Raw genomic sequence first — 230,686 nt, forward strand, 5'->3', positions numbered from 1 at the left:
ACTGGAATCAAAGTTTTATCAACTCAAAATACACAGAGTTTTTGAGAAATAAAATCTTTTGATGTCGAATTTAATGGTGATAATACCGATCAGTATTTATATACATCATTAAAAAATTCTAATAATATTACAACTTCTGAATATAATGGAACATTTAGATTATTTTCTTTAGATACTCAAAGTCAAAATCATAATTATCAACTTAATAAGGGCGATTATATCGGAATTGACTTAAAGAAAAATTATCAAATAGCAAATATTGACTTATATTGATCTGAAAATAATGATATTAGTTTGCTTACATCTGTTAATGGTATTGATTGAACTGAATACAAACCAAATACTGCTACTAGATACATAATTTTATTTAACAATAGCGATAAAATTGCAACTGCAGCATTTAATCATATGGTTATTTACACACAAAACCAAGAACCTTTTGGTAGATTAATTGACACAAACATCAGCAATAATTCAACTGATACTTTCAAAATTAATGCTGCCTTTGATTCTGATTTTAATTCTGTTGTTAAAATTAGCAAAAACTTACGCAGACGTGACTTTTTAACCTATGATTTAGGTTCAAACATTAATTTACATTCAATAAAAATCTTTTCAGATTTGAATAATATCAACTGATTAAGAAATGCAGATATCCAAGTGTCAAATGATAATATAAATTGAACTACAATCTATTCAACACCAACTTATGATACTAAATTTACCTTTAATAAGTTATCTGATACAGATTATGGGTTCTATGATGCTAAATATCCAAATTATCGTTATTGAGGTGTAGATAAATTAAATATAAATGCCCGATATATCAAAATCTTTATTAATGATAACTATCCAGAAAATCGCGGATTAAACTTTAACGAAATAGTTATTAATGATGGTGAAAATATTTTAAATAATAATATCCAAGGTTTTTCTGGGACAAATATAGATTCACATAAGGATTATGATGTTTTAAATCTACTTGACCAAAACTTAGATACTTTTTATAAACCAATTTCTGAAAATGGCAGCTTAACATACGATTTTAGTTATGATACATACACAAACAAAAATCTTGAAATTTTTGCTTTAACCCCTGAAAATGCACAAGTATCAGCAACCATTTATGATGAGCAAAATAAAACCAAAAATACCGTTATTTTAGGCAATTTACTTGCTTATAGCACCGGATTTATTTTACCTATTGATGAACATCATAAAATAATTTCACTCAAGATAAATTGAAGCAATTTAATACCACAAATTGCTCAAATTGTCTTTGTTGATAAACCTGATACACCAATCAATGTTGATAAATCAAAATTACAAAAATTAGTTACAGCAAAAGATGTTAATTATCCAAATTGAACTAATGTAGATATGCAAGCATATGATGAAACATTTGCTAAGGCACAATTAGCAAATGCTTCAGAATATCTAAATCAAGATACTATAAATTATATAATTTTGAAGCTTAATAATATTATTTCAAATGCTCATACAAAAGTGGATTTAACCCAATTATCAACTTTAATTTCTAATAAAGTTGATAATAACCAGCATCAATATACAAACTTATCATATGAGCAATATTTAACTATCTATAATAAAATTTTGGATATTATTAATAATAAAACTGATATATCAATAAATGCAGCGGGACCTTAAAAAAAGTTGTGTATTCATAACTGAGTTATCTTCACAAAAAAAGATTTTTAAAAAATATTAAAAAAAGAGTGAAACTCCTTTAAAATTGTATGTGAAATAAAACAAAGGAGAACACATGACAGATATTATATCAAAAAATTTGTTAATTTCAGAAAAGATTAATGAAATAAAAGAAAATGGGTTTAAATTCGTAGCAGAATTTTCAAGAGATATCATTACTAATATAATGAATGCAATCTTAAAAGAAGAGTTTGATGAGAACTTAAAATTTGAATTTGAAAATTCTAAATATGAAAAGAAAAATACACGAAATGGTTATTATACAAGAGCGACTAGATACACCTATTGGAAAAGCATTGCTAAATGTTCCAAGAGATAGAGCAGGAAGAATTAAAAGTAAATTATTTACCAGATATAGTCGAAGAAGTGATGATCTTACTCAGATGATAATGTCCTTTTGCAAACTAGGTGGTTCTTATAAAGAAATCACTGATTTCATTGAGAATTCTACAGACATAAAAATGTCAAGACAAACAATTTCTAATATCTTTACTACTACAAAGGAAAAGGTAGATGAATTCCAAAATAGAAAGCTACCAAAGAAATTTCAAGCAATTTTTCTTGATTCTACTTACTTTTCCATCAAACGAGGAAGTTATGCAAAGGAAGTCTATAAATATCGTTATGGGAATTGACGAAAATGGTTATAAGCAAGTGCTAAACTTTGAAATTTGTCCAAATGAAAACAAAGGAATTTTTAGAGAATTATTACTAAAAATCAAGGAACAAGGTGTAGAAGAAGTTGAAATTTTTGTCTTTGACGGTTTACCTGGTTTAGAAAATGTTGTAAATGAAATTTTTCCAAAATCTAAGACTCAAAGATGTCTTGTATACATTCAAAGAAATATTGTGTCTAAAGTAAGGGTTTCTGATCGTAAAGAAATTTCTAATGATTTTATGTTGATTGCAAAACGAAGTAATATAATTGAAGCACAAAAAGAACTAGAAAACTTTGTATCAAAATGAACTATAAAAGGTTACAAAAAAGAAGTCTCATATCTTTTGCAAATGCAAAATTTATTAACATTTTTTGATTTTCCACCTGAAAAGCGTAAATCTATTTATACAACAAATCCAATCGAATCCTTAAACTCGAATATGAAATTGATTTTAAAAAGAAAAGTTTCATTTCCTAGTACGGAAAGTTTATCACTGCTTTTAGCACATATTTTTGATAACTGAAATATTGACAGAAGTTTTAGAGCAACAAACGGATTTAGAAATATTGGTTAAACTTCGATTTGGTATTGAAAAACCTGCAAAATATAAAGCAAAAGAACAAAAGATTACTTTTGTTCGCTTTATTTTGCGGGTTTTTCAAAAAAATTTTTAAATTTTTCTGATAAGATGCTATTATATATACTACTTACCTTTTTATAGGATATAACTTAGATTTTATTAAAATACACAAGAATTTTTATAATGTCAATGCAGCAAATGATTTGATCAATCTATATAATCAAGCAAAAAATAATTTAAAAAACTCCATTTATAATCAAGAAAATGTTCGTTTAGATTTAAGGGAATTTAAAAATTTAAATACCAATATTTATACAAAAGAAAGTTTAAATGAACTTAAGGATGTTGTTGATAATATTAATCAACAATTAAGTTTAAATACAAGTGAACAAGAGTATAAAGAGTTAAATAATACATTTATCGATAAATATCAACAACTTAAATATAACCAAAATGGTAATAGTATTCAAAAATATCAAAACAGCATTAAAAATAAATTTATTGATATTTTAAAAAATCAGTGACCAAATTGAATGCAGTTATCAAAAAAATTAAATAATGAATTTATAATTAAAGATGCAATAATAACTGATCCGAATACATCACAAACTGCAAGAGATATTAATATCAATTATCTAAATAACTTGTTTAACAAATTTACACTAGATAAAAGTAATCAAATTCATTCATTGCAGCAAAAGTTATTTATCAATCCGAACTATAAATATATTTTTTCAAATGATGTAATAAAACAAATGGATGCTTTATCAAAAGATACTGATAATAAAATTAAAAATAATACCTTAAAATATGATGATATCGAAAAGATACTAAAACAATTAGATGTTTATAAAAGCAAAATAGACAAAGATGGTATAAATAAATTAGTGAAAGAAATTACTTTTTCGGATGAGAAAAAACTTTATTATGACATTGTAAAAACTAGAAATTCATCAGAACAATTACTCGGGATAATAGATGCTATTAAAAGGGTAATAAATACCGACAATAAAATGATGAATGATTTAGTTACTCTAATCAATAAAGTAAATGATTCAAATAAAAAATCAGAATTTTTAAACAAAAAAGCTAATATACATACTGAATTACAATGAAATAATCTTTTAGATGATGTAAATAGCCAAATTATCAGAGAAAAACCTAATAATTTCTTGAATATTGGTTTACCGATTATTCTTGCTCTGTTAATCACTCCAACTATTTTATTTACCTACTACTTTGCTTATAGATATTTTTCAAAGAAAAATAATTCAAAATCTAGAAAATCAACATCCTAGGATGTTGATTTTGTGTAATTGTCTTATGCATTAGCAAAGGCTTTGATAAATGTAGTTGATTACCTTGTCTATATTGCTTGTATCAAAGAAATTAATTGCAAATTCTTTTAAATTTTCAGCATTTTTAAGAATACTTTCGATTATATTTTTTTGTTCTAACTCAGTTCCGACATTTTTCTTTAAGCAACTGTGATAAACAGGACATAATTTCACCAGATTATCTATGTTATCTAGCATCTGATTATTAGAAAGCGAAATATTATGATGAATTTCAAAATAATTTCTGCCTGTTTTCTTATGCATAAAAGTTCTATGTTCAAGTGGATATCGATTGATGCACCCATAACAAACATCAGGAGTATTTAACAAAATGTAAGATACTAATTGTCTGTTACGGTTTACTTTTATATCTAGTGATTCTGTTTTAAATAATTGATTTCTTAGTTTTTTGACATCATATGATGAAAGATCTTTATCTAAAACTAGTGAAATAAAGAAATCAATTACAGAATTTAATTTATTAGGTTTATTCTGATATGACAACTGACATTCAATGAAATTTAATTCATCTATTTTTATAGCTTTACCAAACGAATAATTACTTAAAATGATTTTAAATTTATAGTTATTTATAATCCCGATTTGATTTATATATCACTTTAAATTAATTCTTAATTGTGTGTTTCGTCGATTAATATTTTCAACAAACTGCTTTTGTAGTTGTCTAAAATTTATGTTTAAAACTGATATCGGAATATTAAATACATCAGTTAATAATTTGATCTTATTGAGTTGAAATTTACTGTTATAAAATAAATCAATACTTAAAAAATTCAGCGATGTATCTATGCTACCTCTACTTTCAAAAAATCCTCTAATAAATCATTTTTTAGGTTCTGTTATACTTTCACCTTCATTAAAATCTGATGTTTGAAAAATCTTAGCATATAAGCGATTAAAAAAATTATTTTCAGTTAAATCTAAATCGTTTTGTATTAACAAAATAGCTTTTTCTTTTCCATTGAAAGAAAAATTAGTATATTTATAGTTTTGTGTATATTCATGATAATCAATTCAGTTGTATCTAGCATCTAGGTTTTTAATAAATTGTAAATATTGATTAGAATACATTAAAAATTCTTGCTTTGACGAATTAACTTTCTTAGATTCTTGATAAGAACTAACAGCAGCAAAGTATTTATTATCTTTTGAAATTAAAATTCTACTCATTAACATCCCATATAAAAAAGGATGAATATTTTGATCCAATAACTTGCTAACTTTTATCATCAAATAATCTCTTTTCTGCTATCTTATAATATTTTTCATCAATTTCTATACCAATAAATTTTCTATTATTTTTTATCGCTGCAACTCCAGTACTACCACTCCCCATAAATGGATCTAAAATAACATCATCTATATTTGTATGAATATTTATAATTTGCTTCATCAATGCTAAACTTTTTTGAGTCGGGTGTTTACTTCTTTCTTTCCCTGATACAATTGGGAAAGAAAACAAGGATCTTAAATACACTTTATCATTAGGTTTATTAAAAACCCATTTTGCACCTTTTTTGACGGCTCAGATGGCAAATTCCATATCTTGAACATAGCGACGTTTAATATTTCTGGGCATCGGGTTATTCTTTTGTCAAATTAAAACATCATTAGTTATAAATCCTACCTCTTCTAATTCTTTAATAATGAAACTTATATATTTATACGAACAAAAAACAATAAAACATCCATTTTTATCAATTAGCTTTGAATAAGGTTTAATCCAAGAAAACAAATCAAAATCGATATCTCATGATCCAAAATATACCCCTTGTCGTGGGTTATTCAAGGTATTAAGATTATGTTTTGTTGAAATATTATAAGGTGGATCACAGATAATGTGATTAACTTTAATATTATCTTTTTTAAGTTGATTTATCATCTCATATGCATCAGCATGATAGATTCTAATTTTTTCTTGCATTAATTTCTTCCATTTCTAAATCAATATGATCTGCTATCGCTTTAGCAAGTATCGGTGGAACTGCATTACCTATTTGTCTACAGATACTTGTTTTAGGGCCATAAAAAATAAAAGTATCAGGAAAACTTTGGATTCTAGCTGCTTCCCTTGGGGTAATAGCGCGATTTAATACCGGATGTGAATTTCTTCCATTTGATGGAGTATCAAAACGTGTATCAATTGTGGGGGATACATCATCTCATTTCAATCTTGCTCATGTAGTGTTGAATTGTTGTTTACCTCATAGGTGTTTAGGTAAAAAACTTTTATCTCCTTGCTCTGGTATCATAGCAAGTTTTTCTAAAGCGATTTTTGAATGTTTGGTTGCAACATGATTATACAACTTATCTCCTCTTAGATTTTTTTGGTAACTACTTAGTGGATTATATAGATACTCGCTTTGAAAACTACCTTCACCAGAACACAGAAAATTTAAATCAGAAATAGCATCATAAACACCTGCATTTCCCACTTAAGTGGGATTTTTTATTTGATTATTTAACTCTCTTATATATAAATATATAAGAGAAACTTGAAAATTATTTTATTTTTTTCTTATGTTTTCTTACTGTTATGTTATAATTTTATTATGAAAAATGAATTAAAAGTTTAAACAAGGACATAAAAATTAACAGAAAATTAACATTGTATCATCTCAAGATATTGTTGAGGTGATTTTCAATCTAAAACAGATTGAATTCGTTTTGTATTATATCAAATTATGTATTGGTGTATTAGTTTTTTTAATTCATCGAAAGTAATTTTTTGAATAATCAACCTTTTTAGTCATTCTGATTTTAAGCAAGAAAATCAATACTCGATTTCTCTATTATCCAAAGAATTACCAACTCTTGAAAATGATACTTTTCCATTCTTTCTTTCTATCATATCAATATAGTATTTTGAAGTATATTGATATCCATGATCCGAATGGATTATAAAAGAATCACGATTAAAATCTTTAATGTTTTTAAAGTTATCGATAACAAGTTTTAAATCATTTTTGGTGGATATTGAATATCCTAAAAATTCTTTTAGTTTTATGTTCAATAATTGCAGATAAGAATATATGGTTTTTGGAAAGGTTTTAGAGTCAGCAGGAGCAGGGATATATGTTACATCAGTAGCGATGATTCCTCCAGAATCTTTATCATTAAAATCTCTTTTAACTAGATCTTCTTTTTTGAAAATTTGTATTCTTCTTTTCACGAACTTTTTCTTATTACGAACAAAAGATTTTATATTTAAATATTTCATTATTCTTCCTAAAGTCCTGTAATTTATGTATATTCCGTATTTTTCTCTTAATACTATAGACATTTTTACACGACCATAAACTTGCTTGTTTTCGTAAAAAACTTTCAGGATTATTTCTCTGTATTGCTCGTATTTTTCTTCCTTTTTGCTTATTGAATTTGTTTTTCATTTTGAGATAGTTTGTCTAGTTGCATCTAATATTTCTGCTGTCTTAGTTTGTGATAAGTCTTCTAATTCATGAGACTCATTTTTCTTTTGATTCTTATCCATTTTTTCTGCGATTTCATAGTATCGAGTCGCGATAATTATTGGATCTTGTCTGGTAAATTTTTCAAAATTTGGAACCTTAGATTTCTTGTCTTTCTTCGGTCTTCCAGAACCTGGTTTTCTTTAGGAACCACTTTTTGGTTAATAATTGATTTTCCATATTTAAATTATAATATGAAACAATTTTTTTCAATCTATTTCTTAAACTTGTTGATTTAATAAAGATTAATTTTGACTGATTTCTTTCATAAAAATATAAAGCTTTTTCGGTTCCTTCACTTGAATAAATTTCAAAAATTTTATCAAATTCTTCCTTCTTAAAACGCCTTGACATTGCTTTCCTTTCTTTAATATTTTTGAATGCGGACACCCCTAGGGGTGTTGGTTAATCCTATTAATAAAACAAAAAAATTAACAGAATTAATTGTTAATCTTTTTGTCCTACTTTAGTTTTTAATGTATCAGGAAATAAAAAAGGTATCACCTATAAGTATGTAGGTTGATACAAAGGGGAAGGTGATAGAAATTATGTGCGATGATTTAGTCTGGGAATGATAAGCGAGCTTGAAAAAATTAACAAGGATGCAATGAATATACTAAAAGAAGAGTAAAGCAATTTTCAAAAAATGATAATCCTGATTTTGTAAAGACTGCATTGCTAAGTTCGCTTAGAGAAAACCAAATTAAAGGTGTGAATATCAAAATGGGAAATAAATTAATATACGAATTGATAGATGAATACAATATATTTAACTGTATGTCACAGCAAGAAAAGCATAAAAACTTAAATATGTTTTCTATTATTTGATTTCTCGTAGAATTACCGAACCATCAAGTATTTTACGAAGTTTTATTTCTCAAAAAGAATATATAGAAAGTCAGGAAGTTTCAAAAAATACATTCTATAGAACCTTAGATTTTGTTGCAGAAAACCAAAATACACTCTTACAAAAATTAAACGAAATGGTTTTAAAAAAACAAATAGAAGCGAGAGTGAAATTTATTTTGATTCAACAACTGTTTATTTTGAAACCTTTAAAAGAAAAGGTTACAAGAAAAATGGTTATTCTAAGGATGGTAAATTTTAAAGAAGATCAAATAGTTATAGGTTTTAGCTTATGATCGAAATGGAATACCATATCACATCAAAAATATATCGTGGAAATACAAATGATCCTAGAACATTTATCCCTTTTATTTTTAGAAGTTCAAAAAACTTATAATGTTAATGATTTAACTGTTGTCATTGATCGTGGAATGAGTATTAATTCTAACATTAGATTTTTGGAACAAAAAGGATTTAAGTTTGTTATCTCGTATCGAGCAAGAAAAGGGGTAAAAAAATTCAAAGAATTATTATTAGAAAAAAGTGGATATATACAACTAAATAATGATGTTGTTTATAAAGAAGAAATAGCAATTTCAACTTTTCATAAAAAACGACCTAATGGACATCTTCGTCGAAAAATCATTACATATAGTATAAAAAGATTTAAAAAAGATAAAGTCGACCGAGACAAGATGATAGAAGATTTTCAAAAGAAACTTGATAAAAATGGGTATATGGACTCAAGTAAAATGATTTCAAGTTATAAATGTCAGTTTTTCAGACAAGTATCAAATCTAAAGTTTGAACTTGATGTAGATAAAGTAAACAGACATAAAGAATTTGATGGAATTTATGTTTATGAAACTAACTTAATGGATGAAAAAGTAGATAAAATAATGAATATTTATAAAAATCAATGAAAAATTGAAGAAAATTTTAGAAGTTTAAAGACTTATTTAGAAATAAGACACTGTTTATGTTTGAGTTGAAGAACATATCATCGGACATATGTTAATATGTTTTGCATCATTAGTAATATTGAAATTTCTTGTTTATCTTTTCAAAGAATTTCATATGAAAACAGGTATTTCATATGAAATAACAGAAGAAAAAAATTAATAAATCTTATTTCTAATGTTCTCGATTTCAAACAAAGTTGATATATACACAAATGAAGTTATAGAAAGTATAAGAAACGAAAATTACAGGATTTAATTTCGAAGAAGGTTGAACACTTTTTTAATGATTACTGTGAAACAGTAAGAAAAATTATTAAAAAATTCGTTTTCGCCTATGTTTAAGGCTTAAACGATTTTTTAATACATTAAAGTGGGAAATTCAGGTATAACTTATCTCCTCTTAGATTTTTTTGGTAACTACTTAGTGGATTATATAGATACTCGCTTTGAAAACTACCTTCACCAGAACACAGAAAATTTAAATCAGAAATAGCATCATAAACACTTATATGTTTATCAATATTAGATTTAGGAAGCAAAATCTCTTTATCTTTGCATCCGATAATAATAGCACGTTCACGATTTTGTGGAATCCCAAAGTTCTTTGCATTTAAAACTCCATAAGAAACTTTATAACCTAAATCTGTAAACATTTGATAAATTTGCTTAATAAAATATCCTTTTTGTGCATTCAGTAGATTTTTTACATTTTCAATGATGAAAATCTGAGGACTTATATTTTTTACAATATCAAAATATTCTAAAAATAAGAAATTTCTTTGATCATCAAATCCTATTTTTTTTCCTTTGAGACTATATCCTTGACATGGAGGGCCACCAATAATCATATTAATATTAACATCTTTTGATTTTTTGATTATCTGTTTTTTGATATCTATATTAGATATATCACCACAAATAACTTCTGAATCAGGAAAATTATTTTTAAAAGTATTAGTAGCATTTTGATCAAAATCTACTGCTATTAATGTTTTAAAATTAGTATTTTGTTCAAATCCCGATGAAAATCCACCTGCTCCACAAAATAAATCTAAGATTCTATACTTCATTTTTTTCCTTTATTTTTAATTATATCTTATTTTAATCATTGATTCTTATAAATAAGATAAATTGCATAAAATTTATCATTTTTTATGATAAATATTTTGCTACTAAATATAGATATTTTTTCGAAATTGGTATAATTACACCGTATATATATATATATATAAGTTGAATAATTTTACTTATATATAGTTTCAATATATTTATATACCTTTAATATTTATTCGAGGTAATATGAATTTAAAAAAGAAAGTTAAAACTTTACTTGCAGCAGCCGGTAGTGTCGGTTTGATAGCAAGTATCTCAGTTGGTGTGTCAGCTGGTTCACCAGTAACATCAAATAATACTACATATGAAATTTACCCTGAAGTGCAAAGCATTACATATCAAAATTCAGATTTTTTAATCTCTAATGATGTAAATATCGTTTTTGAAGACGGTGTTGATAATGCAACCATAAATCGCTTCAAGGAAGTTTTAAAACTTAAAAATCTTACTTATAGCCAAACTCGTAGGGTTATCCCTGGTAAGACAAATATTTTAGTAGGAATCAGAAATGATTCTGATACCTTAGTTGATAACCAAGTTAAATCACTTGGAATCACCTTTGATAGTGTATTAGATTCAAAAATTGAATCATATCAATTAGATACCAAATCAGTAAAAGATAGCAACTATACCACTAATTACATTACATTAGTTGCTAAAAATACCGAAGCAGCCTTTGATGGTGCTACCACCTTGTGACATATCTTTAAACAACTTGATGGAAGCAAAATCAGAGACTTTGAAATTAAGGACTGAGCTGATGTAGCAACCCGTGGAGTTATCCAAGGATACTATGGTGATGGATGATCATTAGATGCTTCTAAAGATTATATGAAGTGAGGAAGTTACTATAAACTTAATGCATACTTTTATGCACCCAAGGATGATTTAAAAATAAATACTCAATGATCTACATTAAACACAGAAGATGAATTAACCAAAATTAAGGATTTAGCATCTACATCAGTTGCAACAAAGGTAAGTTTTATTTATACATTAAATCCTTTTGTAGGAACTGATGCATTTACCAAAGCAAACTATGCAGAGAAATTTGAAAAACTTAAAGCTAAATTTAAACAAGTTATCGATGCTGGTGTACGTCAAGTTGGATTAGTTGCCGATGGACCTAATAAACCGTTTGAAAGCACCCAAAGTACTAATACTCTTAGTCCTGCTCCTGCTGCACAAGCAACAGACAATGCTTCTGAAAACAGTTCAGGGCAAGCTGCATCTGGTGCTGTAGCAACACCAGAAAACAACGATAGTCAAACACAGCAAAAGAAATTGCTAAGTGATTTAGTTGCTTGATTGAAATTAGAAAAACAAGTTTATTCAGATTTAAAAGTTACTCTTCCGTATTTAGTTAATGAATATTCTGGAACTGGAGAAGAATATTTTAAAGACTTCCCAACAGAAGTTCAAGTAATTATGGGTGGTGGAAGTGAAAGAACTGTAGATGATACATTTACTAATTCATATGTTAATCATACCAATTCTTCTGATTCATCTAAGTCATATACACTTAACAGTCCAATTCTTTGAGTTAATTGACCGTATACAGAAACTACACAATCTAAATTAATATTAGGTGGTTATAAAGCATTTTTAAAACCAAATCCAGATACTACTAAATTTACAGGTTTATTTTTAAATGCATCTCCATATGAACAAGCTTCAAAAATTGCAATGTTTGGTGGAGCAAACTATGGATGAAAAAAATGAAAAACTGATGATGAAATTAATAAGGTATTATCTGCTGCATATAAACACTCAATCAATAACTCAGAGCAAGATTCACCAGTTTCATTAGCATATAAAGAAGTAGCTAAACACCTTATTAACAAAGGACAAGTATTTAGTCCAGAACCAGATTTAGATGAATCAGCAAATATTCAATCACCTATAAATACATTAGTTCAAAAACTAAATAATGATACTGTTAGTGCAACAGATGTAAATCCACTGATTCAACCTTTTCAAACTATTTCAGATTCTTTAAATACTTTATTAACATCAAAAGATATACCGCACCTGCTAACTGAAATTAAACCGTGATTACAATCATTCCAACAACTTACTAAAGGGGTTTCTTCATTATTACAAGCCGTTATTGAATTTAAAAATAATAACAAGGATGAATTTGTACAACTAGTGCAAACTGCTAAGGATGTAATCTATTATGCTCGTAATCATTACAAAGTAGTGTTATCTGGACAATTAATCCAGGTAGAACCTGCTGTTCAATACATCCAACCACTTGCTGATGTATTGATGAACTGAGCAGACAGTAAAATTAATGGATATACTTTGCAACCAACTACACATACCACTACATTTATTACTAATATGCAATATCCATCAGGTTCTACAAACCTACAAGATGCTTTTAAACCATTTAATACTAACCAAATTATTTATCAAAATTCACATGATGGAACACAATCTACTCTAAAAACTGGAGATTACATCGGTGCTAAGTTTAGTGAACCAACTACATTATGAGGGGTTCATCTAAGATTCTGAGCAAATAATCAAGATTATTTTCTAACTTCAAAATTACAATATCAATTAGCAGGTTCTAGTGATTGAAATGATATAACATCATATATTTCACCTAATAATCATACTACTACTAATATTTCTTATACAGATAATGATGTATATGGAAAAGATTTTACTTTTATTCCTATTGATAATGTAATTGCAGTGCGTTTGGTAGATCAAGAAACTGGTAATGGTCGTTCAAAATCGATGCGTTTATTAGAATTTCGTCCAAACCCACAAAACCCACAAAAATATTCTAATGTAAATTATAATTCTAACAATACCACTTTAATTAATAAAAATCCTAATACTACTAATTTATCAGATGGAAAGAAAAATACTGAATTACAATTTTCAAACCCGCAAACTACTTTTGGTCAAAATGATGATAGAATTTCTGAAGGTAAAACCTTAGGTTTCTCTTTAAATACACAACAAGTTGTAACTGAAATCCAACTACAACAAGGATGAACTACTAATACCGATGTCGTATCATCAATCACTGTTGAGTATAAAGATCCATCTGATACTAGTACTTCTACTCAATGAAAACAATTTGGTTCAACTACATTAAATACTAATAATAATAACTCTAATATCCTAGCAATCAGTGGTTATGCAAATGCACAAGATTTTAGATTTAAAGTAAATTCAACTACAAATCATTCATGAAGAATTAATGATATCGCTGTTTATGGACCAAATTATAAAGCTAAACCACAATTATCAATTTCTTCAACCTTAACACCAGATAGTTCAAGTAGTTTTAATAATGCTCTTGATTCAAATCCAGAAACTGTTGCAATTATCGATCATACTGCTAGTGATAAAAATATCCAAGCAAATGATTATTTTGACATCGAATTCACCCGTCCGGTGCAACTATCTACATTGAATATCAAACAAGATCCAAATGGTTTAGTTCCAAATCTTATTATTCTTCCTAAGATAAATAATCAAACACCAGAGACTAATAAAGTTGAATTAACATCCATATCTGAAAACCAACAAGTATCAATCCCTTCTGCTTGAGGACTTGTTACAGGTGTGCGTATTAAGGCAAATAAAACAATTGATGCTCCTTGAAGAATCCGTGACATCAGTTATACTGAAATCGAACAACCTACTGATAAATATCTTGGATCACATCCAGCATCAAATGATAACTTCTTAACCAAAAGAAATGGTGATACCTTTGAATTATTTAATAAAACAACACCACAAACCGCAACTGCTGTTAATTTAAATAAAGATGAAAGTGTGGGATTAGATCTAGGAAATGTTTATACTGTTGATACTATTAAAAAAGACATCGAAACATCTCCAGATTCAGCCTTAAAAACTCAATACTCAACTGATGGATACATCTGAACCGATATGACATCCGACACTTTAGCATCCCCAACACAAATGCGTTATGTTCGTATTAAGAATACCAAAACCGAAACATCAAGTAGTGCTATATCAATGCAATTTAAAGATTTAAAAGCATATATTGTGGAATATAAACCATATGGAAGTTTTGTTTCAGGAACCTTAAATGCTGATTTTGGAACCTTAAAAAATGCTTTTGATGGAGATTATAATAGCAAAGTTATTTTTGCTAAACCACCTGTTAAAGATGATAATCTAATCTTTGATTTGGGTCGCGAAGTAACTTTAAAATCATTAAAACTTTTTGCTGATAAATACACCAAAGACTATCCGAGAGATTTGGTTGTTAGTGTAGCTACTACTAATTCTTCTTCTTCTTCATGAACCGATGTGTTAACCATCGGTGATTCTACTGCTGATACTGATTCAAATTCGAGATTAGGTGAAACTAATAATGCAACAGATGATCAAAACCATCCAGATGTAAAATATTGAGCTTCATCTAATATAACTGCAAATACTAAAGCTAGATACATTAAATTTACTATTAAAGCAAATTATCCAGCAGATCGTAAATTAACCTTTAATCAAATTTTAGTCAATGATGGTGAATATGTAGCAGCAGATAATGATCCAAGATTTACTGGAACATCATATTCAGAAACTTCACAAAATACCACACCTGATAAGATGTTAGATGCAGACATCCATAGTTATTATGAACCTAAATCGGATAACGGAAATATTAAATGATATGTGGAAAAAGATTATTTCAACCGTCGTGATCTAAGAATAGTAAGCGAAGGCGTTCCTTCAAATGCTGAAGTATATGCAAATATCATTGATACTTCTAACACACCTGCTGATGCGACACAAACTAAATTAGGAACTTTATTTAATAATGTAGTTGAATTTAAAGTACCAAGAGAAAATAATAAAGCAATCACATCAATTGAAATTAAATGAACTACTAATAAACCTAAGATAGCTGAAATTATTGGATTCTTCAAAAATCAAACTACCGATACATCTAAAACTGATTTAGATACTATCAAAACCAATCCAGCTGAATATGATAGTTGAACCGATGCAACCAAAGCAAGTTATGATAAAGTTAAAGCATTAGCTACAACTGCTGCTGCAACTGATGAATTATTAACCCAACAAACTGTTAATGAAATTAAAGCAATGGCAGATAGTATTAAAAATTCAGCTGTCACAAAAGCAACTAATACATCTGATTTGGAAACCAAAATAAAAGAGCCTGTAACAAATACTGATAATATTTTATATACTCCAGATTCATTTGCTCAATATGATGTAGCATTATCAAATATCCAAAATGCTCTTAAAAATAAAGGTAATATTTCTGCTACTGATGTAACTAATCTTTCAAGTGCATACGATACTGCTAAAAATGCATTAGCAAAATCTGATCTTCCATATCAACAAGCATTGCTTAATGTTAATAATTTTGGAACCTTAAATAAAATTAACTATACTAATGAATCTTATCAAGCTTTAAAAGCAATTGTGGATCAAATTAATACTAAGTTAGCAACTGATGATCTTGATCCACTTGGATACCGCGATTTAAATAACGAATATAAAACTAAATTCACAGAACTAGTTGCTTCGAATCGTTCTAAGATGCTAAAAGCATACAATGATTATTTAGAAAATAACACCTATGCATTTACCGATCGCTACCAACATCGCTTTAGTTCACTTGCTTCTGTATTAAATGACTTAGTTGATTCGCAACATTATACTATTGCAAATCCTAATGTAACAGCAGATCAAGTAAATAATGCTTTAACTAATTTAAAAGCATTAACTCAAAAATCAATTGCAGAACGTAATCGTTTGATCTACTACTATGAACAACTTACTCAAAAGCAAATTGAAAATACTAATAATCTTTATACCCCTGATTCATATGATAACTATCTAAGAGTCTTTAATCAAATTAAAAACTCTCAACAAGATATTAACCGTGTTAGCGAACAAGATATTAAAGATGCCCAAGTTCGTATGGAATTAGCACAAGAAAGTTTGGTAATTTCAGATAATCAATTAGATGCTGCTAAAACCCTTGCTAATTCATTGCTTGCTAATTTAGATGATAAAGCTGATTTTGCAAGCAAAATATCATCTGCAACCAAAGATGATATTAGCAACATTATCAAACAAATCCGTAGTAATTTAGCTAAACAACTAGCTGATAAACGAGCAAAAGCTTATGCAGATGCTACTGAAGCCGTAGCTAAAATTAAAGATGTTAATACACGTAATAATCTAATTCAGCAACTAGAAACTGCTAAGGAAGTTTCAGAGTTTAATACTGTTACAGCCGATGCAAATAATGCTTATGATCTTGAAGTTCAAAACCAAAAAGCATTCGATGCTGCTAAGGCAGAAGTAGTTGATTTAAATAAACAAGTAACTGACACAAAAAAACAAGAAGCCTTTAATTTCAAAATTAATTCAATCACTGATATTAATGATTTTAAAGCAGTTAAAGATGCAATTAATAAACAATTAGCCCAAGAAAAACAAGATCGTGATGCACAAGCTGAAAAAGAGCAAAAAGAACTCGATACTCTTGATAAACAAGTGCAAGATATGCTTGCAAAACTTCCTGCAAATAATGCACAAGCTCAAGATTTGAAAACTAAATATCAAAATCTTACCAAAACCTTACAATCACTTAGCGACTTTAAAGCAGAACTTACAAAGTTTGAAAATGATCTAAAAACAAAAAATGAGCAAGAACAAGCGCAAAAAGATAAAGCAAAAGAAGAAGAAAATAAAAAACCTGTTGGTAAATCAAGTAATAGCGGTGCTATTATAGGTGCTGTTGTTGCTTCATTAGTTGTTTTAAGTATTGTTGGAATCTTTGTATGGTGATTTATGAAAAAGCGTAAGAAATAATCTCTAAGTAGCCGTATAGGCTGCTTTTTGTTTATAAAAACACCACATCAGTTGTGGTGTTTTTTTAGAATAAATCAGCAGGTTGCTCAGAGAAGTTTTTTGCTCCATAACGTTCAGGAAATAAGTAAGAAAGTAAACGTATTTTTTCGTAAAATGAATATGGGTTTTGTGGATGATGTCCGTTTCCGATATATCCAATTCTTTGACCATCAAGTAGCATAATTGATGCAGTTCCTTCGTTAGCAGTAGCACCATATTGATCTTGGGTAACTAAACCAGCTAAATTACCTTGACTATCAAAAACATTTGATCCAGATGAACCAGCAGCTAAATCAACACTGTTTCATCCATACACAATGGTATCATTTTGATGGTTTAAAGAACCGACACTGTTAATTTTTCCTTGGTATCTAAAATTACCTAATAAATACTCACGAAAGCGTGCTTGACCAGTTCCTGTTGGTGAATCAGGGTTTTTAGAATTTTGTCCCGGCATCGAACCGACGATTCAGTTTAAATTATTATAAGCATTTTGATGTAATAATTCATTCGAGATTTTAATTGGTTTAGCATTCTTTCAATCTAAAAAGAATTTGATAATTCGCTTTTGATCATCGGTAAGTTTTTGTCCTTGGAAAGTAAAATTAGTATCATCAATATTTTTACCTACAAAGTTATTTTCAAATCATGAAATATCAATAATAGCTACATCAACATCGGAATATTTTTCTCCAGTTTTAAGTTCATTACCATAATTATCTCGAAAATCTTTAAAATATGGATCTTTGTATGAATCTTGAATATCTTTACCATTAGCAAAAAAGTGTGAAACAATTTCTATACTTAAATTGCTGATCATATTTTGTCCTAAACCATGACCTTCCAAAATTGGTTGTTTTTTTTGCATTGTATCTGTTGTATCAGTCGGTTTTTTTATAAAGATTGGTGATAATATATTATTTCTAGTTCTACGTTCAATATCTAATCCATCTAAACTCTGTCCATTTCGCACTCATGATGCATTAGCATCATCTAATAAATCGATATTATGCGAATTAGAAACAATATAATAGCGATGATCACTTGCATCATCAGGTTTTACCTTGTTAAATAATCCTCAAGTTCCACGGCCATGATAATCAAAAGCAAAAGTTCTTCGACGTACATCGGTTAATACATTAAAGGTATCATCAGAATATAAACGTTTAACTATGCCATCTTCACTTTTAAGTTTAGCTGTTTGTTGGAATTTATCGTATGAAGCAACAGTATTTGCCTCTTCTTGTGCTTGTGGACGTGATTGAATGGTTTCAGTTAATGACACCGATATTGAATCTTTAAGTGGTTTTCCTTGGTAAGTTGGGTTTTTAGTTGGATTATTTTTATCATCAACATAATTCATTGTTAAAAAGACATTTCCAACAAAAGCAGATGACTTATTAGCCAAAATATGTTCAGATAAAATATCTGTAAAATAAATATCTGAATGTTTCGGTATCACTTCTAATTTTAACTTCTTACTTGATTCATCATAAGTTACTTTAAATGAATAACGATCTTTCATCATTGCAAATAAAGTTTGATTAAACAAAGCATCTTCGTTTCTTGGAGTAATTGTAAAAGAAGCATCATTAATAGTATGTTTTGCTAAAAGTTCTTTAAAAGAAACTGAAACATTAACAAATGAAAGTAGTCCTCTCGGAACTGGAACAGATGAATTGCGATTAGTTTTACTCATAATGATTTTGGTATTTTCTAATTCAAATCTAAAGGTAAAATATACATCATCTTTAAAACTTTCTCAGTTTTTATATTCATCTAAATCTTTTTCAATTGATATAGAATGATGGTTATTACCAAAATTAAAAATAGTATGAGCAAGGATTTCACGTGGAGTAAAGAAGAAATAGTCAAGTTGTTTACCACTATCATCAACTAAAATAAAGTTCTTTTTTGTTTTTGTACTATCATCTTCTAATTTACGATATTTTCACATTCGCTCATATTCAACCAAAGCAAAATGATTTTGCAATGAATAAGGGATTTTGTTTTTTGTTTCATCTTTCATTCAATAACCAATTAAGTCATCAACGGTTAAGTTTTTATTTTGAGTGATTAAATCGTTATCTGAATATGTTGTTGTCATAGTATTTTCAGAATTATCAGTTAATAAATAAGGACTGCTTCCGTTTGATGAATAATTAAAATGATATCTAAATGATTTTTCGACATTAGCAGGAATACTAAATTTATCATAATACATATCCATTCTTTGTTTCTCGGTTGCATAAATTTTTGAAATAGTATATTTAGCATTCTCAAAGTATCCAGAAATTTGGAATTTTCATAATTTTTCAAATGGAACAATCAATTTTAATGTCGGCGGTAAAACATACCCGTATGCTTCAGTACTTCCTGTTTTAATCTCGGGATTTAGTTCAAAAACAATTCATTTGTTTTTGAACAACTTTAGATCCTCATCAGCAAAATCAAATTTTGCTGATCCGTATAATTTTTTATTACTTTCATCTAAATATGTTGTAAATTTAGATAAATTAAAGGTTTTAGTTGAAACACTGGTGCTAAATTTATATTTATCTAAAAATGAAAATCCTGTTTGTTCATCTCCTACTTGTGCAGCAGTAATGATATATTTAGAGATGTTTTTAGGTAAGACTGATGTATCAAATGATGCAGTTTTGTTATTTTTATCTACTGTTGCTTCGATAAGTTTTGAATATGGATCAAAGGGGTTCAAGTTTTTTACCAAGAACTTAATTGAACTTATAGTATCATTTAAAGTTTGTGAATATGTAACAACAACTTTATTATTTTCTACCTTAGAAGATATAATATCTAAAACAGGGTTTTTATAATTATTTGTAAGAGTTCCTGATGAATTATTAAATCCAGGAAAACCTTGGACGTCGTAGTATTTGCTATCTCCAACAGTGTTTTTTTGTAAAACTAAGTCAACATAATTATCAAAAATATGTGCATCATTTAGTGGTAAATATACATTGTATTTTTTAACATTTGGTAAACCAACGATCGCAGATCTTCCGAATTGTTTGTAGTTAAATGTATTATTATCTTTATATTTAATAAAATATTGCGGAAAATCTACATTAGAACTATCAGATTTTTTTGTTGCAGTAAATTCGAGAAAAACACCACCATTAGAATCTCTTTTTGCTTGAAAATTATTCTCACTACTAAAACTAAAAGCACTTGATTCGCTTGTATAGTTTTTATTTTCATAAATAGTATTTAATCCACTAAAATGGTTAATAGCAGTTGAACCATTGCTTAAACCTGTGATTTTTACAAAATCATTTGTAGATAGATTTGATATTGTAAAAGTAACTAAATTATTATTAACAGTCTCACTAACAGTTGATTCGCTTGCTGAATCAAGAGAATCCTTGCTTGCTTTTTTATATTTTAAAGTAAGTGATGTATTATTTGCTAAATTAACAGTCTTGATTTCTAATTTAATGGTATTATCAGCAATAGTAGACTTAATTATTTGAGTTGTTTGTGGTGGAGTTAAAACATCTTTATCGACATGTTTGTAATCACTACCATCGATGAATGAAAAATATTTAGTTAATGAACTATCTGCTTTAATTTCTGAATCAGTTGTGTTTGTATATGTATTTACATTTATTAAATCTTTGCTATACATCCCAAAGACATGTGAATCGTTAAAAACTTTTTTAAAGTTATCACTTACGAATGCTTTAGCATTAATATCTAATGTTTTAAATGTTGGATTGATGTTTGGTAAATTTAAAGCAACATTATTTAATTTTAAGGATATAAGTTGATAAGTTGTATTGGATGATAAATTTGAAAAATTCAAATACAAATTATTACCTTCGGTATAATTTGTAACTTGTAAACTTTTAGAATTAGATAATGATGCATCAAAGGTATGCACATTCGCATCATGTAATCTACTATTTGATGCGAATGAGATTCGCAACGATGCTGATGTTTTTGAAATATCAGTTACATCAATAGAATTAATGGTAAATTCATCTTTAATTGGCCTTGGTTTTTCGACAGGTTTACTGTTTTCATCAGGGTTAGTAGTTGATGGATTTTGATTACCTGGAGCATTTTCATCAGATGGGTTTTGTTCACTAGGATTACTTGGATTTTGTGGTTCACTATTCGAACCACCTTGACTTGTTTGTGAATTACCTTGTCCGCCTTGATTTTCACCACCTGGTTGATTATCTGGTGGTGTTATAGGATTTGATGGTTTGGTTTCTTGATTATTCGAGGTATTAAATGTAACGGTTAAATTACTGTGATATTGAGTTGATGCAATTTCTAAATATGAAATACCTAATTTATTATTATCAGGTTTTGTAATGCTTGAAATATCAAAAGTAAGTAAATGTGTATTTGCATCATATAGTTTCGATGTAAGAGTGCGAGCAATATTTTTAAATTTAATTTTTGCTTCATTTGCAAACATTGATGCATCAACATTAGCAAGTTTTACATATAATTTGCTATTATCATCAGAAAGAGATAATTGAGTAATCTGTGGATCGGTACTTATTGATGCTGTATGAAAGAACAATTTATTTTGGTCATTGTTTGATAATTTTAAAACTGTATCATCAATATTAAGTTGGGATAAATTATAATCAGTATTAGGAGTAAGGTTGGTATATTTAATAGTAATTACATCATCTTTTGATGTAATCGATGCAGGTGCAGTAGGGTTTAAGGTAGCAGATAATTTACTTGCATCTAAATTTTTGTTTGTTAGCTTTAATGTGATTGTTGCAGTTGTAGAATCTGAATCAACACTTATGATGTTTGCATCGGTTTTTACATCATATGGATTTTTAGGTGTTTTAAATTGTAATTTAGCTTTATCAGAATCTGAAAATTTTAATTCATTTCCATTAGCAAAAATTTGGTCAATTTGATATTGTGTATCTGCTTTTATGTTTTCAAAAGTTACAGTTAAAATATTAGATAAGATGCTGATATTAGGCATATCATATTGGGTTGGTTTACTTAAATGTAATGAAATATCAGTAGCTTTATAAGTTTTAAATAACTTTATTTTTATTACTGCTGAGTTGTTATTCACATTGACTGTTTCAACATTTCCATCAAAACTTTGCTGATTTTTGGTTTCAGGATTTCCACAAGCAATTGTTGTAGCAGATACACCTGCACTAACAAATACACTGGAAATAAGTAGTTTTTTTATCTTTTTCATCATTACTCCTATTTTTTAATTGGATTTTCAAATTCATTGAAGATATCAAGCATTTTATGCTTCTTAGGATACAAACGATTCAAACGTTGTACTTTATAAGCAAATGAACCATTATTATAATCATTTAATTCACCAAAGAAATTAATTCTTTGTGAAGATAGTAAATATGAAGATGCTTCACCATTTTCTTCATTAGCATGAATTCCTAAAAAGTTTCCTTCATGATCATATAACCCTGTCCCTGATGAACCACCTGTTAGTTGATAATTAGCATTAACATTAATAATCTCACCACTAGAATTTTTAAAACGTTTAATAAATCCAACTTTTTCTGTTTTAGCATTTGGAACTTTATCACCTGGATAAAACAAGATGTCACCAATAAAATTTTGACGAACTTGGATATTCTTTTTAGTATTATTTGTAGTAGAACCTGGGAAAGAAGACATATACATTGTATAATACATATATGGGTGGATATAACGGCCCATTTTAGATACTTTATTATGTTTTAGACTCTTTCATTTGTAGATATGTTCAGCTGTTTTAAATTTCGGATCATTTTCTTTATTTGCATCACTTTTATGTTGATTATAATAATTTATCAATTCAGTAATATCAATGATGTGAATTTTAAAATCAGTTCTGTTTTTAGCAGGGACATTTGATAAACTACCATCCATACTCTTATTGTTGTTATTTTCAGATGTCCAAAAAATTGAATTACCAGTATTAGATCAATAACCACCTAAAAATAAACTAACATCTTCTTTAGAAGTATGTGGTTTTGGAGCAGATATATATCCAGGATTTAATACAGGTACATGGATATTTGTTCCAAAATAATATCGATTATCATTTTCATTATCTGGATCTACTTTACCAATCATCCAAGCTGTCCCCCATCAAGTTCCAAAAGAACGTGTTATAACATCATCTTGAACTGTATTTCGAGGTGAAGAATTTGTATATCATGTTGTAACTTCGATATTAATAGGTCCAGAAGAATCATCATTATAACCAATACTTTTAAATTTTGTCTCTTTATCAAATTCAAATCCATCTATTTTTAATTGATTTTTTGCCTTTGTGTGTTCATTTGTAAATGAAAGTGGTTGTCCATTTTTTAAATACATAATCGACAAATAATTTCAAGTTTTATCAACAAATGTTGAATAACTTGAAGAAAGATTATGTATATACATATCTTTATTAATATGTCCTTGGCGAGCTATTAACGAGATTTTTAGTTTATCACCACTTAATGATACTTGTGCTTTAAGATGTTTATTCATCAAATCTTCAAGTTGTTGGTCAGTCAATGTTAAATGATAACTGTCATTTGAATCAATTTTTCTACCAATCTTCTTCAATAAATCTTCGGTTTTTCCTAAGAATTTTATTTTAATATCAGAAATAGTTTTGTTAGCTGCTGCATTAAGTTTATTTCAACTAAAAGATACTGCTCAATCAAAACTACCAAAAGAAAATTGTCTAAAATTAACTTGTTTTGGACTTGCCACAAAAGAAAAATTAATAATTGCTTCTTTATTGCTATCTAAATTTTTGAAATTTCGGATGTCTTTTTCAACATAAACTTCAGTTCTATTAGAATTTTCATTCATTTCTTTATCTAGAACATTTTCTTTCATTGCAGCAAAATTATATTCTTTATGATTATCAAATTCTATAACAGGTAATGGATTGTTGTATTGTGTATAAGCATTTGCTACATAATTATTAATATCACTACTATAATGTGTTAAAAACAAAGTATTCTTTAAATAAGCATTATTTAATGTTATATAGTTGTGTCAATTAAATGGGATAGATTTTGGTACACTTCCACTAGTATTATCAGTTAACTGTGATTCTTGATATTGTGAATTATTAGTTATATTTAAATTAGTTTGACTAAAAGATGTGCCCAAAGCATCTGAATAAGTATTTTTAGAAACATCTAAATTCGGTTTTAACTCAGTTGTTCCACTTTGTTGAATTGAAGATAATCTACGATGTTTGCTATCTCCCTCTTTTCCTTCATCATCATCATAATCTATAACAGATGATAAATCATATTTATTTACAATTTGTACTTGATTTAGTTTTCAAGTAATTCCTTCGGTTAGTCCAGTGAAAGAAAACTTTTTAAGTTCATCAAAGTTTAAAAACACTGATTTAGTGTTTTCTTGGCGAAATTGACGTTCAAATCAATCTCCTCCATCTGATGAATACCCATAACTGCGTTTTTGATCGTCTGTATCAGCCGGAGTATTCTTTTGCACTAAGTCTACAAAAGTAAGTTTAACATATTTGTTTTTAAATTGCTCAACTTCTGAATCGGTAGCATTAAGGTTGATTGCTCCTACATATGTATTAGTAGAAGCATCTGAAAGAGCAAATTGTATTTTTGTAATAGTTGGATTAAAGGTTTGATTTGAACTTCAAGCAACTTCTTCAGGAACATTAAATGAATAATTGTTATTTAATGCTGTGACATCAGTAATAATGTATTTATTATATCCTTGATTAAATTTAATAATATCTTCAGATTCAATATGTCCGTTTTTATAAGTTCCAACAACTGCTATATCTGCATCATAAACATTTACATCAGGTTTGATGGTAATAAGATATTTATCATTGCTTTGATTAGGTAAATAACTTACATTAACATTAACTTTGTTATTATTAATACTAAATGAACTTACATTATATGTAGCAGTTGTTCCTGTTTTATTTATAACTTTAACACTACCACTAAACTCTACTGCTTGATTTGCATACGTTATGTTAGAAATACTATTAGTTGAATTACCACTACTTACATCAACTAAAATGTTTTGTGATGTTCCGTTATATTTAGTTGTGTAATTTTGTCCGTTGAAGGTAAATTTGAAATCATTGTTTTTAGAAGTTGGTAAATGGTCAAAAGCAAACCACAACATTTTATTATTAATCAATGATATTTCTTTAATATGTAAGTTATCCTTAGCATTAAATTTACTTACCAGTTCATCGTATTTAGTAAATGAATCTAAAAGACTATAGTTCAATGCATTAAATTGCACACTGTTATCACTAGTAGTAAAAGTTTGATTATTCAAAGATATATTTTGACTTCCAATTTGGATGTTATTAAGATAATATGTTGTATGAGATGCAAGATTGTAAACATCAAAAATTAGATTATTATTATTTACAGCAGGATTGCTAAAATCTAAACGATGTCCACTTGCATCTTGTAGTGATAATGTGACATTATCTGATGCATCAAGTGATGTATCTAATGAAACATTGATGCGTGCTTTATCGCTTTGGATATTAGAAATACTAGAATTTTGCACATGATATATTTTTTGTTCTTTTGTTGGTGTACTTGGTTCAATTTGTTGTTGCGATGTTGTAAATGATAAATCACTACTTGGTAGAGCTAAAGGATTCCCATTTAATGATACGGATGTTAAGGTATAATTTGTATTTGGTTTAAGAGAATAAAAAGTCGTAGATAAAGTGCTAGATTCAGTTATTAAAAGATTTTGAGTATGATTTTGTCCATCTGAAATGGTTATTAAAAGATTGTTTTTTTTTGCATCAGCAAGTGTATGATTAGAAAAATTCAAATTTAATGTAGCATCGGTTGCATTAACATTACTTCACGATACATTTGAGATACTAAAATTATCTTTTTTAGGATTTGGATTATTTTCTTTTTCTGATGAATTATTTGGTTTTCGATTACCTTCTAAATTTGAGTTACCTGGTGGTGTGGTCTGTTCGACATCTCCTGGATTAGGATTTGTTTCCTGTGAATCACCAGGATTTTCTGGATTATGTTTTTCAGGATCTGATGGATTAGGTGTTGATGGTTGGTTCCCTGGTGTTGTTTCATCACCTGAAGTTGGGGGGGGAGTTTGTTCATTATCTTTAGGTGTCTGTGGTTGTTCTACATTATTTTGTGGTTTAGTTTTAAATAAAAATTGGTTTTGTAACTTTGCTGTTTTCAATGATTTACCATTGTATTTAATATCAAAGGTATATATTTTATTAGAAAATAAACCGTTTATGATAAAGGTAACAGATTTTTTATCGACTGATAAGGTTCCGTTAACATTTTGATTATTATAAGTTAACGAAAAATAGCCATTTAAAGAAACTGGATGATCTAAAAATGCTTTAATTGATGCTGAATCTGATGTACTTTGAGTCTGTACACTTTTAAGATGTACCTGTTTTTTTTCATATACTTCTGAGTTTGCATTAGTGCAAGCTACAGCAGAAACTGTGGTAAAACCTAAAAAAGCAGGAACTATATATTTTCTAAATTTCTTTTTTCGCATAATGATTCCTTAATAATTTAATGATATCAAAATCCTTATAATTTTTTTTGTTTTTATAGCATATATAGATATTTTAATAACAATTATGTGCAATTTTTCATTAAAATATCATTTTTGTTATTTTAGTTCTATTTTAGATATATAAGTAAATAACTATATATCTAAAAACTAATATTAAAATTTTTGTATAGTATAATACTTTTTTATAAAAATGTTTAAATTTTTATTTGATTGCATATAAAAAATCGGATGTTAACCGACTATTTATATGCTAATTTTTCTGTATGTGTTTTTGATGAATAAGATTTTAAAAATTCTGTCATTAAATCAATTGTTGCTTGGATATCTACTAATGATGCAACACCAATAGGACTATGTAAATATCTTTGTGGAATTGAAATAGTCATTACAGCAGATCCACCTAGTGCAAATTGTAATTCTGCTGCATCGGTTCCACCACCACCTGCTACATATTTATATGCAGGTATTTGTTTATTTTTTGCTACTTCAAAGAGATATTCAATTAATTTAGCATCTGGTAAGGTTCCAGAATCTTTTACTAAAATTGATACTCCGTTTCCACAAACTGGTGTACCAGATTTAGCACCAGTTGTATCGTGTGCAGCACCTGTATCGACTGCAAATGCTACATCTGGATTAATAATTGATACGGATGTTCTAGCTCCACGAGTTCCAACCTCTTCTTGAACTGTTCCGACTAAATAGACATCACATTCTAATTGTAAATCAGCGATATTTTTAGCTATAAATTCTAATGCTGTAACTCCAGCACGATTATCCATTGCTTTACCACCAACTAAATCATTTGCAAGTTCTACATATTCACCACTAATGAAAATTTTATCTCCAATATCGATTTTTGCATCCAAAACTTCTTGCTTACTTTTAAAACCTAAATCTACATATAGATCATCAGTCTTAACTGCATTTTTAAGTGATTCGTTTGTTTGGATATGGATGCTGGTGTGTCCAAAAACACCTGTAAATCTTTGATTTTGCGAATTCACCACAATTGCTTTAGTTCCAATTACAACAGAAGGTCATAGTCCACCAATTGCTGTTACCATTAAATTACCATTATCAGCAATTAAGCGAACCATATATCCTACTTCATCCATATGTGCAGCAATCATTACTTTTGGAGCATTTTCTACTTTTGATTTTTTGTAAAAAATCACTGAACCTAATTTATCTCTAGAAACTTCAAAACCCTTAATATTTCTTTTAAGTTCATCTACTACTGGCTCTTCAAAACGCGACATTGCTTCAATTGACATATATTTTTTTAGTCTGGTAGATAATTCTTGATATTTTGCTTGCATTTATTCTCCTAATAAAAAAATCAGCAATGCTGATTATATGGTGCCTTAGACAGGACTTGAACCTGCATGGATTTCTCCGGCGGATTTTGAGTCCGCAGTGTCTGCCATTCCACCACTAAGGCAACTAACTAAATAATACACTTTTTTAGCAAATTTTAAAACAAAAGTGATGATTTTTCATTTTTATCATTTAGTAAATATAATATTTAGAATATTAAATAAATATATTTATATCAATCTTAGAAATATTTACATACTTTTTTTAAAACTACAAATTAATTTAATATAATCTTTTTTTTAAAAGTATAAAATATCAACATCATATATCAAGCAAAAAGGAGATAATATGAAACTTACAGGAATCGGAGCATCTCGTGGAGTTGCTATCGCGAAGGTATTCAAAATCGAAGAATTACCTGTTGAAATTACTAAAAATACAAATAATATAGATTCAGAATTAAAAGCATATGCTGATGCAACTGATAAAGTAATTGCAAAACTTGAGCATACTAAAAGTTTAGCAAGCGATCCAGAACATGCGGCAATTTTTGATGCACATATTGGATTTGTAATGGATCCGGTTGCTAAAGAAAGTATTGAAAATAAAATCAAAAACGAATCATTAACTGCTGAATATGTTGTAAATGAAGTATATACAGAGTTTGCGAATATGTTTGCAGGTATCGATGATGAATATATGCGTGAGCGTGTTGCAGATATCAAGGATGTGCTTAAAAAGTTATTATTTGCTTTAAACAATATCGAAGAACCAGATTTAACATCAATTAATTCTGAAGTTGTAATTGTTGCCGAAGATTTAAGCCCATCACAAACTGTACAATTAAACAAAAAATTCGTTAAGGGATTTGTTACAAATATTGGTGGACCTACATCGCATACAGCAATTATGGCTCGTAGTTTAGCGATTCCTTCAGTTGTCGGAACAAATTCAGTAATGGAATATACTAAAAACGGTGATGTAATTGCTTTAGATGGATCAAAAGGAACTGTTATTATTAACCCTACTGAACAAGAACAAAAGGTATATTTAAAAGCACAAGCAGAATATCAAGAATATTTAAACAAACTTAAAAACTTAAAAGGAAAAACTTCACAAACAACCGATTTTCACCATGTTGAACTTGCTGCAAACATTGGTTCTCCAAAAGATTTACAAGATGTTTTAGATAACGATGCTGAAGCAATTGGATTGTTTAGATCAGAATTTTTATATATGGATAATGATCACTGACCAACTGAAGAAGAACAATTTTTAGCTTATAAAGAAGCAGTACAAAAAATGAATGGTAAAAGAGTGGTGATTAGAACACTAGATATTGGTGGGGATAAAACTCTAAAATACTTTGCTTTCCCTAAGGAAATGAATCCTTTCTTAGGATATCGTGCAATTCGTTTTTGTCTACAAAATCCAGATATTTTCAAAACTCAACTTCGTGCATTAGTTCGTGCAAGTGAGTTTGGTAAAGTTGCAATAATGTTTCCGATGATAACTAATGTTGATGAGTTTTTAGCAGCAAAAGAACTTTATAACCAAGCATATGATGAAGTTTATGTAACTAATAAAAACATTGCTGCAAAGGATAAAATTGAAGTAGGTATGATGATGGAAACACCTGCTGCAGCAGTACTTTCTGATATGTTTTCAAAATATGCTGACTTTTTATCAATTGGAACAAATGATTTAATTCAATACTCAATGGCTGCAGATCGGATGAATGAAAATATTTCTTATTTATATCAACCACTTAATCCATCGATTTTGAGATTAATTAAACATATCATCGACGGTGGACATAAGCACGGAAAATGAGTTGGTATGTGTGGAGAAATGGCTGGTGATCGTAATGCTTTACCTATTTTATTAGGTTTAGGCTTAGATGAATTCTCAATGTCAGCAAGTAACATCTTAGCAAGTAGAGAATTAGTAAATCAACTTTCTTATAAACAAATGCAACAACTTGCTCAAAAAGCAATTGAATGTGAAAACCAAGAACAAGTTCAGAAATTATTAGCAGAATCTTTATCATAATTTAAAAGTTAAAATCAAGCACATAAGGTGCTTGTTTTTATCCTTTTATACCAAAAATCAAGTAAATTATGATATAATAGCAAAATAAATTCATCCGAGGTAAAGATGGCGGTAAAAAATATTTCTAGGCATGCATTAAGAATAAAAAACATCGAAATTATTTATAAACATGAATTACTTGATATTCCTTATAACCTTGATGCTATTATTAATGAATTTCAAATAAATTTTGAACAAAAACTTTTCTTTATCAAGGTCAAAAATTCAGTTGTTTTTGTTAAAAAAATACTGCAGAAGTTATTAAACGAGGATTGACCGTGACAACGACTTAGTCCACTTATTCGTGCAATATTAATAAATGCATGTGTAGAACTTTATTCTATACAACCAAAAATTGTAATAAATGAAGCCGTGATTATTACTAAGGAATATTTTGGACAGCCATCTAAGTCATACAAAACCTCTAATGACGAACTTTTATATCAATTTGTCAATGCTATTTTAGAGAATTTTTATAAAGCGGTCATTGTACTCGATTCTGAAAGCAAAAATGCAAACTAATGAAACTTTTTTAAAATATATTTTTTTAAAGCATCAAAGTTTATTTAACTTTATATTCAAAACCTTTATTGATTTAGATGTTATTGAAAAATATGATTTATCGAAAATACAATGAATTGAAATTAAAAATAATTTTAATAGTTTTAATACAGCTGTAAATAACTTTTTACAAGGTTTGATAGTTAAAAACACAAATAAATTAATGCTTAAAAACTTTTTTATCTATATGTTTTTACAACTTATTTATAAAAACAAAAATCATAAATTTATTAAAACATGTCCGTTTTTTGATGAAATTCAAAATGAGATAACTTTTAATAATAAAAAACGCAGTTATTACTATGATTTTTTAGATGAATTTAAAAAAATACCTAACTATAATATATTTTTGATTAAGATATTAAGGAGGTTGTTATAATGAATGACTGGATTCGTAAGCAATTCCCAATCCTTAATAAAATTACTTATTTTGACAGTGCTGCATTGGTTTTAAAACCGATTTCTGCAACAAATGCAATTTATAACTATTATAAAAATATCTCAATTTCTTCAAGAACAGCTGACACACCACTTGGAAATTTAGTGAATTCAAAAATTGCATCTGTTAGAAATAAAGTGGCGAAACTAATTGATAGTAAGGATCATGAAATAATCTTTACCAGTGGAACAACTGAATCTATTAATTTATTTGTGAATATGTTTTCGCATATATTAAAACCAAATGATGTAATTTTATTAAATGCTTTTAATCATTCTTCAAACCTTATTCCGTGAATTGAAATGTCAAAAAAAATAGGATGCAAAATCCATATTAGTAATAATTTACTTGAAGATTTGCAAACCTTTAAAAATGTTAAAATTATAGCATTCGCTCAAGAAAATAACACATTTAATCAAAATTTTGACATCAAAAAAATATCACAAATAGCACATTCAAAGAATATTTATGTCTTTAACGATGCTGCACAATCAATTAGTCATCAAAAAGTTTCATTAAACGATTCAGATATTATTGTTTTTAGCACAAATAAGTTTTACGGCCCTACTGGTATGGGGGTTTTAGCGATTAAGGAAACACTTTTAAAAAAGTTAAAACCAGTAAAATTTGGTGGTGGTAGTGTTTCAGAAGTTCATAAAGATGCATCATGGGTTTTAAAAGATACCATCAACGCATTTGAACCAGGAACCCCTGATATTGCAGGTTTTTTTATGTTTGATAAAGCACTTGAGTTTTTTGAAAAAGTAGGTTATCAAAAAACACAAGAAATTTTAAAAGACCTATCTTTTTATTTACATAGAAAACTGATGAATTTACCTAATATAACTGTTTCAAGTAAACCAGGTGATTTTATCGCATTAATTAATGTTAAAGGAATTAATGCACAAGATGTTGCAGGATATTTGGGAAGCAAAAATATTTATACAATTGCTGGAATCTTTTGTGCTCCTTATATAAGAAATATCATCAAAGAACACTCGTTTTTAAGAATTTCTTTAGGTATTTATAATAATTATTCAGATATTGATAAATTAATTGATGCTTTAGCAAATGGAGGTGATTTTTATGCATTTTAATCCGAATATAGCACGCGAAACTATAATGAATCACTATCTTAAACCAAAGAATAAAACAAAACTTGATACATCAAATGTTTTTTATAGCACTAGTTGTTCGGATAAGTTATTAGTTGATTTAAAATGGGATCAAAACATCCTAATAGATGCAAGTTTTGATGGGCTCGGATGCGCACCTTTTTTAGCAGGTACTGATATGTTTTTAGATGCTGTTAAAGGTAAAACAAAAGAACAAATCAACTTACTAGTAGATATTTTCACCAAATTTGTTAATGGTGAAAATATCAGTGATGAACATATGGATTTATTAGGTGATTTATGAGTTTTTTATAACATCAAAAGTCAACCAAATCGCATTCATTGCACCTTAATGATAACTAAAGCATTTAAAGATGTCTAGACCTTATATTTTTCACATTGATTTTGATTCATATTTTGTTTCTGCTATTAGAACTTTAAAACCTAATTTGCTTAATAAACCAGTAGCGATTGCAAATAAAGGAATCCATTCGGTTGCTGTTTCAGTGAGTTATGAACTTAGACAACTTGGTATCAAAGCGGGGGCAAAAATATCAGAAATATTAAAAAAAGAACCAAAAACAATCATTGAACAACCTCGTTTTGATTTATATATTGCAACTTCAAATGCGATTTTTAGATATATTAAAAAGTTCTATGCTGCTAAATTTGAAATCGGGTCAATTGACGAATGTTACATCCAAGTTCATAGCAGCATTGATAGCGATGAAAAAGCTTTACAACTTGCTAAAAGATTGCAAGATGATATCGAAAACAACTTTAAAATCCCTATTAGTATTGGAATTTCTAAAACTAAGTTTTATGCAAAAATGACAACTAATTTATTTAAACCAAAAGGAATTGCTTTAACTAATAGCAAAAACTATCAAGAACGTTTCTTTAGTCTACCGATTACTAAATTTCACGGTATCGGAGAAAAACTTGGTGATCACTTTAAAAACCTTGAAATAAATACCATTGGGGATTTAGCAACATTAACTTATAATGATATAAGACTGACATCAATTTTTAAAACATCTGGATATAAATTCATAGATGCTTTAAATTATTTTGCTGATTCAGATGTTAGTGATGAAATTCCTGAAGTCAAAGGGATTAGTCACGATATCACCTTTAACAAAAAAGACATAAACACTGAAGATATTTTGCAAAATATAGCAATACAAGCACAAAAAGTATCAAGAAGGTTGCAAAAATTATATAAACTAGGTAATCAAATTAGCTTTGGTGTACGAACATTTAGTAATGGTTGAATCGCAAAACATATGGTAGTTGAAAAATTTATCAATGAAGCAGATGAAATTATTAAATATTGTAAGCAACTTTTTTATGATAATTTTTTAGATACCAAAATCATCGGAATCAGCATCCGTGTATCAAACTTAATCAATTCCTTTGAAAACTACCGTAGTTTAAGTATTTTAGAAACACCAAAAGCATGTAAATCTAACTACATTGTAGATCAAATTATTAATAAAGTGAATACAAAAATGAAAATGAAGAGTTTAAAAACTTTGGCGGACTATAACATCGAACGAATTAAAAAAAGAAGGGGACAATCTGATTCAATTGAAGTAGGTGTCTTCAAGAGGTAAATTATGAAAATAGGTATATATGGTGGTTCATTTGATCCAATTCACATTGGTCATATAAAACTTGCAAAATATGCAATTAAAGAACTCAATTTAGATAAACTGCTATTTGTTCCGACTTTTACATCACCATTTAAGTCTAAAACAAAATTGATTAAACCATATCAAAAAGCAGAAATGATTCAGTTGGTTTTAGAAGAGAAAATGCAATTATGTGACTTTGAAATTAAGCGAAATAATGTCTCATATACCATTGATACAGTAAAATATCTAAGACAAAAATATCCTAATGATCAACTTTTTTTATTAATTGGTAGTGATAATTTACCAAAATTAAATAAATGAAAAGACATTGATATTATCTCTCAACTCACACAAATAACCGTATTTCGTCGTGATAAAAACATTAATAAAATTAACTTAAAAAAATATAATGGAATTTTGTTAAATAACCCTCTTTATGATTTTGCATCAAGTGATTTTAAAAACGGAATGCTCTCGCATGTAGATAAAAAAGTTTTAAACTACATTCAAAAAGATGGTTTATATTTAGAACAAATTATTCATAATAGTCTTTCTGCTTTGCGTGCCAAGCATTCTGTAGCAACAGCTGATTTTGCTGTCAAACTTGCTAAAGCTCATAATTATCCTGCTAAGGATGCTTATATTGCAGGATTAACACATGATATTGCAAAAGAATGGGATGTTAAAAGATCGCTGCAAGCAATTAAAGAGTTTGAACCAGGTATTAAAGAAGAAAATCCAGCATTTTTACACCAAATCTGTTCATACATATGATTAAAGCATGGATATATGCTACAAAATCAAGCCATTTTACAAGCTGTTCGTTATCATACCCAATTACATCCGAATATGAGCAAGTTAGATAAAATTATTTTTATCGCCGATAAAATTTGTCAAGGACGACGTTTTGCTGGAATTCAAAAAATACGCGATCTTGCGTTAACTAATTTAGATGCTGGATTTAAAGAAGTTGTAAAACAAACCTATGATTTTAATATTTCAAAAGGTGTAAAATTCTCTAATGAATCACTAAATTTATACAACTTATATATGAAAGATTAAAATGGAAAAAATTAGATTACAAAAACTACTTTCACAAGCTGGAATCGCATCAAGACGTGAAGCAGAAACATTAATTAAAAAAGGTTATGTAACAGTAAATGGTATGGTAGCTAAATTAGGTGATAAAGCAGATTTTAGAGATAATGTGTTTGTGAAAAATAAACCTATATTTCAGCAAAAAAAAGTTTATTATGTTTTAAACAAACCAACAAAAACTATTACAACTTTAAAAGATAATTTCAATAGACCTTCTGTGATAGATTTAATGAATGTTCCTTATAAAGTGTTCCCAGTAGGGCGTCTTGATTATGATACTACTGGAGCACTAATAATGACAAATGATGGGGATTTAGCAAATAAATTAATGCATCCAAAATATCAAATCCCCAGAGTGTATCGAGCGAGAATAAACGAAAAACTTAGTATAAAAGAGTTAAAAAAACTTAATTCAATAGTTAAAGTTAATGGAGTTAAAAGTGTGCAGGATGTTATCCCTTGCGGAAGCGATTCACCGAAAAGTTATTTTGTTGTTTTAACACAAGGAACATATCATCATGTTAAAGAATTATTTAAATTGGTAGATAAGTTAGTTATCAATCTAAAAAGACTTGAATATGCAGGAATCACAGTAGAAAAAATGCCAATTGGAACCTATCGACCACTTAGCTTAAAAGAAGTTAAGGATTTGAAAAATTTAGTAAGATTACAAGAAGAAAAATTGCAAAAAAGAGAAAATAATTCGTAATTTTCTCTTTTTTGCTTGTTCATAGGGACAAAAAAATGCTTAATTTTACCTGTTTATAATAACTTTAAACAAAAAATTGTGTATAATTTAATAAATTTATAATTTATTAAATTGGAGAGGATATGGCAGAAGATCAAGAGAAAAAAACAAAAATTAAAGAATATGACTATGAAGAAGATAACCACATCGTCTTCAAGAAAAAAGAACCAATAATAGAAGAAGACGAAGAAGAAATTCCGCAAAATAATGCAGAATATCAAGTTTCATCACAAATCATTAGCGAATCAAAAGACGGGTTGCATCCAATCCTAGTCGATGATGAGATGAAAACATCCTTTTTAGAATATGCTATGAGTGTTATTGTTTCTAGAGCACTCCCAGATGTTCGCGATGGACTAAAACCAGTACACCGTAGAATTTTATATGATATGTCTGAGTTAGGTATTACTCCTGGTTCACAACACCGTAAATCTGCCCGTATCGTAGGGGATGTGCTTGGAAAATATCACCCTCATGGTGATTCATCGGTTTATGAAGCAATGGTTCGTATGGCACAGGATTTTTCAATGCGTTATCCGTTAGTTGATGGACACGGAAACTTTGGATCAATCGATGGTGACCAAGCTGCTGCGATGCGTTATACCGAAGCTCGTATGTCTAAGTTATCTGCTGAAATGCTAGAAGGAATAAAAAAAGAAACAGTTGATTTTGTGGATAACTATGATGCAAGCGAAAAAGAGCCTGCTGTACTTCCTTCTCGCTTTCCAAACCTACTTGTATCTGGTTCATCTGGTATTGCTGTTGGTATGGCAACCGAAATCCCTCCACATAATTTAGGTGAAACTATTGATGCTACAGTTGCTTTAGCCAAAAATCCTAATATTAGCACCAAAGAGTTAATGCAACATATAAAAGGTCCTGATTTTCCTACGGGAGCAATAATTTTAGGCACTCGTGGGATTATTGATACTTATGAAACAGGACGTGGCAGCATTATAGTTCGTTCTAAAACTAATATTATAGAAAAAGCAAATGGTAAATATCAAATTATAGTTTCGCAAATACCATATGCGATTAAAAAAACCACTTTAATTCAAAAAATTGTCGAACAACATAAGAATAAAGAAATTGATGGAATTGCAGATTTACGCGATGAATCAAATCGTGATGGAATTCGCATTGTGATTGATATTAAGCGTGGATTCAACCCACATATTATTTTAAATAAGTTATATCAAAAAACTTATTTACAGACTGCATACAGTGCTAATTTAGTCGCATTAGTCAATGGTGAACCGAAACTACTTACATTAAAAACTGCTCTTAACGAATATTTAAAACATCAAAAAGATGTTGTTACCCGTAGATTAAAATTTGATTTAACCCGTGCCGAAGAACGTGCACATATCTTAGAAGGTTTAAAAATTGCTATTTTTAATATTGATGAAGTTATTGCAATCATTAAAGCATCCAAAACTGATTTAATTGCACAAGAAAAGCTTAGTATGCGTTTTGAGTTAAGCGAAAAACAAACTAAAGCTATTTTAGATATGAATTTGCGTCGTTTAACAGGATTAAGTATCGAAAAAATGCAAGAAGAATTAAAAAATTTATTAACTGAAATTGCTCATTATAAAGATATATTAGCACACGAAGATAAATTAATTGATTTAATTATTAGTGAATTACAAGAAATTAAAGCGAAATTTAATGATGCTCGTCGCACACTAATTGATATTTCTGGTGCTGGAAAAATAACTGAAGAAGATTTAATACCTGAAAATGATATTGTAATCACAACGTCAGTAAATGGTTATGTGAAACGTATTAACTTAGATGAATATAACACACAAAAACGTGGTGGAGTTGGTTCGGTTGGTATGAAAACATATAAAGACGATGATATCGCGATGATTATTCAAGCAAAAACCCATACTGATTTATTGTTGTTTTCAAATTTTGGTAGAGCATACAAACTTCGTGGACACCAAATTCCTGAAGGAACCAAACAAAGTAAAGGTGTTCCCTTCATTAATGTTTTAGAAACCTTAGATGTTAATAATGGTGAGAAGATTATTTCTATTATTAGTGTTGATGATTATGAGCAAAATCAATATTTAACTACTGTAACAAAGTTTGGTATCTTTAAGAAAACCGATATAGCTTCTTTTAAAGTTGTTCGTCGCAATGGACTTATTGCCTTCAAACTAGCTGATGCAGATGAATTAGTATGTGCATTTTTATCATCTGATGAAGATCATATTTTAGTTGCAAATAACTATCGTAATATTGCAATCTTTAAAAATGATGATATTCGAGCATTAGGTCGTAATAGCATCGGTGTAAGAGCAATAAAACTTGAAGAAAATCAATATGTTGTATCTGCTTCATCGAATCGTGATGGCAATTTAGTGCTTTCTCTTGGTTCAAAAGGTTACGGAAAACTTACTGATGAAGGTGAATATAATCTAACTAAACGTAATGTTAAAGGACTTGTAGGAATTGATAATATAAAAGCTGGAAATCTTATTTATGCAGGATTTGTAAGTTTAGAAGATGAATTATTGATAATTACTTCACAAGGGATAACTATTAGAACACAAATTACACAAATACCTAAATCATCACGTCAAACTAAAGGTTCTCGTATTATTAATTTAAAAGACAATGATGAAATAGTTGCAGTTGATGTAATTAAATTAAGATAGGAAGCAATGAATAAAAAAGATAAAAAGAGGTCTTTACTTTATGAATCATTTACCGAAGCATCGAAATTCTTTAAAAAAGGTAACTTAATTATACTTGCTGTCGGTTTTTTGGCAGGAACGGTATTTAATGCAGTTGTTTCTTCATTAGCAAACGATGTTATTATGTCTGCAATTGCACATAATATCCTTGGTGATAAATTTAAAGACTTAGAAAGTTTAGTATGAAAAGGTATTAAATACGGGAAATTTCTAGGTGCAATAATTAATTTTGTAATCATTTCATTCACCTTATTTATTATGTTAATGTCTTATTTTATAATAAAAACTGGTATCAAAAGGTATAGATTAAAGAAAAATCCCCCTGTTGCAGTAGAACCTGATGTAGTTAAACCTACCACAGATGAATTAATTTTAGAGCAACTGAAATTAATTAATCAAAACTTAAATAAAGAACCACAAAATCAACAATCAGATGTCGACTATCAATCAGAATAAAAATGTTTTTACCTATATCATAGGTAAAAACATATTTTTATAACAATTCAATACCTTTGTCTTTCATTTCTTCGATGTGTTCTTTTGGTCAATAACTTGACTGAACTTCACCGATATGTGCTTTTTCGAGTAAGAACATACTTAAACGACTTTGACCGATTCCACCACCAATAGTTAATGGTAATTGATCATTAAGGATTTTATAATGAAACGGTGACAGGTTTAACAAATTTTCTTTATCCATATTCGATTGTCTTAACATCGATTCAGCATCCACACGTATTCCCATCGATGATAACTCTATTGCTTTATCTAAAACATAAGAATACACCAACAAATCACCATTTAATTTTCAATCATCATAGTCAAATGCACGTTTTGAATGAACTATACCTGATTTAAGATTTTCACCTATGCTATAAACGAAAACAGCTCCCTTTTCCTTTACAATTACATCTTCACGTTGTTCAGGTGATAAATTTGGATATAAATCTTCTAAATCTTGAGCACTAATAAAAAATAAGTTTTCAGCAAGTTTATCAGTAAGTTTCGGAAATTCTTCTTGCAATGCATACTTAGTAACTTTAACAGCATCATAAATTTTACTTACAATCATTTTTAGAAAATTTAAATTACGATCACTACGGGAAATAATTCTTTCTCAGTCTCATTGATCTACATAATATGAATGAGTCGAATCGAGCTCTTCTTCACGACGGATTGCATTCATATCAGTATAAATACCTTCACCATCTAAATATTGATATTGTTTTAATGCATGACGCTTTCATTTTGCTAACGAATGCACAACTTCTAAGCGAACATTAGAATCTTTTGGATTAAATCAGACTGCCTTTTCACCTGATAAACCATCATTTAGTCCTGTTTTTGCATCTAAAAATAACGGTGCAGTTGCTCTAGTCAAGTTTAATGCTACCTTAATATTTGCTTGAAAAATTTGTTTAAGATCTTGAATAGCTATTTGTGTTTCTTTAATGTCTAATTTTGATTTATACATAGCAATTTAATTTTAAACTAATTTATTTTTGTTGATAATTTTTTTCTTTATTTATGAACAATTTTACATCCATCGTTTTTTTAAAAAAACTAAAAATATACATAGTATGGCAATAATAAGTTCTATTTATACATTCGTTTTATTAAATTATCCACAAGTTTATACACAAAAAAAATAATTTTGTTCTTTAACACCTATAAAAATCAAAAAATCGCGTGAATTATTAAACAAAATTTTACTAATTACTATAGTATATAATTTTGTAAGGATTTAATAATGAACAATAACTTTGAATTATCTAATTTCGAAAAAACAAGACTGATAAATTTACAAACAGTAATGCAATTTAGTGATTTAACAATACAGAGTTTAGCAAAAAAATCGGAAAATCTCTCGTAACTGTTATTAAATATAAGAAAATTATATAAAAGGGAGAAAAGTTTATTAAAAAATTTGTTCTTCATAAGAATAGAGATAACATTCATCTTGAAAATACTCAAATGAAGAGATAAAGAAATTAGCAGAAGATTATAATAATAAAAAACTCCTCACTTAGCGACAGGAAGAGTTCAACAGATTCATATTTGAGTTTGTTTTTATATAATGAAAAAATAAACTCGAATATATCTTACTCTCAATTTCATAAAAGACTAATAAAATTAGGTGTTACATCTGCTTTTGCTTATAAAAGTAGCGAAAATTCTGCAAAAAATATGTAAAGTATGCAAAATTAACGAATAAGGAATATCTTTTTGATAATATGGTTTTTAAAAAACCTAAGAAAAAGAAGTAATTAGAACCGAACAAAGACGAAATTTCTCATTTGGTCAAAGGGTAGAAATAGATGGATGCTCACACAAATTCTTAAATAATAAAGAAATAACATTAATTGGTTCCATTGATGTAGCAACAGGTTTAATTTTGTCATTACATTTTGAGAAAAAAGCAGAATCATTAAATGGACATCAATCAAATATTGAAAAAATGATAAATAATTATGGAATTCCACAAATGATTATTACAGATAACAGAAAGAATTTTTATAATTCTGCTGAATCAAATGCTTCTACATATAATGCTAGTAAGAGATTTAGGAATAGAATTTATAACCACTTCTGAATCAAACGGAAAACCACATATTGAGCGTTTTTTGAGATTTTGCACAAAGAGAATTCCAAGTTGAATAAAAGACACGCAATTATAAAACAATTGAAGAATTGAACCAAAAATATAGGTGAATTAATGAATTATTTAAATATTACAAGAAAAAGTGTTATACAAAATCCACAAAGTAATTTCTTTAGACAACCACATAAAGAATACCTAGAAAATTACTTTGATTTAGAGATAAAAAGAAAAATTAATGCTGCTGCAATGACTTATAATAATGTAAATTATGCACCCTATGAAAATGACAAAAGAATTAAAATTAATAGCAGCACAGATATAAAATTTGTCATAGGAACAGACGAAAAATTATATTTTAGAACCAAAAATAAAAGATATGAAGCAAAACCGATATCTACAAAAGATATGACTCATTATGAGAAAATAGCATTCGAAAAACGCTTATAGTAGGGGTAAAAGAAGTACAAATCATATCAAGACTTCTTTCGAGTGGTTTCTCCTTTAATAAATTACTTGATTTAAAAATTAGAAAAATTGCTTCATCTGATAAATATACAGGCTGATGAAATAAAAATATTGCAACAAATACTAGATGAACTCGAAGATGCTCGTAAAAAACTCGATAACATCACAAATTTATAAAATCAAACAAACAAAATTTATGAATATTTTACCAAAGCAGCCTTGGGATTTTCCTTTACAGGAAAATCGTTTAAAACATACACATACAAATGTTTTTAAGGGTTTCTCACTTTTACCACCTCTAACCCCATGCCTAATGGCAAAATAGGTGGGGAATTTTCTTTTTTGAAAAAAAGAAACAAAAAAACTTTATATCTGTGGCAGTTACGCAAATATTTTATTTGCTACAAGTCACTTTTTCAGATTTTGTTTTTATATTTTTATATAAAGGTGTTTTATTATAAAAAGTAAAACAGAAAAATCTTAAATTAAACTTTTTTATGGTATTAAAAAAACTGGTAAAAAAGTGATTAATCCTGCTTTATGCTATATAATTTTTATACATTGTAACTATGTAAAGTTTTGAATAATATTTCAGATTAACACCTATAAAAATCAAAAAATCGTTATAATTATAAAATAATATATGAACAAAAATTTAGCAAATTTATTGAGACCACGGAAATTAGATGATATTGTCGGTCAAAATCATATTAAAAAATTGCTTAAGGAAGTAATTGAAAACAAAATTACTTCTAGTTTTTTGTTTTTCGGTGAAAGTGGAACAGGTAAAACGACAACTGCTTTTGTTTTAGCAAATGAGTTAAATTTAAAAGCGGGGTATTTTAATGCATCGATTGATAATAAAGCAGATTTAATAAAAATTTTAGATGATTGCGATGTTATAATAATCGATGAAATCCATCGTTTGAATCGTGATAAGCAAGATATATTACTATCTTATTTAGAGTTTGATAAAATAATTGTTTATGCTACAACAACAGAAAATCCTTATTTTAAAGTTGTTCCTGCTGTTCGTAGCAGAATGCAGATTTTGCAGTTTAATAAAATAGATGTTCAAGATATCGCTTTAACGCTAGAGAAAATTATAAAAGAAAATTATCCTTATTTAAAAATAAGCAAGGAAAATTTAGTCAATTTAGCAGCTTTTTCAAGTGGTGATTTAAGAGCAAGTATAAATAACTTACAATTACTTGCACTATTAAAAAAAGATGGAAAAGAAGTTAGTAAAAATGACTTAAAAACTATAATACCAAATATCAATTTTTATAGCGATAATAAGCAAAGTGCTCACTATAATAACCTTTCAGCATTTCACAAATCACTTCGTGGTAGTGATATTGATGCTGCATTATATTATGGTTTTTTAATTTTACAAAGTGGTGATAATGATGGTTTGTTTCGAAGGATGCTTGCTGTTGCATACGAAGATATTGGATTAGCAAATCCAATGGTAGGTGCAAAAACTGAAGCAGCCATAAGAGTTTTTGAAAGACTAGGTATCCCTGAGGGGGAACTTGCTATTACATCAGCAATAATCGAACTTGCTTCATCTCCTAAAAGTAATTCCGTTGTTTTAGCACGTGATAAAGTTAAGCAAACCATTTTAAATGGTAACATTTACCAAATACCATCTTATTTAAAAGACTCACATTATAAATCTGCAGTAAAATTAGGTGATGGAATTGGTTATCAATACCCACATGACTATTTTAAACATTGAAATAATCAACAATATTTACCAAAACAACTACAAAATACTAAATTTTACATTCCAAGCAGCAACAAAAATGAACAAAACATTTTAGAATATTGAAACAATTTAAAAGCAGAATGAAAAAAACACTATAAAAAGGAGTAATAATGTTAAAACTTGAAGATATAAATACACTCGAAGATCTTAAACAAGCAAAAGCTAAAATTTATTCATCAGATGGACAAATATATCAACTACAACAAAGTCTAAAAACTGCACCAGTTGAACAAAAAAAACAAATCGGTAAACAAATTAATGAATTAAAGAAAACATATGAAGAGTTTTTTAAAAATGCTGAAGAAAGATTGGAAAAAATAGAAATAGATCGTAAAATAAACTCAGAATTTATTGATATTAGCAAACCTGTATACAAACCTGGTAGCTTGCATCTGATAACATTAATCGAAGAACGCATTATGACTTGGTTTATTCAGCATGGTTATTATCAGCAAGAAAGTGGTGAAATAGTTTCTGATTTATATAATTTTGAGAAACTTAATATCCCCATCGATCATCCGGCTCGAGCAATGCATGATTCACTTTATTTAAATGCTACAACATTATTAAGAACTCATAATACTGGAATTACTGCAAAAGTTCTACACGAAAATAAAAATATCGAAATTTCAACATTTGCATTAGGTAAGGTGTATCGAAATGATGAAGATGATGCTACTCATTCACATCAGTTTACTCAACTCGACTTTGTTTGTGTTGGTAATGTTAGTTTTCCAAATCTCATATGAACTTTAAAATCCTTTCTATCCTATGTTTTGGAAGAAGAAATTGATATAAGGTTGCGTCCTAGTTATTTTCCATTTACCGAGCCTAGTGTGGAGGTAGATATGTTTTATAAAAATCATTGAATAGAAGTTTTAGGTGCTGGAATGCTGCATCCGAAAGTGCTACAAATGGCAGGATTTGATGCTAAATTTAATGCTTTTGCTGCTGGTGTAGGAATCGAAAGACTTGCGATGATTAAATATGGATTTAATGATATTAGGGATTTATATCGTAATGATTTAAGAATTTTGGAGCAATTTAGCAATGAAAGATAGTTTTTTACAAATCTTACAAAAAGAAGGTAAAGAAAGTTATTTTGATAATATTTTTCATTCTTTAAAAGAAGCAGAATTAAATAACCAAACCATCTACCCACACCAAATCGACATATTTAAGCCTTTTGAATTTTTTCAAGTTAATGAAACTAAAGTTGTTATTCTAGGTCAAGATCCTTATTATAATGATGATAGCGCAGACGGATTGGCTTTTTCTAGTTGAAAAGACGAAACACCAAAGAGTTTAGTAAACATTTTTAAAGTCCTTAAACAAGATTATCCAGATATTGTCATAAAAACTAATTCACTAGTTAATTGAGCTAAGCAAGGTGTATTATTGATGAATACAGTTTTAACAGTTATAAAAGGTAAACCTAATTCACATAAATATATCGGATGACAAAAATTTACATCAGTAATCTTAGATAAAATCATCGAAGCAAATAGTAACGTAATTTTTGTTATACTAGGCAAACAAGCAAAAGAAACTGTATATAATTTATCTAACTTCGATAAAATTAAACAACAAAATATCATCGAATCCTCACATCCTTCACCGTTGTCATTTAATAAAGGATTTAATAATTCACAAATATTTTTAAAAGTTAATCATCTTTTAAAAACACAAAATAAAACAGAAATTGATTGAAATTTACCACATGAGGAGGTTTTTAATGCTCGTTTCACTAAAACATCTAAATAGTTATTTACCAGATATCAAACTTACTGCAGAAGAAACTACAAATGCATTAAATGAAATAGGTTTTGAAGTTGAGGATGTGAGAAAATTTGCTAATATAGAAGGTATTTTATTTGCAAAAGTTATTAATGTCTTCAAAAATCCAAATTCTGATCGTTTAGATGTTGTTGAATTAAAAACCAAAAAAGGACAAATTACAATCCAAACAACTAATCGAATCTTAAAGGTAGGTGATTTAGTTGTTTGTTTTCCTGTTGGTGCAAAAAGAGGTGAAATTATCTTTGGTGAAAAAACACTTAAAGGTTATCCATCACAAGGGATGTTAGCATCTTGATCAGAATTAGGTTATAAATGAGACTTACTGTCAAAAAAAGATGAGTTGTTAGTCTTACCAAATGATTTTGCAAGCATAAACGATGATCCAATGCAACTTTTAAGTATCGATGATTATCTAATCGAAATAGCAATCAATGCAAACCGCAATGATGCAAATTCATATTTTATTCTTGCTAAAGAACTTGCTGCATATTTTAACACTAAATTTGTTTTTGAATCAAAAGAACAAGAACCAAATTTTATAAGTGATTTTAAAGCAGCCAATGGAATGGCAAAAAATCTTAGTTTTAGTGAAATAAAAGGAAAATTAAAAACAAGTATTTACGAAAAAACTTTATTAGCAAAACACGATATTTCTTCTTTATTTGATTGAAGTGTTAACCTGACAAATTTAACATTAATAAATATCGGTGTTCCAGTACACGTTTATAATGCTGCAAAACTACAAAAAAATATTACTGCAAAATTGTATTCTGGTGAGATTGAGATATTAGGTGGTAAAAAAGTTGCTGTTGATAATGTTTTAGCTATTTCAGATGACAGCAATATTATTTCACTTGCTTCTGTTATCGGTCTAGAAACCACAAAAACTGATTTAGATACAGAAAACTATTTATTTGAAGTAGGTGTTTTTGATCCTAAATACATTCGTCACGGCATAAAAGAAATAAGGATAAGCACAACTGCATCAAGTCAAGGTTCAAGGGTTATAACTGCTTATCTTGCTTCAGTTGCGATGGAATTTATTCGTTTTTATTGCAAAAATTTACAGATTTCACAAATAATTAACCCTATTATTTATCATAAGCAACCAAGCATTATATATAATGCAGAACTTTTAAAGAAATATGCAGGTATAAATGAAATAAATGTTTTTGATAATGCTTTAAAAAAACTAACTTTGCTTGGATTTAGATTTGAAAATGATAAAATAACTACCCCCGAATATCGTTATGATATAGAAGTTTTTGAAGATATAATCGAAGAAATTTTTAGATTTTATTCATATGCAAAATTCAAACCACAACCAATTAAAACTGTTCCTGCTCATATACAAAAAATTAATAATTCTAAATCATATTTTCAGCACCAAGGATATAATGAAGTACGAACCTTTACTCTTGTTTCAAAAGAAAAAAATAAATTAAATCCTTTTTCATTTGAAAAACAAATCAATTTAATGACTTTTGTTTCAAAAGAACGCGAATGTATTCGTAATTCGATTATTACATCACTTTCAGAAGTTGTAGCATACAATCAAAAGCGTAAAATGAGCAATATTAACATTTTTGAATATGGAATGATTTCAGAAAATATAATGGTTTGAGGACTTGCGAGTACAACAAAGACTTTCGAACAACTAAAACAAGATGTTATTAATTTCTTAGGTTTTGATGTTAAATTTACTGCACTAAAGGATAATGATTATATTCATCCAAATGTTTCTGCTTATATAAAATACAATAATACGATTATCGGATGAATTGGAAAAATCCATCCTAAATATGATCAAACAAATGCTTTTTATGCAGAATTTATGGATATAAAAGCAAATAATAAGATTAAATATATCCCAGTAGATTTAAGCCCATTAAAAACTCTTGATTTAACTTTTACACTTAAAAATACCGATTATATAGGTAATATTGTTTCAAATCTAGGATGTCATGGTCAAATTTATGACATCCAACAGATTGATAATTATCAACAAACAAATACTCGCAATGTTACATTAAGAATTAGTGCAAATGATGAAGTTATACAAAGATTAAATGAAAAATTTAATAAGTAGGTAAAAAAATGTATTCAAAAATTAAACTACATGATAAAGTTGTTTCCGATGCGATCAATAACGAACTACAAAGACAAGAGGACCACATCGAATTAATTGCAAGCGAAAACTATGTTTCTGAAGATGTCTTAAAGGCACAAGGAAGTGTGTTAACAAACAAATACGGAGAAGGATATCCTAACAAACGCTATTATGGTGGATGTGAAAATGTAGATGTGATCGAACAAGCTGCTATTGATCGTTTAAAACTATTGTATGGTGTTAAATATGCAAATGTGCAACCATATTCTGGTTCAGTTGCTAATGCTGCAGCTATTGCTGCTTGTGTACCATCAGGTGGGAAAATTATGGGATTATCCTTAAATAGTGGTGGACACTTAACTCACGGATATAAAATTTCTTTTAGTGGGATTTTTTATCAATCAGTTTCATATGATTTATCCAAAGATGAATTATTAGATTATGATGCAATCGAAGAATTAGCTATTAAAGAAAAACCGGATTTGATTATTTGTGGATATTCATCATATTCAAGATTAATAGACTTTAAACGTTTTCGGCAAATTGCTGATAAAGTCGGTGCCAAGTTGCTTGCAGATATTGCGCATTTAGCAGGATTGATAGCTGGTGGAGTATTTCCATCTCCGGTTAATTATGCACATATTATTACATCTACAACTCATAAAACTTTACGAGGTGGTCGTGGGGGAATAATTATGACTAATGATGCTGAATTGGCTAAAAAAATTGATCGTTGAGTGTTTCCTGGTTATCAAGGTGGTCCATTGTTTCATGCTATTGCTGGTAAAGCAGTTGCTTTCTATGAAGCATTGCAACCACAATTTAAGCAATATGCTAATGATATCATTAATAACTCGAAGCGTTTTTGCGATGCATTCAAGCGTCGTGGAGCAGTAATTATCAGTGGAGGAACTGATAATCATTTATTTATGATTAATGTATTAAAAACCTATCAAATAAACGGTTTAGAAGCCGAAAAAGTATTACATAAAATAAATATTACAGCAAATAAGAATACTATTCCATTTGATACTCTATCACCTTTTTTAGCAAGCGGAATCCGCCTTGGTACTGCCGCTATGACTAGTCGTGGTTTTAAACAATGGGCATTATTAGCAGATATTATTGATACAGCTTTAAAAAATATACACCTTATTAATTCAGATACCAAAGCAGGACAAAGACTACTTAGTTCATTAAAAAACAAGGTTGTCAAAATTACTAGTGAGCATCCGATTAAAAAATCGTATTTATAAAATCACATCTATTTTTGGATGTGATTTTCTGTAAGATAATCATATATAATATCAGCAAATACTTTTAACTTATGATTGATACCAGGTTCATTGATGGAATGTGCCGCACCATTAATAAAAGTTAATTTAACATTATTTAGTTCTTTAGCTAATAAATATGCACCTATTGGTCTGGTATCTACATCTTGACGACCATGCACAATATATGTTCTAATATCTTTTATTTTATGTGCATTTTCAAGAATATAATTATCCGAAGGTAAAAGTGATTTATTTAAAAAGAAATGTAATTGATTGTAAAATAAATCTTTGTGTTCTTCTTGAAGAACAGGTACTTGGCGAATTTGTTTTCGGGTTAAATACCTTTCTTGTGGTTCAATTGTAACAATCGATTCTTCTCACTCGCAAAAGTTTTGAATCAATTTAATCTCTTTTTCTTTTGCATTCTTATATTTTAAGATTTTAGTTCAAGCATTATAGTATTTTTCCAAAACTTTTGCACCATCATATTTAGCAACTGCATTATAAAATTTCTTATATGCTTCTGGATAAAAGGTTGCCGCTCCATTAGGTTCATATAGAAAATCAATGTCCTCTTGACGTGCTAAGAAAATTCCGCGCAACAACATAGAAGCAACATTTTCTGGGTATCTAATAGCATAAAGTAATGCTAATGTAGTCCCCCAACTTCCTGCAAATAATGTAACTTTATTTAACTTAAAATGTTTTCTAATTCGCTCAATATCTTCAATTTGATCATCTATCGTATTTGAATCAGGAATTCATTTTGGTTCACTAGAACCACATCCTCTTTGATCAAAAGAAATTAAATAAAACTTACTTTTATCAAAAATTCTTAAATATGGATTTGCATTAAAAGCACCTGGTCCACCATGTAAAATAATTACAGGATATCCACTAAAACGGTTTCCACTAACGCGATAATACAATTTATATCCATCTCCAACATCAAGGTAATCACTCAAAGTTAAGATATTTTTATCATTTCATTGGTTCATTATTTATTTTCATTAGGTCTAGAAAAGACATAATAACCGTTTTCTGTAACTAGAACATCATCCTCGATTCTAGCACCTCCTAAACCTTCGATATATATTCCAGGTTCAACTGTTATTATCATACCAGGTTCTAAAACATAATCAGAAAATTTTGAAACGTTAGGAAACTCATGAACATCAATACCTAACCCATGTCCAGTAGAATGCACAAAGTATTGTCCATAACCTTTTGCTTCAATATAATCACGGCATACTTTATCAATTTGTGATGCTTTGATACCAGGACGAACCGCTTTTCTCCCTGCTGCTGCTGCTTCTTTAACAATTTCTAAGATTTCAAGTTGCTTTGGATTTGCTAGTTTTTCATCACCTAAAATAAAGGTACGTGTAATATCTGCTGTATATCCTTTGTATTGAGCTCCAAAATCTATTTTTAGTAAATTGTTATTAACAAGTTTTTTATCAGTTGGATGATGATGAGGTTCCGCAGAAGCTTCAGCAGTTGCGACAATTTCCTCGAATCCTTCTTTTTCTGCACCTTTTAACTTTAATAAATAATTCAGTTTAAAAGCAACTTCTTTTTCACTCATACCAGGTTTGATTCACTCTTTAAGTTCTTTGAGCGCTTGCATAGAAATATCAACAGCTCTTTGTATTAACTCAATTTCTCCATCATCTTTTAATATTCTAAGATGTTGCGCTGAAACTCACTCAATATGATCCGGATTTACTCAAGATAAAATTTGATCTTGAACTTGTTTTACTAAATATTCTTTTTCAAGTGCTATTTTCTTAAAGTTCTTTGCTGCAAATCAATTTTTAACTGCATCACCTTTAATTAAAACAATTTCTACATTCTTTGCATTTTTTTGTGCATACTCAATATATCTTCCATCAACAAATAAGGTTGCTTTATCTTTTTCAATAGCGATGAAACCATCAGTTGTTTGAACTCCGGCATATCAAAGTCTTGTTTGTGGTGCTTCAGAAATTAAAACTTCTACACCAGTTTTAGCGAACATTTCATCTAATTTTTTACGATTCATAAAACTCCTAAATTAAAAAACGCAGTTATTGCTGCATTATTTCTTTTCTTTATGTGCTGTATGCGCATTACATTTATGACAGTGTTTTGTTAACTCTACTTTTTCAGGATGAGTTTTTTTATTTTTCTTTGAAATATAATTTTCCATTTTGCACTTTGTACATGCTAATGTATAACCTTCTCTTGGCATATAACTCCTTTATTTATTTAGTATTACTATTTTACCAAAATATTTTTTTTCTTACTTAAATTTACAAATATTTTACTAAGTATCTATTTCAAACATAGTTTGTGAATAAATTTGTTAATAATTTAAAATTATGAGATGTTTTAAAATCAATAAGAAAAAAATGGTAAAATTAAAATACAAAATATTATAGAGGTTTTATGGCACGCAGCGAGTTTAAAATTGTAGAAGCATTTACAAATATATTAGGACTAAAAAATAATACTGATGGTACCATTCCTCTTTATAAAAAAACATCTGATGCTAAATATGAAGCAACAAAACCAGATGGATATTATTTTTATGATGGTGTTATTTTTATCTTAGATGCTAAAGCAGAAGGGATAAAGTTTGAAAAGCAAATTTATGACTATATGAAGTTTGAAAAACATAAGAATACCATCGGTTTTCAATATAACGGTATAAATTTGAATGTTTTTATTAAGAATGATAAAGGTGAAATAAAATTATTATATAATGAAACTGAAGTAAAAAATCATAAATACTACAAAGACACCTACTTTAAAGATATCAAAGAAAATAATGAAGTTTTAATTAGTAATTATGCAATGCAACTTGCAAATTCTTTTCGTAATGCTAAAATAAACAAGCAAATGACTGTCCCGTTCATTGGCGCTGTGATGCTTTGTTATAAATTTCAAGGAGATGATAAGTTAAATCGTGAATCAACAAGCTTGCTGCTTTCTAGTATTTTGGATGCTCTAAAAGACACTCCACTTACTGAAGATATATCAAAACAAGAAAAGAAGAATAATATCTATAAATACCTTGATGATAAGACATTGAAAATGGCTAAAATTTCTGACTTAATTGAAATAGTTGATTCGATTCGTAATATTTATAACCTTATTAATATCAGTCACAAAGATTATAAAGGCCACGATATAATGAATGCTTTTTTAAAAGTTTTTCGTAAATGAAATTCAGCTAATTCGAATGAAAAAGGAGAAGTTTTTACACCTGATCACATCGCTCAAATAATGTATGAATTAATTGATGTTGATCCATTTAACGATGTTATAATGGACCCAACATGTGGGAGTGGTACCTTTTTAGTAAATGCAATGTTTAATATGTTTTCTAGCATAAATGATTTTTATTTAAAGCGAACAAATATAAATGCAAAAGAAAAAGAATATCAAATTGATAAAGCTTGCATCGAAGTAAAGGAAAAAAGAATCATTGGAATCGAATATGACGAATTTAATTCGACATTAGCAGGAATTAATATGCTATTACACGGTGATGGAAGTTCGCGAATTTATCAAGATGACTGCTTTAAAAGACTTGAAAGATTAAAATATGAGTATTCTAAGGTTTTAATGAATCCGCCCTTTAGTCAAAGTGATAATGAATTAAAGTTTTTATATACAACTTTAAAATATTTAAAACCTGATGGGTTAATTGCATGTATTATACCTAAAACAAACCTAAACGGTAGAGATACAAAAAATGTTGCATATCTCAAAAAAATATTTGAAATGTCTAAAATTACACAAATTATTTCACTTCCTAGGGATTTATTTCAACCTAATGCAGGTGTCAATACATCAGTAATAGTTTTAAAAAAATATGATTCACAAACACTCAAGAAAATTGATGCACTAAGGCAAAATGCAGATGCGTTATTAGCACACTGACATAATCAAGATATTTTATTAGTAGATTTTACTAATGACGGATTTATCTATACTAATGAAAAACGATTGAAAACTAAATTATATGAAGAAAAAGTAGCAAGACTTAAAGAAGTTCTTGAGGGTAAATACACTGAATTTCAAGCTGTAATGCAAAATTTAAAATATGATGAAGAACTTGCATTTGAAAAATTTACAACAAATCGCCCTTTTGAAGTAAATAAAAACACTTTTATAAAATATATAAGAGAAAATTTATCAGCCAAAATTTTATGCGGCATTAGTAATAAATTAATTTTTTCACCTGTAGATATGCAAAGATATCAAAATATTAAATTTAAATATTTTAAAATATCTGATGTAATTGAATTTATTTCAAAAGGAATGCAAAAGAAATCAATTGATCGTAAATTAGAAAATAAATATGAGAACGGAATCCCAATAATAGTAGCAAAAAAAGACAATAACGGTATTGGTGGTTTACTTATAAAAGAAAAAGTATCTCAGACATTCAGTGATAAAATTTGCATCATTAACGGAGGAGATGGTGGTGGTGGGAAAACCTATTATTGTGATTTCGAATTTGGTGCCACTTCTTTTGTGAATATTTGTGATATTGTTCCAAAATACAAATCTCAATTTGATAATAAACCATTAGCAAAGTTTTATCTTGCTACCGTTATCAGCGAAAGGCTTTTTAAATCAATCGGTCATGGTCGAACCTTGCGTAGTGAAATTCCGAATGTAGAAATTAAGCTACCTGTTAATTCATATAATCAATTGGATATCAATTATATGAATGATTACATTTCATCTTTAAAAATCTTTAAGTAAAGAGCAAGTAGTAGTTATTCTACCTACTTGCTTTATTTACTTACTAAGATAAGCTACTATTTCAAAATGCGGGGTGTTCGGAAACATATCATAACCTTTGATGTAATTAATTTTAAAACCTTGTTGCTGTAAGTTTTGCAAATCACGTGTAAAACTTCTTAGTTCACAAGACATATAAATAAATGAATTTATATTATTCAATCATTTAGTCAATTTTACATCCAAACCTGCTCTGGGTGGGTCTAAAACCACAATAGTATTATTAATATCTAGATTATATAAATCTATAACTTGATAAACATCACCATTTATATATTTAGCCGATCTAAATCCATTTACATATGCATTATCTTTTGCTGCAGCAATTGCTTCTTTTGAAATATCTACACCTAGGATTTTATGTCTTTTATAAGCAACTAATTGTGAGATAATTCCAACACCACAATATAAATCGATGAAATTTTGTTTAAAGTTTTCTGCTACTTTTTTATGCATATCATTAAAAATTTTGGTAGCCATCTCAATATTTATTTGAAAAAACGAATTTATATGCACATCAAAGGATTTTTTATTTATCAAAATCGAAAAAGGTTTTTTTTCAAAAATTAATTTCAATTTTTGATTTTGATAAAAATATAATTGAACTATATTATCAATAGATTTTAAAATATTAATTATTTCACTATAAACATTTTGATCATCAGAAAGATTGAATAACACTTGCACTTCGTTTATATGATTTATTCTTAAAGTTATTTCTCGAAATGCTTCTAAAACTTTATAACGATGACTTTTTTGTGAATATTGATTCAATGCATTAATTATTTTATCTAATGTTCCATTTAAAGAAATATTATTTTGGATTTTTATATCATCAGTTACTATAATATTATTTGAATTACTATCATATTCTCCATAATGCAAAATATTATCAATCAACTTTAATGCAACCTTAATTTTGTTACGGTAATGAGTTTCTTGGATTGCCGGTTGAAATGCATCAATTACTGATTCGTTAATATTTAAATTACGAATCAGATGTGATTTAAGATAATTCTCTTTAAAAGCAAGTTGTTGGTTATATGCTAAATTAATCAGAGGAGCACTGTTGATGCAAGAATATGATTTATCACGATGTTCAGATTTAGTGATTAATTCGACTACTTTTGCAAAAGCAAATTTAGTAGTTTCTTTATAAATTTGCACTTTTGCCTTTTCACCGACAAAAAGATCATGCACAAAAATAGGTTTAGCATGCTCGCGACATACACCTAATCCTTGATAACTTAACTCTGTACAAGTAACTTTGATGATTTTATTGAGCATAAGCAAGATATAAAATATCTACCTTTCCATATCTTTTGCTTTTATAAACTATAAAGTCATCAGGAATGACTACTTCAGAAACTTTATTTGTCTCAATTATTATTTCTCCATCAATATTTAATGTTTTTGCTTGTGAAATTAATTGCAAAGTATCATTAAGTAATTTGTAATCTAAATATGGAGCATCAAGATAGATGAAGTCAAATTTCATTGTATTGACTTGCAAAAAATTCAAAGCATCCGATGCTACAGCATTAATTGTATCTATTTTTAGACTCTGCAAATTTTCTTGTAGCACTCTAAAGACCTTTATATTTTTTTCCACTGCATATACTTTCAAAGCACCCCTACTTAATGCTTCTATCGCAATCGCACCCGAACCAGAAAAAAGATCTAAAAAACTTTTATTTTCTATTTTAAACTGCAATGAAGCAAAAACAGCCTCACGAACTTTATCTGTTGTAGGCCTTGTATCTTTTAAATCAGGCTGACTAATCTTTCTACTACGATATAAACCACTTATTATCCGTAACATTACCCCTCCAAAAATAACTACATTATAGTTATTTTATCATAATTTAAAACTTGAAAAATGTTGAATATTAATTTTTAGGTATCACTTCTCCGTATAAATTTATGCTTTCACGAAATGAAGCACTATTTTGATTTGTTTTAGTAAAATTTGCGGGCTGTAATACATTCGCATTATATATAATAGCAATTTGCTCAGTTGCTCCACCTTGAAAAAAAGCATATTTTGTGTTTTGTCACAATGTTTGTTCACGGGGTTGTAAAATTAATTTATAATTACCTCCATTTTTATTTAACTCATCTAAGATGTAGTTAACCGAATTTCCTTGTTTATCGTTTATTTCAGTTAAACCTATAACATCAAAACCAACTTTTTTAATCAAGGTGGCAATAGCATCTATTTTAAAGTCAGCAGTACTTTTGTAATCAGTAGTTTTTTTACCATAATTTTCGATATTTCAGTGTGCTATTCTTATAGTATTTGCTGGTTTTGGATAATTTGAATCAGTTGATTTTGCTGTATTTACTGTAATATTTTTTACTTTTACATCTGTAAAAACAGGTGCATGATCAGAAATTCTATATCTTATATTTCAATTAAAATTTTTGTCTTTATCATAACCTGCGTATTGATTAGTATTCTTTATATATTCTTTAAATGCTTTATAAGTGTCAACTTTAAATTTTAAATTAGCATCATCAGATGTTGTAATAGTATCATAATATGAATCTTCGCCGTTTAAATAATACATTTTATCATACGGATTTGCATAACCACTTTTTGTGTTTAAAGATGTGTATCAATCCGGGTTTTTTGGTGAATCTGAAACAAGTACTCGATGAACATCAGATGAGAAATATTTATCTACTTTAAAGTTGGATGAATCAATATTTGTATCTCCTCCAAAAATTACAAGTGATTCATTGTTGCTATCTAAGTTTTTATAATAATTCAATAACTGCGGGATAGCAACAAATTCAGAAAATTCTTGAGCTCCGTTCTTTTTAACTACCAAATTGTTAAAACGACTTTTATATAATTCTGATGTTGTTTTAACAAAAGATTCGCTATATTTGCTAGAGTTTTTAAGTTTTGCTCCAGGTGAATCAAGGTGATCAAAAACAGTTATTATCGGTGGCATTTGGGTGTTATTTTTTATTTCAAACTTTACTCCAAACGGTGGTCTTACAAAAACAGTTTGATTTTTATCTAATTTAGTGCTACTAGTATTTAAGTTTCTTTGTGAGTTATCAGAATAATCATCTTTTGAATCTGTTGTTAATGTAAATGTTTGACTTTCTTCTTGATTTGTTCTTTTGTTAAAGTAAGTTACTGTAAAGGTTTTTTTATCTTTATCTAATGATGTTGCAAAATATTTTGAATCATTTTGATCACCAGCAATGTTTCTTTGATCAAAACCTTTATTAAAATTCAATATTTGGTTGCTTGATTCGTTTGATTGTCCAAAAAAACCTAAGAAATTACCTTTATACAAATAAAGTTTATGTTTATATTTTGAACCTTGTGATTTATCATATTTTTCTGCTATTTTGTTAAATTCTTTGACATTTAAAACAAACACTCCACTTGTTTGTTCTGGATTCTTATTATCTTTTTGCTTATTAGGAGTTTGTTGTTTTGAATTATCGACTGGATTATTTTCATCATCACTATCAAGGTTAATAACTTGAGTCTCTATTTTATCTGGATTATTTTTATTTTTATATGTTATGGTAATTTTTTCGGTATCTGTATCTCAATTCATCTTAAAATGAGTTGGTTTTGATGCATCTGAACCAATTATATATTTAGCATAATCATCTTTATTAAAAGTAATATAATCTCCTAAGTCTTCGTTGTGCTTATCAAAGCTAAAACTACCATCTGAATATACTAAATCCGGAAGTTGTTTATTATCAGAAGTTAAATCATCTAACATATTCATAAATTCATCAGCATTATCAGAATAAACTTTAAAAGGTTCACTGATTGTTTGTAATTGCTCTGATTTATTTATTTGCTCTTGTTTCAACGAATCAGGTGTATCAACTTGTTGACCATTTTCAATATTAAAACTTGATCAATAAATATCATTTGAAATAATTGGTTCTTGTTTAGGTATATATTGTGCAATTTTATAAGAAAATGCAATAACATTACCTTTTATCACATAATATATTTGTCCATTGATAAATGTTTTAGTTCCATTATTTGTTGTTGGTTCATTTGCATTTGCAGGCTGATATTCTGAATCGGTTTTTAAACTAAAAACATCAAAAATTGAATCACTACCTAGTTCTTTCACTTTCAAATATTTTGTTTCAACTGGTTGTTTAACTAATTTTCTTGTTTCGTAGTTATAAAAAAGTTTTTCATTCTTTGAAATTAATTCTTTAAGATTATCAACTGAGACGAGTTTAAAAAGATTGTTTGCATTATCTTTTGCCCATTTATCAATAGGTTTTGTATCTCCTTGTTTTTGTTGATTATTCTCTCCAAATTGGTCTGTTTTTTCAGATGACTTATCCTTTTTTTCATCTTCTGATAGTTTACCATCTTCTGGATTGTTAGTAGGTTTAGTTGGATTAGATTGTTGTGGTGTAGTTTTAATCGGATTAGTTATACTTGGATTTGTTGAAGTAGGGGGTTTTGATTGCTCTTTTGGATTTATAACAGGTGATGTACTACCTTTATTAGGATTTTTATCTTTATTTGGTGTGGACTTATCAGATTCTTCGCTTTTTTGAGTGCTATTTTCTCCATTGCAAGCGACAGCAACTACAACCGATGTAGAAGCTAAAATAACAGCAGAAAATCATCATTTTTTATACTTTGACATTACAACTCCTTTATCATAATAATTATAAATTTTTATAACTAAAACTTTAACAAATCACATCACTTTTTGCAAAAATTGTATTTTTGATAACATAGTTTTCATTTATATGGAATAAAATTCCCATTTATAAAATTTTTAATGACAAATCACTGCTTTTTTGTTTTATCTATTACATTTATAAAACAAAAATTGCAAAAATTTCAATAAAGTAACTAATAAATTTATAAATACAATTTATTATAGTAATATTTAAATATAGGAGAAAAATGTCTAAATTAATATGTCCAATCCGAGGTCAATTAAATATCAATGAAAAAGCAAAAGATGGTAAAACATCAACTGAAGAAAAATTAAGAATTGATTTAATAAACATATTGCTTTCAAAAAATTATAACAAAGATGCTATATACTTAGAAGAAAAAATGCAAGTAGGTAGCAAAGGTTCACATCCAAAACTAATTGATTTAGCGATTAAGGATGGTGATTCATATTTATTAGTAGCAGAAGTTAAAAGAGATGATATCAGTGAAAAAGAAATAAAAGAAGCAATCTTATATCAGTTGCAAACTGCAATAGATCTAAAGAAAGCCAAATACGGTATTTTTTATAATGGTAGTCATCAAAAACTTTTTTATAAAGGCAATGAATACAATTTATCAATGCTACCTAATTATGGCGAAGACTTTAAAACTGCTTTATTTAAATTTGATGAATTAGTCCCAATACAAAATGCAAAAGTGTTATTTGATGCGTTAGATTTGATTATTCATTCACTTGGTTATGGAAAAAATGAACGATATAAAGGTCTTTTTCAGGTGATATTAGCGAAATATTATGATGAACAATTTCATAAACATGATTTAAAATTTACTGCATTAACTACAAATATTGCAGTATTTGAAAAATTATGAGCAGATGCATATGATTATTATCAAAGAAATTTTGTGCAAGGACAGCAAGTACAAAAAGAACTTATTTTTAAATATGATGACTTGCAAAAAGTAATAAAACTTTTACAACCATATTCATTTATTAAAAGTAAATCCAGCGTACCACAAGATTTCTTTATGAAGTTTAGTTCAAAAATTTTAGATAAAATTAATATGGCACAATATTATACACCTGTTGCTATAATTGATTTTATAGTTAATATTTTAGATATTAAACCCTATCAAGCTGTCATTGATCCAGCTGGTGGTAGTGCAGATTTTTTAACTGGGGTTATCCAAAAATACAAAAATAATCCAGATTATAAAGATATGAAAGACAATTTATATTATTGAGATATTTCAAAAGATGCTTGTTCTGTTGCATTCTTTAATATGGTATTAAACGGTGATGGTAGAACTAAAATTCATCAAATCGATAGCATTGCAAATTGAAATAAAAATAACAGCTTTTTTGATTTTGTCATTACAAATCCACCTTTTGGTAGCAAAGTTAAATTTATGGGGAATCAAAGTATTCTAAAACATTACAAACTTAATGAACATTGTAACGGACAATTAGGGGTTTTATTTATCGAAAGAGCAATGAATCTGCTTAAGGAGAATGGAATTTTAGCAATTGTGCTGCCTAGTGGTTATTTAAATAATCAACAACAAAGATATATCAGAAAATACTTAATTGATAATTTTCATATTTTAGCAGATATCTCTTTTCCAGAAGGGGTATTTAAGGGTGCTGAAACAGGAGTAAAAACTGATGTATTATTTGTAAAGAAAACTAAACGAATACACAATTATAAAATTTTTACAGATGTAGTCAAAAACATCGGTTTTGACTTTAATACAAAAAATTTACCTCCTATTTATAAAATAAATGAAGAAAATGGTGAAATTCTAAAAGATGCGAATAATGAAGCAATTTTAAACACTGATTTACCTGAAATTCTAAAAAGAATGCAGCAGTTTGCTTATGATGAAAAAATCATTGGATTGTCACAGGTTAATCACTCGATAAATTACGGATATACCTATATGCAAGACTTAGACAGTTCATTAAAGTTAAAACCAGAATTATCAAACACAAAAATTTCATTAATTTTAAATGATAAAAGTTTATATTCTCTGCGAGAATATAAACAAAATAATCAAAACGGATTAATTATTGAAAAAAAGACAAAAAACTTTGAAAAATCAATTATAAAAAGCAAAATTTATTCATACATCCCGATTGCTCAAACACATAGCAAAGGTTTATATACACTTTCAAACAAGCTACGTGGATGACAAATTCAAAATATTTCAAGAGCGAAGCAAATAGGTCACAAAGACAGCATTTATTTACCTTATTTATATGGTTCATATGATAAATTCTTTTATTTTAATTTGGATAATTCAGATGTCATTATCTCAAATGGTTTTTATCGAATTTATATCAATGACGAAAAGATAAGGTATTCATTTTTTAAATTTTTATTTGATCAAAGTTATCAAATCCAATTTCAAGCTTTTGCTACTGGTCACATTCAAACCAATATTATCGAAGAACGGATATTAGACTTTCGTTTTAAATTACTTGATAAAGAAGAAATCAACCAAGTAAAACAAATGATAAAAGTATTTGATGAATGCATTAAAGTGCGTGGATAACACTGCATCATAGGAATAAAAATAAACTAGCATTAGCTAGTTTGTTTTCTTCTTCTGTGTCTTAAAACAACAAGGATGATAATTCAAATAAGTCCTAAGGTCAAAATACTTGCAAGAGGGATATATGGTTTTAGTTTTGTTGAAACAATTGATTGAGAATCAATCAATGAATCTAGTTTGCTATTAATTAACTCATAACCATTTAAATTATCATTGGAATTAAATTGTTCTTTTAATGCTGCTACTTCATTTGTTGGTTTAATTCTATCAAACTTGCTTTCTATTAAAGTTTGTAAGTATGATTTACGTTGTGTTTCTGTTTGATATGCATTATTTGCATATGAGAGTTTTTCTCTTAATGTATTTAAATCATTTGCATCGTATTTTACTGAATTTAATTCAGAAATATGAGTAACTGCTTGTAATCTTGCAGCAACATCTTCTAATGCTTTATTTAAAACTGATTTTTCACTTGCTTCTTGTTTTAAGGTTTCTAAGACATCATCATATAACTTTTGGTATGAATCTAAATAAGATGTTGAATCCAGTTTGTCTGTATATGTATCAATGTTTTTTTGATCACTTAACTTACTAATACTTTCTTCGATTTTAGAACGATATTCATTTTTTAATTTATCTTCTGATGCTTTTGCTTGAACTACTTCATTTTTATATTTTCTTAAATCGATGACATTTTTAATTTCTACATATTCATTATTATCATATTTAACAATATTTTGCGGTTGCTCAAGTTGTTTAACAGTTGATTTTATTTGATTTGTTAATGAAATTATTTCATCGGATTCGATGCTTAGAGCGATGTTAAGCAAACGATATAAAGCTTCATAGTCATTTAAATTCTCGATTTTATTATATAAACTTGTATATGTTTTAATATATGCAGGTGTAGTAAGTTTTTTTAGCATATTTGGGATTAATTCTTTTAACGATTCTTTACGTTCTGATTCGGATGTATATGCATCTGTAACATCTGCTAAGAATACTCTTAATTTTGGTATGCTGTTTGCTTTCAAAAGACTTACTTCATTATATAAACTGATGTGATCAAGGTTTTCTAAAAGTGGCATATAGTTATGAATCTGAGTTTGTAATTTTGTCTTTTCAACCGATTCTTTGCTTAATATTTCATCTAATTTATCATTTAAAGCGATTAAAGAATTTAAATTTGTTGTTTTATGAAACTTATCAGAATATATTTTGATGTTTTCTGGTTCTTCTAATAAAGCAACCTTAGCAACAATTTGTTTTCTTAGATTTTCCTTTTGCACATCTTCACTATGTTTTGCTGTGGCAACTTTTGCTTTATAAACTCTTAGATCTTCTAGGTTATCGATGTTAGCAAAATTCTTGGTATTATAGGTAAAAATATGCTCAAAGTCTTCTAATGAATTTAATAAATCACTGATTTGTTCTTTTAACAAACGAACTTCACTGTGTTCAGAATCATATACTTCAGAAATTTTTGCATACAATGCTTCATAGTAGTTAAGTTGATTGATTTGATTGCTGTGATGGTATTTTTTGTTATATAAAATAATGTTATAGTTATCTTCTAAACCTCTTAGTTTATTTTCAATTAAGGTTTTTAATTCTGTTTTTCGTTGTTTTTCACTTTGTAAAGCATTAAAGGTATCTGTATAATACTTTCTTAAATCATTTAAATTAGTTAACTTCAATAAATTGTTTTCATTATAAACAACTATATGATTAAAGTCTTCTAATTGTGGATATAATGATGTAATTTTAGTTCGTAATTGCTCTCTTTCTTGTTCTTCTTGTTTTAAAACATCAGAAAGTTTAGCACTAAGTGGAGTGTAATTTATGAGTAAATCGCTGTTTTGCGAATTAGCATATTTTTCTGTATATGTTTGTATATTTTGCGAATCTTCTAGTTTTGCTAATCGTGATTCAATCTGTGCTTTAATTCTTACTTTTTCTGCTGCTTCTTGTGCAAGTCCTATATTTAATTCATCTAAGAAATTTTGTAAATCTCTCTTACTGGTAGTTGTAAACAATCGTTTAGCATTTAATTTAATAATATGCTGCGCTTCTTCTAAGTGTGGTAATTTTTCTTTAATTTCTTCGCGGATGTTAAACTTAATTGTATCTTCATTGATAACATCAACTAAAGCATCATTAAGAGCATGCAACGAATCAATATGTGTATTTTGATTTAATTTATGAGTTCATTTGACAAAGGTATCAAAATCGTGTAATTTAGCAATTTTGTCTGATGTTTGTCCAAATAACTTGCTAAATTCACTTTCTTCAACTGCTGATTCAGCATCAATTTTGGTTTTAAAAGATCTTAAATCATTTAATTCCTTAGAGTTTTTAATGTCACGATATTCAGTGTTTAATGTAGCAATTTGATCAAATAATCTTAACTTACTTAATACAGTTTCAATGTGATCTTGAAGTTTTTGTTTTTCATGTGTTTCTTCAGCATACATATTATCTGTTTCTTTTAATAATTCACGAAGTTGGGTTAAAGTGGTAGCAGTTTGCAATTTATCTTTAACTTTCTTGATATTACCTTGATCTTGCAATTTTGCTAAAATATCGTTAATTTTTGCTTTTAACTGTATTCTTTCAGTCTCTTCAGTTTTTAATGCTTGATCTATTTTATAATCTAAACCAAAATAACTATTTAAATTAGGATTTTTTTCAACTTTTGTATTTAAATCATTGAAGCTCTTGATATTATCAGGATCTTCTAATTTTGTTAAATTAGTCTTTATGTTATTTTTATATTTTTCTTTTTCTGAATTCTCCTTAGTTTGAGCTGCTGTTACTTTATTTAATAATTGTTGTAAGTTGCTTTGTCCGTTTGTTCGCGATAAAACATCCATATTATATTTACTAATATGATCAAAGTCTTCTAGTGATTCAACAATCTTTTTGATTTTTTCTCTTAAATCATACTCTTTTTGATCTTCTGCTTTAGCATTATCTACCTGGGTTTTCAATGCTCTTAAAGCATTTAACTCAGTTGTATTCTTACGTTTTAATGCTAAATTAATCGCATTATTAAAATCATGGAATTTTAACAACTCATCTATTATTTCCTTGTGTAACTTATCCTTTTCTTCATCTTCTTTTTTAATTAAATCTTGTGCTTCGTTATTTAATTCACGCAATTTATTTAAATCAGATGTAACATTAGGTTTTTTAGTTGTTATAGTCGTTTTATGAGTTGCATCTTCGAGTTGATTAGCAAGTGTATCAATATTATTTGATAACTGCTGACGCATTTGTTCTTCTTGATGCAATGCTTGATCAAGGTCAGTTTTTAATGCTCTAAAATCGTTTAAATTATTGGTTTTCTTAGCATAATCAAATTGGTGTTTATAAGTATCTAAATTGTTTTTATCTTGTAATTTCTTTATTTTTTCTTCTATTTCTTTTTTAAGAGTTTCTTTTTGTGCTGCTTCTTCTTTTATTTCCTGCTTAACTTGATCTAAGAGTATTTTTAAACTAGTTGAATTTTTATATTCGTTTAATTGATCATAAATGCTATTTATAGTATTTTGATCATCAAGTTTTGGAACTTCAATTGTTTTAATTTCAGAAATTAAGTGCTGTTGTAACGTTTCTTCAGCAAATTGTGCATAAACTTCTTTATCTAAATTACGCAATTCAACAAGTTTTTTAGCCGAATCCATTTTAGCTTTCAACTTTTGCTTTTCTGTTGCATTTGTTAATTTATCATAATCTTCTTTTATCTTTGCTTTTAGCCGTTCTTTTTCTTGTTCTTCTTTTGCAACTTGTGATTTAACATTAACAAATAACTCATCAAGATCCTTTGGCTGTGTAGTTTTAATAAAATCATCACTTAACAATGAACGATTAATCGGGTCCTCAAGTTTTTTTACCTCTTCTAGTGCTTTTGCACGCACCGATTCAAGTCGTTCTTCTTCTGCATTAACTGCATCAATATGTTTGCTTAGTTTTTCTAATTCAGCAATGGTGTTTGAATTTGCTAATGATGCACGATTTGATAATTGATTATCAGGATACATTAAATGATCAATTTTATCTTTTATTTCTTGCTTTAATTGTTCTTTTTTAGCGTGTTCTTGATCTAAAAGTTCTTGTGCTCTTTCTCTTAAAACACGCATGTGTGGAAGTTTTGTATCAGTTGTTTTTTTGTTTTCTATTTCTTGACGGTTATTATCTAATTCTAACTTGTTATATAACTGATCAATTTGGTTTGTTAATGAATTCTTTTCGAATGTCTCATCTTTTATTCTTTGTTCAGTAGCACTTTTGGTTTCTCTTAATTTAATTAAATTATTAGATGTGTTTGCTAAATCAGTATCAACTTGATTTTGATTTTCGGGATCTTCAAGTTGATTTTTAAGTTTACCAATCTCTGCTCTCAATTCAGATTTTTCTTGTGTTTCTTTGTTTATTAGAAGTTGTGCTTGATTTTTAGCATTCTTAAGTTGTTCAATTGTGCTATTTTGATTATACATATTATTAACTTGTAATTGATGCTCTGATAAATCAAGTTGCGATACACTTTGCTCTATTTCGCTACGAAGTTGTGCTTTTTCGGCATTTTCAGCATCTAAGCGAGCTTGTACCTGAGGTAAAAAATCGCGATAATCATTTAAGTTTTTGCTTGATAAATTATTTAAAAACTCATTAACAAAGCTTTGATTTTCAGATTTCTCCAATTTTGAAAGAATGCTTCTTATTTTGTTTTCAGTGTCTTGTTTTTCGTGATTTTCTGCTGCTATTTGTTCATTCATCTCTGATTCTAATGCATAAACAGAGTTAACATTTAAATTCTTGGTATTATATAAATTCTTAAGTTTTTGCAACTTAGCATCCAAATAAGAATGCTGATTTACATCTTGAATTTGTGCTAGTAAGTTAGGAAGTTTTGTAGAAGTGTATGTGGTACGAGCATTTTCTTCGCTATCCACTGCATCTCTAACTTGTGTTTTAATTTGATCAAGTCCGTCTTTTTGAGTTGCTGCTAATAACTTGTCATTATATTTGACAACATTATTATAATCTTGAAGCGAATTAAGTAGTTGTGTAATATCATAACGTTTTTGATCTTCATCTGCGATTTCAACTAATTGATTATCAAATTCTTCGAGTTTTAATAAATCAGTTATCGGATGATATTTTGCTTCTTGCTCATCAGCAATCTTTCGATTATGCATATTAGCAAGCAGTTTTTTAATATTATTATTTGCTTGATCGCGACGATGTATTTCGGAAACTTTTGCTTCTTGTGCTTGCTGTAAAATACTTTCAATTGTTGATCTGTCGCGTAAATCATCAATTGCTTTATTTTGATATTTGCTTTGATTTTTGTTTGCCGGATCTTCTAAAGTCGCTACAACTTGCTTAATTTGTGCTTTTAAAGCGAGTTCTTCAGCTTCAGTTGCAACAGCAGAATTTACATCATTTAATAAAGTTTGTAAATTAGCAATGCTGCTAGTGGTATTAAGTTTATTTTGAAAATTACTTTGATTTTCTGGGTAAGTTAATTTAGTGATTGCATTAAGAATTTGTTTCTTTAAATCGGATTTTAGATTATCTTCTTCTTGTTTAAAGTTATTTATCTTAGTTTTAAGTGTTTCTAAAGAATTAATAGTATGTGATGAATTTAAATCATTATCAACTTCTTGGATATGGTTTGTTTGCTCTAATTTAGATTTAATTGCTTGAATTTGATTAGTTAAAAGTGCTTTTTGTAGATTTTCATCATTTAAAAATCCTTGTGCTTTGTTTTTTAATGAAGTTAACTGAGCAACAGATAAATTAGCATTATTCAATTCATTTTGAACTTCTGATTTATGATTTTGTAATTCTAATAATGCAAGTGTTGAATTAATTTGGTTTCTTAATTCAGTTTTTTCTGTATTAACTAAATTTTCTGCTTGTGTTTTCAAGTTTTCAAGAGCATTAATTTGAGAAGTAGATGATAAATTATTTCTAATTAATTCCTTGTTTGAATCTTTTCCTAATTGATCAATTAAAACATTAATATCATTTTTTAATTGTTGAGTTTGTTGCTCTTCGTCACGAAGATATTGTTCAGCAGTTTGTTTTAGTGTTTCTAATGTAGGAATAGTTGCATTTTGTCTTTGATTAGTAATAGGATTGATATGATTATCAAGTTGTAATCTTGAAACTAAATTATCTAATTCAGTATTTAATGCTGCTTTTTTAGCATCTTCTTGTGCTTTTAGATTATCAGCTTGTATTTTTAAACTTTGCAATTGTGCAATTGTTTGTGAAGTAGATAAAGAATTATTAATGGTATCTTGGTTATTTTGAATTTCCAATAAACCTGCTGTATGAGTTATATCTGAACGAAGTTGAGCTTTTTGATTATCTTCACTAGTTTTAAATTCATTAGCTTTTTGTAATAATTGCTCTAGTGCTGCAACAGTATCTGAACTAGTTAAGCCTGTATTAATTTCATTTTTATGAGTTTCTAGTTCTAAAGTTGTTAAAACAGCATTAATTTGTGCTTTTAGCTTTTCTTTTTGTTCTTGTTCAATAGTTTCTTGAATTTTCTTTTCTAATCCGATAAAGAAGTTAAGGTTATCAGTGGTTTTTAACTTATTAAATTTATCAGTATATAAAGTAATGTTTTCTTGTTTGGTAAGTTGTCTAATTTTTTCATCTATTTGAACTTTTAACTCTTGTTTTAAATGACTTTCATTATTTACAGCAGCAGATGAATTAGTATACATTTTTTCAAGTGCCGACACACCACGAGTTTTCTTTAAGGTTTTTTCATTATATAAAATTAAATTTGAAAAATCCTCTAGGTTAGTAATATTTTGTCTGATTAAAGTTCTTAAATTATTTTCTTGTTCATCAATTTGTTTTTGCTGCTCTACTTTGGTTTTTAAAGAGCGAAGTTGCACTAAATTAGTTGTTGTTTTTAATTCTTCTGATAATGGTTTTGAGTTTTCGCTATCATAAAAATTACTTAAAAGGCCCTTTATTTGTGTTTGTAAATCAGTTTTTTCTCTTTGTTCTTGAGCTAACATCTCATCAGATTGAGTTTTAAGATGCTGTAGACTATATAATAATGTTGTTTTAGGTAATTTTTCAGTTAATGTATTAATATGTTCAGGGTCTTCAGATAATGTTTTATTATGTTCAATTTGTTGTTTTAGTTGTGTCTTTTGATTATTTTCACTTATATATTGAGCATTAATTTCATTATATAAAGATTGTAAGACATTTGTATCTGCAAATTCATCAAATTTATTATGTAACTTAACTGACTCAGGGATATCTTCTAATTTTGTCAATTCTTCTTTTATCTTCTTTATCAATTCATTTTGTTTATTTAAATCAGTTAATCAAGTTTGTTTTATTAATGCTGCTTTTTTATTTAAAATATCACGATAAAATGCATCAACTTGGTGTTGACTTAGATTTTCTGGGTGTGTAATTTGACTTTGCACACTTGATATTTTATTTTCATATTCTTGATATGATTCAGATGTATATACAATCGGGTTATTTAATGCTTTATTGGTAATTTCGTGTTGCACTAAAGTAAGATCAACCTTTTTATTATAGTGATCTCTTGCATAAATTAATGCATCTTTAATAGCATCTAAACTTGCTTGTGTATATGATTGATCTTTACTTTGATTTCCTTCTGTAATTTGTTTTAAAGCATTAGTAGCAGTAGTTTTTCAATGTAAAAATTCATTTCTAGATGCTTGTGTTCATAAATTATAATCACTCGGATCAGTTTTATTAACTTCATTTTGTAAAGCTGTTTTATCGGTAGATACCGATGCAACTTGCACTGGATCAAAGTCATAAACTTCTAGTATCTTAGGTCTTTTAGTTTCTCAAGCAATTTTAATTTGCACAACTTTTTGATTTTGAGGCAGGATAAATTCATTAAGGTTGTTAGTTAATGTTCCTAAGAGATGGAAGGTGTTTGTTTCATTTTCTTTACGATAATATACCTTTGCAAGCGAATTACTTTCAATGGTTAAAATACGTAAATGTTTATTAATAAGTGACTTATCATCGATGGTATAAATTAATTCACCGTTTTCTTGTTTTGGTTGATAATAAGTACTTAAATCCTTATCATGAAGAAAATCTAATTTACTATCATCGGTTGGTTCATATTTAGTTCCTGAAAAATAGTTACTAGTGTAGTTAGGTTGTTGGATTTTATTATGATTTACGACTATTTCATTGATTTTAAGTTTTTTATTGCTTGGATAATTAGCTTTTATTAAAATCTTGATATATCTAGCTTTTTGATTTGAAATCGAATCGTTTCCTCAATATTTAAACCCTGGATAACGATGGTCATTGATAAGTTTAGGATTCACAGCATATTTAGAATCGTAAGAACCAGTAGCGACATTTTTTAATATTGTTGTTGAATCAGCATCGGTAGTAGTATCTCCGATACTAAAAACAGTGTGTCAAGAACTTTTATCAGATGAAACTTGTACATCCATATCCCTTGGATAATCAGATGTATCATCTTGAGTATATAAACGTAGAGATTTTATATCTGTTTGACGACCTAAATCGTAAATAATATAATTATTTGCATTAATATTTGGACCAAATTGATCGTATGTAAAAACCGAACCATCTAGTTCATTATTTCGTTCTGTTTGTGGATTTTGTGTGATATCTGTTGAATCAAATTTTGGATTTAAAGCAAGGTTTTCTACTGTAACAGTTATCTTTTTAAAACTTAAAGTTAAATCCGAACTTCCTGAGTTAAATAAAGCAATATAGCGGGCTTTAGTGTTTGCTGCAATAGTATCCGATGCAGCATCAACTCATTCATAACCATTATCAGAATATTGTAATTTTAATGCATTAGAATTAGCAGTAGGATTGTCATATTCCTTAGTAAATGTCTGAATATTTTGAATTTTACTTAAATCTAAACCGATTCTCTCATTTGCTTTTAAGGTAATATCTTGCTTTTCTTCAGGACTTTTTTGATGGTATAACTCAAATGTATTGTATCCATCGTATTTAGCAAGCAAATCATTAACTGCTGCATTTTCACTATAAACATAATGAGTACTGTCTTGTTTATTTTCGGTAAATGCAATGGTATTAATATTAAATCCAAAATTTTCTGCTTTTAAGGTTCTTAAACGAAGTCCTGTAACGGTTCCAAAATTATCTGCATTTGAAATATTAATTGTAATATCATCACCAGATAAATCATATGTTCTTCAAGGAATATAAACATTATTGATTTTCTTTTCTATACTTATTTGGCTGGTGCGATCTCCTGCTCCTGGATTTTGATCATTGACATATTTATATAACAAACGAATTGATTTAAGATTTTTTGGATTTGAAAAATTAATATCAAAACCATCATTTTGACTTAATGAACCACCTGTTGATGTCGCTTTTAATCAAGCGAATGTATGATCATCCCCATCAAACATTAAATTAGGACCTTTATTATCGTGTATTAACAAACGATTAATATCAGCAGTAGTATAGTTGTATCTATCGTTATTAGTTAAAAATACTCTTATTTCATCTATACGTCATCAATGCTGAACCTCTGATGTGTTTTTAATTCTAAAATCTTTTGCATGTGCATATCCTGTTACAACTGTTGAATTTTCACCTCATTTTAAATGAGCTGAACCAAATTGCTTTCATTGTCTACTGGTATCTTTTTCATCTTCATCTTTATATTCGATGATTGCATCTTGTGGTAAATCAGTTGCAGAATCAAATGATTGGTTAATATAAATATGTGAAACTCATTGCTTTTTATCTAAACTAAAACCTACTGTAGCATCCCTTGGAATGTTTGCACCAACATTAACATCACTGCTTCCTTGTTTACCTTGAACCACCTTAGTAAATGCAGCACCTGTTGAATCTAAATCATCAAACATTTTATCAGTGCTTTTGTTTTGATAAACAAGATACATTAAATTAGTAGTATTATCAGCATTATAACTAACATGTGAATATCTTTCTCATGTTTTATTTGATGTTAGTTCACCTGAATTAATAACAAATTCTTGTAAACGAACTCATTTTTGTCTAGGAGTAGTATCATTGTTTATTAATCTTACTTTTGTTACATTTGCTATATTTTGATTATTTAAAACAATCGGATTATATTGATTTGCAGATGTAACATTAACATTTCAACCATTTACATCAGTTCAAGTACTATTTGTAGATGTTTGATATTGAACTTTTGCATTTATAAAGTAATCTTCATGCAGTCCTAAATATTTCACTTGTAATGATTTAAGGGTGATTGGTTGATTAAATTCAACACCAAAATAATCATTTTGATGTAATTGTCCACTACTATTTTTTAAAATAACTTGATACGGGTTTCCTTTATAAAAGACTGTATCGGTTCCACCTTTACCCAGACTATCTTGACGTTGCAAATTAGTTATAAATGTTTGAGTCAATTTCACAGGCGGGATAAAAAGTGATGATTCAATTCTTGGTTTCAATCAAGAAACTAATCAATCTAAAAACGGCATCAAATGTGAACTACCAACAATAGCATCATATGATTGTCCGTTGTAGGTGATTTTATGAGTTGTTTTTAACTCATTAAGTAATTCTATTCCACGATTATAATAACTGATAAAGTCATTGCTGCTATTTTCCTGCTTTTTAATTACTGATAAAAGCAGCTCTTTTGCTGTTTGTGAAAGATTTATAAATGTATCAAGATAAACCGACGTTTCCTTGTTAAATTCAGCATTTTGTGATGTTTTAAGAATACTTGCTGCTTTTTCAAGATCATGAAAATCTGTAATCAATGCTTCTGCTTTTGTTTTATCAAAATGATTCGATGCTAAATTTGTTTTAAAAGCATCAATTTGACTTTGGATTTCTTCAGATTCATTGATACTTGGATAATTACTAATATCTGGTTTTTTAATATGTTTAGCAAGTTTTAAGTATGATTGAGTTTCAATATCAAAAATATTGCTTTTATTAAGTGCATTAGAAAATGCTGCTTGATAAATATTATTTATTTCAGTATCATTTCTTCAAATCTTTCATCCAAAATTCGCAGCAGCAAATGCAGCAATTTTTGATGCTTGTGCTTGTTGCATCGGATTAATTAATACACCTTGCAAGTTGTCTGCTGTTACATCAGTTCCAAAAAATTCTTTATAACCACCTAATATCAGTTGTGCAGGTGCATCTGAATTATTTGGTCAATTAACTCATGCAACAGGGGTTTTGTTGGTTGTAGTTTTAAATGTTGTTAAAGATGTATTATGTACCCCTGCATAAGCGCCAGTTGCTGAATTAATTATTTCAACTTCAGAAGGAAAATTAGCATAAGAGTTATATGTTATAGTTGTATTTCTATTAGCAGGTGCATAAATTAAATTAGTACTTAAGTCACTCGTAATTTGTTGTTTTTCTTTTAATCAAGTAATTAAATCATTTAGTATTTTTGTTTCATATGTTACTTGTTGCGAAGTATTTTCAGAAAAGGGTTGGTTTTCTGCAAATAAACCAAATTTTCTTATCCCAGCTGTAATAAGTTGTTCAAATTTAGTTTTAATCTTTGATAAATTTTCATCGTAATTAGCAACTGTTATTTTATCATTTGAATCAAAAGGATCAAGCATATAAACTAAATTTATTTTAGTTTTCTTGGATTCTTGGATTAACTTTGAAAATTTATTTGTAAGTTCATCAGATGTATATTCTGTTTTTCATTGATCTCTTGTTTTTTGATCATCTTTATCAAAATATAGATATGAGTTAAGTTTATAATAACTACCTCATTTCATAAAATCTATTTTTGCATTCAAATCTCAAGGGGTTCCGTTATTATAGCTAAACACTCCACGAAGTTTTACATCTGAATAATCTTGAATATTAAATGTCTCGATTTGATCACCATCAAGTTGATTAAGAATATGTCAAAAAGTTGTAGCACCGTAAAATGCTGCTGTGTTGTTTTTTGCTAACAAAGTAATGTAATTACGTTTTGAAGATAAAATATATGAATCATTATGTGATTTCAAAGATGCGTTAAAATCAAGCCCTAATAAACTTGCTTTTTTATCAATATATGTATCAGTATTGTTGGTTGTTCCAACTAAAATGTTTGTTTTACCATCACTATCTTTAAATGAACGACTTTCTGTAACAGTTAATTTTTTTAATTGTAATGCTTCTTTAATTCTTGATTTAACTGCTTCATCAATTCCTTTTTCAAAAACTAAATTAACTTCATTAGATAATAAATATTTTTTATTATCTGCATATGTTATAGATTTAACAGTCGGATAAATTTGATATATTTTATGATTGCTTGAATTATTTGGTTGTTGATTTGTTGCACTAGTAGCAGATATAGTTAATCCTACTGCCGCAGCAGCTGTTGCTGTTAAAACAAGTTTAGATTTCTTTAATCGCATTAATTACCACTTTCTTAGATAATTAAAAACCAAAATTATTTTCTGGTTAAATTAAGGTGTTTAATTATTATCAAAATTTTCATTGTATATAATATGTAATATTATATAATAATTTAAATTCATAAGATACAATTTTTAATTTATTTATATAATAAGAACAAAAAAATTAATTTTTTATGAAAAAATTATCAACTTTTATCATAAAAACTAGTTAAATATTTTTGTATTTTTATACTTTTTTATAGATAAATAATTATTAAATTTCTTCATTTAAAAATAAGATTTTAAGCTAAGAAAATTTACAATATAATCAACTTTTTATTTAAAACATATAAAATATAATATTATTTTGGGAGAACGATGAAGCGATTTTTAAGTGGGATTAAACCAACAGGTAATTTAACATTAGGAAACTATATCGGTGCAATAAAAAATTTTATTAATCTACAAAATGAATTTCAATCACTGGTTTTTGTAGCAGATTTACATGCTTTAACAACTGGTGCAGTTGATCCAAAAGAACTACATCAAGCACGAAAAAGTATTATTTCAATGTATTTAGCATGTGGATTAAATGCTGATAAAACTATTATATTTTATCAATCGGATGTCTATGAACATACCTTATTGCAATGACTTTGTACTTCTGAAACCACAATTGGTGAACTATCTCGTATGACTCAATTTAAGGATAAATCACAAAAACTTAAACAAGGTAATGGTACTGAAAAAATTCCATCAGGACTTTTGATGTACCCTACATTAATGGCTGCTGATATTTTGCTTTATAACCCTGATTTAGTCCCTATTGGTGAAGATCAAACACAACATCTTGAATTAACACGCAAAATCGCTGATAGACTTAATAAAAACTATAAAATGGATTTTAAAATCCCTGATGCATATATCGCAAAAGTTGGTGCAAGGATTAAATCTTTAAGCAATCCAAATGTAAAAATGTCTAAATCTGAAAGTCAAAGTGACAAAGGTGTTATTTACTTGCTTGAAGATCCACAAAGCGCTTATAATAAAGTTCTAAAAGCTGTAACTGACTCAGAAAACAAAGTATATATTTCTGAAGACAAACCTGGAATATTAAACTTATTAAACATCCATGCAGCATTAAATAATATTACTTTGCAAGAAAGTGCAAAAATGTTTGAAAATGCAAATTACAAAGAATTTAAATCTGCTGTGGCTTTAGATGTGAAAAATCTATTAATTAAAATTCAAGCAAATTATCACGATGCTTTGATGAAAGTTGATTTAGTAGCAGAGCAAGGAGCAATTCAAGCTAAAGCAATAGCAAAACCAATCATAAACAAACTAATGCAAAATATGGGATTTAACGGAGAAAACGATGAAAGCAGATAAACATTTAAACCACACTACATCGCATCTATTAGCAGCAGCAATTTTAAAATTATATCCAAATACTAAATTAGGTTTTGGTCCTGCAACTGATGAAGGTTTTTATTATGATTTTGAATTTTTTGAACCTTTTTCAGATACACAATTAGCTAAAGTTGAAAAAATGATGAAAAAGCTTGCAGCAAGAAATTTAATTATGCAGCAAGTATCTATTGATGAATATGATTTTATCGATAAACCATATAAAAAAGAATTATATAATGAATTAAAAACAGCAGGAAAAGATATTACTTTTTATGCATTAAAGGACCCACAAAATAATGAAACTATTTTTGTGGATCTTTGTGCTGGTGGACATATTGAAAATACTAAAAATATCAAACATTTTAAACTTTTAAACCTTGCTGGTGCATATTGAAGAGGTAATTCCGATAACATCCAGCTCACTAGAATTTATGGTACATCGTGAGAAAATGCTGAACAACTTAGTGATTATTTAGCCCTTTTACAAGATCGCAAGGAAAGAGATCACCGTAAAATAGGTAAAGAATTAAAGTTATTTATGTTTAATAAACTCGGTGGACAAGGATTGCCATTTTGATTAGAAGATGGAATGTATATTCATAATGAAATAAGAAATTTAGTATTACAAAATGATCGAAAATATGGATTTACCGAAGTTTTAACACCACATTTTGGAGAAAAACAACTTTACCAAATTTCTGGTCACTTAGAACACTACCAAGATGATATGTTTAAACCTATTTATATGGATGAAAATGAACAACTTATTGCACGTCCGATGACTTGTCCGCATCATATCATATGCTATAGCAGTGAAAAACGCTCATATCGCGATTTACCAATTCGTTATAGTGAACAATCACAACTTTATCGTTATGAAAAATCAGGTGCTTTAACAGGATTAGAAAGAGTTCGTGGAATGCTACTTACTGAAGGACATCTTTTTGTAAGAAAAGATCAAATAGCATCGGAATTTAAATCCATGTATTCACTGATTAAGGAAACATTACAAGCATTTAAAATCCAAATTAGTTATGTTTCTTTATCACTTCGTGATAAAACAGATACTCAAAAATATTATAATGATGATCAGATGTGAGACGAAGCAGAAGCACAATTACGCGACGTGCTTAATGATTTAGGTGTAAATTATGTCGAAAAAGTTGGTGAGGCTGCTTTTTATGGACCAAAAATGGATATTCAAATTTTTACAGCACTAGGACACGAAATAACAGTTTCTACCTTACAATTAGACTTTTTACTACCACAACGTTTTGATATCACATTTACTAATTCAAACAATCAAGAAGAAAGACCTGTTTTAATTCACCGTGGTTTAATCGGAACCTATGAAAGATTTGTTGCTATTTTAATCGAGCAAACAAAAGGAGTTTTACCTTTTTGACTGGCACCTAAGCAAGTTACTGTTATCCCTGCAACAAACCATAATGGTGACATTGAATATGCAAAAGATATAAATGATAAACTTTTTGCTAACTTCATCAGATCAAAAGTAGATTTAAGAGATGAAAGATTAGCTAAAAAAGTACGCGAAGCACAAATGTCTAAATCGAAATTCCAAGTAATAGTAGGTGAAAAAGAAAGAATCACCAACCAAATTTCTTATCGTGCTTATGCAAGCGAACAAACTATTACAATAGGTTTAAAAGAATTTATGCAAATGCTTTTTAAACTAAAGGAAAACCGTGAATAAAAAGACTCGTAATTGATGAGTATTAGGTTTTAACATTTATTTTGTTGCAATAATTATTTTTATAGTTATTTTTAGTGGTAAAGTGGTTCCTTGAAGGATAATAACTAATTTTGTCGTTCCAGGATGAGTATTAATTGTGCTTTCTACATTGGTAACTATTTTTACCTTAATTCCTGTATTTTTACTTATTTTTTATAAAAAATATAAAGCATATCATTTTCAGTATTTAGTTATGGTTTTAGGTCTTTCTCTAACAATAGCATGAGTTCCAAGTGCTTATAATGAAAATAAGGATTTACAGTGATCGTTATACCAATATGATACTATTCCTGTATTCTTTATTTATGTTTTATTTTACTTTTTAGGTTCTTATTATATAAATCCTAAAAACATTGAAAAACTTCGTAATAAATACTTGAATAAACAAAAGAAAACATCGTAATATTACGATGTTTTTAATCTGGGATATCACACCCATTAAATGGTTCAAAATCAAAATAAATCTTCTTTAATGCTTGTTTTTTATCAGTATCCTTTAATATATCAAATTCTTCTACTAGTACTAACAAATCTTTTGTTGAACCATCAACATAAGCAAGTCTAAAAATCTGTTTTGCTTGCTCTAGAATGTTTTCTGCCTGTGAATTTGCTTGATACTCAAAGGTAGCATCGAGTTCAAACAACTCTTTTATCTTTACGAATGCTTGTTCTCTTGCGAGATTTTTACCAACATAATTAAAGTCTTTCAAATAATAAAACATATAAAAAATGAAACGATATAACGGTTTTGAAAAACCTGCATTTGAACGGTAATTATTTCAAGTTACTTCGTGATAAACTGGATTATTTTTATCAACTTCAATAGCAAACACTTTTAAAAAAGCATTGTATACTGAAACAACATCCACAGAGCGAATTTGGATGACATCAATGTCATCTAAAATATCTTGATATTTATACATTATTCTCCTTTTTGCAGCTCAAACATCATATCTCGCAACTGAATAGCACGCTCATAATCTTGTTGCTTTGCTGCTGCTTCCATTTGTTTTCTTAATTCTTTAATCACATCATCTTTTTTAGCAAATTGATTTTCTTTGGTTTGTTTTTTCTTTCTTAAAATTAAATCTATTGCTCCTTGCATCCCGTCAGCATAAATAGAAGGTGGTATTGCTTTTGTAATTGTTTTAGGAGTTATATTATGAATTTTATTATATTCAAGTTGTTTTTGTCTTTTTAATTTGTTGTCATCCAAAGTAATTTGGATTGCTTCAGTAATATTATCCGTATATAAAACAGCCTGTCCATTTGCATTCCGTGATGCGCGTCCGATAATTTGGATTAATGATGAGGCAGTTCGCATAAAACCTTGTGCACCAGCATCTAAAATTAAAACTTTTGATACTTCTGGAATATCAATTCCTTCACGTAGTAAGTTAATTCCGATTAAAACCTCGATTTGTCCGATACGTAATTTACGAATCAGTTCGTTTCGTTCAAAGGTATTGAATTCCGAATGAATATATGCCGCCTTTATACCAAGTGAAATAAGATATTCAGTAATCTTTTCTGAACTTTCTTTAGTAATAGTAATTACAACAGTTTTGCCACCACTTTGTCGTTGCTGAATAATAGTATCATGAATGTCCTGAATTTGGTTTTCAGTGGGTTTAATCACCACCGCTGGGTCAGTTAAACCTGTTGGTCTAATAAACATCTTAGTTACATTATTTTGTGCCTTATTTAACTCGTATTCAGCAGGAGTTGCTGAAATATAGATTTTAAAAAAATCAAAATTATTTTCAGTTTCTTCAAACTTCAAAGGGCGATTTTCTAATGCAGAAGGAAGTCTAAATCCGTAATCTACTAAGGTTTGCTTTCGCGAATGATCCCCTTTATACATTGCATTAAGTTGCGGAATAGACATATGCGATTCATCGATAAAAAACAATGATTCAGGGGGGAAATAATCTAAAAGCGTGTATGGTCGCTCACCAAAAGTTCTACCATCTAAATACATTGAATAATTTTCTATCCCTTTGCACATCTTAAATTCAGATAACTCATCTAAATCATTGCTAATTCTTTGATTCAGTCTTTGCGCTTCCAGCAGTTTGTTTTCTTTATAAAAGTCAGCAAGGCGTTGATGTAATTCAGAACGGATTTTAGGGATAATTTGATCATATATGCTATCATCGGTTGCATAAGCATCTCCGGGAACTAGCACAAAGATTTTCTTTTTTTCAATTACATGTTTATTTAAAGCATGAATAATAGCTATTTCTTCAATAATGTCATCAAAAAAACTAACTCGCACAGCAACTTCTTCATTATCTGATGGTCTGATGATAACTTCATCACCTTTAACAGAAAATTCACCAGGCTTTGCTTCAACATCGTTTCGGTTGTATAAAATTTTAATAAGTTTATAAATAAAATCTTTTTTGCTTATTTGCAATCCTACATAGAAACGATAAAAAGATTCACGGTATACATCTGGATTTAATGCACCATAAATCGCACTAACTGATGCTACTACAATCACATCTTTGCGAGTAATCAATGAGTTTATTGCACTCAATCGCATTACTTCAATTTGCTCATTTGTACGCGAATCTTTTTCTATATAAGTATCTGTATTAGGTTTGTAAGCTTCAGGTCTAAAGTAATCAAAATATGATATATAGTATTCAACAGCATTATCAGGAAAGAAGTTTTTTAATTCAGAATAAAGTTGACTAGCTAAGGTTTTATTGTGCGATAAAACTAAAACAGGTTTATCAAACTCTTTAATCACATTTGCTATTGTAAAGGTTTTTCCAGAACCAGTGACACCATGAAGCACTTGATGTTTATGGTGCTTGTTTATGCCGTTCACAAGAAATGATATAGCCTGTGGTTGATCACCAGATGGTTGATACTGCGCATTTAATTTGAAGATACTCATATGATTTTATTATATCACATTTGCTAAAAACTATAATTAGCATAGAAAAAATGCATAAAAATGCACTTTTTGCTATTCTTGCTCACTTGTATATCTTTCAACTTCATAAGCACAATCATCAATCACTGATTCAACTTGATCAAAACTATCAATAATGCAACCAGCGGCGCGTTCATGACCACCACCGCCTCATTTTAAGGCTACATTACGAACTATTGGACCATTTGAACGAAATTCAACACGCACCCTACCATCTTCTTCTTCTAAAAATTGCACTCAAATCGGAAACCCTTTGATATTCGCAATCGAATTTACACGCAATGAACCTTGAGAAGTTTTTCCATATTTTTTTGTGGTAAGCAAGTCATTTTGAATGTATGCTACCCCTTCGCGAGTTTTTAAAGTAGACATCAATCAGGCATTAAATTTTAAGTCTTCCAAGGTTGTTTGAGATAAATTCTTATGAATAAAATCTGCATCTAATCCTGCTTGATATAAATGTGCAACTAAATTAAAAGTCCTTGCACAAGTGTTATTATATAAAAAGCGTCCTGAATCGGTATAAATCCCTAAATATAAATAATTAGCAGCCTTTGGTGTTATTTTTCAATTGCTTTCAACTGCTAATTCAGTTACCATTTCATCAGCGGCTACATATGTTGAATCAACCCATCTAATAGCATTTTCCGCTAAATCATCTTCATTAGGATGGTGATCTATCCTAATAACTTGAGCAAACAAGTTTTTATCTAAAACATCACTAAATTCAATTCTCTCTTTGAAATTAGCATCCACAACAATCCCAAGTGATTTTGCCAAGATTTCATCATTAGGGATCAAATCGTGTTCAAAATTCATAAACTTAAAAGCATCTTGATGGTCACCAATTGCATAAACCATCTTATGTGGGAAGTTATCTTGAATTAACTCTTTTAGTGCAAATTGTGAACCTAGACAATCTCCATCGGGACGAATGTGATGAAAAATAACTATATTATCATATTTTTCAATTGCATTTTTAATATCTGTTAAATTACCTACTCGCATTTTTCCTCTCAATCACTTATGCTTTGATTCAAGTCCTTTAAAACATCATTAACTTGGTTTCAGTTTTCTAATGTAATTCCTGCTGCATTATCGTGTCCACCACCATTATATTTGTTTGCAACAACATTTACTAACGGTCCACTTGAACGTAATCTACCACGTATTCTACCATCTTCAAGTTGGATAAATAAAGCTCAACATAAATTATTTTCAATATTTGCTAACTCATTGACATATAATGCTGCCTGTAAGGAATTGATTTCAAATTCATTTAAAAAATCTTGTTTGATTTCATAATATAAAACTCTGTTTGATTGTTTGAATTCTGAAAGAATTTTACCAATTATTTTTATATCTTTTAAACTTCTCTTACTTAGTTGTCTCAAAATGTTTTGTGGATGGAACCCATTTTGCATTAAAAATGCTACAAGTTGATATGTTCGCTGCGATGTGTCAGGAAATAAAAAGCGTCCTGAATCTGTATTAATACCTAAATAAATATGTTCTGATGCACGCTTTGATACTTTTCAACCTGCATCATAAGCTAATTGTGCAATCATCTCTGCGGCCGCTACATAATGCTCATCAATTCAATTATATTCATAATCAATATCTGCTTCATTTGGATGATGATCAATTCTTAATCTTGCAGTAGTTAATTTTTGATATAAAAGTTCAGCACACCGAATCCGATCTCCACTTGATGCATCAACAACTATTGCTAATGAATTGTTAAAATCGATGTCTTCAATTTTATCAAAATCATAGTTCATAAAATCAAAAACGCCTACATTATCACCTACCGTATAAACTTTTTTATTTGGAAAGTTTGTTTTAATAAGTTCTTTTAAACCAAATTGAGAACCTAAACAGTCACCATCAGGACGAATATGGTGAAAAATAATTATATTTTCATATTTATTAATTGCATCAATTGCTACTTTTGAATTACCTATTTTCATATTGCTCCTTACTGTGCTTATCTATGTAATTATTTATTTTCTGCATCATCTGTTTTTTAAACTCATTAGTATTATATCCATCGTTAAATATATTTAATAATTTCTTATAAATTTGTTCATTCGATAGATTATTTAAGTTGTTTTTAAATTTATTTAGTTCGGTGTTATTAAAAACATCTGAATTTTGCATATTTAAAATCAAGTTATTAATTTTATCATTTATATCCTGTTTTGAAAGCATTAAATCACTCATAGTTATATAATACACATCTGAAAATGTAGTTAAAAAGTTAAAATAATTTTTTATTTTTAGAAAATCTGATTCACCCAAAATCGGTTCAAATGATAATGTTTTAAAAAACGATGTATCAATTGCCTGGAATATTTGTCTCATATCATCAAAAAATGGTCCAAAATATGCTATAAGTTCTTTTTGAACTTTTAACAGTTTTTCTCAATTTGACTGTATATTAGTCAAATTAGATTTTTCTTTAACATTTTGACTAATCAATTGCTGATATTTCTTCAATCTTTTATCAAGGTGATTATTAGAATTTACATTCTTTGCTAAATTATAAAATAAATTCTTTTTTCCTTGGTCTGCAAGTGTGATAAAACCTTGGAATTGATTATAAAAAATATATATATCTGAATTAATATCTCTTGGAAAATATTGTGAATTTATATCTATAAAATGATTATACAACAATCCTTGTGATAATAAATTAAAATCCCCAAGATATAAAAAATCATTGGTTGTGTCTTTTAAAGAACGAAAACGATTCTCGTTTTCTCCGTGTATAAACTTATATTTTTCTAAAAAAGTTAATGAAGCAATACCTTGGTTTGGATCATTTATTTTCTCTAGTGGGATTATAGATAATTCGTTCTTTAAAAGATTAAATAATTTATGTTTTGCCTGTATCGATGCTGCAAATTTTGTTAAATCTTTTGCTGCAATTTCTCCGCTTCCATGTCTTAATTGCTCAAAAGTTTGCTTAAAAGAATTATCAAAATAGGTAACTAAGGCAAGTAAATATTTATATCTCGGATTATTTTCTTTTCTTGTATTAAGATAAAAATTATGAAAATCCTTTAGTTCAGATTCAACGCTAATCGAACTACATGAAACAGTAGTTAAAAAAATTGATGGGAGTGAAAATCATAAAAGCAGTTTAAATTTCTTTTTAAACATATATATTAATTCTATCATTTTTTGGTTTTTTTAATTAAGAATTTGTCTAAATTAACAAACTAGAATATGAATACTTCTAGTACTTATATCTTATTAACTGTGAAATTTATATAACTTCTGCTAAATTTTCCTTTTTGTTATTTCATTATTAATTATACTTTGATAAGTTTTGATATATATTTATATATGTCATTCCAACATAATACATAACAAGTTATTATCTAAAGCGACTATTTTAACTTATTTTTTAATAACAAAAGAAAGAAAAAAATATATAATTATAAAACTATATAATTATAAAAATTAGGGGGATTTATGGAAAAAAAAGATAAATTTGTGCAATTTAGGCAAGAAGAAATTGCATATGCAATAGCAAAAGCAAAACAGAAACAACAAAAACAAATCTATAAAGAACAACAAAAACAACTCCCTTGAATTAAACGTGATTTAACAAAAAACTTATTTATCTCATTTTTAGTTTTAATTTTGATTATTGGTTTATTATTAATAGCATTCTTTATCGGTAAAACCTTATAGGAAGTTATCTTGGATGATGCAATTTTAGTATTATTAATAATTATTTTAATTTTATTAACTGTAATTATAATAATAATTTTATGACCTACCATACACACATTTTTTAGTTCAAAATTAAAAAAGAATAAATATGATAAACTCGGTAAAAGTAGTCAAATCCGTTTAATCAATCAGTTGCGAGAAACAGTTGAATATTTATCAAAACATAAAATAGGTGCATTAATTACCATTGAGAACACAGAAAATATTGATAATTTGAGAACTGATGGTGTTGTTTTAGATGCAAATATTTCTAGTTCTCTGCTTATTTCAATTTTTAACAAAGAATCTCCTTTACATGATGGGGCAGTAGTAATACGTGAAAGTCGGATATATTATGCTGCTACATTTTATAAAATTACAAGTAAATCAGTAAATGCAGATTACGGTTCACGTCATCGTGCTGCAATTGGTATTTCTGAACAATCTGATGCAGTTACAATTGTTGTTTCTGAAGAAAATGGTTCGATAAGATTTATGAAACGTAGTAGCATTGAAATAATTAAAATGAATGAATTTCAAGAACAATTGATTAAGTATCTTAAGGAGTAATTATGGAAAACAACACAGTTGAAATTACCCTTGCTACTCTTATTGGTAAACTTCGAATTTTAACAAAAGAGAAAAGTGTTAAGAAAATTCGGGATCTTGAAGAAGATACACCACATGCTGACTTCGCTAAGGCGGTTGAATCACTTCCTGACGAACATCAAATTTATATTTTGCGTATTTTAAAAACTGAAGAAGCTGCTGAAGTTTTTTCATACTTAGATGATGATGTAAAAATTAAACTTGTTAATTTATTTACTGATGACTTAGGACAGAAAGTTTTGCAAGAAATCGAGACTGATGAATTAGCAGACATTTTAGAAGAATTACCAGCAAATTTAACTCGCAAAATTCTTTCACAGACACCTAAGGAAAAAAGGGAAAAAATTAATCAAATTCTTTCATTTAATGATGATCAAGTCGGAAGTTACATGAGTGTGGATATTTCAATCCTTAAATCCAATTGAACTTGTAAAAAAGCGATTGCTAAAATTAAAAGAGATTATAATCAAAATATTTTAATGGGTTATAATTTTTACATAACTGATCCACATGGTTTTTTATTAGGTGATGTAACATTAGAAGAACTTGTTTTTTCCGATGAAGATGTCTTACTTGAAGATATATATAATGCTGTTGCAAGTGTTAAACCTACTGATGATAAAGAATTTGCAGCACAGGTTTTTTCAAACCATGATAAAGCAACTTTACCAGTTGTAACGAGTGATAACCGACTTATCGGGATGATCACTTCCGATGATGTTATCGATATTATTCAAGATGAAGCAACTGAGGATATTTATAAAATGGCTGGTATTAATGCTGATGCAGCAGAAGAAAGTTATTTAAAAACATCAATTTTGAAAATTATCAAATCCCGTGTTTTATGACTTATTATCCTTATGCTATCTGCAACTGCATCACAATTTATTATTCAAGAATTTACAAATCTTTCTGAAAATGTCATAAAAGGACTTGGTATTACTGTATCAACAGCGATTATAGTTTCACTTATTCCTATTATCTCAGGTGCCGCCGGAAATGCCGGTTCACAATCGTCAACAACAATTACCAGAGCTGCTGCATTAGGTGACTTTACTAAAAAAGAATATCGAAAGGTAATTTTCAAAGAACTTAATGTCGGTTTGATAATTGGTGCAATAATGTTTACGGTAAATGTTATGCGTCTATATGTTTATTATGGTATTTACAGTGCTTCACCAAAATTTAAAGATGAAATTGGTGACTGAGTAACATTATCATTTATCATTATTGCTAGTTCTTTATCTTTATGATTTGTAGTAATTTTTGCTAAGTTTTTAGGAACTACTATTCCACTTTTAGCGATACGCTTCAAAAAAGATCCTGCTGTTATGTCAGCACCTATTTTAACCACTCTTTCTGATGCTTTATCAACCTTGGTTTTCTTTGGACTGAATTTATTTGTTTTATGATTTGCCTGAAAAGTTGGTATCATATCATCAAAATCACACAACGAACATCATAGCAAAGAATTATTAGACATCGGCATCCCGATAATTCAAAATATGAATATTTATACACCTATTAATTTACCAAATCTAGGAGTTTAATTATGGATAATACAGTAGATATTGAAAAATTAAAGTTATTAGCAGAACGCTATAACGAAATTAATGATGAATTAAAAGAAATAAAAAAGGAGATGAATCAACTTGTATCTGGTACTCAAGTTGCTATTCACGAAAGACTTTCTGATGGTGGATTCGTAATATATGAAAAACCTGAAAACAAAGAAGTGATTAGTAAAAACTTAATAAATGCAATGCTTATCGATATAATTATGCGCTTAAGTAAAGGTGAGCTAGAGAAAGCTCCAAACATTGAAGAATTGAAAACTCAAATCGCTTTAGGTTGTCGACTTGAAAAAACATTTAAATGAAGATTACAAATTAAAAGAAAATAAGGAGATATATGAATATTATTAGGTTTGAAGAAACCCCGACTGCAAACCAAGGCTCAGTTACAACTAATACCACTGCTTCTCCGTTTGGTGGTAGTGGGATTATTATATGAGTTATTTTTGGTGTAGTTATTCTTGCACTAATAGGTTATTTTGTTTATCAATCAATTAAAACTAAGGTTGAAAACAAAAGAACAAAGGCTGCTGCTGCTGAATATGAACGAAATTCGAAGTTATATTGGTATGAGACTACTGTTAAGTTAAATAAATTGATTGATTTAAATCACCAAACACATGAAAATTTTGTTGTAAGTATTGGTGAATACAAAATGTCACATATCAATATGGCTACAAAAAGCCTTCTTAATGATATCTTAGATGAATATGAATTTAAAAATTTTATTATTCAAAATCCTAAATTTCAAAAAGAAGTGCAAGAAATACAGATGCTAAGAGATTTAAATTCTAATCTTTGAGAAAAGAAATTTAGTATTCTGCTTGCTGACTTTAAAAAATATGTACCAGAAGCACAAAAAATAGCAACGGAAGCTGCACGAACAAATGTAGATGATTTAAAAACGCCTGAACAAATCGAATCTGCTTTTGAAGAAAAATATAAAGAAAGATTATTAGAAAAACGTAATGCAATGAATTAAATCATTTAATGTTCCTAATAAACTTACTTTAATAAGAATTATTTTAGTTATACCAATTATTATCCTTATCAGTATTAATGCAACGATTTTCTTTGCAAATAAAGATGTATTAAATCAAACTAATTCGCTTTTAGCTATTATGTATTTAATTTTTAACATCCTTATTTTTATTATCTTTATCACTGCGATGATTACTGATTATTATGATGGTAAAATAGCACGTAAAAACCGTATTATTACTGCTTTTGGTAAGTTATGAGATCCTCTGGCTGATAAAATAATGACAACTTCTGTTTTAATTTATCTTTCTGTTATTTCTTATACGCCAATTTGGTCAACAGTATTATTCATATTACGTGACATAATTGTTGATGGATGTCGTGGGTTATTGATAAAAAATAATCAGGAAATTTCAGCAAACTTTTGAGGTAAACTAAAGACTTTATTAATGAGTTTTGCTATACCTATATTACTTTTATTTGTAATTATTATGCAATTTATACCTAATATTTCATATTATCATAGTTATTTATATTACTGAATTTATATAATAAACATTCCTTTATTTATAGCACAATTATTCTCGTTATTTTCTGGATATATTTATATAAAATTAGCAACAAAATTTTTCTTTTAAGACAAAAAGTTGGTGTTACCAACTTTTTATGTAAATAAATCTAAATCATAATAAATTGCATATAATATTTTGCTTCAATATAACAAACCAATTAGTTCTCCAAATGCTTCTTCATCGTTATTAGCTATTTCTATCTCAACAGATTTAGAATCATCAATATATGAAATAAAATAGTTATTAAAAGAATTAAGACTGGTATTTTTAAAGGCATGTAAGGTAAAATTAGAAAGATTTGATAATAAATCATCAAAATCAATATTTGAAGATAATTGATAATCAAAATATTTACGTTTAAATACAAAATAAAATAAGGTTTTTGGTAAACCGTTTGATAAAATAGATTGACCTATGCTAGAAATATCCCGAGAAAAAACACAACTATCATTAAAAACTTTTTTTCTTACTGTAAGCATATTAAAATGGTAAGCAAACACCTTTGATAAATTTTCTAAAAAATCATCATAACCAACAAAGATATTTAATGAAATATCTTTTTTTGTGTTGTTTGCTTTATAAAAATTAACTAAATGTAAAAACAAACCTAGTGCTTTGTTAAAATATGAATCGTTTGCATAAATACTTTCAGAAATGTTTTTATACCCGTGAATTAATTTATTTAAATTTACTCCTTGTGTAGCTAATAATACTAAATATAACTCTGAGAAAAAAGAAAATTGGTTATGAACTGATGATGAGACAAACAATATATTAGAATCAGGGATATTATATTTTGCTAAATTAGCAAACCATTCTTTTTTACCAATAAAATAAATAAGTTTTTGCACAAAAAATTCACTTGCATGCTGGTTAAATTTTGATAGAACTAATTCAACCAGCCATTTACTTTTTAATTTATTGATGTTATCAAATACATCTAAAAATATTATTCCTGTATGTTTTATATCACAGTGATGAAAATATGCATAAATCTTAGATTCAATGTTAACTTTTGTATCTTCGTTATTAATAAAAATTAATTTTATCTTTACATCAGAATAAAAATCATATTTACCAAAAATAAATTCAAGTGCTGATTGAAGCATCAATTGTGTCTGTTTTGATGCTATTACTAGCAAATATTTAATATTATTTTTATATAATAAATTACAAAAATTAATAATATTATTAAATCCTTTAACACTATAATTTATTGCTATATCATCAAATCCTAGGTGTTGTGAACCTTTAAAATTTAAACTTTTAAGTTTACTGATAATGCTAGTGTTAAAAATGTCTAATTCTTTTTGTAGATATTTTGCTTTATATAAAGTATTTATTTTAACCTTTGACATCTTTATTTACATCCTGGTTATTTTCTCGTTTTGCAAATTCCTTGATGCGTATGTTCATATAATTAATTAAGTTTTTAAAACCTTTTGAAGTTTCTTTTAATCAATAATTTCCATATGTTCTTAATTCATTAGGATGATTTTTTTTATAACTTCCATATCCATAGTTTTTGTTTATATTAAAATATAAACAGACAAAATTTACGATATCTCCTATTTTGAATATATCGTAAATTTTGCAAGGTTTATAATCGCTAATATCTTCGCGATAAATAAAAAACTTAGTAGAATCCTTGGTTTGCAATGAAACATATTGTGGACCTACTTTAAACACTTTTGCTATAACAATATCACCGACCTTGTATTTCATTATATAATTATATCTTATTATTTTAAAATTACCCGTCTTTTAGATTCGAATTGATAATCACTAGCATATAATGAACCGTCACTAAAATCTAACTTTATTGCATTCTTAATTGGCTCAAAATAAGCATAATATACTTTCAAGCGTTTATTTTGATAAATTATATATGCACCCGGATTGCTTGAAAAACAACGTATGATATTAAATGCTTGTTGTTTACTCATATAACTAGTTAAAAGTGCATCATCTTTACTTAACTTAGGAGACAAAACTACTTTGGATACGTCTTGTTTTATAGGATTTATTTTATTCAACTCTATATCTTTTAGTCATTTTACTATATTTTCAGAAGCTAAATTTGAAAGTTTTTCAAACATTGTTTGTGATGTATCTCTTGGTAAGATAGCAATTTTTGATGTAAACAGAATGTCTCCTGCATCAAATTCTTTGGTCATATATATTAGTGAAATTCCTGTTTCTGAATCGTTATTTAACAAACTATATTGAATCGGTGCTGCTCCACGATATTTAGGAAGTAAAGAACCATGAATATTTATAGATGCTATTTTTGGTAAATCAAGAATTTTGGTCGGGATATATTGACCGAAAGCACAAGTTAAAAATATATCAACTTGATATGATGCTAACTGCTCATAGATTTGCGATATTTTCTGGGGTTGATATAAAGGAATATTATATTTTTTTGCAAGTAATTTCACTGGTGTAGGATTTACTTTATATCCACGTGATGCTGGACGATCTGGCTGACTGACAATGGCAACTACATCAAAGTTATTTATCACTTGTTCAAAGGGTTTAACAGCAAATTCAGGTGTTCCTGCTAAGATAATTTTCATTATTTATCCTTTTTATTACCAATTCATAAGGAACGATAGTTTGATAGTTTATTTATAAGCATTAGTATTTTTTTAGCCATCGGTGTTAATCCGTTTCGATCATCTTTATACCCGTCTTTGAAAAACTGTTTATCCAGTAATTCAGGGGTATAATAAGAACCGAAAATAACTATTTTTTTATTCGCTACACATTCTGTTAATAAAGGTTCTAAAAAAGTTTCTAAAAATCAATTTGAAAACTTTTTTAGTCCAAGTTCGTCAAAAATAATTACATCTAAGTACAAAATACTGGTTAAAAAATCATTAATTTCACTTACTATATCTTCGCTATTGCGTCTTATGAAAGTTTTTGAATATGAATCTAAATTATTAATATTTAAATAGGCAACTTTTTTATTCATTAAAGCAAATTCGTTAGTCAAAGCTGATAACATTAGATTTCGTGAACTTTCTGCATCACCGTATAAGAAAAACCCACGAAATTTATTTTCATTAATTAATCATGGTGAATTTATTTCCATCATATGTTTAAATCCACTTTCTGATTCTGAGGTAATTTGTAAATGTGACAAACTTTCAGATGTCATCGGTGAAGAAATGTATTTAAATTTTATGTTATTCAATAATTTATAGTCAGTTATATAAGGTGATTTGTGATTAAGTGTCTTGGTAAAATTTATTTGACCATTATACCCACGTTTAATATTTGTAATAAATAAACGATTCGGGTCATTTTGTTCTTGAACATAGTCAATTAAATTGGCATATGAATTAATAATATCATTCTCTGTAAATGCTAATGTTTTAAAAATAGGTGATAATATTGGATTTTGTTTAATTTCATTAATAACTTGTTGTTTTGATGGTAAATTTGTTAAAGAAAGATGTGGGTTTTGAAAATTAGATCTGGGTTTTGAAAAATCAAACATTAACTAGTCTTTCTAGTAAGAAAATCTTGTTTTAATACAGTTTTTTGCTCAAAAATATGGGTGTATCTCTTATCAATTTTTAATTTACCATCTAAATATTTTTCAATATCTTCAAATTTAAACAAGTTTTGTGAGCTTATTTCTAAAATCATTGTTCAGATGTGTTTATGTCACTTATCGCTTTTATATTTTAAACGTGCTATATACATAATTAAGTTTAAACATTTGCTTTCTGGAATTCTATCTGTTCATGTTTTTAATGAAATTTCATCAGCTGATGAAATTTCTTCATTACTTAGTTGTTTAAAAAAAGCCTGTGGTGTAAGTTTTAAAATTGCTTCATATGCATTAGAATATTGTACATTTCCTATTTCTAATGGAATAGGAAGGTTATGTTTTTTAGTATAAACCTTAATTTCTTGATCACTTATTAAAGTAGCACCTTGATTCATAATTAATTTTCTTTCAATTTGCTCTGATTCTGTTTGATTTACAGTTGAAAAAACACTAAAAAAATCTGATGTAATATCTTCATAATTAAATTCATATGAAGACACAATTTTTTGCCTTCTGGATTTTATGAACTTATCAAAATTTATCTTCCCTATTTTACTTACAATTAAATTAGTCAAAAAGGTATTTCGCTGGATATTTTCAGGTGTAAGTGGTTTTTGAATTTCAAAAATTGTTAAGGCTTTTTTATTATCTTTATATGTATTAATCAAACCAGCTCCTTCTAAACGGACACGAGCCGATTGAAGTTGTGATTCGTGTATATTTATAAAAATTGCTAATGTTGAAAAATCATATTCAACCACACTATAATCTTGCCCACCTGCTAAATCCAGTAAATACTCGTATAAACATACTCCTTCAGGGCCTAAAAAACTTCCATAAAATTGTCTTAGGTTATGTAAATCATCTGTAGAGATATTAAAATTTTTAGAAATAACAAAATTATTATATTCCAAATGTTGCATCAAACTCATCTGGTACTCCTTTTTAGATAATCAGGTAAGAATAATTTTAAATACTTATTTATATTTTTGCAGAATTTTCATAATTTTTTGCTTAGTATCACGACTTCTCATAGGGATATTCACAACCCTTTTGTTTCTAAAAAATTCGTTTTTAGTTCATTTATAGTTATTTTTTTTATCTAAATACTCAAAAAATGACTTTTCCACAAAGCACTTATTAACAAATTCCTTGCGCTTTTTCGGACATATAGACATATTTCAAATTTCATCAAAAAGGTCACTAAAATCTGTTATTTGAGTAAATAAAATTGGTATTTCAACAAAATCAAATGTTTCTTGTAGTAATTTTGTTTTTAAATATGGATATAAAAGTCTTTCAAGAGTTTCAAAATTGTTATAATCAAGTGCTAATCAATCTTTTAAAACTTGTTTTGATATTCTACCATCCTTTATTAAAAACTCTCCGATGCTGCATTGTATTAGTTTGATAAAGGCTAAATCATTTTGATATATATTTAATACATATTCATCCATATTTATGGTTTTATAGCCCAAGGAAGCTAATGTGTTAAGAAAATAACTTTTTCCTGAGGCGATTCTACCTACAATTGCTATTTTTTTAGTTTTATTAGTCATGATTTTACCGTATTAAGTTGTAGTTGATCAAGAACATCATTTGCAGCTTCTAAATCGATGTTGAGCAGATATTTTTGGATATTCAGATCAAAATCACTTACATCTGTGTTTAATTTTGCCAGTTCATAGCACATTTTTCCATCACTATAACCTGCTAAAAGTTTTTCTTTAATTGATTTGGTAAAGAGATTGCTGTTTACGATATTTTTATAGATATTATCAAAGTCATTGAAAGCCTTAATTAACTTAATTGCTGTTATATCACCAATCCCACATACTCCAGGTAGATTATCCGATGGATCACCTTTTAAACCTTTATATGTAGCTATTTGATTAGGTTTTATATGATAAAATTCAACAAAATTTTGCTCATTAATATGAAGATATTCATTTTTTTTATTCAATATAACTTCAACATCTGAACTAACTAATTGTAATAAATCTTTATCGGCTGAAAAAATAAACTTTTTACCTGGTATTTTTGTGACATAAGTTGCAACAAGGTCGTCTGCTTCATCGCCAAATTGCTGAAATCATGGTAATTTTAACACACTTAAAATCTCTTTGATTTTATCAATTTGCAAATATAGCTCATTCGGAGATGAAGCACGACCTGATTTATACTTACTATATTGCAAGTGTCTTTTCGTTTTTCCTGGTGCATCAAAAGCGATGAAAAGGTATTTTGGTTTTATGTGTTTAATTAACTTAATAATTTGCATTAAAAATAGTTGTAATGCATTAGTTGGAAAACCTTCATCGTTTCTTAAAATATTAGTTAAATCGCCTCGATATGATGCATAAAAAGATTGAAAAATTAAATAATTTCCATCTATTACTAATGAAATTTCTTGCTTAGTCATTGATTAGCTCCTTGTATTCGATAAGATTATAAAATCCGTTGCGCTTTTTTACAAATGCTCGAATTCGTGTTTTTGGTTTTCGATTTAATAAATTTTTTATATTTTGACTTCAACCTTGCAGTTCTACAACCGCTGAAATATCTTTAACTTTTACCTTTGTGTGTCTAGGATTGTTTCCGTTTTTAACTGATAAAATCTCAACATCGATTCATAAACCTACTTCATTAACATTAATCAGACACGGAATATGATCATCTTTTAATTTTTTTAAATATTCTTTATTATCCGTTGTATATTTGGCCCCTAAATATTTAATTTCATATGCTTCTTGCTCGGTTAAATCTTCGGTAACTGGTGGAAATATCATTTGTGATACCTGTGCATTTGATATATATGTTAATAAAAAATCAAAATCATCTAAATTTTCCGAACTTCTTTTTACTTGCATCTGATAGGCGGCAAAAAGTTCATTAATAGTTGGAATCATAGTAAGTAAATATTTAACTCCGCCAAAACTTCTGAAAACTCCTGCTTTAATTAAAATATCTATAACTGCTTCACCAATACCTATCCTTTTTAATCTTAAAATAGCAGTTATAAAATCAGGATAATATCCGTAATTACTGCGTTCACTGATAATCTTAGTTACAGCAACCGAACCAATACCTTTGATAATCTGCAAGGAAAGATAAATACGATCCTTTCAAAACACTGCTGAGGTACTAGAGATATTAATATCAGGAGCTACAACTAAAATACCTTGCATATAAGCCTCTTCTGAATATCTTTTGATATTTGATGAATCCATCCCTGCATCTGATAATAATGCTTGATAAAAAATTTGTGGATAGCGTGTTTTATAATAGGCTAATTTATATGCTATCAATGCATATGCGACAGCATGAGCTTTGTTAAATCCGTAATTTGCAAAACTTTCTATTTTACTATAAATTTCTTCAAGCTTTTCTTCTGGAATATTATTTTTTAGTCCACCTTCAAAGAATAAACCTTTTAATTTATGTAACTCTTGCTCATCTTTTTTAGAAATTGCACGACGTAAAAGGTCTGCTTGTGAAAAAGTCATCCCTGTCAATTTTTGAGCTATTTGCATAATTTGTTCTTGATATACTATAATCCCATATGTTTGCTTCACAATAGCATCATAAATCGGATGTACTTTTTCGATTAAGTGAATATTCTGTTTATTTTTAGCGTATATCGGTATATATTTTGCAGGTCCTGGTCTAAATAGTGAAATAATTGCATAAATATCATCAAAACTATCAACATGCACTTGTTTTATAGTTTGTCTCATTTTAGGAGATTCAAGTTGAAAAATTCCATCAGTATATTGTTTGTTTAATAAATCAAATGTTATTTTATCATTAAAAAGTGAATAAGATTGATTCATTATATTATCAAAATGGTTTTCTTCAGGTAGTTGGTTTTCAATTTCTTGTATAAAAGTAAGGTTTTTTAGTCCTAAAAAGTCTATCTTAATTAAACCGAAACGTTCTAAATAATTCATTGTCATTTCTATTTGTTGAAAACTATTATCATTATAATGAGTTGCTACTAATTGATTAATTGGTTGATTTGCAACCACTACACCAGCAGCATGTAAACCAACCTGTCGTGGTAGTCCTTCAATTTTTGATGCTAGTTGATGTAATAAAGGAAATTTAGAAATATGTAATCTATATTTTGAATTATTTTCGTAAGCATCTAAAAGGTTTTTATCATTTAAACTTAGTGTTGATGCAATGTTATCTATTTCAGTTTTGCTGATATTGATTAAATTTTTTGAAATTAAATAACGAGCAACATCGCGAATTGAATTTTTACTAGCCAATGTCTGAAAAGTCGATATTAATGCAAAATTTTCGCATCCATATTTTTGTTTTAAATAACTTAATACTTCATCGCGACGGTTATCTTGAATATCAATATCAATATCAGGTAATGACACACGATCGACATTCAAAAATCTTTCAAAAAGTAAGTCAAATTCAAGTGGATTAATCGATGTAATTTCTAATAAATATGCTACCAAGGAACCTGATGAACTACCCCGACCTGGTCCGATATTTATCTTATGCTCGCGGGCATAAGAGAGTGCATCATGAATAATTAAAAAATAATCAATAAATCCAAGCGAATCAATCACTTTTACTTCATGTTTAATTCTTTGAATAACTTGTTCTTTATCATAATGTTTAATTAGTTGCTGGTAGCGTTTACCTAATACCTTTGACTGAAATATTTCTTTGGAATTTTCGGAAAACTTTGCTAATTTGATTTTTGAATCAGGTTTACTAATTGATATTGATTCAACTATTTTTAGCATATTTAGATAAACTATCTCATCAATATCTTCAAATTCATTATCATCAAAATAATCATTATATACTCTTATTGTTTCGTTTTTGCCTGCTATAAAAGTTAAGATAGGTAATAGTTCATTGTCTTCAAAATGTAGAATCCTTTTGGTTGGAGCATAAACACTTTGATGATGTAATACTTTTTTTGAGTTAAGATAGAAATTATCTAAATAATAATCTAAATTAATTTCTTTTGCTATATGTCCATATTCATCATGATCAATTAAGTAAATATCATTATTATCAAGGTAATAATAATCAGGGATTTGACTTTGTGAAATATTTGTAACGATTTTATATAAGTAATTTAATCCATTATTATTTTTTGCTATAGCAATAACTCTAAAACCTTGGATAAGTTCTAATTCAACTCCTATGATAGGTTTAAAATCATATTCATCCATAAATTCTCAATAATACTGCAAAGCATAAAAATTTTGAAAGTCAGTTAAGGTGATATATTCTTGATTCATTAGTTTGCTTAAATGCAGCAAATCAGCAACCCTAATTGTAGAATTTAAAAATGAATATTCAGTATTTGTATGTAGATAGATTTTTTTTCTCATATTTAAATTCTATTATATTTATTTTTTAAATAAATATAATAATATTATTAACATACTTATTCACAAGTTATATATATAAAAAATACCTTTTCCCACCTTGACAAAGGAGAAAAAGGTAGATTACAATTAGTTATTCAGATGTATAAAAATATTCTACTTCTGCTTTTTGCATTATATATGTATCAATATTTTTAATAACATCTTCATATATTATAAGAATGTTGCGATTCTTTGCTAATGTAACTAATGAAAACACTTCTAAGAAGATGTTATTGTTTAAATGAATTTTTTTTGATATATCCTTTCCTATTACAATAGCTTTTAATTTAACATCGTTTATTATATTAAATAAATTTTTGTCAATTGTATTAACATATAATGTTGTTGCAATACGCTTTTTTAAATTTTCCGATATTTTCTGTTTAAGTTTTGGAACATCAAATATATTTTTTTCGCTATATACTAGTGGGATTGGTGATTCTTGTGTTATAAAAAAATTATCTTGCAAAAAAACTTCCTGAGAAATTTTAAATAACTTATTTTTTGATTTTTTTGTCAATTTTTGCGATAAAAAATCATTTCATTTTGGTTGGAAAATAAAGTTTAAGTAAGGATTATTTTTAAATATTATAAAATTTTTATTGTTTTCAAAGTTATTTTTGCATTTTAATTCTGCTACTGATAATCTTGTAACATCATTGGAATTATATTTTAATATTTTGTGTTTGCTAATATCAAAATTTTCATCTAAATTATTATTAATAAATAAATATTGCGATAAATCTGTTTTAAATTTCAAAAACTCTTTATCTTTTTCTATTAGTTTTTTATTAAGAAATTCATTGTATGAATCTGGTTTTGCAACAATGTTATATAATGAAAATTTTAAAATTTCTTCTACTGCTGATATTTGATTTAGCGAATCAATTTTACGTTCAAATACCGTTGCTGCAAGTAATATTTGTGTATATAATGATAATTCATTGATGTTTTTTACTTTATTAATATAATGCTCTATTTTAGTTAAAAAATTCTTTTTTATAAGAAAATAAATCATTCCATCTTTATTAAAAAAGTATGATTTCTTTATATTAAAATTAAATAAATAACCAATATTACTTAAATCTGTATCATTTATATGATTTGAAATTAAGGTATGTGGTTTTAAAGCAAAACCCAAAACTATATATGAACCGAGTCTTATATTTGTTTTTTCTTCATATGAATTATTTATGATATTTAATGGTTTGTTTTCTCTAAAATTTGTTCATTTAATCTGACAAAAAAATTCACCTTTTTGGTTGTTTGTAACTTGCATATGATAAGGTTTTTTGTGAGTAAAATTTCTATCAAATCTAAAAATAAGTTTGTCAATAAAACTAAAGTCATTACGAATTTTATTATTTATAAAAACCTGTAAATCTTGCAACGAAAAATTATTATTTTGATTTTCTAAAACAACTTCTATCTTACTTGCACTCTCTAAATCGAAATATTCTAAAAAGTTTTTTAACGGAATATACTTATACATTTTAAAATCACTTTTTTTAGAATCAAAAATTGTTGCAAGAAAATAAAACCTTGGATTTAATCGTATTACTCGCTTATTGTTATAATCAATTTTAAACAAAATAACACCAGATGCACTTCGGTGATATAGATAAAAAATAGCCAAAGCAAAAACAACTATGATAATTAAAATTAAAATTGCACAAATAATAGCTAAAATAATTCAAAGCAGCATCTTATCTCTCTTTTAAAATCCGAATAGAATGATGGGTTTTATTTAACGTTCGTGTTTCTCCATCTTTAAATTTAATCACAGCGTCATTGTTATCACCTAAATCAACTACTTCACCTTCACCGAACATTGTATGCGAAATTTTATCCCCTATAATCATTTTTGAATTAATTGATTTGATTTCATCTTCGTTTGTAATGCTTAAATCTAATCCGTAGTTTGAGCCGGCAATCAACGAATCTTGCACATTAATTCCTATTTCATTTACAAACCGAGATGGTTCCTTATCTAAATTTGTTCCGATTATTTTGCCTCGTGATGAACTTATAAATAATTTCTTTTTTGCCCTTGTTACAGCAACATATGCTAATCTGCGTTCTTCTTCAAGCATCTCTTCATCAAGGATTTTGTTATCTTTATCATACAATCTTTGAGTCGGAAAAACTCCTTTAGTAAGCCCGACTAAAAAGATGTTATCATATTCTAATCCTTTAGCTGAATGGATAGTCATCAAAGTAACAAAATTGGTATTGCCATCTGAATCATCATTTACAGATAAGAAATTAATATAATTTAAATAATCTTCAATTGTTTTATCTGGATTTTTCTTTTCCCAAATCGCAATTGAGTTAATTAATTCATTAACATTTTCTTCGGCAGTTCCGCGTAGGTTTTTGTTTTTTTCAATAAATTTAAAATATTGTATTTCTTTTAAGAAAAACTCAATGACTTGTGCAATTTTTGCTTTTGGTTTAATCAAGGCTTTATGATATCTGGCAATTAAACCGATAAAACCTTTAATTTTTTCCGAAACAGAACGATGTTCCTTAATAAATCTACTTCAGTTTTTCATCAATGCTGTTAAGGTACTGTTTTCATTAGTTGAATCAACAAAATGTTTAATGATTTGAAGATTTTTTTCACCTAAACCACGATTTGGAACATTAATAATCCGCTGCATTGATAACTCATGACCGTTAAAGATTACTCTTAAAAATGCAACTGTGTCTTTGACCTCACTACGTTGATAAAACTTAGTCCCATTCATAATTCGATGTGGAATTCCTTCTTCAATAAGGATTTGCTCAAAAGCACGTGAATAAAAGTTAGAACGATACAAAATAGCAATCGATTTAAGTTGATTTTTCTCTTTTTTAAGTAAGTTTATCTCATTTACAACTCATCTAGCTTCTGCTTCTTCGTTGAAACTATGCATATATTTAATATTTACTCCTGATTCATTATCAGTAACTAAATCTTTATTAAAACGAATTTTGTTATGCTTAATTAACTTATTAGCAGCATCTAAAATCTTCTTTGTAGAACGATAATTAACATCCAAAACAACTGTTTTAGCATTTGGAAAATCTTTGTTAAAATTTAAAATTAAATTAACATCCGCACCTCGTCAATTATATATAGTTTGATCTGGATCACCTACAATTGTTAAATGTGTATGTGGTGTAATAATACTCTTAATAATTTGATATTGCAGCACTGATGTATCCTGAAACTCATCGATTAAAATATAATCATATTTATTCTTATATTTTGTTAAAACATCGGGACGTAATGTAAATAAATTATTAGTTTGTAAAATTAAATCATCAAAATCTAATGCTCCATTTTGTGCTAAATAATTAGTATATTGTACATAAATTTTGTTTAAAATACTTTTTTCACCTTCTTCTTTATATAAATCAGAAATGTTTTTATTAAAGTTTTTTATGTGAGAAATATGTTGCAATGCACTTTTATAACTTACCTCATTAGTTGTAATATCAAATTCTTTGTATATTTTTGCAAGAACTTGTTCTTTATCAGCTTCATCGATAATAATAAAATTATTTTTGTATCCTAATAAATGAATTTCTTTTTTCAAAATACCAGCACAAAAGGAGTGAAATGTCATAATGTTAAGTTTATCTTTGCTTTCATTACAGTATTTTTGAATTCTACCCGACATCTCTTGTGCAGCCTTGTTAGTAAAGGTTACAGCTAGGATTTTACTTGGAGAAATTCCATATGCATTGATTAAATAGGATACCTTTCGAGTAAGTACCTTAGTTTTCCCTGTTCCGGCTCCTGCTATAATACGTAAAGGGGTATCGAAATATTTAACTGCCTGTGCTTGATGTTCATTAAGATCAGCAAGCAAATTAATCTTCTTATTTATATTCATATGCTTCCTTTATGGTAAATTAAATTGATCACTACGATATATTTGTCTTCATTGATAGCGAAATGGTTCTAATATATATTGATTATTTGAAGTTGCTTCAATTTGTTTATTAAAGACCATTCTTGAGTTAGTTAAAAAATCAGTTAATGAAAGTCTTTTTTTTCAAAAAACTAATAAAAAATAATTAGCAAATTTTGTAAAACCAAGCATAGAAAATAAGGTAGTGCTAACTTTAATAGCAATATTATTCTTGATACTTTCATTGAGTTCTGGGATTTTTTTATCTGTAACTTTTATATCAGATGGATAAATAGTCGCAAGAAAAAATAAAAAAATAAATGATATAAAAAATGCAGCAATAATATTTCTCTTTAAGAGCATTTTTATCTTAAATACTTTACTGTGGGTATCAATTACTTTACATTTAAAAATATATTCACCGAACATTTTCCCTTTTGTTAGTCAAGGGAAAAAGAAATAATATAAATTTGATCAAAGAATTGCAACTACAAATGCTAAATAGTAATTTAAAGCATTTATTTTTTCTTTTATAACTGAATTATGTGAAAATCCTCAAAAGATTAAATAAATAACTATTGCATAAATAATAAAATTTATTAAATCGATTGTAAATCTTCTTAAAAAATTAACATTTTGATACATTATTCTAATGCTGACAAAATAGGTATTTTACGAAGTTTCTTGCTATCAGATAAAATCAGCGAAGTTTCAGTTGATGTTTTTCTTATATATGGATTTGATGAATAGTAATTATTTGCACAAAATTGGTTTTCTAACTTCGTTAATAACTCAAAGTGTTTATCAAGTAAAAATTTACTTCTTTTTTCTTTAATTATTCTCCTTTCATTAAAGAAAATTGTTCGATACATCAATGAAGTACCAATTAAAAATCCAGTTAAAAGCAACTTAATAAAATAGGATTTAGCATATATAAATTCTTCATCACATCTATCTTCAATTGGTTTATTTAACATTCGTTTTTCTATTCCATTAAAACTTCCAAGTAAATGTTTGGTATTAAATCAAATATCAGAATCAAAATATTCACGATATATTCTGTAATCTAAATACATATAAGTTTTTGCTTCTAATAATAAAATATAATTTATTTCAATACACATTTTAGTATCATAATTGTTTGCAGGAATATAATTTATTACCTTTTTTAATAGTTGTTTTTTGAAAATTTTATTAAAAATAAAAGGGAAGGCATATGCTATTACTGATTTATTTTTGCTAATTAAAACAGGCTTATCAGTTTGTTGTCGAAGTTTGGGTTTTCAACTAATAGAACCAATTATTCTTGGTTTAAGTTCTAATATATCAACATCATAAAATTTTGCTTGATTAACTATTTCAGAAACATAATTTTTTTTTAGATGACTTGTGCTATTTATTACAGCGATAAAATCACCTTTAGCAAGTTTAAAAGCACTAAGTAAGTTATACTGATATGAATTAATTTTACTGTTATATATAACAATTAAGCGTTCTTTAAAGAAGTCGTAATATTCACTAATTACCCTCATAACTTGTGTTTCTTCATTGCTATGATTAAGGCATAAAATAACCTCAAAATCCTGATTATCTTGTTCAACTAAATCTTTTAAATATTTTTTAACATCTTTTTTATATTTATTATCAAGCGAAATCAATGAAAGCTTCATTTGAACTCCTTATTTACTATAACATTAATTTTATCATATTTATGCATAAATTCATTAAAAATGACCTTTCAAACTGTGAAAAGTCATTTTTATTTATAATCGTTAATCCCGTTGAAAACTTGCTCTTCTGTTTTATTAACTTCTCAATAACCACTTGCATCACGATTGATTTTAATTCTTTGATGTATTTGTTCAAAGAATACAAAAAATCTTGTTGTAACAAATAAACTTGATATAAGTAATATTAATAATCCAAACAACATAAAGACACCAAATCATAGATTTGTTGTTATATTAAGAACTAGTAAAATGATTAAAGTAATCATTATTATTATAAGCAAATAAATAAACTTAGTGATTGATTTGCTAATCACATCGTTTATAACTAATTTAACATCCGTTTTTGACAAACTGTGTTGATGATATCTATGACGTATTACTGCTTTGATGTTAGCAAATAAATTAGTTGTAATATAAATATATATTGATTCTAAGATTAAGAATGCTACTAGAACATAATTATTCAATGGTATTCTAGTAATGAATAAAATTGCATATAGACTTAAAAACAATAAGATAAATCCTAATAAACCTGCTACAGCATATGTAATACCTATTCGGATAATATAGTAAATTACAATTAATGCAGAGAAAATAGCAAATAAAATAATTGAAATAACTAATGATTTGCTGAGTTCTTTGTTAGAAAGTTTGATAAAATCAATTTTTAAACTTACATCAGTTGCACCTTTTATTATTTTTTGAATCTGGATAACTTCTTGATCCGATAAATTTTGCTTAGATGTTGCAATGATGCTATAGTAATCAGAATTTGAATTTCTTGCTATGTTATATACTATGTTATAAGATTTCAGTTCTGAATTTTCATTTAGTTTATTTACTAATTCTTTTGCAATTGAGTTGGATAAACCTAAATGCGAATCATTATAATTATCAGTAATAAAAAACATTGTTCCACCACCTGCATTTGTATCAATGCTAAATGATGCTAATGTATTTTTATAAACTGTAGATAAAGTAATAAAAACAATTAATCCAACTACTATTATAATGAAAATAAAAATAATTAAGTAATTAGATGTTTTTATTCAATTAACTTTTGAAAAGTTTGATTTAGGTAATGTGTCTGTTTTTTGATAAATTCCATAAATTCAATTCTTTTTTTCAAGACCATTATTTATTATAAATTCAAGAGTGTATTTATTAAATACTAAAACAATAAAAACTAAAAAAACTGAAGCAATTACATATATTACCGAAGCAATATTAAATGTGTTTTGTCCAAGGAAATAAGTAAATATACCAAGTATTAAGATTAAAATATTCGTATCAACAATCGACCAAACTGAATCGCGGTATGAATTTTTGATTGCTTTTTTCTGAGTATCTCCTTTTTTTATCCGATGCTTCATTCGATCAAAAAGTAAAATACTAGTATCCAAAAAGAATCAATAACTAGAAATAACAAAAATAAAGGTGTATGGTGAATATTCCCCTCGCAACGCTGTAAAGATTAATAATGTTAGAAAAATATATAACGCTGCAGAAATAGTGTTTAATGCTCCTAAAATACCATAATTAACTATCATAAAGATAGAAAGAACTACAAAAATAGTAATAGCAGCAATCATTGTATAAAACACTGTAGAATTATCAACTTCTTGATGAGCATATACACTTGAAACAAGATCTAATTTATAATCATCAAGTGCAAAATTAATCTCATTTGCCAAATCTGTAGCTTGATTATTTGTATAATTATTTGATAGACGAATTGGTTGCCCATTTTGGTTAATTAATAAACTACCGATAAAATATTTTTTAAGGTTTTCTTTAATCAAGTTATCTTTTTGTGCATTTGGTTCCCTAACACGTTCATTAACATGCACATAATTTCAAAGATTCTTGTTTGCTTTTTGTCAACCTGATGCATCATTTTTTGCAATTAATTCTAAATCCTTATAATTAAGTCAAAAAAGCATATGTTTATCTTTCAATCTTAATACACCCTCAGTTGCTTGTGCCCATTCTGAATTTTCTGAAACAGCAATAGATATAAAGTTTGAATTATCAAAATTTGAAGGTGTATAACTAGCACCATCTTTTTTAAATGGTGGGAATAATTTATCATAATCAGCAGTATCTAAACTAAGATTAGAATTATATTTACCTTCTAAGAATAATGGTTTTAAATCAGAATCCGTAATTAATAAACTTGGTTTATCTACCAATTGATGTTCAAATTTTGATTTTTCATCATCGTTAAAGTTTCCACTTTTATTTACCAACAAATAACCATCGGATAATGTTGTAACATTGCTACCACTAATTCTCTTTGCGATATCTACATTAACTTTCTCTGTTTCAGAAGCATTTGCTAAATTACCATTATATTTCACCGATATAACAGTTTTAATCCCATTAGTGTAATCTATGGATGTGTTCGATGATTTACCAATATAAAAAATGCTACCAAACACAATCGCAATGATTGCAGAAATGAGCATAAAAATACTTATTATGGATCTAAAAAATTTGTTCGAAAATAATAATTTTTTCATATTATTCATAAATATAAATATACCACAATTTATGGTTTTTTTTAGTAAGATTTAGTATTTGTTATAATATTTTTTGTGAAATTAAGTAATCAATCCCTTTAGATGTAATTCTCCTTCCTCGTGAACTTTTTTCAATTAAATTAAGATAAAGCAAAATCGGTTCAATTTCAGTTAGGATATCGCCTTTTTCACGAATAGTTAGACCTGAAATAGTGTTTAATGACACACTATTTTGATTAAAACCATCCTTTAGAATTTCTAAATACTGAATATGTTCGTTTGTTAATCCGTATTTATAAATTTCCAAACTTCTTAAAGTTTTCTTAGTAATCTTTTTATCAATAATACCATTATTATGAGAGATAGCAAAATCGTGTACACGCTGAATGATGTGATTTGCAATTCTAGGTGTCAATCTTGAATATTCACATAAAATTTCTAAAATTTCAGTTGCAACTTTTATATTCAATTTGGTACATGTATTCTCAAGAATTCTTATAATATCATCTTTTGTGTAATTAATAATTCTACCAATATAGCCAAAACGATCCTTAAGTGGTTGGATTATTTCGTTAATTTTAGTAGTTGCTCCAATCAATGTGAATGGTTTTATCTTCATACGCATCGAACGAGAATTACCATCTACACCTATGATTAAGTCAAAAACAAAATCTTCCATTGCATTATATAAAAATTCAATCACTGCTTTATTAATACTATGGATTTCATCAATAAATAATATATCTCCTTCGTTAATTACAGAAAGCATACTGATTAAATCAGATTTCTTCTCAATATTTGCTCCCTGAACATAATGAATGCTTTTACCATATTCATTTGCTATAATTGTAGCTAATGTTGTTTTACCCATACCAGGAGAACCATAAAAAAGTATATGTGGAAGTACTTTGTTTTGGACTTTTGAACTTTCTATAATTGTTTTTAGTGTATTTTTTAAATGATTTTGTCCTATAAAATCATCAAAATTTTGAGGCCTAAGCTCTAATTTCTCCATCTTTATTTCCAGTAATTAAACCAATGCTTTCTTCTAGCATCTTATCAAAGTCTTTTTTCTCTGTAATATTTAAAAGCGCGTAATCAATTTGTTTTTTCTTGAAACCTAATGTTGATAATGTGTTTGATAATTCATTAATCATTGCAGTTGATTCGGAATTAGTTTGAATGCTTTTATCAACCATTTTTCTTCATTTATCACCTAATTCTAAGCATATAAGTCGTGCTGTTTTTTCGCTTACAAATTGACATTTTGCAATTTCTTCTCAATTATTTTGTGCAATTGCATTTGCTATTAGTTCTCAACCTTTATCCAAGATGATAATCGCTACTTTTGGTCCTACTTTATCTACATTTAGTAAATCCATAAATAGGATTCTTTCTTTAAATTCCTTAAACCCATAGAAATTATGTAGATAATCTGTTGAATGTTCATAAATGTATATTTTCAATTTTTGTCCTAATTCAAAGCGATTTATGCTTGGAACAGTTACAATGTAACCATCACCTTTATTTTCAAATATCAAGTTATTTTTATTTTTGTGAACTATTTCACCGATTTTATAAAGTATCATTTTTTCCTCCACTGTATATATAAAAAAAGAACTAATTACAAACTAAAAAAGGCGAAAAAAAATAGCAAATGCTACTATTTCTGAATTCTGTCACTTTGTGCAACATAGTGTTTAACTTTTACACCTTTGTAAAAACCACAATTTCAGCATACAACATGTTGTTCAATTGCTTCTGAACAGTTACTGCATTTTACTAAATTAGGTAATGTTAAAGCACTGTGTGTTTGTCTTTTGTGTTTACGTTGTTTAGATGTTTTACGTTTTGGTACAATAGCCATGGTTTTTCTCCTTTGTGGTTTTTTTAATAAAAATTATCTTAATAATTGAAAGCTTTTTAATTATATTAAAAAAGATTATAAATAGAAATAAAAAATTATGTTTTTTATCTAATGAAATTTATACTTAATAGATTCTTTCAAAAACATTAACTTTTACTTTTTTAACTATATTACAGTTGTAAAAATACAACTGGAAGATAATTATAGTTAGTATTTTAATGTATCTTGATATAAATCGTAAAACATCCCTGAGACAACGGGTTGGTTTTTATAAAATAAAGTTTTATAATCTTGTGAAATAAACACATAATTTCGGGTTTGAATATCTTTGATTTTTGTTAATATTTTGGCTGGATAATGAAAATGCCTAGATAATGGTATCTTGTAAAAATAATCTGACTTTTTCTGCTGCATATCATAATCTTTTGCATAAACAAATATTCCGTTGCTTCGGAAATTAAGTTGTGTGTTCTCTCTTTTATCTAGTATTTTATGATATAAAAGATTGCTCTTTCCTAATTTATTATTATAATCACGATATTTTTTTAAGTCTTTTTGCATTCTTTTAAAGGTAAAAAATGAATTCGTGTATAAAAACAAATCAATTCCAAAAAGAACCAATAAAGTTATCATAACTGCATTAAAAGTATCGTATGAATTTGTGTTAATCTTTTGTTTTCACAGTATAAATAAGAGCAAAATAGAAATAAACGAAATTACACTGATTATTGTTATAAAAATTAGAATTTTAATATATAATTTAATTCTTTGATACAAGAAATCAAAAACTTTGTTATCAATCTTTGCTTTAGCATTCTTAAGTCGATATAAACTAAAACTAATATAATCTGATACAAATTTGTTATAAGGTATCAGAAATCAAATCATCGAATAAATTATACCTATCATATTCTTCCTTAATCTTTTTATTTTTATAATTATATCATTTGATATAAATTCACTAAATTTTTGATATTTTTAGTCTAATTACTTTTATTTTATAAATCTTTTGATATAAATATTAATAATTATTATTCTTATTTACAAAATTATAATATTTCCTTAAAAATAACTTATCAAATTAATGCAGGAGCATAAATGAACAATACTATTCCTACTAAAATTTTAGGTTTAGGTGGTTTACTTGAAATAGGTAAATCTACCCTTATAATAGAACATTTAAATCATATTTTTATCATTGATTCAGGAATTAAATTTGCTGATACTTATAATACTGGTATCAAAGGGATTGTACCTAGATATGAATATTTAAAGCAATCTAATAAAATAATTGAAGGTGTTTTTATCACTCATGGGCATGAAGATCATATTGGTGGAGTTGTATATTTAGCAAAACAAGTTAATATTAAAAAAATCTTTGCCCCAAGAATTGCAATTCAATATTTAAAATTAAAATTTGATGAACATAAAATTAATAAAAATATCGAATTTATCGAGATAAATAAATCAGATGTACATTACTTTGATAATAATTGTAAAGTTGATTTTTGAACTGCACAACACTCAATTCCAGATGCTTTTGGTATCAGAATTACAACTCCAAATGGTTCAATAATGTGTACTGGAGATTTTCGTTTTGATTATACTCCAATTGGTAATTACACAGATTTTGCCCGCCTCGATGAAATCGGAAAACAAGGACTTACAGCACTTTTATCCGATTCTACTAATGCAATGCGTCCTAATCACTCACCAAGTGAAAGTGATATTTTGACTGACATTGAACGTATTATTACTGATGCAAAACACAAAATTGTTGTTACAACTTTTGCATCAAACCTTACAAGAGTTAAAGTTATTATCGAACTAGCTCAAAAGTTAGGTAGAAAGGTCATTACATTCGGAAGATCAATGATACAAGGAGTGAAAATTGGCCGCAAGTTAGGTTATATAAATGTTAGCGATGATGTTTTAATCGATAAAAAACAACTTGCAAGCACACCTAATAAGGATTTACTAATTTTAACCACCGGATCACAAGGAGAACAATTAGCAGCTTTATCAAGGATGAGCTATGGTAAACATGCTACTATAAAAATAACCAAAGGTGATGTAATTATATTTTCCTCAAGTCCGATTCCTGGAAATCGCATGGTTGTAGAATTACTTATTAACCGACTTTATAAACTAGGTGCAATAATCAAAGAAAATGGTATTGATGGTTATTTACATACATCAGGTCATGCATATCAATGAGAGCATGACAAAATTTTTAGACTAACTAAACCCAAATACTTTCTTCCTTATCATGGTGAATACCGAATGTGTGTTGCACATGGAAAAACAGCAATATCAAATGGTGTAAATCCAAAGAATGTTTTGATTTTAGAAAAAGGTGATGTATATCATATGTTGAATCAAAATATCTATAAAACCAATGAGAAAGTTGATTTTGGACCAGTTTATATTGATGGTAATAAAGTATTAACAATTAATGCAAATATTATTAAACAAAGGGAGATGCTGAAAGAATCTGGTTTTGTAAATATAGTATTTTTAATAGATAAAGAAAAAAATATGATTATTGGTAGACCTAATATTATCACTCGTGGAAGTTTCTTTGTTAAAACATCCAAAGAATTAGTAGATGAAGCTCGACGTATTAGTCACGGAGCAATCTTACATCAAATCAAAAACTCGAATAATTGAACCACCAAGGATTTAGAAAAAGTTATTATCGATAGATTATCTAATTTGTTTTATAAAGAAAAACGTCGTAAACCAATTATTATTCCTACAATTATATTTACCGAAGAAACAGCTGATGAAAGGATAAAAGAATGTAAAATTAATTTTACTAATTCTAAATCAGATACACAACTTTGCCATATCGAAAACAAAGCGCAGATAATAAAAAACAACAAAAAACAAAAAAAAATGCTTGATGATTTAAAGCAAGAAATTTTTGGTGATGTTTGTGCAGATGATGATCATGACGAAGATGATGAAATTTAAAATAACAAGGTTTTCTTGTTATTTTATCTTTGCTTTACCAAAAAGTCATTAGTTTCTTTAAAATTTAACACACCTTTAAATTTAATACTATAATTATTTGGTGCTTGAAAAACTTCTAAAATAAGATTTACTTTAACATCACTTGCTTCCTTATTTTGATCATCACTTCTTCTTGAATTAAATTCAAACACTCTTTCTGATATTTTAGCTAATGTCATTTCCTTATTTCTGCTATTAATATCATATTTAATTGTTTGATACGGATAAGTAAAATGATATATATTACCTTTTTCTTTTATAATACGAATATATAAATTATTATTAGTAAGTATATCTGAAAGGTCTTTTGCTTTTAAATATTGAGATTGAAAAATATTTTTAATTTCTTGTTTAGACAGATTAAGATGTAAGTTTTGTGAAATATTATATATATTGTCTAAAAACTGATTGTTAAATTCTGATTCATTAGTTATTTTCAGATACTCAGTAGTTGATGGTATTAGAGCAAGTATATCATTTGTTAAATCACCTAAAAATTCTACAGGTTTATATATTATATCTTGTCTAATTTGCGCCTTATTTATAAGTGACTTTATGTCAATTTGTTTGTCCCCTAGAATAAAATCGTCTTTTTTGTAATGCAATTCATTAGATAAATTGTTAATATACTGATCTATTTGGTCATTAGGAAATTCTTTAATTTCATAATCCTTGTTTTTAGGTAACTTAAAGATTGTAAATATCTTTCTTGTATAATAAATATAAAGGTGTTTAACATCTAAATAATAACCAGGTAGAATTTTAAAAATTTTGATTTTCCCCTTATCATTTTCCGCATCATAAACAAGATAATCTAGATAAGATGGGATTTGATACGGGGTTTGCTCATAAATTAAAATATTTTGTGTTTTTAATATATCATCTATGTTTTTAGCATCTAAAAAATCATCTTCAAATGTTTTTGTTATTTCTTCATCACTCATAGATTTATTTAAGTTATATTTTTGGTAAAGTTCATTAACCTTACCTACAACATTCTTAATAAACTCATCTTTTGTTTTAATTAAAAGTGGTTGATTAAAATAATTAACAGCACTTCATTGATCTTTTTTGTAAGGAATAAATTGGTCAAAAATTTGTGAATTATTTAGTTTAATATCTTGTGATTGTTGTTTTAATCTTAGTAAATTTATTGAATATCCAAGGTTACGTTCGGCTTGTTGAGTTTCTGAATTTTTATTATCGTGTTTTGAAGTTGAACATGCAGATGCAATAATAGTAATAATAGGTGTAGTACCGAAAATAAATTTAAATAGTTTATTTTTGAACAACATATGTATATGCTAAAATATCATCCACTGAGTTATCAAATAAAGCTGATTTATATTTCCTTACTACTAATCTATATTCTCCTGAACCATCTGATTTATATTCAATTAATTCATCATTAGATGTTGAAGATTCAGATCTTGCAACTTCAACTCAACCTTTATTATACTCATACTTTTCTAAGATAAAATCATAATCTGAAAATTTCATTTTTTGTTTTTTTAATACTTCATCTGTTTTTAATCAATCTGATTTGTGGTGGGTTTTTTCTCATTCTGATGTCTCTCTTTTTACACGATCTGACTCTACTTTGTTAGCTATTAAACCACCGATTGGACCTAAAAATCACCATCAATTTACATTTGAATTGTATTTTGGTTTATTTTCAAGATTCTTTAATAAACCTGCATTAAACATTCATGATAACGATGCTTTTAATATTTGGCCTGAATTTAAATAAATCGAATTTGATCTTTTAAGAATATCATTAGTATCGGATGAATTGATCTTTAATATACTTAAATTATCTGCGGCTATTTTCATATTTTCAAAGTCAGGTATACCTGATCCATATAAATTGCTAAAACCATTAGATTTATTGTGTTGTTTCGGATCGTTTGTTGATATAGCAGAAGCACTAAGGATACTTTTTAAAGCAGGTATTCTAGTTTCATCATTATCTAATATTAATTTTTTCTCTCTTAATAATGTAGATAATAATCCAGTTATAACTGGTGCAGAAAAACTTGTTCCATTTTTTTCTTCATATAATTCAAATGTTCCAGGTGTAGTTATAAATGGTTTTGCAACATCACCATTACTTGGGTCAATTAATATATTCGAGTATGATGCAATTCGGTTGTCTTTTATATTTGCTTCTAAATTCTTATTTAATGCACCTACAACAATTGAATTGTAAGATAATGAATATTTATTTATTCAATTCATTCCTCTGCCATCATTACCATTTCCAGCAGAAAATACATTTACAACACCATATTTTCGAGAAAGATAATCAACTATATAACTTTCTTCACCGTAAAGTTTTTCTCTTAAATTAAGACCACTTCCGTAACTATGGTTAATAATTCTAATACCTTTATCTATAATTAAATCTTCAAGTCTTTTTTGTCAGTCGCTATTTTTGCCATCAAAAGATGTAAAATAAATACTTGCTTTCTTATCAAAACCTTCCTTGCCACCTACAATAGATGAAACAATAATACCGTGATCATCTACATTTTCTTTTGTCTCTGTATATTGATTCAAAACATACATATTATTTTTAAAAAAATTATATGTAGTCGAATAATTAAGTTGTCCTCTATATTCCATAACACCTACATTATTTTCATTGTAACTGGTATGACTATTTAGATCTTTTTGATTTTGTTTTTCAAAATTTACTGTTTTATAAATTTGATATTTATTTTTGATTTCATATCTGAAAAGATCATCTCTGTATGAATAATAATTATCAGGAGATTCATAAATTTCTTTTACAGGTATTTTGATATTTGTTATATCATTTTTATAAAGAATAAATCTATTAACCTGATTATCTTTATTTAATTTATGTATAAATTCTTTACGATTATCTTCATTTTGAAAATAAAATCATACTATCGGTGAGATTCTGCTTGAAGTAGAACTCAGAAATTTTAATCCTATTTTTTTAACATAATTAATAAAATTTTGATTTTGTTCTTTTATATATTTTTCATCATTGAGTTGTGAATCGGTTAAATATTTATGATTTAATAAAACTTTTAACTCATAATCATTATTTATTTGTTCAACACTTGAATTAAGATTATAATTTTTACCAAACGAATCTCTAACTTCTAACTTTAGATCATTTGTTTTTTCATATCATTGGATGTTTTTACTTGTATTTGGTGTTGATACGATTGCAATAGGTAAGACAATAGCCGATGTTATACCTAATGCTCATAAAAATTTTCTTCTATTTTTCATTTTACTCCTTTTATTTTAATTGATAACATTATTTAACTATTTTATTTAATATATTTTTTATAAAGGCAAGATTCCACTCCACCTAATATATTATTTTCTTTTAATATTATTTTTGTTTTACTAAAAAATCATTGGTTTCTTTAAAGTTTAATATACTTTTAAATTTCACACTATAATCCTTTGGTATATGAATAACTTCATAAATTAAATTTGATTTAATATCATCAAGTCAAAGTAGATTATATAGATATAACCTGCTTGAATTAAAACTAAATATTCTATCTGAAATTTCTTCTAATAAACCTTCTTTGTTATTTGTTCGATATTTAATGGTTTGATACGGATATGTTCAATGATATATATCACTTTTTTTCATTTATAATACATATTTTAATACTAAAACATCAACTAAATTTTTAAATTGAGTTGATTTGTTTATATCTATTAAGTCTTTTTTTAATCTTATTTACTATATCATTGATTAATTTATTAAATATTGATAAATATAATTTATTATTAACATCATATAAATTTAGATACTTTAATATCCTCGGTTTATAATCTCAATTGTTTATAAATTTTGATATCAGTTTATTTTCAATAACCATTTTACTCCATTTTTTAATTTTAAATTGATAAGGTAGGTTTTATTTAAGGCTTAAACGATTTTTTAATACATTAAAGTGGGAAATTCAGGATTGATTAATTTATTAAATATTGATAAATATAATTTATTATTAACATCATATAAATTTAGATACTTTAATATCCTCGGTTTATAATCTCAATTGTTTATAAATTTTGATATCAGTTTATTTTCAATAACCATTTTACTCCATTTTTTAATTTTAAATTGATAAGGTAGGTTTTATGATATTTAATTATTTACCTTAATAAGATTTCATCCTTTTTTAACCTTATCTATAATTATAATAACATAAAAAAGTGAAATTACAAAATTTTTTATATTTGTTATTAAAAAAACCAAGAAATTTTACTTCTTGGTTTTTTGCTAATGAACTATAAATTATCAGATGTTAATTCATCATACCTTGATCAGTTGGTAACAAAAAATGTTTTATTTCTAACCATTTCATTATCTTTATCAAACAATTGATAATTTTCGCTTTTAGGAACACTGATAAACAAAGCAATTGGACGATGTGAATTACGAACATTTTCGCTGTTAGGCATAAATCAATTAATAAGATATACTTTCTTTAAAATACTATCTAAATTAAAACTATAAGCATCAATATTCCTTGCATAATTATCTGTAAAATAATAATATACATTGTTATTATGCAGTAAATTTTCTAAGCTTGTATTTGCTACTAATTGAGCATATTCTTTAATTCGACCTACTTGATAAGAATTTAAATTATTAAAAACTATATCATCAATATTTGAAAGAGTACCAATTTTTTGAAAATTTTCTTTTATAGCTTCATATTTTTTGTATTCATTAACACTTGCTTCATCTTTTGATGTAGATAAACGATAAAAATCGTGTTTTTTATTAAGTTCATTTTTGTTTAAAAGTGATATATATTCATTTTCCTTTTGAAAATAAATTGCAGGATGATATTCATTAAAGAATGATAAATTATCAAAATTCTTTTTACTTTGTGATCTTACTGCTTGCGAAAAATTACGAACTAAACTTTCAAATCTTTTCACTTCTGAATTAGAAAGAATTTTATCTAAATCAGATTGATCTCTTCCCTCATTTTTGGCTTTATCATATGCTCTATATTTTGTAAGATTATTATTAAAGAATTCATTATTTTCAGTTCTGATTTTCTTTTGTAAATCTAATACAGATTGAACAGGTGAAATTTTATCATTTTTACCTGGGGTTTGTTTATCAGTTCCACCAACCTTAATTTTTTCATCGTTAATCTTCCGATAACTACATGAAATAGCAGCCGATGTTGTTATTAGAGCCAATAAAGAACCACCAGAAACCAAAATTTTTCTAACACTTTTTTTCATAATTATTTAATGTTTTTTAAATATTGCTCCATAATTGATATATATCTATATTATAGTCTTTTTTAGCAATTCAAACATTCTTATAATTTTTCTGGTATATAAATATTTCTAGATAAAAAATAAATATGTTAATTTTTCACATATTTATACTTTAAATCAATTTTTAATTAATTCTTACTTCTTCATAGAATTCTAAAACATCATCTTCTTGGATATCATTAAAATCTTTTATATGTGTACCAAAGTCTTTACCTTTTACAACTTCTTTTGCATCATTTAATTCACGACGTAAAGTTTCTAGTTGTCCTTCGTGAATTATTTTTCCTTTACGATATACTTTTACCTTACATTTTTCGCGAACCACACCAGCATCCATCATACATCCTGCAATCTTTCCTACTTTTGAATAAAAGAAAACCTTGATAATATGTGCTTCACCGATCTTGCAATCTTCATAAATTGGTGCTTTTAATTCATCTAAAATACTTTGACAATCTTCAATTATCTTATAAATTACATTATGCTCAATAATACTAATATTTTGTGCCTGAGCATTTTGTTTCATATTTGATGGTGTTTTTAGGTTAAACACGAAGATTATAGCATTTGATGCTTGTGCTAGTAATAAATCATTTCCGCTTACAAACCCTGCAGATGCAGCAATAACCTTTATAATTGCTTCATCATTTTCAAGTCCATTTATTTGTCCTTTGATAGCTTCAGAAGTCCCGTGAACATCTGATTTAATTATAATATTTATTATTTTTTTACCATCTGAATTTGCATTTACTAATGATTTATCATGCAATAAATTCATTTTATCAGAAAAAGCCTTTTCGTTAGCTAATTTCTTTGCAAATTTTTCATCACTAAATCCAATAAATTTATCACCAGCATCAGGGGCATAATTTAATCCTGTTATAATAGCCGGCATACCTGGATAAACTTTTTTAATAGGATGTCCGTTTGTATCAGTTAAAGAACGAATCCTTCCATATTTAGAGCCAGCAACAATAAAGTCACCTTTATATAATGTTCCATTTTCAATTACTATTGTAGAAACTGCACCAGCACCTTTATCAACACGTGATTCGATAACTGTTCCAATTGGATATCGTTTTGGATTAGCTTTTAAATCTAAAAGTTCAGCAAGTAAGGTTATTTCATCAAATAATTGAGTTAAACCATCACCGTTTATTGCTGATCCATAAACTATTTGAGTGTCTCCACCGTATTCATTGATTACAACTTCATTATCTGCTAACTCTCCCTTCAAACGATCTAAATCCTTGTTAGGCTTATCCATTTTATTGACAAAAACAATAATAGGAACATTAGCTGCCTTTGCATGTTGAATCGCTTCTTTGGTTTGAGGCATTACACCATCGTCTGCTGCAACAACTAAAATAATAATATCAGTAATTTTCGCTCCACGAGCACGCATTTTAGTAAATGCTTCATGCCCTGGAGTATCTAAGAAAGTTATTTTTGCATTCTTATGTTCAATTTGATATGCTCCGGTATGTTGGGTAATCCCACTTGATTCGGTTGCGACAATATTCGATCGTCTTATTTTATCTATTAGGGTGGTTTTTCCATGATCAACATGACCCATCACAGTAATAATTGGACTACGATGAATTAAATCTTCTGGTTTATCTTCAAAATTTACTTCATCTAAAAAGTTTGATCCATCAACATTTGTTTCTTTTTGAAAGTCTAAATTATTTTCTAAACAAATTTCACCAATTTCTTCTTCGGATAAAATGTGATTAAGATTATACATTTTACCTTGTAAAAAGAATTTTTTGATTATGTCGTTTGCATTAATACGAGTAATTTTAGCAAAATCTCCGATAGTCATTTTACCTGTAAAAATAAACACTCCATCTTTTACTTCAGTTTTTGCTGTTTGTAGTTGTTGCTTTATTTCAGCAACATTACTAATCCGATGTGTTTTCTTTGACATTGATCACCTCCTGAATTTGTGATTCCAAGTCATCGTAAGTTTCTTTAGTGACATTGGTACGAAAGGTACGATTTAATGCTTTAGTTCTTCTTATTTTATTCCAATTTTCAAAAGATGGAATAAAATAAGCACCTCTTCCTTTCATATTTTGATTTTTATCTAAAATAACTGTATTTGCTTTGCGATTAAAATCAAAACGCAACATTTCCTTAACATTTACTATTTGGTTAGTCGCGATACATTTACGATTAAAGTTTTTAAGATTCTCATTCATCATCAAAATCATCAAAATTAATATCTGTATCTAATCCATAGTTCATTAAATCATTATCAACTTTAAAGTCTTTAATCTTCTTGTATTCAGTAATAACTTTTTTCTCTTTTTTAATTTGGTTTTTATTATTAAATTCTTTTGGTTTATCACTACTTTGCATACTATTTTGAAATTCTTCTATTTCTTCTTCTGCTGCAAAGTTAATATCAAATGATGAATTAATATCATCTACAAAATCATAATTATTTAACTCACTATCAGATTGAATTTGGTTATCAACTTTTTCAAATAAATCATCAAACATACTTTCACTAGATTGTTTAATTTTATCATTTGTTTTTTGTAATTTATTTTTTTGTTGTGAATCAATAGTTTCCGATGTATTTTGTTTAGCAATTAATGAATCGCTAGTCTGCATACGCATTGAACTATAAAAGTCTGCTACATCTTTATCAAAATCATCCATTGAAATATTGATATCTTTAAGATATTGATTTGGTTTTGATTTTCTTAGTTTTTTATTTGTGTTAAATAACGATTTTTCTCTTGGAAAAAATGTCTTTTTAACTTCTTTTAATTTAAATGGTATTTTTAGTTGCATCGCTTTTTCAACATCAACAACTTCTATTTTGGTTTCAGTTAATTTTGATGCTAAGTCAATATTTAATGCGCTGCGACCAATTGCTTTTTTAAATTCTTCTTTTTCAACTACAGCATAGGCTTTTTGAGTTTTCTTGTGCAAAACAACATCAATTACTTTAGCAGGCGATAATGCATTTTTAACATATTCTAATTTATTTGCAGATCACCTTATAATATCTATTTTTTCTTTAATAATATCAGATACAGCAATGATTCGTTTGGCTCCCTCACCAAAAATTGAACCAACAATATCGTAGTTAAAGTTACGATTTGGATTAACTCTTACAGCTACCTTAGAACGAATTCCTGGTATTCTTTGCACCTTAACAATTTCGATATCTCCGCTACCTATTTCAGATATCTGAGTTTTTAAGGTTTCTTGGACTTGGTTTGGATCAATCATAGAAACTTCTAAAACATTGAGATTATTTTCTAAATTAATACCTTCTAATGTAACCTGTATATCTGAACCAGGATGTATCGGTTCAGAACGATTTAATTTATGTTTTGATAAGTAAGCTTTATATAAGCGATTATCTTCTAAGATTTCGACTAAAAATCCACCACGAACCATAGTTGATAAAACCTTAGCATGAAATTTTTGACCTATTTTATTAGCAAAAATATTGCTTATACGTTCTTTATCAACAAATTTTAACTCACTGCGAAACCCGTTTTCTATAGCAGCACGATGTTTTTTACTGATTCAACCAAAATCTCAAATTATATCAACTGTATCACCTGAATGAATATTCGGATTTAAAATTTTCGCTTCTTTAATATGAATAAATAATAATCTCTGTAAATCTGGTTCACTATTTTTCTCATTTATTTCTTCAAAAACAATTTCATCTGAATCATCTACCACTATAATATTATGCTTGATTAATGTGATAGTCTTATCTTCGTGATTAACTATAAAATCAATTTCTGCATCAGGATCTATATCTTTTGTTATAACTTTTAATGTTTCTTCTTTAAAGATATTTAAAATGGTATCAAAGTCAAAATTTTTAGATTCTGCATATGAGTAAATCATTTGATATAACTGATTTTTTTCATTTATTCTTTTGTCAATAACAATATTTTTATTTTCTGCCATATGTTCCTTAAAATTTAATATATAACTCTACTGAAGAAATATTATTTTTTTCAAATGATACTTTTCGCATCTGCCCTTTTTTATTTCATCTAACAAGTATTTTATCATCAAAAACTTCCAATAATGTGACTACAAAGATATTATGTGATTCATAACTTTTAATTGTTTTTATTTTTATTTCTTTATTTATATAACTTGTTAAATCATTGATATCTAAATCCGTTTTTAAACCTTTTGATAAAACTTCTAAATTATATTCATCTTTAAACCAATTTTGAGTGTTTAAAAACATCGAAACTTGTTTGGATAATTCTTCAACTTGCTTTAAGTCAGTAAACTTACTTGTAATTTCTAAAGTTTGTCCAAAATCATTTGAAACCATTTTTGCATCCAAAATATTATCACCAAATTGTTCAATTAAAATTTGTTTATAGTTCATTTGACTCCTTAAAATAAGAAAAGTTGCACTGACGTACAACTCCTTATAATTCATAAAAAAGAGAAGTTGTTATATTATAGCAGTTTATGATAAAAATTTATTATTAATTTAGATTTTTTATTTTATATTAATAAGATTAAAAAATTATTTATGATAAGTTATATTATTTTTAATTGTAAAACTTCGATATATTTGTTCAATAAGCATTATGCGAAATAATTCGTGTGGAAAAGTCATTTTGGAAAAATTTATCTTATTTTCAAAATATGATTCATCAACTCCATTTGAACCTCCAATTACAAAAGTAACATTATCAATATCTAAAAACAAATTACCGAATTCTATTGAATCATATTGTTTTGCATTGGTAGATAAATAAAATACTTTTGAGTTTTTAGGTATCTTCTCAAGGATTAATTGGGTTTCTTTTTTTATTTTCAAGTCAATATTATCATTTTTTTGTTCTTTGATTTCTATTAAATTAATTTTTGCAAAAAAAATAATTTTCTTGATATATTGTTTATAGATATCTTGGTATTCTTTTGATAAACTTCCAACAGCGATAATATTCAATTTCATTACTTTTTGCTACCTAAATAAAACATCAACATTTGTATATCAGTAGGATTTATCCCGGAAATCCGAGATGCCTGACCTATGGTTTGTGGTCGAATTGCTTCAAGTTTTTGTCGAGCTTCTGTTGCTAAATTCATCACTTTCTGATAATCTATATCTTTTGGTATTTTTAGTGAATCTAAGCGCGACATTTTTTGTGCTTGGATTTGTTGTTTTTTAATATAACCATCTAAACGGATAATGGTAGTAAGTTCATTTTTGAATTCAAAATCACCTAGTACTTCTTCCGCCTTAACATCTGGACGGGCTAAAACTTTTAACATTGAAACTCCATTTTCTATTCCATATTTTTGTGCTAATTGTGACTTTGAAGATAAAAATTCTTCACTCAGTTGCTTTATTTTTGCATCTATGGTTTGATATTTTTTTAGTACATAATCATATGTTTGTTTAGAAACCAATCCGATTTGATATCCATATTTAGATAAACGTAAGTCAGGGTTATCATTACGCAATAACAATCGATATTCAGCTCTAGATGTTAACATTCGATATGGTTCTTTTGTTCCTTTTGTTACCAAATCATCTATTAATACTCCGATATATGCATCATCACGCTTTAAAATTAATGGCTCTTTATTTTCTAGATTTAATGCAGCATTTATTCCTGCAATTAATCCTTGTGCGGCTGCCTCTTCATATCCACTTGTTCCATTGATTTGTCCTGCTGTATAGAGATTTTTAATCACTTTTGATTCTAAGGAGGGTTGGATTTGCAAGGGATTCAAAGCATCATATTCAATTGCATACCCTCATTTTTGGATGCGACAATTTTGTAATCCTGGTATAGTTCTTAACATCCTATCTTGCACATCTATTGGCATTGATGTTGACATCCCGTTTACATATATAATACTTCCATCAGCTGTTTCAGGTTCAAAAAAGATTTGATGACGATGTTTATCTCGAAAACGCATTACTTTATCTTCTATGCTAGGACAATATCTAGGTCCCACCCCTTCGATTAAACCTGAATACATAGCAGATTTACCAATATTTTCTTCAATTATTTTGTGTGTTGCATCATTTGTATAGGTAAGATAACATGAAATTTGTTTATCAAGTTTGATGTTAGAACGGTTTGAAAAAGTCAATATAGTATCTTCTAAGTCTTCTTTTTCTACTTGTGAAAAATCTATTGAATCGGCATAAACTCGAGCAGGTGTACCAGTTTTAAGGCGTTGAAGATGCAAACCTAATTTTTTTAGTGATAAACTAAGTTTTGGTGTAGTTTTTTGATTATCAGGTCCGGATATAGTAATTTCATCTCCACGTAAAATTCTTGAATTCATATATGTTCCAGTTGTGATCACTAACACAGTTGTTTTTATAACACTTCCATCTGATAAAACAACACCAACTACTTTTTTTTCTGAATCTGTTAAAACTTCTTCAACAACCCCTTCAATTAAATGAATATTTGGATGCTCATTTAGTGCTTTTGCAATAATATCAGAATATTTATCTTTGTCTATTTGAGCCCTTAATGCCCTAACAGCAGGACCCTTTGATTCATTTAACATCTTAATTTGAATCATCGCTAAATCTGAAAAATATCCCTGAACTCCACCTAATGCATCAATTTCACGAGTTATAATCCCTTTTGCAGGACCTCCGATCGACGGATTACAAGGCATCATCGCTAAACGCTTTAAATCAAATGAAATTAATGCAGTTTGATAACCTTTATTTCCTAGAGCAAAAGCAGCCTCCACACCTGCATGACCACCACCAATAACGATTGCTTGATAACTTTTTTTCATATTTACCTCTTTAATTTTTATTATATTAAAAATGTTATATTTTTTTAGCAAAATTTTTAATTTGTTTTGCTTGTGAATTAAATCTTAATATCTTTGTGTATAAATCCCTTTATTTTCTTTTTTTGCTATATATAACATAAAAAAGAAAATAAATTTATTTTATATAGCATCCAAAACAAAAATCGTTAAATTATTTCTTTCCTTAAAAATTCTGCTATAATTGCATAACCCATATTTTTTTATATGGTCAGCATAAAGAGTGTGGTAGTTGACAACGAAAACCATTGCCAACCGGTTTAATACACGGTGGAGAGTCAGGGGATGTATCCCAACATGCAAATGACCATCTTTATGCTCCTATTTAACTAATAAGGAGTTTTTTTATATGAGAAAATTATTTACCAGCGAATCAGTTGGAAGAGGACATCCAGATAAAGTCTGTGATCAAATTTCAGATGCTATTTTGGATGCTTATTTAACCTTAGATCCATATGCTAAAGTTGCAGTCGAAACAATGGCGAGTGGACACAACATCTTTATAGCAGGGGAAGTTAAAGCAACTGCTGATATTGATGTTATTGAAATTGCTAAAAATATCTTAAAATCCTTAGGATATTACACTAACGAAACAAGTTTTATCACAGACATCCGACATCAAAGTCCCGACATCGCTCAAGGAGTTGAATTAGGTGATGAAATCGGAGCAGGCGATCAAGGGATAATGTTTGGTTATGCAACTAACGAAACCGATGTTTATATGCCACTTGCGATTACAGTTGCACATGAACTTGTCAGGGTGGCTGAAAAACTTAGAGTTAGCGGAGATTTTGTATGAGCAAAAGCTGATATGAAATCGCAAGTTACCTTAGATTACAGCGATCCTAAACATACAAGCGTTGATACAGTTTTATTAAGCATTCAACATTCAAGTAAGTATGTTGAATCCGAATTTAAAGATTATATAGTGCAAAAAATCATTTTGCCAACATTACAAAAATTTAATTTAGATGCTCCAAAACACATCCTAATTAACCCAACCGGACAATTTATTATCGGTGGACCTATTGGGGATACTGGCTTAACAGGACGTAAAATCATTGTTGATACCTACGGTGGAGCATCGCGACATGGTGGTGGAGCTTTTAGTGGTAAGGATGCTACCAAAGTTGACAGATCTGCTGCATATGCTGCTCGATGAGTGGCAAAAAATGTTGTTGCAGCCGGTTTAGCAGATAAAGTTGAAATTCAAATTGCTTATTCTATTGGAATAGCAAAACCTATTTCGGTTATGGTTGAAACATTCGGGAGCGAAAAAATCGCTAAAGAAAAAATTGAAAATGCAATTATTAATACCTTTAATCTCACACCAAAAGCAATTATCGAAGCACTTGGTTTAAGAAAACCGATTTATGCAAAAACTGCATATTTTGGACACTTTGGTAGAAATGATATTGATCTACCATGAGAGCAACTTAATAAAGTTGAAGAATTAAAACAATATTTAAAATAATTACCTAAGTTGACACTTTAAAAGACTATAATATTAAGAAAGGATTTTATGGCAAAGTTTATCGATGAAGTTAGCATATTATTGCAAGCTGGTAAAGGTGGAGATGGGATGATCTCTTTTCGTCGTGAGGCGCATGTTGATAAAGGTGGCCCAGATGGAGGCGATGGAGGTCGTGGAGGAAACATCTATTTTGTTGGTGATTTAGGTAAAAACACCTTGCTTAGATTTTACAAAAACAAGCATATTACAGCAGAAGATGGTGTCAAGGGTGGCCCAAAAAATCTTTACGGTGCTAATGCTAAAGATACTTATGTCAAAGTTCCAATAGGAACCTTGGTATATAACGGGACGAAATTAATTGCTGATGTTATCAAAGCTGATCAAGCATATTTGGTAGCAAAAGGTGGAAAAGGTGGTCGTGGTAATAACAAGTTTAAAACCGCTAAAAACACAGCACCTAGAATTGCTGAAAACGGTATGCCTGGAGAAAAATACCAAGCACATATAGTCTTAAAAATTCTTTCTGATGTCGGTGTGGTAGGTAAGCCTTCAGCAGGTAAATCAACATTTTTAAATTCTATTTCAAATGCACATGCAAAAGTTGCAGAATATGAATTTACAACCTTAGTACCACAATTAGGAATGGTGCAATTTCATCAAAACTCTTTTACCGTTGCTGATTTACCTGGTTTAATTCAAGGTGCCGCATTAGGTAAAGGACTTGGAATTCAATTTTTAAAACACATCGAAAGATGTAAAGTCATCGCACATATTATTGATTTTGGTTTAGAAGATAAAAACCCGATTTTAGACTATGAAACTATTAATAACGAACTAAAATCATATAATTTAAAACTTGAATCAAAACCACAATTAGTTATAGCCAATAAATCTGATTTAGATGCTTTTAATGCACATTTAAAAGCATTTAAGAATAAATATCCTGATGTTAAAGTTATTTCGATATCTGCAATTTTTCATCATAACTTAGAAGCTGTTAAAGCTGCTTTATGAGAACTTATTTCAACTACTCAATTTCAAACAATTACTGAAGAAAATGATTCAGTAAAAGTTATAACTTATGAACCAGATTTTATTGTAAAAAATCCTTACAAAGGATACTTTGATGTCAGTGGAAAGAAAGTTGAAGAACTTTATTATAAAATTCCTATTAACACTTATGATAACTTAGTTCGCTTTAATAACATCCTTAAAAAAATCGGTGTATGAGATGAACTAATTCGTCGCAACATCCAAAAAGGTGACATCGTTACAATTTATGGTTTTGAATTTGAATGAGATGATCAAGAATAGGAGGTAATATGATATCTATGTTTAAGATTCTCCCGAAAAATCTGAAGAATCGGATTTGATTTGGAGTATCTTTAATCTTATTAAATGTAATTATAACAATGTTTATTCCAATTTTTATTGCTCAATTTTTACCTCTGTTGATTAATAAAAGTGGAACATATCACATTGTACTTTTCAATCATATAATTTATCAATCTACAAATTTTTCTAATACATTAGGACTACTTTTAGGTGTTACCTTAGGATTAATCGCTTTTTCTTCTTTTGTATCAATGATGGGTCTTTTAATCATTGTCTGATCAGGAGAAAGAGCATCAAATTTTTATCGCGATAAACTGTTTGCTAAATACCAAAAGTTATCATTAAAAGAAATTGCACAAATTACACCAGAAAGTCTTATCACTCGAATCAACGACGATGTTGCAGTCTTTTGAGAGTTTTTAGTTGGAGCAAGCACTACCTTAGTTAAAGCTCCTTTTTATATCATTGCTGGTTTAGTTTTTGCATTTTTAACTGATGTTCCTTTAACTTGAGCAATTATTGCTGTAATTCCTTTGCTAGTTTTTGTAATGTATTTTATCTTTAAATTTGTTCGACCATTAATTGCACAAAACCGTAAAAACTTGGATGCAATAACTAAAGAATCTGATGAAAACATCCTTGGAATCAGATTTATTAAAGCATATAACCTGCAAGAGCAACAATATAGCAAATATGAAAGTGCAACTAATAAATGAAAAGTTAATGAACGTGGAATTTTTTCACTCTTTTCATTAGCGATGCCGGCTTTTTTCTTTATTACTAACTTAATAATCATTATTATTTATGCTGTCGCATTTGTGACAATTCAAAAAAATCCAAATACAAATATCCCACAATTAATTGCTAAAATTAATACATTTATTGAATATGAATTTATTATCGCACTTGGTATTAGTAGTTTTAGTCAATTTTTAGGTACTTTTTTCCGTGCTCGTGTTTCTGCTAAAAGAATTTCATATGTGTTCAACTTCAAAAGTTCGGATAAAGTATTTCAAACACATCTTAATACAAACAACGATAAAAACAGCTACAGCATTGAATTTAAAAACTTGAATTTTAAATATTTTCAAACATCTGAAGATTATGTATTAAAAGATATTAATTTTAAAATTGATGCTGGTCAAACCTTAGGAATTATTGGACCAACTGGTGCTGGAAAATCTACCTTAGCAAACTTATTGATTAAAAATATGCAATATACAGACGGAAATATTTTAATTGATAACCAAGAAGTTAATAACCTTGATACCAACCAAATCCGAAAAGATGTTGGGATTGTATATCAAGATGCTTTACTTTATTCAGGTAGCATTAAATCCAATCTACTTTTTGCTAAAGAAGATGCAACTGAAATACAAATTCAAAAAGCGCTCGATTCTTCATGTGCAAACGAATTTGTTAATTCGTTTGCAGATAAACTTGATCATATTGTAGGACAACGTGGTAAAAACTTATCCGGTGGACAAAAACAACGTCTTTCGATTGCTCGAACCTTATTAATTGAACCAAAAATATTAATTTTAGATGATTCTACCAGTGCTTTAGATAACATTACCACTAAAAACCTAATTCATAATTTATCAACCAATTATCAAACCACCAATATTATCATTTCACAAAAAATTAATTCCATCAAGCATGCTGATAAAATTATCGTTTTAGATAAAGGTAGAATCATTGGACAAGGCAGTCACGATGAACTGCTACAAACATGCCAATGATATGCTGATGTTAACTTTAACCAATTACAACAATAAGGAGCATAATGACTAAACATTCAAATTGACGTGCTTTTAAGGTTTGAATTTCTTTTATTAAAGAAGATAGAACTATTATTTATTGAGCATTATTGTTTTCTGTTTTAAATGCATCGGCTTATATTGGTGGCAGTTTTTTAATCGGATTTATTATTAACCGCTTTTTTGAACCACTAGCAAAAGGTAATATCGCTTTTGAAAATATTTCTATCACACAGTTTGCTTTGACTCTTGCTGGATTAGGTGGATGTTATTTAATATATGCCATTTTTCGTTATTTAGAAAATAGCATTTATGCTAAGGTTGCCTTTTATGCAGCGGCAAGGGTGAGAAACAAATTAATGCATTCGCTGTTAGAAATGCCCATTGGTTATTATGATAATAATAAAACTGGGGACCTTATTTCAAGCTTAATTGTTGATTGCAATAACATCGCTTTATCGCTTTATCAAGGGCTAACCCAAGTTATTAATGCGATATTTAACATCTCGATTGCTATTATTGTTATGTCAATGGTATCTGTTTATTTAACATTAATTGTTGTTCCGTTTTCACTTTTGATGTTTGCATCGGTTGCAATTGTAATTAGACGTTCACAACCATACTTTATCAAAGTTCAAGAAGCATTTGGAGAACTTAACTCTTTTGTCGAAGAAATGTTAGCAAATACCAAGGTTACAAATGCATTTAACCGTCAAGAATTAATTAATAGTGAGTTAAAAAAGATAACCAAAAAAATTCGTCAAATTGCTTTTCGAGGTGATTTAATTACCAAGAGTCTTGAAACTATTTATTATGTGATTTCAAACTTAATTATCTTAATTATTACAGCCATTTCAGCAGTATTTTATTTATTTTCAGTCCCTGTTTTAGGTGTACCTGGGTTAGGTGCAGGGGTGGATGGAAAAGCAACTGCTGCATTAATTTTTACTTATACATCATTGAATTGAAACTTTATGGGACCTTTTCAAGCGGTATTAGGAACTGTATTTCAAACACAAGTTGGAATTGCAGCAACTACCAGAGTTATTCGCATTTTAGATGCACCAATTGAATCGCATCAAAATGAAAAAATCCGCATTGTTAAAATAAGATTTGATCAAAATGAGCAAAAATTCATTGAGACTAACACAAATGATCCATACGCGTTTGCAGCATATAAATATAATCAAAACAATACCGATAGTTATGCATCAGTGAAAGGGGAAGTTGTTTTTGATAATGTTTTCTTTAAATATAATCCAAATTCTTCTAATTACCAACTTAAAGGAGCTTCCTTTAAGGCTGAGCAAGGAAAAGTGATTGCGATTGTAGGACCAACTGGTGCTGGTAAAACCACAATTATTAACTTAATTTCAAAATACTATGACTACCAACAAGGAAGCATTAAAATCGATGGAAATGAGCTAAAGGAAATCAATTCAAAAGACTTGAAAGACATCTTAACTATTGTGCTACAAGATTCATTTTTATTCAATGAAACTATTTTAGCAAATCTTAAAATGACCAATCCAAATGCAAGTATGGAACAAATTGAACAAGCAACCCAAATGACACAAGCACACCACTTTATCCAAAATATGGAAAAAGGATATCAAACACAAATTGAACATAACGGAATGAATATTTCGCAAGGTCAAAGACAACTGCTATCTTTATCGCGAGCAATTTTATCAAATCGTAATATTTTAATTTTGGATGAAGCTACTTCTAATATTGATTCAAGTACTGAGCAGATTGTTCAAAAAGCAATGCTGCATCTGATGCAATATAAAACTTCATTTATTATTGCTCATAGACTTAGCACCATTAAACATGCTGATTTGATATTAGTAGTAAATGACGGAGAGATTATTGAAAGTGGAACACACGAAGAACTTCTAAATGCAAAAGGCTTTTATAATAATCTATATCGATCACAATTTAGTAACTAACACAACCTGTGGTTGTGTTTTTAATAATGTTTGTTTATACTAAAATTTGATATCATTTATCTGAGTTAATTTTTGTTTATTAACAACTTTATTAACAAGTAAAATCAATATCTTTGCTTGTTTTTAAAATACACAACATAAGCATTTTTAGATTTTGACATTCTTAAAAAATTAACTTTTTACTTGAATTTATAGCACTAAAAAATTTTTTACCATATATATATATATATATATATATATATAAGAGAGTATAATTTTATTCTATGAATTTATTGTGTGTTTTTTTGTTATAAAATTTTTATACAGTCAACATATATAAAAATAACAAAAACTACAAAATTAAATAAGTAAAATATAAAGGAAGAAATTATGACTAACAAAAGAAAAGGAATAATTTTTGTTTCATCTGCTGCAGTTGCTGCTACAACTGTCACAGGACTAACAATAGGAATTTTATATGATCGCAAACAAGCAAGTGATCAATATAAAACCTTATATAATAAAACTTTAAATGATATAAAAAGGGTAAATATTTCTGATGAAACTAAGAGGCTGCTTTTTGCAGATTTATCTAAATTACCAACTACATATAAGACCCCAAGACAATTTGAATATCTTGCAGAAATAAATAAGAAAATCACCGATGCAGCAGTTAATTCAGTAAATAACAAGTTAAATGAACTTGTGAATTTTGATTCTAAGGTTACTACTTTTACCAATCTTGATGATTTGATTACATTCAACGATGCTCTTGATAAATTACTTGAATTCGATAAATTACTTCCAAAACTTAATGATTCTAAGGATAAGGATGAACTTATTGCTCAGGCTGCACAAGCAACCAAACCAGAGCAAGTAGAACCTTTAATTGATCGTCTTAAAGAATTAATTGATAAACAAGCAAAAGAGTTAGCAAAACTAAAAGAAAGCGTTGATGCTAAGATTGCTAAACTTCCATCAGTAATACAAGATAACTTTTTAGATTTACGTGCTAGAGCAGGGGATGATAAAGAAAAATTACATGAGTTATCTACTTTATTAGATAAAACTCAGTTAGTTGCTGATAAAGCAAAAGAAATTCAAAATATCTACCAAAGGGATGATGTATATCAAGATATGACTACATTAGCTCCAGGTGATGAACTACCTGGTGGACAACTTGATACCATTAATAAAAAAGTAGATGAAATCTTAGATTCAGAAGAAAACCGTGATTTAGAAGACTTAAGAAAACAAGTACATGAGTTAAATAATGTTCTTGATGATGAAGCTGCTAAAAAAGATTTTTCAGATAAAATTGATAAAGCTGGAAACATCCCAGAACTTGTTGATATCCAAAAACAAATAGAAAATAAACTTAGAGCAATTTCTGGGGTTGAAGGATTGTTAAATTCTAAAAAGAAAATTTTAAAAGACAGAGTTAATAATTCAAATTTACCTGAAATTATTAAACAAAGATATCTCGATGATATCGATAATGCTAACCTTTTATCAGATTTAGATAACATCGAAACTGAATTAAAAGGTGTTTTAGCAATCGAAGATGCTAGAAATGCTGCACGTGCTCAAATTGAAGCACTGAATAATCCACCTAGAAATGAACTTTTAAATGAACTTAATAATGCTAATACTCTAGAAGATATTAATAAGGTAGGACAAAAAGCACTTGATTTGTTAAATGTTGCTAAAAAAGAAGCCAGAACCAAAATTCGTTTACTAGATGGTGATTATGATAATAAAAACCGTTTAGATGTTGCGCTTGTTGATGCTAAAACACAAAAAGATGTAGTTGATTTAGAATTAGAAGCAGAACGTATTTTCCGAAAAATTAAAGATAACACCCAAGATGATATCAATAAAATCGATCCTAATGGTGAATTTAGTCAATTTAAAAAAGAACTACAAAACAAACTTACTGATTTAAATAATAATCCTAATGCTATAGCAAAAGACTATTTAGACTTATCTAAAAAAGCTAACACAGTTAATAACTATGAAGAAGCTAAAAAGCGTGCTAAGGAATATTACAATAAATTAGATGATGAAAACAAAGCCAAAGTGGCTAAAGAATATAACACCATAAATTCAGCACAATTCGATCCTGAAAAACTTTTTGATCCTAATGACAAAACCACTAATCAAGCCTTTAAAGCAGTTTTAGATGCTAAGGAAAAAATTGAAGATATTTATAACTTCCAAGAAAACAAAAAAATAGCACAAGCCGGAATCGATCAAATTGAAAATACTACTAAAAAAGCAGAATTTAAAGATCGTTTATTAAAAGTAACTAACAATGCTGAATTAGCAGGATTAATTTCAGATATTAAAAACTACCACAAACTTGAATCAGATAATAAACTTACCAACGGACAACTTGAATATATTATTAATAAATACATCAAAGATCCTAAGAAGAAAGCAGAATTATTAAATAACCTTAAAAATGCTACAAGTGATTCAAACGGAAAGACAATTGATAATCAAAATACCATTTTTGATAATCTTTCTAAAATCCGTAATGAAATTACTAATAGTATTGATGCACAAAACCAACTTGATTCACAAAAAGAACAAATTGGTGCTTTAATTGATCGAATTAGCGATCCTGCTAAAAAACTTGCTTTTCGTGATAAATTAGTTGATGTCAATGATTCAAATGCTGCAAACGATTTATTAGGTTCAATTGATAATCAAATTAAATTACAAAACGAACAATCACATTTAAACAACCTAGCTGATAATATCATCGATCCAAAAGCAAAACAAGAGTTTTTAAACAAAATAAATTCACTGCCTGATGCTGCTTCTGGCGCTGCTTTAGCAGAGCAAATTAATAAATCCTTAGCAGACCAAGATGCAGCACTAGCGGCTGCCAAAACTGCTGCTAAAGATAAATTAGGTTTATTATCGAATGCTAATCCAAAAAAACTAGATTTATATAACCAACTTTCTAATGCTAAAACACCACAAGAAATTAAAACTATTTCTGATCAAGTTGATTCATATATTAACGAACTTAAAGATCAAGCTAAAAAAGCTATTGCTCGCACCGAAGGTGGATTAACTGAATATAACGGAGATTTAAAGCAAAATTTAGAATCTTCTTTTGGTGCATCACAAGTTGAAGCCGCTATCCAAAATGTTATTGATCAAGCCAACAAAGCATTCTCGGATGTGCATGATAAAGTTATTGATACTTTAGATGGAGATGGAAGTGCAGCAAATCCTGGTCTTAAAGATACTGACAAAAAAGCTAAATATGCACAAGATATCATCAATTCAAATACCATTAAAGACTTAAATAATGTTTTAGACAAAATTAATAAATCTATTGCATATGAACACGCTCATGATGCTGCTGATGCACAACTACAAAATGTACAAGATCCACAAAAAGCTGCTGAATTAACCAAGGAACTAGAAGCAACCAAAGCCAATGAAGATACTCCGGGTGCAAATGCAATTTTAGATAAAATTAACCAACAAATAGAATCAGAACACAATGAAATTGCTAATTTAGTAGCACAAACCAAAGAACAAATCAAGAAATTATATAAACCAGAAAATATCGACTTATTCAATAAACGTGCAAATAAACCTGACTTAGGTTTATTAGATGCTCGTGATATGCTTAAAACCATCAAAAATACCATTGCTTTAGAACAAGATGAATTAGCTAACAAAAAAACACAAGCTCGTAAAGATACACAAGTTCGTTTATTAGCAGGCCCAAAACTTGATGAATTTAAAGAAAAAATCCAAGCTGCACAATCTCAAGTAGCTGTTGATGGTGTTATTAAAGAAGTTGATGCATATTTACAATCTTTAAAAGATGATGCTAAAGCACAAGCGTTAAAACTTAACGACAACGAAGGTCTTATCCATGATATTGATGCTGCAACAACACAAGCAGCTATTGCTGCAGCTAAACAAACCGCAATTACTCGTTTAAACGATGCTAAAGCACAAGTATCAAATCGAATCGATGATGTAATTAATGTTGTTGCTGCTGATAATAAAGCATTAAAAGATGCTTTAGTTGCTGCTGATAATCAAACACAAATTAATCAAGTAAATAATGACATTGATGCTAAGTTAGCTGCTTATAATGCCGATACTAAAGCCGATGTAGCCCGTTTGAACAACCCCGACGCTGATCACATCGTAACTTCCGGACACTGAACTACCCAATCCATTTCAAAACAACAACGTGATCGTGTTTCAGATAAAATAAATTCTAGACTTTCAGAATATGATGCTACCCTCGCTAAATTAGTCGGTGATAATACAATGCATAAAAAATATGCTGATATTAAAGCGGCTATGGATACATCAAAAGTTAAAGAACAACAAATTCTTGACTATATTTCCGAAATGAATGCTGCTTTTGAAGGACAAAAACAAAATGATTTAGGATTACTTTCATCCGTTACAAACAACGAACAAAAAAGTGTCTTGAATCAAATGGTTAATACTGCAGCAACCATTCAAGATTTAAACGATGCTAAAACTGCAATCCAATTACAAATTCATAAAGAAGCAGTTTTAGCAACCTTAGATTCTAAAAAACTTTTCCCTGAACAAAAGACTTCATTTAATGTATCAATCAATGGAGCACAAAGCGAAGATGCCTTAAATCAAGTAATCAAGGACTTGAAAGCCAAGGATGCATATAACCGTGCTTTACAACCACAAATTAATGCTGCAACTGCTGCTAATAATAATATTGACTTAGATGAATCGAAAGCAACCAAAGATGAATATGCACAATTAATCAATGATGCACGAAGCAACGAGGATGTTGCTGCTGTTATGGCTAAAATCAAAGCATTCTTAGATGCTAAAAAGGCTGAAGCAAAAACTCAAGTTGATAAACTTACTGGTAGACAATCTAGAGAAACTGAACAAGGTAATCTTGATAGTACCCAAAGTGAAAGTGGATATAAACAAATTAAAGATGCAGCTGCTAAAATCTTCTCAGATGAACAAGCTGACTTAAAAAAACTATTAAATGGATATACATATACTGATAATAATCAAAAAGTTCAAAGTGTAACAGGGGTAAGTGATCAAAATTTTAAAGATGCTGCAATAAAAGCAATTGATAATGCTGCTAATATGGGAGAGTTAGATGCACAACGCATTAAAATCAATAACCAAAAGACTCGTGAAGGTATTCAAAAATTAATTGATACGATTCAAGAAAGCACTGAAAAAGCAAAACTCCAAAATGATTTAAATCAAGCCCAAAATGCAGAAAGTTTACAAAACGTCGAAACTAATGTTAATAATAAACTTACAGATCAAAGCAATCAAGTTACTGCTTTAAAAGCACAAGTTAAAGAAAAATTAAATGTTTTAAATAGTTCTAATTCTGTAAGAACCGAAATTGAAAAAACTATTGATAGCCAAACTCAAATCTCTAAACTAAAAGAAGATTCACAAAAAATTGATACTGAACTAAAACGCATTCGCGATGATGTACAAAAAGAAATTTCTCAAAAGATTCAACCTACTAATCGAAATAATGAAAATCCTGGTCATCTTAATAAGTATAACGAACTTCAAGAACAAGTTAAAAATGCTCGAACTGATGAAGATTTATTAAGAATTAAAAATACTATTATCCCAGATTACCTTAAATCAGTTGTTGCTCAATATAAAAGTAAAATTGATAGCAGTTTAGATGCAAACGATGCAAAAGAATTGGATATAAAACTGCAAACAGCTGAAAAATTTGTTCCTACTGCAGCAACTCAAGGTTCTGGGGGTTCACAAAGTGGTTCAACAATACCTGGAAGTGGGTCTACCAGTTCAACTACCCCTGCTACCAAAGATTTATCTACTGTCAACCAAATTGATGATGTTCTAAAACAAGCTCAAGATAAATTAAAACAAAATGCAGAAACCCTTTACAATAAAGTTGAAGATGCTAGCAAAAAAGCAGAATTTACCAAAGAATTAAATGATGCATATAATCAAACTAATACCGGTTCAGTATTTGTTAATAAACTTGAAAAGATTAAAGAAGTTTATGACAAGATTCAAACACAAAGACAACTTGAAGAAACTAACTTAAAAAATCTGAAAGCACAAATTACTAACCAAATTAATGCATCACTTAATGATTCTGCTAAAAAGACTGAATTAGAAAATGAATTAAAATCTGCAGATACATCTGCTAAAGCAAATGATGTTAAAACAAAAGTAGAAAAAGAAATTACCGATGCTAAAACTACAGCAACAGCAGTAATTGAAAAATTAAAAGGTAATAACAGATACGATAATTTAAAACAAAGACTTGACCAAAGTAATGATTTAAATAACATCAATACCATCCAAGCTGAAGCAAACAAAGTTTTAAATGACTATAAAAATGAAGTTACTGCTGCGATTAATCAAGTTGAAGATAATTCTACTAAAACCACATTAAAAAATGAAGCAAATGATACCAGCAAACAAACATATACTGAATTATCTAACATCAAAAACAAAGCACAAATCAAGCACAAACAAGAACAAATTACTAAAGAAATTAATCAATTATGAGACAAAGGTAATTACCAAAATCAAGTTAACGCCTCTGATGTTACCTTAGACAAATTAAACAACATCGAATCACAAGTTCAAGCTGCTAAACGCAATCAAGATACTCAATTAGCACAAGCTAAAACTGAGGCTAAACAATATATTGATAAAGCAAGCAAAGCAAATGAATATAATAACGAGCTACAAAATGCTACTACCTTAGATGCTGTTAAAACTGTTAAAGATAAAGCGATTAAAGATGTTGAAACTGCTAAGAATGCTGCTTTAGCTGAACTAAATAAACTACAAGGTTCTCCAGATTATAATACCTATAATCAACTTATCAACGATACATCTAAAACAGAAAGTGCTTTAAATCAACTTAAAACTAATGTTGAACAAAAAATATCACAAGCTCGCACTGATGCTGAAAATGCTATTAATGCTACATCTGCATCTAATAAAGCAGAATTAATTAAAGAATTAAAGGATGCATCTAAAACAGATACATATGCAAAAATTAAATCACTTGAATATGCTGCTAAGGTTCAAGAAAAAGCCGATCCAATTAAAACAAGTATTTCAAGCATTTTATCAAGAGACCAAAGTCCATATACTACTCGATTAAATAAAATCACTTATACTCATCCTACATCTGAAGCAGATATGAATCAGAAACTTAATGAACTTAATCAATTATCTGCTGATGTAACTACAAAAAACCGTGAACAAACCGTTGCAATCCAGTCTGCTTTACAAGCATTTAATCAACAAGTAGATAAAATTGATGTATCGACTGATAAAAAGAATGAATTTAAAAACCAAGCAGGAAGCAGTGATCCACAAACTATTAAAAATGCTGAAAATAAAGTTACTGAATATCTAAATTCTAAACAACAAGAAATTAATAATTTACTAAATAAATTTATTCCAGTGAATGAAAACGGAAACAACCGTAAACAATTTGAAAATGATTTAAAAGGTGCTCACAAAGAATCTGAATATAATGCTTTAAAAACAAAAATTGAAGCTAAATTTAACGATATAAAAGCAAAGGCTGAAGCTGCAAACAAAATCTTTGGTAATGAAAAAGATTCAGAATTTAATACTGCTAAAACAACTGATACCGAAAAAGCATATACAGATTTTACTAACAAAATAAACCAAGAATTTAGCACCCTTAAAGATCAAACCAAAGCTTCTTTGGATGATATCACTAATACTTCTGAAAAAGCAAAATTACAACAACAAATTGATTCAGCACCTACTAAAGCAAAAATCGAAGAAATCAAAACTCAGATACAATTGCAAAAAGATAAAGAATCTGCACTAAACGAAGCAAATAAACTTTCAGATTCTAATGCTCAAAAACAAACTATTATTAATGCTATAAATAATGCTACTACATCTGATGCTGTAAATACTCAAAAAACTACTGCAACAAATGTTTTAAAAACTATTAAAGATAAAGCAACTGCGGATTTAAATAAAATTACTGGTGATGTAGCACATGTGCAAGCGCAACAAAACTTACAAAATGCTACCACCGAAGATCAAATTAAAGCAGTTGAAAACACTATTGCAACAACTCTTGCAAATAAGAAAAACGAAGTTCAAAATGAAATCAATCAACTTAGTTCAAATCCTTCAAGTCTTTCTACAACTGGTAAAGACACCATTAGTGATTTAAATAATTTAAAGAAACAAGTTATTGAAGAAGCTAAAAAACAAGCAAAAACTGAAGTAGATAAAATTGCTACAAATAATTCTGAAAAAACTAAGTTAGAAACACAACTTAATAATGTTGCATCAGTTGCACAAGCTAATGAAATCAAAAAACAAGCTATTGCTCAACAAAGTCATGACCAAGCACTTGCTAGTGCTAAAAATAATGCTTTACAAATAGTTAATAAATTAGCAGATACAAATAACAAAAAGAATGAATTAAAAAATGCAATAAATGCAGCAACTGATCCTTCCGTCGCACAAGCAAAGGGTCAAGAAGCACAAACTATTTTAAATAATCTAAATAATGAATTCACCAAAACTAAAAACCGTTTTGATGCTAATTCAACAGATTCAGTGTTTGTGGCCAACCAACATCCTGCTGATAACGAAAAAGCAATTACTGATGCAACTGCGGCTTTAAAAAATGAATTAGCAAAAATTAAAGATAATGCTTCTGCTGCTGTTGAGAAGTTAAAAGTAAATGATAACAATTCTGAAAATAATGATTATAATCAATTAAAAGAAGCTCTTAATAAATATATTACCAATAATCAAATTAATGATCAAGCAACCGAAAGTGCTTTAAATAACATCATTAATCAAGTAAATCAAAAACTTAATAATAAAAAATCTGATGTAAAATCTCAAGTTGATGCACTAACACAATCGCAAGAAAAAACCAATTTAGAAAATCAACTTAAACAAAGTGATTTAACTAAAGATACCTTAGTAGATATTGAAAATAAAGCCAAAAGACAAAAACAAGTTGATGATACTATTGCATATATTAATAATAAAAAACTAAATTCTGATGGTGTTAATAACCAAAGTATTATCCCTGATACTGATAAAAATAACTTTATTAATCAAGCAAAAGAACCAAATGCAAATCTTGATCAAATAAAGCAAGAAGTTGATAATAAATTTAATGAAATTAAAAATTCTTTAAAAGCTGCTAAGGATGCTGCAAAAGTAGAAATAAATAAACTTCCTGTCTCACAAAGAACTAATTATCAAGTTGATTCGCTTACAAAAATAGATGATGTTAATGCTAAAAAAACACAAGCAGAGTCTGCTTTAAATACTATTCGTAATGATGTACAAACTGAAATTAATAAACTTGGTAGTTCACAAAAATCTTATTTAGAAAGCAAAAAGAATCAAGAAAACAACGACGGACAAAAATTATTAGATCTAAAAGAAGAAGCAAAACGTATTAAAACCAAATCAGATGAAGTTAGCTCTTATATCGATTCACAATTTGCAAATAATAATGCTCAAAAAACTTACTTTAAAGGTCAAGTAAATTCAACAAACGGAGATAACGAAACAAAACTAGATTCATTAAAAGCAAAAATTACTAAGGTTGCTGCTAAGGTTACTGATGTACAAAATACATTAAATTCAGCTGGATTGCCATCTAATGAAGTATCACAATTTACTACTGAACTAGGTAATGCACATGATGAAAGTACATTAGATACTTTAAAAAACAAAATCTTAGTTGCTAAGGCTAAAAATGATGCTTTAAATGAAATAAATAAATTAGATAATAATCAAAAATCAACCTTACAAAGTGAATTGACAAATAATACAACTCAAAGTGTTGATTCATATAATACAATCAAAAATAAAGCAGTACAACTTAAAAAAGATATCGATGCAGCTCAAAGTGAAATTAATAAATTACAATCTGGTAACCAAACTGATTTAAAAACTAAATTATCAAATGCTAAGGATTCATCAACTGCAACAAAAATTAAAAATGATGCAATTACTTTAAAACAACAAGTTGATGCTGCTAAATCACAAATTGATACTATTTTAAACGACAGCAAATATGCATCTAAGAAAAATGACTTAATTAACAATTCATTATATAATGCAACTGATAAAAATAGTATAGATTCTGCTGTTAATGAAGCTAAAAAGTATAAACGTGGTACAGAAATAGAAGAACTTAAAAATCAAATATCTGAATTGATAAACCGTTTAAGTGATCAAAGTAAGAAAAATGATTTTACCAATAAAAACAATGCAGTAAATAATCACGATTATGCTAATGAATCGACTTATAAAAGTGATACATCTACTTTAAATAATTTAAAAGCAGAAGTTTCAAATTATTTAAATCAAAAGAAAACTGAAGCACAAAACCAACTTAACCGTCTTAGTTCAACTGGTGCTACCAAAGTATCTAACTATGATTCATTGAAGAATTTAGTTAATTCAGTTAATACCACAGAAAGCCAATACCAACAAGTAGTTACTGATGTAAATTCAGAAATTAAAAAACTTAAAGATGATGCTTTAAAAGAAATTAATAAACTACCAAAAGAAATTATTCAATCAAATAATTTAATGGATGGTTTAGATGCTGCTAATGTAACTCAACAAACAATTGAAAATAAAAAAGCTTTAGCTATTGCACAACAAAAAAATAAGGAAAATATTGCTAATACCATTATTAAACGTCTCGATGGAATCGATGAGCAAAGTAAAAGCAAATTAGCAGATGAATTATCAAAAGCTAAAACTGATACAGAAAAGCAAGATATCATTGATAAAGCACAAGCATCATATACTAATACCATTAATGATATTAAAGATGCTTTAGGAATATCCGATATTAATCAACAAGTTAGTAGTGAAGCTAAGGATGAAACATATAAAAACATCCTACAAATTGATGATGCTAAGAAAAAAGAAATTGAAAAAGCAATATCTGATGGAGATAGTGCTAAGTTAGCAGAGATAAAAAAAGAAATTGATGCTAAGAAAAAAGAAATCGCTGATAAAGCCAAAGCAGAAGAACAAAAAAGATATAATGATGCTGTAAGCGAATCACAAAAAGCATTTAATAATCATGGATTATTAGGTACTAATAGTGGATATTCTAATATTTATACAGATGAACTAAAAAATCTTGCTGAAAGTTTAAATAAAAAGCGAGAATCAATAATAAATGATAATACTTTATCGCAAGATGAAAAAATCACTAAATTAACTGACATTGAAAAACAAGCTAATGCTATATTCATGGGTATAAAAGATCGTTTATCTCACGACTTAGAGGTAATTAAAACAAAAGATCCATCATTTTATAATAATTACAAAAAATATATTGATTCTTTTAATAGTATTAGAGATATCGATTATTCAACATATAGATATCAAGCGATCATCAATAAATACAATGAATCACAATTTAATGATCAAAAACAAAAAATTCAAAATCTAAGAAATAACCTTAAAAACATCGTCGCTCCTTTAGAAGGTGATGCAATGTATTCACAACTACTTACACAAGCAGATTCTACTACAGATAACTCATTAGTAAATAAATTCCGAAACATAGTTAAAGACAGACTTGAAAAATTACGACAAGAAGCTCTTGTTGCAGTTACTGCAAAACTTGGTGATGCAACAGCAGCTAATAATAATAATAATAATAAGCGCTCCGATTGAAATAACCGTATCAATAACAGTTCTACAAATACTTATAAAGCATTTAAAGCAATTATGGATGAAATTGATAAATATTCACCAAATTTACAAACTGATGCATATGTTGGTGAACAAGGTGATTACGATGCTAATGTTGCTAATGGTAATTTCTTTGATACCAAATCAAATCCATTATTTGGATGACAACAATTTAGATTACCAGATAATGTACAAAAACAACTTTCGAATGCTATCGCAAACTCAACTGGTGATGCAAAAATTGCAGCACAAAAGAAATTCTTAAATTATTTATTTGACTACCGTTCATTCCAAGTCTTTAAAGAATATCTATTAAACAACTTCTTTAAGGTAAATCCACAACCTCTTACTGCTGATATCACTTTTGATGTAAGTAAGAAAATTAAAGAGTGAGCACCTACCCAAATATCTGGTTTAGAAACAGGTGATTCACATATCGGATATTACTACAAAGAACTTGCTTTAAAATGATACCATTATGTAACTAGTCCACAACCTGGTAAGGATACTACAAATCAACCACAAGTTACTTTATTTACCAAAGAACAAGCAAACTTCATGATTGGAGAAGTTATGAACCCACGTGCTAAGAAGTTTGCTCGTAATGTTATTGTAGAATCAAAACGACTTACCTTTAATCAAAAAGTTAAATATTTAGACTTATTGGCTAAATCCGTTTCTAGAAATGACATCTTAACAGTGTTGAAAAAAGTAAATGCCGATGATCCAACCTTACCGACATCTATTTCACCAAACTACTCTGCTTCACATTATTGAAAATATGATGATACCGACTGAATTAGAAACAATATCCCTGGTTCAAGACTTGATCCAGCTTGACCACAACTTTATAGTATTAACACAAGTTATGGTGGAGTATATATGAACTTTGATAAAATTAAATAGGATTATAAAACTAATGCAATTTGCGTTAGTTTTATTTAAATCTGATTTAGAAAAATTTTTGTTTTGTTTGTTTTGGTACGTGAATTATTAAACAAAATTTTACTAATTACTATAGTATATAATTTTGTAAGGATTTAATAATGAACAATAACTTTGAATTATCTAATTTCGAAAAAACAAGACTGATAAATTTACAAACAGTAATGCAATTTAGTGATTTAACAATACAGAGTTTAGCAAAAAAATCGGAAAATCTCTCGTAACTGTTATTAAATATAAGAAAATTAGTATAAAAGGGAGAAGAAGTTTATTAAAAAATTTGTTCTTCATAAGAATAGAGATAACATTCATGCCTGAAAATACTCAAATGAAGAGATAAAGAAATTAGCAGAAGATTATAATAATAAAAACTCCTCACTTAGCGACGGGAAGAGTTCAACAGATTCATATTTGAGTTTGTTTTTATATAATGAAAAAATAAACTCGAATATATCTTACTCTCAATTTCATAAAAGACTAATAAAATTAGGTGTTACATCTGCTTTTGCTTATAAAAGTGAGCAAAAATTCTGCAAAAAATATGTAAAGTATGCAAAATTAACGAATAAGGAATATCTTTTTGATAATATGGTTTTTAAAAAACCTAAGAAAAAGAAGTAATTAGAACCGAACAAAGACGAAATTTCTCATTTGGTCAAAGGGTAGAAATAGATGGATGCTCACACAAATTCTTAAATAATAAAGAAATAACATTAATTGGTTCCATTGATGTAGCAACAGGTTTAATTTTGTCATTACATTTTGAGAAAAAGCAGAATCATTAAATGGACATCAATCAAATATTGAAAAAATGATAAATAATTATGGAATTCCACAAATGATTATTACAGATAACAGAAAGAATTTTTATAATTCTGCTGAATCAAATGCTTCTACATATAATGCCGTAAGAGATTTAGGAATAGAATTTATAACCACTTCTGAATCAAACGGAAAACCACATATTGAACGTTTTTGAGATTTTGCACAAAAGAGAATTCCAAGTTGAATAAAAGACCACAATTATAAAACAATTGAAGAATTGAACCAAAATATAGGTGAATTAATGAATTATTTAAATATTACAAGAAAAAGTGTTATACAAAATCCACAAAGTAATTTCTTTAGACAACCACATAAAGAATACCTAGAAAATTACTTTGATTTAGAGATAAAAAGAAAAATTAATGCTGCTGCAGTAACTTATAATAATGTAAATTATGCACCCTATGAAAATGACAAAAGAATTAAAATTAATAGCAGCACAGATATAAAATTTGTCATAGGAACAGACGAAAAATTATATTTTAGAACCAAAAATAAAAGATATGAAGCAAAACCGATATCTACAAAAGATATGACTCATTATGAGAAAATAGCATTCGAAAAACGCTTGCCATTAGGGGTAAAAGAAGTACAAATCATATCAAGACTTCTTTCGAGTGGTTTCTCCTTTAATAAATTACTTGATTTAAAAATTAGAAAAATTGCTTCATCTGATAAATATACAGCTGATGAAATAAAAATATTGCAACAAATACTAGATGAACTCGAAGATGCTCGTAAAAAACTCGATAACATCACAAATTTATAAAATCAAACAAACAAAATTTATGAATATTTTACCAAGGCAAGCCTTGGGATTTTCCTTTACAGGAAAATCGTTTAAAACATACACATACAAATGTTTTTAAGGGTTTCTCACTTTTACCACCCCCTAACCCCCGCCTAATGGCAAAATAGGCGGGGGAATTTTCTTTTTTTGAAAAAAAAGAAACAAAAAAACTTTATATCTGTGGCATTACGCAAATATTTTATTTGCTACAAGCCACTTTTTCAGATTTTGTTTTTTATATTTTTATATAAAGGTGTTTTATTATAAAAAGTAAACAGAAAAATCTTAAATTAGCTTTTTTATGGTATTAAAAAAAACTGGTAAAAAAGTGATTAATCCTGCTTTATGCTATATAATTTTTATACATTGTAACTATGTAAAGTTTTGAATAATATTTCAGAAAATTTTTGTTTTGTTTGTTTTGGTATGATATAATAAAAATAATGGATAAAAAGCAAGAGATAAAATTTATTGATTTATTTGCTGGTATAGGTGGATTTCGACTTGGTTTAGAAAGTAATATAACCAAGTGTGTTTTTGCTTGCGAAATTGATGCACATGCAGCAACAATGTATCAAGCAAATTTTGGTGATGATCCTAGTTGCGATATTAGCAATCTGGATGCTAAGAATATTCCAAATTTTGATATCCTATGTGCTGGGTTTCCTTGTCAAGCATTTTCGATATCAGGAAAGCAAAAAGGATTCAACGATGCAATTCGTGGAACCTTATTTTTTGATATCATTAGAATCTTAAGGGAAAAGAAACCAAAAGCATTCATCTTAGAAAATGTTGCTAATTTATTAAAACACGATAAGGGAAATACCTTCTTTATTATGCAAAAAACATTAACTGAATTAGGATATACTGTTTCATACAAAGTTCTAAATGCAAAAGATTTTGGTGTCGCTCAAAATCGAGCAAGAATCGTAATTGTAGGAAACAACCAAGGGAAAGTGTTTGATTTTGATAAAATCAAAATCAATCCAGTTAGTTCAATGAAAGAATTTTTGGATAAAGATTCTAACGAATATCTAAATCAAAATGAATACACATTATTAGATCAATCACAAATAAAAATACAAAAATCTGGATTAATTTTTATCGGGTATCGAAATAAAAAGATTCGTAATAAAGGTATCGATAAAGAAACCTTGCATCTATCAAGAGTGCATAAACAAGTGAATCGGATTTATTCTTCAAGAGGACTAGTTCCAACAATAACATCGCAAGAAAAAAGTGGAAGATACTTTATTCATAATAACAATAAAGTCAGAAAATTAACATTAAATGAGTGTTATAAGCTGATGGGTTTTCCTGATTACTTTAAGAAAATCGGGTCAACTTCAAAATTATATGAAAGAATCGGCAATAGTGTTTGTGTACCGATGATAAGGCAAATTGCTAATGAAATGATACATCAGTTTTGAAATAATAGGGAGAATATGGATATAACAACATTTTTAGAAAATATTTATAAAGAGTCTTTGACTTTAACATCAGTTGACAAAACAAATTTAAATAATAAACAAAAACATAATATTCAAATAATTGTTGATCACGAAGAAGGTTATAAAGGGGTTTTTACAGTTTTAGTTACTTCCTTAGTCTATAAAATTCTACATCCACACCAAGACATTAGATTACATCAAGCAAATATGAAAAATGGATATAGTGGAAGAAGTTTTGATGCAAAATATATTACACCTTTTTTAAAACAAAAACAGTTTTTAGGTGCAATGAAGGAATCAGGATGAACAACTAGAACCTTAGAACAAAATTTCGCTTATAATTTAGATTATCCAGGTAAAATAAGTAACATAGATATCAAGAATGCATTTTTAAGTATTTTATATGATGTGCAAGAATTAAATATTGATCCACGGTTATATTTAAAATCTCTGTTTGCATTAAGTATTAAACAAAAAGAGATAAAATCTGTGAATATTTTAAATCCCTTTGCTAATAAGACACAAATAACAATTGATGATATTATTAATCTTTTAAATCAACATTTTTATTACAATTATAAATCACGTGGTGCATCAATTCTGCCTGTTATTGCTTTATATAGCATCTATCAATGTATCCTAAAAGAAAATTATAGATATAAAGACAAAATTTTAAATCCACTTAGTTCGCACTACAGTAGTGATAAAAGTTCCAAGAATGTTGCTGATATAATCATCAAAAATAAGGATGGTTCACTATTTGAAGCAATTGAAGTTAAATTTAATATAAAAGCTAATGATATATTACTTGCCGATTCATACATAAAGTTTAAAAACACTAGTATCCAAAGATTTTATTTGCTTTCTACGGTAAAGCAAGATGAAGCAGAAAGAATTAATCAACTTATCAATAAAATCAAACTTGAACACGGTTGTCAAGTAGTTGTAAATGGTGTATTAGAATCGATAAAGTATTATCTAAGACTTTTGCATAATACTGAAAATTTCATCGAAAATTATATTAACAATATGAAAGAAAACAACGAGATAAATTCTGAGCATAAAATTGCTTGAAATCATATAATTAATGATTTTAAAAATAAATAAATATGTTTAACAACAAAAGGAGTATAATATTATAATACTTCGAGAAAGGATGATATGAAATATTTTAAGTCAAACTTATTGAAATATATATCTGCTATCTCTATTTCATCTATTGGTTCTGAAGCATTTAAACTTAGTAGTTCATTATATATCTTTAAATTTACTGGTGACTTTTGGGTTGTATCTCTACTTTATATTCTAATGCAACTTCCTACCTTAATTACTTATTTATTTGCTAATAAAATTATAAAATTTTTAAAAGATAAAAATGCTTTGTTTTTGGCAGATATTTTAAGTGCTATAACACTTATCATCCCTTTGTTGCTTTCTTTTTTATATTCAAACATGCACATACACCTTGATTTTCTTACTTATTACTTTCTATTAATATATTAATTTCCTTAATTCACTCATATCGATTTATTCATCTAAAAAATATTGTATATCATTACGCGAGTTCACAAAAAGAGTTAAGAAACATTAATACTGGATTTTCGATAGCTATTTCACTTGGAATATTCATATCACCAATACTTTCTTTATTTTTTGTGTATCTGGAATTTTATTTATTAATACTATTCAACATATCTACTTATTTAATTTCTGGATTTCTTTATATTTCAAGTAAACCTAGCGAAAAAGCTTATGAATTTGTAAAAACAAACACTGATGTAAATATAAAACCGATATGATATAAATGGGTTTATATCATATCAATATCAATTTTTATTGGAATATTTTTATATCCAAAGAATTCAGGTTTAATTCCTTTCTTTAAGTATACTAATTTTGATTATTCACAATGGATGTTTTATTTAACAATACTAATGTCTGGAGTTGCTTTTGTAACAGGACTAATCCTTATAATTCTTCATAATAAAAATGTCAAAATAAATATCAATACCAGTTGGCTAATTTTGATAATGACTTTAATTAATCTAAGTTGATTTTTGACATTATAAAAATTCTTGTGTATTTTAATAAAATCTAAGTTATATCCTATAAAAAGGTAAGTAGTATATATAATAGCATCTTATCAGAAAAATTTAAAAATTTTTTTGAAAAACCCGCAAAATAAAGCGAACAAAAGTAATCTTTTGTTCTTTTGCTTTATATTTTGCAGGTTTTTCAATACCAAATCGAAGTTTAACCAATATTTCTAAATCCGTTTGTTGCTCTAAAACTTCTGTCAATATTTCAGTTATCAAAAATATGTGCTAAAAGCAGTGATAAACTTTCCATACTAGGAAATGAAACTTTTCTTTTTAAAATCAATTTCATATTCGAGTTTAAGGATTCGATTGGATTTGTTGTATAAATAGATTTACGCTTTTCAGGTGGAAAATCAAAAAATGTTAATAAATTTTGCATTTGCAAAAGATATGAGACTTCTTTTTTGTAACCTTTTATAGTTCATTTTGATACAAAGTTTTCTAGTTCTTTTTGTGCTTCAAGTATATTACTTCGTTTTGCAATCAACATAAAATCATTAGAAATTTCTTTACGATCAGAAACCCTTACTTTAGACACAATATTTCTTTGAATGTGTATAAGACATCTTTGAGTCTTAGATTTTGGAAAAATTTCATTTACAACATTTTCTAAACCAGGTAAACCGTCAAAGACAAAAATTTCAACTTCTTCTACACCTTGTTCCTTGATTTTTAGTAATAATTCTCTAAAAATTCCTTTGTTTTCATTTGGACAAATTTCAAAGTTTAGCACTTGCTTATAACCATTTTCGTCAATTCCCATAACGATATTTATAGACTTCCTTTGCATAACTTCCTCGTTTGATGGAAAAGTAAGTAGAATCAAGAAAAATTGCTTGAAATTTCTTTGGTAGGCTTTCTATTTTGGAATTCATCTACCTTTTCCTTTGTAGTAGTAAAGATATTAGAAATTGTTTGTCTTGACATTTTTATGTCTGTAGAATTCTCAATGAAATCAGTGATTTCTTTATAAGAACCACCTAGTTTGCAAAAGGACATTATCATCTGAGTAAGATCATCACTTCTTCGACTATATCTGGTAAATAATTTACTTTTAATTCTTCCTGCTCTATCTCTTGGAACATTTAGCAATGCTTTTCCAATAGGTGTATCTAGTGCTTCTTGTATAATAACCATTTCGTGTATTTTTCTTTTCATATTTAGAATTTTCAAATTCAAATTTTAAGTTCTCATCAAACTCTTCTTTTAAGATTGCATTCATTATATTAGTAATGATATCTCTTGAAAATTCTGCTACGAATTTAAACCCATTTTCTTTTATTTCATTAATCTTTTCTGAAATTAACAAATTTTTTGATATAATATCTGTCATGTGTTCTCCTTTGTTTTATTTCACATACAATTTTAAAGGAGTTTCACTCTTTTTTAATATTTTTTAAAAAATCTTTTTTTGTGAAGATAACTCAGTTATGAATACACAACTTTTTTTAAGGTCCCTTTTGAACAAATATAAATATAATTTTGTGTATTTTTTTATAAGATTATGTTTATATACGGATGTTTTTGCTATATTTTGTAGTAAAAAATTTAAATTTGCTTAATTTATTAAAAATATTTCCATAATCACATTAAAAAAGCAAAACTTGCAGTAAAATTACATTATGAAGCAAGAATCAACATATTTTTCTAAAAGACAACTTGATGAATTAACTAAAACCGAAATGAATTTAATTGAATTTGCATCGTTATATCCTGATGAGTTTTATAAATCATCAATTAAACAACTTAGCAATAAAACTGATATATCTATTTCGGTAATATCAAAATTAGCTAAAAAGCTTAATTTTGATTCATTAAAAGATATGCAATTTTTTGTTTATCATAATTATTTAAATACTGATTTAAATTCCAATGAAAAACAAGATTATCCAAAATTTATTCTAAAACAGTTGTTTTTGTTTTATAAAGAAAGTATTTTTCGAACATCACATTTAATCAACTTAAATGATGTTAATAACTGTGTACACAACATAATACAATCAGATAAAGTATATTTATATGGGGCAGGTAGTTCTTTTTTATCTGCATCTGAATTAGGGATAAATTTGCAAAAAATAGGTGTAAATGCTATTGCATTTAGAGATTTTCATTCACTATTATTGATTTCAAGTCAAAAAGATATAGAAAATAAATTTGTGGTTTTGTTTTCTAAATCGTGTGATACCAAGGAAATTAAATTCGCAGTTGATTTATTTATGCAAAATAATATCAAATTCGCACTTATCAGTGCAAATAAGCAAGCAAAAGAAAAATATGATAATGTAATTTTGTATTCGACGTTGGAGCAAAACAAACGATTTATTTCAATATCATCAAAAATTAACCAACAATTTATTGCTGATTTAATTTTCTTGTTAATTTCACATCTTAAAGTTAAAAATTATGATTCAAAATATGCTGAAAATATCAAAATTCTTAATGCATGAAATAAAAATAATTTCTAATTTTTAATTCATATAGAGAAATTTTTTTCTTTTATCCTTCCTATAAATAACAAAAGATAGAATTGTTACAGGAGGAAAAATGAAAGTATTTAAATCTGAATACATCTTTATAGATAAATCATTTAATGATAAATCAGAAGTATTCAATTTCATCGCAAATAAAGCAAATGAACTTTCAATTTCCATTTCTGTTGAAAAAACTTTTGCTGCATTACAGCAGCGAGAAAAAGAGTTTTCAACAGGAATGGAAAAAGGATTTGCAATCCCTCATTGTCAATCTGAAAGTATTTTGCAACCTGCTTTGTTTTTCATTAAATCAAAGACACCAATTTCATGAGATACCTTTGATAAAAGTGATGTATATTATATGTTTGTGATTTTGATTCCAAACGAAAATAAAAATAACTTACATATGCATACTTTAGCTAAGGTTTCTACTATTTTACTTGATTCGCAAACAACCGAAGAACTACAAACAAGTAATGATGTCAGCCGAATATACAATCTCATCGATTCGTATTTAGAAAATAAAGATTTAGCAACTACAGCATCAAAACAGGGCAAAAAAGTAATCGGAATTACATCTTGTGCAGTCGGTATTGCTCATACATATTTATCAGCAGAGACACTACATAATAAGTTAAGTGAATTAGGATATCAACCTAAAATAGAAACACGTGGATCAGTCGGAATTCAAAATCAACTTACACAGCAAGACATCAAAGATGCAGAATTTGTAATTATTGCTTCAGATGTTAAAATTCCTTTAGAAGATTTTGATGGTAAAAAAGTATATGTAACATCAACAAAAGAAGCAATTCACAATCCAGATATTGTTATACAAAAAGCATCATTGGCACAAATCTATCATAATGAAAATAAGGTAGAAAAAACAAAAGATAATACCAAACAAGGAGTTTTAAAGCATATTATCAAAGGGATATCATATATGATTCCATATGTTATATTTGGTGGTATTATGATAGCGATATCCCTAGGATTAGGTAAAGCTATTTACGGAAATAATACATCTGCTCCAAAAGGAGATTTCCTATGATGGCTGCTTGAAATCGGGGTTGTTTCATTTACCTTGATGATTGGTGCATTAGGTGGATATATAGCATATTCAATTGCAGGACGAGCTGCAATTATGCCTGGTTTTGTAGTATCGTTTATTGCTAATAAAAATGATTTATTCTTTAGCATAGGTGGAATTTCAGCAGCAACCCCGATGGGGTTTGTCGGAAGTATTTTGTTTGGATTATTAATAGGTTATACTGTTAAGTGGATAACTAATTTAAAAATTCAAAAATCAATTTCTGCTATTATACCTATGTTTGTAATACCAATCGGAGTAACTTTATTTTACTCTATGCTTGTAATTTTTGTCATAGGTGCTCCAATAGGTTATGTGATGGATCGCTTTATTGAAGCTTTAAAACATATCTTTACAAAAGATTCTAACATCGGAATATGAATTGCATTGTTGCTCGGTATTTTATTAGGTGGAATGGCAGGTTTTGATATGGGTGGTCCGATAAATAAGGTTGCATTTTTATCATCATCTGCACTTGTAACACAAAGTATATTTGAACCTATGGGTATGGTAGGTGCTGCAATTCCTGTTGCTCCACTTGGAATGGGTTTTGCTACCTTGATTTTTAGAAAGAAATTTAGCAATAATGAAAAATCACTGGGTGCATCAGCTATTTTGATGGGATTTATTGGTATTTCAGAAGGGGCTATTCCATTTGCTGTTGCTGATCCAAAAAGAGTTATTACAGCAAATGTAATTGGTTCAGCAGTAGCAGGAGGAATTGCAGGTGCTTTATCAGTGACTAATGCAGCAGCACATGGTGGGCCAATTGTAGCAATTTTAGGTGCAGTAGGTTCGAATGTACACGGAACTGGACTTGGTATTCTATTTTACTTTATTGCTATTATTATTGGGACTACTATTACAGCATTAATTTATGGATTTTGAAAAGACAAGGAGATTAACAAGGATTCTAAGTTTGCAGCAGCATTATCAAAAATCAATTTCTGAAAGAAAGGCAAAAATGCTAAAAACTAAGTTTTTAAAATATAAAGATTGAATAATCCTATATACTATTATTTTTGTTGCAGTAGTCTTGCTAATTGTAGGTATCACTTTAACTGCTCTCGGAGCACCAGAATATAAAATGTTTGTTGCTAATGCAATTGCAAAAGGAAAAAGTGTTATAAACATTTCACAATTTATCTACGGGATATTCTTGTTAGTTCTATCAGGATTATTACTTATTTTATTAGCATTATTTGCTAACTCTGCTTTTAATAAGAAATTAAGAAACAATGAATAAAATTATCTTTTTAAAACCTTATTTTAAACAAACATTATGAGCTAATAATAATATTAAACAAATGTATCGTTTGGATTTTAATGCTGGTGAAGCGTGATTGATATCAGCAATCAAAGATTGTGAATCTGTAGTTGCACATACAAAGCAAACCTTAAATGAATTTATCAAAAGTCATTCAGAATTTTTCGGTTTAACAAAAAAGCAAGCTCAATCATTTATATATCCGAATTTAACTAAGTTTTTGGATGCGAAGCATCCATTAAGTATCCAAGTACACCCTGATGATAACTACGCAAAAGCATTTGGTTCATTAGGTAAAAATGAGTGTTGGTATGTTTTAAAAAACAATCATCAGCCCTTTATTTTAGGGACGAATACAGATCAAAAAGAAAAGATATCTAAATCAATTAATTCTTCGGATATTGAACAATATTTAAATAAAGTGGGTTTGCAAATCGGTGATTTTGTTTTTATTCAAGCAGGATTAGTTCATGGAATTCCATCTGAAACGATGGTATATGAATTACAACAATCTAGTGATATTACATACCGGCTTTATGATTACCAAAGAGTCGATGAGAACGGACAAAAGCGTCAAATACATGCCAATCAATCACTAGAAACGATGAAATTAGAACTTCAACCAAAAATTCAAAAATACAAAAAAAACGGTTTATATAATGCGGCAAACTTTAATTTATCGGTATATGATTTAAATAATGAAGAGATAAAGATCAAAAACAAAGCAAAGCATTGTTTGGAAATAGTTGTTTATTCAGGTATTGGTTTTATTAATGATGTTGCTATAAGAGCAGGGGATGTTTTACTTGTTAGTTATGCTTTAAAAGATGTATTAATAAAAGGTTCTATGAAAATATTTATTAATGTGTTATAAAAACCTATCCATAAAGATAGGTTTTTTTAAGTTTCTCAGTTAATTGTGGTTGGGTCAGTTGGATTTGGATTGATTTTAGTTCGTTTGATTTTTCCATCTTGTACATGAATTACCCGATCAGCAATTGCTTCAATTGCAGGGTTGTGGGTAACCATAACTATGGTAGTTCCATATTTTTTATTGATGTTAAATAAATATGACAGCACAATTCCGGTAGTTTTTTCATCCAAAGCAGCTGTAGGTTCATCAGCAAATATAATTGCTGAATTTTTTGCTAAGGCACGTAAAATTGATATCCGTTGTTGTTGTCCACCCGACATCTGTGATGGGTATTTATTCATAACTGATTCCATATCAAATTCTTTAAATAATTCGTTGATATCAAGTTTTTTATCTGGATCTTTTTGTAAATAAGCACCAGTTTGCACATTATCATAACCTGATAGGTTTTGAAGTAAGTTGTAGTTTTGGAAGATAAAACTTACATTTTTTCTTCGAAATAAAGTAAGTTTCAAATCGCTTAAATAAGGTAGGTTTTCATCACAAACTATCACATCTCCACGAGAAGGTCGATCGAGTCCGCTGATTAAGTTTAGCAAGGTAGACTTACCGCCACCAGACTTACCAAAAATCATTATAAATTCACCTTTTTTGATGTTTAATGAAACATTCTTAAGTACACGGGTTACTTTATAACCAGATAAATAATATTTTGAAACATTACGAACTTCGATGATATTATCTTCAGTGTTTTTTAAATCAAAATGTTCGTCCCTAGGGCGTTTTTTATTTGCAGCAATTTTTAAAATTCGAGCAATTTTACGATCTACAATCATTTCCTTAGAATTAGATTCAGCATCAAGAATTTCAAAAACATTTTTACGGTTGATTTTAACATCAGAAACTTTTTTAGAAATTGTTGCAGGTTCTTTGGGTTCTTGCATAATTTCTTGAGTTTTTACTTCAGATTCAATGATTAACTGTGTTTTTGGTTCTTGATCATTGTTTTGCTGTTTTGGTTGTTTTTGTTTCATTATTTACCTTTCAATAAGTCAATTGCCTTAATTTTATTAATATTGTATCAAGAAAGAATTGCTGTGATTAAGAAGACACCAAAGATGATTGAAGCAGTGAAAATAAAGTTTAATAGGGTAATTGATAAAGGAATAGCAATAGCAGCACCAGTAGCAAGGAAGTTAGCAAAAAATACCATTAATCCGTATGCAAAAGGAAGTGAAATAATAATAGAAATAACAATAAACGGTATATAGATACCAAAGAACATTTTAAGTTTTTCCTTGTTATTGTATCCTAAGATAGATCAAATTGCGATGTTCTTCTCGTTTTCGTTAATCAAAATGGTTGAAATAATAATAAGAATTATTATAGAAATCAAGAAACTAAGTATGGTAATAATTGTAACAATGATTTGTACTGTTCTTGAAATTCCTTGAGTGAAAGAAATCTCGATTTGCTTTGAATCAAGTCCAGTAGCAATAGGGATAAAAAGTTGATTATCAAATTCTTTAGCAAACTTTTCAATTTGTATGTCTGCTAAATTGCGTTGTTTCTGATAAAACTCTTGCAGTGGTGTATCATTAGGATTATAATCTGGATCTAAGAATTTAGCTATTTCTAAGTCACTATAACCCATTGCAGCCATTGCCCCATCAGCAGGAGAGTTTTTAACAGTGTTTTTTGAACCAAAAATTCCATCGAATAAGTCTTTTTTGTCTTTTTCTGTTATAGATTTAGTAGAAAAAGAAGCAATCGATCCTGAGTAACCTGAAACAGAGTATAGGTTAGCAGATCAAATAAGTTGAATTGGTAGTGGATTAGTTGAAAGAATACCATTAAATTTGTATGCATCATCATTTTGACCATTAAATTCTTTATCGACAAGTGAATCTAAACCAATCAGCTTATCAGCGGCTTTCTTAGGGATAATGAATTCATCTTTGATATAAGTTTGATTGATTGCTTTAACAACAAAGCGATATTTATGTGGTGTTATTACCGGTTTCCCTAGTGCCTTATTAATACGATTTTGAAAGCGATAGACAAGATTTTTAGGTTCCAAATTAAGAATTGAACCAATTGCTAAATGGTACTTACGTGCCGAAACCTCGTTTATAACAAGCGGGATATCTTTATTTAAATCAAAATTATTGTTAGCAAAGTCATTATTGATTTCTGTTAATAAGTTTTGATCACCGTTTTTAATAGCAATTTCCTTAGAGTTAGGACGATATCCATATAGACGTATTTTTTCACCATTAGGTAGTTGGCTATCGACATAGGTATATGTTTCATCATATCTAGGATCAAGGTAAACTCCATTAAAAACGATGTCAAAATCATATATCCCTTGTTTTGCTAGTTGTTCATAACCATTTACCAAAAAAGCACGATATTCATCACGAAAATATGTGGTTTTAATAACATTGTGATTATATTTACCATCATCATCGCTTCAGTTCATTACAAAGAATTTTCCATCGATGATGTTATCTACGCTCGGAACATATAAAAAGAAGTTATTTAAACCAAGTTGATGTGCTTTTTCGAAATCAACATTATTTGTTTGTTTGCCGTTTTCAACTTTGAAAGGGAGTCCTTTTTGTGTTTTAGTAAGTGCATAACCAATTTGATCACGACTTTGGATAATTCTGGATTTTTGTACATCAGGCAAGGATTGAAATACAACACTGAATGGATCAATAGAAATTGACGAATCAATTTTGATATTAATTGAAAATTGAGTAATAAGATGTGGATCTTTAAATGTAGGTTCTCCGTTTTTATTTTGCACATTAATAGCAGTTGAATAACCATTTTTAAAGTAATCTGCTTGATATGCATTAAGTTCTGTTGCTCGACCAATTGGAACATAAAGTGAGTTCTTTACATCTTCTGGATTTAAAATCTTTAATGAACCACCTTCAGTAGTTGGTGTTGTTAAGTCTATTTTATAGTTATATTTGCGGTTTTCGTATGTTTTATCAATTGTTTTATTGAAGATTCCAAAAGTTGCAAAACCAAATGAAGTAGTAATAGATGCTAAAATAACTGATATTCCAAAGGAAGCAAGTTTTCAGAAACTGTTAAATATAAGCGATGCACCAAATTTAGTTTTAACACTACGGTTTTTAAATACTTTAATATATTTTTGATAACTTTCACCAGTGCTTACATCAACAATTCCGGACATTAAGTCAATTGATTTATATCTTAGCGACCTTAATGAGACAACGATGATTAAAATTGACATTGCAAGCAGTGGCACTATAATATTAACTAAAAAAGAAATAATAGAGAAATTAAGTGTTTCTATCGGAACAGTTCAATAATTATCAAGGATTTTTATTGCAAGTGATTGCATCGAAAATCCAGTGATATACCCAAGCAAGTTTCCGGTAAAAATGGTAAAGAAAGCAAAGGTTGTCATTGAAAGTGAAATTTGAAGTGGTGTATATCCTTGTGCAACCAAAATTCCAATAACTTTGTTTTTGTTTGCGATATATCTTTTGATAATAAATGTAACTGAAATGGTTACTAAGAAAACCAAAATTGCTAGAATAACATTTGAAACATAACTAAGGGTGGTGATAATAGTTTGAACTGAAGAAATACGGATGCTACGCTCCGGGTTAATCGGGTCTAATTCATTATATAAATATGTTCTTTGTAACTTCGATGTGTCATCAATTTTACTTTGTACATATTTTTCAATAATGTTTTTAAGTTGTTCATTGGTATATTTAGAAGTGTTTTTAACTGTTAAATATTCTTTAACTAAACTACCACGATAAGCTTGATGAATGCGATCGAATCCTTTGTTATTTACATAAACTATAGCTTGTGATTTAGTATCTACTTGTAAGTTATTTTCATCTAAAACCGGATAGAAGTAATCAAAAGAGATGTCATCACCTATAATTAAGTATTTCGAACCATTTACATTAATTTTATATTTTTCAGGTAAACTGTCGATTAATTGTAGCATCTCAATCGGATTAACTGGTAATTCACCATCATAAATTTCTTTATGATTATGCAACATATATGCATAATTTACTTTTGCTAAATATGAAGCAGATTGGTTAAATACAAGAATGTTGTCAATTTTATTAAACTCGGTTAGTGAGTTAAGTAGCTTAAAGAAAACATCACCAAGGTTAATATCAAAAAACTTGTATTCACTTGGATTTTCAGTTACTGCATTAAGGATGTTCACAAAGAAATCATTATCAATAGAAATTTCCCATACAAAGTCATTTTCAATAGAAGGGATGCTACCACCAATAACTTCTGATTGTGAATCATTTACATTACCGGATATCTCATTTTTATTTTTTACCACTAATGGAATACCTAATAAAGAATTGATAAATTCATAGGTATTTTCTTTCCCTGAACTAAGAAGTTGTTCAAAGTCGATAATCTTATTAATTAAAAAGTATCCAACATTTGAATCATTTTCAGATGGTTTTCCAATGTTGTTTTTGTCAGTTAGTAACCAGATAAGTGCTTGTGGATGTTTTCGGATTAATATTTTATTGGTAATAAGTGGTGGTATGCCGATTTGATCGAGAAATTGTAGATTTGATGAATATTGGTTAAAAAAGTTGTTAATTAAATAATAATGTTTAATAATATCATCGGTAATAACTTTATTAACAAAAACGTCCTGCATAGTAGCAAATAATGTATTATATTTTAATTTGATTCCATCGTATTCAGTGATTTCTTTATCAAATGGCGCATATTGTTCTTCTGAAGCAATATATGAAAAAAGTTTTGTGATTTCATATGCATATGTACTTAAGAAGTTTTCAAATTCAGGATTTTCGTCAACAATATTTTGTAAATCTTTGTTAGAATATTTACCACTTTTATCTTTTGCAAAGAAAAGTCTTTGCATTTGTTTTGGATTTGCAAGCGAACGAGTAATACCAAATTTTGTATGTTCAGAACCAACTATATTTTGAGTTGAAGGCAGAAAAAGTTCAAAACTATTAAAAGAATCAATAGTGTCTTTTTGATTTGCTAGTGCTAGCAAGTCGTTAGCAAATTTTTGTTTTTGCTGTAAACTACCATTGATTTTTGGATTAAATAATTCTCATCATACTTTTAAAAGTGGAAGAATATCAATAAGGTAGTTATAATCTTTATAATTCAAAGTTAAAAGTTTTGAAATAACACTATATGAAATAGTTAGAAAAACATTTGAATCTAAATTAGGTTCTTGATTAATGTATGCATTAGCGAGTTTGAAAAAAGAATGTAATGAATCAGAATTTTTGCTTGCTTGTTCCCCGAAAGTATCAAAGAAGTAATGTCAAATTTGAACAATGTTATTAATTTTCTCCTTATTTCAAACTTGATTTTTATTAACTAATCCAAGATATTTATATGCAAGAGACAAAATATTACTTGGTATTTTTTGTCAATCGATACTGTTTAATTGCGAGATGTTTTCAATTAAGGTGCTTAAGTTTGGTGTGCTTGCAGCTGGTTGAGTTGATGTATTTTCTGTAGCTTGTGAATTGGTAAGTGAGCTAACATTACCTTGTAATAAATCTAATAAATCAAAAAAATCTAATTTATCATCATCTTTTGCAGGGATAGTAACATATTGATTATCACCTATTTCAACACTCTGTCCTCTAAATGAAAGATTTAACATCTTAGCTAGTGCAGTCTTGATGACACGATCGGAACCTGGAACATTAAATCATGCTTTTAATGTGGCATAAGTTAAATCACTATTAGTTAAATATGAAAGTGCTTGATATTCTTTTAGTTTAATAACATTCTTTTGAATATCTAATTCTGATCGCTCTGTTTCAAAATGAGAAATTTTTAGGTTTTCTTCTAATGTTTTGATAAACACATCTGTATCAAATGCACGAATAAAGAATTTAATCCCGTTTAAAAATCTTGTATAGTCTTTGGATTTTCTGTCATCGGAAAGAAAAATAATATCAGTGAGTTTTTTAACAAGACTTGCACTTTGTCCTAATATCGAAGCGAAAATATTATTTTTTTCTCCGATATTAAGAATAAGTTGCGGGTTGATTGTATCGAGAAGAGAAATTAAAGCAGTTTTAAATTGATTTGAATCAATTGATTTTAAAAGTGCAATAATAATATCAAAAATACTTAGTTTGTGTTTACCATCTTTGCTGTGTGTATCAGGGAATGCAGGATTTTTGATAGTTTTGTTATATGAAGTTTCAAAGAAATTTTGAATAATATCGGTAAACTTTTTAAAATCAATAGTCTTAATTATATTGATAAATGCTTTAATAGTAGCTTTTATATCATTTGAAAAATCGATAAATACATCTAAATCAAAAGTGTTTTTTATATCTTTACCTGTAATTAAATAAATAAAATTAAAAAGTTTTTTAATTTCTGTTTTAATAAATTCTTTTGGTGTTTGGTGGTTTTGTTCTGCTTTTTCGATTAAAGAATAAATTTTTTCAAAGATATCAACGAATAACTTTTTAGCAAAATCACCATTTGGATCGTGTGACATATAATACAATCCGTCTAATACAAGTTTTGGCAAAATATTAAGGTTAATTAATCCACTAGAGAAGATAGAAGCAAAATCATTTTTATCAAATGTATATGTAGCTGCTTGAACAATAGAATATATAGTTTCTTTTTGAATAAAACCTTGAGTAACTAAGTCAGTGTTTAATAAAGCTTGTTCAATACGTTCAACACCAAGTTTCAGTGATTTTTCAGCAAATGCTTGGTTTAAGACATCTGTTTGCGGAGCCCTGTATCCAAAAGGGATATAAACAGTATTAGAAAATTGATCAGATTTTTCTACATATGAAGAAGTATTCAATTTAACCTGAACGGTAAGATTGTTTGTAGTTAGATAATTTAATATTTTATCAATCGGGACCTTGCCATTAACAAAACCAGGTATTTCTACATTGATTCAATTTAAAATCTTTTTATTGGAAATATAAACAGGTTTAACTAAATAAAAATCATTTTGATTCAATCATACAAAACCTAAATTAATAAATTGGTTATATTGATCATCTCTTAAATCATCACGACCTTGAAAACGTGTTAGATGGTAAATTTTTTGATTTTCAATATTATGAATATCACCATTTAGCGAGTTAACGATTTCTAATGGAGCATATTCGCGATCTATATGAATATATTTGTCAATGGGTTCGACATTAAATCTGAGTTGATCAATAATTTTAAAAGCAATAAAAGGATTTACTTCTTTTGTTTTAAAAAAAGAAGAAATTTCATTATTTGAATTATCACCTTTAATATTTAAAATCTGTGTTGGTCTACTTTGCTCATTAACTAATTTGTCAATGTTATTAGCAATACCATTAATTTCTTGATTCCTATCACCTAAATTAACAAAATGAAAAACATTTTTTCCACTATCTTTTTCATCAAAAGAATCAACTGTTATGCTTTGACGAATCCCGATATCAGAAGCAGGAACATATTTTTGTATTTGATTATATATTTCGTGCTTAACAATATCTAAAGCCCCGTTTTTTATAATATTGAAACGATCCCCTAAAATATTTTTGTTAATTAATTCATTAAAATTAGTTTCACCAATAATTCGGTTTTCAATTTGAGCAATGGTTTTTGGTTTGTCAAGAATAAAAAGAATTTTTTTAAAAGGTGTAGGTTGATATTCATCAGGAGCTAATGAAAGTTTACTATGGTTTATCTCGTCTAAGGAAACAGCAGGATTGTTACTTCTAATTAAAACCTTTTGTCCTAATTTAACATCATTTTGTGAATCAACAAAAGGGATGTTATAAATAAGAATTTCTTTTTCTCAAAAACTAAAGTGTTTTAAGTAATTTGGAACTTCTCCGTTATTTTGTTGGATCTGATTTTCTAAAAAGGTTCGATATGATCCAGTTCACTTTGATTGATTTTCTTTATCATATGTAATTTCATATTCTTTACGTAAGAAAAACGATTCAGTGCGACGTATTTTTGCCCATTTATTCGGAATAAGATAATCAGCATTTTTGGTAAATTCAAATTTTTCTTTTTTTGATACAGCAAAAGATGGAGAAGAAAATAAATCTGAGTAATTAAGGTTAGTCTTTATTTCTTTACTTATATATTTTGTAATATCATCATCTTTATTATGTGTATATAGTGTAGGTTTATTTGAACCGTCAATAATATATACATATGGATTATTAACTAAAGATACCAAACCAAGCAATTTTGCCAACTCATTATTTTCAATCTTAACAACTGCATCAGTTAATTCTCATTGTTTTCCTTTGACAAAATCAAAGGTAGCTTCATGTGTATCAGCATTAATATATAAAGCAGATAATTGCGAAAAATATATATTATTTTGATTTTCAGAGTTAATAAATGCAATATCAGAAAACTTGTAGGGTTTATCAAGGTGAAATTTATCAAAAATATGTAGTTCTTTTGCAACAACACTTTGTGAAAAACTACCATCATCATTTTTTTGGTAAAGATTAATCAAATAATTCTTTTTAAAATGCATCTTCTTTTGTGGTTTTGTATAATCTAAATCCAAAAATTCTGAATCATCTGATGCTGAATATGTATTGTAGAGAGTAGAGAAATCATTTTTGAGAATATATTTATGCTTATCACTTTTGTCATTAAAGAAGTTTGAAATATTTATATAACGATCAGTTATTTCGTTAAAATCGATAATTTTCTTATCTGAAAATGCATCGTCTGAGACATAACGAATTCCTTTATCATAACCTGCACCACCAGTAAATTTGGTTTCACCATTGATATAATATCCATCATTAAATGCTTGTCCAGAAGCAGGAAGGTTGTAATCAACAGTTAAATCGTGTGCAACAGAGATTTTTTTATAGTTATTAAATTGAGTTCGCATCGCTTTTGATGTATCGTATAATACAGTAAAAATACCAGATGTTAAAAATATAAGAATACTTAAACCGATAACAATAGCTTTGTTTTTAAATAGCGATCGAAAAACTTCTTTAAACAAGTTTCACATATTTCTCCTACCTTATTATATAAACTAAAACAATATAATAGTTTAATACAAAGTATTAAACAATTATATAATATTTTTAACAATATATTAGTTTATTTTTTCACTACGATAAAGCAGGATTTGTAAGAAAAAAATCGGAAAGTAAAACAAAAAGTCGCAGTTTAACCTACAACTTTTTGTTTTACTTTTTATCTGGATAAAGATTACTAAAACTTTGTGGATATAAATAAGCCATTTTTGCAACAACTTCTTTAAATGATTGTGGATTCATATCATCTCCACTTGCACCTCAGTATTGGTATTCTTGGGTATCGAAAATAGAGAAATTACTTGATGATCATCTACCACCTTTAGCATCCAATCCAACAATTTTACCTTTCGAATCATAAACACCACTACCAGATGAACCATTAAATCAATCGTAATCTTTCACTTGTCCTCATATCGCAGGACGCTGTGTGTTATAATTTGAAACTGAATAACTTGTTTTTATTGGATTATTTCCAATAAGATATTCGCGGTATCTTAAACCAGGTGCAGAATCTGCATTACCATTTGCTCGGTTTTTTGGAAGGGTAGCCATATAGAAATTTAAGTTATCAAATGAAGAAACATATAATGATAATGTTGAAAAATCGATTGGTTTAAGGTTTTGAAAATCTAGAAAATGCTTGATAGCAGCTTTTTCCTGTGTAGTTAACTTTTTGTTATCATGTGTGTAAGTGTCTAAGTTTTGATAATTAAAATGTTTGAAAATAGGGGTAAAATCAACTATTGCAATAATTGTATCAACATTTGCTTTGTTATTTTTGTTGTGATCACTAGTATTTGGATCTTTGCGATCAACTACTTCACCATCGGTGTTTTTAAATTCATCATATTCATTTGCGACATTAGCAGAAAGATCTAAGAAGATTTTGTATGTAATACCTGCTTCATTTTCAGGGATTTTAAAACTATAAATATTACCAGTTGGATTAATATCACCTGTAAGTTTTGTATCGTGATAAAAATCTTCATTATTGGTTGAATTTATATGTGTGTATACAGGTTGATATCTATCAACTGAGTTAGGATTAGCAGGACGTTTCATTAATGTTGGTGCAATAAGTTTTGCATTATGTACAGTAATGATTTTTGCACCAGAAGCATCGGTAGAAACTTTATATAAATCCTTATTTATATCAGATGTATTTGTATGTCATACGTGATAATTAACAAATGCATAGAATCTATAATCATCTTTTTTATCACTTACTTTACCAATGATGTTTCAGGTTCCATCAGCTTGATGGTTGATGCTAAAAACTCTACTTCTAGCTTCTTGGATAGGTGCTACATTATCTTCTTGATATAATCTTTTGCTTCGTTCGTTTTCTTTCGGTGAATCTTGTAAAAAGTTTGTGGCAGGTTCTCCATGATCTGTTGAATCAGCAAGCACCTTAACATCATATTTATCGATGTAACCTTCTGATGATGTTAAAATAGAGTTTTTATCAATTTGATGTTTTTGTTTAAATGTTATTTTAGGTGTGCTATCAGTTGCGCTTTGAATTCAATTGACAAAAACATCAACACGGTTTATAAATGCAGAGCGACTGTTTGAATGATTATGCATTGATAAGATGTTATTAAATTTAGTTCCGTTTTTAGTTTTTAAAACAAGTTTGAGTATGTTGTTTTCAAAGTGTAAAGCAAATGTTACATTGTTTTTAATTTTAGCAAATAATGCTTGCTGCAAGGACTTTTTGCCTGAAACATAATCAAACATAAAATCAACATTTGATACATGTTTATGTTCTTTAATATTTTTTAAGGAAACAGGAACAATAACCTTAGAACGAATATCTGAAACTTCATTAATATCACGATATGCAGCAGTATTCATATCTAATTCAAAAACCAATCAGATGATAACATCTTCATCGGGTACACCGTTTGTATTGATTTCACTAAGATCTTGGGTAAATGATGCAGATGTCTTATCTTCATTGATTTTGAACAATGAGTTTTCAAGATAATTACGTGTTTTAAATCAATGAATATTTTGTTGTTGATTATTTTTATATAAAACAAATTTTGTTTCGCTCTTACTTTCCTTAGTATTTGGATATCTATGGATAAAATTATAGAAGTTATTATTGTAGTCTAGTAAAGTGTTGAAGTTTTGTGGAGTAAAACTTATTTTGGTGTTTTTGTTAGCTTTCTTGCTTTCAGCAACTAAATCAGATTTGCTAATAGTTCCAGTATTTTTTAATGTTCCTGTACTTGTATCGCTTCCACCTGATAATTGGTTTTTGAAGTCAATACTTTGATTTCAGTTGAAATTGTATGAAAAAGCAATGTTTTTAGATGCTAAATCATTCCTTTTTAAAAAGTTTACATTACTACCTGAATTAACAACATCGAGATATTTAAGTTTATATTTAATTTGCTCTTGAAAACCAGATAAAGAGAATTTATGCAATTGATTAAAAGGGATATAAATTTTCTTAGTTGCTGGTATAGAGTTACCAGCATCAAAATTTTCGTCTGCATTTAAAATTTCACTTTGACCACCACCAAAAATATCAAGTGTACTTGAACTATTTGTTGATTTCTTTTCGTTATATACTTGTTTTTCAACATCAAAAGTAAATACAAAAACTTTATCTGAAAGAATCTTTACTTGATCTGATGTTCAATTAAATGCAGCACTACCAAAAATTTCTTTGCTACTTTCGTTTTTATAAACAGTCAAACTAGTTAAATCGAGTGAATTTAAAGTACTTTCTGGTAAACTAAATTTATATTTTTTTTGTAAACTAAAAGGAACTTTATAAGAATTATTAAAGGTTGCTTCGGTAATAACATATTGATTTTGATAATTGCTTAATAAATTACTTTGAAAAGTTCAATTACTTGAATTTTTGGTTAAATCAATATATTTACTCCATTTATTGTGTTGGTCAAAACTTTTAACTAAAACTTTTGCAGTAGTGATGCTTGCATCATTAAAAGTTATTGTAATGGTTGAATTATTTTCGGAAATACTTGAAATATCGGTTGTTTTTGCCGAATCAATATGTAATGTTGATTCGGCATCATTAGATGTACTTTTAGCAGTTGGTGAAGCTAGATAGTTAAAATATGTACTTCAGTGATCTTTGCTATTTAAACTGCTTTGTTCTAATTCAGAAAAGTTAGTAGAATTATGAATATTTAACTCACTACTTTGGATAGCATCTGCATTTTGTAAATCATATGCATTTCCGTAATCGCTAATTTGGGGACATTATAAAAATTCTTGTGTATTTTAATAAAATCTAAGTTATATCCTATAAAAAGGTAAGTAGTATATATAATAGCATCTTATCAGAAAAATTTAAAAATTTTTTTGAAAAACCCGCAAAATAAAGCGAACAAAAGTAATCTTTTGTTCTTTTGCTTTATATTTTGCAGGTTTTTCAATACCAAATCGAAGTTTAACCAATATTTCTAAATCCGTTTGTTGCTCTAAAACTTCTGTCAATATTTCAGTTATCAAAAATATGTGCTAAAAGCAGTGATAAACTTTCCGTATTAGGAAATGAAACTTTTCTTTTTAAAATCAATTTCATATTCGAGTTTAAGGATCTGATTGGATTTGTTGTATAAATAGATTTACGCTTTTCAGGTGGAAAATCAAAAAATGTTAATAAATTTTGCATTTGCAAAAGATATGAGACTTCTTTTTTGTAACCTTTTATAGTTCATTTTGATACAAAGTTTTCTAGTTCTTTTTGTGCTTCAAATATATTACTTCGTTTTGCAATCAACATAAAATCATTAGAAATTTCTTTACGATCAGAAACCCTTACTTTAGACACAATATTTCTTTGAATGTGTACAAGACATCTTTGAGTCTTAGATTTTGGAAAAATTTCATTTACAACATTTTCTAAACCAGGTAAACCGTCAAAGACAAAAATTTCAACTTCTTCTACACCTTGTTCCTTGATTTTTAGTAATAATTCTCTAAAAATTCCTTTGTTTTCATTTGGACAAATTTCAAAGTTTAGCACTTGCTTATAACCATTTTCGTCAATTCCCATAACGATATTTATAAACTTCCTTTTGCATAACTTCCTCGTTTGATGGAAAAGTAAGTAGAATCAAGAAAAATTGCTTGAAATTTCTTTGGTAGACTTTCTATTTTGGAATTCATCTACCTTTTCCTTTGTAGTAGTAAAGATATTAGAAATTGTTTGTCTTGACATTTTTATGTCTGTAGAATTCTCAATGAAATCAGTGATTTCTTTATAAGAACCACCTAGTTTGCAAAAGGACATTATCATCTGAGTAAGATCATCACTTCTTCGACTATATCTGGTAAATAATTTTACTTTTAATTCTTCCTGCTCTATCTCTTGGAACATTTTAGCAATGCTTTTCCAATAGGTGTATCTAGTCGTTCTTGTATAATAACCATTTCGTGTATTTTTCTTTTCATATTTAGAATTTTCAAATTCAAATTTTAAGTTCTCATCAAACTCTTCTTTTAAGATTGCATTCATTATATTAGTAATGATATCTCTTGAAAATTCTGCTACGAATTTAAACCCATTTTCTTTTATTTCATTAATCTTTTCTGAAATTAACAAATTTTTTGATATAATATCTGTCATGTGTTCTCCTTTGTTTTATTTCACATACAATTTTAAAGGAGTTTCACTCTTTTTTAATATTTTTTAAAAAACTTTTTTTGTGAAGATAACTCAGTTATGAATACACAACTTTTTTTAAGGTCCCAATTTGGGCTTGAATTTGTGGAGTTGTATCTTTTGATGCTTCTGCTTCTTCTTGTCCAGCAGAAAGGGTATAACCAGGATTTTGTGAACTTTGTGAATTGTCTGGTTCACTTGGTTTATTTACAGGTTTATTTTCATTATTATCCTGGTTATTTTGTCCGCTGTTATTTGTTTTACTTGAATCAACTAAAGTTTTAAAACTAAGGTTTGATGAACCATCAGCAACTTTAAGTGATGTATTGTCATATTGAATTTCTGTGATTTTGTAATTTGTATCTGAACTTAAACCACTTAAACTAACAATAGCAGTATCTAGATTATTAGTATCAAGTTGCTTAGAGATTGTAAAATTATCAGAAGGATTTAACGAAATAGATAATTTATTTATATTAAAATCTGAAATATTATTTAATTTAATTGGCTATTTATGTTTTAAATGTGTGTTTTTAAATAATTTTAAATGTTTTTGTTAAAAAACTAAAAAACAACTTATTATTTAATTTAAATTCTTATTTTTTGTTATATTTTAAGAATCCAAAAAATCTTTTTGTCTTATTTTTACCTGCTTGTTAAAAATTTATTTAAAGTTTATCATCATTGAATAATGATTTCCTTTGTTTATTCTTGTTCACTTTACCCAATTTATATACTTATCTAAATTTTTACTTGAAACTCCGTTATATACATTTTCAATTAATTCTTTAATCTTGCGATGAAAATTATTAACATTTTGTATATGTAATTTTTCCCTTACACTTTTTGTTTTATCTGAATTTTCTTTATAAACAAAAGATTTTTTCTTAGAAGCACCAACAATATAATGAGATGCACCTATCTTATTTATAAAAGGTTTATATGATGTTTCCCCATCAGTTATAAATTTTTGCAGATTCAGGATTTTTAACTTTGTATTTAAAAGCAAAAATATAGTTTTTCTGCAGAAGGTTTTACCTTTTCCTAAATAAGAAATTTGCGATTCCCCATTTCTATCAACCATAGTAGAAACACAATCTAAATCACTATTTATACCTCTTTTTGAGTTATAGTATAAAGATTTTCCACGTTTTCTTGCTGCTCTACCTATTCCGTTCTTGTGTCTACCTTTTTTTACATCAAGAAAATATATTTCGTCAAGTTCGATTATTCCACTACTGACATCTGATTCTTTTTGCTTAGATTTAATAAAATCTAATAATTTTATGTCTTCAAACAAAAGTTTTGTTTTTAAATTAATTCCACAAATCATGCCAGTTTCTTTAAGTGTTAATTTCTTTAAATGACACTCAAGAAACATTTGATATTTAAATCGATGTGTTTTTCTTAGCCTTTCAAAAACTGTTCCAGTGCAATTACTAAAAGTTTTCTTACAATCTAAACATTCTATAACGAGACGATGTTGTTTTGTTGAACCGTGCTTGTGTATCTTTACAGATCCACTATCTATGACAATATTTAGGTTTTTTTCTATTGTTATATCTTTACTATTATTTCATGAAGTAATATAAGATGCTAATACTTCTTTAACATCATTCGGAAGGTCAGTAAATGACTTTATTCATGAATTTGTTATTAATTTTAGTTGTTTGAGTTTTTCATCTTTTGTTGACATTACTAAATTATACATTATTTTCAAATAAAACACATTTAAAACATATATAGCCATTTAATTTTTAAGGTTGCAGATGTCGAAGTTATATTTTGTGTCGAAATGTTATTAATAGATATGGTTGGTTCATTTTCTTTTTGTGGATTTTGGTTAGAGTTATGTTGCTCTGGTTCAAGGGTTTTGAAAGTAAAATCATCACTATTATTATAAGTTGATTTTATTGAGACATTATCATATTTTATATCTGAAATGGTATATTGGGTGTTTTGATTCAATCCACTGATATGCACGATAACCGAATTTGGATCGCTGCTATCTATTTGTTTGCTAAATGATGCTTCATCAGATGGATTTATGGATACATCTAACTTATCAACTTCAATATTAGGAACATTTGATAATTTAACAGCAATATCTACAGAATTTTTTGTAATATTCAGATGACTTATATTGACGATGTTAGCATCAGTTTTTGATTGCCCAGGTTTACCATCACTTGGATTTTTATCAGATGGAGTTTGATCATTATTATTTGTATTAAGTGTTTTAAAACTTAATTGTGACTTATTTATACCATTAATATAAGATATATTATTTATAGATATATCGGTAATTTGATAAGAAAAATTACTTTTCAAATGATTTAATTGCACACTAATGGTATTTAAAGTTACATTGTTTTTAAAAGAAACATTTGTTATATCATTCAAAGTTAATTTAAATTTAGTTAAATCAAGATTTTTTGATAAATGATTAAACTTAATATTAATTTTAACTGAATCAGAAGATAAATTTGAATAACTTATATCTACTACTTTAGCGTTTTCAGTTGTAGTTTGATTAGAACAAGCAACTGCGATTGAAAAAGATGAAGCAAGTAAGATAGAAGAAAAAAATTTCATTTTCTTTTTCATAAAAACTCCTTTATATCTTTATTCTACTACTTTTTATAGTAATATTTCAAGTATTTGATTGTAATATTTTACCAAAAAATAATTTGTAATATAATATTACTAAATAGTAATATAGGAGATCGATGAAAAAAATTTTTACAGCACTTACTTTACAAATTATTCCGATAACAGCAATAAGTTGCAATCAAAATAGCAATCAAGAAGACTTAAATATAAACAAAGAAAATGCAAATATTTTAAAGGTTGCAGAATATTTTAATATCAAAAATCCTAAACAAGATGAACAATTAAACTGAAACGAATTTAAAAATCAATTTTTACAAGTGCAAAATAATGAATCAAAATTAAGTGAATTATTATCAAACAACTGAATGAGTTTTTTAAGTAATTTAGATAAATTTAGTTTTAAGTTCTTAAAATGATATTTGTTACCACAAACAAGCGAATATGGACACTCTGCATATTATTTACATAATATAGGTTTATCTAAGTTAAATGAAGCGAATTTAGCACCACATACACATACAAGATTTCCTAGAATTTTTGGTATTGGTTATAACAATTTTTCTAGAGCAATTACAAATGTAAAGGATGGTATCAAAGAAATTAATTTATTCTTTGGACATTTTATTATCAAACTAATTTATAAAAATAATAAAGTTGTTGTGTCACCTGAATTTTTATATCTTGTTACCAAAAGAATTCAAAAATCTACCGATGCAGTTTATCAAAAATTATTATATCCTGGAAAACCAAACCAATATAATATTAATCAATTTGAAAAAGTAGCATACGAAGTAGGGATACCGGCAACCGTGAACTTAATTTTAAAATAATACTCCAAATACGTGAATTATTAAACAAAATTTTACTAATTACTATAGTATATAATTTTGTAAGGATTTAATAATGAACAATAACTTTGAATTATCTAATTTCGAAAAAACAAGACTGATAAATTTACAAACAGTAATGCAATTTAGTGATTTAACAATACAGAGTTTAGCAAAAAAATCGGAAAATCTCTCGTAACTGTTATTAAATATAAGAAAATTATATAAAAGGGAGAAGAAGTTTATTAAAAAATTTGTTCTTCATAAGAATAGAGATAACATTCATGCCTGAAAATACTCAAATGAAGAGATAAAGAAATTAGCAGAAGATTATAATAATAAAAAACTCCTCACTAACGACGGGAAGAGTTCAACAGATTCATATTTGAGTTTGTTTTTATATAATGAAAAAATAAACTCGAATATATCTTACTCTCAATTTCATAAAAGACTAATAAAATTAGGTGTTACATCTGCTTTTGCTTATAAAAGTAGCGAAAAATTCTGCAAAAAATATGTAAAGTATGCAAAATTAACGAATAAGGAATATCTTTTTGATAATATGGTTTTTAAAAAACCTAAGAAAAAGAAGTAATTAGAACCGAACAAAGACGAAATTTCTCATTTGGTCAAAGGGTAGAAATAGATGGATGCTCACACAAATTCTTAAATAATAAAGAAATAACATTAATTGGTTCCATTGATGTAGCAACAGGTTTAATTTTGTCATTACATTTTGAGAAAAAAGCAGAATCATTAAATGGACATCAATCAAATATTGAAAAAATGATAAATAATTATGGAATTCCACAAATGATTATTACAGATAACAGAAAGAATTTTTATAATTCTGCTGAATCAAATGCTTCTACATATAATGCTAGTAAGAGATTTAGGAATAGAATTTATAACCACTTCTGAATCAAACGGAAAACCACATATTGAACGTTTTTGAGATTTTGCACAAAAGAGAATTCCAAGTTGAATAAAAGACCACAATTATAAAACAATTGAAGAATTGAACCAAAATATAGGTGAATTAATGAATTATTTAAATATTACAAGAAAAAGTGTTATACAAAATCCACAAAGTAATTTCTTTAGACAACCACATAAAGAATACCTAGAAAATTACTTTGATTTAGAGATAAAAAGAAAAATTAATGCTGCTGCAGTAACTTATAATAATGTAAATTATGCACCCTATGAAAATGACAAAAGAATTAAAATTAATAGCAGCACAGATATAAAATTTGTCATAGGAACAGACGAAAAATTATATTTTAGAACCAAAAATAAAAGATATGAAGCAAAACCGATATCTACAAAAGATATGACTCATTATGAGAAAATAGCATTCTGAAAAACGCTCGCATTAGGGGTAAAAGAAGTATAAATCATATCAAGACTTCTTTCGAGTGGTTTCTCCTTTAATAAATTACTTGATTTAAAAATTAGAAAAATTGCTTCATCTGATAAATATACAGGCTGATGAAATAAAAATATTGCAACAAATACTAGATGAACTCAGAAGATGCTCGTAAAAAACTCGATAACATCACAAATTTATAAAATCAAACAAACAAAATTTATGAATATTTTACCACAAGCAGTCTTCAGGATTTTCCTTTACAGGAAAATCGTTTAAAACATACACTCTACAAATGTTTTTAAGGGTTTCTCACTTTACCACCTCTAACCCCGCCTACACTAGCAAAATAGGTGAGGAATTTTCTTTTTGAAAAAAAGAAACAAAAAAACTTTATATCTGTGGCAGATACGCAAATATTTTATTTGCTACAAGTCACTTTTTCAGATTTTGTTTTTTATATTTTTATATAAAGGTGTTTTATTATAAAAAGTAAACAGAAAAATCTTAAATTAAACTTTTTATGGTATTAAAAAAACTGGTAAAAAAGTGATTAATCCTGCTTTATGCTATATAATTTTTATACATTGTAACTATGTAAAGTTTTGAATAATATTTCAGATAATTTTAAAATAATACTCCAAATATAATTATTTCTTTATAATATATATAGGAGTAAAATGCATATAGTTTTTTGAATTGTAATATCAATTTTAATTACTTTAATAACATTTTTATTTGTCCTTTTTTTAAGGTCTGTTTTTTTTATTTTGATGCATAAAAACGCCCAAAATATGGATTATAAAATATCATCATATCAAAATGACAATATCAATAATTTAAAAAAAGTAAACACTTTACAAAATAATGTTTATGAATATATAAGTATTTATTCTGATTTAACCGAAATTCAAAAAACATTGAAAACAATAAGTTCGGAATTTAAAGAACAACAAAGTCTATATAATATTCAAAATGAACATCGAAAGCTTATTAAAACATATGGTTTTTTTCTTAAATTAAGAAAAAAATATAAGTTATATCTAAAAAAACAAATGTTATTTGATAAAAAATCGCAGCCATTTACGACTAAATGAAATGATATTGAGCAAAATGTAGCAGTTTTTTTAGATGTAACTGATGATTTAATTATTTCATTAAACAACACAAAATATAATGGAATCCAGTTTCATCCGTATATTCAAAAGAAAATAGAAGATATAAGAACAACTGTGACTAAAGCTGATAAACAAAAAAGATTTGGTAATTTTGAAGAATTAAGAAGTGTTTTTGATAATTTAAGACAATATGGAAACAAACTTATAGAGTTTTTTTATGCTTCTGAAAAATTAGATTTTGCTTTATATGCACATTTATCATCTCTTATTAATAGCAAAATAAACCAAAAACAAGATGTTGATTTTTATACTAAATTAAGTAAAAGTTGAAAAAAGCAAACAGAAGAGTGAAAAAAACAAGATACATTAGTAACAATCGATAAAGTAAAAAAGATTTATAAAGTAATGTTTATTCATGAAATAGAGACAAATAAGATAAATTGGATTAAGTCATATTTACTTGATAATAAAGAAAAAATTCAAAACCTTTTAGAAAATATTAATCAAAAACTTTTGTCGCTTAATTTAAGTGGTAAAAGTAATAAAGATGATTTTTCAAATTTAAAAACATCTGTTGAAAACCTTTATAAAGATAGCAAGAGTGCAGATGACTTATTAGAGAAAACATCAGAAGTTTTAAAAAAATTTGAACAAATACAGATAAATATTTACAGACAAAAACAAAATCAAAGAGAAGCAAAAATATATGGATATAATAAAGAAATTATACGAATTCAGAATATTTATTACTCTTTAATATCTAACGAAAATTTACCCAAAACAAAAAGTATTCAAATCAAGAAGGAACATATAAGGCAAGAGTTTGAACATTTTAACAAAAATAAATTTAAACTTATTTATACTGATGAAAAGCAAAGATGAAACAACTGAATTAGTTCTATAATAAATTTAATAAAAGTTCTTTCAGAAAATTTAGAATATAAAAAAATGTATGATGCTTTATCGATATATATTATGGAAAATCCAAGATTTGAAAATAAAAAAAATGAATCAAAAAACCAATTATTTAACCTTAAAATTAATATAGAAAACAATGAGTATAAAATTTCTTATTTTAAACTGAAAAACTACCTAAAAACAAGTTAGGAGATATATGTATAATAAAATTTTAATTCGGTACGGAGAGTTAGTTTTAAAGAAAGGTAATCGCAAGTTATTTATCAATCAACTTTCAAATAACATCACACATATAGTTGGTATAAAACCTGATGTAGAATTTGATCGAATGTATCTACCTTATAGTGAGGAAAATATAAAGAAACTAAATTATGTATTTGGTATTAGTTCGTATTCTCCTGTTTTGGTAGTAGAAAATTCGTTAGAAGCATTTAAAGAAGTATCATTAAAGTTATTAAAACCTGATTCTAAAACCTTTAAAATTGAAGCAAGAAGGAATAATAAGAAATTTGAATATAATTCAGCACAATTAAATAACTTATTAGGTGGATTTATTTTAAGTAAAACAAAAACCAAAGTAGATGTGCATCATCCGAATCAAATAATTTATCTAGAAGTTCGCAATAAATATACATATGTCTTTTCTGAATATATTAAAGGATTAGGAGGATTGCCAGTAGGGATATCTGGTAAAGTCTTGCACTTAATTTCTGGTGGATTTGATTCTCCTGTTGCTGCATATTTGATGATGAAGCGAGGAGTTAAAGTTGATTTTCTTACTTTTTTAACTCCACCACAAACTGATAAAAAAACTGTTAATAAAATAATATCACTTGTTAAAGTTTTAAATAAATATCAAATAAGTTCACATTTGATTCAGGCAGATTATTCACATCTGATGAACTATATTTCATTTGTGTCAAAACCTGCATACAAAATCAATCTAATGCGACGCAGTTTTTACCGTATTGCAGATAAGTTAGCACAAAAATATGGGTATTTAGGTATTTCTAATGGTGAAAACTTAGGGCAGGTAGCTTCGCAAACCCTAGAATCAATGTATACAATTGGTAGTGTTACAAATTTACCTGTTTTAAGACCACTTTTAACCTATGATAAAAATGAAATTATAAATATAGCAAAAGAAATAAACACACATGATATTTCAGTTATTGCAGCTAATGAAACCTGTGAACTTTTCGCTCCAAAAGATCCAGTAACTAAACCGATCTTAGCACAAGCACAGTCTTTAGAAAATGAGTTGAATAGAATTGCAGAACTAGAAGAAGAGCTTATAAAATCAAAAATAGAAATTTTAAAAATAAAGGAATAATATGGAAAAACAAATCTTTTTTATTGATTTTGAAGCAGTTACAGTTAATTATTTAAATATTCACAAGAGCAAACTTAAAGATAGTGTAAATTACCATAAAGATTTACCTTATTGTTATTCTATCGGAACTTTTAAGGGTGGTAGTTACAAAAACAGATTTGGAATCATCCGTTTTAAAAATATCACATATGAAAAAGCACTAATTCAACTTAGAGAGAAAATAACAAAAGATATACAAACATTGATTGGTGATAAAGAATTTATCCCTGTTGCATCAAATTGTGTATTTTATGGTTGAGGAGCTGGACCAGAAAATTGAATTATGGAGAAACTTTTTAAAATATCAGTTAAAAAGTTTTCAACTATCCAGGTTAAGCTTGATAATGTTGTCCCAGATTCAATATTTTCTACTTCTAAGTATTTTGAAAATATTAAAAACATTGCAAAAACTATAAAACACCCTGTTTTATCTATGATAAAACAAAATACCGAAGATGGTAGAATTGCCTGTTGATATGGTTTAGCAATGTTGTTAGATGGAAGAAATATATATCATATAGATGCAAAAGTTAAAAACCAGATGCATAATGATCTCAGAATATATAACCTTGATGACTGCAAGAAATTAGCATTTTTATATAAAAATAAGTTTACAGCACATAAATTAATAGGTAAAATTTTTGATATACGTCGTGAAATTCAGTCATTAAATGCACAAATATTAACCTATGATAAATATATCGAATATCTAAAAAGTTTAACTAATGAAAAAAATCCACCCTTATTAATAAAACACGATGATATTCATAAAATTAAAGGTTCGCAAGAAATTCCGATTGAAATTTTACCTTCACTTAGGTTATCTAAGAAAATATGAAATGATAGAGTAATGCGCGACTTATTTTTAGAACAAATGATTTTTATTGTTAATAAAAGAAAAGAAGAAATTCAAACAAAGAAACAAGAGTTAAATGAGAAAATTTTATTGCAACGAAATAATTGATATTAAAATCCGTTTATTCCTTGTTTATAGTATAAACGGATTATTTCTTAAACTCAGAAACCATTTTATCAAAGTCATCTGAAATTCTTTTTTTAATTGCATTATAATAATGATATTCATCGAATGAAAATCTATCTTGCTGTTCTAATGAAATAAGATATGAACCACCTTGATTTATAGTTTTATAAACCAACTTTATTTTATGTGTTTTGTTATAGTTTCGAATAAAATCTTCTAAAGTAGTTTGCAAAGCACCACTACCTTTACCGGTGATTATTTCAACTTCTGATACTCTTAAATCTTCTAAATCCATTATCATTTCTTGGATTTTAGGTTTTGCATCTTGTGTGTATGCACCGTGCAAATCTAATGTATTATTTTTCAATTTTAATCCCTGCATTTTCCATGAGTTTTAAAGCATTATTGTGCATAATGCCCCCATTATGCTCTGGGGTATCAAATGTTTCAACAGCACTTGAGATAACTGAAATCTTTTTGTCACTACCAATTTTATTGAATCAAGTTTTTAAACTAAGAACAAACTGTAATACACAAATATCGGTGCAGCAACCTACGAATTCAAATTCATCATAAAGATCCCAAAACTTTGGATCAACATCGTAAAATCCGTTTGTAGTAGTTTTATAAACAATATTAGCATTTTTAGAATCTAAATATGGTTGGAGTTCGTCAACAACTTTTGCCTCATCAGAACCTTTTAAACAATGTATAGGGTATTGCTGCATTTCTAAATCATTTTCAGAATGAGCATCACAGACAAACAAAATATTTTCAGAATGTTTCAAAACATTAGCAATATTAGGAATAATCGAATTAATTCTTGGACTAGATAAAGGACCAAATTTTGTAAAACCATTAAGCATATCAATAACTAAAGTTAATTTTTTAGACACTTTTCTCCTTTTGGCAATTAGGACAATATGATGTTCCTCGACCGTTTTCTTTAAAATCTAATTTTACTTTTATTATATCTGTTTTCTTACATTGTAAGCATTGCTTCTTTTCTCTTCCGTAAACACACAAATCATTTTGAAACTTACCAGTTATCCCATTAACAGAAGAATATGTATGAATACTACTTCCGCCTTTTACAATAGAATCATCCATTATTTTTTGAGCATTCATCAGCAAAGTTTTAAGTTCTTGTTTACTAATTTTATTAGCAGGTGTCATGGGGTATATTTTAGAACGATGTAAAGATTCATCAGCATAGATATTGCCGATTCCTAGAACAAGTGATTGATCGAGGAGAACCTTTTTTATACTAATGCTTTTGTGCCTTAGTTTTTCGAATAATTTATCCACATCTGTATCAGCCGGAAGTAATCCTAGATTTTTAATTTGATATAAAATTCTTTTGTCTGTATTTTCAATTATTTCAAATGAACCAAACATCCGCGAATCATTATAAACTAAGACTTTATTTTCTAACCAAAAGTATATACAATCATGTTTATAAGTATATAAAAGTGGATCATTTAATTCTCTAATAAAATATTTACCAGACATTCTTAGATGCGAAATTAAACGACTTTTATCATCGAAATTAAATACCAAAAATTTACCAAAGTTTTCAACATTGATAATCGTTTTATTAACTAAAAAGTTAATAAAACATTGTGTATCAGTGTTTTTAATAAGTTTGGTAATTTTTACTTCAACCTTAGTTACTTTTTGATTTTTAATGTGCTTGTTTAAAGATTTTTGTACAACTGTGACTTCTGGGTATTCTGGCATGTGTAAATTATATACAAAAGAAAAAAATATAAGTATTTTTATAATAAATTTATTTGTTGAAATTGATCGAATATAATAATTGGAAATAATTCGTGAATTATTAAACAAAATTTTACTAATTACTATAGTATATAATTTTGTAAGGATTTAATAATGAACAATAACTTTGAATTATCTAATTTCGAAAAAACAAGACTGATAAATTTACAAACAGTAATGCAATTTAGTGATTTAACAATACAGAGTTTAGCAAAAAAATCGGAAAATCTCTCGTAACTGTTATTAAATATAAGAAAATTATATAAAAGGGAGAAGAAGTTTATTAAAAAATTTGTTCTTCATAAGAATAGAGATAACATTCATGCTTGAAAATACTCAAATGAAGAGATAAAGAAATTAGCAGAAGATTATAATAATAAAAAACTCCTCACTCAGCGACGGGAAGAGTTCAACAGATTCATATTTGAGTTTGTTTTTATATAATGAAAAAATAAACTCGAATATATCTTACTCTCAATTTCATAAAAGACTAATAAAATTAGGTGTTACATCTGCTTTTGCTTATAAAAGTAGCGAAAAATTCTGCAAAAAATATGTAAAGTATGCAAAATTAACGAATAAGGAATATCTTTTTGATAATATGGTTTTTAAAAAACCTAAGAAAAAGAAGTAATTAGAACCGAACAAAGACGAAATTTCTCATTTGGTCAAAGGGTAGAAATAGATGGATGCTCACACAAATTCTTAAATAATAAAGAAATAACATTAATTGGTTCCATTGATGTAGCAACAGGTTTAATTTTGTCATTACATTTTGAGAAAAAGCAGAATCATTAAATGGACATCAATCAAATATTGAAAAAATGATAAATAATTATGGAATTCCACAAATGATTATTACAGATAACAGAAAGAATTTTTATAATTCTGCTGAATCAAATGCTTCTACATATAATGCCGTAAGAGATTTAGGAATAGAATTTATAACCACTTCTGAATCAAACGGAAAACCACATATTGAACGTTTTTGAGATTTTGCACAAAAGAGAATTCCAAGTTGAATAAAAGACCACAATTATAAAACAATTGAAGAATTGAACCAAAATATAGGTGAATTAATGAATTATTTAAATATTACAAGAAAAAGTGTTATACAAAATCCACAAAGTAATTTCTTTAGACAACCACATAAAGAATACCTAGAAAATTACTTTGATTTAGAGATAAAAAGAAAAATTAATGCTGCTGCAGTAACTTATAATAATGTAAATTATGCACCCTATGAAAATGACAAAAGAATTAAAATTAATAGCAGCACAGATATAAAATTTGTCATAGGAACAGACGAAAAATTATATTTTAGAACCAAAAATAAAAGATATGAAGCAAAACCGATATCTACAAAAGATATGACTCATTATGAGAAAATAGCATTCTGAAAAACGCTTGCCATTAGGGGTAAAAGAAGTACAAATCATATCAAGACTTCTTTCGAGTGGTTTCTCCTTTAATAAATTACTTGATTTAAAAATTAGAAAAATTGCTTCATCTGATAAATATACAGACTGATGAAATAAAAATATTGCAACAAATACTAGATGAACTCAGAAGATGCTCGTAAAAAACTCGATAACATCACAAATTTATAAAATCAAACAAACAAAATTTATGAATATTTTACCAAAGCAGTCTTGGGATTTTCCTTTACAGGAAAATCGTTTAAAACATACACACTACAAATGTTTTTAAGGGTTTCTCACTTTTACCACTTCTAACCCCGCCTACATAGCAAAATAGGTGGGAATTTTCTTTTTTGAAAAAAGAAACAAAAAAACTTTATATCTGTGGCAGTTACGCAAATATTTTATTTGCTACAAGCTCACTTTTTCAGATTTTGTTTTTTATATTTTTATATAAAGGTGTTTTATTATAAAAAGTAAACAGAAAAATCTTAAATTAGACTTTTTTATGGTATTAAAAAAACTGGTAAAAAAGTGATTAATCCTGCTTTATGCTATATAATTTTTATACATTGTAACTATGTAAAGTTTTGAATAATATTTCAGAATCGAATATAATAATTGGAAATAATTTCATATAAAAGAGTATAATTATATTTGGAGTTATTATGAAAATCAGAAAAATAATAAAACAAGCAATTGCTTTAATTGGTATTACATTTATTCCATTGACAATGTCTGCTATATTTAATAATCAACCAAGAAATATTAAGAAGTATGACACAATTTTTAAAACTTTATGGGATAAATTAGGAATACACGAGAGGACAGATAAAAAGATAAAAATCGGTATAATAGATGCTGGTTTAGTTGATTTTAGAATGATGAAATTCAACGGCAAAACAACTAATAACATTGATCAGCAGGTACCTTTAGATAACTATAACATTATCAAATATGCAAATGATCAAAATTTAATTAATAGCGATAGAGTTATATATGATTCAAGATTAACTGACGAAAAAATATTTAAATTTGAAAACAATAAATCTACATTTTTGAATTATTGAGAAAAAAACGAGCATTCAACAAATATAGCATCAATAATTGCTGGTGATGGTGGTTTACTTAAGAATGCAGAAATTTATTCAACAAGCTTTAAAAGAAATTATGCAGCAAGTGATTTAGATATATTAACTGAAAACCTAGAATTCTTCCGAAAAAACGGCGTTAAATACATTAATATGAGTTATTCTGATAATATTTTAAATTATTTGAATGATGAAAAATTGGAAGATTTTATAAAAGAAAAGAAAACATCAAAAATTAATGATATAATAAAACAATTAAAAAAGATTATAAATAAGGATTATTCAGAAGAAGCTGCTTTACTAGACAAATATGCTTTTGAAAATAATATGAAATTTTTTATTTCTGCAGGTAATTTTGGTGCTGGAATAACAGAAAAAGTTAAAATATTTAAGGAAACATTATCAAATTATATAAACAAAAAAAAGATAGACATTGAAATAAGAAATTTGTTAATAAAATTTAATGAACTATTGGATATAAATAATGAATTTTGAAAAAAACCCAGTCAAATTCAAAGAAGCAAAAATACATTTATAATAGGGGCATATAATTTTTATACAGATAAGATAAAAGATTATTCACAAATAAAAATAAAGAACTTTGAAGATTCGCCGCTTGGCCTAGGTCCAACAGAGTTTTCTAATCAATCGCTTTTATTAAATGATGATTGATATAACACAGATACAACTCTTGATGATCCTGGTGTAACTAGATGAAGCGGGACAAGTAATTCCACTCCAGTTATCCTTGCTGCTTCCGCTTTACTTGAAACAATAAAAAGACCAGATTCAGAATTTGATGTTCCAGAGTTAAAAGCAATTTTAATGGCAAGTTTTGATTTAAGAAAATATGGAGACCATATATTTGATTTACCAGACAATATTGGTGCAGGTTTTTTTAATTGAGAGAGAATGAAATTTTTTGCAGATAATGTTCATAAGCAAAGCATACGAGATCTTTATACAAATGATAAAGGAATTAATTATAAGACATTAATTTCTGGAAGTGATAATTTTCTTGCTGTTTATTCTAGTTATTCTGATTTATTTCAAATAAGATATCGCGAGCGGGAAAAACTTTCAAAAGAAACCATTCAAAAATATGTAAATATATTTGATGTACATATAAAAAGTGAAATATATGCTACTCCTGAATGAATATATAAACAGTATCATGTTTCTACAATGAAATCTAATTATAAATCCTTTTCTGATGATTATGGTTCTGCAACAAATCGAATAATGCTTTCTAATCAATATTATAAGGATTGACCCTATGAAGCAACACTGCAAATAAAACTAAGAAAAAATTTTACAGACATATTTTTACAAACTAAATATATGTATTATATCTTAACTGATAGAAATGCAATATATGAATCAAGAAGTAAATTAGAGACATAGTATGTTAGACAAAAAAATAAAAATTTTCTCTAGTTTCCTAGCTGTTAGCATTTTACCCACATCTGTTGCATGTAGTAAGTATGAAACTATTGAAGAGGAAAAAGAAACAGAACTTGAAAAGAAAAATGATTTATATATAGATTCACTAAAAAAAGAATTATCAATAAATAATTTTATATTAACAGACGATAATCTTAATTTAGATAAAATTATAGACAAAGAAAATGCATTTTATAAAGTTATTACGAAGAATTCAAATAAAAAATTACCATTTATTAAAATAAAAGATTCATATAATTTCAATTGAACCTATGATAAGATTAAAAATATATTCTCTGATAAGGATAAAATATTTTACAACAATAAGAATAACATGGTAGTGGAAATACTACCTATAAAAAGTACAAATAAATTATTAATTAATCTTTTATTTGTTCGAGAATTAGATAAATCAGATGTCAAACATTCACCTGATTATAAACCCAGTACTAAATTAACCGAACCTTGATATGATTTTTCATATGATAGCAATTTACATTGATATGTTTTTAATGATAAATTATATTCAGTTATCAATAATGGTGTTGATAAAATAGATATATCTAATAATAAAATATTAATAGATATAAAACAAAAAGAAAGTAAAATAAGCAATTTAACTGAATCAATAAAATTACACAAGAAAATAGCTGAATCAGTTATAAAATTAAAACCTTATAAATCACAATACTTTTTTAGCAAAAATATTCTTGAAACATTTAAAAAACCACATACAATAACAAAAATGCAACAAAGAAGTTTTAAAAAATTTGAAGATTTAATCCAGAATAATCTAAACAATACTTGAATATGAGTTAAAGATAAGAAAAAGTTTTATGATCCTACAAGAGAAGCGATAAAAATAATATCTGGCTCATTAACTAAAACATCTTTGATAAAATTATTATCGAAATCATATTTAGTTGATTTAGGTGATCAAAAACTTAATTTTGATTCTAAAGGTGATCCGAATATCAAATTTATATTAAAGTAGAACAAGGGTATCCTTGTTTTTTATAGTAAAATATATTTAAGGAATGTGATATGAATTCAGTTTATGATGAAATGTTTATATGTTCAACAGATACAGTAGTTGGGCTCGGTGGACCCGTTCGAGATGATATTTTAGAGCAAATATATAGACTTAAGCAAAGAAAAACAGACAAAAAAGTTGTAATCTTAATTGGTAACATTGAACAAGTAAGAAAGTTTAAACAGTGAAATAAACAAGCAGATAATATAGCAAAACAAAAGTGACCCGGAGCAACTACTATAATTGTAAATAACCAAGGTTTCAGAATTCCAAATAATAATCAATTAATTAATTTTCTTATTAAAAATGGACCAATGTATGTATCAAGTGCCAATATTTCTGGATACAAACCGATAAATATAAAAGATGCTCAAAAAGTATTTCCAATGATAAAAAATGTTTATGATTTTGGAGTAGGAAGCGGAAAACCCAGCACAATAATTAATTTAGATACAAAACAAATTATTGAGCGTAATTAGTTTTTTTGAGTAAAATATTTATTTTTTACTTATTTAGTTTTATAAAAATTACATAAAGAAATTTAAAAAAAAGAAACCAAAACAACTTTTAAATAGTGAAGATATAAATTTATTGCAGTATAAAAACAAAAGGATGTTGATAAAAAACGAAGCAGTTTCAGTTACCAAAATGAATTCTATTTATACCGAGTTATTGTTGATGCTGAAAGTAAAATAAAAGCAAGTTATACTTGCTTTTTGTATAATCTTTTTACACTGTAGTTGTTAAGTTGTTTTAGCATCTGAGTTTCTTCTTGATAATTTTTATGATACATTTTATAAAAACTCATATAAGTTTTTTGATCAATTAATTTATCTTTTAACATAATTTCAAGATAATAAAGAATTATTTCATCATTAAAGAAATATTTATCGTTGTTATATAAATTAACAACTTCAGTTATTTCTTTATAAATCATTTCTTTTAATTCTTTTGGATATTTAAACTTAGCAGAATTAGTTTTAAATTCTTCTTTATCAACTATTTGTAAATCTTTGTTCGGATAACTTTTTAGATCTAAATCATAATCAATAAATTTAATTGTATCTTCTTCATAGATAGGGTATGATGCTAAATTAGTATAAAAAGAATTACCCAATCCTTTCTTTAATAAAACAATAGTATTGTATAATGAATTTTTAGGTATAAATCAAAAAGCATCATCTTTGTATTTTCATCCTTTACCATTACTTTGTGATTCAGTAACCTTAGTTCCTTTTAACGAAAGCACAATATGTCTTTTATTATGAAAAATCACCTTGGTATTAGACCACTGACGGTATAGAAATCCATCGTGTTTATATGCTTGGACATTGACGATTGAACCGACTTTTAATTCGTTGAAATCTCACTGCATTAGGCTAATCTAATATAAACCTTTCCATCTGCGTTTTGTGATAATTTAAACTTTTTAAATGCTGGTTGACTAGTATTTCAAGCTCTACCAGATGTAACCCATCTGTTTTTTGGTAAGCTAATATCAGAAGTATTAAGTTCATCAGTTTGTACTTGTCCATCATTGTTTTTATCTTCTCATAAAAATACTTGTTGATCAGGTTTTACGCGAACAAAATCCTTGGTAATATAACTGTAATATGCTTTGTTTAATTCTGGCATCGATGTATCATTACTGTGTCCAGGATAAATACGATTAGCAATTTGTTCCTTACGATCATCGGTAATATACCCGTTTTTAACTACTGTTGCACCTGTATCAAGAGTTTTATGTCCAAAGAAAGAAAATGTATCATAATAGTTGAAATAAGCTTTGGTATAGTTTGTAGAGCTAGGATCTTTTAAAACTAAACCGGTGTATTTTTTAGTCGGAAGAAAACCTGAGAATTTGATTTGGTTTGCTTTAGTCTCATCGACATAAACTTGCTTATTATTTCAACCCCATTGGTTTTGATAAAACATCTGATTAATTGATTTTCCGTATCCCATAGTCGCTAAAAATAAATCATAAAACTTTTGAGAACGGTTGATTGTTTTTCTTTCAGGTAAATGGTAGAGTCTTTTTTCATAAACTGGTTGACCTAAAATATCATAACCTACCGGATAATCTCTTTCAAAAATATATGGTCGTATATCAAATACAGAGTTAGGTGTCATAGTCGCATTTACTACTCTAGTGTCATTTTGTCCATCTAAAGTTCGATATCCATTCAAGAAAGTTCCTTGGCGATAACTGCTATCAAAGTTGTTCATATATACTTTTGATCAATCTTCAGCTATCGCAGAAGGACTGAAGTATTTTGAAATATTTCCGTTTCCATCGTTTTTAAAATAATGAACACCGAATCAGTTAATTGTTGCTTTTTGTTGTGTGTCATAATATGCAGCTTGATTTGGTGCATTGATTGAAAAATATGATTCAAAAGCATATTTAGAGTATTCTCGAGGAACCAACTCGGTTAATGAATAATTATATTTTAATCTTCCATAATCAAGTTTAAAAGCTAAGGATGGTGAGTAGTAAAAATTATCAACACCTTGAAATCTTTGTAATCTTCTTGGTGCATTTTCATCATTTGCTATTTCTCAGATGTCTCGAGGAGAAAGACGTCTAAATAGGAAATTATCTAGATTATCCATAAATGTTCCATCATTAAATCTGTTAAATATCGCAGCATCTTCAACAGAAATATATCCGATTTCATCAACATCATAATTTAATAGTTTATAGAAATTATTAGCAAAATAAGAATTTCAATATTGTTTTAGTCCATGTGAGTGACTGTTGTCATTTTCTTCAATATTTAAACCTGGATTATAGTAAATAATAGTAGCAAACTTAGTGTTTTCTCTAATTCTTTGATCTATTAAAGCAGTTGGTGTGCTAGGTAAGGTTGCCTCAGAATATGAATCTGATCAATGGTGCATATATTCATGGAAAATAGTTGGCATTAGACCACCAATTATTTCATATTCATTAAATCCCTTTTCAGCATAATTACTACCATTAATAAAAATATTTTTAATATTTGGAATGTATAATCCGTTTGCCTGTGCATTGATTACATTAAAATCATCAATATTTATAGCCTGCAAATCATATACTTCTGGGCCAAAAGGAACTTTACGTTTAAATTCTTGTGCTAAAGCAATCAATCCGTGCTTTCCGAGAAGGTATCTAAAATCTTTTGTACCTTCGATTGGATATGCATAATCTCTAAATAAAACATTAGTAAAAGGATCTTGGTATTCTAAATATTTTCTTCCTGTATTATCTGTTTTTTCTTTAATATCTTCAATATTAGAAACCGAAGGTTTATTATAAGCATTTAATGCAGCATCCTTTTGTTCTTGACTAAGTCCGTTTGCTCAATAAACTTCATTAGGTTGAATTTTAAGGATGTTACCAAAAAGAAAATCTTTTTTTTGTAAAGGTGTTGGATTTTGCATCCCACCACTTGTTTCATTATCAGTTTTTGATTTAGGTTGCTCTGGTTTTTGCTTTTGTTCTTGTTTTGGAACAGGATCGTGGTTTTCAGGCTGTGTTTGTTGGTTATCAGAAGGACTTTGTTTATTTTCACCACCTGATTTTATAGGGGGTTGTTTTTCGCCATCATCAGGTTTTGTATCGATAGGTTTTTGGGGTTCTACTGGTTCTGTTGGTGTTGAAACATTTTGCTTTGGTGGTTTAATAGTTCCAATAGGTTCGACAGGTTGATTAGGATGAGGTGGATTTTCAATTGGAGATGGAGCAGGAAGTGGAGATGGATTAACAGGTAAAGGTTCGGGATTACCCTTAATAGGAATAACACCAGGTTCTTGATTATCTTGTTTTTCTGAATTTAATAAATCACAACCAGATGCTGCAATGGTTGTAATTGGTAAAACAAAAACTGTTCCTTTTAAAATACTTAAATAAAATTTTTTCTTTTTCATTTTAACCTCTTAATAGGATATTTTATAACAATTTAACATTTAAGTAAATGATTATATCACTATATTATGATATAAATTAAATACTTAATTATTTTGTGTTTGGTGAATTAAACAAACATTTTTTCTAACAATTTTTTCTTAAGATTCTTGAGCATAGTTAACTTACGCTGATGAAGTGAAAGGTAAGAGTCTAGGGAAGTGAAAAGTTTGGAGATTTTTTGTTGTTCAGGAGTGAAGGGAAGTGACAATGAATTGACTTATATCATTATATACAATAAAAGGTATACCACCATTTGATATTTTTCTCTGAATATCTATTCATAAATTTTTTAATAAATTAAAGTAAAGAAAATCGGTATCTCAAATTTCGGTTTTTAATACATATGTTCTTTTGATAAGCATCAAACTTACCACTTGCTCTATGCATATAACCCATATTAGCACCATTTTCCTGCAATTGTGACAAGTCTCACCTTCAAAACTTCAAGTATTTATTTTAAATATTTCTCTACCAGAAGTATAAAAATTATATTTTCCACTTATTTCCATTTTGTTAGCATTTAATTTTCCGTTTTGTATACTAACAACACTGCTGAGAAATCCTTGTTCTCAAGCGTGAGTAAATTCAGAGAAACGAATATTAGGAAATTTTGAATTTTGATCAGGGAACATTTTTGATAAAAAAGTTTGCTTTACACAATAAAAAAAATCGAGTTTTTGCTGAATTAGTTTTATAAATGAATCTAACGAAAAAACTAATTTTGATATCTTTTTTTGTTCATTTAAAGAAGGTAAGAAAATATTAAGATTCTTATAATCATTAAAATATAAATGTGGGATACTTGTTCCAACAACAAATTCGTCAAATTTAATATTATTTAAAACCAGATAAAGAAAATTGTTATTAATTAATGATTTTTCTTTTATGAAAATTCCTTCTAATGTTGATGTAAATCAAGAATTTTTAGGTAATATTTGTAATTTACCAACTGAACCATCTTTTGATATGATTACAATGTCTTTATTAAAAGTTTCTCTCAAAAAACTTTTTCCTATTTTTCCATCAATACCATAAATATCTACATTTCCATCAGTTTTTATTTCTGAAACTTTCAAATCACTTTTTTGTTTTTCAACAAGATTCCCTAAAACTTCATAATACCACTCTTCATCAAATTCTTTAAACCTAATCTTCGGTATTTTTTTAATCATTTCTACCACCTTTATTTTTATATTATAAATTATTTTTCTAAAAGTAATTGAAACTACAAATTATTCATCAAAATGTGAATAAAGTTGTGAATAAAGGTTTAAAAAAACAAGCCTTAGCTTGTCAAAGTTTATTTAGATTCTTTTGTCTTATTAACGAATTGATCTAAACGTGAGTGTTTTCTAGCACCTTTATTTTTATGGAAAACACCTTTAGTAACTGCTCTAGCAATTACTTGGTGAGCTTGCGCAACTAATATTGCTGCCTTTTCATCTGCTGCTAAAACTGCTTCGCGAGCTTTACGGATTGCGGTTTTAACTCTAGATTTCATTGCAGCATTTCTTTGACGAGCTTTTTCCATCTTGACAATGCTTTTGATCTTAGATTTAATGTTAGCCAAACTAACCTCCCTTTTTCTATAATTTTGAAAAATCCTATATATTATATCTATCTTTTACAAAAAATATAATTATAAACATAAATTTTATAAGTATTCATTTTACTTCATGAAAACAAAATAATATCTTTAAAAAACATAATTGATATATAATATCATTTGCATTAGCTGATAGCTGCTTTAAAAAGTAGAGGAAAGTCCGTGCTAGTACTAACTGCGATGTTAGTAGTGATCATGTTAAACCTAATAAGTTTAAGCTTAGACGACTAGTGCCACAGAGACGAGAATTGTGAAACGCGGTAAACTCCATGAACTAGAAACCCAAATTTGGTAGGGGAATTGTAAGTTAATAAATGAATTAGCAACCAAAACATATTTTATGTTAGATAAATTATCAGCACCTTTTTTAAGGAACAGAACACGGCTTATGATGCTAAAAGAAGTTTGGATATCCGAGCTTTTTTTATTTTTTTCTTTTGAATTTTCAGAATTTAATAAAATAATTTTATAAAAAATAACTCAAGGAAGTGATGGAAAGAAATAGAAACATTTTTAGTAGTAAATACACCAAAAGATGATTGCTCGGTTCAGGAGCGATTGCAGTAGGAATTGCAGTTGCAGCAGTAGTTGCAGCAAAGGTAGAATCACCATTTAAACCAGCATTTTTTAACTATAAATCATATATCGATGATGTTAATCGAGACCTTATTAATAAAGACTTTGATTATAAGGAATTTAATGAAATTCAAGACTTTACTATTGCATTAAATAACCATAAAGCCGTTGCAGGAATCGGAAGCGACTTTCAAGCAATTGGTTTAATTAAAAAAGGATTAATTAAACCAATAGATTTTAACCAATTACTTGAAATAAGTGACCCAAATCAGATGATAAAGACCGAAAACCAATTAAAAAAGAAATTACAAGAAATTTATACACCGATAGTTTTTAATCACCTTGCTAGTTATGATGAAGAATTAAAGGATATTGATAGACCACAAAAGCATTTATGACAATATTTTGTTCCTTATTATATCCAAGATGCAGTTTTTGCTTATGCAAAGCATAAACAAAGTGGTAAACCAACAAATCAAACTTTTGGAAAATTACTAACTGATGAAGATTTTCAAAAAAATCGTGATGAATTACTTCAGCAAGCAAAAGATCCCAAAAACACATCTAAATTTGTTGACCCACAAAAAGAAGATACACATTTATATTCCGAATATTTGAAACCTAATTCTTTATTTAACTTAATAAATACAGCTTTTAAAAACGGGTATCAACATATGGTGTTAACCGATGCAGTGCGTGCTGAACTTTTGTATGGTTCTTCTTATTATTTTCCTAAAAAAGCAACAAAACTTACACCACATAGTGGTAAAGTAGATTTAGATAATTATGAAAGAATAGTTAATAGTTTTGTAGAGATGGTTAATAAATCTACTGGACAAAATATTACTGATACATCAAATACATTGTCATTTAACGGAGATGGACAAGCCATTGTGCAAGCATTATTAAATACAAGAAACGGTAATGTAAATTCAGCTATTATGTATAACGGAGATGCATTGGATACTTATTATGCAGCTGATAATGGATTTACTTTTAATAAATATAAAGATGGTAAATTAGCTGAAAAAAATGTAACTGTTGATGATGGAACAGTTGAAGCAATAAAATTTCGCGAAAACATCTTATTAGTAGATGGATTAGTTGTTTCAGAAACTATTTCCAAACCAACTGAAAAGACTTTGTATCATAATCTTTCACATGCTTTTTATGCACATTTAAATAACATTAATACTAACAAAAATATTATTGATATGTATGATGAATATCTCACTTCTGAAATGCGCGATGTGTTTTTAGCGGCAGCAGAAGAACTTGAAAAAAATAATAAAGAATATAAATTTAGTTCAGATCCAACAACAATTTTTAACAATTTCAAAAATGAATTAATTGAAGTTTATAAGAAAACATTAGAACACGATCAACTTGATGATGCAGACTTACAGCAGTTTCGTGATTTGGCTGCTAAAAAATTCAATGATCCATTATTCAAAGAGTTTTTTGAGCAATTTTATTTCAATATAAAGCAAAAAGATGATGAAAATTATAAAAAATCACAAGTTAAAGAAGAAACAGAAGATGTTCTGAATACAATGGGTTATTTGTTTTCTCATATGATTATCGATGAAGATGCAGCACCTAAGTTTTTTGAGGTTTTATCAGAAAAGTATCCAAATGTAACTAATTTTAATTTAATTAACTATACTCCATCTACTCAACTTGATTATAAGTTAATTCGTAGAAATTATTTTGTATCCGATGATAATACCTACGATGTTAAAGCAGTAAAAATCTATGAAGTAGATGAAAGTGATAAAAATATCATTCATGCAAGATTATGAGGGGTTGATGATAAAGTTAATTCACTACTTAATACTTATTATTACTCAAGGACAAAACGTTAATGAAAATTAAAACTTTATTAAGTATTATTTTAGCATCGTCATCGATACTTTATGTTTCTTGTCAGAGTAATGTGACCCATAAACCTGAAAACACACAAAAAGAGTATGATCCAAATAAAGGAATAATTTTGCAGCAACCATCGAACCCAATAGAAATTATAGGTAAAGATAAACCTCCAAGTACACCTAAACCTACTGAACCACCTGCAAAAAAAGAAGCACCAAAACCAGACGAGACCCAACCACAAACACCACAGCAACCAAAGCAAAGTCCAAAACAAAAACCTGGTGAAACTAAAAAATCCATCAATCCTGATAACAATGAGCAACTAGGAAAATCAGAAATAACAGAGCCTGATAAAGACAAGGATTCACAAAAGTCAGATAATGAACAAAAACCAATCGAATCTGAGAAAAAAGAAAGTCAAAAACCAAATACAGAATATCAATTTTCTCCAACAGAAAAAATTGATTCTAGTTCTAATTTAACATATCCAGGTTATATAAACAACCCAAAACAAATTTTTGATAAATCTTCTTTTCCTAACTCTGTTATATTAGAAAATAGTGAACATAATATTAATATAGTATCAAATTACTTTAGAACAGAGATGCAAAAAGTTCTTACATATATAACTTCACAAGGGCAAGTCTATAGTGATTTTCCTAAGTGATTTTATCCAAATATGGATGAAAATCCTAGAAAATCAGTTTTTTCTTATGTTCCTGATTTAAAAGTGCATTTGAAGAATAATGATAGTATTAATGTTTTAAAACATCAAATAATGCTTTCACATATAAAAAATAATGAACTTAAAATCCAAAATAATAATCTTATTTTTAAAAAAGAAATTAAAAACTTTTTGAATAAACCTTTTTCAAAAAGAAAAATTAGATTTACATTTATCAAGATACTAAATCGGATGTACACACAGACTCAGAGTCAACCAATTGTTATTGATATAGATTTAGAAGAACTTCTTAAAAGTAAGATGATTCAAGGTAATATAAATGGTTATTCATTTGCTACAAGCCTTGATAATGATAAGATAAAAGTTGTTTTGCAACCTCAAAACACAAAATCATTTAGTTTTGATGATGTAAATAAAGATATGTTTGATAAATTTTCCACAATAACTGAAATTACTTATTTAGCAAACCAAAATGATGACATGAATTTTTCATTATCTGAAGATTATCATATAGATGATTTATATGCAAAATTAGCATCAAATGGTTTAGCATATAATCCAAAAGATATGGTATATAGTGGTAAACGAATAATTAATAAGCAAAATGCAATGTTTGATAAGATTAAATCAAGAGTATTTGTATTAGGTGGTGGAACTTCTACTATGATTGCTAAGGTTAAACCTACTGATATAAATGATCAAAGGTATTACTTTATCACTAACAGACATGTTAGTGACATCCTTAATAATAATTGGGGTAATCCTCGAATACCGCAAAAATTATTAATCCCTGATTTTGATGATAAAAAAGTAAATAGTTGAGCAAATGATATATCAATCGATGTTGAAAGAAATGATTTTATTTTGAACTTCTGACAAGCAACTAATCAATATAATAAACAAGGTAAGTTGGTTTCTGGTCCTTATGGACAAGGTAATTTAAATGAAGCAGACATTTCAATAAATATTATTGATATTGCACAGCTGATAAAAAGAGCTAAAAATTCAAATGATTTAAAAGTATTAAATTATTTGAACAACTGAAAAAAATTACCTAACTTAAAACTAAGTAAGCAAGCAAAATATCTAAGTGCAGATAATTATGTAAAATTTTATCTTAGTTCTTTTCCTCAAGATTCACATGCAGGAAATAGTGGGCTAAGATACCGTGAACACATTATTAATCGAATTGATGATATTGTAATCAACCAACAGGCACCTGAGTTTGCTAAATATGGAAATTTTAGAAGTTTTATTTTAAATGATTTACCTAATAACAAGTATGATTTAACATCAGGTGCGTCGGGTAGTTTAGTTTTCGATGAAGATATGAATATGGTAGCATTGTTTATGCAAAATCTTGGTGATAATGGATACGGATTTGGATTATTGAATTCATATGATTATGATTACTTAGGATATGAAAGTGAAAATAATCCAAATTCATTCAAATATAAATTACAAAAAGAAATTCAAAGTCATCCTGATAAATTTGAAATGATAGACTTTGAATAACTTTTATCTCTTGTGTATAGAGTAATAATATTTATAAAAAGGTTTTTGAAAAAAAACTTTTTTAATATAATTAAAAAGCAATTTATTAATTGTCACAAGTGGGAGATTATTAAATCGCAGACCACAATTATCGAAAGGATTTTAAAATGGCAAAAAAAGAAATACACCGTGTTGCTAAACTTCAATTTTTAGCCGGCAAAGCTAAACCAGGTCCAGCCTTGGCTGGAGTTGGTGTTAATATGCCTGAATTTACCAGAGCATTTAACGATGCAACCAGAGACAGAGGTGATGAACCAGTTCCTGTAAAAATTACAGTATATAAAGATAAAAGTTTTGAATTTAAACTTTATACAGCACCTGCTTCATATAAAATTATGCAAGCAGCAAAATTAAAATCAGGCTCAAAAAACTCTAAAACAACTATTGTTGGAACAATTACAAAAGAACAACTTAAAGAAATTGCAGAATACAAACTTCCTGACTTAAATACCAATGATATCCATGCTGCAATGGCAACAGTTGCTGGAACAGCAAAACAAATGGGTGTTTTGGTTGAAGGTTATGATGATATCTTCAAAGCAAAGGCAGAAGCAAAAGCAGCTGCAAAGGCTGCATCTGCTGCTGCTGCAAAAGAGGCCGCTCTTGTTGAGGCACAAACTAAATTAAACGAAACTAAAGGTCAAGCTATAGAAGTGCATACACACTCAGATGATAAAGCAGAAGAAGGAGCAGAATAATGGCAAAAAGAATTTCAAAAAACCTAAAAAATGCTCGTGAATCATTTGATAGAACTATTGCTTATGATTTGTCAGAAGCGATTGAATTAGCTAAAAAAACTTCATATGCTAAATTCGATGCTTCAATTGACTTAGCATTTAATTTAAACTTAGATGTTCGTAAAGCTGACCAACAACTTAGAGGTGCAGTATTATTACCAAACGGAACAGGTAAAACTGTTAAAGTTCTTGTTGCTACAAATAATGTAGAAAAACAAAAATTATCTAAAGATGCTGGAGCAGATATTGTTTTAGATGGTCCTGCTCTTGAACAAAAGATTAAAGAAAGTGATTTTGACTTTGATGTTATGGTTGCTGACCCTACAATGATGCCTTTATTAGGTAAATATGGAAAAGTTTTAGGACCAAAAGGTTTAATGCCTAATCCTAAAACCGGAACTGTTACTCCTGCACCTGAAAAAGTTGTTGAAGAACTTAAAAAAGGAAAAGCTAATTACCGTACTGATAAAGCAGGAATCGTGCATTCATTAATCGGTAAATCAAGTATGTCAACACAAGCATTAGTTGAAAATGCAAAAACCTTGATTAACTTAATTAAAAAACTTAAACCTGCTGCTGTTAAAGGAACATATATGTTAAACCTTACCGTTTCAGCATCAATGGGTCCAAGTGTCAAAATTAAGATAGAAAAATAAAATAAGCACCATTGTGGTGCTTTTATTTATGCAATACAAATAATTGTCCATAGTCTTTAAAACCAAGTTTATAATACATCTTAGCAGCAGCAGGATTGCTGAAGAATAAAACAGGTGTTAGGTTTTGAGACAGAAGTTTTCTAATTAAATTAACTACACAATCATAAGCAAGTCCTTGACGGCGATATTGGTTTAATGTATATACTCCACCAATCATAGCAACTTGTTTGTTTTTAGCACTTATAGAAGCATGTGAGATAACCTTTTGCTCATCTTTAATGATGTATGCTTGATAATATCCACTTTTTAATTCATTAGTTAAATATTCTACATTTAAAGTATGTCCACTAACATTACCTCATTCCTTAATTAATTTTTTAGAATTGATAACTTCTATGATGTCAGTTTCAGTTACTGGCTTAGATTTAGGTAAAAAGTCTTTTGTAAGTATGTTAAAAATATTTACATCTAACTTAGCAATCTGTTCTTTTTCAACTATATAACCTAGCGAATCAATAAGTTTATGTTTATTTAAAAAGTTATAAAAATTTGTATCAATAATTAGGTTTTGTATGTCTTCATCATTTAATATTTTCAAAAATTCATTTATATTTATAGCATCAGTATCAAATAACACAACTAAATTAGAATAAAACATTAAAAAAATTGCTTCTATTTTTTTGTTATATAAAACAAAAGTTTTAATATTTTGATTTTGTAAACCGTATTGTTCGATATCAGAGATTAAAAATAAATATTGAATCGGGTCTTTTTTATAAAGATATTCTAAAACTTCTTGCTTTTTATCATTATTTCAAATTTTAAATGTTTTCATATATTTCCTTTCGGAAGCTGCTCAAAAGGAATAAAAAAAGCAGCTTCCTATTTTCACCGTTGGGCTATCGTCGGCGTAAAGTGGCTTAACTACTGAGTTCGGAATGGTATCAGGTGATCCCACTTGCTATTGCTACTGATAATATAATACAGGTTTTTTTTAAAAAACCAAATAATTTTTTTAAATTTTTATTAATTTTAATTATGCGACTATTTTTTCAAAAAAAAGATAAAGTATTACAAAAAGATTAACAACTAATTCTGTTAATCTTTTTGTTTTATTTATAGGATTAACCCAACACCCCTAGGGGTGTCCGTGACCAAAAAATATGAAAGAAAGGAATGCGATGTCAAGGCATTTTAAGAAGGAAGAATTCGATAAAATTTTTGAAATTTATTTAAGTGAAGGAACCAAAAATGCTTTACATTTTATGAAAGAAATCGAGCCAAAATTAATCTTTATTAAATCAACAAGTTTAAGAAATAGATTGAAAAAAATTGTTTCATATTATAATTTAAATATGGAAAATCAATTATTAACCAAAAGTGGTTCACAAAGAAAACCAGGTTCTGGAAGACCGAAGAAAGACAAGAAATCTAAGGTTCCAAATTTCGAAAAAATTTACCAGATAAGATCTAATAATTATCGCAACTCGATATTATGAAATTGCAGAAAAATATTAGATGCAACTAGACAAACTATCTCAAAATGAAAAACAAATTCAATAAGCAAAAAGGAAGAAAAATACGAGCAGTACAGAGAAATAATCCTGAAAGTTTTTTACGAAAACAAGCAAGTTTATGGTCGTGTAAAAATGTCTATTGTATTAAGAGAAAAATACGGAATATACATAAATTACAGGACTTTAGGAAGAATAATGAAATATTTAAATATAAAATCAATTGTTCGTAATAAGAAAAAGGCTCGCGAAAAGAAGAATACAAATTTTCAAAAAGAAGATCTAGTTAAAAGAGATTTTAATGATAAAGATTCTAGAGGAATCATTGCTACTGATGTAACATATATCCCTGCTCCTGCTGATCTAAAACTTTTCCAAAACCATATATTCTTATCTGCAATTATTGAATATAAAACTAAAAGAATTTTAGGATATTCAATATCCACCAAAAATGATTTAAAACTTGTTATCGATAACTTTAAAAACATTAAAGATTTTAATCGTGATTCTTTTATAATCCATTCGGATCATGGATATCAATATACTTCAAAATACTATATTGATATGATAGAAAGAAAGAATGGAAAAGTATCATTTTCAAGAGTTGGTAATTCTTTGGATAATAGAGAAATCGAATATTGATTTTCTTGCTTAAAATCTGAATGACTAAAAAAGGTTGATTATTCAAAAATTACTTTCAATGAATTGAAAAAACTAATACACCAATACATAATTTGATATAATATAAAACGAATTCAATCTGTTTTAGATTGAAAATCACCTCAGCAATATGCCGAGATGATACAATGTTAATTTTCTGTTAATTTTTATGTCCTTGTTTACCATTACTATCTTTTTTTTCTAAATATAAATCATAATCAGAAAACATCTTATTATCTTGTTTTTGTTTTAGTGTTTTTAAATTTAATCTTTCTTCACTAATATGATATTTATTTCATTCTGCTTTTTCCTTTGATAATCTTGCTCCTTCAACTGAATTAGCTATAACACCACCTAAAAGTCCTAAAAACCATCATCAATTTACATTTGCATTGTAACTTGGTGAATTTTCAGGTGTCTCTAATAAACCAGCATTAAACAATCAAGAACTTGCTCCTTTAATTTTTTTACCTTTTGGAACATAAAATGAACTAGTTCATAAAACAAAATCATTATCGGATTTTGAAACCTCTTTAGTTACTAAATTATCTGCAGCTTCAAGCATATTTTCAAAATCTATAACACCAGAACCATATTTTTGAGTATACCCATTCGCTTTGTAGTTAAGATTATTTACTTTTGGAGTTCTTGAAGAAGCTCCCACAATTGCTTTTATTGATTGTAATCTAATTTTGTCCTTATTTAAGAAATCTCTTTCTCTTAATAATGTTGAAACTAAACCTGTAACAACAGGGGATGCAAAACTTGTACCAAGTGTATCTAAATAATTTCACTCACCTTTACTATTTTTATACCATCTTTTATATAAATACCCTGGAGCAACAACATTAGGTTTAGAAGTAGATACATTACCATTTTGTAATAAATAATTAGAATATTCTGCTATTGATTCAGTAGGTTTTTGTGTGAATTCGTTAAAATCAAGTGCTCCTACTATTAAGTTATTAGGTGAAAGTGCATACCCATCTACCCATTCGTTTTCTTTTTCTTTTTGATCATTTCCATTTCCGGATGAAAAGATATTAACAACTCCATATTTTCTAGAAATATAATCTAAAAATAAATTGTTTTCATCATATGTGGTTCATCAATTATCATATTTCATACCATAACTATGATTTATAACTCTACTCCTTTTTCTTTAACCATTCATTCAATAGCACTTTGTCATTCATAATTATCAATAAATGCTGAAAAATAAAGTTTTGAATATCTATCATATCCTTTTTCGCCTGCTGCGATATTTGAAACTTCGTTAGCATGATGACTTAGTTTGATCTTTTTATCTATATCTTGTAATTCAACACCATATCTTTGAAAGTTTTGTAATTTTAATGTATCGATTTTTCCTTTTACTTCTATAACACCAACATTTCCTTTTTTATTTCAATATCTGCTATTTTCTCTTTCTATTTGTTTTTTAAAGTTTACTATATCTAAGTCTTTTGAATTATCTATTGTAATATCACGATTATAATAAACATCTCAATCAATTTCTTCTTCTTTATCTGAACTGTTGGTAGAAAATTGTAGATTTTGTATTTCATTTGGAAATAAAATACCCTTATAAATTTCTTTTTTTTCTATAATATTTTTGACAAATTCTTTTCTTTGATTTTCGTTATCAAAATAGAATCAAACTATCGGCATCATCGAGCTTGTTTGATAGCCTTTGAAATATAAATTTGATTTTTTAATGTTTTCTATGAATTTATTATTTTTTTGGACGGTTAAGTTTTCATCCATAACTGAATTGTTTGCTTCATAATTTAATAAAAGTTTTAATTCATAATTATTGTTTACAGGAACATTCCTCACAGAATTAAATAGTTGTCCGTTTTTGTTTATACGAACTTCTAATTTATTGCTTTGATATCCTAAATATCAAGGTTTTTCTTGATTTTTTAACACATTTGTAGCTGTTAATGTTACTATACTAGCAACTGATGTAGTTAAAATACTACTAAATAAAAATATTTTTTTAATTTGCTTTTTCATATTTACTCCTTTTTGTGTTTTTTTGTAAGAAATAAATTTCTTTTCAATTTCTTACTTTTTTTATTTTACATAAAAAAGGAGAAATTAAAAAAATAATTTAAAATACTAAAAAATTTTGAAAATATGTAAAAAATATGAAAAAGCAGTTTCGAAATGACTAAGATAAATAAATTAAAAATTTTTATTTAGACAACAGAGAAATAGATTACTTATTTTCAAACTTAAAATCTGAATGTTGAGATTGTAGAGGTTATTCAAAAACAACTTATGAAAAACTATTAAGTATTCTCAAGAGTAAAGTGAAACGATATAATGAATAAAAAACGCAAACAAATTTAAATTAAAAATTGCCACAGCAATTTGCTATGACGATTCAAAGTTAAAAACTGCTGGTTTTATACTTTCTTGTATGTATGCTTTATGTTAAATTATTAGACATCTGAAGTTGCTAAACTTATTTCGTTTCTTAAATATTCAAAAAGATCCCTTACTTGCTGATCGCTTGGATTCTTATTAACAGTGATAGCCTTAGATTTATCAATATATTTTACATTCATAGTTATACGGGTTTTTTGTGAACTTTCTTCAGCTTTGTATTTAACACCTAATTGCTCTAAATTTATCAGTCAAAAATATAAATGATGCATTGTATCTTCTCTTTTATAATCTGGGACTAAGTTATATTGAGAAAATCCAGAATTTTTATTTCCTGTTTCATACATTAACAAATTTTTAGTCTTAAAGAATTCATCAATATCTTCATTATTTAAATAAATCTTTTGAAACTCTTCTTTGTTCTTTTGTTTTAGTTTTTCATCTGTTAGAGTATTAATATCAAAATTAACTTTATCTTTAAATGTTTGATAATATTTCTTAACATAATTTAAATTAAATTTATCTAAAAATAATTGATTCAGTTCATCAACTGATTTAATAAAAACATATTTATCTCTGAATAAAGAATGAAATTCACCATCATTTTCTTTGTTATTTTCTCACATATAATAGAAGTGGTTTTCATAAATATTTTCAATGCTATTTTGCTCTTTATATTTTCTAACAATACCATTAAATTTTATTAAATTATAATCAAAATATTCTTTGTTACTGCTACTTGCACAACTAGCAACAATTAAAGGTGTTAATGCAGAAAAAGGAAAAATTCATTTTTTTATAAAATTCTTCATACTATTTTTCCTGCACTGTATATGTTAATGCTAAACTATCATTAATTGAATTGTCAAATAGCACACCTGAATATTTTTTAACTTTTAATCTATAATATCCTGCTTCTGTAGTGATATATTCAAGTAATTCATCGTTAGAACTGCTTGATGTAATACTTTTAACTACATTTCAATTACCATTACTATCTTTTTTTTCTAAATATAAATCATAATCAGAAAACATCTTATTATCTTGTTTTTGTTTTAGTGTTTTTAAATTCAATCTTTCTTCACTAATATGATATTTATTTCATTCTGCTTTTTCCTTTGATAATCTTGCTCCTTCAACTGAATTAGCTATAACACCACCTAAAAGTCCTAAAAACCATCATCAATTTACATTTGCATTGTAACTTGGTGAATTTTCAGGTGTCTCTAATAAACCAGCATTAAACAATCAAGAACTTGCTCCTTTAATTTTTTTACCTTTTGGAACATAAAACGAACTAGTTCATAAAACAAAATCATTATCGGATTTTGAAACTTCTTTAGTTACTAAATTATCTGCAGCTTCTAGCATATTTTCAAAATCTATAATACCGGAACCATATTTTTGAGTATACCCATTCGCTTTGTAGTTAAGATTATTTACTTTTGGAGTTCTGGATGAAGCACCTATAATCGCTTTAATTGATTGTAATCTGATTTTGTCCTTATTTAAGAAATCTCTTTCTCTTAATAATGTTGAAACTAGACCTGTAACAACGGGAGATGCAAAACTTGTACCAAGTGTATCTAAATAATTTCACTCACCTTTACTATTTTTATGTCATCTTTTATATAAATATCCTGGGGCAACAACATTAGGCTTGGAAGTAGATATATAGCCATTTTGTAATAAATAATTAGAATATTCTGCTATTGATTCAGTAGGTTTTTGTGTGAATTCGTTAAAATCAAGTGCTCCTACTATTAAGTTATTAGGTGAAAGTGTATAACCATTTAATCATTCGTTTTCTTTTTCTTTTTTGTCATTTCCGTTTCCAGATGCAAATATGTTTACAACTCCATATTTTCTAGAAATATAGTCTAAAAATAAATTATCTTCATCGTATTTTGTTCATTCGTCATCATATTTCATACCATAACTATGATTTATAACTCTTACACCTTTTTCTTTAACCATTCATTCAATAGTTTTTTGTCATTCGGCATTTTTAGTAAATGATGAAAAGAAAAGTTTTGAATATCTATCATATCCTTTTTCACCTGCTGTAATATTAGAAACTTCGTTTGCATGGTGACTTTTCTCGATATTTTTAACTGTATCTTGAAATTCTATACCATATCTCTGGAAATTTTGTAATTTTAACAAATCGACACTTCCATTAACTTCTATAACACCAACATTTCCTTTTTTATTTCAATATCTGCTATTTTCTCTTTCTATTTGTTTTTTAAAGTTTACTATGTCTAAGTCTTTTGAATTATCTATTGTAATATCACGATTATAATAAACATCTGATTCTTCTTCTTTTTCATTATCTAAATTATCTGTATTAAATAATTGAATATTTTGTATTTCGTTTGGAAATATAATACCTTTATAAATTTCTTTTTTATCTATAATACTTTTGAGAAATTCTTTTCTTTGATTTTCGTTATCAAAATAGAATCAAACTATTGGCATCATTGAGCTTGCTTGATAACTTTTGAAATATAAATTTGATTTCTTAATGTTTTCTATGAATTCATCGTTTTTTTGGTTGGTTAAGTTTTCATCCATAACTGAATTGTTTGCTTCATAATTCAATAAAAGTTTTAATTCATAATTATTGTTTACAGGAACATTCCTCACTGAGTTAAAAAGTTGTCCGTTTTTATTTATACGAACTTCTAATTTATTATTTTGATATCCTAAATATCAAGGTTTTTCTTGATTTTTTAACACATTTGTAGCTGTTAATGTTACTATACTAGCAACTGATGTAGTTAAAATACTACTAAATAAAAATATTTTTTTAATTTGCTTTTTCATATTGCTCCTTTTATTTTTAGTAAGAAATAAATTGCTCTTTAATTTTTTACATTCTTATTCTACATAAAAAAGGAGAAATTTCAAAAAAATTTTGTGAAAAACTTAGAAAATGTGCAAAATCTGTGAAAAAGAAGTTTCAATAATTGAGTATAAAAATTTTTGTGTAAATTAGTTTTTTAATCAATGGTTTATGTTTTAAATATTGTGATTTTTTATAAATTTAGAAATCCAACATTTCTTACCTACATGTTAAAATTTGTTCGGTGTAGTAACTATAGAGTAATGGTTATTTTTGTTTGTTCTAACTCACTTGACTCAATTTATATATATCACTAAATTCTTGCTTGAAACATTTTTGTAAATATTTCCCCAATTCTCTAATTTTGAATGGTAAATGTTTACATTTTGGATGTTATATTTAGTTTTACGATTTGCTTTCATATTGGAATTTAAATTATCATTAAAAATCCTTGGTTTTCTTTGTATTACTTCAACGATAAACAGCTTACCGTCTATTTTGTTAACAAAATCACTATAAGCATTTTCACCATCTGTTAAAAAATTGTATAGATTTTGTATTCGTAATTTTATATTTGAAAGCATTATAAAGTTTTTTTTAACGGGAGAACTTCCAGCACCTAAGTATTGAATTGTGATGTTTCTATCTCGATCAACTATTGTAGAAAGAGAATGTTTTTCTCAACTAATGCCCCTTTGAAGTAAAATACATGGATTTCCCACTTTTCCTGCTTTTACCCTGATTCCAACATTGAAATTTCCTTTTCTTACATTCTTAAAGTATATTTCATCTAATTCAATTATTCCACTACTGATTCGTTTTTCATATCACTTTGATTTTATAAAATCTAGTAATTTGTGTCTTCAAAGAAAAGGAGTTTTAAATTTATCCCACAAATTTCTGCAGTTGCAGAAGGGGGGGGATTTCTTTAAATGACAATCAAAAAACAGAGGATATTTTGCTCTGCGTGTTTTTCCTAAATGTTCAAAAAACTGTTCCTGTGCAAAATCGCTAAGTTTTTTCTTGCAATCATAACCTCTATAATGTGGCATATTATTAGTTGCTCCGTGTTTATGAATATTAACAGAACCACAACTTGTGCAGAATTTAGGTTTTTCAAACTTAATATCTTTACTATTGTTTCACGAACTAATATAAGAAACAAACATATTTTTAACATTTTCTGGTAAATCAACAAAAAATTCATTCATTCACTAGTTTTTGATTTAATTTTTTTCATTTCTTATTCAACTAAACAAGGACATAAAAATTAACAGAAAATTAACATTGTATCATCTCGGCATATTGCTGAGGTGATTTTCAATCTAAAACAGATTGAATTCGTTTTGTATTATATCAAATTATGTATTGGTGTATTAGTTTTTACTATTTATGTTTTAAATGTGTGTTTTTAAATAATTTTAAATGTTTTTGTTAAAAAACTAAAAAACAACTTATTATTTAATTTAAATTCTTATTTTTTGTTATATTTTAAGAATCCAAAAAATCTTTTTGTCTTATTTTTACCTGCTTGTTAAAAATTTATTTAAAGCTATCATCATTGAATAATGATTTCCTTTGTTTATTCTTGTTCACTTTACCCAATTTATATACTTATCTAAATTTTTACTTGAAACTCCGTTATATACATTTTCAATTAATTCTTTAATCTTGCGATGAAAATTATTAACATTTTGTATATGTAATTTTTCCCTTACACTTTTTGTTTTATCTGAATTTTCTTTATATAAACAAGGACATAAAAATTAACAGAAAATTAACATTGTATCATCTCAGCGATATTGCAGAGGTGATTTTCAATCTAAAACAGATTGAATTCGTTTTGTATTATATCAAATTATGTATTGGTGTATTAGTTTTTTTAATTCATCGAAGTAATTTTTTGAATAATCTACCTTTTTTAGTCATTCAGATTTTAAGCATGAAAATCAATACTCTATTTCTCTATTATCCAAAGAATTACCAACTCTTGAAAATGAAACTTTTCCATTCTTTCTTTCTATCATATCAATATAGTATTTTGAAGTATATTGATATCCATGATCAGAATGGATTATAAAAGAATCACGATTAAAATCTTTAATATTTTTAAAGTTATCAATAACAAGTTCTAAGTTGTTTTTGGTGGATATTGAATATCCTAAAATTCTTTTAGTTTTATGTTCAATAATTGCAGATAAGAATATATGGTTTTGGAAAGGTTTTAGGTCGGCAGGAGCAGGGATATATGTTACATCAGTAGCGATGATTCCTCTAGAATCTTTATCATTAAAATCTCTTTTAACTAGATCTTCTTTTTTTGAAAATTTGTATTCTTTTTTCACGAACTTTTTCTTATTACGAACAAAAGATTTTATATTTAAATATTTCATTATTCTTCCTAAAGTCCTGTAATTTATGTATATTCCGTATTTTTCTCTTAATACAATAGACATTTTTACACGACCATAAACTTGCTTGTTTTCGTAAAAAACTTTCAGGATTATTTCTCTGTACTGCTCGTATTTTTCTTCCTTTTTGCTTATTGAATTTGTTTTTCATTTTGAGATAGTTTGTCTAGTTGCATCTAATATTTCTGCTGTCTTAGTTTGTGATAAGTCTTCTAATTCATGAGACTCATTTTTCTTTTGATTCTTATCCATTTTTTCTGCGATTTCATAGTATCGAGTCGCGATAATTATTAGATCTTGTCTGGTAAATTTTTCAAAATTTGGAACCTTAGATTTCTTGTCTTTCTTCGGTCTTCCAGAACCTGGTTTTCTTTGTGAACCACTTTTGGTTAATAATTGATTTTCCATATTTAAATTATAATATGAAACAATTTTTTCAATCTATTTCTTAAACTTGTTGATTTAATAAAGATTAATTTTGACTCGATTTCTTTCATAAAATATAAAAGCTTTTCGGTTCCTTCACTTGAATAAATTTCAAAAATTTTATCAAATTCTTCCTTCTTAAAATGCTTGTGACATTGCTTTCCTTTCTTTAATATTTTTGGGTGCGGACACCCTAGGGGTGTTGGTTAATCCTATTAATAAAACAAAAAGATTAACAGAATTAATTGTTAATCTTTTTGTCCTACTTTAATAAACAAAAGATTTTTTCTTAGAAGCACCAACAATATAATGAGATGCACCTATCTTATTTATAAAAGGTTTATATGATGTTTCCCCATCAGTTATAAATTTTGCAGATTCAGGATTTTTAACTTTGTATTTAAAAGCAAAATATAGTTTTTCTGCAGAAGGTTTACCTTTTCCTAAATAAGAAAATTGCGATTCCCCATTTCTATCAACCATAGTAGAAACACAATCTAAATCACTATTTATACCTCTTTTTGAGTTATAGTATAAAGATTTTCCACGTTTTCTTGCTGCTCTACCTATTCCGTTCTTGTGTCTCACCTTTTTTACATCAAGAAAATATATTTCGTCAAGTTCGATTATTCCACTACTGACATCTGATTCTTTTTGCTTAGATTTAATAAAATCTAATAATTTATGTCTTCAAACAAAAGTCTGTTTTTAAATTAATTCCACAAATCGTGCCAGTTTCTTTAAGTGTTAATTTCTTTAAATGACACTCAAGAAACATTTGATATTTAAACTGATGTGTTTTTCTTAGCCTTTCAAAAACTGTTCCAGTGCAATTACTAAAAGTTTTCTTACAATCTAAACATTCATAACGAGGCGTATGTTGTTTGTTGAACCGTGCTTGTGTATCTTTACAGATCCACTATCTATGACAATATTTAGGTTTTTCTATTGTTATATCTTTACTATTATTTCATGAAGTAATATAAGATGCTAATACTTCTTTAACATCATTCGGAAGGTCAGTAAATGACTTTATTCATGAATTTGTAATTAATTTTAGTTGTTTGAGTTTTTCATCTTTTGTTGACATTACTAAATTATACATTATTTTCAAATAAAACACATTTAAAAACATATATACTATAGTTTTTTTTAATTCATCGAAAGTAATTTTTTGAATAATCAACCTTTTTAGTCATTCTGATTTTAAGCAAGAAAATCAATACTCGATTTCTCTATTATCCAAAGAATTACCAACTCTTGAAAATGATACTTTTCCATTCTTTCTTTCTATCATATCAATATAGTATTTTGAAGTATATTGATATCCATGATCCGAATGGATTATAAAAGAATCACGATTAAAATCTTTAATGTTTTTAAAGTTATCGATAACAAGTTTTAAATCATTTTTGGTGGATATTGAATATCCTAAAATTCTTTTAGTTTTATGTTCAATAATTGCAGATAAGAATATATGGTTTTGGAAAGGTTTTAGGTCGGCAGGAGCAGGGATATATGTTACATCAGTAGCGATGATTCCTCTAGAATCTTTATCATTAAAATCTCTTTTAACTAGATCTTCTTTTTTGAAAATTTGTATTCTTCTTTTCACGAACTTTTTCTTATTACGAACAAAAGATTTTATATTTAAATATTTCATTATTCTTCCTAAAGTCCTGTAATTTATGTATATTCCGTATTTTTCTCTTAATACTATAGACATTTTTACACGACCATAAACTTGCTTGTTTTCGTAAAAAACTTTCAGGATTATTTCTCTATACTGCTCGTATTTTTCTTCCTTTTTGCTTATTGAATTTGTTTTTCATTTTGAGATAGTTTGTCTAGTTGCATCTAATATTTCTGCTGTCTTAGTTTGTGATAAGTCTTCTAATTCATGAGACTCATTTTTCTTTTGATTCTTATCCATTTTTTCTGCGATTTCATAGTATCGAGTCGCGATAATTATTAGATCTTGTCTGGTAAATTTTTCAAAATTTGGAACCTTAGATTTCTTGTCTTTCTTCGGTCTTCCAGAACCTGGTTTTCTTTGTGAACCACTTTTGGTTAATAATTGATTTTCCATATTTAAATTATAATATGAAACAATTTTTTTCAATCTATTTCTTAAACTTGTTGATTTAATAAAGATTAATTTTGACTCGATTTCTTTCATAAAATATAAAAGCTTTTTCGGTTCCTTCACTTGAATAAATTTCAAAAATTTTATCAAATTCTTCCTTCTTAAAATGCTTGTGACATTGCTTTCCTTTCTTTAATATTTTTGGGCGCGGACACCCTAGGGGTGTTGGTTAATCCTATTAATAAAACAAAAAAATTAACAGAATTAATTGTTAATCTTTTTGTCCTACTTTAAACTTTACTTTGATTTTTCATAATTATTTAAAATTTAACACAGTTATAACAAATACCGTTTCAAATAGATTATTAAAATTTGTTTAACCAAGTGATGTAGTCAAAAATGTTAATAGTTATAGTTCAAAGTTATATAAATACAGGAATCTAGTAATTTTTACTAGTTTCCTGTATTTATAAAGTTTATATGTATAAATTATATATCACTAGTTTTTAAAGATATTGTCTCATAAAAATATTGGTAAAGGTCTTTTATTTGATGATTACTTGGATTTTTAATAACAGTAATGGTTCTAGATTTATCAATATATTTTACATTCATTGTTATATGTACTTCATATGTGCTTTTTTTATCATCAAAATTTGCACCTAATTGCTCTAAATTAATAAATAAAAATTTTAAATTCGTTGCATCGTCTTTTTTGAAATCTGGAACTAAGTTATATTGTGATGTTGCTAAATTATTTTTACCAGCTTCATTCATTAATAAATTTTTTATCTTGAAAAATTTATTAATATCTTCATTATTTAAATAAATCTTTTGAAACTCTTCTTTGTTCTTTTGTTTTAGTTTTTCAGATGTTAGAGTGTTAATGTCAAAATCAACTTTGTATTTAAATGTTTGATAATATTTCTTAACATAATTTAAATTAAATTTATCTAAAAATAATCGATTAAGTTCTTCAACTGATTTAATAAATACATATTTATCTTTGAACAAGGGTTCAAACTTACCATTATTTTCTTTGTTATTTTCTCACATATAAGAAAAATAATTTTCTCCAATATTTTTAATAGAATTTTGCTTTTTATTGTATTCGATATATCAATCAAAATCCTTGAAATTTTTAATAAAATATTCCTTGTTATTTGCGGTGTTTCCACAACTAGCAACAATTAAAGGTGTTAATGCAGAAAAAAGAAAAACTCATTTTTTTATAAAATTCTTCATACTATTTTTCCTGCACTGTATATGTTAATGCTAAACTATCATTAATTGAATTATTAAATAATACATCTGAATATTTTTTAACTTTTAATTGATAAATGCCTGATTCGGGTGTTATATATTCAAGGATTTCATCATTAGAATTAATTGATGTAATACTTTTAACTACTTTTCAATTACCATCCCTATCTTTTTTTTCTAAATATAAATCATAATCAGAAAATAACTTATCTTGCTGTTTTTGATTTACTGTTATTAAATTAAGTCTTTTTTCATCTATATGTGTTTCAAGTCATTGTGCTTTTTCCTTAGATAATCTCGCTCCTTCAACAGAATTAGCTATAATACCACCTAAAAACCCTAAAAACCATCATCAACGTGAATTATTAAACAAAATTTTACTAATTACTATAGTATATAATATAATGGTTTATGTTTAAGGTAGGCCTCGGTGTCCTATATAAGAAAATTTACTTTTTTATTACTTTTATGGTTTTGTTCTCTCTAACCAAAAAGTCATTTGCTTCCTTAAAGCTTAATACAGTTTTTATATTTAACTTATAATCATTTGGTATTAAGATAATATTATAAAAAAGTTTAATTTGATTTTGATTCTTATCGATTTTATCTGGATTGATAGTGAAATTATAACTAAATAACGATGCATTTATTAAACCTAAGGAAACAGATTTTTCGTTATTATTTTTATTTAATTTTAGTATATGTGATGGTGTTTTAAAATAATCTCCAAGAGTGCTGAATAATTGCGTATAAAATAGAAGTCTGTTGTTTTTTAAAATATCAATAGTTTTTTGATTATTTAAAAATATTTTTTCAAATTTTGTTGTAAGTTCATCGGGAGTAATAAGAGAATTTTGTTTCGCAGCAAGAATTTGTAAAGGAGTGATAATAAGTTGATAAAATTCATCTATATTTGTAATAATTTTGATACCTTGATTTAATTCTCAGTCTGAAATTGTTTCATTAGTCAATTTACCTAAAAAATTAATTTCTTTATAAATCTCAGATTGATTATTGCTTACAGATGTAATTAAATTCTCGATATTATCTTCTTTATTTATATAAATAAAATCTGCTTCTTTATATTTAAATTCTTTATATAAAGCAGAAAGTAATTTTTCGTTTTGTTCTTTGTCTGTTTTTAAAAGAGTAAATTCCTTATCTTTGGGTACTAAAAATGCTGAAAATATATGTCTGTTTGGTCTAAGATCGGTAGTTGAAACTAATGATACTCTATTATTTATATAATATGGTTCTGCTTTTAGAGCATAAACAACATCTATATTTGATTTATCTTCATCTATAAGAATATAATCGTATCCAAATGAACTTCAATTATCTTTTTGTTCAGTTATTATAATATCGTTATCTTTAAGAATATTACTTATATTTTTGTTATTTAAAAAATCATTTTCAAATATTTCTACTATTTGCTTGTCTGTTAAAGTTTTATTTAAACCCAGATAAGTATACAAATTGTGAATAAGGGAGACGATATTCATATAAAATTCTTGCTCAGTTTTAATACGGAGAAAATCATCTTTTATAAATTTAAAATTAGAATTAAATCGTTTTTCATTACGATTTCGTTTGTTAAAAAGTTGTAATATAAATTGGTTAAATAAAACACTATTAGAAGTTATAATGCTCTGTTGCTGTTGCTTCAATTTAATAAGATTCACAAATAAAGGAGTTTTTAAGTTAATACTTTCTAGATATTCAGGTTCGCTTAACTGTATTTTAGGTAAAGTTTCTTGTTTATTTTCCGATCCCTTATTAACTTCAACCTTAGATCCACATGCAACAGACACAGAAGTGTATATTGGCAATGAAGTGATTAGAAATCTAATTATTTCTTTTTGAATGACATATGTAAATGCTATTAAATCCTTTATTGAATATTTGTAAAAAGAACTTCAAAAACCTGTAACTAATAACCTAAAAACTCCGTCGTGATTTACTTTATATTCTATAAGTTCATCATTTGAATCGTTTGAATTAGAAGTATCAACAGTAATTCATTTACCATCAACAAATTCTTGGAGTGATAAGTTATAATCAGAAAAACCTTTATAATTATCAGAATAAGATTGTGAAATTCCGAATTTTTTTAGTTGTTTGTATAAAAATGGACCATAAAACTCATTAGTTAATTCATTTTTATTTTCTAGTGTTTCTGCATGTTCTTTAAAAGGACCGTTATATGTTCTTGTATCAGCATCAGGATATATAAGTGGAAACCCAGAATGACCGAATAATGAAGTTATTCCAGCATTAAATAGTCATGATAATGCTGCTTTTATGGTATCACCTTTTGAAGCATTAAAATGTTTGCTTTCTTTATTTATAGAATCTAGAAAACCAAAGTCAGTTGCAGAAAAAGTTTCAATATTTTTAGCAGCAATTAACATATTATTAAAATCTGGAATCCCTGCACCGTATTTATCACTAAATCCGTTTTTGTTTTTTATTTGTTCTTTGTCGCTTATCGAAATAGCAGCTGCACTTAGGATACTTTTGATTACTGGAATTCTAAATTCATTATTTAAATTAGGTTTTAATTTTAATAATGTTGAAATTAATCCGGTTATTGCAGGAGCAGCAAACGATGTTCCTTCCCTACCATCACTATCTTTAAAATTAAAATAACCTGGAGCAACAACTAGGGGTTTTGCTGGACCACCATTAGCATTATCTGTTTTATAATTTGAATATAATGCTAATTTGTTGTTTTTGACTGGAAATTTATAGTTTTTATCAAGGGCACCGACAGTTATAGAATTGTATGAAAGAGAATAATCTGAAATATTATTCAAAACTTTACATAGTTACAATGTATAAAAATTATATAGCATAAAGCAGGATTAATCACTTTTTTACCAGTTTTTTTAATCGAAATTAGATAATTCAAAGTTATTGTTCATTATTAAATCCTTACAAAATTATATACTATAGTAATTAGTAAAATTTTGTTTAATAATTCACGTTATAGAATTGTATGAAAGAGAATAATTATTGATTCAACCAGAATTTTGATCACCGATATTTTCGTTTCCGGCAGAAATAACATTAATCACTCCATACTTGCGCGATAAATAATCTAACAAGAAACTCTCTTCAGAATAAAATCTGTTATATCAATCTTTTTCCATACCATAGCTATGGTTAATTATTCTAATACCATAATATTTAATTAATTTTTCCAATTTAGTTTGTCAGTTGCCATTTCTAGAGTTGAATGAAGCAATATATAATTTTGCTGATTTATCGAAACCTTCTTCACCACCAATAATTGATGATACTTTTAACGAATGCTCTCATGTATTATTTTTGTTATCTATATCATTATTTAGAAATTCTACGGAAGTTGCGAAAAAATTATCTGTCTTAAATTTATCAAAAACACTACCAAATTCTAAAACTCCTACATCTAAACTGTTATTATCTGTCTCTGTTAAACTCTTTTTATATCCATTTTCAAAATTTAAGATTTTAAATATATCATTTTTGTTTAATATATCATATTTTGAAAAATTATACGAATTTGTATTACTTGAACCACCACCAGATGATCCAGTATATTTATCGAAATAAAGGTCAGAAAGAAAATTATCGTTTACTGTTGATTTGAGGATTTTCATATTATTTGTATATAAAATAATTTTTGCTATATTTTCATCTTCTTTGAGTGACTTAACAAACAATTCTCTCTGTTTTTCGTTATTAAAATAAAACCATACAATTGGTAATTCTTCACTTACTAGATAATTTTTAAATGAATTACCGGTAATTTTTACATTATTAATAAATTCGTTGCTCTTATAAAAAACTATATTAGGCTTCTGTGTGTCATCATTTAGGTTATATTGATGATTTAGTAAAATTTTAAGTTCAAAATTATTATCATTAAACCTTTTTTAGTTAATGACAATTGATTGATAAATGAATCTCTAACTTCTATTTTAAATTCTTTAAAATTATCATACCAGTTCTCTGATATAGTTATTTTCTGATTAAAATTCTTATTTATGTTTGATGTAATTATCATTGGAACTATTGATGTAATAAATAATGAAGTTCCTATTAGCATCTTAATTTTCTTTTTCAATACAACTCCTTAATTTATTATAAATAACAACTACTAATAAAATAATAGTTGATTCTTAGATATAGCAAATATAAGGTTTAATATTTAAATTCATTTTAATTAGTTTTTTAATATTTACACTCGTTTTATGCAATATCTAATTAAATAATAAACGAAAAATGTTGATAATATATAAAAGTAACAAAAAAAGCTTAATAAATTTCAATATTATTAATCTTTTTGCATATTATTTTTATACAATTTAGTTAATTAAATTCTTAGTAATGTTTCATAATTCGTTTATCCCTATTTTTTTAATTGATATGTTATTTATAAATCTTACAGCAGCGTGAATTAAAACTAATAAAGCTTCATTAGTATCTTTAAACTGCTGACCTTTAGCAGTCAGTTTTTGTGGTTGTCTTAAATAAAAATATAAACATCGATTTACAATTGACTTATAAAATAATTTTTTACCAAATCATCTATTTAATCTAGCAACAGAAATGTAGTCTTGAAAACGAATTTGTTGTTCGATAACCCCACTACGTTGTTTTTTGCGCTTTATTAAATATGAATTTTCAACAGAAAAATCGTTTATGCGATTTTTATCAAAACTACTAAATTCTTGATCACTTATATGCATATTTACTTTAGTTTTAATATAAAAATATATATTAAAACTAATTAATGATAGATAAATTAAAAACAAACCAATATATACTCATATTATTCAAGTTTTATATCAAATTATGTTAATTATTTCTTCTTGTTGTTTTTCAGTGTAACTTTTTATTAAAATAACCTTTGTTGAAAATAATGTTAAGAAAATAAAAGTCATGATAGCAAAAAAAAGTAAGATTATTCAGTTATATAGCATTCATGATTTAGTAGTTTTATAAATAACATTATTTATATAATATTTTCTTACATCAAAAGTGTCCTTTATGAATTTAAAGGAAAAAACAACTATTAATAACAAAATTAAGATCGAGTATATATCTTTCATTTTTCTCCTTATAAAATTATATATGAATATCTAATATAAATTTTTAATTTATTGTTTAGGTCTATTTCGATTAATTAGAAATATTTAATGCGTTAATTTAGTTATGAATATTCTAACTTTAAATGACATATTTGCATTCGCGTCAGAAATTTACCATTTTTTAAAATATATACTTGTAAACTATTTTCCATACTTTTTCAATCAAATTATCATAATGTGCAAAAAAATGAAAAAATATTCATTAATATCCTATATTACACAACTTTATTCGCTATATATATATATATAGGAAGTATAAAATTATTTATGGGTAATTGGAGATTTTATGAAGTATTCACAATCTGTTGCTGCACTTAATTCATACATTTCATTAACAAAACTTGATAGTTTGGTTGAAAACGGTATGAAATATATTCATATTGATTTTATGGATGGGATTTATGTAAGTAATTTTGGTGTTACATTTGATCAAGCAGAGTTTTTAATTAATAGATATAAAAATGTGCATTTTGATGCACATTTGATGTTAAATAATCCATATATTCATATCAAAAAACTAATTGATATAGGTTTTAAAACAATATTTATCCCTGCTGAAAAAGTAAATACAGAATTTTATAAAATCAAAAATAATTATCCACATATAGATTTTGGGATTATGCTACAAGCAAATGATGATCCAAGAAACTATAAAAATATTATTATAAATTCACAAAAAATACTTTTAATGACAATTGATGTTATAGGAGGAACAGAAAAAAAGTTAAGTCCTAAACTTCTTGATAAAACAAAAACTATCAAAAATATCAACTCGAACATCAAAATATATAGCGATGGTGGTTTAAGAAAAGAAAATGCATATTTATTTAGTTTGCATAATATAGATGTAGCGATTGGTGGATCTATCATATACTCATTTGCAGATGAAAAAGATTTTTGTAACTGATGAAAGGATAATTTTTAATGACTTTCCAAACTATTATTATTATAGTTTTATCAACTTTATTAGGATTTATTTTAATAGGTGTTATTATCTGAAGAATTTGATTGAAAGTAAACAATAAGGATGCTAAAAATATCAATAACAATATAGGATACACATCAAAAGCAACAGTAGATAAGTTATTAATCTTAAAAAACCTTACTCAATCAAGTGTTTTAACCAATATTTTAATAAAAAACTCTTTTGCTAAAAAAGGATTTTCAATATTAAGTGGTGTTGTAATAACACAAGAAAAAATTTTTGTTATTAGCAACATTATAACAAGTTCAAATTTTGAAAAAATAAAGATAGATTCAAACGGAATCTTGCTGCAAGCAAATAAGAAAAGAAAATATAAAGAAAACCTTAAAATGAGTTGATTAAATGAAATTAATAAATGAATGAAACATAAATTTAAAGACTTTTTTGAAATAATAATACTAATAGATGAAAATATATCATCAGAATTAATCGATAATAATAGTCCATATCGTACCTTAAATATAAACTCCCTTTCAAAAGAAATTTCACAGTTATCAAAAAAGAATTTAAATCCAGAAAAAGTTGTTGAGATGTTATTAAAAAGAAACTTATTTAAAAATAACAATAATGCAATTTAACATCTTCGGGGCATTAGTTTTAATAATAATTTTACTCATTCAACTATTTATTCATTTTGTTTATTCGTTTAATCTAAAAATTAAGTATCAAAGAGTTGGGTTGAATATTAATGATAGGTTTTTGGTTAAGTTAAAGCAAGATGTTGAAGCAAGACATCATAAATCTTTTGCTATCAGTTTAAAAACTTCTTATTTTAAAACATCATTGGATATTAAAAGATCAATTTTATATCTTGATAAGGAGTATCTTGATTCAAATATATATGCTTTAGTAAACTTAGTTTATTTTTATTATAAAACAAAACAAACAAGTGCTAAATGAAATATCAACCAAGAAATTTTAAAGTGATTTGTATTTATATTAACGACTTTTTTATGAATAGTTTTAATGATGAACTTTTGAATTGCTTTTATTGTTATTTTGTCTTTTATAATGATTGTAATAACAATAGATTTTGGAGTTAATTATAAATTATCTAAACAAATTTATATACTTACAAAAAATTATTTTATAGAAAATTTTTATAACCAACATCTTGTATTGATATTGAGTTATTTAAAGTATAAAAAATTATTTATCCTAAGCAAATATAGTAATTTTTATATCAAATTTATTAGTGAAATTGTTTATAAATTTAAGCATTGGGGAAATGATGAATAAAGAGAAAATTATTGAACATCTTATTTATAAATGTGAAATGGATTTGGAGTATTTAAAATCATTAAATGATGAACAACTAAAAAATTTATATAAACAAAAAGAAAATGAATCATTAATAATTGCTAAGAATCCGAATAAATTCTTTTATATTAAAAGTTTACCAATACCAAAGGAATATAAACACAAAACAACCGCCAAAGGTGGAAAAATAATTTTCCTAGTATTTATTATAATGCTAATTTGGTTGTTTGTTTTGTTTATTACTGTCGCATTTATAAAATTTAAATAGGAGAAAAGATGAAATTATTTGATTTAATTATGCTAGAGTTTCGAAAAGATATAACAGACTGAAAACAAGCAATCCATATCGGTGTAAAAATGCTAGTTGAAAATAAAAAAGCAACTTGAAAACTTGAAGAAATGATTTTAGAATCAACAACAAAATATGGGGCATATTATGTCTTAGAAAAAGGTATTGCTTTAGTGCATGCACCAGCAGGAGAACACTGCATTGAACCAGCAACATCAACATTAATTTTGGATAAAGAAATAGTTTTTAATGGCCAAAAAGAAAAAGCTGCAAAAATAATTATCACATTATCTGCTCCAGATAATGATTCTCATTTTCTGTTGATTTCACAGTTTGCACAATACTTTATGGATGTAGATTTCAAATCAAAAGCACTAGCAGTAAGTGATAAAAGTGAATTTATAAATTTATTAACAAGGAGTAAATATGAATTTTAGATGTGTATGTGGTTCTGGTTTGGGTTCATCGCTACTATTAGAGATGAATGTTAAATCAGTTTTAGATTCATTAGGTGTTGAATATGACAGTGTTGAACACACTAATATTTCATCATTTAGCAAAAATGGTGTAGATTATGTAGTAGTTGGAGCAGATGTTGCTCCAGCACTAGATTTTCCAAAAGAAAGAATGGTTGTTTTAACCAACATATTATCAAAAACCGAATTAGAAACTAAGTTAAAAGCATTATTAAACTTAGTTTAGAAAGGATGTATGGCATTTTTATTATGATTGCTTGGATTTTTAAAGGCATTTGTTGGTACACCTGCCCTATTAGTTGGAATTTTTACAATGATAGGTGCTTTGGTGCTACGTAAGAAGGCATCCCAAGTAATAATTTCTACATTTAAAGTCATTGTTGGATTTTTAATCCTAGGTGGTGGAGCAGGTGTACTTGTTGGTTCACTTAATAAGTTTCAACCTGTTTTTGAATCAGTTTATGGATTAAATGGAATTATTCCAAACAATGATGCATTTGCAGGAGCACTTGCTCAAGCATTACCATCAATTGCTACCTTAGGTTCAATTGTAATGCTGGTAGCGATGCTGTTAAACATTGTTTTAGCACTTACTTCAAGATTTAAATATGTTTATTTATCTGGACATGTGCTTTATTACAGTTCATTAATGTTAGCAGCAGTTATGTATGTCATTGGGTTTGATTTTGAACATAAACCAGGCGACTTTGCTCTTGATTTATTTACCTCATCTGCCTTGATGGCAATTTATATGGTGCTTTCTCCTGCAGTCCAACAAAGATATATGAAACAAATTATTGGAAGCAACGAAATTGCACTAGGACATACTGGTGGATTCGGATATGCATTATCAGGTTTAATGGGAGAAGGAATTAATAAATTAAAGAAAGGAAAAGTTTTATCAACTGAAGAAATTAAATTTCCCCAATCATTATTTTTCTTTAGAAATACTTTAGTTTCTATTTCCATAACTGTATTTGTTTTCTATTTAGCTGCCTTTTTACCAGGTGGTATCCTATATGAAATAGGTAAAATTAACGCTAAAAATGCACCTGCTGCATATGAAGTTTTAACATCAGGAAACTGAGTAATTACAATGTTTGTGCAAGCATTTACCTTTACAGCAGGGGTAGAAATAATTTTAGCAGGTGTAAGATTATTTGTTGGCGAACTAGTTCCGATGTATAAAGGATTTAGTGATAAATTAATTAAAAATTCTAAAGCCGCCGTGGATTGTCCGGTTGTATTTCCATATGCACCAAATGCTGTAATAATTGGGTTTATCTCTTCGTTTATTGCTGGTATAATAGGAATGTTCATCACAATTGGACTTGGTAAAGCGGCATTAATACCTGCTGTTGTGCTACCAGGACTAGTTCCTCACTTTTTCTTAGGTGCAACATCAGGGGTGTTTGGAAATATCAAAGGTGGTATCATTGGTGCAATTGTTGGACCATTTGTGGTAGGTTTAATTATCACATTCATTCCTGTAATCTTTGTAGCAGGAAATTGAGCTCCAACAGCAACCAATGAACTAGGGGTGCTAATTGAAAAAACATCTAAAAATATTTCTATAACATCACTTAACTGAGGAGATACTGATTACTTTATTGGATTTATTCCTGGTATCCTTGGTTTAATACCAAAAGTTGGTAAATTCGTAGCTTTTGGAATAATTATTGCTGGTTATCTTACTTTAGTCACAGATGGACTTATCAAAAGATTTGTTTTTGACAAAAGAAAGAAGGATCAACTACAAAATGCATAAAAAAAACTTTACCCATAAAGATTTCATCGCTAACATGCGTGCTGTAGCAATAGATGGAATTAATCACGCAAAACAAGGACATATCGGAATGGCACTTGGTGCTTCAGAAATATTTTATGCCATTGTTGGAGAAAGCTTAAAATTCTCACCAGAACATCCACATTGATTTAACCGTGACCGTTTTGTTTTATCAGCAGGACATGGTTCAATGGGACTTTATTCGTTATATCATTTGATGGGATTACTTACCTTAGAAGATATCAAACAACATAAAATGTATGATTCTAAAACACCATCACATCCAGAAATTGAAAAACTGGATTATGTTGATGCATCAACTGGACCATTAGGGCAAGGGGTCGGTATGGCTGTTGGTATGGCTTTATCAAATAAACATTTATCAAATCGTTTCAACCGTGAAGGACATCGCATTATTAATCATAATGTTATTGCTCTTTGTGGAGATGGAGACTTTCAAGAAGGAGTCGCTCTTGAAGCATGTGCCTTTGCTGGAACCAATAAACTCAATTCATTGATTTTAGTGCATGATTATAATAATATGCAAATTGATACAGCTTCTGAAGAAGTAAATAATATCAATTTTGAAAAATATTTCAAAGCATTAAATTTCAATGTGCAAATTTTAAAAAACAACAATCCTGCTACAATTTTAGCTGCATTAGAACATGCTAAAAAAAGCACACGTCCAAGTTACATCCAGGTTCCTACTACAATTGCTTTCGGAACTAAGGTTGCAAATTCACCTAAAGGACATAATGGAATTTTAGATGAAAAAGCGACAGTAGAATATAAACAAAATTTAGGTTTATCTTACACTAATCCGTTTGAATATGATCCAAATGCATATCAATTTGGCTCAAAATTATTAAAAACCAAACACGGATTTTATTCAAGATGAGAGAAGAAATTAGAAGCTTATCAAACTGAATTTCCTGAATTAGCAGCCGAATTAAAACAACTTATTAACAAAGAAAAACATTTTGATTTCAAAGATTTTCAATTTAAGCAAACTAGTCAAGCATCAAGAAACTATGTTGATGAAATTATGATTTATTTGGATAAAAATCACAAAAACTTCTTAGGAGGTTCTGCTGACTTAAGAGGGGCTACAAAAGTAGGATTTAACAGTGATCGTAATGTAAAATACGGAATTAGAGAGTTTGCAATGTTTGCAATTAACAACGGGATTGCATTACATTCTGGAATGCCAACATTTGGGGCAACATTCTTAGTTTTTGCCGATTATGGAAAGGCAGCATTGAGATTATCATCGATTATGCAACTGCCAAACATCGCTGTATTTAGTCACGATTCATATCAAGTTGGGGGAGATGGACCAACCCACCAACCGGTTGAACAACTTGCAACCTTAAGAAGTATTCCGAACTATCTAGTATTTCGTCCTTGTGATGAAAATGAGATGTTGAATTCATTTAAATATGCATTGAATTCAAAATCTACACCATCAGCAATTATTGCAACCCGTCAACCAATGAAGTCATTTAATTTACAAAAAGAAACATTTAAACCTGCCTACTTTATTTCACAAAATAAATCAGCTGTTGTAAACTTACTTGCATCAGGTTCAGAAGTTGAATTAGTATATAAAGCAGCAGAAGAACTAAAAAGAAGTGATATTGTTGCTAATGTGATTTCAGTTCCATCATTACAGTTATTGCTAGATGACAGTGAATTAATTTCAAAACTTGGTTTAGACAAACTTCCTAATTTTGCAGTTGAAGCATCAAATGATCCACTTTGATATAAATTAGCTTTATATCAAAAATTCGATGGACATTTTGCCAAAGATTTTGGTCACTCAGCACCTGGAGACTTTGTATATCATCTCAATGGGTTTACAAGTGAAAACATATTAACAAAAGTTAAAAGTTTTTTAGAAAAATGCAAATAAAACATCTGGCTTAGGCCAGATTTTTATATTCGTTTATTTAAATATTGATATAGTAAAATCACTTGTTCTATTGGAATCTCTTGGATTCGTATGTTTTCGTGCATTTTAAGACAGTTATAAGCAAATTGTATATCAGACATCGAATAAACACTTTTTAATGCACTTATAAGCTTTTTACGACGGTTTATAAAGCACAGTTTAAAAAATTCTTTATACGTATTTCAGGTGTAGTTATCAATATTATCTTTAAATTCTAAGGAAATAATTGCTGAATCTACTTTTGGAGCAGGGGAAAAACAAGAAGCAGAAACCACAAATTCTATTTTTACATTTGCTAAAAATTGACATGAAAGAGAAAGTTTGGAATATTCTTTACTTTTATAATTTGCAACAATACGCTGAGCTACTTCTTTTTGCACCATCAAAATCACCTTTGAAAATTTATCTCGATGTTCAAAAATTTTAAAAAGAATATCAGTTGTGATATAGTAAGGAATATTTGCAACAATAATGCTTTTAGGTAGATTTGATAAATCGGCTTTCAAAAAGTCTTGCTGGTAGATAAATAAGTTTTCTGTATTGATATTTTCTTTTAATATATTCACCATATCCGGATCGATTTCATATACATACACAGATTTAGCAATTTTGATAAGTTGCAATGTTAATGCACCTCTACCTGGACCTATTTCAACAATATAATCATATGTTCCAACAAGATTAATAATTTTATTAATAATATTTTTATCAATTAAGAAGTTTTGACCAAACCTCTTTTTAGCATATACTACATTTTTCATTATAAATTAAATAACTTCCTTAAATTTCGATTAATTCGATCTACAAATTTATCCATTCCGATTGATTTTAAACCTGCAATATAATAAGCAACATAAACAACTGTAATAGGTTCGTTTATTTGGTTGCGATATGGATGTACCCTTAAATATGGAGAATCTGTTTCAGTTAAAAACCTATCAAGAGGAAGCATTTTAACAACATCTCTGGTTTTATCTGCAGAACCAAAAGTTATTACACCACTGAAAGAAAAGTATAAATTCTTAAACTCCATAAATTTCTTTGCTCAATATAAATCTCCTGCAAAAGTATGCAATATACATTTTAAATTTGGATATTTTTTTAATATATCATAGACATCTCGGTAAGCTTGATATACATTTTCTTTATCACGGATATGAATAACAGCAGGAAGATTATATTTATTTGCTAATTTTATTTGATTTTCAAAACTAAGCAATTGTTTTTCTTTTGATAAACCATCTTCATAATAATAATCTAAACCTATTTCACCGATTCCTACAATTAAATTTTGATGTTCATTTAGAAGTTTTTCAACTTGCAGATAGCCATTTTCACCTTCACCAGATTCGGGGTGGATACCGATGCAAGCTTTTATAAAATGATATTTCAAAGCAAGATCGATACATTCAAGATTGTTTTTGTGAGAACCCCCGTTATTAATTATAAATTCAATATTGTTGTTGTTAATACCCGCAACAATATTTTCAATCTCTTCTTTTTTATAATACTCTGTAAACAAATGACAATGAGCGTCGATAAATTTATTTTTTTTATTTGACATTATTTTCCTAAACAAAAGTTTGCAAACATCACATCTAAAAGGTCTTCGCGATTAGCGTTTCCTTTGATATTTTGCAACTCATCTCAAGCATTATATAAATCAATAATAATCACATCGTAAGTTTGATCGTTTTGTAAGGATTTTCTTGCTTCCTTGATTGAATTTAGTGCAGATTTTATTAGTGATAATTGACGAGTGTTATTAAAAATTCTTTCATCAAAAATGTTAATATCTGCAAAGTTCTTAACCATTGCTTCTTCAAGCTCTTTGATGTCATTATTCAAAGCAGAAACATTAACAATGTTAGTATTTTTATTATTAACCAAATCCGATTTATTTTGAACTTTTATATAAAACTTCCCTAGTTTTTGGCTTTCTTTAAAAATCATTTCATCAAATTCATCTTCTTTTTGACTTGGATCAAGGATGTGAACCACTAAATCAGCTTTTTTAATTTGCTCAAGTGATTTTTTTATCCCAATTTGTTCAATTACTTCTGTTGTTTTTCTTAGTCCTGCTGTATCAATAAGTTTAAATAAAATTCCATTAATTTGATAACTTGCTTCAACTAAATCCCTGGTGGTTCCTGCAATATCAGTTACAATTGCTTTTTCTTCGCTTAATAATGTATTTAAAATGCTGCTTTTACCAACATTAGGTTTACCTAAAAGAGCAACATGAACTCCGTCAAAAATGTATCTACTATCTTCAGAAACTTTTACAATTTGCTCAAGTTTTGTAATTAAATTTTCAACTTTTTTCAGCATCAATGGAGTAGAAATTTTTTCAACATCTTCATATTCAGGATAATCAATATTTACTTCACAAATACCAATTAATAAAGCTAAATCATTAGAAAATTCATCAATTAGTTGTGATGCTTTACCGTTAAATTTATTTACACTTGCAAATGCTTGTGAAGTAGTTTGTGACATAATTAAATCATGTATCGCCTCTGCTTTAACTAAATCCATTTTACCGTTTAAAAATGCTCTACGGGTAAATTCACCTTTTTCTGCTAATCTGCAACCATTTGCTAAAAGTAGTTCTAATACCTTATTTGTTACTACAATTCCACCGTGACAATTAATTTCAATCAAAGGTTCACCAACATAATTGTTATAAATTATTTTTCCTTTCGATTCTTTACCGACAAACCACATTATCAAGACTTCATCAACTAAAATATCGTTATCAAAAATATGACCATATGTAATTTGATGATCATCTCCAACCTTACCATTAAAAATTTTTTTAACTATCTTAACGGCATCTGGACCTGCTACACGAACAATAGAAATCGGTTGATTTATTCGTGAACCACTACTAATTGCTGCTATATTTTCGTTCATTTTCTTATTATATAAAATTATATATTTATGTAAAAAAAATGTGGAATTTCAATTAAAAATTCCTGTATTAGTCCGTATTTAGTTCGTCTGTAATAATTTCCATAATTTTATGTTTATAAATGTTATAAATTAAAAGGGGAAACCTCAGAAAAAGGAAAACTATGGCAGAAATAAAACCGTACGTAGATGATCAATTTGTATTTAAAATTGACTTAAAAAAAGACACATTATTAAAGAACAAAAACAACTATAATTTTAAACTAAAAATTATGAAATCCTTATTTGATTCATATGAAAAATATTTAGATCATATTCGTAAGAAATTGATTAGGATTCGTTTTAATACCTTAGAGACAGAAGAAAATAGGATTGCTGAATTAAAAAATTTTGAAAGAAAACTAAATGATAAAAATGATATTATTCACACAATTTTAAATTATCTTACACCACGAAATGCTTGGATTATTGAAAAATGCTATTTAGATCGTGCAACTAGGAGTAAAACAACTTGATATGAAGAACACTTTTCTAAAACAACCTTTTATAAGTATAAAAAAGATGCAATTAATCAGTTTGTAGGTTACTTTTATGATTCCTTATTATTATAATTATGATGATGTCCAGCGAAGCAGTGAGTTAATTGTTGAAAATGTTACATATAATATTGAAGATAATCAAGTTGTAAAAACATTTAACAGAAATTTTGAAATAGAAATTATAAGAAATTTAGGTGCAAAGAAAACTGTAATTTTGTTTCGAACTTTAAATGGTGCAAATGCAGTTGAAAATCTTCATAAATACAAAGTGCATATTTTTTATGGTAATAAAGATCACGATATCTTTGATGCAAGTTTGCAAAGATTTGGTTTAATTTATGATTTAACTAATGAGAACAAGCAAATTTCGATAGTTTTAGCAACCGATGATGATAAACCTTTAAGAAAAATCAAAATCCAAGAAAATCATATTAAAAATTATGTTGATAATTTAATCATAAAAGAAAATTTAGCAAAACTTTTAATCCCTTATTCTATTACTTATCGTATTCATAATAAAAAGTTAGAGATTAGCAAAAGGTATTGGAATGTCTTTTTAACTTTTGATGATTTAAATACATCAAAAGGTGTGACAACACCTTTAAAATTATATGTTTATCGCGATAAATCATATGATGAAAAAATAGAAAAATATCTACCAAACTCCACGTCTTTTGATGTAATAAAAAGTAATTATGCAGCAAGTTTTGATAAAGATAAAAAAGAGCAAAAGATAGAATTAGCAGATAAAAAAGTAGCAGGAATTAATAAGATAAGCTACGATTTTGATTTTGTTACATCTGCAAAGGCAGAAGATGCAAAATTGATTCAAAAAATTGATAATTCAGTTGTAGTAAATAAAAACTTTTCAGGTGAGTTGAATTCTAAGTTTTACATTGAAACAAATTATGCAAAGTTTATAATCAACCGCAAACAAAACTTTAAAGCATTGAGCAAACCAAGTAAAGCAAATTCATTAATTATTCAAGAATTGCCGATAAATAATTCAGAAGAATTTAAAAAACAAATTTTTAAATACTCTGTTTTAATTGAGAAACTCTATGACATAAATACTTTTAAACTTAATCAGTGAATTAAAAGAAAGAAAAATGAAGAAGATTTATAAATTCACAATATCTATATTAGTAGGCTTTTCGATTGCAGGAGTTGGTTATGGAATATACACAGTAGTAAATAAAAAAGAAGAAGTTAAAGAAGAAAATACTAATAAAGAAGATACGGTTCCTATTAAAGAGAAAGAGATAGCTACATCTTTTCCAATTCTAGAACCTAGGTATTTTGCTAAATATGTTCAAGAAGACGAATATGGTAATTATATTTTAGATAAAAAAATAGTTGAAGAAATAATCAAAGATATTATCCGTAGGTTTGCTAAGGAAAAAGGGCAAATTGATTTTAATTATGAACAAATAAATGAAAAAGAAATACTTTTATTATTAAAATATAGCGATAAAAGTGATAGTGAGATTAAAAAGTATCTTATTAAATTAGCAGAATAAAAAATTAAAAAATTAGCAAATAAACAAAAAATGTGCTAAAATTTAAATACTATGAGTACAAAGAGAGATTATTATGAAGTTTTAGGAGTAAGTAAAACAGCAAGCGAGCAAGAGATTAAATCAGCTTATCGTTCGTTAGCTAAAAAATATCACCCAGATAAATCAACTGATGCAGATAGTCATACAAAGATGCAGGAAATAAATGAAGCATATGAAGTGCTTTCAGATTCTAAAAAACGTAGTGCATATGATCAATTTGGACATGCTGGAGCAAATGGACAATATGCAAATGGAGCAAATTATTCGGATTTTGCAAGTAGTTTCGAAGGGTTTGGTGATATTTTTGAATCAATATTTTCAGGTTTTGGTGGTGGTTCTCGCAAAACAAGCAATCAACCACGAAAGGGTCAAGATATCCATGCAACAATGGAAATTACTTTTATGCAATCTTTAATGGGTGAAAATATTAAACAAAAGATGTATAAAAATGAAACATGTTTACATTGCGGTGGAAGTGGAGCTGAAAGTGCATCTGATATCCAAACTTGTTCAACATGTAGAGGTAGTGGTCATGTAACCAAAGTGGCACGTGGTATCTTTGGACAAATGCAACAGCATGTTGTTTGTGGAACTTGTGGTGGAGTTGGTAAAAGAATAACTAAAAAATGTAGTGTATGTCGTGGTAACAAATATGAAAGACAACTTAAAACTGTTAACTTACAAATCCCACAAGGAATAGATGATGGTAGAGAATTAAGACTCGATGGTTATGGTGAACCAGGAATTAATGGTGGATCATCAGGAGATATGTATATTCAAATACGTATTAAACCACATAAACATTTTAAACGCAAAGATAATGATTTATATTTAAATTATCCAGTATCAGTTTTCGATGTGCTAGCAGAAAGAGATGTTATTATTCCTACACCTTATGGCGATGTAAGTTATACATTAAAAAGAAGTTATGTATCTGGTCAAGAAATTAGAATTCCAGGTAAGGGCGTTAAAAACAAATATGGAGTTGGTAATTTAATTGTTATTTTAAGTTTTATAGTTCCTGATATTTCTAGAAAAGAAGCAAAACTACTTAATGAAGTTCTTGCACAGATTTCAGATACAACTAATTCTGACATTTATAAACAAATTCAAAAGACATTAAAATAGGCAGATAAAATCTGCTTATTTTATAAATTGCTCTATATAACGAGCTAATCCAGATTCAGAACAAGGAAATTTTGTAACTTCATCAGCAATTTCTTTTAATTCAGGAACAGCATTAGCCATTGCAACTAATTTACCAATATGTTCTTTAGCAGATGCATCATTCATTGAATCACCGATATGCATTGCTTCTTTTGGATCGATTCCTCATAATTCACATAATCTTGCCTCTTCTGCACCCTTAGAAATACCTACATTTGTTATTTCGATAATATTGTTGCTTCCAGATAAAGAAACATTTAATTTTCCATCAAATTTTTCACTTCATTTTTCAGCCAGCTTTAAAATCTTATTTTTTGATAGACTTCAAATCAATGCTTTAGCAGGTTCAAAATCTTTATTATATTGTGAATATTTTTTTGCTGTTTTTTTACCAAAACCCATTACTAGACGATAAAATCAGTTTTTGGTATATGCATGTTCTCTTGGATTAGAATCATAAACAACAAAGCATTTATTTTTCTTTATTTCATCAAATAATTCATTAGCAATATCTTTTGGAATAACAACTGAATGGACAACTTGTCCATTTATAACAGTTTGTGCACCATTTCAAGCAATATAAGAGTTTGAACCTAAACTTTGAACAATAGCAAGAGTTTTAGGATTAACCCCACGTCCTGTTGAAACTACAATAGGAATAAAATTTTGAACTTTTTTAACTATTTCCTTAGTAAATTCGGTTACTTCTTTTTGTCAAAACTTTTCTCCAGGACCATCAATTGCTGTTCCATCTAAGTCAATAAAAATAATTTTAGGTTTATTCATAAATTAATTATACAAAATTATAATTTACTATAAAATACTGCTATAAAAAAATTTTATGAATTTCTTTTATAAAATGAAAAAATAATATAATTTTGCATTAGAAAATAAAAGTAAAAACTTTTAAACATGGACACTTTTGTGGTACTAAAAATGTGTTTTGTTAAAAATTGAATTCTCTCCAACATTGTTGTGGAGTTTTCCAATTTAAAACTGATTGGAATCTAATTTTATTATAAAAATTTATATATTCATCAATTAATTGATAAATTTCGTTAAATGTTAATTTATTTAAGTTGTATAAATTTAAGCATTCTGATTTTATAACAGAAAAGAAATATTCTGATTCTCTGTTGTCTAGTGAATTTCCTATTCGTGACATTGAAATTTGAGCATTTAATTTTTGTGTTAACTTTATATATTCTTTTGAAGAATATTGATATCCGTGATCGGAATGAAGTATTCATTTATCTTTAAAATGAATTTTTGAAATGTGCTTCAATAACAAGTTTTGTGTCATTTGTTTCTGAAAGGTTTCAAGACACAACATGCTTTTGTTTTGTGATGTATTGCAACTGATAAATATAAATGATTTGATTCTGAATCTTTTGGAGCAGTAATATATGAAACATCTATAGAAACAATGTTATTCTTTTCACCGTTATAATCTCTTTGCACAAGATCGATAAATTTTACATTTATATCCTTTTTTCTTTTTTTCTTTTCTTTTGTCTAACGAGACATTTTAAAGAAAATTTGTTCATTATTCTCCCTATTTTCCTGTAATTTAGGTTTATTTTATATTTTTTGTAGATGTAAATCGATAATCTTACACGACCATATAAACCTTTATTTTCTTTGAAAGATTTAATAACAAGTTCTTCATCAGAAGTATTTTTAAGCTTCTGGTTTTGGTAAATTAATTTGTTTCTTTCATCTGAAATAACTAGTTCTTGAAATACCTAAAAGGTAAAGAATTTTGTTTAACGAAACATAAGAATTTAACTTCTTAATTTTTGAAATTGCTTCATCTAAATCGATTTCATTATTTGTGGATTCAGTAAAAATTTTCAAAATTTCTATCACAAACTCTTTGCTGTAATTATTCAGTTCATCGTATTTAATGTTTAACTTAATTTTCTTTCTTCCGACACCTTTATTTTTCTTCAAAGACTTTCCTGTCTTGCTGCATAAATTCATATTTAAATTATATATTTTTATCTTATTTTTGAAATTTTTAATTACTTCTTTTGTTAATTTTGTATTTCTAATTTTGCAAAATTCAATTCAAAAAATATTTACTTCAATTTTAGATTTACAACTTTGATATTTTTCGATTCAAAATTTTCATTGTTCGTGAGTTAGGTGTTTTCACATATTTTTACTCCTTTTTTATCAAAAATCGCTAGGGTGGTACTACCCTACGTCCTACTTTATTTTTAAAGAAAAAATCTTTTATTTTTCGTGAATTATTAAACAAAATTTTACTAATTACTATAGTATATAATTTTGTAAGGATTTAATAATGAACAATAACTTTGAATTATCTAATTTCGAAAAAACAAGACTGATAAATTTACAAACAGTAATGCAATTTAGTGATTTAACAATACAGAGTTTAGCAAAAAAATCGGAAAATCTCTCGTAACTGTTATTAAATATAAGAAAATTATATAAAAGGGAGAAGAAGTTTATTAAAAAATTTGTTCTTCATAAGAATAGAGATAACATTCATGCCTGAAAATACTCAAATGAAGAGATAAAGAAATTAGCAGAAGATTATAATAATAAAAAACTCCTCACTAACGACGGGAAGAGTTCAACAGATTCATATTTGAGTTTGTTTTTATATAATGAAAAGTTTATTTATGTTTTAAATGTGTGTTTTTAAATAATTTTAAATGTTTTTGTTAAAAAACTAAAAAACAACTTATTATTTAATTTAAATTCTTATTTTTTGTTATATTTTAAGAATCCAAAAAATCTTTTTGTCTTATTTTTACCTGCTTGTTAAAAATTTATTTAAAGTTTATCATCATTGAATAATGATTTCCTTTGTTTATTCTTGTTCACTTTACCCAATTTATATACTTATCTAAATTTTTACTTGAAACTCCGTTATATACATTTTCAATTAATTCTTTAATCTTGTGATGAAAATTATTAACATTTTGTATATGTAATTTTTCCCTTACACTTTTTGTTTTATCTGAATTTTCTTTATAAACAAAAGATTTTTTCTTAGAAGCACCAACAATATAATGAGATGCACCTATCTTATTTATAAAAGGTTTATATGATGTTTCCCCATCAGTTATAAATTTTGCAGATTCAGGATTTTTAACTTTGTATTTAAAAGCAAAATATAGTTTTTCTGCAGAAGGTTTACCTTTTCCTAAATAAGAAATTGCGATTCCCCATTTCTATCAACCATAGTAGAAACACAATCTAAATCACTATTTATACCTCTTTTTGAGTTATAGTATAAAGATTTTCCACGTTTTCTTGCTGCTCTACCTATTCCGTTCTTGTGTCTACCTTTTTTACATCAAGAAAATATATTTCGTCAAGTCTCGATTATTCCACTACTGACATCTGATTCTTTTTGCTTAGATTTAATAAAATCTAATAATTTATGTCTTCAAACAAAAGTTTGTTTTTAAATTAATTCCACAAATCGCTGCAGTTTCTTTAAGTGTTAATTTCTTTAAATGACACTCAAGAAACATTTGATATTTAAACTTGATGTGTTTTTCTTAAGCCTTTCAAAAACTGTTCCAGTGCAATTACTAAAAGTTTTCTTACAATCTAAACATTCTATAACGAGAGCATGTTGTTTGTTGAACCGTGCTTGTGTATCTTTACAGATCCACTATCTATGACAATATTTAGGTTTTTCTATTGTTATATCTTTACTATTATTTCATGAAGTAATATAAGATGCTAATACTTCTTTAACATCATTCGGAAGCGTCAGTAAATGACTTTATTCATGAATTTATTATTAATTTTAGTTGTTTGAGTTTTTCATCTTTTGTTGACATTACTAAATTATACATTATTTTCAAATAAAACACATTTAAAACATATATAGCCATTTATATCTACAAGGCAGACCCATATGCATCGCAGCAAAAGGGTGGGATTGAAAATTTCAACGGACTGGTTCGTAGATATTTTCCAAAGGGCACAAACTTCAATAATGTCACAGAAGATCAATTACTTTTAGTCCAAAACGAAATAAATAAAATGCCTCGAAAACTTTTTAAATACCAAAGTTCAGATGAGTTATTTTATCATTACAATTATTTTTTAGATCCTTGAAAACCTATACCAGATGAAGAACCTTTATATGCTTACAGTTATTTAAAAAGACAATCAAATACATCGAAAAATAAATTTTTCAAGAAATATAAATAGAAAATTAAACTAGATAGAAAAAGGAATATCAGTAATTTTTGATTACTGATTTTGTTTTCTTTCTTTTTTTCTTTTGTGAAAAATATAAGTAAACAAAAGAAGACAAATATTGATTTTTAAGTCTTTATTCGTCTTCTTAATCATTGCATTTAGTGTAGCTTCTTTAATTGCAATTCAGCGAAGGGCATTCGCTCTTCTTTTAAATATTCAGTACCTTTGATATTGATCAAATCAGATTAGCTCCCGATGCAATAAGTTGGTTATTACCATCATCAATATCCGAGCCTGGAAAACAAAAAATTTCCTTACCTAAGTTTAAAAATGCTGATATTAAATTATTTGACTTAGATTCTTTTTTTAGTGACAAGGATAACAAACATTTTGCTAGTGTTGCTGCAATAAAATTACTTTGTTTAAAATATTTAATCTGTGGATGTGTATCTGGTGGATATTGACTTATAACAAGTTCATTATCTAAATTCATTCCACGATAATCATAACTATCAAGGCCTTCTTTAGCTAAATGTATGATTTTACCACCCTTAGAGCGAAATAAATTTACAAATTCACTTTCTGTCTTTTTATAATCATTAGTTATCAATACAACTTCTTTTACTAGTACATCAAGGTTTTTGTTTATTATGCTCCAATTATAAGTGTCTCAAAGTTCATTAATAATATAAAATTTTTCTTTTGCAGCAACTAAATCATAATTACCACGATAATAAATAGCAAAAACACATTCATTTATTTCATATAACTCCTTAGGATAGTCATTTTCGATAATTGTTTTATATTCGATACCTAAGTTTCTTAGGTTGCTTTTAATATTTTCTATTTCTTTATTAGGAATCTGACTACCATTTTGAATGTGTTTATAAATTTGATATTGGTCACCTTTAAATTTTGTACTAAAATATAAAATTACATCTTTCATCTTTTCTCCATTTTTATTATTTATTTTTATACAAAATAAACTGTAAATGAACCAAAAAAGGAAAATAAATTTATAAAATTACACATTATTTTATGTTATTTTTGTATAAAAAGGTATATAATAATCGCTAAATAAATAACATTATTATTTATGTTTAATCACCATTTATATTATTTATATAATTAATAGAAATAAAATAATGTTTGAAATAAAAACTAAATCAAAATTAAGAACGGAAACATAATGGATAAAACTTGTAATTCACCCAAACCAAGTGTTTTTAGTTTTTTTAAACTAAGAAGAAAAAACAGAACATCTGCAGAGCGTCCCAAAGATATAAAATCTTGAATTATTCATGGTTTTTCAGAGTTTTTTGGAACATTATTATTAACATTACTGCTTGCGGGTTTATCTACTAATATAACTGTTGTAAAAGGACAAGGTTCTCCTTTAACAATAGAAAACTTTTTATTACATCCAATTGTAGTCGGTTTTTATGTGGGGTTTATAGCCGTTGGTTTAGTTTTATTTATTTTCAACAGATGAAGTAGTGACCTAAATCCTGCTGTGTCAATGTATCGATATCTGTGTGGTAGTCAAACAGGTTGATATGTATCATATAAAATATTTATGCAAATGCTTGCAGCAATAGTTGCTGGTGCTATTATTTTTGCTGTTGGTAAAGCAACAGCAGTACATCATATTGGCTATTTATCTAATCAACCATGAAATACAATAACCGCTACCAAAAAAGCATATTACTTTTTCCGTGGAGACTGAACACCTAATTATGCAATGCTAAGTGGTTCGATATGAATATTTTTTATTGAACTGATTATGACTGCAATCTTGCTTTTCCCTATTTTTTCACCTAATATATACGACAAATACCGTGATATCTTAATAATGTTTATTATTTCGCTTGCTGTATGAATGGGGCTTTTAGGTGGTTCGGTAGCAATTAATCCGTTTCGTGGTTTAGCACAACAATTGCCTGTTCTTGCTTTTGAAAACAACATCACTACAGATGGATACTTACAAATTCAAAACACTTTGCAAGGCTATGATGTTATCAAAGATGCAACTAATTCTGTTTCTGCTGAAGCAGTATCTGTTTATCAAAATTCAGTAATTTCTGCAACAATTTCAATGTTGTTAGGTGGTTTATTTGCTCCTGCATTCTATATGTTTATGCAAGGATTGACTGCTCGATGATTTAATCCTTGTGTGCTAAAAATTATTGGTTTTAAAAATAAAAAAGCAGAATGTATGGAAAAATGTGAAGAATCAAACCAAAATGGTAAAATTGAACATAAATAGTTCAATTTTTTAATCGGAGTAATATGGATTGAAAAACACACTTAATTTTGA

170 protein-coding genes, 1 tRNA gene, 1 rRNA gene, 1 other RNA gene and 1 pseudogene (1 of these 174 cut by a window edge) are annotated in these 230,686 nt (G+C 27.5%); 80 read left to right on the forward strand and 94 right to left on the reverse strand.

Going from position 1 to position 230,686, the window contains the following annotated elements:
* The 4 genes and pseudogenes from ACR82Z_RS02460 to ACR82Z_RS02475 form a co-directional block, all read left to right on the forward strand.
* On the forward strand, positions 1-1,668 hold the 3' end of the coding sequence (locus ACR82Z_RS02460; RefSeq protein ID WP_435128292.1) for a beta-N-acetylglucosaminidase domain-containing protein. It extends 3,156 nt beyond the left edge of the window; 1,668 of the gene's 4,824 nt are visible here — the last part of the coding sequence; its start codon lies off the left edge, out of view; the stop codon is at positions 1,666-1,668.
* Positions 1,669-1,783: 115 nt separating this feature from the next.
* Positions 1,784-2,047 (forward strand): transposase, encoded by a 264-nt coding sequence (locus tag ACR82Z_RS02465; protein ID WP_435128295.1) that lies wholly within the window; start codon positions 1,784-1,786, stop codon positions 2,045-2,047.
* Positions 1,980-2,961: pseudogene (locus tag ACR82Z_RS02470) on the forward strand (IS256 family transposase). The gene ACR82Z_RS02465 and the pseudogene ACR82Z_RS02470 overlap by 68 nt, the downstream one beginning before the upstream one ends.
* 209 nt (positions 2,962-3,170) lie before the next feature.
* The gene (locus tag ACR82Z_RS02475) at positions 3,171-4,265 is read left to right on the forward strand and encodes a hypothetical protein (RefSeq protein WP_435128298.1); all 1,095 of its coding nucleotides are present in this window, start codon (positions 3,171-3,173) and stop codon (positions 4,263-4,265) included.
* 30 nt (positions 4,266-4,295) lie between these two features.
* On the opposite strand, the gene ACR82Z_RS02480 is transcribed toward ACR82Z_RS02475, so the two are convergent.
* The 5 genes from ACR82Z_RS02480 to ACR82Z_RS02500 form a co-directional block, all read right to left on the reverse strand.
* Positions 4,296-5,495 carry a hypothetical protein gene (locus ACR82Z_RS02480; protein ID WP_435128301.1) on the reverse strand — a complete coding sequence of 400 codons (1,200 nt, stop codon included), beginning with the start codon at positions 5,493-5,495 and terminating at the stop codon, positions 4,296-4,298.
* A 46-nt stretch (positions 5,496-5,541) separates the two neighbouring features.
* Positions 5,542-6,249, reverse strand: a complete 708-nt coding sequence (locus tag ACR82Z_RS02485; protein ID WP_435128304.1) for a DNA-methyltransferase — start codon at positions 6,247-6,249, stop codon at positions 5,542-5,544.
* On the reverse strand, positions 6,233-6,760 hold the full coding sequence (locus tag ACR82Z_RS02490) for a DNA cytosine methyltransferase (protein WP_435128307.1): 528 nt from the start codon (positions 6,758-6,760) through the stop codon (positions 6,233-6,235). The genes ACR82Z_RS02485 and ACR82Z_RS02490 overlap by 17 nt, the downstream gene beginning before the upstream one ends.
* A gap of 167 nt (positions 6,761-6,927) precedes the next feature.
* Entirely contained in the window at positions 6,928-7,815 is an 888-nt protein-coding gene (locus ACR82Z_RS02495) for an IS3 family transposase (protein WP_435128310.1), read from the reverse strand.
* A gap of 76 nt (positions 7,816-7,891) precedes the next feature.
* The gene (locus ACR82Z_RS02500; RefSeq protein ID WP_435128313.1) at positions 7,892-8,146 is read right to left on the reverse strand and encodes a hypothetical protein; all 255 of its coding nucleotides are present in this window, start codon (positions 8,144-8,146) and stop codon (positions 7,892-7,894) included.
* A 470-nt stretch (positions 8,147-8,616) separates the two neighbouring features.
* Between ACR82Z_RS02500 and ACR82Z_RS02505 the strand changes: the two genes are divergently transcribed.
* Complete coding sequence (locus ACR82Z_RS02505) at positions 8,617-9,942, forward strand: IS1634 family transposase (RefSeq protein WP_435128316.1); 1,326 nt, start codon at positions 8,617-8,619, stop codon at positions 9,940-9,942.
* A 23-nt stretch (positions 9,943-9,965) separates the two neighbouring features.
* On the opposite strand, the gene ACR82Z_RS02510 is transcribed toward ACR82Z_RS02505, so the two are convergent.
* Entirely contained in the window at positions 9,966-10,670 is a 705-nt protein-coding gene (locus ACR82Z_RS02510; protein ID WP_435128319.1) for a DNA cytosine methyltransferase, read from the reverse strand.
* Positions 10,671-10,899: 229 nt separating this feature from the next.
* On the opposite strand from ACR82Z_RS02510, the gene ACR82Z_RS02515 reads away from it, so the two are divergent.
* Positions 10,900-17,565: a beta-N-acetylglucosaminidase domain-containing protein gene (locus tag ACR82Z_RS02515; RefSeq protein ID WP_435128321.1), complete on the forward strand. Its 6,666-nt coding sequence runs from the start codon at positions 10,900-10,902 to the stop codon at positions 17,563-17,565.
* Positions 17,566-17,629: 64 nt separating this feature from the next.
* Here the strand turns inward: ACR82Z_RS02515 and ACR82Z_RS02520 are convergent, their stop codons facing one another.
* The 4 genes from ACR82Z_RS02520 to ACR82Z_RS02535 all read right to left on the reverse strand — a co-directional run bounded on the left by ACR82Z_RS02520 (position 17,630) and on the right by ACR82Z_RS02535 (position 28,621).
* Positions 17,630-22,819, reverse strand: a complete 5,190-nt coding sequence (locus ACR82Z_RS02520) for a hypothetical protein (RefSeq protein ID WP_435128324.1) — start codon at positions 22,817-22,819, stop codon at positions 17,630-17,632.
* A 5-nt stretch (positions 22,820-22,824) separates the two neighbouring features.
* Complete coding sequence (locus tag ACR82Z_RS02525) at positions 22,825-27,156, reverse strand: proline-rich domain-containing protein (RefSeq protein WP_435128327.1); 4,332 nt, start codon at positions 27,154-27,156, stop codon at positions 22,825-22,827.
* 260 nt (positions 27,157-27,416) lie between these two features.
* Positions 27,417-28,499 carry a M42 family metallopeptidase gene (locus ACR82Z_RS02530; RefSeq protein WP_435128330.1) on the reverse strand — a complete coding sequence of 361 codons (1,083 nt, stop codon included), beginning with the start codon at positions 28,497-28,499 and terminating at the stop codon, positions 27,417-27,419.
* Positions 28,500-28,537: 38 nt separating this feature from the next.
* Positions 28,538-28,621 (reverse strand) — tRNA-Leu (locus ACR82Z_RS02535).
* Between the two features lie 224 nt (positions 28,622-28,845).
* Between ACR82Z_RS02535 and ptsP the strand changes: the two genes are divergently transcribed.
* From ptsP to ACR82Z_RS02585, 10 genes are all read left to right on the forward strand, one after another.
* A complete protein-coding gene (ptsP, locus tag ACR82Z_RS02540) occupies positions 28,846-30,549 on the forward strand; it encodes a phosphoenolpyruvate--protein phosphotransferase (RefSeq protein ID WP_435128333.1) in 1,704 nt (567 codons plus the stop codon).
* Between the two features lie 105 nt (positions 30,550-30,654).
* Positions 30,655-31,110, forward strand: a complete 456-nt coding sequence (locus ACR82Z_RS02545; RefSeq protein WP_435128335.1) for a transcription antitermination factor NusB — start codon at positions 30,655-30,657, stop codon at positions 31,108-31,110.
* Positions 31,100-31,528 (forward strand): hypothetical protein, encoded by a 429-nt coding sequence (locus ACR82Z_RS02550; protein WP_435128338.1) that lies wholly within the window; start codon positions 31,100-31,102, stop codon positions 31,526-31,528. Before ACR82Z_RS02545 ends, ACR82Z_RS02550 begins: the two co-directional genes overlap by 11 nt.
* The gene (locus tag ACR82Z_RS02555; protein WP_435128340.1) at positions 31,528-32,685 is read left to right on the forward strand and encodes an aminotransferase class V-fold PLP-dependent enzyme; all 1,158 of its coding nucleotides are present in this window, start codon (positions 31,528-31,530) and stop codon (positions 32,683-32,685) included. Before ACR82Z_RS02550 ends, ACR82Z_RS02555 begins: the two co-directional genes overlap by 1 nt.
* A complete protein-coding gene (locus ACR82Z_RS02560) occupies positions 32,675-33,085 on the forward strand; it encodes an iron-sulfur cluster assembly scaffold protein (protein ID WP_435128343.1) in 411 nt (136 codons plus the stop codon). The genes ACR82Z_RS02555 and ACR82Z_RS02560 overlap by 11 nt, the downstream gene beginning before the upstream one ends.
* Positions 33,078-34,319, forward strand: coding sequence for a DinB/UmuC family translesion DNA polymerase (locus ACR82Z_RS02565; RefSeq protein WP_435128346.1), 1,242 nt, complete (start codon positions 33,078-33,080; stop codon positions 34,317-34,319). The genes ACR82Z_RS02560 and ACR82Z_RS02565 overlap by 8 nt, the downstream gene beginning before the upstream one ends.
* Positions 34,320-34,322: 3 nt before the next feature.
* Positions 34,323-35,402: a nicotinate-nucleotide adenylyltransferase gene (locus ACR82Z_RS02570; RefSeq protein ID WP_435128349.1), complete on the forward strand. Its 1,080-nt coding sequence runs from the start codon at positions 34,323-34,325 to the stop codon at positions 35,400-35,402.
* 1 nt (position 35,403) lies between these two features.
* Positions 35,404-36,147: a pseudouridine synthase gene (locus ACR82Z_RS02575; protein WP_435128352.1), complete on the forward strand. Its 744-nt coding sequence runs from the start codon at positions 35,404-35,406 to the stop codon at positions 36,145-36,147.
* A gap of 122 nt (positions 36,148-36,269) precedes the next feature.
* Positions 36,270-38,855, forward strand: coding sequence for a DNA gyrase subunit A (gene gyrA / locus ACR82Z_RS02580; RefSeq protein WP_435128354.1), 2,586 nt, complete (start codon positions 36,270-36,272; stop codon positions 38,853-38,855).
* Positions 38,856-38,861: 6 nt separating this feature from the next.
* Positions 38,862-39,350 carry an MscL family protein gene (locus ACR82Z_RS02585; RefSeq protein WP_435128357.1) on the forward strand — a complete coding sequence of 163 codons (489 nt, stop codon included), beginning with the start codon at positions 38,862-38,864 and terminating at the stop codon, positions 39,348-39,350.
* 37 nt (positions 39,351-39,387) lie between these two features.
* Here ACR82Z_RS02585 and asnA read toward each other — a convergent pair whose 3' ends face one another.
* Positions 39,388-40,368, reverse strand: a complete 981-nt coding sequence (asnA, locus tag ACR82Z_RS02590) for an aspartate--ammonia ligase (RefSeq protein ID WP_435128360.1) — start codon at positions 40,366-40,368, stop codon at positions 39,388-39,390.
* A 276-nt stretch (positions 40,369-40,644) separates the two neighbouring features.
* Between asnA and ACR82Z_RS02595 the strand changes: the two genes are divergently transcribed.
* The 7 genes from ACR82Z_RS02595 to glyA all read left to right on the forward strand — a co-directional run bounded on the left by ACR82Z_RS02595 (position 40,645) and on the right by glyA (position 48,898).
* On the forward strand, positions 40,645-40,767 hold the full coding sequence (locus ACR82Z_RS02595; protein WP_435128362.1) for a hypothetical protein: 123 nt from the start codon (positions 40,645-40,647) through the stop codon (positions 40,765-40,767).
* Positions 40,768-41,289: 522 nt separating this feature from the next.
* Entirely contained in the window at positions 41,290-41,943 is a 654-nt protein-coding gene (locus ACR82Z_RS02600; protein WP_435128364.1) for a hypothetical protein, read from the forward strand.
* Between the two features lie 661 nt (positions 41,944-42,604).
* Positions 42,605-43,840 (forward strand): replication-associated recombination protein A, encoded by a 1,236-nt coding sequence (locus ACR82Z_RS02605; protein ID WP_435128367.1) that lies wholly within the window; start codon positions 42,605-42,607, stop codon positions 43,838-43,840.
* Positions 43,841-43,842: 2 nt separating this feature from the next.
* Positions 43,843-44,793: a phenylalanine--tRNA ligase subunit alpha gene (gene pheS / locus ACR82Z_RS02610; protein WP_435128370.1), complete on the forward strand. Its 951-nt coding sequence runs from the start codon at positions 43,843-43,845 to the stop codon at positions 44,791-44,793.
* Entirely contained in the window at positions 44,783-45,496 is a 714-nt protein-coding gene (locus ACR82Z_RS02615) for a uracil-DNA glycosylase (protein ID WP_435128373.1), read from the forward strand. Before pheS ends, ACR82Z_RS02615 begins: the two co-directional genes overlap by 11 nt.
* Complete coding sequence (locus tag ACR82Z_RS02620) at positions 45,468-47,621, forward strand: phenylalanine--tRNA ligase subunit beta (protein WP_435128376.1); 2,154 nt, start codon at positions 45,468-45,470, stop codon at positions 47,619-47,621. The genes ACR82Z_RS02615 and ACR82Z_RS02620 overlap by 29 nt, the downstream gene beginning before the upstream one ends.
* An 8-nt stretch (positions 47,622-47,629) precedes the next feature.
* Positions 47,630-48,898 (forward strand): serine hydroxymethyltransferase, encoded by a 1,269-nt coding sequence (gene glyA / locus ACR82Z_RS02625; RefSeq protein WP_435128379.1) that lies wholly within the window; start codon positions 47,630-47,632, stop codon positions 48,896-48,898.
* Between the two features lie 8 nt (positions 48,899-48,906).
* On the opposite strand, the gene ACR82Z_RS02630 is transcribed toward glyA, so the two are convergent.
* Genes ACR82Z_RS02630 through rpmG form a run of 3 tightly spaced genes read right to left on the reverse strand, consistent with a single transcriptional unit; the run spans position 48,907 to position 51,152 of the window.
* Positions 48,907-49,917 (reverse strand): alpha/beta fold hydrolase, encoded by a 1,011-nt coding sequence (locus tag ACR82Z_RS02630; protein ID WP_435128382.1) that lies wholly within the window; start codon positions 49,915-49,917, stop codon positions 48,907-48,909.
* Complete coding sequence (locus ACR82Z_RS02635; RefSeq protein WP_435128385.1) at positions 49,917-50,963, reverse strand: M24 family metallopeptidase; 1,047 nt, start codon at positions 50,961-50,963, stop codon at positions 49,917-49,919. The genes ACR82Z_RS02630 and ACR82Z_RS02635 overlap by 1 nt, the downstream gene beginning before the upstream one ends.
* A 36-nt stretch (positions 50,964-50,999) precedes the next feature.
* Positions 51,000-51,152 (reverse strand): 50S ribosomal protein L33, encoded by a 153-nt coding sequence (gene rpmG, locus ACR82Z_RS02640; RefSeq protein WP_435128387.1) that lies wholly within the window; start codon positions 51,150-51,152, stop codon positions 51,000-51,002.
* Positions 51,153-51,349: 197 nt separating this feature from the next.
* Here rpmG and ACR82Z_RS02645 point away from each other — a divergent pair, with 197 nt between their 5' ends.
* Positions 51,350-53,680, forward strand: a complete 2,331-nt coding sequence (locus ACR82Z_RS02645; RefSeq protein WP_435128390.1) for an HsdM family class I SAM-dependent methyltransferase — start codon at positions 51,350-51,352, stop codon at positions 53,678-53,680.
* Between the two features lie 36 nt (positions 53,681-53,716).
* Here the strand turns inward: ACR82Z_RS02645 and rlmD are convergent, their stop codons facing one another.
* The 3 genes from rlmD to ACR82Z_RS02660 form a co-directional block, all read right to left on the reverse strand.
* Positions 53,717-55,006, reverse strand: a complete 1,290-nt coding sequence (gene rlmD, locus ACR82Z_RS02650; RefSeq protein WP_435128393.1) for a 23S rRNA (uracil(1939)-C(5))-methyltransferase RlmD — start codon at positions 55,004-55,006, stop codon at positions 53,717-53,719.
* Positions 54,996-55,541, reverse strand: a complete 546-nt coding sequence (gene rsmD, locus ACR82Z_RS02655) for a 16S rRNA (guanine(966)-N(2))-methyltransferase RsmD (RefSeq protein ID WP_435128396.1) — start codon at positions 55,539-55,541, stop codon at positions 54,996-54,998. Before rsmD ends, rlmD begins: the two co-directional genes overlap by 11 nt.
* Positions 55,542-55,608: 67 nt before the next feature.
* Entirely contained in the window at positions 55,609-58,377 is a 2,769-nt protein-coding gene (locus ACR82Z_RS02660) for a hypothetical protein (protein ID WP_435128399.1), read from the reverse strand.
* Positions 58,378-58,643: 266 nt separating this feature from the next.
* Between ACR82Z_RS02660 and ACR82Z_RS02665 the strand changes: the two genes are divergently transcribed.
* The gene (locus tag ACR82Z_RS02665) at positions 58,644-60,971 is read left to right on the forward strand and encodes an HsdM family class I SAM-dependent methyltransferase (RefSeq protein WP_435128402.1); all 2,328 of its coding nucleotides are present in this window, start codon (positions 58,644-58,646) and stop codon (positions 60,969-60,971) included.
* 32 nt (positions 60,972-61,003) lie between these two features.
* Here the strand turns inward: ACR82Z_RS02665 and ACR82Z_RS02670 are convergent, their stop codons facing one another.
* Positions 61,004-73,423 (reverse strand): beta-N-acetylglucosaminidase domain-containing protein, encoded by a 12,420-nt coding sequence (locus ACR82Z_RS02670; protein WP_435128405.1) that lies wholly within the window; start codon positions 73,421-73,423, stop codon positions 61,004-61,006.
* Between the two features lie 360 nt (positions 73,424-73,783).
* Here ACR82Z_RS02670 and trpS point away from each other — a divergent pair, with 360 nt between their 5' ends.
* From trpS to ACR82Z_RS02685, 3 genes are read left to right on the forward strand one after another with little or no spacing between them, the layout of a single operon-like run.
* The gene (gene trpS / locus ACR82Z_RS02675; protein WP_435128408.1) at positions 73,784-74,797 is read left to right on the forward strand and encodes a tryptophan--tRNA ligase; all 1,014 of its coding nucleotides are present in this window, start codon (positions 73,784-73,786) and stop codon (positions 74,795-74,797) included.
* Positions 74,784-76,532: a threonine--tRNA ligase gene (gene thrS / locus ACR82Z_RS02680; RefSeq protein ID WP_435128411.1), complete on the forward strand. Its 1,749-nt coding sequence runs from the start codon at positions 74,784-74,786 to the stop codon at positions 76,530-76,532. The genes trpS and thrS overlap by 14 nt, the downstream gene beginning before the upstream one ends.
* Entirely contained in the window at positions 76,525-76,974 is a 450-nt protein-coding gene (locus tag ACR82Z_RS02685; RefSeq protein ID WP_435128414.1) for a hypothetical protein, read from the forward strand. Before thrS ends, ACR82Z_RS02685 begins: the two co-directional genes overlap by 8 nt.
* A 13-nt stretch (positions 76,975-76,987) precedes the next feature.
* Here ACR82Z_RS02685 and ACR82Z_RS02690 read toward each other — a convergent pair whose 3' ends face one another.
* The 5 genes from ACR82Z_RS02690 to ACR82Z_RS02710 form a co-directional block, all read right to left on the reverse strand.
* Positions 76,988-77,494 (reverse strand): hypothetical protein, encoded by a 507-nt coding sequence (locus ACR82Z_RS02690; RefSeq protein ID WP_435128417.1) that lies wholly within the window; start codon positions 77,492-77,494, stop codon positions 76,988-76,990.
* A complete protein-coding gene (uvrB, locus tag ACR82Z_RS02695) occupies positions 77,494-79,479 on the reverse strand; it encodes an excinuclease ABC subunit UvrB (protein ID WP_435128420.1) in 1,986 nt (661 codons plus the stop codon). Before uvrB ends, ACR82Z_RS02690 begins: the two co-directional genes overlap by 1 nt.
* A gap of 72 nt (positions 79,480-79,551) precedes the next feature.
* Positions 79,552-80,526 carry a DHH family phosphoesterase gene (locus ACR82Z_RS02700; protein WP_435128423.1) on the reverse strand — a complete coding sequence of 325 codons (975 nt, stop codon included), beginning with the start codon at positions 80,524-80,526 and terminating at the stop codon, positions 79,552-79,554.
* Positions 80,517-81,488 (reverse strand): DHH family phosphoesterase, encoded by a 972-nt coding sequence (locus ACR82Z_RS02705; protein ID WP_435128426.1) that lies wholly within the window; start codon positions 81,486-81,488, stop codon positions 80,517-80,519. Before ACR82Z_RS02705 ends, ACR82Z_RS02700 begins: the two co-directional genes overlap by 10 nt.
* Positions 81,475-82,683, reverse strand: a complete 1,209-nt coding sequence (locus ACR82Z_RS02710) for a hypothetical protein (protein WP_435128428.1) — start codon at positions 82,681-82,683, stop codon at positions 81,475-81,477. Before ACR82Z_RS02710 ends, ACR82Z_RS02705 begins: the two co-directional genes overlap by 14 nt.
* A gap of 315 nt (positions 82,684-82,998) precedes the next feature.
* Between ACR82Z_RS02710 and ACR82Z_RS02715 the strand changes: the two genes are divergently transcribed.
* The 6 genes from ACR82Z_RS02715 to pgsA are packed head-to-tail and all read left to right on the forward strand — an operon-like array spanning position 82,999 to position 87,043.
* Positions 82,999-83,220: a hypothetical protein gene (locus ACR82Z_RS02715; protein WP_435128431.1), complete on the forward strand. Its 222-nt coding sequence runs from the start codon at positions 82,999-83,001 to the stop codon at positions 83,218-83,220.
* 9 nt (positions 83,221-83,229) lie between these two features.
* A complete protein-coding gene (locus ACR82Z_RS02720; RefSeq protein WP_435128434.1) occupies positions 83,230-83,811 on the forward strand; it encodes a diadenylate cyclase in 582 nt (193 codons plus the stop codon).
* 2 nt (positions 83,812-83,813) lie between these two features.
* Positions 83,814-85,400, forward strand: coding sequence for a magnesium transporter (gene mgtE / locus ACR82Z_RS02725; protein ID WP_435128437.1), 1,587 nt, complete (start codon positions 83,814-83,816; stop codon positions 85,398-85,400).
* A gap of 2 nt (positions 85,401-85,402) precedes the next feature.
* Positions 85,403-85,753, forward strand: coding sequence for a hypothetical protein (locus ACR82Z_RS02730; RefSeq protein ID WP_435128440.1), 351 nt, complete (start codon positions 85,403-85,405; stop codon positions 85,751-85,753).
* An 8-nt stretch (positions 85,754-85,761) separates the two neighbouring features.
* Positions 85,762-86,406, forward strand: coding sequence for an MHJ_0274 family protein (locus ACR82Z_RS02735; protein WP_435128443.1), 645 nt, complete (start codon positions 85,762-85,764; stop codon positions 86,404-86,406).
* The gene (pgsA, locus tag ACR82Z_RS02740) at positions 86,393-87,043 is read left to right on the forward strand and encodes a CDP-diacylglycerol--glycerol-3-phosphate 3-phosphatidyltransferase (protein ID WP_435128446.1); all 651 of its coding nucleotides are present in this window, start codon (positions 86,393-86,395) and stop codon (positions 87,041-87,043) included. The genes ACR82Z_RS02735 and pgsA overlap by 14 nt, the downstream gene beginning before the upstream one ends.
* Before the next feature lie 26 nt (positions 87,044-87,069).
* Here the strand turns inward: pgsA and ACR82Z_RS02745 are convergent, their stop codons facing one another.
* The 17 genes from ACR82Z_RS02745 to ACR82Z_RS02825 all read right to left on the reverse strand — a co-directional run bounded on the left by ACR82Z_RS02745 (position 87,070) and on the right by ACR82Z_RS02825 (position 106,880).
* Entirely contained in the window at positions 87,070-88,335 is a 1,266-nt protein-coding gene (locus ACR82Z_RS02745; RefSeq protein ID WP_435128449.1) for a hypothetical protein, read from the reverse strand.
* Positions 88,322-88,702 (reverse strand): hypothetical protein, encoded by a 381-nt coding sequence (locus tag ACR82Z_RS02750; protein ID WP_435128452.1) that lies wholly within the window; start codon positions 88,700-88,702, stop codon positions 88,322-88,324. The genes ACR82Z_RS02745 and ACR82Z_RS02750 overlap by 14 nt, the downstream gene beginning before the upstream one ends.
* A 17-nt stretch (positions 88,703-88,719) precedes the next feature.
* The gene (gene fmt / locus ACR82Z_RS02755) at positions 88,720-89,556 is read right to left on the reverse strand and encodes a methionyl-tRNA formyltransferase (RefSeq protein ID WP_435128455.1); all 837 of its coding nucleotides are present in this window, start codon (positions 89,554-89,556) and stop codon (positions 88,720-88,722) included.
* Complete coding sequence (locus tag ACR82Z_RS02760; RefSeq protein WP_435128458.1) at positions 89,556-90,485, reverse strand: hypothetical protein; 930 nt, start codon at positions 90,483-90,485, stop codon at positions 89,556-89,558. The genes fmt and ACR82Z_RS02760 overlap by 1 nt, the downstream gene beginning before the upstream one ends.
* Positions 90,485-91,465, reverse strand: a complete 981-nt coding sequence (locus ACR82Z_RS02765; protein WP_435128461.1) for a hypothetical protein — start codon at positions 91,463-91,465, stop codon at positions 90,485-90,487. Before ACR82Z_RS02765 ends, ACR82Z_RS02760 begins: the two co-directional genes overlap by 1 nt.
* 54 nt (positions 91,466-91,519) lie before the next feature.
* On the reverse strand, positions 91,520-92,101 hold the full coding sequence (locus tag ACR82Z_RS02770; RefSeq protein ID WP_435128464.1) for a dephospho-CoA kinase: 582 nt from the start codon (positions 92,099-92,101) through the stop codon (positions 91,520-91,522).
* On the reverse strand, positions 92,077-92,964 hold the full coding sequence (locus ACR82Z_RS02775; RefSeq protein ID WP_435128467.1) for a 5'-3' exonuclease: 888 nt from the start codon (positions 92,962-92,964) through the stop codon (positions 92,077-92,079). The genes ACR82Z_RS02770 and ACR82Z_RS02775 overlap by 25 nt, the downstream gene beginning before the upstream one ends.
* Positions 92,957-95,911, reverse strand: coding sequence for a DNA polymerase III subunit alpha (gene dnaE, locus ACR82Z_RS02780; RefSeq protein ID WP_435128470.1), 2,955 nt, complete (start codon positions 95,909-95,911; stop codon positions 92,957-92,959). Before dnaE ends, ACR82Z_RS02775 begins: the two co-directional genes overlap by 8 nt.
* 130 nt (positions 95,912-96,041) lie before the next feature.
* Positions 96,042-97,655, reverse strand: coding sequence for an MHO_4530 family protein (locus ACR82Z_RS02785; RefSeq protein WP_435128472.1), 1,614 nt, complete (start codon positions 97,653-97,655; stop codon positions 96,042-96,044).
* Position 97,656: 1 nt separating this feature from the next.
* Positions 97,657-99,834, reverse strand: coding sequence for an ATP-dependent helicase (locus ACR82Z_RS02790; protein WP_435128475.1), 2,178 nt, complete (start codon positions 99,832-99,834; stop codon positions 97,657-97,659).
* A gap of 9 nt (positions 99,835-99,843) precedes the next feature.
* Positions 99,844-100,497 (reverse strand): RDD family protein, encoded by a 654-nt coding sequence (locus ACR82Z_RS02795; RefSeq protein ID WP_435128478.1) that lies wholly within the window; start codon positions 100,495-100,497, stop codon positions 99,844-99,846.
* Positions 100,497-101,522, reverse strand: a complete 1,026-nt coding sequence (locus tag ACR82Z_RS02800) for a glycosyltransferase family A protein (RefSeq protein ID WP_435128481.1) — start codon at positions 101,520-101,522, stop codon at positions 100,497-100,499. The genes ACR82Z_RS02795 and ACR82Z_RS02800 overlap by 1 nt, the downstream gene beginning before the upstream one ends.
* An 89-nt stretch (positions 101,523-101,611) precedes the next feature.
* Positions 101,612-104,050, reverse strand: a complete 2,439-nt coding sequence (secDF, locus tag ACR82Z_RS02805) for a protein translocase subunit SecDF (RefSeq protein ID WP_435128484.1) — start codon at positions 104,048-104,050, stop codon at positions 101,612-101,614.
* Positions 104,051-104,165: 115 nt separating this feature from the next.
* Complete coding sequence (ruvB, locus tag ACR82Z_RS02810) at positions 104,166-105,119, reverse strand: Holliday junction branch migration DNA helicase RuvB (protein WP_435128487.1); 954 nt, start codon at positions 105,117-105,119, stop codon at positions 104,166-104,168.
* Entirely contained in the window at positions 105,100-105,693 is a 594-nt protein-coding gene (gene ruvA / locus ACR82Z_RS02815; protein ID WP_435128490.1) for a Holliday junction branch migration protein RuvA, read from the reverse strand. The genes ruvB and ruvA overlap by 20 nt, the downstream gene beginning before the upstream one ends.
* A 74-nt stretch (positions 105,694-105,767) precedes the next feature.
* Positions 105,768-105,971, reverse strand: coding sequence for a 50S ribosomal protein L32 (rpmF, locus tag ACR82Z_RS02820; RefSeq protein ID WP_435128492.1), 204 nt, complete (start codon positions 105,969-105,971; stop codon positions 105,768-105,770).
* A gap of 207 nt (positions 105,972-106,178) precedes the next feature.
* Entirely contained in the window at positions 106,179-106,880 is a 702-nt protein-coding gene (locus ACR82Z_RS02825) for a hypothetical protein (protein WP_435128495.1), read from the reverse strand.
* A gap of 189 nt (positions 106,881-107,069) precedes the next feature.
* Between ACR82Z_RS02825 and ACR82Z_RS02830 the strand changes: the two genes are divergently transcribed.
* The gene (locus tag ACR82Z_RS02830; protein WP_435128498.1) at positions 107,070-108,947 is read left to right on the forward strand and encodes a ribonuclease J; all 1,878 of its coding nucleotides are present in this window, start codon (positions 107,070-107,072) and stop codon (positions 108,945-108,947) included.
* A gap of 23 nt (positions 108,948-108,970) precedes the next feature.
* Here the strand turns inward: ACR82Z_RS02830 and ACR82Z_RS02835 are convergent, their stop codons facing one another.
* The 12 genes from ACR82Z_RS02835 to mnmG form a co-directional block, all read right to left on the reverse strand.
* Positions 108,971-110,281, reverse strand: a complete 1,311-nt coding sequence (locus ACR82Z_RS02835) for a hypothetical protein (RefSeq protein WP_435128500.1) — start codon at positions 110,279-110,281, stop codon at positions 108,971-108,973.
* Complete coding sequence (locus tag ACR82Z_RS02840; RefSeq protein WP_435128503.1) at positions 110,265-112,253, reverse strand: S8 family serine peptidase; 1,989 nt, start codon at positions 112,251-112,253, stop codon at positions 110,265-110,267. Before ACR82Z_RS02840 ends, ACR82Z_RS02835 begins: the two co-directional genes overlap by 17 nt.
* A gap of 106 nt (positions 112,254-112,359) precedes the next feature.
* Positions 112,360-112,629, reverse strand: coding sequence for a hypothetical protein (locus ACR82Z_RS02845; protein ID WP_435128506.1), 270 nt, complete (start codon positions 112,627-112,629; stop codon positions 112,360-112,362).
* A gap of 40 nt (positions 112,630-112,669) precedes the next feature.
* The gene (locus tag ACR82Z_RS02850) at positions 112,670-112,861 is read right to left on the reverse strand and encodes a hypothetical protein (protein WP_435128509.1); all 192 of its coding nucleotides are present in this window, start codon (positions 112,859-112,861) and stop codon (positions 112,670-112,672) included.
* A 62-nt stretch (positions 112,862-112,923) separates the two neighbouring features.
* Entirely contained in the window at positions 112,924-113,082 is a 159-nt protein-coding gene (locus tag ACR82Z_RS02855; protein WP_435128512.1) for a hypothetical protein, read from the reverse strand.
* A 191-nt stretch (positions 113,083-113,273) separates the two neighbouring features.
* Positions 113,274-114,248: a hypothetical protein gene (locus ACR82Z_RS02860; protein ID WP_435128515.1), complete on the reverse strand. Its 975-nt coding sequence runs from the start codon at positions 114,246-114,248 to the stop codon at positions 113,274-113,276.
* A 163-nt stretch (positions 114,249-114,411) separates the two neighbouring features.
* Complete coding sequence (infB, locus tag ACR82Z_RS02865) at positions 114,412-116,217, reverse strand: translation initiation factor IF-2 (RefSeq protein WP_435128518.1); 1,806 nt, start codon at positions 116,215-116,217, stop codon at positions 114,412-114,414.
* Positions 116,192-116,494, reverse strand: coding sequence for a YlxR family protein (locus ACR82Z_RS02870; RefSeq protein WP_435128521.1), 303 nt, complete (start codon positions 116,492-116,494; stop codon positions 116,192-116,194). Before ACR82Z_RS02870 ends, infB begins: the two co-directional genes overlap by 26 nt.
* Positions 116,475-118,235, reverse strand: coding sequence for a NusA N-terminal domain-containing protein (locus ACR82Z_RS02875; RefSeq protein ID WP_435128524.1), 1,761 nt, complete (start codon positions 118,233-118,235; stop codon positions 116,475-116,477). Before ACR82Z_RS02875 ends, ACR82Z_RS02870 begins: the two co-directional genes overlap by 20 nt.
* A gap of 7 nt (positions 118,236-118,242) precedes the next feature.
* Positions 118,243-118,674 (reverse strand): hypothetical protein, encoded by a 432-nt coding sequence (locus tag ACR82Z_RS02880; protein WP_435128526.1) that lies wholly within the window; start codon positions 118,672-118,674, stop codon positions 118,243-118,245.
* A gap of 144 nt (positions 118,675-118,818) precedes the next feature.
* Positions 118,819-119,253, reverse strand: coding sequence for a 23S rRNA (pseudouridine(1915)-N(3))-methyltransferase RlmH (locus ACR82Z_RS02885; RefSeq protein ID WP_435128529.1), 435 nt, complete (start codon positions 119,251-119,253; stop codon positions 118,819-118,821).
* The gene (mnmG, locus tag ACR82Z_RS02890; RefSeq protein WP_435128532.1) at positions 119,253-121,073 is read right to left on the reverse strand and encodes a tRNA uridine-5-carboxymethylaminomethyl(34) synthesis enzyme MnmG; all 1,821 of its coding nucleotides are present in this window, start codon (positions 121,071-121,073) and stop codon (positions 119,253-119,255) included. The genes ACR82Z_RS02885 and mnmG overlap by 1 nt, the downstream gene beginning before the upstream one ends.
* Positions 121,074-121,458: 385 nt before the next feature.
* On the opposite strand from mnmG, the gene metK reads away from it, so the two are divergent.
* The 8 genes from metK (at position 121,459) to ACR82Z_RS02930 (ending at position 144,490) form a co-directional block, all read left to right on the forward strand.
* Complete coding sequence (gene metK / locus ACR82Z_RS02895; RefSeq protein ID WP_435128535.1) at positions 121,459-122,583, forward strand: methionine adenosyltransferase; 1,125 nt, start codon at positions 121,459-121,461, stop codon at positions 122,581-122,583.
* A gap of 48 nt (positions 122,584-122,631) precedes the next feature.
* Positions 122,632-123,897 (forward strand): GTPase ObgE, encoded by a 1,266-nt coding sequence (obgE, locus tag ACR82Z_RS02900; RefSeq protein ID WP_435128538.1) that lies wholly within the window; start codon positions 122,632-122,634, stop codon positions 123,895-123,897.
* Between the two features lie 8 nt (positions 123,898-123,905).
* A complete protein-coding gene (locus tag ACR82Z_RS02905; RefSeq protein WP_435128541.1) occupies positions 123,906-125,696 on the forward strand; it encodes an ABC transporter ATP-binding protein in 1,791 nt (596 codons plus the stop codon).
* A gap of 8 nt (positions 125,697-125,704) precedes the next feature.
* Positions 125,705-127,630 carry an ABC transporter ATP-binding protein gene (locus ACR82Z_RS02910; protein WP_435128544.1) on the forward strand — a complete coding sequence of 642 codons (1,926 nt, stop codon included), beginning with the start codon at positions 125,705-125,707 and terminating at the stop codon, positions 127,628-127,630.
* 369 nt (positions 127,631-127,999) lie between these two features.
* Entirely contained in the window at positions 128,000-140,278 is a 12,279-nt protein-coding gene (locus tag ACR82Z_RS02915) for a hypothetical protein (protein ID WP_435128547.1), read from the forward strand.
* Positions 140,279-140,418: 140 nt separating this feature from the next.
* Complete coding sequence (locus ACR82Z_RS02920) at positions 140,419-140,541, forward strand: hypothetical protein (RefSeq protein WP_435128362.1); 123 nt, start codon at positions 140,419-140,421, stop codon at positions 140,539-140,541.
* A 587-nt stretch (positions 140,542-141,128) separates the two neighbouring features.
* The gene (locus ACR82Z_RS02925; RefSeq protein WP_435128550.1) at positions 141,129-141,911 is read left to right on the forward strand and encodes a hypothetical protein; all 783 of its coding nucleotides are present in this window, start codon (positions 141,129-141,131) and stop codon (positions 141,909-141,911) included.
* Positions 141,912-142,375: 464 nt separating this feature from the next.
* Positions 142,376-144,490: a DNA cytosine methyltransferase gene (locus ACR82Z_RS02930; RefSeq protein ID WP_435128553.1), complete on the forward strand. Its 2,115-nt coding sequence runs from the start codon at positions 142,376-142,378 to the stop codon at positions 144,488-144,490.
* 224 nt (positions 144,491-144,714) lie between these two features.
* Here the strand turns inward: ACR82Z_RS02930 and ACR82Z_RS02935 are convergent, their stop codons facing one another.
* The 4 genes from ACR82Z_RS02935 to ACR82Z_RS02950 all read right to left on the reverse strand — a co-directional run bounded on the left by ACR82Z_RS02935 (position 144,715) and on the right by ACR82Z_RS02950 (position 146,815).
* The gene (locus ACR82Z_RS02935) at positions 144,715-144,837 is read right to left on the reverse strand and encodes a hypothetical protein (protein WP_435128556.1); all 123 of its coding nucleotides are present in this window, start codon (positions 144,835-144,837) and stop codon (positions 144,715-144,717) included.
* 799 nt (positions 144,838-145,636) lie between these two features.
* Positions 145,637-146,272, reverse strand: a complete 636-nt coding sequence (locus tag ACR82Z_RS02940; protein ID WP_435128558.1) for an IS256 family transposase — start codon at positions 146,270-146,272, stop codon at positions 145,637-145,639.
* Entirely contained in the window at positions 146,254-146,619 is a 366-nt protein-coding gene (locus tag ACR82Z_RS02945; RefSeq protein WP_435128561.1) for a transposase, read from the reverse strand. Before ACR82Z_RS02945 ends, ACR82Z_RS02940 begins: the two co-directional genes overlap by 19 nt.
* Positions 146,552-146,815, reverse strand: a complete 264-nt coding sequence (locus ACR82Z_RS02950) for a transposase (RefSeq protein WP_435128564.1) — start codon at positions 146,813-146,815, stop codon at positions 146,552-146,554. Before ACR82Z_RS02950 ends, ACR82Z_RS02945 begins: the two co-directional genes overlap by 68 nt.
* 289 nt (positions 146,816-147,104) lie before the next feature.
* Between ACR82Z_RS02950 and ACR82Z_RS02955 the strand changes: the two genes are divergently transcribed.
* The 4 genes from ACR82Z_RS02955 (at position 147,105) to ACR82Z_RS02970 (ending at position 151,184) form a co-directional block, all read left to right on the forward strand.
* Positions 147,105-147,947 carry a MurR/RpiR family transcriptional regulator gene (locus tag ACR82Z_RS02955; RefSeq protein WP_435128566.1) on the forward strand — a complete coding sequence of 281 codons (843 nt, stop codon included), beginning with the start codon at positions 147,105-147,107 and terminating at the stop codon, positions 147,945-147,947.
* A gap of 79 nt (positions 147,948-148,026) precedes the next feature.
* Entirely contained in the window at positions 148,027-150,021 is a 1,995-nt protein-coding gene (locus tag ACR82Z_RS02960; RefSeq protein ID WP_435128569.1) for a PTS fructose transporter subunit IIABC, read from the forward strand.
* The gene (locus ACR82Z_RS02965) at positions 150,008-150,289 is read left to right on the forward strand and encodes a hypothetical protein (protein ID WP_435128572.1); all 282 of its coding nucleotides are present in this window, start codon (positions 150,008-150,010) and stop codon (positions 150,287-150,289) included. The genes ACR82Z_RS02960 and ACR82Z_RS02965 overlap by 14 nt, the downstream gene beginning before the upstream one ends.
* Positions 150,282-151,184, forward strand: coding sequence for a type I phosphomannose isomerase catalytic subunit (locus tag ACR82Z_RS02970; RefSeq protein WP_435128575.1), 903 nt, complete (start codon positions 150,282-150,284; stop codon positions 151,182-151,184). The genes ACR82Z_RS02965 and ACR82Z_RS02970 overlap by 8 nt, the downstream gene beginning before the upstream one ends.
* Before the next feature lie 26 nt (positions 151,185-151,210).
* Here ACR82Z_RS02970 and ACR82Z_RS02975 read toward each other — a convergent pair whose 3' ends face one another.
* From ACR82Z_RS02975 to ACR82Z_RS02985, 3 genes are all read right to left on the reverse strand, one after another.
* Positions 151,211-152,218 carry an ABC transporter ATP-binding protein gene (locus tag ACR82Z_RS02975; RefSeq protein ID WP_435128578.1) on the reverse strand — a complete coding sequence of 336 codons (1,008 nt, stop codon included), beginning with the start codon at positions 152,216-152,218 and terminating at the stop codon, positions 151,211-151,213.
* Positions 152,218-160,227, reverse strand: a complete 8,010-nt coding sequence (locus tag ACR82Z_RS02980; protein WP_435128581.1) for an ABC transporter permease — start codon at positions 160,225-160,227, stop codon at positions 152,218-152,220. The genes ACR82Z_RS02975 and ACR82Z_RS02980 overlap by 1 nt, the downstream gene beginning before the upstream one ends.
* 181 nt (positions 160,228-160,408) lie before the next feature.
* Positions 160,409-162,967, reverse strand: a complete 2,559-nt coding sequence (locus ACR82Z_RS02985; protein ID WP_435128584.1) for a hypothetical protein — start codon at positions 162,965-162,967, stop codon at positions 160,409-160,411.
* Between the two features lie 127 nt (positions 162,968-163,094).
* On the opposite strand from ACR82Z_RS02985, the gene ACR82Z_RS02990 reads away from it, so the two are divergent.
* The gene (locus tag ACR82Z_RS02990) at positions 163,095-163,349 is read left to right on the forward strand and encodes a hypothetical protein (protein ID WP_435128587.1); all 255 of its coding nucleotides are present in this window, start codon (positions 163,095-163,097) and stop codon (positions 163,347-163,349) included.
* A gap of 342 nt (positions 163,350-163,691) precedes the next feature.
* Here ACR82Z_RS02990 and ACR82Z_RS02995 read toward each other — a convergent pair whose 3' ends face one another.
* The 3 genes from ACR82Z_RS02995 to ACR82Z_RS03005 all read right to left on the reverse strand — a co-directional run bounded on the left by ACR82Z_RS02995 (position 163,692) and on the right by ACR82Z_RS03005 (position 167,516).
* Complete coding sequence (locus ACR82Z_RS02995) at positions 163,692-164,873, reverse strand: IS256 family transposase (protein WP_435128589.1); 1,182 nt, start codon at positions 164,871-164,873, stop codon at positions 163,692-163,694.
* Positions 164,874-165,573: 700 nt separating this feature from the next.
* Positions 165,574-166,605: an IS1595 family transposase gene (locus tag ACR82Z_RS03000; protein WP_435128592.1), complete on the reverse strand. Its 1,032-nt coding sequence runs from the start codon at positions 166,603-166,605 to the stop codon at positions 165,574-165,576.
* A gap of 35 nt (positions 166,606-166,640) precedes the next feature.
* The gene (locus tag ACR82Z_RS03005; protein ID WP_435128595.1) at positions 166,641-167,516 is read right to left on the reverse strand and encodes a hypothetical protein; all 876 of its coding nucleotides are present in this window, start codon (positions 167,514-167,516) and stop codon (positions 166,641-166,643) included.
* A gap of 122 nt (positions 167,517-167,638) precedes the next feature.
* Between ACR82Z_RS03005 and ACR82Z_RS03010 the strand changes: the two genes are divergently transcribed.
* The 6 genes from ACR82Z_RS03010 to ACR82Z_RS03035 all read left to right on the forward strand — a co-directional run bounded on the left by ACR82Z_RS03010 (position 167,639) and on the right by ACR82Z_RS03035 (position 174,096).
* Positions 167,639-168,352 carry a hypothetical protein gene (locus ACR82Z_RS03010; protein ID WP_435128598.1) on the forward strand — a complete coding sequence of 238 codons (714 nt, stop codon included), beginning with the start codon at positions 167,639-167,641 and terminating at the stop codon, positions 168,350-168,352.
* A 73-nt stretch (positions 168,353-168,425) separates the two neighbouring features.
* Entirely contained in the window at positions 168,426-168,548 is a 123-nt protein-coding gene (locus tag ACR82Z_RS03015; RefSeq protein WP_435128362.1) for a hypothetical protein, read from the forward strand.
* Positions 168,549-169,211: 663 nt separating this feature from the next.
* Positions 169,212-169,745, forward strand: a complete 534-nt coding sequence (locus tag ACR82Z_RS03020) for a hypothetical protein (protein WP_435128601.1) — start codon at positions 169,212-169,214, stop codon at positions 169,743-169,745.
* 767 nt (positions 169,746-170,512) lie between these two features.
* Positions 170,513-171,943: a hypothetical protein gene (locus ACR82Z_RS03025; protein WP_435128604.1), complete on the forward strand. Its 1,431-nt coding sequence runs from the start codon at positions 170,513-170,515 to the stop codon at positions 171,941-171,943.
* Positions 171,944-171,950: 7 nt separating this feature from the next.
* Positions 171,951-173,087: a tRNA uracil 4-sulfurtransferase ThiI gene (gene thiI / locus ACR82Z_RS03030; RefSeq protein ID WP_435128607.1), complete on the forward strand. Its 1,137-nt coding sequence runs from the start codon at positions 171,951-171,953 to the stop codon at positions 173,085-173,087.
* Position 173,088: 1 nt separating this feature from the next.
* The gene (locus ACR82Z_RS03035; protein WP_435128610.1) at positions 173,089-174,096 is read left to right on the forward strand and encodes a hypothetical protein; all 1,008 of its coding nucleotides are present in this window, start codon (positions 173,089-173,091) and stop codon (positions 174,094-174,096) included.
* 34 nt (positions 174,097-174,130) lie between these two features.
* Here the strand turns inward: ACR82Z_RS03035 and ACR82Z_RS03040 are convergent, their stop codons facing one another.
* Genes ACR82Z_RS03040 through mutM form a run of 3 tightly spaced genes read right to left on the reverse strand, consistent with a single transcriptional unit; the run spans position 174,131 to position 175,848 of the window.
* A complete protein-coding gene (locus ACR82Z_RS03040; protein WP_435128613.1) occupies positions 174,131-174,475 on the reverse strand; it encodes a Smr/MutS family protein in 345 nt (114 codons plus the stop codon).
* The gene (locus ACR82Z_RS03045; RefSeq protein ID WP_435128616.1) at positions 174,465-175,004 is read right to left on the reverse strand and encodes an isochorismatase family cysteine hydrolase; all 540 of its coding nucleotides are present in this window, start codon (positions 175,002-175,004) and stop codon (positions 174,465-174,467) included. The genes ACR82Z_RS03040 and ACR82Z_RS03045 overlap by 11 nt, the downstream gene beginning before the upstream one ends.
* Positions 174,997-175,848 (reverse strand): DNA-formamidopyrimidine glycosylase, encoded by an 852-nt coding sequence (mutM, locus tag ACR82Z_RS03050; protein ID WP_435128619.1) that lies wholly within the window; start codon positions 175,846-175,848, stop codon positions 174,997-174,999. Before mutM ends, ACR82Z_RS03045 begins: the two co-directional genes overlap by 8 nt.
* 153 nt (positions 175,849-176,001) lie before the next feature.
* Here mutM and ACR82Z_RS03055 point away from each other — a divergent pair, with 153 nt between their 5' ends.
* From ACR82Z_RS03055 to ACR82Z_RS03080, 6 genes are all read left to right on the forward strand, one after another.
* A complete protein-coding gene (locus ACR82Z_RS03055; protein WP_435128362.1) occupies positions 176,002-176,124 on the forward strand; it encodes a hypothetical protein in 123 nt (40 codons plus the stop codon).
* Positions 176,125-176,711: 587 nt separating this feature from the next.
* Entirely contained in the window at positions 176,712-177,359 is a 648-nt protein-coding gene (locus ACR82Z_RS03060) for a hypothetical protein (RefSeq protein WP_435128622.1), read from the forward strand.
* Entirely contained in the window at positions 177,295-177,597 is a 303-nt protein-coding gene (locus ACR82Z_RS03065) for a hypothetical protein (RefSeq protein WP_435128625.1), read from the forward strand. The genes ACR82Z_RS03060 and ACR82Z_RS03065 overlap by 65 nt, the downstream gene beginning before the upstream one ends.
* 379 nt (positions 177,598-177,976) lie before the next feature.
* Complete coding sequence (locus tag ACR82Z_RS03070) at positions 177,977-179,803, forward strand: S8 family serine peptidase (RefSeq protein ID WP_435128628.1); 1,827 nt, start codon at positions 177,977-177,979, stop codon at positions 179,801-179,803.
* 1 nt (position 179,804) lies between these two features.
* On the forward strand, positions 179,805-180,836 hold the full coding sequence (locus ACR82Z_RS03075) for a hypothetical protein (protein ID WP_435128631.1): 1,032 nt from the start codon (positions 179,805-179,807) through the stop codon (positions 180,834-180,836).
* Between the two features lie 50 nt (positions 180,837-180,886).
* On the forward strand, positions 180,887-181,354 hold the full coding sequence (locus tag ACR82Z_RS03080; RefSeq protein WP_435128634.1) for an L-threonylcarbamoyladenylate synthase: 468 nt from the start codon (positions 180,887-180,889) through the stop codon (positions 181,352-181,354).
* Between the two features lie 224 nt (positions 181,355-181,578).
* Here ACR82Z_RS03080 and ACR82Z_RS03085 read toward each other — a convergent pair whose 3' ends face one another.
* The 4 genes from ACR82Z_RS03085 to rpsT all read right to left on the reverse strand — a co-directional run bounded on the left by ACR82Z_RS03085 (position 181,579) and on the right by rpsT (position 186,394).
* Positions 181,579-182,250, reverse strand: coding sequence for a DUF402 domain-containing protein (locus tag ACR82Z_RS03085; RefSeq protein WP_435128637.1), 672 nt, complete (start codon positions 182,248-182,250; stop codon positions 181,579-181,581).
* Positions 182,250-184,784, reverse strand: coding sequence for an MYPU_1760 family metalloprotease (locus ACR82Z_RS03090; protein WP_435128640.1), 2,535 nt, complete (start codon positions 184,782-184,784; stop codon positions 182,250-182,252). The genes ACR82Z_RS03085 and ACR82Z_RS03090 overlap by 1 nt, the downstream gene beginning before the upstream one ends.
* A gap of 162 nt (positions 184,785-184,946) precedes the next feature.
* Positions 184,947-185,996 (reverse strand): restriction endonuclease subunit S, encoded by a 1,050-nt coding sequence (locus tag ACR82Z_RS03095; protein ID WP_435128643.1) that lies wholly within the window; start codon positions 185,994-185,996, stop codon positions 184,947-184,949.
* Positions 185,997-186,124: 128 nt separating this feature from the next.
* On the reverse strand, positions 186,125-186,394 hold the full coding sequence (gene rpsT, locus ACR82Z_RS03100) for a 30S ribosomal protein S20 (RefSeq protein ID WP_435128646.1): 270 nt from the start codon (positions 186,392-186,394) through the stop codon (positions 186,125-186,127).
* Between the two features lie 157 nt (positions 186,395-186,551).
* Here rpsT and rnpB point away from each other — a divergent pair.
* From rnpB to rplA, 5 genes are all read left to right on the forward strand, one after another.
* Positions 186,552-186,823, forward strand: an RNA gene (gene rnpB / locus ACR82Z_RS03105) — RNase P RNA component class B.
* Between the two features lie 98 nt (positions 186,824-186,921).
* Positions 186,922-188,871: a hypothetical protein gene (locus ACR82Z_RS03110; RefSeq protein ID WP_435128649.1), complete on the forward strand. Its 1,950-nt coding sequence runs from the start codon at positions 186,922-186,924 to the stop codon at positions 188,869-188,871.
* Positions 188,871-191,078 carry a hypothetical protein gene (locus tag ACR82Z_RS03115; protein ID WP_435128652.1) on the forward strand — a complete coding sequence of 736 codons (2,208 nt, stop codon included), beginning with the start codon at positions 188,871-188,873 and terminating at the stop codon, positions 191,076-191,078. The genes ACR82Z_RS03110 and ACR82Z_RS03115 overlap by 1 nt, the downstream gene beginning before the upstream one ends.
* 146 nt (positions 191,079-191,224) lie before the next feature.
* Positions 191,225-191,815 (forward strand): 50S ribosomal protein L11, encoded by a 591-nt coding sequence (rplK, locus tag ACR82Z_RS03120; RefSeq protein WP_435128655.1) that lies wholly within the window; start codon positions 191,225-191,227, stop codon positions 191,813-191,815.
* Positions 191,815-192,510, forward strand: coding sequence for a 50S ribosomal protein L1 (rplA, locus tag ACR82Z_RS03125; RefSeq protein ID WP_435128658.1), 696 nt, complete (start codon positions 191,815-191,817; stop codon positions 192,508-192,510). Before rplK ends, rplA begins: the two co-directional genes overlap by 1 nt.
* 22 nt (positions 192,511-192,532) lie before the next feature.
* Here the strand turns inward: rplA and ACR82Z_RS03130 are convergent, their stop codons facing one another.
* The gene (locus ACR82Z_RS03130; protein WP_435128661.1) at positions 192,533-193,345 is read right to left on the reverse strand and encodes a GNAT family N-acetyltransferase; all 813 of its coding nucleotides are present in this window, start codon (positions 193,343-193,345) and stop codon (positions 192,533-192,535) included.
* A gap of 34 nt (positions 193,346-193,379) precedes the next feature.
* Positions 193,380-193,485, reverse strand: a 5S ribosomal RNA gene (gene rrf, locus ACR82Z_RS03135).
* A gap of 206 nt (positions 193,486-193,691) precedes the next feature.
* Here rrf and ACR82Z_RS03140 point away from each other — a divergent pair.
* Entirely contained in the window at positions 193,692-194,837 is a 1,146-nt protein-coding gene (locus ACR82Z_RS03140; RefSeq protein WP_435128664.1) for an IS3 family transposase, read from the forward strand.
* Between the two features lie 7 nt (positions 194,838-194,844).
* Here the strand turns inward: ACR82Z_RS03140 and ACR82Z_RS03145 are convergent, their stop codons facing one another.
* The 14 genes from ACR82Z_RS03145 to ACR82Z_RS03210 all read right to left on the reverse strand — a co-directional run bounded on the left by ACR82Z_RS03145 (position 194,845) and on the right by ACR82Z_RS03210 (position 211,208).
* Complete coding sequence (locus ACR82Z_RS03145; RefSeq protein ID WP_435128667.1) at positions 194,845-195,810, reverse strand: S8 family serine peptidase; 966 nt, start codon at positions 195,808-195,810, stop codon at positions 194,845-194,847.
* Between the two features lie 14 nt (positions 195,811-195,824).
* The gene (locus ACR82Z_RS03150) at positions 195,825-196,703 is read right to left on the reverse strand and encodes a hypothetical protein (RefSeq protein ID WP_435128670.1); all 879 of its coding nucleotides are present in this window, start codon (positions 196,701-196,703) and stop codon (positions 195,825-195,827) included.
* 431 nt (positions 196,704-197,134) lie between these two features.
* A complete protein-coding gene (locus ACR82Z_RS03155) occupies positions 197,135-197,890 on the reverse strand; it encodes a hypothetical protein (protein ID WP_435128672.1) in 756 nt (251 codons plus the stop codon).
* A gap of 1 nt (position 197,891) precedes the next feature.
* On the reverse strand, positions 197,892-199,907 hold the full coding sequence (locus tag ACR82Z_RS03160; RefSeq protein ID WP_435128675.1) for a S8 family serine peptidase: 2,016 nt from the start codon (positions 199,905-199,907) through the stop codon (positions 197,892-197,894).
* A gap of 249 nt (positions 199,908-200,156) precedes the next feature.
* A complete protein-coding gene (locus ACR82Z_RS03165; RefSeq protein ID WP_435128678.1) occupies positions 200,157-201,137 on the reverse strand; it encodes a hypothetical protein in 981 nt (326 codons plus the stop codon).
* Between the two features lie 555 nt (positions 201,138-201,692).
* Complete coding sequence (locus ACR82Z_RS03170) at positions 201,693-202,745, reverse strand: IS3 family transposase (protein ID WP_435128681.1); 1,053 nt, start codon at positions 202,743-202,745, stop codon at positions 201,693-201,695.
* Between the two features lie 285 nt (positions 202,746-203,030).
* Complete coding sequence (locus tag ACR82Z_RS03175; protein WP_435128684.1) at positions 203,031-203,351, reverse strand: hypothetical protein; 321 nt, start codon at positions 203,349-203,351, stop codon at positions 203,031-203,033.
* Between the two features lie 331 nt (positions 203,352-203,682).
* On the reverse strand, positions 203,683-204,942 hold the full coding sequence (locus ACR82Z_RS03180; protein ID WP_435128687.1) for a DDE-type integrase/transposase/recombinase: 1,260 nt from the start codon (positions 204,940-204,942) through the stop codon (positions 203,683-203,685).
* A 396-nt stretch (positions 204,943-205,338) separates the two neighbouring features.
* Complete coding sequence (locus ACR82Z_RS03185) at positions 205,339-206,094, reverse strand: hypothetical protein (RefSeq protein ID WP_435128689.1); 756 nt, start codon at positions 206,092-206,094, stop codon at positions 205,339-205,341.
* Position 206,095: 1 nt separating this feature from the next.
* The gene (locus ACR82Z_RS03190) at positions 206,096-206,485 is read right to left on the reverse strand and encodes a hypothetical protein (protein ID WP_435128692.1); all 390 of its coding nucleotides are present in this window, start codon (positions 206,483-206,485) and stop codon (positions 206,096-206,098) included.
* Between the two features lie 76 nt (positions 206,486-206,561).
* Positions 206,562-208,928: a S8 family serine peptidase gene (locus ACR82Z_RS03195; RefSeq protein WP_435128695.1), complete on the reverse strand. Its 2,367-nt coding sequence runs from the start codon at positions 208,926-208,928 to the stop codon at positions 206,562-206,564.
* 126 nt (positions 208,929-209,054) lie between these two features.
* A complete protein-coding gene (locus ACR82Z_RS03200; RefSeq protein ID WP_435128698.1) occupies positions 209,055-209,753 on the reverse strand; it encodes a S8 family serine peptidase in 699 nt (232 codons plus the stop codon).
* Between the two features lie 233 nt (positions 209,754-209,986).
* A complete protein-coding gene (locus ACR82Z_RS03205; protein ID WP_435128701.1) occupies positions 209,987-210,220 on the reverse strand; it encodes a hypothetical protein in 234 nt (77 codons plus the stop codon).
* A gap of 241 nt (positions 210,221-210,461) precedes the next feature.
* Positions 210,462-211,208, reverse strand: coding sequence for a hypothetical protein (locus tag ACR82Z_RS03210; RefSeq protein WP_435128704.1), 747 nt, complete (start codon positions 211,206-211,208; stop codon positions 210,462-210,464).
* Positions 211,209-211,533: 325 nt separating this feature from the next.
* Between ACR82Z_RS03210 and ACR82Z_RS03215 the strand changes: the two genes are divergently transcribed.
* Genes ACR82Z_RS03215 through ACR82Z_RS03250 form a run of 8 tightly spaced genes read left to right on the forward strand, consistent with a single transcriptional unit; the run spans position 211,534 to position 217,958 of the window.
* Positions 211,534-212,172: a hypothetical protein gene (locus ACR82Z_RS03215; RefSeq protein WP_435128707.1), complete on the forward strand. Its 639-nt coding sequence runs from the start codon at positions 211,534-211,536 to the stop codon at positions 212,170-212,172.
* Positions 212,172-212,810: a hypothetical protein gene (locus ACR82Z_RS03220; protein WP_435128710.1), complete on the forward strand. Its 639-nt coding sequence runs from the start codon at positions 212,172-212,174 to the stop codon at positions 212,808-212,810. Before ACR82Z_RS03215 ends, ACR82Z_RS03220 begins: the two co-directional genes overlap by 1 nt.
* On the forward strand, positions 212,800-213,471 hold the full coding sequence (locus tag ACR82Z_RS03225; protein WP_435128713.1) for a hypothetical protein: 672 nt from the start codon (positions 212,800-212,802) through the stop codon (positions 213,469-213,471). Before ACR82Z_RS03220 ends, ACR82Z_RS03225 begins: the two co-directional genes overlap by 11 nt.
* On the forward strand, positions 213,461-213,760 hold the full coding sequence (locus ACR82Z_RS03230) for a hypothetical protein (RefSeq protein WP_435128716.1): 300 nt from the start codon (positions 213,461-213,463) through the stop codon (positions 213,758-213,760). Before ACR82Z_RS03225 ends, ACR82Z_RS03230 begins: the two co-directional genes overlap by 11 nt.
* An 8-nt stretch (positions 213,761-213,768) precedes the next feature.
* The gene (locus ACR82Z_RS03235; protein ID WP_435128719.1) at positions 213,769-214,218 is read left to right on the forward strand and encodes a PTS sugar transporter subunit IIA; all 450 of its coding nucleotides are present in this window, start codon (positions 213,769-213,771) and stop codon (positions 214,216-214,218) included.
* Entirely contained in the window at positions 214,208-214,483 is a 276-nt protein-coding gene (locus tag ACR82Z_RS03240) for a PTS sugar transporter subunit IIB (protein WP_435128722.1), read from the forward strand. The genes ACR82Z_RS03235 and ACR82Z_RS03240 overlap by 11 nt, the downstream gene beginning before the upstream one ends.
* 9 nt (positions 214,484-214,492) lie before the next feature.
* Positions 214,493-216,025 (forward strand): PTS ascorbate transporter subunit IIC, encoded by a 1,533-nt coding sequence (locus ACR82Z_RS03245; protein WP_435128725.1) that lies wholly within the window; start codon positions 214,493-214,495, stop codon positions 216,023-216,025.
* The gene (locus ACR82Z_RS03250) at positions 216,018-217,958 is read left to right on the forward strand and encodes a transketolase-like TK C-terminal-containing protein (protein ID WP_435128727.1); all 1,941 of its coding nucleotides are present in this window, start codon (positions 216,018-216,020) and stop codon (positions 217,956-217,958) included. The genes ACR82Z_RS03245 and ACR82Z_RS03250 overlap by 8 nt, the downstream gene beginning before the upstream one ends.
* Positions 217,959-217,981: 23 nt before the next feature.
* Here the strand turns inward: ACR82Z_RS03250 and rsmA are convergent, their stop codons facing one another.
* Genes rsmA through mnmE form a run of 3 tightly spaced genes read right to left on the reverse strand, consistent with a single transcriptional unit; the run spans position 217,982 to position 220,913 of the window.
* Complete coding sequence (rsmA, locus tag ACR82Z_RS03255; RefSeq protein ID WP_435128731.1) at positions 217,982-218,758, reverse strand: 16S rRNA (adenine(1518)-N(6)/adenine(1519)-N(6))-dimethyltransferase RsmA; 777 nt, start codon at positions 218,756-218,758, stop codon at positions 217,982-217,984.
* Entirely contained in the window at positions 218,758-219,561 is an 804-nt protein-coding gene (locus tag ACR82Z_RS03260) for a TatD family hydrolase (RefSeq protein ID WP_435128734.1), read from the reverse strand. Before ACR82Z_RS03260 ends, rsmA begins: the two co-directional genes overlap by 1 nt.
* Positions 219,561-220,913, reverse strand: a complete 1,353-nt coding sequence (mnmE, locus tag ACR82Z_RS03265; protein WP_435128737.1) for a tRNA uridine-5-carboxymethylaminomethyl(34) synthesis GTPase MnmE — start codon at positions 220,911-220,913, stop codon at positions 219,561-219,563. Before mnmE ends, ACR82Z_RS03260 begins: the two co-directional genes overlap by 1 nt.
* A gap of 161 nt (positions 220,914-221,074) precedes the next feature.
* Here mnmE and ACR82Z_RS03270 point away from each other — a divergent pair, with 161 nt between their 5' ends.
* The 4 genes from ACR82Z_RS03270 to dnaJ are packed head-to-tail and all read left to right on the forward strand — an operon-like array spanning position 221,075 to position 224,136.
* The gene (locus tag ACR82Z_RS03270) at positions 221,075-221,521 is read left to right on the forward strand and encodes an MG284/MPN403 family protein (RefSeq protein WP_435128739.1); all 447 of its coding nucleotides are present in this window, start codon (positions 221,075-221,077) and stop codon (positions 221,519-221,521) included.
* Entirely contained in the window at positions 221,502-222,575 is a 1,074-nt protein-coding gene (locus ACR82Z_RS03275; RefSeq protein ID WP_435128742.1) for a hypothetical protein, read from the forward strand. Before ACR82Z_RS03270 ends, ACR82Z_RS03275 begins: the two co-directional genes overlap by 20 nt.
* The gene (locus ACR82Z_RS03280) at positions 222,559-222,969 is read left to right on the forward strand and encodes an MHO_1590 family protein (protein WP_435128745.1); all 411 of its coding nucleotides are present in this window, start codon (positions 222,559-222,561) and stop codon (positions 222,967-222,969) included. The genes ACR82Z_RS03275 and ACR82Z_RS03280 overlap by 17 nt, the downstream gene beginning before the upstream one ends.
* A 51-nt stretch (positions 222,970-223,020) precedes the next feature.
* Positions 223,021-224,136, forward strand: coding sequence for a molecular chaperone DnaJ (gene dnaJ, locus ACR82Z_RS03285; protein ID WP_435128748.1), 1,116 nt, complete (start codon positions 223,021-223,023; stop codon positions 224,134-224,136).
* 15 nt (positions 224,137-224,151) lie between these two features.
* Here dnaJ and ACR82Z_RS03290 read toward each other — a convergent pair whose 3' ends face one another.
* The 5 genes from ACR82Z_RS03290 to ACR82Z_RS03310 all read right to left on the reverse strand — a co-directional run bounded on the left by ACR82Z_RS03290 (position 224,152) and on the right by ACR82Z_RS03310 (position 226,335).
* On the reverse strand, positions 224,152-224,961 hold the full coding sequence (locus ACR82Z_RS03290; RefSeq protein WP_435128751.1) for an HAD hydrolase family protein: 810 nt from the start codon (positions 224,959-224,961) through the stop codon (positions 224,152-224,154).
* Positions 224,962-225,121: 160 nt separating this feature from the next.
* The gene (locus ACR82Z_RS03295) at positions 225,122-225,460 is read right to left on the reverse strand and encodes an IS3 family transposase (protein ID WP_435128754.1); all 339 of its coding nucleotides are present in this window, start codon (positions 225,458-225,460) and stop codon (positions 225,122-225,124) included.
* Positions 225,432-225,590 carry a hypothetical protein gene (locus ACR82Z_RS03300; protein ID WP_435128757.1) on the reverse strand — a complete coding sequence of 53 codons (159 nt, stop codon included), beginning with the start codon at positions 225,588-225,590 and terminating at the stop codon, positions 225,432-225,434. The genes ACR82Z_RS03295 and ACR82Z_RS03300 overlap by 29 nt, the downstream gene beginning before the upstream one ends.
* Positions 225,591-225,656: 66 nt before the next feature.
* Positions 225,657-225,902 (reverse strand): transposase, encoded by a 246-nt coding sequence (locus tag ACR82Z_RS03305; RefSeq protein WP_435130638.1) that lies wholly within the window; start codon positions 225,900-225,902, stop codon positions 225,657-225,659.
* Entirely contained in the window at positions 225,856-226,335 is a 480-nt protein-coding gene (locus tag ACR82Z_RS03310) for a hypothetical protein (RefSeq protein ID WP_435128760.1), read from the reverse strand. The genes ACR82Z_RS03305 and ACR82Z_RS03310 overlap by 47 nt, the downstream gene beginning before the upstream one ends.
* Positions 226,336-226,483: 148 nt before the next feature.
* Between ACR82Z_RS03310 and ACR82Z_RS03315 the strand changes: the two genes are divergently transcribed.
* Positions 226,484-226,606: a hypothetical protein gene (locus tag ACR82Z_RS03315; RefSeq protein WP_435128362.1), complete on the forward strand. Its 123-nt coding sequence runs from the start codon at positions 226,484-226,486 to the stop codon at positions 226,604-226,606.
* A 1,971-nt stretch (positions 226,607-228,577) separates the two neighbouring features.
* Here the strand turns inward: ACR82Z_RS03315 and ACR82Z_RS03320 are convergent.
* Positions 228,578-229,315, reverse strand: coding sequence for a DNA-processing protein DprA (locus ACR82Z_RS03320; RefSeq protein WP_435128763.1), 738 nt, complete (start codon positions 229,313-229,315; stop codon positions 228,578-228,580).
* Between the two features lie 243 nt (positions 229,316-229,558).
* On the opposite strand from ACR82Z_RS03320, the gene ACR82Z_RS03325 reads away from it, so the two are divergent.
* Positions 229,559-230,635, forward strand: coding sequence for an aquaporin (locus ACR82Z_RS03325; RefSeq protein ID WP_435128766.1), 1,077 nt, complete (start codon positions 229,559-229,561; stop codon positions 230,633-230,635).
* Positions 230,636-230,686: the final 51 nt, after the last annotated feature.

Origin of the sequence: Mycoplasma sp. 6243 (assembly GCF_051200785.1) — a bacterium.
Classification (GTDB): Bacteria; Bacillota_I; Bacilli_A; order Mycoplasmatales; family Metamycoplasmataceae; genus Mycoplasmopsis.